The sequence below is a fragment of the Microbacterium sp. EF45047 genome, from assembly GCF_028472845.1.
In the GTDB taxonomy this organism is placed as follows: Bacteria; Actinomycetota; Actinomycetes; order Actinomycetales; family Microbacteriaceae; genus Microbacterium; species Microbacterium neungamense.
Map to the genome: position 1 here is coordinate 2,146,241 of NZ_CP069429.1, position 226,116 is coordinate 2,372,356.

Consider the following 226,116-nt stretch of genomic DNA (forward strand, 5'->3'; position numbering starts at 1 on the left):
CGGCGACCGCCGCGGCGAGCAGGAGCACCGCGCTCGGCCCGCGCAGCACGAGCTGCGAGACGGCGGCGGATGCCGGCGCGAGGCCGGAGCCGGCGACCAACGCGCTCAGCCACACCGCGGCCAGGTGCGCGAGTCCGGTCACGACGGCCACGAGCGCCACCGGCGGGTAGAGCGGATGCGGGACGCGCAGCACCGGCCAGAGCATGCCGGTGAACACGGCGACGGCCACGAACATACCGGCGATGCCTGGCCACTGGCCCAGCGCCGACACCGCGATGATGTCGATGTCGGCGAAGTAGCTCAGCATCCCGAGGCCGAGGATCGCCAGGGCGGCGAAGAGGACGGCGCCCACGGTCAGCGCCGTGACGACGGAGACCCCCGACGGCGCATCGCCGCGGGGGTCTCCGGTGGTCATTCTCGGCTCACCGGGCCAGAGTGGGCCCGGCCTCCAGCGTGCGCTCGTACTCGCGCTGCGCCTCGGCGTTCAGCTCCTTCTTGCGGGCGCCGCGGCGGGCGACCCAGGCGCCGAACCAGACGGTCAGCTCGCGCGCGAACACGAAGGCGGCGATCGCGAGCGGAGCCAGCAGCTGCTCGTTCACCAGCTCGGCCGATGCGGCCGGCCCGATCCGCCAGAACCCGGCCTGGAACAGCTGGCCGAGCAGGTGCCCGCCGTAGGCGGCCGCGGCGACGAACAGTCCGAAGATCACCCACAGCCCCCAGCGGCCGCGGTTGATGAACACCCCGAGCAGCCAGAAGGCGAGGAAGAACACGACGACCGGCACCCAGAACGACCAGGTGGTCAGCGGCGCGAGCGCGGCGTCGGCGATGTTCTCGCCGGTGACGTCGCCCTCCAGCGCACCGAGTCCGAGGATCGTGCCGAGGTAGAGCAGGGCGAAGCACAGCGTCGCGAGCAGGCCGATGCCGGCGGCGGTGCCCCGGTTGCCCAGCTCGCGCGGCGGCTCGGGGGCCTGCACGAAGATCGGCTGCGGCGCCGGGGCGACGAGCGGCTCGGCGGGCACGACGCGGGTCTCCGCGGATGTCGCCGCGCCCGCACCGTACGCGGTGTCGGCGACGGTGGGGTGCTCCGGGTCGGCGTGGTAGGTGTGCCGGGTGGTCTCGGGCTCGGCGGTCTCGGCGGCCGCGACGGCGTCGCGCTCCGCCTCCACATCGCGGCGCTCGGCCTCGACGTCGCGGCGCTCGGCGTCCACATCGTGGCGCTCGGCGTCGAGGTCGCGGCGGTCGGCTTCCAGGTCGCGACGGTCGGCGTCCTGCACGGCACGGTCGGCCGCGGCATCCGCGTCGCGCTGCTCGGCGGCGCTGAACGTGCCGGGGTGCTCGCGCTCCGCCGCCTCGAACGCGGCGAGGTCGGGGTCCACCGGGGCGACCTGGGCGTCGGGTCCGGGGACCTCGGCGCGGGCCGCCTCCGCTTCGGCCAGCCCCTCGTTGGCGCTGTCGACGACGTGGTCGACGTCGTCGTGTCGCTCGTTCTTCGGGACCTCGGGGTCGCTCATGATGGCTGCCTCTCGTGGAAGGGTGCAGTGCGAGGGTATCGCCGCGGCGGGCGCGGAACCAGGAGGCGTGCCGACGTGTCGCAGCACGCGGGCGCCACAGTCCGGCCGGGCATCCGCGGTGCGGACGGGCACCGGCGGAGTCGCGGGCCGATCAGCCGCCGAGCGTGGAGTCGAGCAGGGCGGTCAGCACGACGACGAGTCCGGGTCCGGCGGGCAGGGCGAGCCAGAGCAGGGCGGCGACGATCGCCGCGCACAGCACGCCGACGATCCAGCTGGCGACGAGGTTGCGCCCTCCGATCCGTGCCCCCATGCGCTCAGGGTACGCCCGGGCCGTCGCGTGCGGCGGCGCCGACACACGGGCGCGCCGGGTCCCGGCATCCGTCCGCGTCAGGCCCAGCCGAGCCGCGCGGCCACCGCCTGCGCCGCCCGGCTCGGGAACTCCGGCCAGCCGGGCTCGAGTTCGCGGAGCAGGCCGAACAGCATCCACGCCGCCTCCTCCTCCGGGCGGGCGAGGGCCACGGCGATCCGCGACCCCCACTCCGGGAGGTCGCGCTCGAACCGGCGCACCGGGTCGATCGTGTCGCGCAGCGCCGTGGAGCGCTCGGACAGCCGGCCGCGCACGACCCGCACCAGGTGCTGCACGGCGTGCTGACGGATGAACTGCCCGCCGTTCAGACGCTCCCCGCGGCGCACCCGGCCGACGCCGAGGAGGAGCTTGACGAGCACGAGACGGGCGTCGTTCTCCGGGTCGAAGCGGTCCGCCGCCGCGGCGCGCTCGCGCGCCCGCGCCACCAGGGCCGCGGTGGTGCCCTCGGCGTCGTCGACCACGACCGTGGCATCGCCCGCGACCGCGCCGGCGAGCTCCTCGGCATCCGAGAGCGCGAACTCGAAGACGTGCCCGTCGTCGTACACCGCGACGAACCCGATCTCGCCCTCGCGCGCGGTGAGCACGATGCGGTCCTGGTCCGGGAGCCAGGAGAGATCCGGGCGGATCTCGGGCCCTCTCCCGCTCTCGGCGAGCGCGAAGAAGTCGTGATCCGACCACTCGTCGCGCCGGAAGCGCGCCTCGTCGGATGCCGAGCCGAGCAGCACCAGCCCGCTCAGCCCGTCCCGGGCGCGGACGCCGTCCGCGAGGCCGCGGCTGAGCTCCTCGTACCGTTCCGGGGTCGTCATGGCCGCGCTCCCCCGGCATCCGTGAACGCGGCAGCATCCGTGCGCGTGCCCGCATCCGCGCCCGCGCCGGCATCCGTGCGCGTGCCGGCTTCCGCGCCCGCGTCGGCATCCGTCCCTGCGGCGGGGACGCGCACGCCGGGCAGGCGCCACGCGGCGAACGCGGGCCCCTCGGCGGCGAGCGCGACGGCGCCGTCGGATGCGACGGCCAGCGTCGCCTCGCCGAACAGCGCCTCCGCCTCCGCCGCCCCGGGCAGCGCGCCCGGGGCGAGCTCGGCGTCCACGCGCCCGCGGGTGGCGAGCACGAGCACCGACTCCTCGGCCGACTCGCGCACGAACACCATGGCGTCGTCGTCGACGTGCAGCCACCGCAGACCGCCGGTCCCGAGCGCCGGGTGCGCACGACGCAGCCCCACGAGCTCGCGGTACAGCGCGAGCCGCTCGGCCACATCGGGCTGCGACTCGGTGCCCCACGGGATCGGCGTGCGGCTGGTCTCGCCGTCCACCCCGGTCAGCCCGAACTCGTCCCCGGCGAACACCACCGGCAGCCCGGGCAGCGTCATCGACAGCCCGACCGCGACCGGGATCGTGCCGGGTGCCGCGTTGGTGGCGAAGCGGGCGGTGTCGTGGGTGTCCAGCGGCTGCATGTTCCCCAGCCGCACCCGCCACGGGATGCCGCCGGTGAAGCGCGTGATCGATGCGACCACGTCGCGGGCGGTGTACCGCGGGATGCCGCCGGTGCGCATGCCGAAGAACCACGGCTCCGTGAGCTCCTCGCCCTCGGCGTTCCGGTACGGCGCACCGGTGGGCTCGCTCAGCCACGCCCACACCGGCCGGGTGAAGGACGGGTAGGTCATCGCGCCGTGCCAGCCGTCGCCCTGCAGGTCGCTGGTCGCGTCGTTCGTGGACTCGCCGAGCAGGATGGCGTCGGGGTTGATCCGACGCACCGTCTCGCGCAGCAGCCGGCGCACCTCGTCGTTCAGGTCGACCGCGCCGAGCCGGCCGGTCATGTTCGCCACGTCCACCCGCCAGCCGTCGGCGTTGTACGGCGGCTTCAGCCATTTCGCGACGACCGAGTCCTCGCCGGTGATGAAGCGGCGGCGCAGCTCCTCGCTGGACCAGTCGAACTTCGGCAGGCTCGGCGTACCCAGCCAGCACTCGTACGCCGTGTTGCCCTCGTCGGTGAAGTAGTAGAAGGACTCCTCCGGGGCGCCGGGGTTGCCGTAGGCGGCGCGGAACCACTCGTGCCGGTCGCCGGAGTGGTTGCTGGTGAGATCGCCGATGACGCGGATGCCGCGCGCGTGCGCCTCCTCGATGAGCCGGACGTAGGCCTCGTCGCCGCCGAGCAGCGGGTCGACGCTGTCGAAGCTGGACGCGTCGTAGCGGTGGTTGGAGGCGGCGGGGAAGATCGGGGTGAGGTAGAGCAGGTTGACGCCGAGCTCCACGAGGTGGTCGAGGTGCTCGACGATCCCGGGCAGGTCGCCGCCGTAGAACTGGTGGGCGCGGCCCGGCATCACCGGGTCGACCGGGGTGTCCCAGGAGGCCGGGATGGCCCAGTCCGGCACCGGGTGCTCGTCGGCCTGGGCGGAGCGGGCGAAGCGGTCGGGGAACACCTGGTACATCACCGACTCGTGCATCCAGGCCGGCGGCGCCTCGTTCGCGACCAGGGCGAAGTCCTCGGCGTCCAGGGTCTCCAGCCGGTGCAGGCCGGTCTGGTTCAGCCACTCCACTGTGCCGTCCTCGTGCTGCAGCACGAAGCGGTAGCCGTGCCGCGGGTTGCGCACGGTGATCGGCGCCTCCCACCACTCCCAGCCGTCGGTCTCGCCGAGGCGACGGGCATCCGTCCACTCGGGCTCGTGGTCGGGGTTGGACCGGGTGCGCACCGCGCGCAGCGGGCCGTACCCGGCGGGGACGCGCAGGCGGACGGTGACGACGTCGCCGAGCGCCGGGGCGTCGTCGGACACGTACAGCGGGGAGCCGTCGTGGTGCGGGAGGAGAACGGTCATGTCAGGGCCTTCCTGTGGATGCGGCGGCAACCCGCCGTGGATGCGACGTGGTTGCACGGCCGGATGCCGTGACAGAGCCCTTCGGTTGTGTTCGTGAGGAGGATACCGGCCGACGGCCGATGCCCCCACTCGTCTGGTCGTCTACTTGACGCTGCCGGCGGTGAGCCCGCCGACGATGTAGCGCTGCAGCGCCAGGAACAGCGCCACCGGCAGGATCGCGGCGAGCACGGCGCCGGCGGCGAACACGCTCCAGTTCTTCGAGAACTCGTCGGAGACGAAGCGGTACAGGCCCACCGCCAGGGTCTGCTTGTCGGGGTCGACGAGGATGACGCTGGCGAGCACGAACTCGCTGCAGGTGCCGATGAAGCTGAGCAGCCCGACCACGGCGAGGATCGGCGCGACCAGTCGAAGGATGATGGTGAAGAAGATGCGGGCGTGCCCGGCGCCGTCGATCTTCGCGGCCTCGTCGATGGATGCCGGGACGGTGTTGAAGAACCCGTACATGAGGTAGGTGTTCGCCCCGAGCGCGCCGCCCAGGTACACCATGATGAGCCCGATCTGCGTGTTCAGCCCGATCGCCGGGAAGATGTCGCTGATGGTCACCATGAGCAGGAAGATCGCGACCATCGCCAGCATCTGCGGGAACATCTGCACGACGAGCAGAGCGGTCAGGCTGAACCGGCGGCCGGTGAAGCGCATCCGCGAGAAGCAGTACGCCGCGAGCGCGCCCAGCAGCACCGTGAAGAACGCGGTGACCAGGCCGATCACGAGCGTGTTCACGAACCACGCCCCGTACGGGTGGGTCTCGTTCTGGAACAGGGTGAGGTAGCTCTCCAGGCTCACCCTGCTGAACAGCGAGTTCGCGGTGAGCAGGGTGCCGCCCGGGTTGAGCGAGGCGCTGAACACGTACAGCAGCGGGAACAGGGCGAACACCGTCGCCAGCACCCCCACGATGTGGCGCCAGCCGGTCTCCCGGAAGTACTTGCGGAACGGGCGGCGGGGCTCGCGGCCCTCGCCGCGCACCCCGGCCTCGGCCGTGACGATCGCGCCCGTGGAGGGCGCCGCGGTCTGCGTGGTCATGTCAGTTCAGATCCTCCAGGGCCTTGGTGCGCCGGAACGCGAGGACCGAGATGGTCGCGACGAGGATGAAGATGATGATCGAGAAGGCGCTGGCCAGACCGTAGTCGGCGCTGGATCCGACGAAGGCGACCTTGTACACCATGGTGATGAGGATGTCCGTGGCGCCCACGTTCACGCCCGCGGTGACGTCGCGCGGACCGCCGCCGGTGAGCATGTAGATCAGGCTGAAGTTGTTGAAGTTGAAGGCGAACGAGGAGATCAGCAGCGGGGCGACCGCCACCAGCAGCAACGGCAGCTTGATCGAGCGGAACACCTGCCAGGCGCTCGCGCCGTCGACGCGCGCGGCCTCCTGCACGTCCTCGGGGATCGACTGCAGCGCGCCCGTGCAGATGAGGAACATGTACGGGAAGCCGAGCCACAGGTTGACCAGGATGATGCTGGCCTTGGCCAGCCACTCGTTGGTGAGCCACGGGATGTCGGCGCCGCCGAAGAGGACGACGTTGAGGAACCCGAACTCCTGGTTCATCATGCCCGCCCAGACCAGCGCCGAGAGGAAGCCGGGGAAGGCGTAGGGCAGGATCATCAGCACCCGGTAGTACTTCTTCGACTTCATCCGCGGGTCGTTGAACACGATCGCCAGGAACAGGCCGAGGGCGAAGCAGGTGAGCACGGACAGCAGCGCGAACGCGAAGGTCCAGACCAGGACGGACAGGAACGGGCCGCGGATCGACTCCTCGGCGAAGGCGCGGGTGAAGTTGTCGAAGCCGACGACGATCTGCCATCCGGGCTTGAGCTCGGTGCCGTCCTCGGCGGTGAACGCGCCGGTGCCGATGTCGGAGTACACCACGCCGGTGCGGGTATCGGTCATGGTGCCGGCGGCCTCGTCGTACACCAGCGTCGAGGTGTACACGTAGGCGATGGAGCCGTCCGGCGTACGCAGCGCGCCGTCGTTCGGGTCGTCGCTGAGCGGCACCGCCATCTCGGAGATGCGCTCCTGGTTGGCGACGATGTCGGCGAACTCGAGCGTGGTGTAGCCGTCGAGGGCGACGGCCTTGCCGCCGCGCATCTCGGCGTCGTCGACCTCCTCGAGGGGGCGGTCCTCACCGCCGATGAGGACCTCTCCGTCGGGATCGGTGACGAGGAAGGAGAGCTCGCCGAGCTGGTCGAGGATCGTCAGCTCGTACTCGGGCGAGTCGGGCACCCGCTCCTGAGCGGAGAGCATGAGCGCGTTGACGGCGCTCTCCTTGGTGCTGTTGTGACCGGTGCCGTAGTTCGTGAATGCGACGTACCCGGTGTACAGCGCGGCGAACACCTGGAACACGAACAGGAAGACGAGCCCCGGCATCAGGTACTTCGCGGGCAGCCGGCCTCGTCCGGAGTAGATCCAGACGGCGAGCAGCGCCGCCGCGACGACGAGCACCGCGGGCACCCACTGGTCCATGCGGATGAGCACCAGGGCGGCGTAGACCGCGAGCGCCAGGATGAGCCCGAGCACCACGATCTTCAGCAGGATGAGGCCCCAGCCGCCGCCGGCGGCCTCGGCGATGCGGGCGGCCCGGCGCTGTCGGGGTGTGGCGGGGGCGTCGGACCGGGCGTCCTGATCCTCGGTGATCGTCATCGGGTGTCCTCGTGGGCGTGCGCGGATTCGGGTGGTGGAGGGGCGGGGCGGCCGATGCCGCCCCGCCCCGTGCGCTCACTTGCTGATCGCGGCCTGCACGTCGGCGGCCATCTTCTCCCACAGGGCGACCGGGTCGCCGCCGGTGCCGTTGATGATCGCGGCCTCGGTCACGCCCCAGTACTGCCACACGGCGCCCATCTCGGGGATGCTGGGCATCGGGACGGCGTCCGCTCCGACGGCGCCGAATCCGGCGGTGAGGGGGTCGCTCTCGACGGCGGCCTCGAAGGCGGCGGTCAGCGCGGGGGCGCGTCCACCCACCTCGTAGAGGGCCGTCTGCACCTCTTCCGAGCCGATGTAGTTGAGGAGGAACTCGCTGGCGGCCAGCTTGTTCTTGCTCTCCGAGCTCAGGAAGAAGCCCTGCACACCGGCGAACGGCTGCGCCGGCTGACCGCCGGCGGACGGGATCGGGTCGACGACGACGTTCAGACCGGCCTCCGTCGCGGACGGAGCGTTCCACGGCCCGGTGAGGAAGAACGGCGCCTTGCCGGCGTTGAAGTTCTCCCTCGCGAGATCGCCGGTGATGTTCGTGTTCAGGATGCCGGCCTTGCCCTGTTCGCCGAGCCAGGTGGCGAACGCCTTGCCGCCGTCGTTGCCGATCTGCAGGTCCTCGGCGTTGTAGCTGCCGTCGGCCTTGGTGCCGAACACGGGAGCGCCGAAGGAGGTCTGGAAGGGGTACAGGTGGTACGGGTCGGCGGCCTCGGGGTCGAGACCGACCAGGAACGCGTACTCGGTGCCGGCGGCCTTGCCCTTGGCGATCATGTCGTCGTAGGAGGTGGGCGCCTCGGGCACGAGGTCGGCGTTGCGAAGCAGGCCGATGTTCTCGATCGCGTAGGGGACGCCGTACACCTGGCCGTCGTAGCTGAACGCGTCGACCGCGACCTTCTCGAACTCGCCGGCGCGGTCGCCGAGCTCGACCGGGGCGACGACGCCGTTGTCGACGAGCACGCCGAGCCAGTCGTGCGCGCCGACGGCCACGTCCGGACCCTTGCCGGTCGGGACCTGCTGGACGAACTGGTCGCGGATGTCGCCGAACTCCTTCTGGACGAGCTTGACCTCGACGCCGGTGTCGGCGGTGAAGTCCTTGGCGGCGTCCTTCAGGACGCCCGCGCGGTCTGCGTCGACCCAGACCGTGATCGCGCCCGCGTCGCCCTTGTCGTCCGCGTCGCCGCCGGTGGAGCCGGCACCGCAGCCGGTCAGCGCCAGGGCGGAGACGGACGCGATGGCGCCGAACACGAGGATGCTCCTCTTGGTCACCTTCATTGGTGTGTGCCTCTCTCGATGCGTGGGGGCCTGCCCGATATGCAAGCGCTTACAGTATGCCCTGCGACGCGGCATCCGCGCAACGCCCGCTTTCGGGCGTTATCGAGCTGAGATATGGCCTCTGGCGCACGTTCCTCGCGAACGCAGGTGCAAGCGCTTTCAAGACGGATGCCGGGCGGTTCGGGCTGCGCGACTGCGCCGCATCCGCTCCCCGACGGCGCCGCGCCCGCGCGTGCGGTCGCAGCGCTCGATACACTGCCTGTATGGCTGACAGCTCCTTCGACATCGTCTCCAAGGTCGACCGCCAGGAGGCGGACAACGCGCTCAACCAGGCCCGCAAGGAGGTCGAGCAGCGCTACGACTTCAAGGGCACCGGCGCATCCATCGCGTGGAGCGGCGAGCAGATCGTGATCACCGCCAACTCGGAGGAGCGGGCCAAGGCCGTGCTGGATGTCTTCCAGTCGAAGCTGATCAAGCGCGGCATCTCCCTGAAGAGCCTCGACTCCGGCGAGCCGGTCGCCAGCGGCAAGGAGTTCCGCATCGTCTCGAGCCTGAAGAACGGCATCTCGAGCGAGAACGCGAAGAAGATCGGCAAGATCATCCGCGACGAGGGTCCGAAGTCGGTGAAGTCGCAGATCCAGGGCGACGAGCTGCGCGTGCAGTCCAAGAGCCGCGACGACCTGCAGGAGGTCATCCGCCTCCTCAAGGCCGCCGACCTCGACATCGACCTGCAGTTCGTCAACTACCGCTGAACCCGCGCACCCCGGCCGGCGACCCACCGCTGCGCGCGGCACTTGACCGGGCGCCCCGCCGTCGGCGGGCTGATCCCGCGCCGCCGGAGCGGCCATAGCGCCGATATGCCGTTGTGATCTAGTGTGCTCACAAGGCCTCGTATCCCGAGGGCCTTGGGACGTTCCCTGGGGAGGGACGCTCGGATGGATGCCGCTGGGGAGGGTGTTCAGCATGGATGGGGATTGGTCGGGGTTGATCCCGCCGTCGAAACGGCTGCTGGCCGAAGAGGTGTTCCTGGAGATCGGCTCGGCGATCGTCGACGGCCGCATCCCGGCGGGCACCCGCCTGCGCGACGCCGACCTCGCGGCGCAGTACAACGTGTCGCGGACGCCGGTCCGGGAGGCGCTGCAGCGCCTGGAGCGGATCGGCCTGGTCGAGATGGCGCCGAGCCGGTTCACGCGCGTCACCGAGCCGACGCCCGAGGCCATCGACGACGCGCGCGAGTACGCCGGGTATCAGACCGGCATCGTCTGCGCGATGGCGGTGGGCCGGATGTCGGCCGCGGAGCGGGCGCACGCCCGGCGCATCATCGAGCGCATCCGCGCGGCAGGCGCCGACGCCGAAGCCTCGTCGAAGGCGCGATGGGAGCTGTTCGAGCATCTCGGGCGCTGTTCCGGCAACCGCATCCAGCGCGAGCTCACCGCGGAGTCGAGCATGGCCCTGCTGCGCCACCTGCGCCTGTGGCGTCCGACCGCCGAGCAACGGGCGATGGCCGAGGAGGGCCTCGACGCTCTCGAGGAGGCCATCCTCGACGGCGACGCCGCGGCGGCCGAGCAGGCGGCGCGCCTCATGTACGGCGTGCGCGGTGCGGAGGACGCGGCGAGCGAGGCATCCGACGCCGCGGACCCGGCGGAGCGCACCGGCTGAGCCGACGCGCGGGGCCGCCGGATCGGCTCAGGCCACCGGCATCCGCTCCGCCTCGGCCTGCGGCGCCTCCGTCGCCGGCGGGCGCACGTGGCGCGCGGCGTTCCATCCGGTGACCCAGCGCTCCAGCCGGAAGTACGCCTCGTTCCGCGCCTCCCGCCGGGAGAGGAACACGTCGTGCAGCGCACCGTCGATCCGCTCCACGGTGACGGACGACCCGAGTCTGAGCGCGGCGCGCGCGATGTCGTCGACGACGAGCACGCTGTCGGCGCGGGTGAGCTCCTCAGACCAGCGCGTCGGGATCGCCGTGCGCTCCGACAGCAGCACGCACACCGGCACACGGATGCCGAGGCCCGCGGAGACCCTCGCGTGCCCGGCGAGGATCGCATGCAGCCAGGCCGCGTGCACGGTCATCGTCAGCTCGGGGCGCCATTCGGGGTTGATGTCCATCGGGTCGTCCGGGTCGGCCACCTCGCGCTGCGCCCGCGTGTAGAAGCCGAGGTCGACCTGCGGCGCCGCGTCACGGGGCCAGAACCGTGCGCTCAGCTCGATCATCGGAGCGATCGCGGGGCGCGCGGCGCCGAGCTGGAACTCGAGCCACGGCGCGTTCAGGATCACCGCGGACGCGGCATCCGGATGCCGTGCCGCCCACAGACTGAGGATGAGCCCGCCCGTGGAATGACCGAAGAGCACGAGCCGGCGGGACGGGGCATCCGACATCGCGGCGAGCGCCGCGGCGATGTCCTCGTCGTAGGCGTCGAGGTTGGTGATGTAGCCGGGCGTCTGCCCGGGGCGCAGGCTGCGGCCGTACTTGCGCAGGTCGAGCGCGAAGAAGCGGGCGCCGCGCGAGGTCCAGAACCGGGCCAGCCGACGCTGGAAGAAGTAGTCCGACCAGCCGTGCACGTAGAGCACGTCGACATCGGCCAGGGGCCGCGTGTCCTGGCCGAAGCGCCACCACGGCACGGCATCCGGCAGCGCGCGGACGAGGGTCGCGACGACCGGCCCTTCCTCGTCGTCGCCGAGCGTCAGCGTCTGCTGCTCGAACCCGTCGCCGAGGACGTCCGCTACCCACTCCCCCATGACGCCACCCTACCCATCCCCTCCCGTCTGTTTGTGCCGTTCTGCTGCTTCAGCGGCGCTGAAGCAGCAGAACGGCACAAACAGACGCTGGGGGACGGCGAGGGGCGCCGGGGTCACTCGCCGCGGGAGATGCGGACCATCTCGTCGCGGGGGACGACCTTGATGCGGGCGCGGCCCTGCGGGGCGCCGAGGGAGATCTCGTGCTCGTCCAGGCGGTGCCAGCCCTCGAGGTCGGTCCACTGCACGCCGCGGGACGCCAGCAGCGCAGGGATCGCCTCCTCCGACGGGTCCTCCGGACGCCACCACGACCCCTGGTCGTTGATGACGTGCCGCACGGTCTCCATGGCATCCGACTTCGTGTGCCCGATGAGGCCGACCGGACCGCGCTTGATCCAGCCGGTCGCGTACACGCCGGGCACCGGCTGGTTCGACTTCGCCTCGAGCACCTGACCCTCGCGGTTCGGGATCACCCCGTGCTTCTTGTCGAAGGGCACGCCCGGCAGCGGCGAGCCGAAGTAGCCCACCGCGCGGTAGAGCGCCTGCATCGGCACCTCGCGGAACTCGCCGGTGCCGACCGCTCCTCCCTGCCCGTCCGGCCGGGTCCGCTCGTACACCAGGGCGGCGACGCGTCCGTTCTCGTCCGTCTTCACCTCGACCGGCTTGGCCCAGAAGTGGAAGTGCAGCCGCCGGGATGCCGTGCCGCCGGCGTTGTTGACCGAGTCGCGCTTGCGCCACGACTGCAGCACGCGGTCGATCACCATCACCTGCTTGTTGCTGGCCACGGCATCCTTCGACGCCTCGTCGTAGTCGAAGTCCTCGTCGTACACGACCATGTCCACGTCGCGCAGCTCGCCGAGCTCGCGCAGCTCCAGCGGGGTGAACTTCACCTGCGCCGGCCCGCGACGCCCGAAGACGTGCACGTCCTTCACCTTGCTCGCCTTGAGCCCCTGGTACACGTTGTCCGGCACCTCGGTGACCAGCAGGTCCTCGGCGTGCTTGGCCAGCATCCGGGAGACGTCGAGGGCCACGTTGCCGTTGCCGATCACGCCGACCGACTCGGCATCCAGCGACCACTCCCGCGGCACGTCCGGATGCCCGTCGAACCAGCTGACGTAGTCGGCGGCGCCGTACGAGCCGATCGCGTCGATGCCCGGGATGTCGAGGCTCGCGTCGCGGATCGCGCCGGTGGCGAAGATGACCGCATTGTAGTGGCGCTTCAGGTCGTCGAGGGTGATGTCCTCGCCGAAGCGGACGTTGCCGAAGATGCGGATGTCACCGCGGTCGAGCACGTCGCGCAGGGCGGTGATGATGCCCTTGATGCGCGGGTGGTCGGGGGCCACGCCGTAGCGGACCAGGCCGTAGGGGGCGGGGAGCTGCTCGAACAGGTCGATGGACACGTCGAACTTGCGCTCCGCCTTGAGCAGGATGTCGGCGGCGTAGATGCCGGCCGGTCCCGCCCCGACGATGGCCAGCCTGAGCTTGGTCATTGGGGGTTCCTTCCGTCAGCTGCTGCGATCGGCGAGGGTCTCGGCGAATCGCGTGAGGGCTTCGCGCACCGTGCCCTTCGGCAGCGGCTCGAGGGCCGCGATCGCCTCGGCGGTCCAGGTGCGGGCGAGCTCCAAGGTGCGGCGGGTCGCGTCGTGGTCGCGCAGCTCGGCGAGCGGCCCGTCCAGGATGCCGGGGTCTTCACCGCCGGCGATGCGCACGACGCCGTCGTCGATCCGCGCGGCCAGGTCCTGGTCGGCCTCCGCCTCTCCCGCCTTCAGCAGCAGGGAGGGCATGGTGGGCACGCCGGCGCGCAGGTCGGTGCCGGGCACCTTGCCGGTCTCGGCGGGGTCGGCGGACAGGTCGATGACGTCGTCGAGCAGCTGGAAGGCCACGCCGACCTTCTCGCCGTACACCCGCATCGGCTCCTCGTACTCCGCCGGGGCGTTCGAGAAGATCACGCCGCCCTGCGTCGCCGCCGCGATCAGCGAGCCGGTCTTGTCGGCGAGCACCTGGATGTAGAACGCGATCGGGTCGTCGCCCTCCTGCGGGCCGACGGTCTCGTGCATCTGCCCGAGCACGAGCCGTTCGAAGGTGTCGGCCTGCAGCCGGATCGCGCGATCGCCGTAGCGCGACATGATCTGGCTGGCGCGGGAGAAGAGGATGTCGCCGGTGAGGATCGCCACGCTGTTGCCCCACACCGCGTGGGCGGCGGGAACGCCGCGGCGCTTGTCTGCGCCGTCCATGACGTCGTCGTGGTACAGCGAGCCGAGGTGGGTCAGCTCCAGCGCCTTGGCGATGTCGATCACGGGCGGGATGTTGCCCTCGCCGAGCTGGGCGGCGAGCAGCGTCAGGACGGGACGGATGCGCTTGCCGCCGGCCTCGTAGAGGTATCGGCTCGCGGCATCCGCGACCGCGTCGGCGACGCGCAGCTCGTCGGCGAGACCCGACTCAACGAGGTCGAGGCCCTCCTCGATCTCACGGGCGACGCGCCGGGCCGCAGGACCCAGGAAGACGCGGTCGCTGAAGCCGAGTCGGCTCGCCAGTCGCGTGCCCGGGGCTGCGGGGCTCGAAGTCACGCCTCCAGCCTACCCGCGCGGCGGAACCCGCCGCTCACCCCGCCGCGGCGGCATCGTCACATGACGCCGCCGGTGGTCGCGGGGATGCGCCGGCGTCGTCCGGATGAGGTGTCGGCGTCGCCAGGCCCGTGTGCCGGCGTGGTCGCGAGGACGCGAGTCGGCGTCGTCAGGCGAGCGCGTCGACGAGGGGGCGGAACTTCACCCGGGTCTCGAGCAGCTCCGCCTCGGGGTCGCTCCCGGCGACGATCCCGGCGCCCGCGTAGGCGGTCACCGGGAGGGTCTCGGGTCCCGCGCCAGCGGATGCCGCGGCATCGCCGAACTGCGCGCACCGCAGCGCGATCGCCCACTCCCCGTTGCCGGCCGCGTCCACCCAGCCGACCGGCCCCGCGTAGCGGCCGCGATCGAAGGGCTCCAGCCGCCGGATCGCGGCGAGCGCGGCATCCGTCGGCGTACCCGCCACCGCGGCGGTCGGATGCAGCGCGCCGACGAGATCGAGCGCGGAGGCGCCGTCGGACAGCTCGCCCTCCACGTCGGTGGCGAGGTGGAAGAGGTTGGGCAGCTTGAGGGTGAACGGCTGGTCGCTCGCGGCGAGCGCCCGTGTGTGCGGACGGAGCGCCGCGAGCACGCTTTGCACGGCGTACTCGTGCTCGTCGAGGTCCTTCACGCTGGAGGCGAGGGCGGCGGATGCCTCGGTGTCGCCATCGGCGTCGGCGCCGCGGGCGGCGGTGCCGGCGAGCACGCGCGCGGTGACGGTGCGGTCCTGCACGGTGACGAGGGTCTCCGGGCTGGCGCCGATGAGGCCGTCGACGGCGAAGGTCCACGTGTCGGGGTATCCGGTGGCGAGGGCGCGCACCAGGCGGCGCAGGTCGGCATCCGATGGCACGGTGCCGGTGAGGTCGCGGGCCAGGACCACCTTGCTGTACTCGCCCGCGGCGATCTCGACGAGCGCGCGGCGGACGGCATCCTGGTACCCCTGCGGCGTCAGCGCCCCGGGACCGACGCGGCCGGCCCAGTGCGGGCCGTACGGACGCGGGGCGGCGGGCGCCCCGGCATCCGTCGCCTCGTCCGCGGGGCGGATGCGGGTGAGCCAGGTGCGCCCGCGGTGCCGGCCGATGATCGTGGACGGGACGAGCAGGATGCTGTCGGCCGCCGAGTCCTCGTCGAAGGTGAGCGCGCCGAAGGCGACCAGTCCCGTGCCGGGGAGGCGCACCTCGTCGTCGATCTCGGCCGAGCCGGCGAGATCGCGCCACGCCTCGGCGAGGGCGCGCGAACGCGGGCGGTCGGTGCCGGCCGGGACGCGGATGGCGGCGGCGGTCCCGTTCGATGCGGACACGATGCCGTCGCCGCGACGCAGCCAGGCCAGCGGATGCCGCGGGGAGGTGTGCGCCAGCAGGTCCTCGACGGGGTCGATCTCGCGGGTCCGCGCGATCAGGCGGGGGCTGGTCACACCTCCAGCCTATCGAGGCGGAGGTCGGCGAGCCGGTCCAGCCAGTGGTCGCCGGTGGCGTCGTCGAAGGGCGGATGCTGCGCCCGCACCTCCCGTTCGAGCTGGAGCGCCAGCGCCTCCAGACGCCGAACGACATCGGCGGGATAGCCGTAGCGGACGCGGTGCTCCTCCCACTCGTCGCGGTCGTCGACCCAGGTGCCGCGGTCGCCGACCACCCGGACGACGTCGAGGTCCATGTCGATGCCAGTGGCGAGCACGGGGAGGTCGCGGTCCGTCGCTCCGGCGTCGGGGGCTACGGCGTCTGGGGCTCCGGCGGCATCCGTACCCTCCCAGCGGACGTCCCAGCCGATGTCGATGTAGATCCGGGTGCCGCGGGGATGGTCGCGGGTCACCGTGAGAGCGAAGTCGGCGCCCCCGGCATCCGGAGTCCGCGGGATGAGCGTGACGTTCGGGCCCTGCGCCGTGAACGTCGCACCGGGACGCGCGCTGCGCCAGCCGATCGGCTGCCCGACCCAGTCGCCCCAGTCGTCGGCGCCGAGGTACACGCACTCGCCGCGCCAGTGCGGCGAGCCGTCCCACTTGCGCCACTGGAAGACCATCGGGGTTCCGGGGGCGGGGCGCGCGTGGTTCACGGGGCGAGTCTACGGGGGCGACCGGAGGCGGGCCCCGCGTGGGCGGGCTTCGAGCAGGGGCGGGTGCGCGTTGCCGCGGACATGTGCGCCTGCCGCGGACGGATTCCGGATTCCGGGCCGCGGGAACTGCACATCTCCGCGCGAAGCGCACGGCCCGGGGCGTGCCGACCGGCACGGGTGCGGCGACGCGGCCCCGCCTAGACTCGGAGCATGACCTCCCGCGAGCCCAATCGCGCCGATCTCGGCAAGGATCCGTCCCGCGTCAGCGGCATGTTCGACCAGGTGGCGCCCGGGTACGACCGCACGAACACGGCGATGACGCTCGGCAACGACGCGTTGTGGCGTGCGGCGACCACGCGGGCCGTGGCGCCGCGCCGGGGCGAGCGCATCCTGGATCTCGCGGCGGGCACGGCATCCTCCTCCGCCTCCCTCGCCCGCAGCGGCGCCGAGGTGGTCGCCGCCGACTTCTCCCCCGGGATGCTGGCCGAGGGCCGCCGGCGGCACGGGCACCTCCCCAACCTGACGTTCGTCGAGGCGGATGCCATGAACCTGCCCTTCGCGGACGGCGAGTTCGACGCGGTCACGATGTCGTACGGGCTGCGCAACGTCCAGGATCCGAAGAAGGCGCTGCGGGAGCTGTACCGGGTCACCAAACCCGGCGGGCGGATGGTCATCAACGAGTTCTCCACGCCGCCGGGTGCGCTGTTCCGGGCGTTCTTCCGGTTCTACAACGGCCAGGTGCTGCCGCGGATCGCGCGCGTGGCCGGGACGAACGGCGAGGCGTACGACTACCTGAACGAGTCGATCCGGGACTGGCCCGACCAGCGCACCCTCGCCGCCTGGATCCGGGAGGCCGGCTGGATCGACGTCGCCTACCGCAACCTGAGCTTCGGGATCGTCGCCCTGCACCGCGCCCGCAAGCCCCGCTGACCGCCCCTCAGCGCCCCGCCCCTGAGCGCCCCGCCCCTGAGCGTCTATTTGTGCCGTTCTGCTGCTTCCGAGGCCGGGAAGCAGCAGAACGGCACAAACAGACGGGTGGAGACGCGGGGCCCGGGCCCCCGCGGGGCGGGGTCAGCTGGCGGCGAGGCGCTTCTTCTCGGCCTCGACGTCGAAGTCGGCGGCGGGCCACTGCGGGTCGATGTCCTCCAGCGCGGCGATGAGCAGCTCCTGCACCGCCAGGCGCGCGTACCACTTGTGATCGGCCGGCACGACATACCACGGCGCGGTCTCGGATGCCGTGCGATCGAACACCGTCTGATACGCGGCCATGTAGTCGTCCCACCGCATCCGCTCGTCCACGTCGCCCGGGTTGTACTTCCAGTGCTTGTCCGGGCGCTCGAGCCGCTCCATCAGCCGCGCCTTCTGCTCGTCGCGCGAGATGTGCAGCATGACCTTCACGATGCGGGTGCCGGATGCCGCGATGCGCTGCTCGAACTCGGCGATCGCACCGTAGCGGCGCTCGATCTCGGCGGCGTCCGCGAGCCCGCGCACCCGGACGATCAGGACGTCCTCGTAATGGGAGCGGTCGAACACGCCGATCATCCCCGGCTCGGGGAGGCGCTTCTCGACGCGCCAGAGGAAGTCGTGCGCGCGCTCGTCCTCGGTCGGCGCCTTGAACGCGGCCAGAGCGACGCCCTGCGGGTCGACGCCGCCCATCACGTGACGCAGGATGCCGCCCTTGCCGGCGGTGTCCATGGCCTGCAGCACGAGCAGCACGGCGTCGCGCGCCTCCCCGCCCCGGCTGGCCGCGTAGAGCCGCTCCTGCAGTTCGCTGAGGACGTCGCCGCGCAGAGCGAGGTCCTTCTTGCCCGCCGCCTTGCCGCGGTCGTAGCCGGGCGTCGCCGCGGGATCGACATCGTCCAGCCGGAAGCCGTCACCGACCCGGAGCAGCTCCCCGGTCGGCCATCGCTGCGTCGTCATGTGCCCATCATCCACGACGCGGCGGCAGCGCGCCTCCGCCGATTCGGATCGATGCGGGGACGGATGCTGGGACGGATGCGGCGGGCGGATGCGGCGATGTCCGAGACCCCCGTCACACTGGGGACATGGACATCGTTCTCGTCGTCATCGCCATCGTCGCCGCCGCGCTCGCCGGCGCGCTGGGCTTCGTGCTCGGCCGTCAGCGCGGGCAGGCCTCCGGCACGGCCGAGCAGGCCGAGCTGGTCGCGGCGCGCCTGCAGATCGACGGCCTCCGCCGGGACGTGGAGGCGGCGCGCGCCGAGACCTCGGGGCGCGTGGAGGAGGAGCGCCGCCTGGGCGCGCAGCGCGTGGCGGAGGCGCGGGAGCTCGCCGAGGCGGCGCTGGCCGAGGTCCGGCGGGATGCGGCGCAGCGGATGCAGGACGAGCGCGCCGCCCACGAGCGCCGCCTCGCCGAGGTCCGCGCCGAGGCGGAGAAGGACGTGCTTGAGGAGCGCCGGCGCGCCGAGCAGCGGATCGAGGAGCTGCGCGCGGACACCAAGCGGCTCGCGGACGAGTTCGAGGCGCTCAGCAAGCGGGCGCTGGATGCCAATGCGAAGACGTTCCTGGCGCAGGCGGAGGAGCGGCTCAAGCGCAGCCAGAGCGAGGGCGCCGCAGAGCTGCGGCGTCGGCAGGAGGCGGTGGAGAAGCTCATCGAGCCGATCCAGAAGACGCTCGACACCGTCAAGAGCGAGATGACCTCGGCCGAGAAGGCCCGCGCGGAGGCGAACGCCGCCCTCACCGAGCAGCTGCAGTTCATGCGGCAGTCTTCCGAGGCGCTCGGTTCGGAGACCCGCAACCTCGTGAACGCCCTCCGGGCCCCGCAGGTGCGCGGCCGATGGGGCGAGCTGCAGCTGCGCCGCGTGGTCGAGGCGGCCGGGATGCTGAACCACGTCGATTTCGCCGAGCAGGAGCACCACCGCACCGACGAGGGTGCGCTGCGCCCCGACCTCGTGATCCACCTCGCCGGCGACAAGCGCGTCGTGGTGGATTCGAAGGTCGCCTTCAACGGATACCTGGAGGCGATGGAGGCGACCGACGAGACCGTGCGGATGCAGCGGCTGCAGGCGCACGCCCGTCACCTGAAGAAGCACATCGATGACCTCGGCACCAAGGAGTACTGGGACGCCGTGGCCGGCTCGCCCGAGTTCGTCGTGATGTTCGTGCCGGCCGAGCCGTTCCTCACCGCGGCGCTCGACCAGGACGCCACCCTCTACGAGTACGCGTTCGAGCGCAATGTCGTGATCGCGACCCCGTCGACGCTGGTGGCGCTGCTGCGCACCGTCGGCCACGCCTGGCGGCAGGAGCAGCTGGCGCAGGAGGCGCACCAGATCTTCACGGTCGGCAAGGAACTGCACAAGCGGCTGGGGACGCTCGGTCAGCACCTGGCGACGCTCGGTAAGCGGCTGAACTCCACCGTGGAGGCGTACAACAGGTTCGCCGGCTCCCTCGACCGCAACGTCGTCACCCAGGCGCGCCGGTTCAGCGCCCTGCAGGGTCTGGAGGATGTGCTCACCGAGACCGACCCGATCGAGACGCTCGCGATCGCGCCGCAGAAGGCCGACCTCTACCTCACCGAAGGCCGGGAGAAGCTCACGGCGGAGACGGAGGGCCTCGCGACGGAGACCGAGTCCCTCGAGGCGCCGGTCCGGTACGCGAGCGCGGACATCAAGGAGATCACCGAGCGGCTGCGGTGACGACGGACCGACGCCCGGCTACCGGGGCAGCGGCACTTCGATGATCTGCGTGCCACCGGTCGGGGTCGTCAGGGCCTGGTCCAGGGCGGATCGCGTGGTCACCCGGACGTACTCCCAGCCGTACGCGGCGGCCAGCTCCTCCAGGCGGACGGTCTGCGGCGTGTAGAAGACCCGGTCCAGGTCCTCCGCGGCGGCGGATCCGGCGACCTCGAGCCCGTCGAAGATCGTGCCGCCGCCGTCGTTGCCGACGATCAGCTGCAGCCGGGGACGCGGTTCGTCGGCGGGCAGCATCAGGGCGCCCACGTCGTGCAGGAACGCGAGGTCGCCGAGCAGCACGCGGGTGACGCCCGGCGCTCCGCCGGCCTGGCTGGCGACGGCGATGCCGGTCGCCGTCGCGATCGTCCCGTCGATGCCGGCGAGCCCGCGGTTGGCGTGCACCGGCACCTTCTTCCCGCCGAGCACCTGGTCCGCCACCCGCACCAGGCGGGAGGAGCCGAACACCAGCCGGTCATGCGGCCAGGTCGCACGCCACACCGCATCCGCCACGAGCTCCCGGTCGAGAGGACGGCGCACCACGTCGAGTTCGGCGCGCACCGCGTCCAGGCGGGCCGCGCGGTCCTCGGAGGACAGCCCCTCCTGATCCGGTGCGGGCGGGCTGAGGTCGACGGATGCCGCGGCGGATGCGGCCATCCACGCTCCGAGCCACTCCCGGTCGGTCTCCCCCGGCGCGACCGTGACCGCCTGGACAGCCGTCGTGCGGCCGTTCAGGTTCAGTGCCTCCCCGCCCGAGCGGACGGCGACGACGTCCACGTCGCGCCGTGCGAGCAGGGCGGCGACCTCCCGGCTGAGCGTCGGATGCCCGAGCACCACCGCGCGCTCGATCCGTCCGCCGAGCTGCTCGTCGCGCAGCAGCATCCGATAGCCGTGCACGAGCAGCCGGCCGAACCGCGCGCCGCTGACGATCTCGGCGATCAGCGGCCAGCCGCCGGCGAAGGCGATCGCCTCGGCATCCGGCCCGGCATCCGCCCCCGCGATCACCACGGTCCGCGGGCCGCGCTCCAGCGTCGTGGGCGCCGGCTCCGGGCGCCGCGGCGCCTCACCGGACGCGACCGAGACCTCCACCGGGCCGGACAGCGGCTCCCGGCACGGGAGGTTCAGGTGCACGGGCCCCGCCACGCCCGCGATGCCCTGCCCCTCGTTCCCGACCGCGGCGGCCACCGCACGCGCCCCGAGCCCGCGCCACGAGCCGTCCCCCGGTACCGGCGCGTCATGCCCCCAGCGGACGAACGAGGCGAACAGGCCCGGCTGCACGGTCGCCTGGTTGGCGCCGACGCCGCGCAGCTCCGGGGGGCGGTCCGCGGTGAGCAGCAGCAGCGGGACGCCGGCGTGGAACGCCTCCATGGCGGCGGGGAGGAGGTTGCCGGCGGCGGTCCCCGAAGTGCACATGACGGCCACCGGAACCCGCGTCTCCCGGGCGATGCCCAGGGCGGTGAACCCGGCGACCCGTTCGTCGACGCGCACGTGCACGCGCAGCGCACCGGCACGGCTCAGCGCCGTCGCGGCGAGGGCGAGCGCCTGCGACCGGGATCCGGGCGCGATCACCACGTCCCGCACGCCGTGCGCCACGAGCTCGGCGAGGAGGGCGACGGCCTCCGCGCTCGCGGGGGAATCCGTCACGAGCGAGGGTCCGGGCCGTCGGACTCGTCCTCGAGGCGGGCGAGCTCCTCCTCCAGGCGCCGGATGCGCTCGTCCTGCTCCGTGCGGTTGAGGCCGCGGAGGAACTCCGGGTCGTCATCCGGCGCGATCAGCGGAGAGCCTCCGCCGTCCGCGCGCCGGCGACCGAGCGCGAACCACAGGATGCCGCCAAGCACCGGGATCAGCACCACGATGGCCACCCAGACGCCCTTCGAGACGCCGCGGTGCCGCGCCGCCGGCTGCACAGCGCAGTCGACGATGCTGAAGATCCAGAACGCGGCGGCCAGGAACCCGCCGACGATCAGCACTCGGGCCATGCTTCCAGTCTAGATCCGCGTGCGGGCGCGGGATCCGCGGGACCGCGCCCGGGTGTCCTTGTGGGCTCCTCTGGTCTCGCGTCCGAATGCGTGATCAGAACGGGATGCCGCGGGGCGGTATCGGATCGCACCTTTACGCTGAACGCATGCCGGAGTTCAGCGACTACGTCGTCTACGTCGACGAGAGTGGCGACCATGGCCTGGAGCAGATCAACCCGGACTACCCGGTGTTCGTACTCGCGTTCTGCATCTTCCATGTGCCGACATACGTCGGCCAGATCGTGCCGGAAGTACAACGTCTGAAGTTCAGGTACTTCGGCCACGACATGGTGATCCTTCATGAGATGGATATCCGCAAGGCCAGACCTCCTTTCCATATCCTCAGGGACCCAGGGGTTCGCGCCGCCTTCATGTCCGACCTCAACGCCCTGCTCACCCAGTCGCCGTTCATCGTGACGGCGAGTGTGATTCTGAAGGAGCCCTACAAAGCCAGGCGAGGTGTCGCGAACAACCCGTATCACGTCGCTCTCGAGTTCGGGCTTGAGCGCGTCTTCATGGAACTGCAGAGCCGCGGACAACGCGGAAGGGTGACGCGGGTGATCTTCGAGAGCCGTGGACGGAAAGAGGATGACGAGCTTGAGCTCGAATTCCGAAGGTTGATGGCTCGAACGCAGATGCAGGGCATGGCGCAGAGCCTCGACTTCCTCTGCGTGAGCAAGCAATCGAACAGCTCCGGCTTGCAAGTGGCGGATATGGTCGCGCGCCCGGTCGGGCTCCATGTCCTTCGACCGGATCAGCCCAACCGTGCGTGGGACATCATCGAACCGAAGCTGCGTCGATCAGCGTCCGGAAGCATCAACGGGTACGGACTGAAGATCCACTCATAAAGCGAAAGGCCCCCGGGTTACCGGAGGCCAGGCGCCGATCGGGAATGCCCAATCCACTTGCTGTAACACTACGCGACGGCCGGCTGTTCCACCACATGCCCTCGTGTCAGGGTGCCTGCCCACCTTACGCCGTACGTCAGACACGGCCCGGATTGATGTGCCGCGGCGCCGCCCGGCCGCCGCCCTTCCACGCGACGTGAGGGCGGGAGTCTTCGACGCGACGGCGGGAGTCGAACCCGCTGCACCATCAGGTATGAGCTGTGGCCCGGGACCACCCGGATCGCCGCGATGCACCGACGCTACCTCGGACCTCCCCCATCGGCGCCCGCAGGTTGCCGGAGATGACGAACCGCGACGCCGGATGACAGCGCCGGGCATGCCGCCTCGAGTGCCGGCACCCAGCGGAGCCCTAACCGGCCGAACCTAGACTTGCAGGGTGAAGAACCTCCTCCTCTACACGGTGCTGCGACTGCTGGCCTTCCTCGTCCCGCTCGCCATCCTGTGGTTCTTCTTCCCGATCTTCCGCGAGTACTGGTGGCTCGCGGCGCTGTTCGCCGCGCTGATCGGGATGAGCATCTCGCTGCTGTTCCTGCGCGCCCCGCTCTCCAACGCCTCCCGCGACCTGCACGCCCGGCGCGCCGCCCGCCGTGAGCGGCTCACGGACGAGGACGTCGAGGACGGCGGCACCACGAGCGCCTGAGCGGCGGCATCCGCCTCGAGGCTCGCGGCCGCGCGACACCGCGACGCCGGCCCCGAACTGGGCGCACCGCGACGAACGCCTGCCCCGGCCGTCAGAACGTCTCGACCGCGAGCAGGATGTCGTCGTGCGTCTTCGCGAAGCGCAGCGACGCCGTGTCCTCAGCGGCGCGGATCTCCGCGGCGATGTCGGCCAGCCGCCCGGCGACGGCGAGGGCGCCGAACCGTTCGATGGGATGCGCGTCCAGCAGCTGGAACCCACGCGTGCCTCCGTCGGAGGCCGCGACGATCGCCGCCAGCTCGTCCACCCGGCTCCGCCCGGTGAGCGCGTGCCCGGCCGCACGCGGATCGGTGTGGCAGCACCAGAACCCGCCGTCGCGGTTGCGCGTCTCGTCGAGTGCGGCGAGCCGCGCCGCGGCGACCTCCTCCTCGGCCGGCTCCCCGCCTGCCGCTCCCTCTCGGAGCAGTTCGGATGCCCGCCGCTCGACCGCCGCGTCGATCCGGTCGTCCGTGACCTCGCGCACCGCGCCGTCGCGGCCGACGAGCACGATCGACGCGTCGCAGAGCACCAGGTGCTCCACCTCCTCGTCGTCGATCCGCCAGGCGGCCACGGTCGCACTCGGCGATCCGGCCCCGAGATCGCACGTGTGCGCGTGCGACGCCCTGACCCGCTCGATCGCCGCAGCGAGCGCCGCCGGCATCGCGACGGCGCGGTTCTCCAACCCCTCCCGGAACGCCTCGGCCAGACACCGCGCGTACCAGGCGACCGCGTGCCGGCATCCGCTCCGCATCGACGTCGGCAGGCCGGCCCCGTCCACCACGACCGCGATGCCGTCGCCCACGGCGAGCGCGTCCTCACTCTCCCGCCCGGCGACGGCGGGCAGGGAGTAGGACGAGAACATCAGCCGACCAGCGCCCAGTACACGAAACCGGCGTAGCCGAGCGCGGTCAGCGAGGTGAGGCCCAGCGCGATCACCAGCTCACGCGGCTGCCGATACGTCCACACGATGAGGATCGCCGGCAGCCCCGCCAGGAGCGCCAGCGGCGCCAGCCACGCGATCGGGTACAGCACGGCGATCCACGCGGCCAGCCCGAACGGGATGAGCACGAAGAGCGTGAACAGCACCTGCGTGGCCCGCCGGCCGATCAGCACCGTGAGCGTGCGCTTGCCCGCCGCGCGGTCCTGGTCGATGTCGCGCAGGTTGTTCGCCAGCAGGACCGCGCACGCGAACAGACCGGCCGACACCGCGCCGAGCCACGCCTCCAGCGGCAGCTGGAACGCCTGCACCCAGGTGGTGCCGAGCGTGGCGACGAGCCCGAAGAACACGAAGACGAACACCTCGCCCAGCGCGTTGTAGCCGTACGGCCGCTTCCCCCCGGTGTAGAACCACGCCGCCACGATGCAGGCGGCCCCCACGGCCAGCATCCACCACTGCTGTGTGCGGATCACGATCGCAAGACCCGCCACGGCGGCGAGCGCGAAGAACACGAGGGCGACGACGAGGACCCGCTTCGCCGGCACCCGGCCGGATGCGGTCAGCCGCGCCGGCCCGACACGGTGCGCATCGGTGCCGCGGATGCCGTCGCTGTAGTCGTTCGCGAAGTTGACGCCGATCTGCAGCAGCACCGACACCGCCAGGCACGCCAGCGCGATCACCCAGTGCAGTTCCCGGTCGGCGACCTGCGCGGCTCCGCTGCCGAGGACGACGGGTGCGACGGCGAGCGGAAGGGTGCGCAGCCGCGCCGCGCCGATCCAGTCCCTCGCGGTGACCGGGTCCACGGTCGCGGCCGGGCGCTTCGCGGGGTTGCCCACCGGCCGCCGGCGGGCGGCGCTCCGCGGAGCCTGTCGCTTCGACTTCTTCTGCTTCGAGGTTCCTGCCACGCAGGCATCCTAGCGAGGCCGCCCATGCGCGGCCGCCGGGTGCCGAGGCGCGGATCCGGCCCGCGCGTCACCCCGCGAGTCGGCCGCCCGGGTTCACTCGGCCGTGACGATCGGCCGGTGCTCGTAGAACGTCTGCAGCACGACCGTCGTGCGGGTGCTCACGTTCGCGGCCAGGCGGATGTCGCGGACCAGCTGCTCCAGCGCGCGGGGCGAGGAGACGCGGACGAACAGCATGTAGCTCGCGTCGCCGGCGATGGAGTGGCACGCCTCGATGGCGGTCAGGTGCTCCAGGAGTTCTGGGGCGTTGTCCGGCTGGGCCGGATCGAGCGGGGTGATCTCGATGAACGCCGACAGCGGCGCGCCCACCTGCTCGGGGTCCAGCACGGCCCGATACCCGGTGATGACGCCGCGGGTCTCCAGTCTCCGCAGCCGCGACTGCACCGCGGAGGTCGACAGCCCGACCGCTTCGGACAGCTGCCCGAGGGTGGCACGGCCGTCGCGGGAGATCGCGGCGAGGATGGCCCGGTCGACAGAATCGTCCATACGTGGAATAATACCTGTCAGAACCGGTATTCGCCGGAAATATTCCGCTCTACCTCACGATTGGAGGTTCCGATGTCCACTCTTTCCGCCCACAGCACCGCTGTTCAGGCCATCATCGGCGAACCCGAGGTCGTCGAGGATGCCCGCACCGCCGAGACCAGCGAGGCCTGGAAGCTGCTCAAGGAGGCGGCGATCGCCATCCGCCCGCTGCAGATCAAGGACGGTTCGATCCCGGAGACCGCCGACCACGACGCCGCGCGTCAGCACGTCGCCGCGATCATCGCCGGCATCCGCGCCCTCACCCCGGCGTTCCCGCACGACGCGGAGTACCTCGAGGCGGTCGTCAAGGACTTCCAGCGCTGGGCCGACGAGGGCTTCGGCGTGCCGGACTTCTACGACTCGCTCGTGGCTTTCCAGCCGCAGCAGCACCGCGTCGACGGCATCCGCCACCTCGTCGTGTTCCCGATGTACACCCAGAACGGCTCCAGCGACCGCCTCGTCGAGGCGCTGATCGTCGAGACCATCTGGCCGGAGTTCATCGGCGAGCTCGAGGCGGGCGACTACGGCAACAAGCTGTTCGTCTCCCTGCGCCTGGTGGACTTCACGCCCGGCTACGACACCAACTCGGCCGTGCTGTTCCCCGAGACCGTCGCGATGCGCGAGATCCCGGCCTTCACCTGGGGCGCGATCTTCCAGGACCGCGAGGCGGCCCGCTACCGCCGCGTCGTCCGCGCGGCATCCGAGATCACCAAGCTCGACCTCCCCGAGGACGCGGCGCGGATGCTCGACGACCAGTCGCTCACGGAGAAGACCTTCGTGATGTGGGACATCATCCACGACCGTACCCACATGCGCGGCGACCTGCCCTTCGACCCGTTCATGATCAAGCAGCGGATGCCGTTCTTCCTGTACTCGCTGGAGGAGCTGCGCTGCGACCTGACCGCGTTCCGCGAGTCGGTGAAGATCCAGCGGGCCCTGAAGGCGCGGGTGGCCGAGGGTGAGGAGCTGCCGGCCGCCGAGCAGGAGATGCTCCAGCACGCCGGACTCGTGCAGTACGCGGTGATCTTCGACCGGATCTTCCGGTTCGCGATCACCGGCTCGCGGGTGCGCAACTACGACGGGCTCGGCGGCCAGCTGCTGTTCGCGTGGCTGCACCAGCGCGGCGTGCTGCACTGGACCGACACCCAGCTCGCCTTCGACTGGGAGGGCGTGCCGGACGCGGTCGTCGCGCTCGGCGACGCCATCGACGAGCTCTACTGGCGCTCGATCGACCGTCCCAAGACCGCGCACTGGCTGGCGGCGTACGAGCTGATCCGCAGCGTGCTCACCCCGCACCCGGCATCCGTCTGGGCTCGCGGTCTGAGCGACGAGATCCTCGCCGGCCCGCCGAAGGGCTACACCGACGCCGTGCTGGACGACGAGTTCCCGCTGTCGATGTTCTTCGAGGCCCTCGACAAGAAGATGAAGCCGGTCATCGAGTCGACCGTCGGCATCCGCGGAACCGACGACTGACGACCGGAGCGTCCCGCCGAGCGCGTCCCGATCCGTCGGCCACTCCTCGCGAGGGGTCCAGCGGATCGGGACGCGATTCGCCGTTCGGGACCGAGCAGAGCCGGCCGTCTCCGGCCGGACAGGAGAGGATGCTGCCATGAACGCTGCACGCACGGTGGTGCTGGCCGGCGCGACGAGCGCCGCGGGCCTGGCCGTCACACGATCCCTCGTCGCCGCAGGCGCGCGGGTCGTCGCGACGGGTCGCTCGACCGAGCGGCTGGCGCCCCTGGCGGATGCCGGCGCGCAGGTCGAGGTGGCCGACGCGACGTCCCGCGCCGAGATGTCGGCGCTGGCCGAGCGCCTCGGCGCGGTGGACGGCGTCGTCCCGCTCGTCGGCGGCTGGCGCGGGGGCGGCGGCCTGGCCGGGCAGAGCGACGAGGACTTCGACGCGCTGCTGCCGGCGTTCCAGGCGGTGCGCGCGACCAGCCGCGCCTTCGATGCGGCGCTGCGCGCGTCGGAGGCCGGACGCTTCGCGATCGTCTCCTCGACGACGGTCGAGCGCCCCCTCGCCGGCGGCGCGAACTACACCGCGCTGAAGGCGGCGAGCGAGGCGTGGACCCGCGCCATCGCGCAGGGCTTCGCCAAGGCGGCGCGGGATGCCGCGGAGCCGCTGCGCGCCGCCGCCGTGGCGTTCCGCGTCAAGGCCCTCGATCCGGAGGTGCTGGCCGGCGCCGTCGCCGGCCTGTGGGACACGGATGCCGCCGAGCTGAACGACCGGGCGATCACCCTCTGATCACACCGGTCGCGTGCGGCGTCACGAGCGCCCCGGGTCGCTGCCGTCATCGTCCTCGGGGGAGTCCGCGTGGTGCGGCTCCACGAACCCGCCGCGCGCGGTCACCGGGTCGGGGATGCCATCGGCCGCGTGCTGCTCGGTGGCGGCGGGCGCCCCGGCATCCGTCCCCTCCTCGCCCTCCGGCGCGGGTTCGGGCGCACGGGCGTACAGGTCGCTGAGCTTGCGGTACGAGCGGGTGAAGAAGGCCAGCACCGCGGCGACGACGATCACGATCCCGGCGAAGAAGCAGATCAGCGCGATGCCGCGGGTGTCGCCGCCGCCGAGCAGCCAGCCCCACTGCCGCTGGCCCTCCTCGCCTCGCATGTACGGGATGATCAGGAACTCGGCGATCGGGGCGATCAGGAACGCGGTGATCGGGGCTGCCGCGGCCTCCATCGCGGCCGCGACGCCGAACACCCGGCCCTGGCGCTCGTACGGCACCACCCGCTGGATGATCGTCTGCTCGGCGGCTTCGGCCGGCGGGATGAGCGTCATGTAGGCCCACATCCCGATCACGAACAGCGGCCAGGACTCGCGGATCATGAAGATCGTGCCGACGACCCCCATCGCGATCACGACGAGCAGGAGCGTGCGCACCGGGCGCGAGCCGAGACCGAACTTGGCCACCAGCGCCCCGCCGATCAGGAACCCGGTGGAGGAGAACGCCAGCGCGAAGCCCCACATCTGCGCCGAGAACAGGGTGAGGCCGTACGGGTCCATCAGCGCCATGTAGACGCCGCCGATGAGGTTGTTGAACGTGGAGAAGATGATCAGCGCGAACAGCCCGGGGGCCATCCGGATGGCGCGCACGCTGCCGTGGAAGTCGAGCGCGCTGGGAGCGTTCGGGTCGGGCTGCGGCGCGTCCTCCGGGATGCGGATGAACAGCAGGTGCGCGAAGGTGAGGCCCATCGCGGCGACCGCGATCACCAGCGTCCAGCCCATGCCGAGGAAGCCGATCGACAGGCCGGAGAAGACGCTGGTCACCAGGAACGCGATGCCCTGCACGGTGCCGACGAGGCCGTTGGCGTTCGCGCGGCGCTCCTCAGGGATGAGCAGCGTCACCGTCGTGGACAGGGCGATGTTCCGTAGCTGCTCGATCACCCCGCCGAAGAGGATGACCCCGGAGAACAGCCAGAACCAGGGGCCGCTGAGATCGAGCAGCGCGGCCTCCGGATGCCACAGGTAGAGCCCGCCCGCGATCGCGAAGGCCCCCGCCGAGACCAGGCTGGAGATCAGCATGACGGTGTGCTTGCGGTTGCGGTCGACGATGGTGCCGAACACCATCGCGAAGAACGCGACGAACAGCATGTAGGCGCCGCCGATGATGCCGGTGGCGAGCACCGACTGCGTCTCGATGTACACCCAGAACGTCAGCGCGAACCAGAGGAAGCTCGTCGTCACGTTGGCGATGAGCGTGTTCACCAGCACGTTCGCGAACGCCCTGGTCGCGCGCGCATCTCCGGGGGCCGCGGGCGCGGTGCCGCCGGCGGAGTCTGAACCCGTCTCGGTCACGGGTCCGAGCGTAATCACCGCCTCCGACATCCGACAGGGGAGGCGGTGGATTTCCGGTGCGGAGCCGGTGGATTTCCGGTGCGGCGGCGGCGATTCCGCCCTCCTCGGAGGCAATAGGCTTGTGCGGTGAGCGTTCTGCATGACACGGCCGTCCGCGGCTTCGCATCCGACAACTACTCCGGCATCCACCCCGAGGTCCTCGCCGCCATCGCGGCGGCGAACGGCGGGCATCAGGTCGCGTACGGCGAGGACGCCTACACCGCGCGGCTGCAGGAGGTCTTCCAGCAGCACTTCGGCGAGGGGGTGCAGGCGTTCCCGGTCTTCAACGGCACCGGCGCGAACGTCGTCGGCCTGCAGTCGATGCTCCCCCGCTGGGGCGCCGTGATCGCGGCATCCACCGCGCACATCAACGTCGACGAGGGCGGCGCGCCGGAGCGCATGGGCGGCATGAAGCTGCTCACGGTGCCGACCGAGGACGGCAAGCTGACCCCCGAGCTCGTCGACCGCGAGGCGTGGGGCTGGGGCGACGAGCACCGCGCGCAGCCGCTGGTGGTCTCGATCACGCAGTCGACCGAGCTCGGCACGCTGTACACCGTCGACGAGATCCGCGCCCTCGCGGACCACGCGCACGAGCGGGGCATGCGCCTGCACATGGACGGCTCCCGGCTGTCCAACGCGGCGGCATCGCTGGACCTGCCGCTGCGCGCGTTCACCCGCGACGCCGGCGTGGACGTGCTCAGCTTCGGCGGCACGAAGAACGGCGCGATGCTCGGCGAGGCGATCGTGGTGCTGAACCCGGATGCCTCGGAGGGCCTGCTCTACGCGCGGAAGTACTCGATGCAGCTGGCGTCGAAGATGCGCTTCGTCTCGGCGCAGCTGATCGCGCTGCTCGAGGGCGACCTCTGGCTGCGCAACGCCCGGCACGCCAACGGCATGGCGCAGCGGCTGCGCTCGTCCATCGAGAAGGGCCTCGCCGACGGCAGCATCCGCGGCGTCGCGTTCACCCAGCCCACGCAGTCGAACGGCGTCTTCGCGACCCTGCCCGACGGCGTCGCCGACCGCCTGCGCGAGTCGTTCCGCTTCTACGACTGGGACGCCGCACGCAACGAGGTGCGCTGGATGTGCTCCTTCGACACGACCGAGGAGGACGTGGACGCCTTCGTCGCCGAGCTGGGGCGCCTCACCACCGCCTGACGAGGCCTGGGCTGACCTGCGCGCGGCGGGCGCGCCCGCGGTCGCCGCGCCCGGCGGCCCGCCCGCTTGTCAGCGCAGCAGGCCCAGGTGCGCGAGCGCCTGGCGGATGAGGGTGCCGCGGCCGCCCTCCATCTCGGCGGCGAGACCGTCGGATGCCGCCTCCTCGGGCGAGAACCAGGTCACCTCGAGGGCGTCCTGGCGGGGCTCGCAGGTGCCGGTCACCGGGACGACGTACGCCAGCGACACCGCATGCTGCCGGTCGTCGTGGAACGCGCTGACGCCCGGGATCGGGAAGTACTCGGCCACCGCGAACGGCGCCGGCTGCGGCGGCAGCAGCGGGAAGGCCATCGGGCCGAGGTCGTTCTCCACGTGGCGGAAGAGCGCGTCGCGGATGGTCTCGCCGTAGCGGACGCGGCCGGAGACGATGGTGCGGGTGATCTCGCCGAGCGGGGTGGAACGCAGCAGCACCCCGATCTCGGTCACCTGACCGTAGCCGTCGGTGCGCACCGGGATGCCCTCGACGTAGAGCATCGGCAGCCGGCGCCGCGCCTCCTCCAGCTCGATGTCGCTCAGCCACGCCGGGTTGGCCTGGCTCGGCGGCACCTCTTCGAACCCGAAGTCGCCGTCGGGATCCGGGTCGGGTGTGCGCACCGTCATGCCTCCTTTCTACCAGCGACGTCGGCGGCGGATGTCAGGATGGGTGTGTGCGCCTCTCGATCGACTCCACCGCGACCCTGTGGTCCACCGGCGAGCGCGGCGGGATGCCGCTGCTGGTCCTGCTGCACGGCTACGGCGCGGACGAGCACGATCTGTTCGGTCTCGTCCCGTACCTGCCCGACGGCATCGCCGTGGCGGCGGTCGCCGCCCCGCTCACTCCCCCGTGGCCGATGCCGGGCCGCTCCTGGTACCCGATCGACGACCTGAGGTCGCGGGATGCCGGCGCGATCACGGTCGCGGCGGAGTCGCTGCTGGAATGGCTGGACGCGGAGGCCGGCGACGCGGCATCCGTCGCCCTCCTCGGCTTCTCGCAGGGCGCCGCGGTGTCGCTGCAGGCGCTGCGGCTGGCCCCGGAGCGGTTCGGCGCGATCATCGCGCTGAGCGGATACGCCGCGCCGGGCGAGCTGCCGAACGACCCGCTGCTGCGCGAGCGACGGCCCCCGGTGTTCTGGGGCCGCGGCACGCACGACGACGTGATCCCGCCGCACCTCATCGACCACACCGCGCAGTGGCTGCCGGATCACTCCGAGCTCTCCGGCCGGGTGTACCAGGGCCTGACCCACAGCATCTCCGAGCAGGAGCTCGCCGACGTGCGCACCTTCGTCACGAGGTGGCGCGACGGCGTGGCATCCGCCGCCGGCTGAGGCTCGGCGTCAGCGCATGACCCCCGGCACGTCGACGTCCACCCACACCAGCCGGTGGTCGCTCGACGGGAACGGGTACGAGCCGGTGAGCCGGGACAGCGGATCGTCGGATGCCGGCCAGAACACGCCCGCGTCGAGGATCTTCAGCGGGCGGCTGGGCAGGACGTAGTCGACGCGGAGGTTCCCCGGCGGCTCGGCGAAGTCGGCGGTGTCCTCGGCCGGATCCCCGGTGTGCTCGAGGTTCACGCCGCCCTGCCGCTGCGCGGCCTCGGCACCGCCGGGACTCGTCGGCACCGACCCGGTGTTCACGCGGGGGTGGCCGAGGAGCTGGTCGATCGCCCCGTCGGTGGAGTCGCCGTCGTGCGGGTCGGCGTTCTGGTCGCCGGCGATCACGAACAGCGATCCGCCCTTCAGGCCGCCCGACCGGCCGGCGTCGTCGACGATGTAGGACGCCGCGTCGCCGCCGGTGATGTAATCGGCCCAGAACCGGATCTCGTCGTGATTGCGCCGGCCGTTGCGGTCCTCGGCGCCGTCGAACGTCGGCGGGGTCGGATGCGAGACGAGGAAGTGCAGGGTCTTGTTCTTCGCCACCCGGATCGGCACGTCCCAGTGCGACTTGCTCGACAGCGGGAAGCGGGCCAGCTCCTCCGGCGAGTACCAGTCCGCCGGCTCCGGTGTGGCCGGATCGTCCGGCAGCAGGGCATCCGGCATGTCGGCCCAGCGGAAGCGCTGGAAGGTGCGGATCGCCTCCTCGTCGATGGGCAGCTTCGAGTAGACGGCCATGCCGTACTGACCGGGGAAGAGCCCGAATCCCCACGTGTCGTCGCCGCCGCCGACGGTGCCGTCGTTGCTGAGGTCGAAGCCGCTGGGCACGCCGGTGTTCACCGGCGCCGCGTAGCGGTACGGGTACTCCACCGGCGCGGCGTCGCCGTGCGGCACGGCGAGGTAGTTGTCGTGGAACAGCCGCAGCGCCTCGCCCTCGGCGTCGTAGTCGAACTCGTTGATCAGCAGCACGTCCGGGTCCACCCGCTGGATGATCTCGGCGACCGCATCCGCCTGCGCGTTCCCGGGCGCGGACAGGTCGCGCACCAGCGCACCCTCGGCGCCGCGGTTCAGCGAGGCGTTGAACGTGGCGAATCGCACGTCCTTCACGCTAGCCGCGTTCGCACTCGACGTCGCCTCTCCCCGCGCACCCGCCGACACGGATGCCGGGGCTGCCGCGGCCGGCGCGGCCAGGGCTGTGGCGGCGAGCGCGAGGACGGCGGCGATGCCGGTCGTGCGGATGCGGCGGCGCAGTGAGGTCATGGCGTCACGATAACCCCGGCCGGTGACACCGGGGCGACCTGCGGGTGAACGATCCGGCGCGACGGCGGGATGCGGTCGGGAATGTTCTCGGCCGCGAACGGTTGCGACCAGGCGAACCCCGAAGGTAGAGTCTTCGGGTCCTGTCCGCCGTGTCTGGAAGTCCATTGATCTGAATCGTCGTCTCCGCGTCCTGTCCACGCGCTGATCCGACGATCCTTCCTGCCATCGGCATCCGGTCTTCCCACGCTTCTGCGTGACGTGACCGTCGGCGTCGGCGCACCCGCACACCCGGGAGCCGCTCATGTCAACACCCGCTCTCACCGCATCCGTCACCCTCGACCGGGTGACGTTCGCCTGGCCCGACGGCAGCACCGCACTGGACGCCGTCTCCGGCTCGTTCGGATCCGGCCGCACCGGACTGGTCGGCCGCAACGGGTCCGGCAAGTCCACGCTGCTGCGGCTCGTCGCCGGCGAGCTGGTCCCGAGCTCGGGACACGTCTCGCGCACCGGCGACGTCGCGTACCTGCCGCAGCGCCTCACCCTCGACACGGATGCCCGCGTCGCGGAGCTGCTCGGCGTCGCCGAACCGCTCGACGCCGTGCGGGCGATCGCCGCGGGCGACGTCGATCCCGCGCGCTTCGACGCGGTCGGCGACGACTGGGACGTCGAGGCGCGCGCCGAGGCCGCGCTGGCCGAGGCGGGCCTCGACCCCGCGTTCCTCGATCGCACGGTGGGCGCGCTGTCGGGAGGCGAGGCCGTGCTGGCCGCGATCGCCGGCATCCGCCTGCGCCGGGCGCCGATCACGCTGCTCGACGAGCCGACGAACAACCTCGACCGCGTCGCCCGCGCGCGCCTGTACGACCTGGTGCGCGCGTGGAAGGGCACGCTCATCGTGGTCAGCCATGACGTCGCGCTGCTCGACCTGATGGACGACACCGCCGAGCTGTACGGGCACGAGCTGAGCGTGTTCGGCGGCCCGTACACCGAGTGGCGCGCCTGGCTGGACGCCGAGCAGCAGGCCGCCCGGCAGGCCGAGCGCGAGGCCGCACAGGTGCTGAAGAAGGAGAAGCGCCAGCGGATCGAGGCCGAGACCAAGCTCGCGCATCGGGCGCGGTTCGCGAAGAAGGCCTACGAGAACAAGCGCGAGCCGAAGATCGTGATGAACGGCCGGAGGATGGCCGCGCAGGTCTCGGCCGGACGGCTGCGCACCGAGGTCGCGGAGAAGGAGGATGCCGCACGGCAGGCCCTCGACCAGGCCGGCCGCCGCGTGCGCGACGACGACACCATGAAGATCGAGCTGCCGGCTCCCGGGGTGTCGCGGTCGCGCCGGATCGCGACGGTCGGCGACGGCGAACGGTCCTGGACGATCCAGGGTCCGGAGCGGGTCGCGCTCATCGGCCGCAACGGGGTCGGCAAGACCACGCTGCTGCGCCGACTGGTGGCGGATGCCTCCGTCACGGAATCAGGACGGATGCAGGATTGCAGGACGGATGCCGCGGATCCGTCCTGCGAAACGGCGTTCGTCCTGAATTCCTCACTCCGGGCGGAGGCGCACACGGACCGGATCGGGTACCTGCCGCAGCGGGTGGACGGCCTGGACGAGGCGGCGTCGGTCGTCGCGAACATCGCCGCCGTCGCCCCGCACGTGCCGGAGAAGGAGCTGCGCAACCGGCTCGCCCGGTTCCTCCTCCGCGGCGCCGCGATGGACCGGCCGGTCGGGGCGCTCTCCGGCGGCGAGCGGTTCCGCGTCGCCCTGGCGCGGCTGCTGCTCGCCGATCCGGCCCCGCACCTCGTCGTGTTCGACGAGCCGACGAACAACCTCGACCTGGACACGGTCGACCGGTTCGTGGAGGCGCTGCGCGCCTATCGCGGAGCCGTGCTCGTCGTCAGCCACGACGACGCGTTCCTCGCGCGGCTGGATCTCGATCTGGTGCTCGAGCTGGACGCCGACGGGAGGATCGCGGAGGTCGACTGAGCCCCGGCCGCGACGACCGCACCGTGCCGTGCGTGCGGTGCGGTCGTCGGCGGCGGTCCGCACTCCGGATGCCGGGACCTCTCCGGATGCCGGAACGCGGTTGCCGCGGCGCGTCGCCGGGGAGAGGATGGGCTCATGAGCCAGCTCGTCCGTCCTCGTCAGGGCCGCATGATCGCCGGTGTGTGCCGGGCCGTCGCGAACCGGTTCGGATGGAGCACGACGCTCGTGCGCATCCTCACCGTGCTCGCCGTCGTGTTCGCCGGGCTCTCGATCTGGGTCTACCTCGTGCTCTGGATCCTCATCCCGAACGAGCCGTGACCCTCCCGGCCCCGATGTCGGTGGCACCGGGGAGGATGGTCCCATGAGCACCGCTTCGACAGGTTCCGCGCACCGCGTGCTCGAGCGCTTCACGCCCGCGACCCGGGACTGGTTCCGCGGGGCCTTCGACGCGCCCACCCCCGCGCAGGCCGGCGCCTGGGAGGCGATCTCCGCCGGGAAGCACGCCCTCGTCGTGGCGCCCACCGGATCGGGGAAGACGCTCTCGGCCTTCCTGTGGGCGATCGACAGCGTGTTCCGGGAGCGGATGGAGAGGACCGACCCTTCGACGGGCTCAGGGTCCGGGTCGACGGGCTCAGGGTCCGGCCCGACGGGATCGGACACCCGCACTCCCCCGGCATCCGAGTCGACGACCCGCACCCGCATCCTCTACATCTCGCCGCTGAAGGCGCTGGGCGTGGACGTGGAGCGCAACCTGCGCTCGCCCCTGGTCGGCATCGGGCAGTCCGCGCGGCGGCTGGGGCTTCCGGCGCCCGACGTGACGGTGGGCGTGCGCTCCGGCGACACCACCTCCAGCGACCGCCGCAAGCTCGTCACGAACCCACCCGACATCCTGATCACCACCCCCGAGTCGCTGTACCTCATGCTCACCGGCCGCGCGGGCGAGACGCTCGCCGGGGTCCACACCGTGATCGTGGACGAAGTGCACGCGGTCGCGGCGACCAAGCGCGGCGCCCACCTCGCGGTGAGCCTGGAGCGGCTCGACGCCCTGCGCCGGGCCCGGGGCGCGGAGGCCGCGGCGCAGCGGATCGGCCTGTCCGCCACGGTGCGACCCATCGATGAGGTCGCCCGCTTCCTGGGCGGTTCGGCGCCGGTGGAGATCGTGGCGCCGCGCGCCGTGAAGACCTTCGAACTGGGCGTGGTGGTCCCGATCGAGGACATGCGTAACCCGCCTCCGCCTCCGGGCGCGCCCACGGCGGCGAGTGAGACGGATGCCGAGTACACCGAGGTCACCGGATCGGTGTGGCCGCATGTGGAGGAGGCGATCGTCGACAAGGTCCTCGAGAACCGCTCGACGATCGTGTTCGCGAACTCCCGGCGGCTGGCGGAGCGCCTCACCGGGCGGCTGAACGAGATCTACGCATCCCGGATCGGGATGCCGGTGCCGGAGCCCGCAGGGCCGCCGGCCGCCATGATGGCGCAGGCCGGGTCGACCGCGGGCGTCGAGCCGGTGCTGGCCAAGGCGCACCACGGCTCGGTGTCGAAGGAGCAGCGAGCCCTCGTCGAGGAGGAGCTGAAATCGGGCGCGCTCCGCTGCGTGGTCGCCACCAGCAGCCTCGAGCTCGGCATCGACATGGGCGCCGTCGACCTCGTCATCCAGGTCGAGGCGCCGCCCTCCGCGGCATCCGGCCTGCAGCGGATCGGCCGCGCCGGGCACCAGGTCGGCGAGGTGAGCCGCGCCGCCCTGTTCCCCAAGCACCGCGGCGACGTGCTGCACACGGCGATCGTCACCGAGCGGATGCTGGCCGGGCAGATCGAGGCGATCTCGGTGCCGCGGAACCCGCTCGACATCCTCGCCCAGCAGACCGTCGCGGCGTGCGCGCTGGATCCGATCTCCGTCGAGGAGTGGTACGAGACGGTGCGGCGCAGCGCGCCCTTCCAGACGCTGCCGCGTTCGGCCTACGAGGCCACCCTGGACCTCCTCGCCGGGAAGTACCCGTCGGACGAGTTCGCCGAGCTGCGTCCGCGGGTGGTGTGGGATCGGGATGCCGGGACGCTGACCGGCCGGCCGGGCGCCCAGCGGATCGCGGTCACCAGCGGCGGGACCATCCCGGATCGCGGGCTGTTCGGCGTCTTCGTCGCCGGGGAGACCACCGGGGCGCGGGTCGGCGAGCTCGACGAGGAGATGGTGTACGAGTCGCGCGTGGGCGACGTGTTCACCCTCGGCACCACGAGCTGGCGGATCGCGGAGATCACCCACGACCGGGTGAACGTCATCCCCGCCTACGGGCAGCCCGGAAAGGTGCCGTTCTGGCACGGCGACGGCATCGGCCGCCCGTTCGAGCTCGGCGAGGCGCTCGGGCGCTTCTCGCGCGAGATCTCCACCGCCCCGCCGGAGGAGGCGCAGCAGCGCCTGATCGACGCCGGGCTGGACGAGCGCGCCCGCGACAACCTGCTCGGCTATCTGTCCGAGCAGCGGGAGGCGACCGGCACCCTGCCCACCGACCGGACGCTCACCGTGGAGCGCGGTCACGACGAGGTCGGCGACTGGCGCGTCATCCTTCATTCCCCGTACGGCATGAAGGTGCACGCGCCGTGGGCGCTGGCGATCAACGCGCGCATCCGCGAGCGCCTCGGCGTCGAGGGATCGGCGGTCGCCAGCGACGACGGCATCATCGTGCGGATCCCGGATGCCGAGGCCGACCCGCCCGGCGCAGAGCTGTTCGTCTTCGAGCCGGATGAGCTGGAGCAGATCGTGACCGCCGAGGTCGGCGGCTCCGCGCTGTTCGCCTCCCGGTTCCGGGAGTGCGCGGCCCGCGCCCTCCTCATGCCCCGCACGAACCCGAACCGGCGCACGCCGCTCTGGCAGCAGCGGCAGCGCTCGGCGCAGCTGCTCGAGGTCGCCCGGCGGCACCCCACCTTCCCGGTGATCCTGGAGACCCTGCGCGAGGTGCTGCAGGACGTCTACGACCTCCCGTCGCTGCGACGCCTCGCCGCCGACATCGCCGAGCGCCGGATCCGGCTCGTGGAGACCGAGCCCGCCCAGCCGTCGCCGTACGCCCGCGATCTGCTGTTCGGCTACGTCGGCGCGTTCATGTACGAGGGCGACTCCCCGCTCGCCGAACGTCGCGCGGCGGCGCTCGCGGTCGATCCGGCGCTGCTGGGCGAACTGCTCGGCACGGTCGAGATGCGGGAGCTGCTCGACCCGGACGTGATCGCGCAGTTCGAGCGCGAGGCGCAGCGGCTCGACCCGCAGCGGCGCGCCCGCGGACGGGAAGGGGTGGCCGATCTGCTCCGGCTGCTCGGCCCGCTGGACGCGGAGGAGGTCGCCCTCCGGCTCGCGCCCGTGGATACCGATCCGTCGGCTGCCCCCGAGCCCGCGACGGACCCTGAGTTCGCCACGGCCCCTGAGCTCGCCACGGCCCCTGAGCTCGCCACGGACCCTGAGCCCGCCACGGACCCTGAGCCCGTCGAAGGGTCCGTCGCCGACGCTTCGACACGCTCGGCGTCCGCACCTCCCGACGCTCCGACCCGCTCGGCGACCGCACCTCCCGACGCTTCGACACGCTCGGCGTCCGCACTGCCGGGCTCGGCATCCGCATCCGTCGCGCAGGCCTCGGCGCTCCTGGACGCGCTCGTCGACGCACGGCGCGCGATCCCGGTCACGATCGCCGGGCGCTCCCGCGTCGCGGCGATCGAGGACGCGGGGCGCCTCCGCGACGCGCTCGGGGTCGCTCTGCCGACGGGCATCCCGGTCGCCTTCCTCGATCCCGTCGCCGACCCGCTCGGCGATCTGGTGTCCCGATACGCGCGCACGCACGGCCCGTTCACCACCGCCGCGGTCGCCGACCGGTTCGGCATCGGCGCCGCGGTCGCGCGGCACACCCTGCAGCGGCTGGAATCCTCGGGACGGCTGACCAGCGGGTTCTTCCTGCCCGCGGACGCTGAGCCTGTCGAAGCGTCCGCATCCGCCGGTTCCGCCGGCGAGAAGGAGTGGTGCGACACCGAGGTGCTCCGCCGGCTCCGGATGCGGTCGCTCGCCGCGATCCGCGGCAGCGTGGAACCGGTGTCCGCGCAGGCCTATGCGCGGTTCCTGCCGGACTGGCAGCACCTCACCCGCCCCCTGGAGGGCCCGGACGGCGTGCTCGCGGTCGTGGAGCAGTTCGCCGGCGTGCCGATCCCGGCCAGCGCCTGGGAATCGCTGGTCCTGCCCTCCCGGGTGCGCGATTACACACCCGCCCTGCTCGACGAGCTCACCGCGGCGGGCGAGGTCGTCTGGGCCGGGCACGGCGCCCTCCCCGGCCGCGACGGCTGGATCTCGCTGCATCCGGTCGACCTCGCGCCGTTCACGCTGCCGATCCCCGAGGAGACCCCCGCCCCCGGCTCGCTGGAGGAGAAGCTCCTGGACGCGCTGCGTCTCAGCGGCGCCTCCTTCGTCGGCGCCCTGCGCGCGATGCTCGACAGCGGGGACCCGCAGCACCGGATGCCGGAATCGGAGATCCTGGATGCCCTGTGGTCGCTCACCTGGCAGGGGCACATCACGAACGACACCTTCGCGCCGGTGCGTGCCCTGATCGCCGGGGGCTCGCAGGCGCACAAGACCACGCGCCGGGCACCGCGCACGCGCACCTACCGGGGCGTCTCGCTGACCCGCCCCGGTGGCCGGCCGCCCTCGGTCGGCGGACGCTGGTCGGTGCTGCCGGAGCCGGACGCGTCCGGTGACTCCGCGGCGGGGGCTGCCCGTCGCGCCACGGTGATCGCCGGGCTGCTGCTCGACCGGTACGGGGTCGTCACGAGGGGCGCCGTGCAGGCCGAGGGCGTGCCGGGCGGGTTCGCCCAGGTGTACCGGATCCTCGCCGGATTCGAGGAGGCCGGGCACTGCCGGCGCGGCTACGTGATCGAGCGGCTCGGTGCGGCGCAGTTCGCCGCCTCCACCACGGTCGACCGGCTGCGCACCTTCGCCGGGCTCGCCGATCCGCCGCCGCGCGCGGCGCTCACCCTCGCCGCCACCGACCCGGCGAACCCGTACGGCGCGGCGCTGCCGTGGCCCCGACTCGACACCGTGTCCCACCGGCCGGGCCGCAAGGCGGGCGGCCTGGTGGTGCTCGTGGACGGCGCCCTCGTCCTGTACCTCGAGCGCGGCGGACGCACGGTGCTCGCCTTCGACGACGACCCGGAGGCGCTGCGCGCCGCGGCATCCGATCTCGCCGCCACCGCCCGCAGCCGCCGGCTCGACACCCTCACCGTCGAGAAGATCAACGGCGAGGGCGTGTACGGCACGGCGTTCGCCACCGCGCTGCAGGATGCCGGATTCGTCGCCACGCCCCGCGGCTACACGCTGCGCAAGGCGGTCTGACCGGGCGCCTACGCTGATGAGCATGCTCCGTGAGTTCGGCACCGGGTTCGGCACCCTCCTGCGCGGTTTCGGCATGTGGCGCACCCATCCCCGGCTGCTCGCGCTCGGGCTGGTCCCGGCCGCCATCGCGTTCGCCGTCCTGCTCGGCGCCCTGATCCCGCTGGGCCTGTCCCTGGGCGCCCTCACGGACTGGCTGACCCCGTTCGCCGACGACTGGGCGAGCCCGTGGCGGGAGCTGCTGCGCGCCGGCCTCGGCCTGGTGATCCTGATCCCCGCCATCGCTCTGGCCGCGGCCGTCTTCACCGCGCTCACGCTGACCATCGGCGACCCGTTCTACCAGCGCATCTGGCGGGGCGTGGAGCGCTCGCTGGGCGGGCCGGAGCCGACCGGCGAATCCGGGATCCTGTCCACCATCGGCGAGGGAGTCCGGCTCGTGGTCCTCGGCGCACTGGTGTCGCTGCTCACGCTGCTGATCGGCCTGATCCCGGTCGTCGGCGGTCCGGTCGCGGCCGTCGTCGGCGTGGTGCTCTCCGGCCGGCTGCTCGCCCGCGAGCTCACCGGACGGGCCTTCGAGGCGCGGGGCCTGAACTCCGCCGCGCGCTCCGCGCTGCTGGCCTCCGGCCGGGCGCGGGTGATCGGCTTCGGCGTCGCGGCGCAGCTCTGCTTCCTGGTGCCGCTGGGAGCGGTGGTGGCGATGCCGGCCGCCGTCGCCGGGTCGACCATCCTCGCCCGCGACCTCACCGAGCGTGCCAGACCCGCCGACGCGGCCGCCGCGCCGCCGGCTCCACCCACCCCTCCCGCGGGAGCGCGCTGACGTGCCCGAGGGGGACACCGTCTACCGCACCGCGCACCGTCTCGACGAGGCGCTCCGCGGGCACGAGGTGACGCGATTCGACATCCGCGTCCCGCGGGCGGCGACCGCCGACCTCACCGGCGAGATGGTGCGCTCCGTCGTGCCGCGGGGCAAGCACCTCCTGATGCGGATCGGCGACCGCACGCTCCATTCCCATCTGCGCATGGAAGGCGCCTGGCTGCTCTATCGTCCCGGCGAGAAATGGCGGCATCCGGCCTTCTCGGTGCGCGCGATCGTCGGCACCGCCGAACGCGAAGCGGTCGGGGTCGACCTGGCCATGGTCGAGGTCCTGCCGACCGCCGCGGAGCACACCGTGATCGGCCATCTCGGCCCGGACCCGCTGGCCGAGGACTGGGACCCGGTCGAGGCCGCACGGCGCATCCGGGACGACGGCCGCAGCATCCACGTCGCCCTCCTCGACCAGCGCAACGTCGCCGGCTTCGGCAACGAATACGCCGTCGAGCTGCTGTTCCTGCGCGGCGTGCTGCCGGAGACGCCGCCCGCGGAGGTCGACGTGGACGCCCTCCTCGACCTGGGCGCACGCACCATCCGGGCCAACCGGATCCGCGTCGACCGCACCTTCACCGGCAACGCCCGCCGGGGCTTCACGACCTGGGTATACGGCCGCGCCGGCCGGCCCTGCCGCCGTTGCGGGACGCTCATCCGGCGGGGTGCGATCGGGGCGGATGCCACGCGCGAGCGCGTCACGTTCTGGTGCCCGAACTGCCAACGCTGAGCTCCGCCGGACACGCCCTCGGCCGCCGCCGTCCGGTCATCCCCCTGGGGGAATGAAATCGCCCTGTCCGTGGTTGTTGCTATATCCGGAAGAACCCGGATACGGGAGGAATCGTGGGCAAGAACTACGTCGATATCGAGGACGACCAGGGCGCCACGCTGCGATACCGCAAGCACGCCAACGGCCGGGGCCTCGTCGCGCACGGCGCGAAGGTGCATCCGAAGGCACTCATCGAGGCCGGCGCCTATGTCGAACCCGGGGCGCGCGTCGGAGCCGGCGCGCGTGTGGCCCGTGGCGCGTGGATCGAGCCCGACGCCGTCATCGGCGAGAACGCGCAGATCGATGCGCACGCGCACATCGGCCCGGGTGCCGCCGTCGGCGACGGCGCGCACATCGGCGTCCGCACGGAGGTCGGCGCCGGAGCGCGCGTCGCACGCGGCGCCCGGATCGGCGACGACGAGACCGTCCCCGCCGGTCAGGCGGTGGCGACGGACAGGAAGGGCCTCTGGCTGGCCGCCTGAACGCCGGCCGACAGCAGAAGGGCCGCACGATCCGCTCGTGCGGCCGTCCCGGCTCCCGCGTCCCCACGCGGGAGCCTTTCTCATGTCCGGGCGCGGATCTGTGTGCTCATCGTTGAGCTCCTTTCTAAATGAAGTTAAACTCTACGTTAGAAGCCGGAAGCTCTAAAACAAGATCAGGTTCTGATAGAGGTCGCCATGGACGTCTCCTCGCGCGCCGCGCGCATCGGTTCGCTGGCGGACGCCACGCGCCGGGCGATCTACGACCACGTCGTCGCCCAGGAGGATCCGGTGGGCCGTGAGGCGGTCGCCGCGGCCTTGGACATCCCGGTCCACATGGCGCGCTTCCACCTGGACAAGCTCGTCGACGCGGGCCTGCTCGAGACCGAGTTCCGGCGTCTGAGCGGGCGTTCGGGGCCCGGTGCCGGCCGGCCGTCCAAGCTCTACCGCCGGGTCGCCGAGACCATCGCCGTCTCGCTGCCGGAGCGGCGCTATGACCTGGTCGGGCACCTGCTGGCCCGCGCGATCGAGCGAGCGGACGAGGGCCGGCCGGTGGTCGAAGCCGTCGGCGAGGTGGCGCGTGAGGAGGGACGGCGCGCAGGCGCGACCGCGTCCGCCGCGGTGGATCCGGCGGACGCGGCGGATGCGGCGGATGAGCTCGCCCGCGCCGCCTGCGCCCTCGAGGCGCAGGGATACGAGCCGCGGACCTCGGACGCGGAGATCCTGCTCGCGAACTGCCCGTTCGACTCCCTGGCCCGCGAGCACACCGCGCTGATCTGCGCGGCGAACCACTCCTACGTGGACGGCATGCTCGACGGCCTCGGCTGCGCCCGGCTGCGTGCCGACCTCGACCGCGGTGCGGGACGCTGCTGCGTGGCCGTGCGCAGCAGCGCCTCCGGCTCCGGGTAGCCTGTGGCGATGAGCAGTCAGCGGCGCGGAGGCGGACCCCGCGGCCGCCGCTCCGCGAAGGGGCCGGCGCGCCCCGGTCGCGCGGGCGGGCAGGGCGGCGCGGCGGGCAGGAAGGGCGGGGCGGCGCGCGGACGGGCGGATGCCGCGCAGAGCCGCCGGCGACCGGATGACTCGGCTGAGCCCGGACGGACGGATGCCCTGGCGCCGCAGCCCCCGTCCGCCGAGGCGACGAGCGGGCCGCGCGTCTTCCGCCTCGGCGTGGTCCCGGGTGCCACCCCGGGACGCTGGATCGACACCTGGAACCGCCGGATGCCGGGGATCCCGCTCGAGCTGGTGCCGATCGCCGTCGCCACGCAGCGCGAGGAGCTCGAGACCGTGGACGCCGCGCTCATCCGCCTGCCCGTCGCGCGCGCGGACGACCTGCACGTGATCCGGCTGTACGACGAGGTGCCGGTCGTGGTCGCCTCCGCCGAGTCGCATCTGATGGCCGCGGACGAGCTCACGGCGGAGGATCTCGCCGGAGAGGTGCTCATCACGCCGGGCGACGACGTGCTCGGCCCGCTCGACCTGCCGACGCAGCCCCCGGCCTTCCCGCCGCTGGAGACGACCGCGGATGCCGTGGCGACCGCCGCCTCCGGCGTCGGGATCGTGGTGCTGCCGATGTCACTGGCGCGTCTGCATCACCGCAGGGACGCCGGGCACCGGCCGCTCGTGGACGGGCCGGCCTCGACGGTGGCCCTGGCCTGGCGCCGCGACCGGACGACCCCCGAGGTCGAGGCGTTCGTCGGCATCGTGCGCGGCCGCACCGAGAACTCCTCCCGCTGACCCGCCTGGTCGTCCCCGTCCGTCTCCCGGCGCGCCCCGTCGCCGGGAGAATCCCGCACCCCAGCACCGCCTGCGGGGTGCGTTTTCCTCCCCGCGACGCCGACTGCCACCATCGCCGGGAGAATCCCGCACCCCAGCACCGCCTGCGGGGTGCGTTTTCCTCCCCGCGACGCCGACTGCCACCATCGCCGGGAGAATCCCGCATCCCGCAGCCCGCTGCGCGGTGCGTTTTCCTCCCCGCGGCATTCGCCCGCCGCGCGCCGCCGGGCGCCCCCCGGTCGGCGCACAGCGCGACCGAGACGAGACGCCCGTGGCCGGTGCGTCTCGTCCCGGCCGCGAGGCGTCACGCGCGGACCGGCACCTCCACACGCAGGCCGTCGTCTCCGGCATCCACCCGCACGGCGCCGCCGTCCGCGAGCGCCCCGGTGACGAACAGATCCGCGATCCGGTCCTCGACCTCGCGCTGGATCAGCCGGCGCAGCGGCCGGGCGCCGTACTCCGGTTCGTAGCCGTGCTCGGCGAGCCACGCCACCGCAGCATCCGTCACCTCGAATGCGACCTCGCGCCCGGCGAGCCGGTCGGCCGTCGCGCGCAGCAGGAGCCGCACGATCCGGGTGATCTCATCGCGGGTGAGCTTCTGGAACAGCACGATCTCGTCGATGCGGTTCAGGAACTCCGGACGCATCGCCTCGCGGAGCTTGCCCATCACCCGCGCGCGCAGGTCCTCCGGCGAGGAGAAGCCCGAGGCATCCCGCGACGCCACGAAGCCGAGCGCGCCCGAGCGCGAGGCGAGGAACTCCGAGCCGATGTTCGAGGTCATCACGATCACCGTGTTGCGGAAGTCCACCGTGCGGCCCTGGCCGTCGGTGAGACGCCCGTCGTCGAGCACCTGCAGCAGCAGGTTGAACACGTCCGGATGCGCCTTCTCGATCTCGTCGAACAGCACGATCGAGTACGGGTTGCGCCGCACGCGCTCGGTGAGCTGGCCGGCCTCGTCGTAGCCGACGTATCCCGGAGGGGCGCCGACCAGGCGCGACACCGTGTGCCGCTCGCCGAACTCGCTCATGTCGAAGCGGATGACCGCGTTCTCGTCGTCGAACAGGCGGGCGGCGAGGGCCTTCGCCAGCTCGGTCTTGCCGACGCCGGTGGGGCCGAGGAACAGGAACGACCCGACCGGCCGGCGGGCGTCGCCCATGCCGGTGCGGCTGCGGCGCACGGCCCGGGCGACCGCCGCCACGGCGTCGTCCTGGCCGATGACCCGCTCGTGCAGCTCGCGCTCGAGGTCGGCGAGACGCTCGCGCTCGCTCTCGGTGAGACGGCTGGCCGGGATGTCGGTGGCACGGGAGATCACGGCGGCGATCTCCGCCTCGTCCACGACGGCTTCGCCCTCGGTGATCGGGGCGCCGTTCGCGACGGCGCCGATGCGAGCCTGCACCGCGGCGATCTCGTCGCGCAGCCGCGACGCCTCCTCGTAGTGCTCCCCCGCGACGGCGGCGTTCTTGCGCGCCTCGAGGTCGGCCAGCTCGGCCATCAGCGTGGAGGCGTCCACCGGCGCGCCCAGGCGCAGCCGAAGGCGGGCGCCGGCCTGGTCGATGAGGTCGATCGCCTTGTCCGGCAGCACGCGATCCGGCAGGTACCGGGCGCTCATCGTCACGGCCGCGCGCAGCGCGGCATCCGTGTACGTCACCCGGTGGTGCTGCTCGTACGCATCCTTCAGCCCTTCCAGGATGCGCACGGCATCCTCGATCGAGGGCTCATCGACCTTGACCGGCTGGAACCGGCGCTCCAGCGCCGGATCCTTCTCGATGGTGCGGTACTCGCCGAGCGTGGTCGCGCCGACCATGTGCAGCTCGCCGCGGGCCAGGCGCGGCTTGAGGATGTTGCCGGCGTCCATGCCGCTGTCCCCGGACCCGCCGGCGCCGACGACCGTGTGCACCTCGTCGATGAACACGATCGTCTCGTCCTTGTGCGCGGCGATCTCGTCCATGGTCTTGGTGAGGCGCTCCTCGAAGTCGCCGCGGTAGCGGGTGCCGGCGAGCATGGCCGGCAGGTCGAGCGCGATCACGCGGCGGCCCTGCAGCTGAGCGGGAACCGCGCCGTCGACGATCGCCTGCGCCAGGCCGTCCACGATCGCGGTCTTGCCGACGCCGGCCTCGCCGATGAGCACCGGGTTGTTCTTGGTGCGGCGGCTGAGGATCTCGATGGTCTGCTCGATCTCGTCGGCGCGCCCGATCACGGGATCGAGCTCGCCGGCGCGGGCGCGGGCGGTGAGGTCGATGCCGTACTTGTCCAGCATCGGCGTGGCCGACTGCTCGGTGGAGCCGTCGTCGGCGACCGGCGCGCTGACCTGCTCGCGGATGCCCTGCGTGAGGGCTTCCGCGGTGACGCCGGCGCGGGCGAGGATCTGCCCGGCGGGCACGTCCTGCCCGAGCACGAGGGCGAAGAAGAGGTGCTCGGGCTCGATGTACGTCGACCCGGACGAGCGGGCCACCTGATAGGCGTGGAACAGCGCGCGGCTGGCGCTGGGCGTGATGGTCGCCGCCGTCACGCCGGCGGGCTCGGCCGGCATCGGCAGACGGGCGTCGACGGCCTCGACGATGGCACGCGGCGAGACGCCGATGTGCTCGATGGCGTGCGCGACGGCGTCGTCCTCGACGATCGTGCGGAGCACGTGCAGGGAGTCGAGCTCGGTCTGACCGCGCTCGAGCGCGAAGCGGCCGGCGCGCTGAAGGATCTGCTGGGTGCGCGCGGTGAGGAACCGGCTGAGGTCGATGGAGCGCACCTGGCGGGCCTGCTCGCCCGCGAGATACCGGGCGAGGAACTCATCGAACGAGCTCGCGCCGGAAGGGCTGAAGTCGTTGGGCACTGTGTCCTCCTGGAAAGTTGAGCGTGCTTCACTCAAGTTTAACGCGGGCTGCGCGTGTCTATTCCCGGTTCCCGATCCGGATCCGCGTTCCGGCCCGTCGATAGAATCGCCGGGTGGTCTCGCTCCTCTACGTCTGCGTGAGGCCGGAGCGCGGGGCGGCGGATGCCGAGCACCGCTCGTTCCGGCGGGCGCTGGGCGTGCCGGAGCTGGCCCGGATCGACCTCATCGACCGCCCGCTCGACGGCGAGGCGGACGGCTTCGACGGGGTGGTCGTCGGCGGCTCGCCGTTCAACGTCGTCGCCGAGGAGCGCGATGCGGTGCAGCGCCGCGTGGAGGCCGACCTCGAGACGATGGCGCAGCGGGCGCTCGACGGCGGCACGCCGGCGTTCTTCACCTGCTACGGCATCGGCGTGGTGACGCGGATGCTGGGCGGCACGGTCGGCACGGCGACCCCGGAGTCCACGCGCCCGACCACGATCCGGATCACGGCCGCGGGTGCGGAGGATCCCGTGTTCGGCCCGTCCGCGCCCGAGCTGCCGGTGCTCACGGCGCACAAGGAGGGCTCGGCCGAGCCGCCGCCGGGGAGCGTGCTGCTGGCCACGAACGACGACTGCCCGGTGCAGGCGTACCGGGTCGGGTCGCGGCTGTACGCGACGCAGTTCCACCCCGAGGTCACCCCGCAGGACTTCGTGGACCGGATGGCCTACTACCGCAGCACCGGTTACTTCGATCCGCGGGAGTACGACCTCACCGCGCAGCGCGTGCTCGCGGCATCCGTGCGCGGCACCGACCTGCTCCGCCGCTTCGCCGACCGCGTCGCCGCCCGCTGACCGTCGCCGACGCTGACCGCGTCGCCGATCGTTCGCGGTCCCTCAGGCCCCGTCCGCCCGACCGAGCAGCGCGATGCGCTCGTCGAGGTAGCCGGCGAGCGGCACGAACGCCCCGCCGGGCGCCCACCGCACCTGCGGGATGCCGTCGACGCTCCGCAGCGGGCCGGACTCTCCTCCGGCGTCGACGGCGCCGAGGTCGACCGCCGTCCAGCCGAGGTGCACGATCTCCCCCTCCGCGAAGCCGCCGCGCAGCGCCTGCATCCGCCGCTCCGCCCGCGCCCGCGACGACTCCGCCGCGTAACCGCGCCGCCCGGGATCGCCCGCCCGCAGGATCTCCCCCGTCGCGAGCACGGCGTCCGCGGTGAGCAGCAGCACACCGAGGTGCCACGCCTCCCCCGCGCGCACGATCCGCTCGCCGCGCCACCGCGACCGCCGCTCGCGACCGAGCGCCACGCGGGGCGCGCCGGCATCCGCCAGCCGCCGGCGCGCGTCGTCGAACAGCGCGGACGCCGTGACCGCCTCGCTCGCTTCCACGTCCTCAGGCTATCGACCGCACGCCTCGCGACGCGGGCGATTCGTGCTCGCCGCCGCATCCGGGGGAGAATGACCCAGACCCCGAGGAGCATCCATGTCACAGTCCGACACCGCACGCCTGCTCATCGCCTGCGACGACCGGCCCGGCATCGTCGCCGCCGTGGCGGGCGTGCTCGCCGAGCACGGCGCGAACATCATCTCCCTCGACCAGCACTCCACGGATGCCGAGGGCGGCCGCTTCTTCCAGCGGACGGTGCTGCATCTGGAGGGTCTGGCCGCGAAGCGCCCGGCGCTGGAGGCGTCGATCCAGAAGGTGGCCGAGCGGTTCGGCATGGAGTGGTCGCTGCACGACACCGCACGGCGCAAGCGCGTCGCGATCTTCGTGTCGAAGTACGACCACTGCCTGATGGAGCTGCTGTGGCGCACCGAGCGCGGCCAGCTGGACATCGACATCACGATGGTCGTCTCGAACCACCCCGACCTCGCCGATGCGGTGCGGTCCTTCGGCGTGCCGTTCGTGCACATCCCGTCGACGGACAAGGCCGAGATGGAGCGGCGGCAGCTGGAGCTGCTGCAGGGCAACGTCGACCTGGTCGTGCTCGCGCGGTACATGCAGATCCTCACCGACGACTTCATCGAGCGGATCGGCGCGCCGGTGATCAACATCCACCACTCCTTCCTCCCCGCCTTCATCGGCGCGAACCCGTACGCGCGGGCCAAGGAGCGCGGCGTGAAGCTCATCGGCGCGACCGCGCACTACGCCACCGCGGATCTCGACGAGGGCCCGATCATCGAGCAGGACGTCACCCGTGTGACGCACTCGGAGTCGGCCGCGGAGCTGCAGCGCCGCGGCGCGGACGTCGAGCGCCTGGTGCTGGCGCGCGCCGTGCAATGGCACGCCGAGGACCGCGTGATCGTGCACGGCCGCTCCACCGTCATCCTGTAGCGAGGCGGCGCGCCGACCTGGGCGCGGCCCCGGATGCCGGGGCGCGGGCCCGGATACCGGGGCGCGAGCCCGGATGCCGGGGCGGGGGACCGATGCCGGGGAGGGGGCCGTCCGGCGCCGCGTCAGGCTCCGGCGGGGAGGCCGGCGACGAGCTCGGCGAACGCCTCGGCGGCGGTGTCGCGGCGCGCCAGCGGCGCGGACTGACCCAGCCACAGCGACTGCAGGTCGCCGAGGCCGCGCTCGCCCGCCACCGCCCGGAACCGGCCGGTCAGCCAGTTCTGCGCCGGGAACAGCGCGATCGCCCCGGCGGCCTCGATCTCCGCGACCGCGCGGTTGCGGGCGCCGCGGGCGAGCCGCCCGCTCATCGCGCGGGTGAGCACCGTGCCGTCGTCCGGCGTCGCGCGGATCGCCGCCCGGTGCGCGTCGTTCGCGGCCGACTCGGCGGTGACCAGGAACGCCGTGCCCACCTGCACCGCCGCGGCACCCAGGGCGAACGCCGCCGCCACGCCCCGACGGTCGGCGATGCCGCCGGCGGCGATCACCGGCACCCGCACGGCATCCGCGACCTGCGGCAGCAGGGAGAACAGCCCGACGAGCGACTCCTCGGCCGGGCGGAGGAAGGAGACCCGGTGCCCGGCCGCCTCGGCCCCGGTCGCGACGACCGCATCGACGCCGCCCTCCTCGAGCGCGACGGCCTCCGCCACCGTGGTCGCGGTGCCGATGACGCGGATGCCGCGGGCGGTGCGCCTCCTCGACGACGCCGGCCGGCGGCACCCCGAACACGACGCTCAGCGCCGCCGGCGCCGCGCGCCACACCGCGTCGAGCTGCTCGTCGAGCGGCGGGAGGTAGCGCTCCGGCCGCGCCGGCGGTTCCAGCCCGACCTCCGCGAAGAACGGGGCGAGGGCCTGCGCGTGGCGGTCGTGCGCGGCATCCGGCTCCACTTCGTCGCCGGTGGGCAGCCAGATGTTGAACGCGAACGGCGCGTCCGTCCGCTGCCGGATGGCGTCCGCCGTGGCGAGGATGCGGTCGGCGTCGTAGCCGTACAGCCCGTACGACCCGAGCCCGCCGGACTCGCTCACCGCGGCCGTCAGCGCCACGGAGGACAGGCCGCCGAACGGCGCCAGGATGATCGGATGCCGGATGCCGAGCAGTGCGCGCAGATCAGTCACCCTCCGAGGCTACGCCCGGCGGGGCATCCGCCCCTGTCCCGTGTCGCCCGCGCGGACGGCGGGCGACACCGGGACCCTCACAGCGGAGGCATGTGCGGGATCGTCACCGGAGGACGCGACCGGTCGGAGGCGGCGGCCACCGCGGCGTCCAGCTCGGAGAACAGATCCGCGAAATCGTGGAAGCGCGAGCGCCGCGGGCACGGCCGGCGCAGCCACAGCACGTCCAGCGTGCCGGTGTCGTTGCGCTCGACGTAGGCGATGAGGCACTCGGCGTCGCCCTGGCGGCGCGACGGGTCGCAGATGCGCCAGCTGTCGCGGCCGAGGGGGGTGAGGTCCCAGTCGCCGTGGGGGGCGGGGGAGGTGGGGGGAGGAGGGGACACGATCGTACTCACAGCGGCTTCCCCCCGGTCACGGCGATGACGCTCCCGGAGACGTAGGAGGATTCCTCGGCGGCGAGGTACACGTACGCCCCGGCGAGCTCTGCGGGCTGCCCGGCGCGGCCGAGCGGGGTGTCCTGCCCGAAGCTCTGCAGCTTCTCGGCGTCCCACCCGGTGGCGGGGATGAGCGGGTCGTCAGCCCGCGCGCGGTCAGCGATAGGATAATCTCGTCGATCCCGTCCAACCGCCGCTGCCGCTTGCGCACGATCTTCGGCTGGAACGACCCGTCACGATCTCTCGGCACGTCGATCTCGACGGCACCGACCTCGGTGAACACGGTCTTGGACCGGGTCCCGTTGCGCGCGTTCTCGCCGTTCGATGACGCGTGCTTCTCATAGCCGAGATGCTCGGTCATCTCCGCCTCGAGCGCGGTCTCGAGCACGGTCTTCGTCAGACCGCCCAGCAGGCCTCCCGGCCCCACGAGGCTGACGCCCTGCTCCTTCGCCTGCGCAAGCAGCTGCTCGGCGATCTGTTGCTGATCGATGATCTCTCCCGTCACAGGATCGATCATCTCGATGGTCTGGCTCATAGCCCTTCCTTTCGGTCAGGCCAGTCCCAGATCCACCGTTTTGCTGACAGTCCCCATGCTCCGCGACGGCACCCTCTACCAACCGCGACCAGCCCAACCCGCCCTCGCCGCTTGACAGAGGACATAGGGGCACCCCCCGCAGGCCCGCACCCGGGCCTGCACGGCGGACGAGTTCAGCCGAAGGACGCGGCTTCTCCCGGGGCTTCGGTGCCCTCGGCGGGCTCGGGCACCAGGTGCAGGCCGGCGGGCGTGTTCGCGGTGAAGGCGAGCGCCTCGATCCAGGCGCGGTTGATCGAGGGCTGGCGGCTGCCGTAGTACTTGAACACCAGCGAGCTGCCGGAGTGCACCCACACGGTGGTGCGGCCGCCGCCGACGCTCGGATCCTCCCGCCAGCTGAACGGGAACGGCTCGCCGCGACGCAGCTTGGCGGTGATCACGAGCTGCAGGTGGGAGAGCGCGCGGTCCTCGAACTCCGTCTTCACCGTGCCGTCGTAGATGAACTTGCCCATGCGTCCCTCGTGCTCGTTCGTCGTTCGCGCAAACCGTCGTGCCCCTCCCCGGTTGGGGCTAGCTTATCCGCATGGGAAAGCTGCACTACGGGGCCGGCGATGATCCCATCGAGATCGAGGACCGCGCGCTCGCGCATCTGAAGGTGGTCATCGCGACCAAGCTGCGTCGCAACGAGAGCTTCACCCTCTCGTGGCGGCATCCCGATGGCGATCCGGCCGGCCGCTCCACAATCTGGCTGCATCCGTCCATCCCGCTGCGCTTCGAGTTCGGCGAGCCGGACCCGCCGACGCTGAGCACCGAGTGGATCCACGCGATGGCGAACTCGGCGAACACCAGCGGCGGCATCATGCTGCTGCCGGAGCACCTCGACGCCGAGGAGTGACCCCGCTCAGGCGGCCGTGCGGCGGCCTGAGCTGCAGGCTCTCACTCCGACTCCCACGCCGCCACGTGGTGCGGGGCGCCGACCGGCTTGGACTCAGCGGAGGAGCGCTGACGCAGGAAGATCGAGAACGCGACCATGGTGCCGACCGCGAGGAACTCGCTCTGCCAGTTCTGCAGCGTGCGGTCCCAGAAGTCGGGCGAGACGACGTACTCCGCCCACGTGATCGGGGCCTCGCCGTGCTGGGCGTGCTCCTCGTTGGCCACCACCACGCCGCTGAGCGACTGCAGCAGCCAGGACAGCACGAAGATCGCGCCCATCACCAGCACCAGCGAGTTCTCGTACAGCCACAGCCGGATGCCGGTGACCTTGGCCCACTTCGGCGCGTCCGGCGGCGCGTACTCTCCGACGAGCTGATCCTCGTCGGTGGCCGGCCCCTGGTCATCCGGCTTCTTCGACTCCGGCGACCCGCGCTGGATGAACCAGACCGTCGCGGCGATGAACAGCAGGAACTGCAGGAACTCCGACTGCCAGTTCTCCGCGACGTCCACGACGAAGTCGCTGGAGAACACGAACGGCAGGTACCCCTCCGGTGCCATGCCGTGCTGGGCGATCTCCTCGTTGGTGCGCAGCCACCCCGCCACGGACTGACCGGCGAGCGCGAGCAGGAACAGGACGAGGAAGAACAGGCTGAGCCCGTTGTCCTTGAGGAACCGGCGCATGTCAGTGCCCGCTTCCCACGACCGCGAACATGGCGGCGAAGCCTGCGATCACGAGGCCCATCCACGTCCAGAACATCGCCACCGGCCCCGCCATCTCGGGGCCGTCTTTCTCCTCGCCGGCCATGTCGTACTCCCTTCCCTCTTCTCCGGATGCTGGCCGCGTCGGCATATCGGCGAGAAGTGCCTTGACTCCTCCTGCCGGGGCTGTCAAGGCCCTGCCCGGCCTGTGCCCTCCGCCCTAGCGTCGAAGCGAACCCATCGACGGACCCACACGACCGGAGAAGACCATGACGCTGACGCGCGACATCATGACACCGGGAGCCCGGTGCATCGGCGAGAACGACTCCCTGACCATCGCCGCACAGATGATGAGCGATCTCGATGTCGGGGCGCTGCCGATCTGCGGCGAGGACGGCAGGCTCAAGGGGATGCTGACCGACCGCGACATCGTCGTGAAGGCGGTCGCCGCCGGCGAGGACCCCGACTCCATCCCGGCGGGACGGCTCGCCGCCGGCATGCCGATCACCGTCGGCGCCGACGACGACGTGGAGACGGCGCTGCAGAAGATGCAGGAGCACCAGGTGCGCCGGCTGCCCGTGATCGAGGACCACAGGCTCGTCGGCATCATCAGCCAGGCCGACGTGGCACGGCACCTGGACGCCGAATCGACCGGGGAGACGGTGGAGCGCATCTCGCAGCAGTGACACCCGTCGCCCGGTCGACGCGCGCCGCCGCATCCGTCAGCCGCACGAACCACGAACGCACCCGCCTCACGAACCCCGCCTCACGAGAGAAGGAGAGCACATGGACGAGCAGCCCGACACCGCCGAGCCGACCACGACCCACGCGGAGTGGGGTGCGGGCGACCCGCACCTCATCGTCTTGCGCAGCCTGGACGAGCGGCTCGTCTTCCCGCTCACCGAGAACCGGGTGACGATCGGCTCCGCCGCCGGCAGCAGCCTCGTGCTGGACGGGGCCGACCCCGTGCACGCCACCATCCTGCACGACGACCGCGACGAGTACGTGCTCACCCTGCACGGAGCCGGCGAGATGAACGCGAACGTGCCCGAGGGCGCGGACGGGGCGCGCACGGAGGTGCTCCGCACGGGCGCGCGCTTCACGATCGGCGACTGGACAGTGATGATGGTGGTGGGAGCCCCGCAGCGGTTGTCCTGACTCAGCGACTGACTGACTACGGGTCTTGAACGCGATCTGTCGTTCGATCGCTGCGGGGCTGCCATGCACTCACCGTGCGAGGGTTGTGACCTCATAGGAGCCTGTGCCAGCAGGCACCCATCACTGTCTTGTCCGCTCGCTCTCGGATGGTGCGTGCCGTCCGATCGGAGAGTTGAGAGGAAGGGACGGCGATGACCACCATCGCACGAGAAGAGCAGCAGGACCAGGTCATGATCGTGGCGGGTATCGACACGCATGGCGATTCCCACACCGCGGCGGTCATCGACACCACCGGCCGGCTGCTCGGGAGCGCGCAGTTCCCCGCGAATCGTTCCGGTTATGCCGCGTTGCTGAGTTGGGCGTGTGCGTTCGGTGTGCTCGTGATCGCGGGGATCGAGGGCACCGGCGCATACGGTGCCGGTCTTGCCCGTCACCTGCGCGCTGCGGGTGTCGAGCTGCGGGAAGTGGACCGACCGGACCGGAAGTCGCGGCGCTTTGCCGGTAAGTCCGACCCGCTGGACGCGGAAGCTGCCGCCCGGGCAGCGTTGGCAGGCACACGATCGGGGATCCCGAAGGACCGAGCAGGGAAGGTGGAAGCGCTCCGCAATCTGCGGATCGCCAGGCGCAGCGCCGTGACCCAGCGCGCCGACTGTCAACGCCGGATGAAGGCGATCATCGTCACCGCACCCGACGCGCTCCGCGAACGGTTGCGGGGGCTGTCAGACCGGGAGCTGATCGAGGTATGTGCCGCTGCACGTCCCGACACCACACGCGCCGACGAACCCGAGCAGGCATCGAAGATCGCGCTGCGCGCTCTCGCACGCCGCCACCAGTCGCTGACCGCCGAGATCGCCGAACTCGACGCACTCATCGACCCTCTCGTCGCGGACATCAACCCGCGGCTGCTCGCCCTCAACGGGGTCGGCGCCGATGTCGCCGGGCAACTGCTCGTCACCGCTGGCGAGAACCCCGGCCGGCTCCGTTCCGAAGCCGCATTCGCGATGCTCTGCGGCGTCGCGCCCATCCCCGCCTCATCAGGCAAAACCCACCGACACCGCCTCAACCGCGGCGGCGACCGCCACGCGAACGCCGCGCTCTACCGCATCGTGCTCTGCCGGCTCCGCTGGGATCCCAGAACCCGCGCTTACGCCGCCCGACGCACCACCGAGGGCCTCTCGAAGAAGGACATCATCCGCTGCCTCAAACGCCTCATCGCCCGCGAGATCTACACCGCCCTCACCACTTGACATCCATAGGAGCATCGCTGGTGTACTCCCGCGAGGAGTTCGCCGACCACGGCCGGCCGTACGGCGGACGCGAGGGCGGCGAACTCTCCGACCAGCCGCCGCAGCCGGAGCGGCCGGACTACCGGCACGATCCGCAGGGCGAGGACCAGCCCCGCGAGCAGGAGGTCCGCGAGGGCTGACCTGCGGCGCCGATCCCGGGAGGCGTCGAAGAGCACCGGGTCGGCCGGGAACACGCTGCCGACGAGCACCACCACCCCGCCCACGTCCACGGCGGCGATCGCGGCCGCGGACAGGCCGACCAGACCGGCGCCATAGACCCGCACCCGGGCGCCGTCCAGCGGGCGCAGGCGGCCGGCGCGGGCCACCGCCGCCCAGGCGGTCGCGGTGGCGCAGGACGCCGGGGCGAGGGTCGCCGCCGGGAGCGTCTCGGCCACCCGCACGATGTGCGTCCCCGCCCGCAGCTGCACGTGGCTGGCGAAGCCGCCGGTGAGCTCGCGATGCGGCGCGATCCGGTCGTGACCGTACTTGCCGAGGTCGCGGCACTTCTGCGTCAACCCGGCCGCGCACCGGTCGCACCGGCCGCAGGACACCGTCACCGACCACACCACCCGGTCGCCCAGACGCAGGGGCGTGCCGTCCGCGGCATCCGCGCCCGCCTCCCCGATCGCGCGACCACCCGTCCGACGCTCTCGTGACCGAGGACGACGGGAAGGGACGCGGGCCGGCGACCCAGCGCGGTGTGCACGTCGGAGCCGCAGATCGTGGACAGCTCGACCGCGACGAGCACGTCGTCGGGGGCGAGGGCGACCCCGGGGACGGCGATCGTCTCGTGCCGGTCGCCGAGGAACGCCATCGCCACGGCCGGCGGACGCAGCGCGATGTCCTGCCGCCGGCCGGCCGCCGGGTCCTGGTCGGGGCGCGCGGGTGCCGCTCTCATGCCCGGGCGAGGGCGAGCAATCCGCGCTCCGCGAGCACGTCGCGCAGCTCGGCGACGCTGCCCAGCACGGCATCCGCCCCGGCGGCGCTGAGCGCCGGCCGGTCGTGCGCCCCGGAGAGCACACCGGCGACGAACCCGGCGCCCGCGCGGCGCCCGGACTGCACGTCGCTGACCGTGTCCCCCGCGACGGCCACCGCCTGCACCGACGAGGCGCCCGTGCGGATCAGCGCGGTGAGCACCAGGTCCGGCGCGGGGCGTCCGCGGCCGGCATCCACGGGCGACAGCGCGACGTCCACCAGGTCGCCCCAGCCGAGCGCGGCCAGCAGCGCGTCCCGGGTCACCGGAGCGAACCCGGTGGTCAGCGCGACGGCGACGCCGGAGTCCTTCAGCGCCTCGATCGCGGCCCGCGCACCCGGGATCTCCTCCGCGCCCTGCTCGGCGACGATCTCGGCGTACGCGCCTTCGAACGCCGCCGTGGCGCGCTCAGCCGCGGCGCGGTCGCCGCCGGCGAGATGGGTGAAGACGTCGATCTTCGACTGACCCATGGTGTCGCGCACGTACTGCAGAGCCTCCTGCCACGGCATCCGTCCGGCCGACGCCGGTGCGCTCGGCGGCGCGCTGGAAGGCCCGCTCGACGACGCCGGGTGGTGTCGAGGAAGGCCGATCAGGCCGTCGACGTCTCGATCCCGTTCACCCGGTGGGCCCGCGATCTGGGCGTCACGCCGGGGGCGATCACGCAGGAGCTCAGCCTGCGGAGAGCGGGTGTCGAGAAGGCGGCCGCGCTCGGCGTCTCCCCCGAGGACACCATCGTCAGCGTCGTGCGGCTGCGCCTGCTGGACGGGCGTCCGACGATGCTGGAGCGCCTGAGCTACACCGAGGCCGTCGGCCGGACCCTGTTCGACGTGAACCTCGACGAGGTCTCGATCACCGAGTACCTGGCCTCGCGCGGGCATCCGATCGTCGGGCTGCAGCACGAGATCGACGCGGTGGCGGCGGACGAGCAGGATGCGGCGCTGCTGGAGGTGCCGCAGGGCACGCCGATCCTGCGGTTGAGCCGCATCTCGCGCGACGCCGACGGCGTCGTCTTCGAGGCGTCCGAGGACCGGTACCTCAGCGACGTCGTGCGCTTCACGGTGTCGGCCTCGGGGATCTCGAACGACGGCCGGTACATGCGCGCCGTCGGGGGATGAGGCGCGAGGTTCGTCGGACTTATCTTCGCACCTCTCTCTTGCTATCTTCGTAGTTGTGTTCTAATATGTGTTCATGGCGGGGACGGATCCTCTGGACTTCGAGCGGCGGGCGGCGCTGCTGGATGAGTGGGTGCGGACCCGGGCCGAGATCGCGGCGCTGGAGGCGCGGGCGGCGGGGCTGCTCGCGGAGCGGATGCGGGTGATGGAGACCGATGCGGCCCGGTCGCCGGTGCATCGGGACGGGATCTGGCGGTCGATGGTCGCGGAGTACTCCGCCGCCGGTCGGCTTTCCAAGGGCAGCGTGGAGTACGCGTTCACGGACGCGTGGGCGCTGGCGGAGGACTTCCCCGCCGTACGTGAAGCGCTCCAGGATGGGCGGGTCACGATCGGGCATGTGCGGGAGATCGTGCGCTGCGCCGGTGCGGTGCACGAGGCGATCGGGCACGGCGCGGTCGCCCCGGGCACCCTGGCCCTGTACGAGGCGGCGGTGCTGGTGGTGGCCGAACAGGACAGCCCCGCCCGCACCCGCGCGCACGCCCGGCAGGTCGCCGCGTCCCTGGCCGGGCAGACCGTGACCGAACGGCACAGCAAAGCCCGCGCCGAACGCACCGTCACCATCCGCTCCGTCGGCGACGGCCTCGCCCTGCTCACCGCCGTCCTGCCCGAACACCTCGCCGCCGGCATCATGGACCGCCTCACCCAGATGGGCCGCCACCTCCTCCGCACCCACAAACCCACCAGAACCACCAAGGCGGCGGGAACCGCACGAGCCGGGGCGGGTGCAGGGACCACCGCAGCGGCCGGAGCCGGTGCGGCGGCGGGGACCGGGCGGCCGGGACCGCTCGATCCCGACCTTGGCATCGCCCTCCTGGACGCGCACGAGGACGATCATGCCCTCACCGCCGAGGACTGGGCAGCCGTCGACGCTTTCCGCCGCCAACTCGACGGGGTTGATGGTGAGCACGACGAAGGATCGTTTCTTTCCGACAACGACGACGTCGATGACGACGGTGAAGACGAGGACGATGGCGGGATCGATGAGAAGGAATGGACGCGGATCTGGGAACAGATCCTCTCCGCCGACCCCGCACCGCTTCTCCCCGCCGAATCACCCACGGTCGAGGAGACGCGCACGCTGGATCAGATCCGCGCGGACCTGCTCGCCGACCTCCTCCTGACCACGGATCCGGCCCAGGCCCGGGGCACTGCTCTGGACGCCATCACCGCCCGCATCCAGGTCACCATCAACGCCACCACCCTCCACGGCGACGACGAGCGATCTGCCGAACTCGACGGCCACGGCCCCCTCCACCCCGACACCGCCCGCGCCCTCGCCGGCCGCACCACCGGATGGACCCGACTCTTCCTCTCGCCCACCGGCCTCATCACCCACACCGACACCTACACACCGACCGAGCCCATGCGGCGGTTCCTCCGCGCGCGCGACCAGCACTGCCGCTTCCCCGGCTGCCGCATGCCCGCCCACCGCTGCCAGATCGACCATAACCACGATCACGCCAAAGGCGGACCCACCGCGATCGGCAACCTCAGCCACCTCTGCCTGACCCACCACACCATCAAGCACCCCGATCTGCCTGACCACATCCGCTGGGCCGTCCGCCAGCTTCCTGATGGCACTCTGGAATGGACCAGCCCCCTCGGCCGCACCCACACCGACCGGCCCCGAGCACGGGTCCTCTTCACCCCCAACCCCGACACCAACCCCGGAACTGATCCCGAGCCCGACACCGACCCCGGAGCAGGCCCCGAGGCTCCGCACCAGCCACGCCTCTACCGGCAACCCGCCCCCGAACCCCAACCCGCACCCTTCTGAACCCGGGCACCCCCTGAACCCGGGCACCCCCCCACGCCCACGCCGGTGCGCATACCGGCATCCCGGCATCGCGGTTCGACGCGAAGATTTCGACGCGTGGACTCGGCTCATGGATGCCGGCCGATCGCCTGACGACCCGGTTCAGAACGAGATGCCGGGCGGCAGATTCGCGACGTCCCCCGGCTCGACCACGTAGATCACCGCGGTGTCGGCGGGCACCCGGATCTGGAGACGGGCGGTGAACACCGACCAGCGGCTCACCACGAGCCGCTTCACCGTGACGCCGTCGAGGCGCTGGCGCTGACGATCGACGCCGAACCACCAGCCTGAGTAGCGGATCTTCACCTCCGCGCCGGCCGGCCCCTGGAACCAGGCCGTCGTCGTGACGTTCCAGAAGGTCTCCAACGTCCGCCAGTCCCCCGCGCGGACGAACTTCTTTCTCACGGGCATGGTGCCCTCCTCTTCCCCGAGTGCTTCCGCGACTATGGGCCGGGGGTGACGCTCAGGCTCAGCGCGTAATGCGCAGGCTCGGCGTTGCCGCTCGTCGCCCGGAACTCCAGCGTCGTGTCCCTGGGTGTCATCGAGATCGCGTGCTTGTCGATGAAGTCGTCGCGGTCGTACCAGTGGTCGCCGTCGTTCTCGAACAGGCTCAGTTCCTTCGTCCCGACGAAGACGAACTCGTCGCCCAGCTCCTTCGTCTGACCCTGCGTCATGTTCGGCAGCGAGCGCTTCATCCCGTTGAACGTCACGTACAGCTCGTCGGTGAACGTCTCCGCCTGCACTTGGCACGTGATCGACTTCAGGCGCAGGACGGCCGACCCCGTCGGCGGGCCGACGCGCACGCCCAGCCCGTAATGCGCGCCCAGGGCGTTGCCGCTGGTGGACCGGAAGTACAGCGTCGTGTCGACGGATGCTTCGGTGATGGTGTGCGCGCCGATGAAGTCGTCACGGTCGTACCAGTGGTCGCCGTCGTTCTCGAACAGGCTCAGCTGCTGCGATCCTGCGAACAGGAACTCATCGCCCAGATCCTTCGTCTGCCCCTTGGTCATGTTCGGCAGCGATCTCTTCGTGCCGTTGAACGTCACGTACAGCTCGTCGGTGAACGTCTCCGCCTGCCCGAGACAGGTGATCGACGTCAGCGTCAGTATCGCCATGGTGCACCCCAGCCCTCTTCGCCCCCGGCCCCGTGCCGGCGGTCCTCCCGGTCTCAGTCCTCTTCGTCTCCGCAGACCTTGCCGACGCCCCATCCCACGAGTCCGCCGATCAGCATCCCGCCCGACCCACCGGTGAGCAGCGCCCCGACCAGCATCCCGAACAGGCCCATCGCCGGGGCGACGGTGCTGTTCCGCGCCGAGTACGTGACGCCGACCATCGCCGAGCCCAGTTCGCTCGCACCCTCATCGTCCAGCGACTCGCGGAACAGCGCGTCGATCTCCGACGCCCCCTCCTCTGCGGGCTGTTTCCCCGCCTCGACGCGGAAGACGATGAGCGCCAGCCGCTCCAGGCGCTTCACGTCGGCATCCGTGAGGAGACCGTTGCGGCGCATGCGGCGGAAACCGAGCGTGATCGCCCTGTGCCGGTCCCCGCCCGCCTCGTCGATGGCGCGCCGCGCCTCGTCCTCGATCACCGACGCGAGATCCCCCGGCGAGATGCCCAGCGTCTGGTAGGCGCGCAGCAACTCGATGGACCCGAACCCCTCGACACTGAGAGCGTTCATGAGACCCCTCCGGATCGGCTCTGAGAGGGCCCATTATCCTCTCGCCCGCACCGGGGCGCAATGGGATCCGACGCGACATGCTCTACCGGACGCCCTGTGGGACGAGTGGGTGCGTGAGAACGGCCCCACGCCCACGCCCGGCGCGGTGGACTTCACCCACTACGCGAAGAGCCGCGGCGTGGAGATCTTCTACGTCTCGCAGCGCGACCAGGGGCCGGACACGCAGCAGCTTGGCGTCGCGAACCTGCAGCACGCCGGACTCGCCTTCGCCGACGACGCGCACGCGGTCTTCCAGCGGGAGTCGTCGAACAAGGAGCCCGCGCAGCAGGCGATCGCGGAGAAGTACGAGGTGATCGCCTATCTCGGCGACAACCTCAACGACTTCCGCCGCCGCTACTACGTCACCTCCGTCGCTGAGCGGAAGGCGCGTGCCGCCGAGGACGCCGAGCATTTCGGACGGGACTTCATCCTCTTCCCGAACAACACCGACGGGCACTGGATCCGCGCGATCTTCGGCACCAGCGAGCCGGCGGACAGCCCGGAGTACCGGGCCCGGATGCTCCTCGCCGCGCGCAACCTCGTGGAGTGACGCGCGCAGCCTCGGGAGTGGGCCGCGCACCCGGCCCGACACCCGCCCCGCCGCCCGGGTGAGACCACACGGATACGATCGGAGGCATGCCGTCTTCTGAAGCCCTCGCGCATGCCTCCGATCTCGCCGACTTCGTCGCGGCGTCCCCGTCGAGCTACCACGCGGCCGAGGAGGTCGCGCGGCGCCTCGAGGCGGCCGGGTTCACCCGGCTCGAGGAGACGGATGCCTGGCCGGCGCAGGCCGGCGGCCGGTTCGTCGTCGTCCGCGACGGCGCCGCCATCGCCTGGGCGGTGCCGTCCGGCGCCACCGCCACGGCCCCGGTGCACGTCCTCGGGGCGCACACCGACTCCCCCGGCTTCAAGCTCAAGCCGCGGCCGACCACCGGCGTGAAGGGCTGGCTGCAGGCGGCCGTCGAGATCTACGGCGGCCCGCTGCTGAACTCCTGGCTCGACCGCGAGCTGCGCCTCGCCGGCCGCCTGGCCCTCGCCGACGGCCGCGTCGTGCTGGCCGCGACCGGACCGCTGCTGCGCCTCCCGCAGCTGGCGATCCACCTCGACCGCGAGGCGAACAAGCAGCTCACGCTGGACCCCCAGGCGAACACGCAGCCGGTCTGGGGACTCGGCGACCCGGCCGAGGCCGACCTGCTCGCCGAGCTCGCCGGTGCTGCGGGCGTGGACCCGGCGGAGGTCCGCGGCTTCGACGCGGTGGTGGCGGATGCCGCGCGCGGCGCGGTCTTCGGCAAGGACGACGTCTTCTTCGCCTCGGGCCGCCTGGACGACCTGGCGTCGGTGCACGCCGGCGTCGTCGCGCTCATCGAGGCTGCGGGTGGGCCCGGCTCGACGGACACGACGGATGCGGCGGGCGTGATCCCGGTGCTCGCGGCCTTCGACCACGAGGAGCTCGGCTCGGAGTCCCGCTCCGGCGCCGCCGGCCCGTTCCTCGAGGACGTCCTGGAGCGGGTGTACGCGGGGCTCGGCGCCGACGGCGCAGACCGCCGTCGCGCGTACGCGGCATCCTGGTGCCTGTCCAGCGACGTCGGGCACTCCGTGCATCCGAACTACCTGTACAAGCACGACCCGGTGGTGCAGCCGGTGCTCGGCTCCGGCCCGATCCTCAAGATCAACGCGAACCAGCGCTACGCGACGGATGCCGTGGGCGCCGCCGCCTGGGCGGGATGGTGCGAGGCGGCGGGCGTCTCGGCGCAGGAGTTCGTCTCGAACAACGCCGTCCCGTGCGGGTCGACCATCGGGCCGATCACGGCGACCCGCCTCGGCATCCGCACGGTCGACGTCGGCATCCCGATCCTGTCGATGCACTCGGCGCGCGAGCTCGCGGGGGTCAGTGACCTCCACGACCTCGCGCGCGTCGCGCGCGCCTTCTTCGCCAGCTGAACGACCCGAATCAGGCCATCGTGTCGAGGATCGCGACGAGGTCCTCGAACGTGGTCCGCGGGTTGAGGATCGCGAAGCGGGTGTTCGGCCGGCCGGCGTGCGAGCTCGGCACCACGAACGCGTGCTGCTGGTCGAGCAGCTGCGCCGACCAGCGGTCGTAGTCCGCCCGGGTCCAGCCGTTGCGCTCGAACACCACCACCGACAGCTGCGGGTTGCGCACGAGCGTCAGCTCGGGGCGGCGGTCGATCTCCTCGGCGATGCGATGGGTGAGCGCGATCGTCGCCGACACGGCGTCGCGGTACGCCTGCACGCCATAGGTCGCCAGCGAGAACCACAGCGGCAGGCCGCGCGGGCGGCGAGTGAGCTGGATCGAATAGTCCGAGGGGCTGAAGTCGTCGGTCTCGGTGAGGGTGTCCAGGTACTCGGCGTGCTGGGTGTGCGCGCGGCGTCCGAGCTCGGGGTCGCGGTAGAGCAGGGCGCAGCAGTCGAACGGCGCGAACAGCCACTTGTGCGGGTCGACGATGAGCGAGTCGGCGCGCTCGACGCCCGCGAAGATGTCGCGCGCCTCCGGGGCGAGCATGGCGGTGAGCCCGTACGCGCCGTCGATGTGCAGCCAGAAGTCGAACTCGTCCTTGAGCGCCGCGATCCCGGCGATGTCGTCGACGATGCCGAAGTTGGTCGACCCCGCCGTCGCGACGACGGCGCACACACTGTCGCCGTGCTCCTCCAGCGCGGCGCGCACGGCATCCGCCCGCAGCTTGCCGTCCTCGCCGGCCGGCACCGCGATGACGTCCGCGTCCATGACGCGCGCGGCCGACTTGTTGGAGGAGTGCGCCTCGATGCTGCACACGATCTTCCACCGCTCCGGCAGCGGCTCGCCCGCGGCCACGAGCTTCTCCTTCGCGGCCTCGCGCGCGGCGACGAGCGCGGACAGGTTGCCGATCGTGCCGCCCTGCACGAACACGCCGCCCGCGCTCTCCGGCAGCCCGAACTCGGATGCCAGCCAGGCGAGCACCTCGTTCTCGGCGTGCACGGCCCCGGCCGCCTCGAGCCAGCTGCCGCCGTAGAGGCCGGATGCCGAGACGACGAGGTCGAACGCGATCGCCGCCATCGTCGGGGCGGTCGGGATGAAGGACAGGTAGAGCGGGTGGCTCGTGGTGAGACACGCCGGCGCCAGGATGTGCTCGAACACCGACAGGGCGCGCTGGGCGCCGAGCCCCTGGTCGGTGATGGTGCGACCGACCATCCGGCGCAGCTCCGCCGGGGTCTGCGGCTTGTCCAGCGGCACATCGTCGGCGAGCATCCGGCGGCGCGAGTAGTCCAGGACCGCGTCGACGATCGCGGCGGATTCCGGAGAGACGGCGTGCATGCGCGCGGCATCCATGGGAGGATTCCTTTCGGCACTGAAAGCGGGTGGCGGGTGGGCCGGTGCGGGCCGGCGATCAACGGTACCCTGTTCGCCGAGCTCGCTCCGCCATCGTGTCGAGGCGCACGGGTTGGATGCCGCGATCGCGGCTCGGATGCCAGGATGAGGGCATGTCCGAGAAGATCGCCGCAGCCCCGGCCCTCATCGAGCGCACCGGCATCGAGATCGTGCCGGAGTCCGACCGCACCGCCAAGCCCCGAGACCTGTTCTGGCCGTGGTTCGCGGCGAACGTGTCGGTCTTCGGGATGAGCTACGGCTCGTTCGTGCTCGGCTTCGGCATCTCGTTCTGGCAGGCGACGCTGGTGTCGGTGATCGGGATCGTGATCTCGTTCCTGCTGTGCGGGCTGATCGCGATCGCCGGCAAGCGCGGCTCCGCGCCGACCATGGTGCTCTCCCGCGCGGCGTTCGGGGTGCACGGGCAGAAGGTGCCCGGCATCGTGTCGTGGCTCACCTCGATCGGGTGGGAGACGTTCCTGGCGATCTTGGCGGTGCTCGCGACGGCCACCATCATCGGCCGGCTCGGCGGCGACGGCGACAGCATCGCCCTGCGGATCGTGGCCACCGTCATCGTCGCCGCGCTCATCGTCACCGCGTCCGTGCTCGGCTACCACACGATCATGCGGCTGCAGTCGGTGCTCACCTGGGTGACCGGCATCGTGACGATCCTGTACGTCGTGCTCGCCGTGCCGAGCATCGACCTGGGCGCGGTGCTGGCGCGACCCGGCGGCGGCGTGGGACAGGTCGTCGGCGCCCTGGTCATGGTGATGACCGGGTTCGGGCTGGGATGGATCAACATCGCCGCGGACTGGTCGCGGTATCAGAAGCGCACCGCCTCGGACGGCTCCATCGTGTTCTGGAACACCTTCGGGGGCGCGATCGCCCCGGTGCTGCTCGTCGTCTTCGGCCTCCTGCTCGCCGGCTCGGACGACGAGCTCATGGCCGCCGTCGGCGCCGACCCGATCGGCGCCCTCGCCGCGCTGCTGCCGGTCTGGGTGCTCGTGCCCTTCCTGCTCACCGCCGTGCTCGCGCTGGTCTCCGGCGCCGTGCTCGGCATCTACTCCTCCGGCCTGACGCTGATCAGCCTCGGCATCCGCATCCCCCGCCCGGCCGCGGCGGGCATCGACGGCGTCATCCTCACCCTCGGCACGATCTGGGTGGTCTTCTTCGCCGCCGACTTCCTCGGCCCGTTCCAGTCCTTCCTGATCACGCTGGGCGTGCCGCTGGCGTCCTGGGCCGGCATCCTCATCGCCGACATCCTGCGCCGCCGCCGCGACTACGACGAGCAGGCGCTGTTCGACCCCGCCGGGCGCTACGGCGCCTGGGACGGGGTCTCGATCGGCACGATGATCGTGGCGAGCATCATCGGCTGGGGCTTCGTCGTGAACCTGTTCGCGGATGCCGCGCCGTGGAACAACTGGCAGGGCTACTTCCTCGGGCTGATCGGCGGCAAGGACGGCGACTGGGCGTACGCGAACCTGGGCGTGTTCATCGCGCTGGTGCTGTCGTTCGTCGTCACCTGGTTCGCCCGCGCCGGACGGATCCGCCGGCAGGAGGAGTCGTGACCACGGCGCGCGCGCGAGGGAGGGTCGTGCGGATCGTCCTCGGGGCGATCCTGGCGATCGGCGTGATCGCGGCGGTGATCGGGTCGATCACGCCCTGGCCCTCCGCGATGATCATCCGGTCGGTGTTCACCAAGGGCGGCCAGGAGACGGCCGCCGAGATGAACCGCCATCAGCCTGATGCCGAGCTCACCGAGAAGCTCGACATCGCCTACGGCGACGACGGCGCCGACACGACGATGGACGTCTTCGCACCGGCATCCGCCGACGCGCCGCTGCCCACGGTGGTGTGGGTGCACGGCGGGGCGTGGATCTCCGGCTCGAAGGAGGACGTCGCGCCCTACCTGCGCATCCTCGCCGCCGAGGGCTACACCGCCATCGGTCTCAACTACACCCGCGGCCCGGAGGCCGCGTACCCGACCGCGGTGCACCAGCTCAACAGCGCCCTGGCGTACATCGACGAGCACGCCGCCGAGCTGGGCGTCGACCCGTCCCGCATCGTGCTCGCCGGCGACTCCGCCGGCGGTCAGCTCGCCAGCCAGCTGGCGACCCTGATCACGAGCGAGGAGTACGCGACCCTGATGGGCATCGAGCCGGCGCTCCAGCCCGGGCAGCTCGCCGCGACCATCCTGAACTGCGGCGTGTACGACCTCTCGGCCCTGGCCGCCCTCGACGGCATCGAGGGGTGGGGCTTCAAGTCCGCGATGTGGGCGTACGCCGGCGAGCGGAACTGGGCGGACGGCTGGACCGGCGCGACGATGTCGACGATCGACTTCGTCACGGCCGACTTCCCGCCGACCTACATCAGCGGCGGCAACGGCGACGGGCTCACCTGGCTGCAGTCCATCCCGATGTCGCAGCGCCTGGACGAGCTCGGCGTCGAGGTCACCACACTGTTCTGGCCGGAGCCGCACGAACCGCGGCTGCCGCACGAGTACCAGTTCCACCTCGATCTGCCGGAGGCCCAGGAGGCCCTGCAGCGCACCCTCGACTTCCTGAAGACGCACACCGCCGGATGAACCCGGACATTTCACCTCTGTGACGAACGGCACAGAAGTGATATGTTCGTGGGCATGGGCCCCGATGACGCCGCGCACCCCAACCAGCGACCGCTCGAGGACTCGATCGTCACCGATCTGAAGGATCGGATGACCTACGGGTCCTACCTCGACCTCGACCGGCTGCTCAGCGCGCAGCATCCGGTGTCGCAGCCGCAGCATCACGACGAGATGCTGTTCATCATCCAGCACCAGACCACCGAGCTCTGGCTCAAGCTGGTGCTGCACGAGCTCGGCACGGCCCGCGACCGGCTCGCCGAGGACGACCTCCGGGCCGCGCTCAAGCACATCGCGCGGATCAAGCACATCCAGGAGGTGCTCACCCAGCAGTGGTCGGTGCTCGCCACGCTGACGCCGACGGAGTACGCGCAGTTCCGCGGCGACCTGGGCAACTCCTCCGGCTTCCAGTCCGTGCAGTACCGCGCCGTCGAGTTCGCCCTCGGGAACAAGAACGAGCGGATGCTGGGCGTCTTCCGGAACCACCCGGCCGACCTCGCGCTGCTCACCGCGGAGTGGGAGCGGCCCACGCTGTACGACGAGTTCCTCCGCTACGTCGCCCGGCGCGGCCTGCCGGTGCCGCACGACATCCTCGACCGCGACGTGCGCGAGCCGTACCGCGAGCACGCCGACCTGGTGCCGGTGCTGCGGGAGATCTACGAGAACCCGCACGAGTACTGGGACCTGTACGAGGCCTGCGAGGAGCTCGTCGACGTCGAGGACAACTTCCAGTTCTGGCGGTTCCGCCACCTGCGCACGGTCACCCGCACGATCGGCTGGAAGACCGGCACCGGCGGGTCGAGCGGCGTGGACTTCCTGCGCCGCGCGCTGGACCTGACGTTCTTTCCGGAGCTGTACAGCGTGCGCACGGAGATCGGGCGATGAGCGCGACGACCGCCGGCATTCGCGCGGTCGCGTACTTCGACGGACGGATGCTGCGCGAGGGCGTGCTCGCAGCGGGGATCGACGGCACTCCGCGGCTCGCCGCAGGGCCCGCCCCCGCCGACGCGGCCCGGCTGGACGGGCTGGTCACCGGCCGGTTCACCGACCACCACGTGCACCTGCAGCTGGTCGACCACACCCTGCTCCCGGACTCGCGGCTCGGCCGGGTGATCGACCTCGGGGCGAACGTGGACCGCATCCGCGAGATCGCCGCCGAGCACCCTGCCGTGCGCGTCGAGTACGCCGGCCCTTTCCTCACCGCGATGGGCGGCTATCCGTCCGATCGCGCGTGGGCGCCCGAGGGCGCCGTGCACGAGATCACGGATGCGGAGGGCGCGACGGCCACCGTCGCCGCCCTCGCGGCCGCCGGCGTCAGCTGCCTGAAGACCGTCGGCAACAGCGACGCGGGCCCGGTGCTGGACGACGCGCTGCTCCGGCTGCTGGCCGGCCTCGCCGCCGACCACGACCTGCCCCTCGTCGCGCACGCCGAGGGCGCCGGGCAGGCGCAGCGGGTGGCCCGGCTCGGGGCGAGCCGGCTCGCGCACGCCCCGTTCACCGAGCGGCTGACCGACGACGAGATCGCCGCGCAGGCGGCATCCGTCTCGTGGATCTCGACCATGGCGATCCACGAGGGCGAGGCGTACGCGCACGTCGTCGACAACGTCCGCCGGTTCCATGCCGCCGGCGGCATGCTCGTGTACGGCAGCGACATGGGCAACGGCCCCACCCCGGTCGACCTGCGCGACAGCGAGGTGGCCGCGCTGCGCGAAGCGGGCGTCGACGGCCTCGACCTGCTGCGGGCGCTGGCGCCGGAGGACCCGCTCGGTCCGGCATCCGTCCTGCTGCTGCTCCCCGACGGCGATCCCGCCCGCGCCCGCCGGCTCACACCCGCCGACCTGGGCGCCACCCACCCCTTCGACGACGCTGGAGACCCGAGATGACCGACACCGAAGCCACCGATCCGGCCGTGCTCGATGCCGCCGAGGCGGAGCTGCGCGCACAGGCGCGCACTCTCGACGCCGCCGACCCGCTCGCCCGCCACCTCGACGCGTTCGCCGAGGCGCCCGGCGTCCACGCGTACCTCGACGGCAACTCACTCGGCCGACCGCTCCGGTCACTGCCCGAGCGGGTCGCCGCCTTCGTCCGCGAGGACTGGGGCACCCGGCTGATCCGCTCCTGGGACGAGCAGTGGATGGAGTTGCCGATGCGCCTGGGCGACCGCATCGCCGAGGTCACCCTCGGCGCGGCATCCGGCCAGACGATCGTGGCCGACTCGACCAGCGTGCTGCTGTACAAGCTGATGCGGGCGGCCGTCGCCGCCCGGCCGGGACGCGACGAGATCGTGATCGAGGCGGGCAACTTCCCGACCGATCGCTTCATCGCCGCAGGCGTCGCCGAGGAGACCGGCGCCGCGCTGCGCTGGCTCGAGCCGGATCCGGTCACCGGCGTCGCGGTCGACGACGTCGCCGCCGTGGTCTCGGACCGCACCGCCCTCGTCGTGCTCAGCCATGTCGACTACCGCTCCGGCGCCCTGGCGGACATGCCGGCGATCACGCGCGCGGTGAAGGATGCCGGCGCGCTCATGCTCTGGGACCTGTGCCACTCGGTCGGCGCCGTGCCGATGCAGCTGGATGCCTGGGGCGTGGACCTTGCGGTCGGCTGCACGTACAAGTACCTCAACGGCGGCCCGGGCTCGCCCGCGTTCGCGTACCTCCGCGCCGAGCACCAGGGTGTGCTGCAGCAGCCCATCCACGGCTGGTGGGGTGCGGCCGACATCTTCGCGATGGGTCCGGAGTACGCGCCGGTCGCCGGCATCCGTCAGCTGCTCAGCGGCACACCCCCGGTCATGTCGATGCTCGGGATGCAGGGCATGCTCGACCTCATCGACGAGGCGGGCATCGACGCGGTCCGCGCCAAGTCCATCTCGCTCACCGACTTCGCCGTGCGCGCCTACGACGCGCTTCTCGCCCCGCGCGGCGTGCGGCTGCTGTCGCCGCGCGAGGCGTCGCGCCGTGGCGGGCACGTGACCATCGGCCACGACTCGTTCCAGGACGTGACCCGCAGGCTGTGGGCGGACGGCGTGATCCCCGACTTCCGGTTCCCGGACGGCATCCGGCTGGGCCTGTCGCCGCTGAGCACCTCGCACGAGGAGACCCTCCGCGGCATCCTCGCCGTCCGCGACGCCCTGCCGAACGATGCCGGCTGACACGGTCCTCGACGACATCGAGGCTCGGCCGGGCAGCACCACGTCCCTGCTGCGCACGGTCGTGGGGCTCTACCTGCGCCGGCTCGGCGGCGAGGTGTCGTCCGCCGCGCTGGTCCGGCTCGCCGACGACCTCGGCATCGCGGCCGGTCCCGCCCGCACCGCGATCGCGCGGCTGAAGCAGAAGGGACTGCTGCTGCCCGCGCCCGGCCCCGGGTACGCGCTGAACCCGGCGGCCGTGCGGATGCTGGAGCGCGGCGACCGGCGCATCTTCCAGGTGCGCACCATGGCTCCGGGCGACCCGTGGTGCCTGATCTCGGCGACCATCCCCGAGACCCGGCGCGATCTGCGCCACCAGCTGCGCCGGCGGCTGCAGTTCCTCGGCGCCGGCGCCGTGTCCGCCGGCCTCTGGATCGTCCCCGGCCATCTCGAGGCGGAGGTCGAGCTGCTGCTCGAGGACCTCGGCGCGCGGGCGTCCGCCACCCTGTTCCGCACCGCGGACCCGCGCCCGCCCCGTCCGCTCGCCGATGCCGTGGGCTCGTGGTGGGATCTGCACGCCCTCCGCGCCGAGCACCTGCGCTTCCTGGCATCCGTGCGCGCGCATGACGGCGAGCCGCCGTTCCCCGCCTATGTGCGCCTGATCGACAGCTGGCGGGTGCTGCCCTACATCGACCCGGGGCTCCCCGCGGAGCTTCTGCCGGACGACTGGCCCGGGCTGCGCAGCGCGGCCGCGTTCACCGCGGTCTCGGCCCGCCTGGCCGGCCCGGCGTGGGAGCACGTCCGCGCCGTCGCCGGCTGACGACCCTCCGCGCCGGGAGGGCAACGCGCTCCTGCCGGCACGGCGTCGAGCTCAGCCCAGCTCGCGGATGAACGCCGCAACGTGCTCGCGCAGGCGCAGGATGCGCCACGAGCACAGCGCGCGCCGGAGCACCCGCTGCTCGGCGCGCTGCAGCAGCACCCCGACAGGGCGGTCGTCGAGGTCGGCGATGACGTACGCCCGCCGCGGGATCTTCGGGTCGGACCAGCCGAGGTAGTCCAGCCGCTCGAAGTCGAGCTCGTCGAAGCCGGGCGGGAGGGTGAGCGAGGCGGCCTCCTTGCGGGAGGCGTTCAGGAAGGATGCGCGGATGGCGCGGTCGTCGAGGGGACGCATGCGAGTGCTTTCTGTCGGCGCCGCCACAGGGCGGCGAGAGGTCGGGAGGACGGCATCCCTCAGACGGATGCCGAGACGGCGAAGCACCGGCGACGGGATCCGTCACCGGCTCTCATTCAGCCTCTGACGCCGGCGCGCATCGCGCCCGCAGTCCTCCTCCGCGCCACGCGGGCGTCCTCCATGAACAGCACGCCTCGATTCTACGCGCGGCCGACTGTTTCACTCCGTTTCGCCCGGCGTTGGCAGCGGCCGCGGCACGGCGTAACGTTCCTGCAACGTCCGATCCCGTGAGGAGCCCGCCGTGAACACGCCGCTGACCCGCCGCCCGCCCTTCGAGGTGCGTGAGCGTTCGGCGTGCATGTGCGGCCACGGCGACACCTGCTCCTCGTTCGCCCCGGGACACGCCCTGCACCTGATCCAGGCGCGGATGGCGTCGGCCACTCCGCTCGGGTGGGCGGATGCCATCGTCGAGAGCGCGGATGCGGCATCCGGCGTTCTGGCGCTGCGCACGCTCGACGGCGAGGAGCACCTGGTGTGGAACGCCGGCGGCGCCGCCCTGGAGGCGGCGCCGGGCACTCCGGTGGCCCTGCACCGCGACTACGGCGTGCTGGCCGTCGGTCGGGTGCAGTACAACGTGGCGGTCTGACCCTTCGACGGGCTCAGGGACCGCCCTTCGACGGGCTCAGGGACCGCCCTTCGACGGGCTCAGGGACCGCCCTTCGACGGGCTCAGGGACCGCCCTTCGACGGGCTCCGCCTAGGCGGTCTTCGCCATCGAGTCGCGCATCGCCATGCAGGCCGCCATGCAGGCCTTGCACGCCTGAGCGCACATCTTGCAGACCTCGCTGTGCTCGGCGTGCGCCATGCACTCGTCCATGCACATGCGGCACATCGTGATGCAGGCGTCCAGCATCGCGGTCATCGCCTCGGGCGTCATGCCCTGCATCCGCATCATCGCCCGCATCATGGTGTTGCACATGTCGGCGCAGTTCATGCACGCCGCGCTGCAGTCCATCATCTGGGTCGAGCACACGGTACAGGCCTGCTCGCAGGCCGAACACGCGTCCATACAGGCCTGCATCGCCTGCATGTCCGTCATCTCCATGCCGGGCATCGAGGTCATGTCCTTCGACATGGCGTCCATCATCATCGAGTCCATCGCGCACCGCCTTCCTCGTCGGGTTCCGACAGCGGGCAGGATCACCCGCCTGGGGCAAGGGTACGCCCGCGCCGCACCGGCGTCGATGGTCAGTCTTCCGCCGGATCCGGGCCGAAGATCCGGTCGCTCAACCCGTCGCCATCAGCTCCTGATGGCTGACCAGATACTGCCGGCGCAGCCAGTCGCCGAACTTCCGCACGGCGAGGCAGTCCCGGCCCTGCGAGCAGGGGATGACCGGGTCGTGACCGGCGTAGGCGGCGAAGATCCGCAGCTTGCGGTCCAGCTGAGCGTCGGTGAGGTTCGCGGGCCGCTGCGCGACCGGGTAGCCCTGCGCGTAGCTGACCACCGCGGGGTCGATCGCGCCGCTTTCCGCCTGGGACGCGACGATGCGGCCGACGACGCGGTGGTCGGGGTGATCGCCCGTGGCGCCGGCGGCGAAGCCGGGCATGTGCGCCAGCACGCGGGTGGCCGCGAAGCCTGCCGACAGCTCGGCGACGGTGGCCTTGAGCTCGTCGAGGGTCACCTGCACGGCGGTGTCGAAGGTCGTCATCCAGTCGATCCCACCCAGCCACAGCTTGGCCAGGCTCTGCGAGCCGGTCACCGGGAACCCGTCACCGGTGAGGTTCCCGTCCGGGAGGCGGAGCATGATCAGCGTGATCCGCGGGTCGTCGGCGGGCTGGGTGAGCAGCACGGTGAGGCCGCTGCGCAGCGTGACGGTGCGATCGGTCCACGGGGTGGAGGCGCCACGCATCGCGTCGTATGCCAGGCGGATGCCCTCCTCACGGCCGACCGCGTAGTCGCGTCCCTTGCCGGCATCGCCGTTGGTGAAGAAGAACGAGCGCAGGCACTGACCGGCGTCGAGCGCCTCGGGCAGGGTGGGGCTGCCGAACAGCAGGTCGTCGTCGAAGTGCGCCCAGAAGGAGACGATGGTGCCGGCGGGGCAGGCGGGCGTCAGGTACTGCACCGGCGACCGGAACTCGGCCGCCGCGGCATCCGGCGTGTTCAGCACCGCGGGCACGTCGCCGCACTGGCCAGTGCTCGCGAAGAAGTCGACCGCGTCGGCGCGGGCCTGCGAGAGATCGAACGGCAGGCGGCCGGCGACCTCGGCGGGCAGCTGCTGCGGGCAGGACGCCTGCAGCTGCGCGATGCGCTCGGCGGTGAGCCCGTTGCGGGCGACCGGGACCACAGGCGCCGGAGTCGGCGTGGGCGTCGCGATGGGCGTGGGCGTGGTCTCCGGCGGCTTCACCGTCTCGGCCGGATCCGCGGCCGGCACCCCGCATCCTGCGACGACCGCCATCACCAACGCGAGCGCCGCCAGCGGCAGCCACCGTCGCGCCTTCGAGCCCCCCACGGCCATTCCCCCCAGCCGGCCGCCCACCCTGGCGCGCCACCCAGCGCTCACTGTACCAGCGCCGCTGTGAATCCAGCGTTACGACGCCCGCCCGCTTCGCTTGTACAAAACGTTTTATGTGCCCAGCATGGCGCCATGCAGCTTCGATTCTCCGTATCCACCGCCCCGGACGCCGCCGCACGCGGTCGGGAGCTCGGCGCCGAGTTCGCCCCGCAGTTCCGTGAGAGCGTGCGGCTCTACCTCGAGCATTTCGAGGAGCTCGGCATCGCCGACGCCACCGTGCAGGCGATCACCGAGCGCTCGCACGACGCGCTCCGCGCCTGGGCGCCGGGCCTCGCGGCGGAGACGGAGGCCATCGCCGAGGCGTCCGGGATCGAGCTGTGGCAGCTCGCCGCGGTGGGCGCGCGCACCGAAGTGCTCGCGGTCGCGCCGACCAGGAGCGCGGCGGAGTGCTCGACCGCCGTCCGCACCGGCCCCGGCATCGCCCCGGAGACCTTCCAGACCTGGGACTGGCACGAGTTCCTCGTTCCGGAGGGGCTGATGCGCTCCTTCACCTCCGACGCCGGGCTGCATGTGAAGCTGTTCACCGAGTTCGGCACCGCCGCGAAGATCGGCGTGAACGACGCCGGCGTCGGGCTGCACTTCAACATCCTGATGCACTCCTCCGACTCCGACGCCGGGGGCGTGCCGGTGCACGCCGTCGCGCGCCGCATCCTCGACGAGGCGCGCAGCCTCGACGACGCCATCCGGATCGCCGGCAGCGCCACGGTCAGCGCCTCCACCGTGCTCACCGTCTTCGAGTCCACCGCCGAAGGCTCGCAGGCCGCCAGCATCGAGCTGTCCCCCGCTGCGATGGCGATCGTCCGGCCTGCCGAGGACGGCTGGCTGTTCCACACCAACCACTTCCTCGACCCGGAGCTCGCCACCGGCGACACCATGCCGGACGCCTCCGAGACCCGCGAGCGCTACGAGCACCTCGATCGGGTGCGCGGCACGCTGGCCGATCTCGCGCCCACGGAACGCGCGGCGGCCGCGTGCGGCGGCGAGGGCGAAGGGGCGGTCATCTGCATCCGTCCCGACGACGCGCTGCCGCGCCCGGACCAGTGGCAGACGCTGCTCACCATCAGCGTGGACGCGGCCGGGTTCGGGCTGGACTTCTTCCCCGGCAGCCCGGCCGAGGCGGCCGAAGCGGGGATGTCACGCCTCTGAGCGCCGGCCTTCACGCTGGGCCCGCGTCGAGGCGCGCGGCTTGAGCTGGGCCCGCGTCAGCCGCGGGCCCTCGCACTCCCCCGTGTCGAGCAGCTGCACGAGCATGTCGAGCAGCGCGTCGGCGGTGTCGGCGAGGCGGAACGAGAAGGCGGTGATGGCCGGCTTCGCCGAGCGGGCCTGCTCGGAGTCGGATGCCGCGAGCACGAGCACGTCCCGCGGGATGACGAACCCGTGCCGCTGCAGCTCGGCCTGCAGACCGGCGGCATGGCGGCCGGTCATGCACAGCACGGCATCCGGCACTCCCCCGCCGATGATCCGGCGCGCGGCCTCGGCGCCGCCGTCGACGCCGCTCCGCTCCGGCTGCTCGTCCATGCGCGGCGCCACGTCGGTGCGGCGGCACCACTCTCGGTACTCGATGCGGTAGTCGTCGTTCCAGGCGTTGCGGTCGGTCCCGCTGAGCAGGACGATCTCGCGCGCCCCGGCGTGCTCGAGGTGGTGCAGTGCGCGGCGGGCGGCATCGCGGTCGTCCTCCGCCGCCCAGCGGTGGTGGCTGTCTCGGCCCGGCTCACGGCCGTAGGTGACGTACGGGATGCCGCGGCTCTCCAGCATCGCGGTGACCGGATCGCCCTCCTGGGGGCTCATCACGACGTAGCCGTCCAACGCGAAAGCGAGCGGCGGCACCGAGCGCCCGCTGATGTCCGGCACGAGCGTCAGGCTCAGCCCGCGGGCCAGCGCCTTCGCCGCGAAGATACCGGCGAACCGGTCGAAGACGTCCACGCCCTCCGGGGTGTAGTCGCCGAGGACGTCGAGTGATCGCATCGCCAGCCCCACGGCGTCGATGCGCGACTGCCGCATGCCCCGCGCGAAGGCATCCGCCTGGTAGCCCAGCTCCTCCGCGACCCGGCGCACCCGCTCCCGCGTCTTCTCGCTGACCGTGCCCTTGCCGTTCAGAGCGTGCGAGACCGCCGTGATCGACACCCCGGCGCGCGCCGCGACATCCCTGATGGTGACGCCGTTCCGCCTCATCGCGACCTCCTCGAGGGACAGTGTTGCACAAAACGTTTTACGTGGCTACCGCGACTTCCCAGCACCCGAACCGGAGTCTCGGCGACTCCGCCCCCAATCCCCTCCTCCGAGGACGACGTTCAAGGACGAATGCCATGGCGCAGACGCAGATCACCCCCGCAGCACGCACCGCACCGCCGGTGACGAGCCTGCGCACCTTCTTCATCTCCGGACTCGGCACCGCACTCGAGTTCTACGACTTCATCATCTACGGCTTCGCGGCCTCGCTGGTCTTCCCCCAGCTCTTCTTCCCCGACGTGGACCCGCTGATGGGCACGATCGTCGCCTTCGCCGCCTTCGGCGCCGGCTTCGTGGCGCGCCCGCTGGGCGGCATCGTCGTCGGGCACTTCGGCGACCGGATCGGCCGCAAGGCCATGCTCGTGTTGACCCTGCTGGTGATGGGCGTGAGCACGTTCCTGATGGCGTCCCTGTCGGACCGCATCGGCCGCAAGAAGGTGCTCATCGGCGGCGCCATCGTCTACGGGCTGTTCTTCTTCGCCTTCCTCGGGATCCTCGATCTCCACGACCTACCAGATCGGCGCCGCACTGGGCGGCGGCACCGCCGCGCCGGTCGCCACGGCGCTGTTCATGGCCAGCGGCCAGGACTCCCTGGGCGTCGCCCTGTACTCGAGCGCCGCCTGTCTCCTCCTCATCCTGTGCGCCTTCGGCCTGCGCGAGACCTTCCGCACCCCGACGGAGCAGCTCGGCGAGCACTGAGCCTCGCCCCCGAGACCACGGCGGCCGCATGCTTCCCGGGTATGCGGCCGCCGTGACCATGTCCGGCGGCGGTCAGCCGGCGCTCGCGTCAGGGGCCGACGCCTGGGCGTCCCGCCTGCCGGCGCGGCGCTGCAGATCCTCCGCGAGCATCAGGAGGATGCCGCTCGGGCCGCGCAGGTAGGTGAGCCGGTAGAGGTCCTGATAGGTGGCGACGCCGCGCAGCGGCCGGCATCCGTGCCTCGCGGCGATCTCGAGAGCGGCGTCGAGATCGTCGACGGAGAACGCGACGCGGTGCATGCCGATCTCGTTCGGAAGCACGGGCTCGCGCTCGATCGCGTCCGGATGGATGTACTCGAACAGCTCGAGCTGCCCGTTCCCGTCGGGCGTCTGCAGGACCGCGATCCGGACGTGGTTGCCGTCGAGCCCGACGGCGGTGTCGGCCCAGTCTCCGCTGATCGTGTCCCGGCCGAGGACGGTGAGTCCGAGGTCGGTGAAGAAGGCGATCGCCTCGTCGATGTCGCGCACGGCGATGCCGACGTTCTCGAGTCTGATGGTCATGCTGGATGGTAGCCCGTGGCTCCCGCGCGCGTAAGGGGCAGGCGCGACGCGGGACGGGAACCCGAGAAAGCGGAAAACCCCTGGCGAACCAGGGGTTTTCGTGGCGGTGACGGTGGGATTTGAACCCACGGTAGGGGGTTACCCTACACAACTTTTCGAGAGTTGCACCTTCGGCCGCTCGGACACGTCACCGAGGACAAGTTTACGGCACACGCCGTGCTGGCGCGAATCGCCGCCGTGCGGCCGGCGCGGCGATGTGCTGTTCGCGCGGAGGAATGCCCGGATCCGGTCCGCGCGACGCGCACTTCTCCGCGCGAAGCGCACACGCGGGTCGCCGGCAGACGGCACGCCCGAAGCACCCGCGCGGCGCCAGTCCGTCACCAGGCTGCGGCGACCTCGGCGTGGGTGCGGAGGATGTCCTCCGTGGTCCCGCGCGGGGCGCGGCCGATGCCGCATTCGGTCGCGACGCCGAAGGCCGGCACCACGCGGGATGCCGTGGCGATGCGCCTCCGCGCGCCCTCGGCGCCGTCCTCGCGGTGCACCAGCCCGAGGTAGAGCTCGTCCACCGGGGCGAGGTCACGCAGCGGGGCGACGTAGGCATCGTCGTCGCGCTCGATCGGCACCGGCAGGTGCAGCCAGCTCAGCCGGCGGGCGGATGCCGCGATGACGGCGTTCGCGTAGCGGACCAGGTTCCCGGCATCCGCGGGCTCGGTGAAGTGCCGCTCGCCCGCGTCGCCGTAGCAGAGGTGCACCCCGACCTCCACATCGACGGGCACCGCGTCGACGAGGCCGGCGAGGCGGGAGACCAGGCCGTCGAAGGGGTCGCCCGGCCACCAGGCCTCCATCACCCGGCCGTACCCGGCGGCGTGCTCGATGATGCCCATCTCGCTGGCGACGTCCCACTGGACGGCCAGGTCGCGGTGCGGGATGCCGGTGAGGATGTCCTCGAGCTCGCGCCGCATCGCGGCGGCGTACACCGGCTCGATGGCGATGCGGTCGTCGCCGGAGAAGAAGGAGGACACCACGGCCACCGGGGTCGGCAGCGACACCTGGAAGCGCACGCCCTCGGCGATCACGCCCTCCTCGCGGAGGCGCCGGAAGACGGCGTACGACGCCTCCGCGGCGGCGGCATAGCCGAGCGGAGGCAGCCGGATGCCGTCCGGGTCGACGCCGTCGGCGAGGCGCAGCGGCCGCGCGTCGAGCCCGGGATGCGGCGGAGCAGTCCGCCGAGCATCCCGGCGGCGGTGCGCATGGTCTTCTCGGCGTCGTCGTAGTTCACGCTGCCGACGAGGAGCGCTCCGCGGGGCTGGGTCATCCGACCAGCCTAACGAGGTCGCCGGGATCGCTGCGCTCGGGGGCCGCCGACGGCGTGCGGCCGTCGGCGATGCGGACGACGCGGTCGATCAGGCCCGCGGGCGGTTCGATATGCGAGATGAGCAGCACCGACTGCGGGCCGGCGGCGCGGAGGAGGTCGCGCAGCAGGGCGTCGGATGCGTCCGGGTCGACGCCCGCGGTGGGTTCGTCCAGCACGAGCACCGGGAAGCCGCGCAGTAGCGCCCGGGCGAGGGCGAGGCGCTGTGCCTGGCCGCCGGAGACGAGCGCGCCGCGATCCCCGACGCGGGCGTCCAGGCCGCCGCGACCGCGCACCCAGTCCGCCAGGCCGACGCGGTCGAGCACGGCGAGGAGGTCGTCGTCGGTGGCGGTGTCGCGGGCGAAGAGCAGGTTCTGACGGATGTCCTCGTCGAACAGGGTCGGGCTCTGCTCGCACAGGCCGATCGTGCGCCGCAGCGCCGGCCCGGAAAGCGCCGCGGCATCCTGCCCGCCGATGCGGAACTCGCCGCGCACCCGCAGGAAGCCCACCAGCGCGGCGGCGAGCGTGCTCTTGCCCGATCCGCTCGGGCCCGCCACCAGCACGCGCTCCCCCGCGTGCAGGTCGAGGTCGACGCCGCGCAGCGCATCGGCGCCGCCTGGCCAGGCGGCGCGGACGCCGCGGAGACGGAGGGCGGGAGGGGCGGCGGGCGCGGCGGCTGCGGGGGCGGGGGCTGAGTCGGATGCGGGGTCGGCGCCGGCATCCGGGCGCAGCTCTGCGGGGAGGCGCGCGGGGAGCACGTCGGCGAGGCGACGCGCGCTCGCACGCACGCTGCGCCACGCGGATGCCGCGGCGGGCACGGCCCCGAAGACCTCGAAGACGACCATCGGCACGAGCACGGCCACGGCGAGCCAGGGACCGTCGATGGCGCCGGTGGCCAGCCCCGGCGACGCCGCGGCGAGCGCCGTCACGGACGCGACGCCCGACACGGCGGACACGATGCCCGCGGAGGCGGCCTGCGCGACCGATCCGCGGCCGACCGCCCCGCGGAGCGCCGCATCCGCATCCCGCACCCGGAGACGGGCGGCGGGCTCCGCGCCGTAGGCGAGCAGCACGTCCAGCGCGCCCAGGTAGTCGCCCAGCGCCGCCGCGAGGTCGCCCCGCCGTGCGGAGATGCGGGTCTCGGCGCGCGATCCGAGCACCCAGCCCAGGCCGGCGGATGCCGCGGCCGCGACGATCAGGCAGACGACGAGGGTCAGCGCCGCGGGAGGGGCGACCAGGGCGAGGAACACGACCGCGCCCGCGGCCACGATCGCCGACACCGCCAGCGGCTGCACGACCCGGAGCGGGAGGTTCTGCAGGTTCTCGACGTCGTCGACGAGGGCGGCGAGCACCCGGCCGCGGTCGGTGCGGCCGAGCCCCGCCGGAGCCAGCGGGGTCAGCCGGCGCACCATCGCGGCGCGGGTCACCGCCAGCCGGCGGAGGGCGGCGTCGTGTCCGCTGAGCCGTTCCAGATACCGTGTGACGGCGCGGGTGACCGCGAAGAACCGCACCCCGACCACGGCGATCGACAGCGGCACCAGCGAGTCGACGATCGAAGCGCTCACGATCAGCCATCCGCTCACCGCGAGCAGGGCGACGGCGGATGCCGCGGAGAGGACGCCCCAGATCAGCCCGGGCAGGAAGCGCCGCAGCGGCGGCTGCGCGAGGCGCAGGAAGGACGACGCCTCAGCCGTCGAACGAGCGAAGCGCGTTTCGTCTCGGTCGGCGCCGCCGCCCTCGCTCAACGACCGGGAAGGGTCGGTCGCTGAGCCCGTCGAAGCGCCACCGGACGGGGAGGCGGCAGACGCCGCGGACAGCGGGACGATCTGGTCGGCGATGCTGCGGGCGGTGCGGCGGTGGGAGACGAGGAGGATCGTGGCCCCGGCATCCGCCCGCTCCCGCAGCGAACGCCAGAGCCGGGCCTCGGTCTCGGCGTCCAGGGCGCTCGAGGGCTCGTCGAGCAGGAGCACCCGGCCCGGTTCGGCGGCGTGCCGGTACAGGGCGCGCGCGACGGCCACCCGCTGCGCCTGCCCTCCGGACAGGCCGCCGCCCTGCACGCCGAGCTCCTGCGCGGGGTCGAGGTCGTCGGCGCAGGCCGCCCGGAGAGCGGCGCGCACGGCATCCGCCGACGGCGCGGGGTCGCCCAGCGCGACGTTCCCCGCGACGGTGCCCTGCAGCAGCCCCGGCCGCTGGTCGGCCCACGCCGTCCAGTCCGCGGGATCGAGACGGCGGACATCCACCCCGCCGAGCGTCGCCGCCCCGGTGAACGCCACGGCGCCGCGCAGCGCCGCGAGCAGACTCGACTTGCCCGATCCGCTCGCCCCCTCGATCAGCGTGATCGTGCCCGGCCGGGCCGTGAACGACACCGGCGGAAGCCCCCGCACCCGCAGCCCCTCGACCGCCAGGACCTCCTCCCCCGGGTTTCGAATCGCGCGATCGGTCGCTCCCGAGGCCGGAAAGCGACCGATCGCGCGATTCGAAACGGCACCGGCCTCGTCGAGAACCGCGAACACGTCCTCGGTCGCCGCAACACCCTCCGCCGCGGCGTGGAACTGCACGCCCACCTGGCGGATCGGCAGGAACGCCTCCGGGGCGAGCAGCAGCACGAACAGGCCGACCTCGAGCGACAGGTCGCCGGAGAGCAGCCGGAACCCCACCGCCACGGCGATCAGCGCAACGGCGAGCGACGACAGCAGCTCCATCGCGAACCCGGACAGGAACGAGTACCGCAGCACGGTCATCGTCTCCCGCCGGTACTCGTCGGCGGTCTGCGCGATCCGGTCGGCGGCGCGGCCCTCCCGCCCGAACAGGCGCAGCGTGGCCAGCCCCTGCACGGTGTCCGCGAACCGGGCGGCGAGGCGCTGCAGCGTCCGCCACTGCCGCTGCTGCACCGACCGGGTCGCCATGCCGATCAGCGCCAGGAACAGCGGGATCAGCGGCACCGTGATCGCCGCGGTGAGACCGCTCGGCCAGTCCTGCCACCACATCACCGCGATCAGCACCGGCGTTGCGATCACGGTGAGCACCAGCTGCGGGATGTACCGGGCGAAGTACGTGTCCAGGGCGTCCAGCCCGTGACCGGCCGTGACGGCGAGCGCGGCACGGTTGCGGCCGGCCAGCCAGTCCGGGCCGAGCCGGCCGATCGCCCGCATCAGCGCCTCGCGCAGCTCGCTGCCGGTGCGCGCGGCGGCACGCGTGCCGGCGGCATCCGAGGCGGCGATGAGCAGGCCGCGCGCGAGGGCGAGGACGACCAGCAGCAGCATCGGCGCCGTGACGTCGCGGCCCGCGATCGCGCCGGTCACGGCATCCGTGAGCAGCCAGGCGAACCCGATCGTCACCCCCGTCTGCACCACGCCGATGAGAGCGGATGCCGCGAAGAACCCGCGCGCGGCGCGCGCGTAGCGCAGGAGGCGCGGGTCGACGGGTTTCATGGGCGTTCTCTCACGCGTGCACCGGGGCTGCCTCGATCGAGGCGCGGGTGACCCGCTTGCGGAACACCCAGTAGGTCCAGGCCTGGTAGGCCAGCACCAGCGGCAGGGCGATCAGCGCCGTCCAGCTCATGATCTGCAGCGTGTACGGCGTGCTCGACGCGTTCGCGATCGTGAGGCTGCCCGCCGCGGACAGCGTCGACGGCAGCACATACGGGAACAGCGCCGCGAACAGCGCCGCGACCGCCGCCGCCACCGTGACCGTGCCCGCCGCGAACGCCGCGCCGTCGCGTCCGCGCCGCGAGAGCACCGTCGAGAGGACGAGAGCGGATGCCGCGACCGCGCCGCATCCGATCACCACCCCCAGCAGCGGAGCCTCCCGCCCCGCGGCGATGCCGGCCGTCCACGCCAGCGTCCCGGCCGCCGCGAGGATCGCCGGCACCGCCGCGGCACGGGCCAGCCTCCGGGCATCCGCCTGCACCCGGCCATCCGTCTTCAACGCGACGAAGTGCACCCCGTGCAGGAAGAACAGCAGCAGTGTGGTGACCCCGACCAGCAGCGCGTACGGGTTCAGCAGCGAGAACACGCCGCCGACGAACACGTGCGACCGGTCCAGCGCCACACCCTGCACGATGTTGCCGAAGGCCACCCCCCACAGCAGCGCCGGCACCGCCGAGCCGATCACGATCATCCGGTCGAAGCGGCGCTTCCACGCCGCGTCCTCCCGCTGGTGCCGGTACTCGAACGAGACGCCGCGCAGGATCAGCGCGAGCAGGATGACCAGCAGCGGCAGGTAGAAGCCGCTGAACAGCGACGCGTACCACTCCGGGAACGAGGCGAACAGCACCGCGCCGGCGACGATCACCCACGTCTCGTTGAGGTCCCACACCGGGCCGATCGTGTTGATCACCTGACGGCGGGAGACGTCGTCGCGGCCGAGGAACGGCAGCGACATGCCGACGCCGAAGTCGAACCCGTCGAGCACGAAGTAGCCGACGAAGAAGAAGGCGATGATCCAGAACCAGAGGTTCGCGAGGTCCATGACGGTTCCCTTCCCGGACGACTCAGTACACGGCCGACGGCAGCTGGGCCGTCGCCTCGGCGGGCTGCTCGGCGGTGTCCGGCCCCTTCTGGGCGGCGCGGACGATGAGGCGCACCTCGACCACGGCGAGCGCGGCGTAGATCGCGGTGAAGGCCACGAGCGAGATCAGCACCTCGAGTCCGGAGACCCCCGGCGAGACGCCGTCGCGCGTCGTCATCAGGCTGAACACGATCCACGGCTGCCGGCCCATCTCGGTGAACACCCAGCCGACGATGTTCGCGCCCAGCGCGAGCGGGAACGACCAGATCGCGGCCTTCCACATCCACGGCGCCGGGGCGCTCTTCGCCCCCTTCCGGGTCACCCACAGCCCGACGAGGGCGATGAAGGCGTGCAGCATGCCGAGGCCGATCATCCAGCGGAACGCCCAGTAGGTGATCCACAGCACCGGGGTGAAATCGCTCAGCCCGGTGTCTGCGAAGCGCTCGGCGTACTCGGCGTTGAGGTCGTTGATGCCGTGCACGCAGCCGTCGAGGCTGTGGTTCGACAGCACCGAGAGCAGGTAGGGGACGCGGATGCTGAACAGGTCGGTCTTCCCGTCCGGGGTGCCCAGCGTGAACAGGCTGAACGCGGCGTCCTTCCCGCATACCGTGTTGAACGTCGCCTCGGCGGCGGCCATCTTCATCGGCTGCGTGGCGTACATCGCCAGGCCCAGCTGATCGCCGGTGAGGGCGACGCCGGCTGCGCAGACGATCATGCTCCACAGCCCGAACCGCAGCGCCGGCCGCAGCGTCTCGGTGTGCTGCCCGCGGGCGAGGTGCCAGGCCGAGACGGAGATGATCACCCCGGCGGCGAACATGAACGCCCCGAAGATCGTGTGCGGGAACGCGGCGAGCGCGACCGGGTTGGTCAGCAGCGCCCAGAAGTCGGTCAGCTCGGCGCGGTTCGTCTCGGGGTTGTACGTGTAGCCGACCGGGTTCTGCATGAACGCGTTGGCCGCGATGATGAAGTAGGCGGAGAGGATGCTGCCGATCGAGACGCACCAGATGGTCGCCAGGTGCAGCTTCTGCGGCAGCCGGTCCCAGCCGAAGATCCACAGGCCGATGAAGGTGGCCTCGAAGAAGAAGGCCAGCAGACCCTCGAAGGCGAGCGGCGCGCCGAACACGTCGCCGACGAAGCGGGAGTAGTCCGACCAGTTCATGCCGAACTGGAACTCCTGCACGATGCCGGTGACCACGCCCATCGCGAAGTTGATCAGGAAGATCTTGCCGAAGAAGCGGGTCAGGTGCAGGTAGTGGATCCTGCCGGTGCGCACCCAGGCGGTCTGGAAGACGGCGGCGGCGCTGGCCATGCCGATCGTGAGCGGCACGAACAGGTAGTGGTAGATGGTGGTCAGCCCGAACTGCCAGCGGGACAGGACCAGCGGATCCAGCCATTCCATGTGCGTCTCCTCTCGGATGCGGGAGTGCGACGCTGCACGCCGTGCCTTCGCCTCCATCCTCCCAGCGGATGGGTGCGGAAGACCCCCGGTGATGATCGAAATCCCGGATCCCCTCCATAGCCTGCGCGCATGATGATGGCCGGCGGTGTCGGGGGCGGCGGTTAGGGTGAGGGCATGGCCACCCGTCGACCCGCACCGCCCGGCTTCGCCTGCTCCGAGTGCGGCTGGACGACGGCGAAGTGGGTCGGCCGGTGCGGCGAGTGCCAGCAGTGGGGCACCGTGCAGGAGCAGTCCGCGCCGACCGGCATCGTCCGGCAGATCGCGCCGCTGACCCCGAGCGTGGAGCGCGCGGCCCGGCCGATCACGCGGATCAGCACCTCCGAGGCGCCGCGGCGCACCAGCGGCGTGGGCGAGTTCGATCGCGTGCTCGGCGGCGGCATCGTGCCGGGCGCGGCGATCCTGCTCAGCGGTGAGCCGGGGGTCGGCAAGTCGACGCTGCTGCTGGAGGTGGCGGCGCAGGCGGCGCGGTCCGGGCGGCGCGTGCTGTACGCGAGCGCCGAGGAGTCGCCCGCGCAGGTCCGCCTGCGCGCCGAGCGGACCGGGGCGCTGCACGACGAGCTGTACCTCGCCAGCGAGACCGACCTCGCCACGATCCTCGGCCACATCGACGAGGTGCGACCGGAGCTGGTCATCGTCGACTCCGTGCAGACCGTGGCGTCGTCGCTGGTGGACGGCGCGGCCGGCCAGCCGAGCCAGGTGCGCGAGGTCGCCGCGACCCTGATCCGGGTGGCGAAGGAGCGCGACCTGCCGATCGTGATCGTCGGCCACGTCACGAAGGACGGGCAGGTCGCCGGCCCGCGCGTGCTGGAGCACCTCGTGGACGTGGTGTGCCATTTCGAGGGCGACCGGCAGACCTCGCTGCGGTTCATCCGCGCGCTGAAGAATCGCTTCGGCCCGACCGATGAGGTCGGGTGCTTCGAGATGACCGGCACCGGCATCGCCGAGGTGCCCGATCCCAGCGGCCTGTTCCTGTCGCAGGGAGCCGCCGAGCCGGGCACGTGCGTCGCGATCGCGCTGGAGGGCCGGCGAGCGCTGCCCGTGGAGGTGCAGGCGCTGACGATCGAGGCGTCGACGCCGAATCCGCGCCGGGTGGTGCACGGCCTGGACGCGTCGCGGGTGGCGATGGTGCTCGCAATCCTGGAGAAGCGGGCCGGCATCCAGACCTCGAAGCTCGACGTGTACGTGTCGACCGTGGGCGGGGTGCGGTTCACCGAGCCGGCGGCGGATCTCGCGATCGCTGTCGCGGTGGCCGGGTCGATCCGGCAGGTGTCCGTGCCGCGCACGATCGCCGCCGTGGGCGAGCTCTCCCTGGCCGGCGAGATCCGGCCGGTGACGCAGGCCGCGCAGCGGCGCAGCGAGGCCGCCCGCCTCGGGTACCGTCAGGTCGTCGACGACCGGTCGGGGACGCTGCGGTCGGCCCTGAACGACGTGCGGGCGCGGTCGAGGACGCGGCGGCTCGAGGAGGAGATCCCGGCGTTCTGAGGCGCGGTGGCGCTCAGGCGTCCAGCGCCTTCAGCAGCTCCTCCGGCGACGCCTGCATCGGATGCGGGCCGGCGATGTCCAGGAACACCGTCGTGATGGTGTCGCGGTGGGTGCTGAGGAACGAGCGCAGCCAGGCCGGCGAGTAGATCCCGACCCCGGGCGGCAGGTTCGCCGGCTTGTTCTTCGCGTCGCTGAAGAGCAGCAGCGCGACATCGCCGGTGTTCGGGTCGCGATAGGTCCACACCTCTCCGCCGTCGAGCGGGTTGTCGCGCGCTCCGGGCTTGATCAGGGGGACGACGGTGATGCCGTTGCGCAGGGCCAGCGCGACGGCGGCCATGTCCTGCTTCTCGAGGGCCTGCGCCAGGGCCTCGGAGCGGAAGTCCTCCGGGGCGGGTCGCTTCTTCCCGCCTGCCCTCTTCTTCGCCATGCCTCCAGCCTAAGCGCGCGGCGGCGGGGGAATCCCCCGGCGGCGGGGGAAGAGTTGGGGCCCTCTCGAGTCCTCCATCGGGGACTGGGGTACTCGAGAGGGCCCTCCGGTTCTCAGGCGGCGATTGTCGAAGCGCTGGGGACGCTGTACGACACCACTGGGGATGGCTTGGCCGCGCTATCGGAGAAACTCATTAATGGTATCCCAACATTCCGGTTGTGTCAGCCGCATCGGCGCAACCGGATCAGTACAGCAGGAACTGCCGAGACGTGATGCTCTCGAAGCCGCCGATCGACACGCTCACGTGATACGAGGCGCCGCCCCCTGGTGCGCGCGGACGGTTCGGCTCGTCGCAGGTGTCCACCGAGGAGCGGGTGCGGTCCCACACCACCGGCTCGCTGCTGGTGACCGACTGTCCGGCCGCCAGGGTGACGATCATGTCGCTCGGGTTCTGCTGGCAGTCCGTCGACCGCCACCACACGTCCGAGCCGCTGGAGATCTCGAAGGTCTGCGTGGCCGAGCCGACGTTGATCGCGCAATCGGTGTCGCTGATGTTGGTGAGGCGGATCGACAGCTGCGGCAGCGCGTCGGCGGGGTAGGTCTCGGCATCCGTCACCGCCTCGACGCTCACATGCTTGGCGGTGCACGCGACGAGCTCGGCGGAGGCCGACGGCTCGGGGGAGGCCGAGGGCGCGGGGGATGTCGGGGACGGCGACGGCGACGACGCGGTGGGCTCCGCCTCGGGCGCCGGCGACGAGGCCGAGGGCGCGGGCGCATTCCACGGCTGGGCGAGGGCGAGCCACACTCCCCCGCCGATCGCCAGGATCAGCACCAGCAGCAGCGAGAGGACCGCCAGTCGCCGGCGACGGTAGACGGCGGCGGAGTGACGGGGCATGCTTCCAGGTTAGAGGCGCTTGAGCATCCGGGTGTTGCCGAGCGTGTTCGGCTTGACGTGCGCGAGGTCGAGGAACTCCTCGACGCCGGGGTCGCCGCTGCGCAGCAGCTGCGAGTACACGTCGGCGTCGACGATCTGCTCGCCGATGGGCTCGAAACCGCGGCGGGTGAAGAAGTCCACCTCGAAGGTCAGGCAGAACAGGCGGGTGAGTCCGAGGGCGCGGGCGTTCTGCTCCAGCCGCTCCACGATCGCCTTGCCCACACCGTGGTGCAGCCATTCGTCGCGCACCAGGAGGGTGCGGACCTCGCCGAGGTCCTCCCAGATCACGTGCAGCGCCCCGCATCCGATCAGCTCGCCGTCGGCCTCGGCGACGACGAACTCCTGCACCGCGCCGTACAGCACGGCGAGATCCTTGCCCAGCAGGATGCGCTGCTCGACGAGCGGCTCCAGCATGCGGTGGATGGGCAGGATGTCGGTGCTGCGGGCCGGCCGGACGAGGAGGTCGCTCACACGATCAAGCCTAGGACGCGAAGAAGCGGATGCCGTGGCGCACGACATCCGCTTCTTCACGCGATCTGGACTCGACGCGACCTCAGCCGGCGGCGAGGTCGGGCGTGGCGGAGATGCCGCCGCCGGTGTTCACGCCGACCGAGACCTTCTGCCCGCGCGGGGTGTTCACGAAGACGAACTTGCCGTCCGCGACGTCGACCTTCACGTGGTCGCCGGCGTTGAGCTGGCCGTGCAGGATCCGCTCGGAGAGCTGGTCCTCCACCTCGCGCTGCATGGCGCGGCGCAGCGGCCGGGCGCCGAGGGCGGGGTCGAAGCCGATCTCGATGAGCTTGTCCTTCGCGGCATCCGTCAGCTCCACCGTCATGTCCCGGTCGAGCAGGCGCTCACCCAGCTGCTTGGTGAACAGGCCCACGATCTGGCGCAGCTCGTCCTTGTTCAGCTGCGGGAACACGATGATGTCGTCCACGCGGTTCAGGAACTCGGGCTTGAAGTGCCGCTTCAGCTCCTCGTCCACCTTGCCCTTCATCCGCTCGTAGGTCGTCTGCGTGTTGCCCTCGATCTGGAAGCCGACCGGGCCACCGGCGATCGCCGACGAGCCGAGGTTGGTCGTCATGATGATCACGGTGTTCTTGAAGTCGACCACGCGGCCCTGGCCATCGGTGAGACGGCCCTCCTCGAGGATCTGCAGCAGCGAGTTGAAGATGTCCGGGTGCGCCTTCTCGATCTCATCGAACAGCACGACGGAGAACGGCTTGCGACGCACCTTCTCGGTGAGCTGCCCGCCCTCCTCGAAGCCGACGAATCCGGGAGGGGCGCCGAACAGCCGCGAGACGGTGTGCTTCTCGCCGAACTCGCTCATGTCGAGGGAGATCAGCGCGGCCTCGTCGTCGAAGAGGAACTCGGCGAGCGCCTTGGCGAGCTCGGTCTTGCCGACGCCGGTGGGGCCGGCGAAGATGAACGAGCCCGACGGGCGCTTGGGGTCCTTCAGACCCGCGCGCTGACGGCGGATCGTGCGGGACAGCGCCGCGATGGCCTCGTCCTGGCCGATGACGCGCTGGTGCAGCGCCTTCTCCATGAAGACGAGACGGCTGGACTCCTCCTCGGTGAGCTTGAACACCGGGATGCCGGTGGCCTGCGCGAGCACCTCGGCGATCAGGCCCTCGTCGACGACCGCGGAGGTCGCCACGTCGCCGCTGCGCCACTGCTTCTCCAGGCGCAGACGCTCGCCGAGCAGCTCCTTCTCCTGGTCGCGGAGCGCCGCGGCCTTCTCGAAGTCCTGCTCCTCGCTGGCCGCCTCCTTCTCCTCGCGGACCTTCGCGATCTTCTCGTCGAACTCGCGCAGCTCCGGCGGGGAGGAGAGGATGCTCAGCCGCAGCCGGGCACCGGCCTCGTCGATCAGGTCGATGGCCTTGTCCGGGAGGAACCGGTCGCTGACGTAGCGGTCGGCGAGGTTCGCCGCCGCGACGATCGCGCCGTCGGTGATCTGCACCTTGTGGTGCGCCTCGTAGCGGTCGCGCAGCCCCTTCAGGATGTTGATCGCGTGCGGCAGGCTCGGCTCGTTCACCTGGATGGGCTGGAAGCGACGCTCCAGCGCGGCATCCTTCTCGAAGTACTTGCGGTACTCGTCGAGGGTGGTCGCGCCGATCGTCTGCAGCTCGCCGCGCGCCAGGAGCGGCTTGAGGATGCTGGCGGCGTCGATTGCGCCCTCGGCGGCACCGGCGCCGACGAGGGTGTGGATCTCGTCGATGAAGACGATGATGTCGCCGCGGGTGCGGATCTCCTTGGTGACCTTCTTCAGGCGCTCCTCGAAGTCGCCGCGGTAGCGGGAGCCGGCGATGAGCGAACCGAGGTCGAGCGAGTACAGCTGCTTGTCCTTCAGCGTCTCGGGCACGTCCCCCTTGACGATCGCCTGCGCGAGGCCCTCGACGACGGCGGTCTTGCCGACGCCGGGCTCGCCGATGAGGACCGGGTTGTTCTTGGAGCGGCGGGAGAGGATCTGCATGACCCGCTCGATCTCCTTCTCGCGCCCGATCACCGGGTCGAGCTTGTTCTCGCGCGCGGCCTGGGTGAGGTTGCGGCCGAACTGGTCGAGCACCTGCGAGCCGCCCTGGGCGGACTGCTGGTTCTCGTGCGTGGTCGCGCCGACGGCGGCGGGCTCGCGGCCCGGGGCCCCGGAGAGCAGCTGGATGACCTGCTGACGCACCTTGTTCAGGTCGGCGCCGAGCTTCACGAGCACCTGGGCGGCGACGCCCTCGCCCTCGCGGATCAGGCCGAGCAGGATGTGCTCGGTGCCGATGTAGTTGTGGCCCAGCTGCAGCGCCTCGCGCAGGCTCAGCTCGAGCACCTTCTTGGCGCGCGGCGTGAACGGGATGTGCCCGGTCGGCTGCTGCTGACCCTGGCCGATGATGTCCTGCACCTGCTCGCGCACGGCGTCGAGGGAGATGCCGAGGCTTTCGAGCGCCTTCGCGGCGACGCCCTCACCCTCGTGGATCAGGCCGAGCAGGATGTGCTCGGTCCCGATGTAGTTGTGGTTGAGCATCTTCGCCTCTTCCTGGGCGAGGACGACCACTCGACGGGCTCGGTCCGTGAATCTCTCGAACATTGCTGTGACTCCTTGGCATCGCGCCTGGTGCACGGCTCCCACCGTGACCTGTACATCGAGAGTAACGAGCGCGCGAGGGACGGATGCCCGTGTTCGCCCTGGGCATACCGAGGGCGGACCCGCTTGACGAGGGCCCCCGTCAGCGCACGACCGACAGGGTCGCCAGCGTCGGGTCGGCGGCGCCGCGCACGTAGCCGCCGGGAGTCGCCGCGACGCGCTGCAGGAAGCGCACCACGTCCTCGGTGATGACCTCGCCCGGCAGCACGTTCGGGATGCCCGGCGGGTAGGCGGCGAGCGCGGCGGCGGAGACCCGGCCCACGGCATCCGCGGCGTCCACCGTCTCGGCGGAGCGGAGGAAGGCGTCGCGCGGGAGCATCGCGAGCGGACCGGGCTCGGGCAGCACGGTCGCGGCCTCGATCGCGTCGACGTCGGCGGCGGCATCCGCGTCGACGGGGAGCGCGTGCAGGGCGTCCACCACGCGTGCCACGTCGGGGACGACGCCGGGCGCCACGACGGCGACCAGGCAGGTCTCGGTGGCGATCTCGAAGTACACGCCGTCCTGCTCCATGAGCAGCTCGCGCGCGGTCGGGCCGTGCACGCCGCCGCTGGCCACGTCGATGGAGACGCGCAGCGGGTCGGCGGCGACGATGTCGTCGAACCGGTCGAAGGTGTCGCTCACGATGCGGAAGCGCCGGCCGCGACGGATGCGGTCGCGCAGCTCGTCGGCGGCGGCGATGGCCGCGCCGATCCGGTCGCGGCCGGTCTGCAGGGCGTCGCGGGCGAGGTCGAGGGATGCCAGCAGCAGCGAGCTCTCGCTGGTGGACTGCTCGAGGCGGAACGCCCGCTCGACGAGCGGCTCCAGCTCGTCGGCGAAGGGGCCGTCGCCCAGGTGCAGCATGGCGGACTGGGTGAGGCTGCCGCCCAGCTTGTGGGTGCTGGAGACGACGAGGTCGGCGCCGAGGCGGAGCGGGTTCTCGGGCACGTCCTCGTGGAAGCCGAAGTGCGCGCCCCAGGCGGCGTCGACGATGAGCGGCGCGCCGGCCTCGTGCGCGACCTCGGCGAGCCCGGCGATGTCGGCGACGGCGCCGAAGTAGCTGGGCGAGATCACGTACACGCCCTTGGGCCGCTCGTGCTCCTCGAGCCGTCCGAGCGCCTCGCGCAGCGACGCCGGGGAGACGCCGTGGTTGATCCCGAACCAGCCGTCGATGGAGGGCTGCACGAAGCGCGGGGACAGCCCGCCGAGGATGATCCCGTCGGAGAAGGAGGAGTGGGCGCTGCGCTGGACGACGACCGGCGCGGTCTGCGCGCGGAAGCCGGCGAGGGCGAGCGCGGCGATGCGGTTGGCCTGCGAGGCGCCGTTGGTGAGGAACCAGGTGCGACGGGCGCCGAAGGCCTCGGCGGCCAGGCGCAGCGACTGCGCCAGCGGGTTGCCCTCGCCCTTGTCGAGCCCGGCCAGCAGCGGCGGCACGTCCTTGAGCAGCACGTCGCGCCCGAAGTACTCGGCGACCTGCGGCACGGCCTCCGGGTCGGCGGAGTGGCCGGGCACGTTCAGCCGCACCGTGTCGCGGGCGGCGTAGCGGGCCAGCGCATCGGCGTACGGGGTGGATGAGGTGCCCGATTCGGTCCGGTCGCCGGCGGGGGCGAGCAGGGAGGCGGAGGTCATGCTTCGAGCCTCGCCGACCTGAGATGAATACGGAATAGCGAGTACTCTTCAGTTATCCATACCTTGTATTGAACGGATGCCCGGTGCTCGATCTTCGTCAGCTGATCGCCCTTCGTGCCGTCGCCGAGCACGGCTCGGTGCTCGCCGCGGCGGATGCCCTCGACTGGAGCCAGCCCACCGTCGCCCACCACCTGCGCGGGCTGGAGCGCGTGACCGGAGCGCCGGTCGTCGCCAGCTCGCGCGCCGGCACCCGGCTCACCCCCGCCGGACGGCTGTGGCTGCCGCACGCCGTCGCGATCCTCGATCGCGCCGACCGGGCACGGGCCGAGGTGGCGACCGCGCTCGCCGACGGGCGGCGGCGCCTGCGGCTGGGCATCTTCCCCACCGCCGCGGCGCGGCTGCTGCCGGGTCTCGTGCACACGCTGACGGATGCCGGGTACCGGCCGGAGGTCGTTGAGGGCGAGATGCACGAGCTCACCGAGCTGCTGGAGCGGCTGGCGCTGGACGCGGCGGTGGTCTTCGCCCGCGCGGACGAGCCGCATGCGGTGCTTCCCGGGCTGCGGCGCCGCCCGCTGTTCACGGAGCGGTTCTCGCTGATCGTGCCCGCGGGGCATCCGCTGGCCGGCACGGGCGCACGGCGCCTGCGCGACTTCTGCGAGGATCGCTGGATCCTGGGCACGAGCGAGGCCGATCCGGGCGACCGGGCGCTGATCGCAGCGGCGCGGACCGAGGGATTCGCTCCGGAGGTCGGCCCGCGCAGCGACGACTACCGCGTGGTCGCGGCGTACGTCGCGGAGGGTCTGGGCATCGCGCTCGTCCCCGAGCTGGCGCTGCCGGGCCCGGCCGATCGGGGCGAGGACGTCGCGGTCGTCGAGCTGCGCCGGCCGTTGTCGCGGGAGATCGCCCTGCTCACGCTGCCGACGCTCGACGAGGCCCTGGTGGAGCTGATCGCCCGCACCGCCGTCGCCGGCGGGGACCCCGGCGGCACACGCGCCGGGCGCCGGCGCGTGTAACGTATGTTTCACTTCGAGGGGCGGGGCACGATGACGGAGCAGACGGACGACGCGGACGGGGCGACGGGACGGCCGCTCAGCGACCTGGTCCGCGCCTCGCTGGACACGCTCAGCGCCGGCGAGCGCAAGGTGGGGCGGGCCATCCTCGCGAACTATCCGCTGGCCGGGCTCGGCACGGTGGCGGAGCTCGCCGAACGCGCGAACGTGAGCGCGCCCACCGTCGTCCGGTTCGTGAGCCGTCTCGGCTTCAGCGGGTTCCCGGCGTTCCAGAAGCGGCTGGTGCGCGAGGTGCACGAGCGGCTCGGGTCCCCGCTCGAGCAGTACGGGCGCGACGATCTGCTCTCCGGCGACGGCGACCTCGCTCGCGCGGCGCGCGTGTTCGCGGCCAGCATCTCCGCCACGATCGGCGAGCTGCCCGCGAGCGAGTTCGAGCGGACGGTCGCTCTCCTCGCCGACAACCGTCACCGCATCCGGCTGATCGGAGGGCGGTTCAGCCACCTCCTGGCCGAGTACCTCGGGGCGCACCTGATGCTGCTGCGCCCGGACGTCCAGGTCATCGGCCGCGACGAGTTCGACCGTCTCGCGGCGATCCCCGACACCCGCCGGGGCGACGTCCTGGTGGCGTTCGACTACCGGCGCTACGACCCCGGGATCGTCCGGTTCGCTCAACGGGCGGCCCGGCGCGGGGCCGAACTGGTGCTGTTCACCGACCGCTGGCTCTCGCCCGCCGCGGATGCCGCGACGACGGTGCTCCCGGCCAACGTGGACTCGCCCTCGCCGTTCGACTCGCTGGTGCCGGCCATGGCCGTGCTCGAGACGGTGGTCGCTGGCGTCACCGACCGGCTCGGCGAGACGGGTCGCCGGCGCGTGGAGACGATGGAAGACCTGCGCGCCTCGGCGCGGGACTGAGCAGGATCTGCGCGTCTCGGCGCGGGACTGACGTCAGCTGCCCGAGCCGCCGGTCACACCTCCGAATCCCCCGCCGGGCGGGCCGCCGACTCGCTGCGGTGGTGCTCGATGCCGAGGACCCGTTCGGCCGCGGCGAGGTAGCCCGCCATGAGCGCCCGCGCCACGGTGGCGATCGCGTCGTCACCGGGAAGGAACCGGGGGTGGTGCAGACCCGGCTGCGGTCCCTTGCCCGCGGTGGCCACGCCGGCGAAGAGCATCAGCGACGGCACGGCGTCGCAGTAGTAGGAGAAGTCGTCCGCGCCCAGGGAGCGCATCGGCTCGGCGCCGTCGACTCCGAGCCGGGTCAGCCAGTCGTCGGCGCTCGCCGCCAGCGTGGCGTCGTTGATGAGCGCGGGCTCACCCTCGATGCGGCGCACCACGGCGCTGGTGCCGTACGCCTCGGCGGTCCGCTGCGCCATGTCCTGCACGGCGGCGAAGAGCACGGCGCGGTCGGCGGGGTCGGTGGTGCGCATGGTCGCGAAGATGCGCGCCTCCGCCGGGAGGACGTTGGCCGCCCCCTCCCCCGCGGTGAGCGTGCCGATGCTGATGATCGCCGGGCGCAGCGGGCTCACCGAGCGGCGCACCATCTCCGGGATGCCCAGGGCGATCTGCGCGATCGCCGAGACGGCGTCGTTCGCCTCGTGCGGGTAGGCGGCGTGGCCGCCGCGCCCGTGCACGCGGATCTCGATCTCGTCCGCGGCAGCGTTGATGAAGCCGCCGCCGGATGCCACGGCGCCCACGGGAACGCCCGGATGCACGTGCGCACCGATCACGTGCGCCACCGAGAACCGGTCGAGGACCCCGGCGTCGACGACGTCCAGCGCGCCAGAGGGGTAGCTCTCCTCGCGGGGCTGCAGCAGGGCGACGAGCCCGACCGGCAGGTCGAGGCCGTCGGCGGCGCGCAGCAGCGCGACCAGCGCCGCCTGGTGCACGTCGTGCCCGCAGGCGTGCATGGCGCCGTTGGTGGCGGCGAAGGGGGCGCCGGTGCGCTCGGTCACCGGCAGGGCGTCGAGTTCCGCGCGCAGCGCGATCGAGGCCCCCTCTGCGGGGCCGATCCGGGCCACGGCCCCGGCATCCGCCACGGCGTCGAACACCGCGACATCGCGCAGCTCGTGCAACAGGCGCTCGGTGGCGGGATGCTCGTGGCCCGACACACAGGGATCGGCGTGCAGCTCCTGCCGCAGGCGTGTGGCGGGGGCCAGTTCGCGCTCGAGCGCGGCGTCCCATCGCGCCGCCAGGTCGGTGAGGCGGGTGATCGTCGGGCTCACGCGGACGCTCCGGCGCCGTCGAGGCGGTACGCCCGCCGGGCGTTGCGCCAGGCGATCAGCTCGGTGATGCGGGAGCGTTCGGCCGGGGGCCAACCGTCCCGTTCGGCGAAGGTCTCCAGCGCCCCCTCGAGGCCGCGGCGGAACAGCAGGGCGCCGAGGTGGTACAGCTCGGCCACGCCGAAGGCATCCGTCGAGAAGAGGATCTTGTGGAACGGCGCGAGCTCCAGCGTCTCGGCGATGACCTCCTCCGAGCGCGAGCCGGTGTAGTTGATGGCCAGCCCGACGTCGAAGTACACGTGCGGGAACACCTGCGCCAGGTAGCCGGCCTCGCGGTGGAACGGGTAGCAGTGCAGCAGCATCACGCGCGCGCCGGTCTCGCGGGTGAGCCGCAGGAACTGGGTGAGCAGCAGCGGGCTGCAGCGGTGCAGATCCACATCCGCATCCCCGTACCCGATGTGGAACTGGATGGCGCTCGCGCGGTCGACCGCGGTCCACAGCAGGTGGCGGATGATCACGGGGTCGTCGAGCCGGACCGGGGCGCCCGCCGCGATCCGCTCGAGCCAGGTGGCGACGGCGGTGTCGACCTCGTCGGCGTCCGGGCGCTCCGGGGCGAAATCGAGGCCGATCCGGTACGCCGCGATCGACTTCACGCCGATCGCGTGCTGCAGGCGCTCGTCCAGCATCCGCTCGTAGGCGGTGCGGAAAGCCGCGGCGTCGCATCCGTCCAGCACGAGCTCCTCGGCGATCCGCTCCAGGCGGACCACTTCGAAGGCGCGCGCGGCGCCGGCATCCGCCATCCCCTCCGGGTCGAGGATCTCGTCGCCGCGGTGCCCGGTCTCGATGACGTAGTCGCTGATCCCGGTGGCGCGCAGCAGCCGGCGGCTCGCCTCGGCCCCGCCGAGCTCGCGGCGCCGCTGCAGGTACTCCTCCGGTGTGGCGAACGGCGGCAGCCCCAGCACCGGCGCGCAGTGGCGACGGATGGCGAAACCGACCTGGCTGTCGAAGTGCGTGGTCCCGTCGGGGGCGTCCCAGTCCGACTCGGTGATCATCGCCTCGAAGGCCGCACGGTCGAGATCGGCGGTGGTGACACCGTGGCAGTGATGGTCGAGCAGGGGGACGTCGGATGCCGTGACGAGGCGTTCAGTGGCGAGGCTCTCCGTGGCGCCGGGCTCTGCGGGCTCAGTAGACACGGGCGTACACCTCGCACTGCTCGGCGAGCGAGCGCGCCTGCACCGAGGCGAACTCGTCGCGCTTGATGGCCTCGTAGGTCGCCAGGAACGCCGGCGAGAACCAGCCCGACACCACCTCGTCCTCCTTCAGCACCGTGAGCGCCTCCTCGAGGCTGCGGGGGAGCTTCGGCAGGTGGGCGTGACGTCCGTCGAGGTCGAGCTCGCCGTCGACGATCTCCGGCGTCTCCAGCCCCTCACGCAGCCCCTGCATGCCGGCCCGCAGGATGAGTCCGAGCAGGATCCACGGGTTCGCGCCGATGTCGCCGCCGCGGAATTCGAAGTGCAGCTGACGGCGCGGGTCGCGGCCGTCGATCTCGTTGGTGGGGCAGATCCGCAGCAGCGCCTCGCGGTTCTGCAGGCCGAGGAACGCGCGCGCCGTGGACCAGTTGTGCGGGGCCAGGCGCAGGTAGCTCGTCGCGAGCGGTGCGAACAGCGCCGCCATGGCCGGACCGTGCTTCACGATGCCGGCGGCGAAGCTGCCGGCGAGCGGGGAGAGCCGGCCGGGGCGGTCGGCGTCGAAGACGAGCGTCTCGCCGTCGGCGTCGTCCAGGCCGAAGTGGACGTGCACGCCGTTGCCGGTCTCGCCGGGCGAGACGACGGGGGCGAAGGAGGCCTCCCGGCCGTGCGCATCGAAGATGTCGTAGACGATGTCGCGGACGAGGATCGCACGGTCGGCGGCGGTGACCGGGTCGGACGGTGCGACCGTGATCTCGTACTGGTGCCGTCCGTACTCGGGCAGCCACGTCTCCGGCTCGAGTCCGGCGCGGTTGAGCACGGTCATCAGCCGCGAGCCGATCGGTTCGGCGCGGCGGAAGGCCTGCAGCGAGAACGGGTGGTGGTCGCCCTTCGCGCTGACGTCGACGAACTCGTGCTCGAAGGAGCAGCGGGTGGTGATCCCGAACTCGGTGCGCAGCTGGTCGACGGCGTCGCGCAGGAAGGTTCGCGGGCAGCTCTCCCACGGTGTGCCGTCCGTGTTGACGAGGTCGGCGAAGACGATGTTCAGCGGCGGGCGGCCGGGGATCCCGTCGACGCGGGCGAGCGAGGAGAGGTCGGGCCGCAGGCGGAGGTCGCCGGTGGAGCCGTAGGGGATGTCGTCGACGATGTGGCCGAGCGAGCCGATGCCGAGGTTCGCCGGCACCCACCCGAGGGACGTGCGCTCGTCGAAATCCGCCAGCCGCATGGAGCGGCCCTTCGTACGGGCGGCGATGTCGGTGGTGGCGATGAAGATCAGTTCGTCGACGTCGGGGGTGGGCGGCGTCTGCATGGCATCCGTTCCGGTCGGCGCCTGGGCGGGGCGGCTGAGGGGCTGGTCGATGAGGCTCATCAGTCGAGGTCCTCCGTGCTGAGGCGGGATCCGATGCGGTCCGCGAGGGCGGGTTTGGCGAGCACGATCACGAGGCCGATGAGGCACCACGCGCCGGCGATCCACGGGAAGTAGGTGTACGGCGGCTGCTGTCCGGCGATCTGGATCACGTACACGTAGACGAGGAAGGCCAGGCCCAGCACCGGGATGATCGCCTCCCACTTCGGGATGGTGGATCCGCGGGAGAAGGTGTGCCGGATGACGCCGACCGAGGTCATGCCGTAGGCGACGACCATGCAGAGCGTGGCGATCGTCGCGAACCAGTAGTACACATCGACCGAGGTGGCGCCGAGCAGGCCGAAGCCGACGGCGAGGACGACGGTGAGGATCACGACGAACACGGTGCTGTTCACCGGGACGCCGGTCTTCGCGCTGGTGGCGGCGAAGGCGCGCGGGCCGAAGCCGTCGCGGGCGAGGGCGAAGAGCAGGCGGGATGCCGCGGCGGTGGAGCTGAGCAGCGAGGCGAAGGCGACGAGGAACGCGAAGACGGCGATGAGCACGGCGAACCACTGGCCGATGTAGGTGGAGGCGAGGGTGGTCAGGGTGGAGGATGCGCCGGCGAAGGCCGCGATGCCCTCCGCGTCGGTGCCGAAGCCGATAGTCTGCGCGAACATCACGAGGATGTAGATGAGGCCGGCGAGGACGACCGCGAGCAGCAGCGCGATCGGCACGACGCGCTTCGGGTTGCGGGTCTCCTCGCCGAGCGACGTGCCGGACTCGAAGCCCGCCCAGGACAGGAAGCCGAAGACGGCGGCGGTCATCACCGCGCTGATCGGCGCGTCGCCGGGCAGCAGCACGGAGAGGTCGACGCCGGTGGACACCGGGGCGTCGCCGGTCGCGACGCGGACGATGATCACGACGGAGAGGATGACCATGGCGGCGATCCCGAGGAAGCCGATGCCCAGCAGCGTGCGCGCGGTGACCGTGGATTCGCGCACGTTGAGGAGGAGAGTGAAGACGGCGACGACGACCGGCACGAGCACCCAGCTCCAGGCAGGAAGGGTGACCCCCAGCTCGACCATCATGGCCTCGAAGAACACGGCGCAGGCGCCGGCGATGCAGGCCGCGAAGAACAGGTAGGTGCCGAGGAGGGCGAATCCGCCGAAGAAGCCGGCGCGCGGGCCGAGCGTGGATCCGGCGAGCGCGTATACGGAGCCGGCGTGGGTGATGTAGCGGGTGAGCCGGATGAACGCGTAGGCCACGAGCATCGTGCCGAGGAACGAGACGATGAACGTGAAGGGCACGGATGCCCCGACGAGGCCGGCCACGCCGATGCCGTTCAGCGACATCGCCATCACCGGCCCCATGAAGCCGACGGAGATCGCGACGACCTCCCAGAGCCGGAGTGTCTTGCGCGGTGCCGCGCCGGTGTCGTGCGCGAGGTCGCGCGGGGTGTGCGTCGTTGACGTCATCGTCGGGGGACCTTTCGTGTGGCGTCGGCATCGACACCGGGGCAAGTGTGTATCAGATCGTGCGGAGGGGGCTGATCTGCGAATGGGTGTAACAGATGTTACATGAGGGGCGTGGGGCTGCCAAGGGTGGGGTCTGAGTTCTTCCGAGACGCGCGAAGCGGCCCCCGCGCATCGTCCGCGCACGGGGGCCGCTTGGGCTGCTCCGTGTTGATTCAGAGCCTGGTCACTGCGCCGTGGGCTGCTCCTCGCCGCTCTCGGCGTCGGTCGTCGGCTTCCGTCGACCGGAGAACAACGATGCCGCCTTGCCTCGGGCGCCGTCGGCGAACCCCGCGATCGCGCTTCCCGCGTTCTTCACGGCGGTCACGGCTCGCGCCTCGTCAGGGATGCCGTCGCCTGCGAGGTCCACGTGCCGGAAGGCCTCCGCGGTCTTGCTTGCCGTGCCCACGACCGCGCTGCCGGCGCGCTTCGCGGCGGTCAGCGCTCGTGCCTCATCCGGGATGCCATCGCCGTCGAGGTCGATCGGCCGGAAGACGTCCGCGATTTCGCTGACCTTGCCCCAGACGTTCTCACCGAAGTCCTTCGCGCTGCTGGCGGCGGCCTCGAGCGCCTGAGCGGCGCGGGAGGGCTCGGCCGGCCCGGCCTGCGGCTTCTCGTAATCGAGGAGCCATTCGGGGAACTCCGTGGGCGTCTCCGGGAACGCGACGTGCGCCGCCTTGACGACATCGCGCCCGAAGGTGAAGCTGCCGACTCCGCCGATCACGGCGCCGACGCCGAACGGGATCGCCTTGCCGATGGTTCCCGCGCCGAGCTTGCCGCCCACCTTGAGCGCCTCACGGCCGAGCACGATGGTGAGCGGCGCGAGGGCGGATTCCGGAAGCTGCTGGGTCAGCACTTCTCCCCGACCGCCCGGGACGACCTTGCCCACGGCTCCGGCCGCCTTGGTTCGCGCCTGCGCCGCGCCGCCGGCACCGAACGCCGAGAGCACGAGGTTGCTGACCTGGCTCTGCGACTTCTGCCCGAGCAGCATCCCGAATACGAGAGGCTTGGCACGCTCCGGGTCCTCCACGGAGATGCCGTGCAGCTCGGCCACCGCGAGCACGTAGAGTGCGCTGGTCTCGTAGAAGAAGAGCAGGTCGGCCACGCCGAGACCCAGTGCGATCGGGACGCCGAAGCCGGGAATCGCCGCCGAGGCGCCGACGCCGCTGCTGGCGATGGTGACGGTGGCGACGTACCGGCTGTCGAGCTCCTTGAGGATGTCGCCAGGCGACGCATCCGGCTTGTCGCGTCGCACGGAACGCAGAATTCATCCCGTTCCTGGACTACGACGTCGAGATCCGCCGCATCATCTGCAGCACCAACGCGATCGAGTCCCTCAACGCCCGCTACCGCCGCGCCGTGCGCGCCCGAGGGCACTTCCCGAACGACGCCGCCGCGTTGAAGTGTCTCTACCTCGTGACTCGGTCGCTTGACCCCACTGGCAGGGGTCGGGCACGCTGGGCGACGAGGTGGAAGCCCGCACTCAACGCCTTCGCGATCACCTTCGAAGGCCGAATCAACTGAAATGCGCCAGGCCAGATCCACCGTTAATCTGACACACCCCCTCGGCGCTGCTCACGCCGGGGGCGACACCGTCATCGACGTCGGCCTGCCTCACCCACGTCCGCACGGACTCGACCCCGTAGCCGAGTTGCGTCGCGACGCGCTGCACGGTCCCTTGCGTGACGCCGAGCTCAGCGCGCAGCGCTCTCACCATCCGCACTGCGGCCGCCTTCTCCTCGCTCGAGTAGCGACGCGTTGTCGGCTTCCCATTCGCCAGTTCTTTGGGCATAACTCCATCCTCGTTTCCAAGGTCAGGAGTCTCCATCAGACCCAGGATGCTTCTATGTGTTGTCAAGTCCGCTCTGCTCGCTGAGGCGGCGGTAGAGCTGGCGGGCTATGTATCGCTTGAGTGAGCGGCGGATTTCCTTGGTGGTGCGTCCTTCGGCTCGTCGGCGTTCGACGTAGGCGCGGGTCGGCGGGTGGTGCGACATTCGGGTCAGCGCGATCGACGATAAGGCTCTGTTCAGACGCCTGTCGCCTCCTCGGTTGAGGCGATGACGGGTGGTGTTTCCGCTCGAGGCGGGCACGGGACTGACGCCGGCGAGCACGGCGAACGCTGCTTCGGAGCGGACCCGGCCGGGGTGTGACCAGGCGGCGATGATCACGGCCGCGTTGATCGCGCCGATCCCGGGCTCGTCGAGCAGGATTGCGGCGTCGCTGGCGGCGACCAGCGCGGTGATCGCGTCACGGTTAGCAGCGAGGTCCTCATCGCAGACGGCAACCCGTCGGGCCAGCCGGATCGCTTCCCGGCGGGCTGTCGCGGTCGCGAGGTCCTCCTGTCGCGTGCGCCAGGACTCGATCGCCGCGAGCTGCTTCTTGGTGAGCGAGGCGCGGGCGTCGATGCCGAGGTCGACCGTTCGAAGCAGCGCGGTCAAGGCGTTGATCGACCTGGTGCGTTCGAGGTTGATGAGGTCGCGGGCGCCGATCAGCACCCGCAGCGCCGCGCGGACTCCCGCGTCCTGACGCGGATCACGGAGGTTGTCGGCATCGACGCCGAGCACGGAGCGGGCGATCAGTTCCGCGTCGATCTCGTCGCTCTTGCCTCGTCCGCGACGTTCACGTGCCGCTGTCGGGAACGACTCCACGACCCGGTAGCCGGCGTCCTGGCATGCTCTCGCGAGCCGGGCGCCATACGAGCCGACGCCCTCGATCGTTACGAGCACATCGGCCAGCCCGCTGGTGCGCCGAGCGATCCACGCGACCGCGCGTGATAATCCCGCCGGCGTCGTCGGGAAGGTCCGAGTGTCCACTCTGGCGCCAGTGCGCGCGTCGAGCACGGCGAGAGTGTGTGTTCTGGAATGGGTGTCCGCGCCGATGACATACGCGAACGTGTTTGCGACGATGGTCATGGTGACCGTGATCCTCTCCACTGGGTTGACGTCACTGCTGGCGTCGACCCGGGAATGGTCACTTCGAGGCAGGCCTGTAATGGGCCACGACCGCCGTGAACGGTCGGGCAAGCTTCTGATCAAGCCATCGGAGTGGGCAGGGTCGGCGCCGGCACCCACCCGGCCGGACAGATCCTGGGAAAGGCACCCCGCCGAAGCGGGAGGCCAGGCGATTCAAGAGTCACGACCAGACGGAGCACCAGCACCCACCCTGCCAGCCGACCCCAGGCCAGCCACTTCAGAGACTTACAAGCGGTTCAACCGTCAGATAGTGGCGAGCCAGCTGCTCGAGGTAGTTCCCGGCCATGCGCTTGCTGTCCGCCAGCCCACGGAACTCCGCGAGGAGGGGCATCGAGATCGTGACTCTCCGGCCCCTCGTCCGACTCGGCCGCGACGGCGAGATACTCGGACTCCGTTTCAGCACCGGGGTACTGAACCCCTGCAGTCAAAGTCGCCGAATCGTCCCCCACGACGCCCCCATTCTCAGAACGAGCATCAGTGTACTTGTACCCGGCGATATCCACCCTGGTGCGAACGGCCGGGTACCCGGAACGCTTGAAGGGTGCCCCGCGTCCCCTCACCCGCTGCCGCTCATGTGGGGGCCAAGATCCGCGGGGCTCGGGAGTCCGCGACGATGACGCAGGACCAGCTCGCGGTGGCCGCCGAGATCGACTCCTCGAACATCCGCGCCTACGAATCCGGGCGCGCGCTGCCGAGCATCCACACTCTGCTGCGCATCGCGGATGCCCTCGGCACGCCGCTCACGTACTTCCTCGAAGATCTGCGGCTCGGGATGTTCCCCGCGAACGAGACCGACCGGCGCCGCCGGCGCGCGCTCTGACCCCCGCGCTCACCCGCCACCCGTCATCGTTCGTCACACCGCGGCCGGGAATTCCCGCGCGCTCCTAACGTTGAGTCCCATGGCGCGCACCGTGCGCGCTCGTCGACACCGTGTGGGCGCGCTGGTTCGGCGAGGAGCGTGCTCGGCGGCATCCGTTCCTGGATCCCGCCGCCGCACGCGAGCTCATGCGCCGCGGCATGCGCGTGCTCGGCGTCGATACGCTCAGCCCCGATCCGACGGATGCCGACGCCGCCGGGTTCCCGGTGCACGAGGTCGTGCTCGGCGGCGACGAGCTGATCGTGGAGAACCTGCGGGGCCTGGACGGTCTGCCCTCGCGCGTGCGGGTCGGGTTCTTCCCGCTGGCCCTCGCCGCGGACGGCGCGGCGGTGCGGGCGGTGGCGTTCCTGAGCTGACCGGCCGGCGGTCGGCGATGCCGTGCCGCGCTGCCGGATTACGCCTCCGGTTCGCCGGCGATCAGCGCGCGCAGCCAGTCGCGGGCCTCGACGAAGACCTCGTCGGCGTAGCGCTCGGGGTACTGCACGATGCGCCGGTCCGCGCGCGGGTACGAGCCGAGGAACACGACGCGCGGGCTGAACCGGCGGATGCCGAGCAGGGCGTCCGCCATCCGCTCGTCGAGGATGTGCCCGTCTGCGTCGAGCACGAAGCGGTAGCGGCCGAGCTCGTCGCCGATCGGGCGGGACTCGATCAGCGAGAGGTTGATGCCGCGCGTGGAGAACTGCTCGAGCAGTTCGAGCAGAGCGCCGGGGTGGTCCTCGGGCAGCTCGACGATGAGGGACGTCTTGTCCGCGCCGGTGGGGGCCGGCGGCACGGTGGTGCGCGTGACCAGGACGAACCGGGTCACCGCGTTCTCGTTGTCGCCGATGTCCTCCGCGAGCACGGCGAGGTCGTGGTGCTGGACGATGCCGGGGGCGGCGATCGCGGCCTGCGCCGGAAGCGTGCCGTCGAGGATGCCGAGGGCGGAGGCGACGTTGCTCGCCGCGGGGACGTGCGAGTGCGTGGGCAGGTGGCGCCCGAGCCAGCCGTGGCACTGCGCGTAGGCCACCGGATGCGCGGCGATGACGTTCACGTCGTCCAGGGTCGTGCCCGGCGAGGCGACCAGCACGAAGTTGACTCTGACCAGGTACTCTCCGAGGATCCGCAGCCCCGGCTTGGTCGCGAGCGCGTCCAGGGTGGTGGAGACGCCCCCCTCGATGGAGTTCTCGATCGCGATCATCGCGGCGTCGCTGCGCCCCTCGAGCACCTCGGCGAGCGCCTCGCCGACGTTGTGCACCGGGTTCCAGATGTGGCCGCGCGCCTCGGGGACCTGCTCGAGCGCCGCCTCCGTGAAGGTTCCGGCGGGACCCAGATAGCTGTAGGTGCGGCGTTCGGTCACGGCGCCAGCCTAGACGACGCCCCGCACCCGCGCCTTCGCGCGGCCATGTGCAGTTCCCGCGGCCGGATTCCGGCATCCGGTCCGCGCGAAGCGCACAAGGCCGCGGCAACAGCACTGCGGACACGGATTCGGCGGCGGATGGCGCCGGACCCGGGGGCGGATGCCTCTGGGGGCGGGCATCCGAAACATCGGAACCCCGAGGGTGCGCATCCGCCGCAGGCGGGGCAGACTATCGGCATGACGAGCCGAGCCGGCCTCCCCGCGGAGGAAAAAGACCTCATCGACGTCGACGAGCTGATCGCCGCCTACTACGACCGCCATCCGGATCCGGCGGATCCCGGGCAGCGCGTCGTGTTCGGCACCAGCGGGCACCGCGGCTCATCCCTGTCGACGAGCTTCAACGAGGACCACATCCTCGCCACCACGCAGGCGATCGTCGACTACCGGCGCGAGCAGGGCATCGAGGGGCCGCTGTTCCTCGGCCGCGACACGCACGCGCTGTCCCTGCCCGCCGAGCGCAGCGCCATCGAGGTGCTCATCGCGAACGGCGTCGACGTCCGTGTCGACGCGCGCGACTCGTGGGTGCCGACTCCGGCTCTCAGCCACGCCATCCTCACCTACAACCGCGGCCGCGAGGCATCCGACCCCGGCCGCGCCGACGGCATCGTGGTGACCCCGAGCCACAACCCGCCCCGCGACGGCGGCTTCAAGTACAACCCGCCGCACGGCGGCCCCGCCGACACCGACGCCACCGGCTGGATCGCGGCGCGCGCGAACGAACTGATCGCCGCCGGTCTCGAGGGCGTGCAGCGCACCCGCTACGCCGACATCGACGCGGAGACCATCGGCGAGTACGACTTCCGCGACGCGTACGTGCGCGACCTGCCCTCGATCATCGACGTCGAGGCGATCAAGCGCGCGGGCGTCCGCATCGGCGCCGACCCGATGGGCGGCGCGTCGGTGGAGTACTGGGCGCTGATCGCCGAGATGCACGGGCTCGACCTCACGGTGGTGAACCCGGAGGTCGACCCGACCTGGCGGTTCATGACGCTGGACTGGGACGAGAAGATCCGGATGGATCCGTCCTCGCCGAGCGCGATGGCGTCGCTGGTCGCCAAGAAGGGCGACTACGACGTGCTCACCGGCAACGACGCGGACGCCGACCGGCACGGGATCGTGACCCCGGATGCCGGGCTGATGAACCCGAACCACTACCTCGCCGTCGCGATCGACTACCTGTTCTCGCACCGGCCGGAGTGGCCGCGGGATGCCGCGATCGGCAAGACTCTGGTGTCGTCCATGATCATCGACCGGGTCGCCGAGTCGCTGGGACGGCGGCTGCTGGAGGTGCCGGTCGGGTTCAAGTGGTTCGTGCCGGGGCTGCTGGACGGCTCCGTGGCCTTCGGCGGCGAGGAGTCGGCCGGCGCCTCGTTCCTGCGGCGGGACGGCAGCGTGTGGTCGACCGACAAGGACGGCATCCTGCTGTGCCTGCTGGCCGCGGAGATCATCGCGGTCACCGGCAAGACGCCGTCCGAGCGGTACCGCGAGCTGGAGCAGGCGTTCGGCGCATCCGCGTACCAGCGTGTGGACGCGCCGGCGACGCCGGAGCAGAAGGCGACGCTCGGCAAGCTGTCGCCGGATGCCGTGACCGCGACCTCCCTCGCCGGTGAGGAGATCACGGCCAAGCTGTCGCACGCCCCGGGCAACGGCGCGGCGATCGGCGGCCTGAAGGTGCAGACCGAGCACGCCTGGTTCGCCGCCCGCCCGTCCGGCACGGAGGACGTCTACAAGCTGTACGCCGAGAGCCTGCGCGGCCCGGAGCACCTCGCCCAGGTGCAGGAGGAGGCTCGCGCCGTCGTCGCCGCAGCCCTGGGCGGCTGAGACCCCGTTCCTCTCCGGGGAGGGAGGGGCGACGGCGGGGCGACGGCGGCGGGGACGGCGGGGCGACGGCGGGGGGACAGCGGGGCGCCACCGGACGGTACCGTATGGGCATGGGGCGTAGCGAGGGATCCCGGCTCGGGCGCGACGACTGGGCGCGTGCGGCGTTCGAGATGTTCAGCGCGTCGGGCCTGAGCGCGGTCGCGGTCGAGCGCGTCGCCGAGGCTCTCGGGGCGACCAAGGGCAGCTTCTATTGGCACTTCCGCAACCGCGGCGAGCTGGTGAACGCCGTCCTGGAGCTCTGGCTGGCCGAGACCGAGGAGATCATCGACGACATCGTCGGGATCTCCGATCCTCGTGAGCGGCTGCGCCTGCTCTTCGAGCGCGTGTTCGCCCTGGTGCCGCGTGATCGGGCGGAGCTGGATCTCCTGCGCCGGACGGATGATCCGGCCGTGGCCGCCGCGATCGAACGGGTCAGCGCCCGGCGCGTCGCCTTCATGACCGAGAGCCTGACCGCGGCCGGCCTCGCCCCCGGCGTCGCGCACGACCGCGCGGTTCAGGCGTACGCGATGTGGCTCGGCCTGCTGCAGCTGCAGGCGTCGCTGCCGGCGCTGATGCCCGCGACCGCGGCGGAGCGGGACCGGTTCGTCCAGTCGGCGCTGGGCGTTCTCGACGGGCTCCTCCCCGCGCGCGAGTGAAAGCCGCGGAGGCGGAGAGACCATTGCCGGTGTCCATACGCCGGTGTATGGTCAAACCATACGCAACCGTATGGAGGAACAGATGGTGCGGAACATCCACGAGCGCGTGGTCGCCGGCACCCCGGACGAGGTCTGGGACGTGCTCATCGACTTCGGGGCCCTCTATCCCGCCAGCAGCGGGACGTTCGCGCTGCCGGACGGTGTCTTCCCCGGCGCCCCGGTGCGGCACGACCGCGTCGCGTATCGCGTCGGGGAGGTGGAGCCGGGCCGCCGGCTCTGGTTCGACGTCGGACGCGCGATGCCCCGCGGGCACGGCGTCGAGCTCTTCGCGGTGGAAAGAGGGACCCTCGTCCGGCATTCCATCGACAGCCCGCTGCGCGGACTGTTCGCGCTGCTCTGGCCGATCACGCTGCGCCGGCAGCACGACCGCGCGATCGAGGGACTCCTGGACAACCTCGAGCGCGCCATGGCCCGCAAGGCCGCGCGGACGCCGTAAGCCCGAAGGGCGCCGTAAGCCCACGGATGCCGCGAGCCCGCGGATGCCGTGAGCCCGCGCGTGCCTTCAGCCCGCCGATGCCGTAAGCCCACGGAGGCCGTGAGGCCGCGCATCGGGGCCGATCAGCGCTCCGAGGCCCCGGGTGAGCTGGCGCGGACGAGGACCTCCAGCGTCGCGTCGGGCTGCGACCAGTCGGGGTCGACGGCGGCACGGAACGCCTGGTAGCCGAGATCGCTCAGGGGCACGCGCACGGTGGTGAGCTGCGGGGTCACGTCCCGACTGACCGGCACGTCGCCGAAGCCGCAGATCGCGATGTCGTCGCCGACGCGGCGGCCGGCCTCACGGATCGCGGTCATCGCACCGATCGCCACGACGTCGCTGAGCGCGAACACCAGCGTGCCCGGCTCGATCCCGTCGGCCAGTGCGGCGGACATCGTCACGGCGCCCGATTCGCGCTCGAAGGTGCCGCGGTAGGTGCGCTCGACCGTGCCGCCTCCGGATGCGAAACCGGCGCGGAACCCGGCGAGGCGGTCGTCCGAGGTGCGCACGCCCTCGGCGGCGCCCAGGGCGACCGCCTCGCCGGTATCCGAGCCGGGCCATCTCGCGGCCCAGCCGCTCCGCCCCGCCGCGGTTGTCGATGATGCACCGATCGCCGCCGGGCCCGAAGGTGACCGAACGGCCGCCCAGGGCGCGGAGCGCCTCGAGCTCGGTCACGGTTCCGCTCTCGTTCTCGTCGGTGCGCGAGGCCGCGAGGATCACCCCGCGGGGGCGCTGACCGCGCAGCGCCCGGAGGATGCGGGCCTCCCGCTCGGGGTCGCGCTCAGTGATAGCGATCGTGACGATCAGGCCCTGCTCGTCGGCGCCACGTGCGACCCCGGAGGCGATGAGACCGAAATACGGGTCGGCGATGTCGGCGACGAGCAGCGCGATCACCGCGGAGGTGCCGCGCGCGGTGGCCAGGGAGACGCCGGCCGCACGCGCGACCTCATGCAGCGTGGGGGGCCCTTCCGGATCCGGCCCCCCGCCTCTCGGGGACTCATAGCGCGAGCCTAGCGGGGCGGGTGCGGGGAGACGGCGGCGCCGAAGGACGCGGCGGCCGCCGATTCTCGGAGCACCAGCTCGGTGGGGATGACGGATGCCGCGGGCGCGGGCGCCGCCTCGATGTCGGCGACCAGCGCGGCGACGGCGGTGCGGGCGAGCGCGGTGAAGTCCTGGCGCACCGTGGTGAGCGGCGGCCGGTAGTTGGCGGCGTCCGGCACGTCGTCGAAGCCGACCACGCTGACGTCCTCGGGCACGCGGCGGCCGCTCTCGGTGAGGCCGCGGATCAGGCCGAGCGCCATCTGGTCGTTGGCGCAGAAGACCGCGCCGGCGGTGGCGAGGGCGGATGCGGCGGCGTACCCGCTGTCGGCCGACCAGTCACCGCGCACGACGGGCGGCGCCGCGATGCCGGCGCGCTCGAGGGTCTCGCGCCAGCCGCGCTCGCGCTCGGCGGCGGCGTAGGACCCTTCGGGGCCGGCGAGGTGGTCGACCGACGGATGCCCGAGGGCGAGCAGCCGTCCGGTCGCGGCGGCGGCGCCGCCGGCGTGGTCGCTCTGCACCGACCGGAAGGGCGAGCCGTGCGGCGCGTCGATGACGACGAGGCGGAGGTCGCCGGGGACGCGGTCGCGGTCGAGGAGAGCGGATGCCTCGTTCAGGACGATCAGGCCGTCGACGCCCTGGTCTCGGAGCGTGTCGAAGGCCCCGTCGATCGCGGCCGCCGTCGGGCCCGCGGTGACCACGGTGAGGGCGTAGCCGCGCTCGGCGGCGGTCTCGGCGACCCCCTGCAGCGTCCGCGAGTTGCCGACCGTCGCGAGCGTCGTGACCACCAGCCCGATGGTGTGCGAGCGGCCGGTGCGCAGCGCGCGGGCGGCGCGGTGCGGGCGGTAGCCCAGCTCGGCCATGGCCTCCTCGACCCGGGCCCGGGTGGCGGGATCCACCCGCGGGCTGCCGTTCACGACCCGCGACACCGTCTGCCCGGACACCCCGGCGCGCGCCGCCACCTGCGCCATCGACACCCGGCGCCCCTCACTCACCATCACGCTCCTCCCCTCCGCCGCACGATCCGTCGCCGTCTCCCGCTGTGTTGACGTTAGCACGGCGGAGGGGCTACCGTGTTGACGTGAACATGGACCAGTCCGCCGAGCAGCGCGCCGAGCAGCGCGCCGAGACCCTGACCGCCGGCGTGGTGAAGCGGGCGACGCGGCTCGCCGACGGCCGCGAGCTCTTCTACTACGACGATCCCGACACCGCTCTCGGGCCGGAACGGCGGATCGACCGGCGCACCCTCGACGCCCGCCCGCAGACGGCGACGATGCGGCAGGACGTGCTCACCGGCGACTGGATCACCTACGCCACCCAGCGCCAGAACCGGGTCATGCTGCCCGGCGCGGACGCCGACCCGCTCGCCCCGCAGACCGACGTCAACCCGTCCGAGATCCCGTCGCACTACGACGTCGCGGTGTTCGAGAACCGCTCCCCCGCGTTCGGCCCCGCCCTCGCCGAGGCGACCGGCGGCGCGCCGGCGGCATCCGATCCGCCGCGCGGGCTCGACGACCTCGCGCACCTCGGCCTCGGGCGCACCCGCACCAGCGTCGGGCGGTGCGAGGTGGTCTGCTTCAGCCCCGAGCACGAGGGCTCGTTCGGCACCCAGACCGTCACCCGCGCGCGCACCGTCATCGAGGCCTGGGCCGACCGCACCGCCGCGCTCTCCGCGCTCCCCGGCATCGCGCAGGTCTTCCCGTTCGAGAACCGCGGCGAGGCCATCGGCGTCACCCTGCCGCATCCGCACGGCCAGATCTACGCCTACCCCTACATCACCCCCCGCACCACCCGGCTGCTGGACAGCATCGACCGCTCCGCACCCGACCTGTTCGCGCGCGTCCTCGCCTTCGAGCAGGCATCCGACCGGGTGGTGCTGCAGGGCGAGCACTGGACCGCTTACGTGCCGTTCGCCGCGCGCTGGCCCCTCGAGGTGCACCTGCTGCCGCACCGGCACGCGCCCGACTTCGCCGCCCTCAGCGGGGAGGAGCGCGACGAGCTCGCCCCGCTCTACCTGCGCCTGCTGCGCGGCGTGGACGCCCTGTACCCCACGCCGACCCCGTATATCGCGGCGTGGCACCAGGCGCCCGTGCACACCGGCCGCGACACGGTGCGGATGCGGCTGGAGCTGACCAGCCCGCGCCGGGCGGCGGACAAGATGAAGTTCCTCGCCGGCTCGGAGGCGGCGATGGGCGCGTGGACCGCGGAGATCCTGCCCGAGGACACCGCCGAGCGGCTGCGCGCCGCGATCGCATCCGTCACGGAGGAGACCCGATGAACGCCGAGAACCTGTTCCGCCGGATCACCGGCCGCGCCCCGGCCGGCGTCTGGTCGGCACCGGGGCGGGTGAACCTCATCGGCGAGCACACCGACTACAACGAGGGTTTCGTGCTGCCCTTCGCCATCCCGCACCGGACGTCGGCGGCCGTGCGGATGCGGGAGGACGGCCGGATCCGGGTCGCCTCGACCTTCGCCGCGGAGCCCGTGGAGGTCGGGCTCGACGAACTGGACGCGCTGTTCCCGGTGACCCTTCGCCGAGCTCAGGGCCCGGGAGAGGCTCAAGGCCCGGGAGAGGCTCAAGGCCCGGGAGAGGCTCAGGGTCCGGCGGTTCCGGCGTGGGCGGCGTACCCGCTCGGGGTCGCGTGGGCGCTGCGGCATGCAGTGGACGCCCGCGCAGGGTCCGCACTGCCGGGCGTCGACATCGCGATCTCCTCGGACGTGCCGGTGGGCGCCGGGCTCTCCTCGTCGGCCGCGATCGAGGGCGCCGTCGCCGTCGCGCTGAACGAGCTGTGGGCGCTCAGGCTGGATCCCGTCGCGCTCGCCCGCGCCGGGCGACGCGCCGAGAACGAGGCCGTGGGCGCCCCCACCGGCATCATGGACCAGATGGCCTCGATGCTCGGCCGCGCCGACGCCGCCACCTTCCTCGACTGCCGCACCCTGGAGACCAGGTCCATCCCGACCGGCTTCGACGCCGAGGGGCTCGAGGTGCTCGTGATCGACACCCGCGTCACGCACTCGCATTCCAGCGGCGGGTACCGCGAGCGCCGCGAAGCCTGCGAGCGGGGCGCCGCACTGCTCGGCATCCGCTCGCTGCGCGACGCGACCGTCGACGACCTGCCGCGCGCCGCGGAGCTCATGGACGACGTGACGTTCCGCCGGGTGCGCCACGTCGTCACCGAGAACCAGCGGGTGCTCGACACCGTCGCAGCCCTCCGCACACACGGCCCCCGTGCGATCGGCGACCTGCTCACCGCGTCCCACGCATCCATGCGCGACGACTTCGAGATCTCCGTGCCCGAGCTCGACACGGCCGTCGAGTCGGCGCTCGCGGCCGGTGCGCTCGGGGCCCGGATGACCGGCGGGGGCTTCGGCGGCGCGGCGATCGCGCTCGTCGAGCGCGACGCCGTGGAGCGGGTGACGGATGCCGTGGCGGCCGCCTTCGCGGCATCCGGCTTCACCGCACCGCACCAGTTCACCGTCGCCCCGTCCGAGGGGCCGCGCCGGGACATCTGAGACCGCCTGACAGAATGGACGGTGCGCACGAGCGCGACGGAAGGAGTCCCATGTCCTGGCTTGTCACCGGCGGCGCCGGCTACATCGGAGCGCACGTGGTGCGCGCGCTGGCATCGGCGGGCATCGCCCCGGTCGTCCTCGACGACCTCTCCAGCGGCCGGGCGTCCTTCGTCCCCGCCGACGTTCCGCTCGTCGAGGGCAGCATCCTCGACCGCGAGCTGATGGAGCGCGCCCTGCGCGAGCACGACGTGGAGGGCGTGATCCACGTCGCCGGCTTCAAGTACGCCGGGGTCTCGGTGCAGCGGCCCCTGCACACCTACGCGCAGAACGTCGAGGGCACCCGCATCGTGCTCGAGGCGATGGAGGCCGCCGGCGTCGACCGGATCGTGTTCTCGTCCAGCGCCGCCGTCTACGGCACCCCGGACGTCGACCAGGTCACCGAGGACACCCCGAAGCGGCCCGCCAGCCCGTACGGCGAGTCGAAGCTGATCGGCGAATGGCTGCTGCGCGACCAGGGCATCGCGACGGCCGAGAGCGACAAGCCGCTGCGGCACACCTCGCTGCGGTACTTCAACGTGGTCGGCTCCGCCGACCCGACCGTGTACGACGTCAGCCCGCACAACCTGTTCCCGATCGTGTTCGAGGCCCTGCTGGCCGGGGACACCCCGCGGATCAACGGCGACGACTACGACACCCCGGACGGCACCAACGTCCGCGACTACGTGCACGTCGGCGACATCGCCGCCGCGCACGTCGCCGCCGCCCAGCGGCTCACCGCCGGCGAGCCGATCGAACCCGCCTACAACCTCGGCTCCGGAGACGGCCTCAGCGTGAAGCAGATCATGGATGCCATGGCCCGGGTGACCGGCATCGACTTCACCCCCGTGATCGGGCCGCGCCGGCCCGGCGACCCGGACCGGATCGTGGCGTCCGGCGAGCTGGCGGCGCGGGACCTCGACTGGAAGATGCGGTACTCGGTGGACGAGATGGTGCAGACGGGCTGGGAGGCGCGGCGCAGCGCCGGTTGACGGATCTGTGGGGGCGGGACAGCTGGTGCGCGATGTGCGGGTGCGGCAGGCCGTGCGCGGGGACGCGCCGGGGATCGCTGTGGTGCACGTGCGGGCGTGGCAGGAGGCGTACCGGGGGCTGATGCCGCAGGACGTGCTGGACGGGCTGTCGGTCGAGCAGCGCGAGAACGGCTGGGACGCGATCCTGCGCGACCCGAGGCCGAACTCGCTCACCCTCGTCGCCGAGCGCGACGGCTCGATCGTCGGCTGGGCCAGCATCGGCGCCGCCCGGTTCTACGAGCGGAACGGCTGGATCGCCGACGGCGCGACCAAGGTCGAGGAGCGGCCAGGACTCGTGCTGCACGAACGCCGCCACGTGAAGCGCTTCCGCTGACACCGCCAACCCCCTACTGCCGCGAAATCGGAAGCTTTCGGCACAGATTTCTACGAAATCAGTTGTAAATCGCCGTACACACTGTCAAGATCGTCGCATGACCGAGAAACCGAAGCACGCGGTCCTGGACGACGTCTCCAAGCGGATCATCGAACTGCTCCAGGAGGACGGGCGACGTCCGTACGCCGACATCGGCCGTGCCGTCGGGCTCAGCGAGGCGGCGGTGCGGCAGCGGGTGCAACGGCTCACCGAGGCGGGCATCATGCAGATCGTCGCGGTGACCGACCCGCGGCAGCTCGGGTTCTCCCGCATGGCGATGATCGGCATCCGCGTCGACGGCGATCCGCGGGAGGCGGCCGAGGCGCTCTCGCAGATCACGGAGATCGCGTACGTCGTCGTCACGCTCGGCTCCTTCGACATCCTGGCGGAGGCGGTGTGCGAGACCGACGAGGACCTGCTGTCGCTGGTCGCCACCCGAGTGCGCGCGATCCCCGGCGTCTCGCACACCGAATGCTTCCTCTACGCCGGCCTGCACAAGGACTTCTACAACTGGGGCACACGCTGACGCCGTCGCCCCCGCATCCGCCCCTCACATCGGAGTGATCATGGGAACCACCGTCTTCGAACGACGGCGCCCGGACGACGCCGTCGTCGACCACGCGCTCAGCGGCGCCCGCCGCAGCGTGTTCTGGCTCGAGGACGTCGAACGTCCGCAGCATCCGCCGGTGCGCGGCACCGTGCGCACCGACCTCGTCGTCGTCGGCGGCGGGTACGCGGGCCTGTGGACCGCCGTGCGGGCGAAGGAGCGCGACCCTGACCGGCGCGTGCTGCTGCTCGAAGCCGCCCGCATCGGATGGGCGGCGTCCGGCCGCAACGGGGGCTTCTGCGCGGCCAGCCTCACCCACGGGCGCGAGAACGGCCGGCGCCGCTGGCCGGGCGAGATCGACCGGCTCGACGAGCTCGGGATGCGCAACCTGGGCGAGATCGAGGAGACCGTCGCCCGGTACGACATGGACGTCGACTGGGAGCGCACCGGCGAGATGCACGTCGCCACCGAGCCGCACCAGGTGGAGTGGATGCGGGAGGAGGGCCATTTCCTCGACCAGGAGGCGGTCCGCGCCGAGGTGCACTCCCCCACCTACCTCGCCGGATCCTGGGACCCGGCGGCGTGCGCCATGGTGCATCCGGGCAAGCTCGCGGTCGAGCTGGCGCGCGTGGCCGCCGAGCTCGGCGTGGAGATCCACGAGGGCAGCCGGGTCACGGGCATCAGCGGCCGGGGGACCCAGACGCTCGCCATCGACGGTGGCGGCCGGGTCGTGGCGGACCACGTCGCGCTCGCCACGAACGTGTTCCCGTCGCTGCTCCGGCGCAACCGGCTGATGACCGTGCCCGTCTACGACCATGTGCTGATGACCGAGCCGCTCACGGCAGCACAGCTGAGCGCCATCGGCTGGCGGAACCGGCAGGGGATCGCCGACAGCGCGAACCAGTTCCACTATTACCGGCTCACCGCCGACGGCCGCATCCTGTTCGGCGGGTACGACGCGATCTACCACTTCGGCGGGCGGGTCCGGGCGGCGTACGAGGACCGGCCGGAGAGCTTCCGCCGGCTGGCTGCGCACTTCTTCACGACCTTCCCGCAGCTGGAGGGTCTGCAGTTCAGCCACCGCTGGGCCGGCGCGATCGACACCTGCAGCCGGTTCTGCGCCTTCTTCGGTCTGGCCCGCGGCGGCCGCGTCGCCTACGCGGCCGGCTTCACCGGGCTCGGCGTCAGCGCCACCCGCTTCGCGGCGGACGTGATGCTCGACCGGCTGTCGGGCCTTGAGACCGAGCGCACCGAGTTCGAGATGGTGCACACGCGGCCGATCCCGTTCCCTCCCGAACCGGCCGCGGCGATCGGCATCAATCTCGTCCGCGCCTCGATGGATCGCGCGGACCACAATGAGGGCCGCCGCAACCTCTTCCTGAAGACCCTGGACGCGGTCGGGATGGGCTTCGACTCCTGAGCGCCGCGGAGTGCCATAACCGGGCCGCCGGCGCAAGCGTCATCCGGGCCGTCGCCGGCCGCGGGATACTGGGCGTGGGAGGGGAGATGAGCGAGGGGCCGGTCGTCGAGACGCGTGAGGGGCCGGTGCGCGGCATCCGCCGGGATCACGACGTCGCGTTCCTGGGCATCCCGTACGCCGCGCCGCCCACCGGCGAGCGCCGCTTCCTCGCGCCGCAGCCGGTGCGGCCGTGGACCGAGGTGCGGGACGCCACCCGGTACGGGCCCACCCCGCAGCGCCGCGAGGAGCCGAACGCCCTCATCCCCGAGCCGAGCATCCCCGGCGCGGAGACGCTCAACCTGAACGTGTTCACCCCGGCGGCCGACGACGGCGGCCGGCCGGTGCTGGTGTGGATCCACGGCGGCGGCTTCTCGGCGGGGTCGGCTGCGAGCCCGTGGTACGACGGCGGCACGTTCACCCGGGACGGGGTGGTCGTGGTCACTCTGTCCTACCGGCTCGGCTTCGACGGCTTCGGCGTCATCGACGGGGCCCCCGACAACCGGGGCGTGCGTGACTGGATCGCGGCCCTGGAGTGGGTGCAGCGCAACATCGCCGCCTTCGGCGGCAGTCCCGACCGCGTCACGATCGGCGGGCACTCCGCCGGCGGCGGGGCGGTGCTCGCGCTGCTCGGGATGCCGGCCGCGCAGCACCTGTTCGGCGCCGTGATGTCCTTCTCCGGGGCGATCGCCGACATCCCCCGCGACCTGGCGCGGCAGCGCAGCATCCGCCTCGCCGAGATGGTCGGCGTGGAGCCGACGCTGGACGGCTTCCGCGGGGCGACCGAGCGCGAGCTCACCCGACGGCAGTACCAGGCGTCGCTGCTCGGCAAGCGGGGGCTCGCCGCCACCCTGGCGGCACTGCGCGACGGGCTGCCGTGGGGTCCGGTCATCGACGGGGAGCTCATCCCCCAGCCGACGGTCGACTCCTTCCGCGACGGCGTCGGCGCCGACAAGCCGCTGCTGCTGGGCGCGACCGACGACGAGTTCACCACGGCGATCGAGACCGCCCCGCGGGTGCTGCGCCGGCTGCCCCGGCACCTGCTGCTGCGGATCGTGGAGCGGGACGCCGGGAGGCGACGCAGCTGGCGGCGGTCGAATCGGGCGCTGCGGCGCAACGCCGTGGGCACCCTGGGCCGCTACGTCGCCGACGAGGTGTTCCGCTCGCTGGTGGTCGCGGTCGCGGAGGCGCGGCGGGACGCCCCGACCTGGGTGTACCGGTTCGCCTGGGTGTCGCCGACGCTGGGCTGGTCGTGCCACTGCCTGGACGTGCCGTTCTGGTGGGACGTGCTGCACGGGCCCCGGGTCGCGCCGATCGCCGGCCGCCGCCCGCCGCAGCGCCTCGCGGACGAGATGCACGGCGCCGCCGCGGCCTTCGTCAGGCAGCACGACCCGGGCTGGCCGGCGTGGGCGAGCACCCCCGGCACGGCCCGGGTGTTCGGCGCCGACGAGGGCCCGGAGGTGTCGTCGACCGCCTACGACGGGGCGGTGCCGCTGGTCTGAGGGCCCGGCCCCTCGCCGGCGACTCAGCGCACCGGCTCGAGCCGCGGGATCTCGTGGCGGTGCGGGGTGCCGAAGCGGTGCGCGGTGACCGAGACGGCCTGCTCGCGCACGAAGGGGAGCATCTCGATCCGCCCGGCGGACACCACCGGGTTGGCGTAGATGGCCAGGCTCGGCGCCCCCTTCACGGCCTGCGCGGTCTCGGTCGCGGGGGCGCCGATGAGACGCACCCGGCCGTCGGCGGCGGCGAGGCGACCGGCGTGCGCCGCCCACGCGGCGGCGTCCTCCGTGACCACCGCGACGCCGTGGCGGCCGAGCCAGGCGAGCGTGGGCGCGGGCAGCGGCTCGCGGACGCTGACCGTGACGTGCGCACGGGTCCGCAGGCCCGCGGCGACGACGCGGACGAGCTCGGCGACGCGGCCGCCCTCGAACCGCACCGTGACCGGCACCGCCTGGTAGCGCAGCGCGTTCTGCTCGGTGGCCAGCCCGGTCGCGTCGCGCACGACGCCGAACTCGTCCTCCCAGGCGGCGATGTCGGTCGCCAGAGCACCGCGCAGCCACGCCGCATCCGCCTCGTCGACGCCGGCCGAGAGCGCGCTCTCGGCAAGCGCGTCCAAGGCGCGGTCGGCGGTGACCGGCGCGTCCTCCCAGTCGGCGAGGCCGACGAGGTAGTTCGGGCCGCCGGCCTTGGCCCCGGCGCCGACCGCGGCCTTCTTCCAGCCGCCGAACGGCTGGCGCTGCACGATCGCCCCGGTGGTGCCGCGGTTGACGTACACGTTCCCCGCCTCGACGCGGGCGAGCCAGCGCTGGATCTCCTCCTCGTCCAGCGCGTGCAGACCGGAGGTGAGGCCGTAGTCGATCTCGTTGACGATGTCGATCGCCTCGTCCAGCGTCTCTGCGGTCATGATCCCGAGCACAGGGCCGAAGTACTCGACCTTGTGGAACTCGCTGCCGCGCTTCACACCGTCGCGGATGCCCGGCAGCCACAGCTGACCGGCGTCGTCGAGCTTCTGCGGCTCGAGCAGCCAGGACTCCCCCGCGTGCAGGGTGGTCAGGGCGCCGAGCAGCTTGCCCTCGGCCGGCCCGATCAGCGGCCCGATCCGGCTGGTGCCGTCACTCGGCTCGCCGACCGGGTACGAGGTGACGGCGTCGAGGAGCTGACGGCGGAACCGCTCCGAGGTCGCGACCGAGCCGACGAGGATCACCAGCGACGCGGCGGAGCACTTCTGGCCGGCGTGGCCGAAGGCCGAGTAGGCGACGTCCTTCGCGGCGAGATCGAGGTCGGCCGACGGGGTGACGATGATGGCGTTCTTGCCGCTGGTCTCTGCCAGCAGCGGCAGGTCGGCCCGGAAGCCGCGGAACAGCTCGGCGGTCTCGTAGCCGCCGGTGAGGATCACGCGCTCCACGGCCGGGTCGCTGACCAGTTGCCGGCCGAGCTCGCGACCTTCGAGCTGCACGTACTGCAGCACCTCGCGCGGCACGCCGGCCTCCCACAGCGCCTCGACCATGACGGCGCCGGAGCGGCGCGCCTGGCGGGCGGGCTTGATGATCACCGGGGAGCCGGTGGCCAGCGCCGACAGCACCGATCCGGCCGGGATCGCGACCGGGAAGTTCCACGGCGGGGTGACCACGGTGAGCCCGACGGGGCGCATCGCCGCCCCGTCGACGTGCGCCAGCCTCTTCGCGCTCTCGGCGTAGTAGTGCGCGAAGTCGATCGCCTCGGACACCTCGGGGTCGCCCTGCTCGATGACCTTGCCGGCCTCGGATCCCATCACCTCGAGCAGGTCGGCGCGGCGCGCCTCGAGCACGTCGCCGGCCCGGTGCAGGATCTCGGCGCGCCCCTCGGCGCCCAGCGCGCGCCAGGCCTCGCCCGCCGCGACGGCCCTGGCGATCGCGGCGTCCACCTGCGCGGCCTCGCGGAGCGTGTTCGCGGCGACGGTGTCGTCGCCGAGGGTGGAGTCCTTCATGCGGGCGCGGATGCCATCGGCCCACTCCCGGTTCGGGGCGAGGCTGGGGTCGGTGTCGGGCGTGTTCGCGAAGCCCTCGCGCGGGGCCGGTGCCGCGGGAAGCTGCCGGTTCTGCACCCGGTTCGGGGCCGGCACCTCGGCCGGGATGGTGCGGACGGATGCCAGGAACCGCTCCTTCTCGCGCTCGAACAGGGCCGGATCGCTGCCGAGATCGAACACTGCCGACATGAAGTTCTCCTGCGAGGCGCCCTCCTCGAGACGACGGATCAGGTAGGCGATCGCGACGTCGAACTCGTCCGGGTGCACGACCGGCGTGTAGAGCAGCAGCGATCCGACGGTGCGCTTGACGACGGTCGCCTGCGCGGACGCCATGCCGAGCAGCATCTCGAACTCGACAGCCCGGTCGGCGGCGCCGGCGATCCCGCGCTTCTTCGCCAGCAGCCAGGCGAGGGCGATGTCGAAGAGGTTGTGCCCGGCGACGCCGATGCGCACGTTCTTCACGTGCTCGGGGCGCAGCGCGTAGTCGAGCACCGCCTTGTAGGAGGAGTCGGACTCCTGCTTGGTCGACCAGGTGGCCAGCGGCCAGCCGTGCGATTCGGCGTCGACGGTCTCCATCGGCAGGTTGGCGCCCTTCACGACGCGCACCTTGATCGGCGCGCCGCCGGCGGCGACGCGGGCGGCGGCCCACTCCTGCAGCCGGATCATGGCGCCGAGCGCGTCGGGCAGATAGGCCTGCAGCACGATGCCCGCCTCGAGGCTCTGGAACTCGGGGCGGTCGAGGATGCTGGTGAAGACCGCGATGGTGAGGTCGAGGTCCTTGTACTCCTCCATGTCGAGGTTGATGAACTTCCGGCCGCGGAGCGCGATGCGGTACAGCGGCAGGAGAGCCTCGGCGGCGTGCGCGACGGCGTCGTCGAACGCCCACGGGCTGTGCGGGGCGACGGTCGAGGACACCTTGATCGAGACGTAGTCGACGTCGTTGCGCTGGAGCAGGCGCCGGGTGCCCTCCAGGCGGCGCGCCGCCTCCTCCTGGCCGAGGATCGCCTCGCCGAGGAGGTTGATGTTCAGGCGCACGTCCTGCTTCTCGCGGATGCTGCGGATCGCGGCGCCGAGCTTCGCGTCGCGCGCGTCGACGATGAGGTGGCGCACCATCTGTCGCAGCACCCGGCGGCTGATCGGCACCACGATGCCGGGGAGGACAGGTGCGAGGGCGCCGCCGAGGGCGATCGCGCCGCGCAGCGGCGCGGGCAGGAACTTCGGTGTGAGCGGCACGAGCTCGCGCAGCTTGCGGGCGGCGACCCTGGTGTCCTCGGGACGCACGACGCCGTCCACGAAGCCGACGGTGAAGTCGAGGCCGTTCGGGTCGCGGAGCACGCCGGCGAGGCGCTGGGCGGCGGCGTCCACGGGGACGTCGCGGCTCTCCACGAGCCAGCGGCGCACGAGCGCGACGGCGTCGTCGGCGAGGTCGGCGAGGTCCGCGGAGGGGGTGTACGCGGATGCGGCGGCGATGGTCATGCATCCAGGATGCCGCCGCCGACCTTCCAGGAAAAGCGACGATTCCCAATGGATAATGTTCGAAAACCCCACCCAATCCCGACCCCCCACCCTGTCCTCCCATCCCGGCATCCGTCCTCCCGGCACCCTCCCCTTCACTTCACTTCGGGTTTGGGGCGGATTTCTGCGTTTGGGGCGGTGCTGCACCGCCCCAAACGCGAGAATCCGCCCCAAACCCGGGGAAAAGGAGGAGGGAGAGGGAGGAGGAGGGAGGAGGAGGGACGGGGGAGATGAGAGAGACCGATGTTCGAACTCCGACGACTGCGGATGCTGCACGAGCTGGCACTCCGCGGCACCATCGCCGAGGTGGCCGCGAACCTGTCCTACAGCCCGTCCACGGTGTCGCAGCAGCTGGCGATCCTGGAGCGCGAGGCCGGCGTTCCCCTGCTCGAGCCGGACGGCCGGCGGGTGCGCCTGACCGCGCACGGCCGGCAGCTGGCCGCGCACGCGGCGCGGGCACTCGAGCTCGACGAGGCGGCACGGGCGGCGCTGTCCGTGCACGGCGGCCTGGAGCCGGTGCGGATGGCGGCGATGCCGACGGCCGCGCAGACGATCGTGCCCGCCGCGCTGACGCTCCTCGCCGAACGGATGCCCGCACTGCGCGTCGAGGTGGCCGAGCTCGCGCCGGAGGACGGCCTGTTCGAGCTCGCCGCCCGCCGCTTCGACCTCGTCATCGCGGAGCAGTATCCGGGGCACACCCGGGAGCGGCGCGAGGGCGTGGAGCACGAGCTGCTCGGCGAGGACCCGATCCGGCTGGTGCTGCCGCCGGCCGAGGAGCCGCAGCCCCTGGCCGCGCTCCGCGACCGCGCCTGGGTGATGGAGCCGCCCGGCACCGCGGCACGGCAGTGGGCCGTGCAGCAGTGCCGGGCTGCGGGTTTCGAGCCGGACGTGCGGTTCGAGGCCACCGACCTCACCGCGCACGTCCGGCTCGTCGCGGCCGGTCACGCGGTCGGGATGCTGCCCGACCTGATCTGGGGCGACCGCCGCCCGGAGGTGACGCTCGCCCCGCTCCCGGGCGAACCGGTCCGCGAGGTGTTCACGGCGGTGCGCACCGTGGCCCGCGAGGCCGGCGGCATCCGCGCGGTGCGTTCGGCGCTGGCCGAGGCGCTGGCATCCCACCGCGACCCCGCGGGCTGACCCACCGGGGCGCGCGCTTACTCGACGACCGCGATCTCGTTCGGCGTCTCGGGCAGGCCCGCGCGGGCGATCTCCTCGCCGCCGGCGGCGTCGAGGGCGACGATCTCACGGTTCGCGGCGTCGGTCACGTACACCACATCGCCGGCGACGGCGATGGCCGGATGCGGCTGCTGCCACTCGGCCGGTCCCTCCCAGGCCTCGATCGCGTCGTGCGAGGCCGTCACCGCGCCGGTTGCCGGGTCGATGACGTGCAGCCGGCCGTCAGAGCCGATCATCAGCGCATCGCCGGACGGACCGCGCACGACGCCGCGCCAGGTGTACTCGACGCCGTCCGGCAGAGCCACCTTCTGCAGGGTCTTCGCCTCGGTGTCGACGAGGACGATGTCCGAGAGCAGGTAGCCCTCGGCATCAGGGTCGTCGTTGTAGTCCATCACCACGAGCGGGCTGTCCTCGGAGGCGTACGCGTTGCCGATCCGGCCGTACGCGTCCGGGGAGGTCAGCTTCGTGATCTCGCCGTCGTCGTACACGAGCACTCCGTTCTCGCATCCGAAGACGAGCGCCTCGTCCTTCGCCGCGCCCTCGCCGTGCACACCGGGGCAGTCGGCGTTCGCCGCGATGTCGGCACCCTCGGCATCCGTCGCGCGGATGCCGGTGCGGGCCGTGGCGTCGCCGACGGTGGTCACGAGCGTGCCGTCCTCGAGGACGACGGACACACCGTGGTGCGCCTCCACGCCCGGGACGACCTCCGCCGCGGGCAGTGTGCCGTCCATCTCGGCGAGCTCGGCGGTGTCGAAGATCGTCGTGTCGCTGGTGGCGTCGTCGTAGAGCACTGTGCGGCCGGCGTGGCGCACCACGTGCGCGGCCGCCTCGGCCGGGACCACGAGGTCGGTGAGCTCGGCGGCATCCATGTCGAGGAACTGGAAGCCCTTCGACGTGGTGACGACGACGTGCCGGTCGTCGCCGGCGGGATTCAGCCGCACGAACTCCTCCGAGGGCAGGTCCGCGATCACTTCGAGCGTCTCGCCGTCCACGACGAGCACACCGCCCTCGTAGGCGATGGCGACGCGTGGGCCGTCACCCGCCGCGGCGGCGTCGGTGTCGGTGTCTGCGGCATCGGTGTCTGCGGCGCCGGACGGCGCGGCGCATCCCGACAGCAGGACGGCTGCGATGCCGGCGGCCGGGTCTCCGCCGACGGCGAGCACGGCGCCGTCCGCGCAGCCGACGACGACGCCGACGGCCGTGGCGATCGCGCCGGCGGCATCCGCGCATTCGATCCGCTCCCCGGCGACCCCGTCGGCGTCCACGATGCGCAGTGCGTGCGCGAGGCCGGAGGCGTCGGGTTCGGTGACGGCCGCACCCTCGGCGAGCGGGACGACGAGCCCGGTGTGCGGCGCGACGTCCATGCGGAAGAGCTCGGCGATCTCGCCGTCGGCGAGCGCGATCGTGTCCAGCAGCACGGCCTCGCCGTGGAACAGGATGCCGGTGCCGGTCTCGCCGGGGACGACCACCGGCGTGCCGGGGCCGCGGATCTCGCCGATCACGCGGGAGGGTGCGCGGTAGTAGTGGGCGTGGTCGCCGTGGTTCCAGGTGCAGCGCCGGTTCGGACAGTTCGCGGATGCCGTCGCTCGCGCGGGCGGTCTCGCCCCCCTCGGGGCTGCCGCCGCCGGTGCTGCTGTCGCCGGAACCCGGGGAAGCCGCGGCGCACCCGGTGAGCACGAGGACGAGGGCGAGCGCGAGCGCGGGGCGACGGGGCATGCGGTCCTTTCGACGTGCGGGCACGATGAGGGCCTCTAGCAGCTGTTGCGAATGATTATCCTTTTCATCGCGGGGATGCGAAGGGGAACGACAACGGCGGGGCCCTCGCTCGCGGGCCGGCCGGGCGCGGCGGCTCGCGGCGGGTCAGGCGCTGCGGATCGCCGTGCGCGGCGGTTCAGGCGGTGCGGATGACCGCGTGCGGCATCCGCTTCCGCATCACGCGGATGGCCTCGGGGCTGTGGTCGACGAGCACCGCGTCGCGGCCGAGGGCGGATGCCACGGCGCCGGTCGTGCCGGAGCCGGCGAACAGGTCGAGCACGCGGTCGCCCGGACGGCTGGATGCCTGCACGATGCGGCGCAGGATGCCCTCGGGCTTCTGCGTCGGATAGCCGGTCTTCTCCCGGCCGGTGGTCGGCACGATCGTGTGCCACCAGACATCCGTGGGCAGCTTGCCTCGCGCCGCCTTCTCGGGCGTGACGAGGCCGGGGGCCATGTACGGCTCGCGGTCGATGTCGTCGGCGTTGAACACGTGCCCGCCGGGGGTCTTCACGTAGACCAGGATCGTGTCGTGCTTGGTCGGCCAGCGCCGGCGCGACTTGGCGCCGTAGTCGTAGGCCCAGATGATCTCGTTCAGGAAGGCGTCGCGACCGAACACAGCGTCGAGCATGACCTTGGCGTAATGGGCCTCGCGATAGTCGAGGTGCAGGTAGAGGGTGCCGTCGGCGGCGAGGAGCCGCCAGGCCTCCTCGAGGCGCGGCATCAGGAAGGCGCCGTAGTCGTCGAACCGGTCGTCGTACTGGCGCAGCATCTCGCGCACGCGCTCGTACGCATGCCCGTGGAAGCCGTGACGCACCTCGCGCTCGCTCCCGCCGTCAGCCGGCGCATCCTGGGCCGGGCGGCGGGAGGTGATCACCTGGCGCTGCTGGGCGCGGCCGGTGTTGAACGGCGGGTCGAGGTAGACCAGGGTGAACGATGCCGAGGGCAGCGTGCGGGCGACCTCGAGGCTGTCGCCCTGAATGACCTCGACGGCCCCCGGCGCGGCCCCTGAGCCCGTCTCGGACCCTGAGCCCGTCTCGGACCCTGAGCCCGTCTCGGACCCTGAGCCCGTCGAAGGGTCCGCGCCCTCATCGGCGGCGATCACGGCACGCGATGCAGCCATGCCTCGGTCGCGAACTTCGATGCGACGAGCGCCTCGGCGTCGGCGTACTCGTCGGGTGTGATCGTGCCGTCCTCGGCGCCGGTGAGGGAGCGGAAGGTGTCCTTGAAGCGCTCGATGATCTCTGCGCGCGGCAGACCGGTCTGGCTGCGCAGCGGGTCGACGCGCTTGGCGGCAGAGACGGTGCCCTTGTCGCTGAGCTTCTCCCGGCCGATGCGCAGCACCTCGGTCATCATCTGACCGTCGATGTCGTACGACAGGGTGGCGTGGTGCAGCACGCCGCCGTTGGCCAGGCGCTTCTGCGCGGCGCCGCCGATCTTGCCGGTCGGGCTGGCGATGTCGTTCAGGGGCTGGTAGGTCGCCTCGATCCCGACGGAGCGCAGCGCCTGCAGCACCCAGTCGTCGAGGAACGCGTACGAGTCGGCGAAGGTCATGCCCTGCACGAGGGATGCCGGCACGTACAGCGAGTACGTGATGATCTGCCCGGCCGCCATGAGCATCGCCCCGCCGCCGGAGATCCGGCGCACCACGTCGAAGCCGTGCCGCGCGGCGCCCTCGGGGTCGACCTCGTTGCGGTAGGACTGGAACGAGCCGATCACGACCGCGGACTCGTTCCACTCCCAGATCCGCAGCGTGGGGCGGCGCCTGCCCTCGCCGACGCGTGCGGTGAGCACCTCGTCGAGGGCGAGGTTCATCCGCGGCGAGACGGCGTGCTCGTGCACGATCTCCCAGTCGAAGTCGCGCCAGCCCGGGGCGGTGACGAGGGCGCGGCGCACCGCGGTGCCGACCGCCTCCGGGGAGAAGCCGAGCAGCTGTGCGCCGTCGGGGAGCGCCCGGCGGACGGCGGCCGCGATCGTGGCGACATCGGCCTCGGCCGGCATCCCCGTCACCGCGGTGTTGATGTCGTCGAGGGCCGTGTCCGGCTCGAGGAAGAAGTCCCCGGCGAGGCGGAAGTCCCGGATCAGGCCGTTCTCGACCTCGAGGTCGACGACGACGAGCTTTCCGCCTGGGACCTTGTACTCTCCGTGCACGCAGTCCAGCTTAGGCGCGAGGCGGGAAGCGGCGGTCGAGCCAGACGAGGACGTTCGCGCGGACCTCCTCCTGGTTCGTCTCGTTGAACAGCTCGTGCCGGGCATCCGGATAGACGAGCGTCGTGACATCCGTGAGCCCTGAGCGCGTGCGATACGCGTGCGCGAGCCGGTGCACGCTGCGGGGCCCGCCGACCGGGTCGTCGCGGCCCACGAGCAGCAGCACCGGGATGTCCCTGCCGAGGTCGCGGCGCGGCACGCCGTAGAGCCGCGCCGCCTCGACCGGGCCGAAGAGCTTCAACAGGGGCACGTCGGTCGTGAGCGGGTCGTCGGCGAAGGCCCGCCACACCTCGGGATCGCGGGAGAGCCATTCGAAGCCGGTGGCATCGGGCGCCTTCCACCGCGCGTTCAGCGGCAGCGGGTTCAGGTCAGTCGGGGTGAGCAGCGCGGAGCCGGAGAGGATGACCGCGTCGTAGGCCTCCGGATGCCGGTTGAGGAGCTTCTGCGCGAGGAACGACCCCCAGGAGTGCCCGAGCAGCACGAGCGGGAGGTCGGGGTGCTCGGCGCGGATGATCTCCGTCAGCCGCCACACCGCATCGACTGCGGCGCGCAGTCCGCCCTTGCCGAGCCGGCCGAGCCGTTCCGGCCCGCCGTGCTGACGGATGCCGGTGCGGCCGTGTCCGCGGTGGTCGTCGGCGTACACGTGGAATCCGGCGCCGGTGAGCGCCTCGATGAGCTTCGGGTACCGTCCGGCGTGCTCGCCCACACCGTGCAGCAGCTGCACGACGCCGCGGGCGGGCTCCTGCGCCTCGTGCACGTCGTAGACGATCGCGATGCCGTACGCGTCGGTGAACTCCGCTGTGCGCGTCATGCCGACGAGTCTACGAGGGCGCCTGCGCGCTCCCGTGCGCCGTGACGCCGGACGTCAGGGCAGGTACGGGTACGCGGGGTACACGTATCCGGCCGCCCAGAACGGGGTGTACCCGTAGTAGCCGAAGACGCCCTCGTTGTATTCGCGGTCGTTGATCAGCTCCGGGTCGTAGCCGGGTGCCCCGGCGAGCCGTTCCCGGCTCTGGTCGATGCGCACCTCGTCGTCGCGGATGCCGGTGACGGCGTCGACGGGGATGTACGACCGGTGCTCGCCGAGCCCGAGGAATCCGCCGGAGGCGACCACGAGGAACCGCACCTTGTTCTCTTCGGTGTCGACGAGCAGATCCTCCACCTTCCCGATCTCCTCGCCGTCGAGGTCCCTCACCGTCCGACCGCGGATGTCGTCCTCCTCGGCGACCGTGCGGTCGCTGTCCGCGAGGCTCACCAGTTCGTGCTGCGGGGTGTCCATGCTCGCTCCTTCCATGGGTGCGGGGCGGACGCCGGGCGCGACCGTCCGCCCGCACGTTCAGCGTGCCCCCGCGCCGCCGCCTTCGCCATGGGCTGGCGCGACGGTCGCCCGAGGCGCATACTTGCCCCGCCCGGCGGGGTCCGCGTGCTGCCGAGCGGGGGCGCGCACCGGCCGGAGAGGCGCCCGCTTCCGATCCTCGAGAAATTTACTTAGACTGTCTAAGTAATGCCATCCTCGCCCGAAGCCCTCCACGACACCGCCGCCGAGCTGCGCTTCGCGGTGTTCCGCCTCGCCCGGCGCCTGCGCTGCGCCCGCGCCGTCGACGCGATGAGCGACGCACAGCTCGCCGTCCTCGCCGCGCTGCGGATGCACGGCCGCCACACGCTCTCCGCTCTCGCCGAGCGCGAACGGGTCACCGCACCCACGATGACCTCGATGATCAACGGCCTCGCCGAACAGGGGTACGTGGTCCGCATCCCGGACGAGGACGACCGCCGGCGCGTGCACGTCGAGATCACGGAGCGCGGCATCGAGCTCGTCGCCGAGACCATCCGCCGCCGCGACGAGCTGCTCGCCGGCATGATCACCGACCTCGGCCTGGACGAGAACGAGATCGCCGTGCTGCGCGAGGCCAGCGCTCTGATCCGGAGGCTGGCCGAGCGATGAGCGCCATATTCCGATCCTTCCGGTCGTTCAACTACCGCACCTGGTTCCTCGGCGCGGTGGTGTCGAACATCGGCGGATGGATGCAGGCCACCGCCCAGGACTGGGTCGTGCTGACCGAGCTGACCGACAACGACGCCACCGCGATGGGCGTCACGATGGCCCTGCAGTTCGGGCCCCCGCTCGTCCTGGTGAGCATGACCGGCTGGGTGGCCGACCGCTTCGACCGCCGCCGCGTGCTGCTGTGCACGCAGACCGTGCTGATGCTGCTGGCGCTCGCCGTCGCGGTGCTGCTGCTCACCGGCGTGATGACCCTGCCGCTGATGTTCTGCTTCGCCGCGGCGTTCGGCGTCGCGAACGCCTTCGACGCTCCGGCCCGCCAGGCCTTCGTGTCCGACATGGTGAGCATCGAGGACACCTCGAACGCGGTCGCCCTGAACTCCGCCTCGTTCAACATGGCCCGTCTGATCGGACCCGCCGCGGGCGGCCTCCTCATCGTCGCGATCGGCTCGGGTTGGGTGTTCGTCGCGAACGCGGTGACCTTCCTCGCGATGATCGTCGCGCTGCTGCTGATCCGGCGGAACGAGCTCATCCCGCGCGCGAAGCACCGCCGCGCCGGCGGGCTCGCGGAGGGCTTCCGCTACGTGCGCGGACGCAGCGACCTCGTCGTCGTGTTCGTGATGGTGTTCCTGATCGGCGCGTTCGGCATGAACTTCCCCATCTACGCGTCGACCATGGCCCTCGAGTTCGGCCGCGAGGCCGACGGCTACGGCCTGCTCAGCTCGGTGCTCGCCATCGGCTCGCTCACCGGCGCGCTGCTGGCCGCGCGCCGCGACCGCGCCCGCGTGCGGGTGCTCGTCCTCGCCGCCGGCGGCTTCGGCGTGGCATCCCTCGTCTCCGCCGCCATGCCCACTTACGGCACGTACGCGGCGGTGCTCGTGCTCGTCGGCTTCTCCACCGTGACCATGCTCACCACCGCGAACGGGTACGTGCAGACGACGACGGATGCCGCGCTGCGCGGCCGCGTGCTGGCGCTGTACATGGCGGTCATCATGGGGTCCACGCCGATCGGCGCGCCGATCGCGGGATGGGTGGTGGACACGTTCTCCGCGCGAGCCGCGATCACGGTCGGCGGGGTCGCCGGCATCCTCGCGTTCGGGATCGGCATCGGCTGGATGCTGTGGTCGGGACGGCTGCATCGCCGCGACGACGCCCGCTTCCGGCTCACGCTGGACGAGACGCGGCCGCTGTCGGTGATCCGGGCGATGGATCCGGCATCCTTCGACGACCGCACGGCGGCGACCACCCCGATCCGGGTGGAGCGCGAGGACTGACCGGCGCGGTTGTCAAGCACCTCGTACGCTCCGACGCCCCGGGGTAGCGTCCGCGGCATGGACGAGAACCACCACGAGAACACGCCGGGATCGGATGCCGGGCACGGGTCGGACTCCGGACACGGCTCGGAGGCCGGGCAGCGCTCGGATGCCGGGCAGCACCCGCACACGCCGGGTCAGGACCCGCAGGGGTCCGGCGAGCCGAGGCAGGCCGACGGCGCCGAGCGGCCGGCATCCGACGACTCCGCAGCCAGGGGCGGGCCGAGCAGCGAGGGCGCACGCAACGCCGAGGGCGGCGGCGCGCCGCTGGGCGGGGACGCGAACACCGAGGAGCAGCTCGACGCCGACACCGCCGTCGAGGAGGACGCCCTGAAGGCCCTCGACCCCGACGACTCCCCCGCCTGACCCGCCGCTTCGGCGCCGCGATACCGGCACTTTTCGCGACCTGGACGCGGCCGGCAGGCATCCGGGGGCCGGCGGGGCCGGGCTGTCAACCCCCTGCCGCATCCGTCTCGCCGCGCCTACCGTTGCGGCATGGACGAGAACCAGGCGATCCCCGACCCGAACGACCCCGCCCACCGGCAGGAGTTCACCGAACCGGACGAGCACGAGACATCGGCCGCCCGAGCCGACGAGGAGCCCGTCGAGAACGACCCGCAGGGCGCGACGCAGGGCGGCGCGATCCAGGGTGACAGCTCGCACGGCCACTCGCCGCACGGCGCCATCCAGGGCGACGCGAGTCCCGAGCGCGAGGACTGATCCGCGCGAGACGTGCCGTTCTGCACGAGACAGGCCGCTGTTCGTGCCGTCTCGTGCAGAACGCCGAGTCTCGCGGGGCGGTCAGCCCCCCAGCACCACCCGCAGCTGCTCCACACCCCAGTCCAGCTCGGTGGCGCGGATGACCAGCGGCGGGGCGATGCGGATGGTCTGACCGTGCGTGTCCTTCACGAGCACGCCGCGCTCCAGGAGCTTCTCCGCGACCTCCCGCCCGGATCCGCGCGCCGGGTCGATGTCGACGCCCGCCCACAGCCCGGCGATCCGCACCGCCGTGACGCCCTCGCCGACGAGGGTCTCCAGCCGGCCGGCGAGGTGCTCGCCGAGGGCGCGGGCGCGCTCCTGGAACTCGCCGCTCTCCAGCATCTCCACCACGCGCAGCCCGACGGCCGCGGCCAGCGGGTTGCCGCCGAAGGTCGAGCCGTGCTCGCCCGGGCGGATCACGCCGAGGACGTCGCGGTTGCCGACCACGGCCGACACCGGCAGGATGCCGCCGCCGAGCGCCTTGCCGAGCAGGTACAGGTCGGGCACGACGCCCTCCCGGTCGCACGCGAAGGTCTCCCCGACCCGGCCCAGCCCGGACTGGATCTCGTCCGCGATGAACAGCACGTTCCGCTCGTCGCAGATCTCCCGGATGCGGCGCAGGTACCCGTCCGGCGGGATGATCACGCCGCCCTCGCCCTGGATCGGCTCGATCAGCACGGCGGCGGTCTCGTCCGTGATCGCGGCGGCGATGGCATCCGCGTCGCCATACGGCACCAGGTCGAAGCCCGGCGTGTACGGGCCGAAGTCGACGCGCGCCTGCTCGTCGTCGCTGAAGCTGACGATCGTGGTGGTGCGGCCGTGGAAGTTGCCCTCGGCGACGACTATGCGCGCCCGGCCCTCGGTGATGCCCTTCACGCGGTACCCCCAGGCGCGGGCGACCTTGATGCCGGTCTCCACGGCCTCCGCGCCGGTGTTCATCGGCAGCACCATCTCCTTGCCGCACAGCCCGGCCAGGGCCGCTGCGAACGGCTCCAGGCGGTCGCTGCGGAAGGCGCGGCTGACGAGCGCCACGCGACCCAGCTGCTCGGTGAGCGCGGCGACGATCGCCGGATGCCGGTGGCCGAAGTTCACCGCGGAGTACGCGGCGAGCAGGTCGAGGTAGCGGCGCCCCTCCACGTCGGTCACCCAGGCGCCTTCGGCGCGGGCGATCGTCACCGGGAGCGGGTGGTAGTTCTCCGCGACGTGCGGCTCGGCGGCCGAGCCCGTCGACGCGTGCGTGGCCTCCTCGGTCACGGCGCTCACTTTCGCACCCTCCGTCGACTCGCTCCGCTGGGCGCCGCGCAGTTCGAGCGTGCAGCACTTGATGCCGCCGCCGCCGAGCAGCAGCTCGGACAGGTCGACGGTGATCGGGTTGTAGCCGCGCTCGCGCAGCTGCCGCTCGAATCCCTTGGCGCGCGGCGAGATGATCACGTTGTAGCCGTCGCTGGCGGAGTTCAGGCCGAACACGGCGCCGTCCTCGTCGGAGACGAGGATCGCGTCCGGGAACCGCTCCTCGAGGATCGCGCGGCTGGCCTCGTCGAACGCGCCGGGGAGGTAGGCGATGTTCGCCCGCTCCGGCCCGCCGTTCTCCACGCCCTCGACCGGGTCGAGCACGGCGAGCGCGGTGTCCAGGTGGTAGAAGCGCGGGTCGACGAGGTTCAGCGAGACCACCTCACGGCCGAAGACCTCCCCCACCTCGCGGTGGCTGTCGCCGGTGGAGCGGAAGCCGGTGCCGGCCAGGATGACGTCGCCGGCGAGCAGGAAGTCGCCTTCGCCCTCGTTGACCTCCTCCGGCTCGATCGTCTCGAAGCCGTGGCTGCGGAACCACTCGGCGAAGGCCGGGGCCTCGCCCGCGCGCTCGACGAAGCGGAACTTCGGCACGTAGGCGCGACCGTCGATGACGAACCCGCCGTTGGCGGTGTAGACCATGTCGGGGTAGTCGGCCAGCGGTTCGATGAGCTCGACCTCGTGGCCCAGCTCGAGGTACAGGTCGTACAGCTTCTGCCACTGCGCCACGGCCTTGGCGGTGTCGGTGGGCCTGGCCGGCTCCATCCACGGGTTGATCGTGTAGCTCACCGTGAAGTGCTCCGGGCGGCACATCAGATAGCGGCGGTGGTGCGCGATCCGCGCGGGCGCGGTCGTCACGGCGGTCTCAGGCGTCGACATGGATGCTCCTCGGAAACGGATGCGGCGGACGCTGTCCACAGGCCCGGCGGTCCTTCGACCCGCTGCGCGGCGGCGGGGAAGATGCGACTCGGGCACGCCGCGTTCATTCTCTCACCGAAGTCTGTGCATCGCCAGCATCCCGAGGAGCGGACGGGGTCCTGGCGCGCGGGCGTCGGCGCGCCAGGACCCGGTCGATCACTCGTCGGCGGGGTCCGACGCCTGCTGGGGGAGCGTGTCCCAGAACGACGTGTCGGCGGTCTCCACCTCGCCGCTCGCCACGGCGCGGATGGTGCTCTCCAGGGTGACGCGTCGAGATGCCGTACTCGGCCGCGATGCCGTTGCGGGTTCGCGGTGCCGCCGACGTACTTGCCCAGGTGCCCCCAGCCGGTCGGGTCCACGCTGGCGTAGACCACGGCGCCCAGCCGCTTCGAACCTTCCAGCACGGCCGGGTCCACATCGGGGGTGGTCGGGTACAGGATCGACCCGGAGACCAGCGTCCCGTCGACCCGCGACTGCGTGCCCTGGTGGTGCAGGTCGATCATGTAGTCGAGCGGGAAGTCGACGTCGCCCATCGCGCCGTCGGGGTTGAGCATCGGCAGCACCAGGATGTTGATGTCGTCCAGCACGTCGGCCATGCGACCGGTGCCCAGGTGCTTGATCACCTCGAGCTCGAGAGCGTCCTGCCGCGCGTCCTGCGCCTTCAGCTCCTGCACCATCGAGTCGTAGGTGTGCAGGTTCGCGGTGTTGACCGTCTCGTGGCGTTGTAGCCAGGGCAACTCGAAACGGATCCAGGGAAGATACGGCGGTGCATGTCAGATGACGCCGCTGCTCCAGTCGTCCGGGTTGCCGAACCGGTGCGCGGTGATGGTCACCGACTGTTCGTGCACGAAGGGCAGCAGCTCCAGGCGTCCGGCCGAGGTGACCTCGTCGTCGTACACGGCGAGGCCGGGGTCGCCGTTCACGGCCCGGGCGAGGTCGCGGTGCAGGGCGGCGACCGCCTCCCGGCCGCCGATGAGCCGCACGCGCGCGATCGCGGCGAGCGCGGCCGGCGCGACATCCGCCTCGGCGTCGGTCTCGGGCGGGGTGGCGGATGCGGGCTCAGCCGGGGTCTCGTGCCGGCGCGCCATCCGGTCGATCCACTCCGCGTCGGACTCCACGGCCACGAGCACGTCGAGGCCGCCGAGCTCGCGGCGGACGGCGGCGGGGAGTCCCTTCGGCACCGACAGCAGGAAGCGGGCGCCCGAGCGGATGCCGGCGATCACCACCCGCAGCACCTCCTGCAGCGGAGCGTCCGCGGTGGCCCTCAGCGCCACCGGCACCGGCCGGTAGCGGAACAGGTTCCGCTCGACGCCCAGGCGGGACACGTCGCGCACCTGGCCGAATTCGCGGTCCCACACCACGGCATCCGACAGCGCGGACTGCCGCAGCCACTCGAAGGCGTCGAAGTCGAGCGAGGGCTGGGCGGACTCGATGAGCGCGGAGATGCGGCTGTCCAGACCGCGCAGGTGCAGGGTGCTGGAGGACTTGCCGCGCGGACGCGAACGCCACGAGCCCAACCGGATCAGGTAGTTCGCTCCGCCGACCTTGGCCCCCGGCCCCACCGAGGACCGCTTCCACCCGCCGAACGGCTGCCGCTGCACGATGGCCCCGGTGATGCCGCGGTTGACGTACAGGTTGCCCGCCTGCGCCCGATCCAGCCACAACGCCAGGTCGTCGGGGTCCTGGGTGCACAGCCCGGCGGTGAGCCCGAACGGCACGGCGTTCTGCAGGTCGATCGCCCGGGCCAGGGTGGGCGCGTGCATGATGCCGAGCACCGGCCCGAAGAACTCCTCGAGGTGCATGCGCGAGCCGGGCTGCACGCCGACGCGGATGCCGGGGGTCCACAGCCGCCCGCTCTCGTCGCCGGGCACCGGCCGCGGCTTCACCAGCCACTGCTCGTCGCCCTCCAGTTCGGTGAGCGCCCAGGCGAGCTTGCCCTGCGGCCGTTCGATGACCGGCCCGACCTCGGCGCGCGGGTCGGACGGCCAGGCCACGTGCAGCGACCGGGTGGCGTCGACGAGCTGACGGCGGAAGCGCTTGGACCGGCCGACCGGCCCGACCAGGATCGCCAGCGACGCCGCCGAGCACTTCTGCCCGGCATGCCCGAAGGCGCTGCGCACCAGATCGGCCACGGCGAGGTCGAGGTCGGCTGTGGGCGCGATGATCATGGCGTTCTTGCCGCTGGTCTCCGCCAGCAGCGGCAGGTCCGGACGCCAGGAGCGGAACAGCGCCGCGGTGTCCCACGATCCGGTCAGGATCACCCGCTCCACGTCCGGGTGCGCGATCAGCTGCCGGCCGAGGTCGCCCTCGTCGATGTCGACCAGGGCGAGCACGTCCCGCGGGATGCCGGCCTGCCACAGGGTCTCCGCGATCACCGCCGCGCAGCGCCGCGCCTGCGGCGCCGGCTTGAGCACCACGCCCGAGCCGGCGGCGAGCGCGGCGAGCACACCCCCGGCCGGGATCGCCAGCGGGAAGTTCCACGGCGGGGCCACCACGGTCACCCGGGCCGGCACGAACACCGCGCCGGTCACGCCGTCCAGTTCGCGGGCCGTCGCCGCGTAGTACTTCGCGAAGTCGACCGCCTCGCTGACCTCGATGTCGGCTTCGGCGAACACCTTCCCGGTCTCGACCGCGGCGACCTCGATCAGCTCCCCGCGGCGGGCTTCGAGCGCGGCGGCCGCGCGCTGCAGGATCTCGGCCCGCTCCGCCGCCGGGCGGGAGCCCCACCCGACGCTCGCGTCGCGCACCCGCTGCACGGCGCGGTCGAGCATGTCCGGGTCCTCGATGCGGGCCTCGCGCAGGGCGGATGCACCGAGCGCGGCGCCTCCTGCATCGGCATCCGCGATGCGGGCGAGGATGCCCCGCGCCCACTCGCGGTTCGCGGCGAGCGAGGGATCGCTGTCCGGCGTGTTCGCGAAGCCGGGCGCGCCCTCGGCGCGGGCGGCCGCGGCGGCCTCCTGCCGGGAGTAGACCGCGGTCTCCAGGAAGGGGTCCCCGCCGGCATCCGATCCGCGCGAGATGCCGAGCACCGCGCGGGTGAGATCGACGTCGGATGCCGGTGCCGGCGCGACCGGGCGCACCGCCTCATGCACCGGCGCGGTGCGGTCCTGGGTGCGCCGAGGGCCGATCCGCAGGGTGTCGTCAGCGGAACGGGCGACGGAGTCAAGGAAGCGCAGCCGCTCCCGTTCGAACAGCGACGGGTCGTCGGCGAGGTGGAAGGCGGCCGAGAGGAAGTTCGACGGGGAGGCGTTCTCCTCCAGGCGGCGGACCAGGTAGCTGATCGCGACGTCGAACTCGTCCGGACGCACCACCGGCACGTACAGCAGCACCCCGCCGACCTCGCGCGACACGGCAGCGACCTGCGCCTGCGCCATGCCGAGCAGCATCTCGAACTCCACCGCCTCGCGCACGCCGCGCTCCCCCGCGAGCAGCCAGGCGTAGGCGATGTCGAACAGGTTGTGCCCGGCCACGCCGACGCGCACGGCGGCGGTGTTGCGGGGCTGGAGCGCCTCGTCCAAGCAGCGCAGGTAGTTCGCGTCGGTGTCGAGCTTGCTCTGGTACGGCGCCTGCGGCCAGCCGTGCATCACGGCGTCCACCTTCTCCATGGGGAGGTTCGCGCCCTTCACCAGGCGCACCTTGATCGGCGCGCCGCCGTGCTCGACCCGGTCGCGTGCCCACGCCGTGAGCTCGCGCAGCGCGGGCAGCGCGTCGGGCAGGTAGGCCTGGATGGCGATGCCCGCGGACAGGTGCTTCAGCCGCGGGTCCTCGAGGATGCGGGTGAAGACCGCGATGGTGAGGTCGAGGTCCTTGTACTCCTCCATGTCGAGGTTGAGGAAGGTGGGTCCCTGGCTCGCGGCGGTGAGGTACAGCGGCAGCAGCCGCTCCACGGTGGCGTCCACGACCTCGTCGAAGGCCCACAGTGAGATGCGGCTCATGATCGCCGACACCTTCACCGACACGTGATCGACGTCCTCGCGGCGGATCAGCTCGTGGATGCCGTCCAGGCGGCGGCGCGCCTCGGCCTCCCCCAGCACCGCCTCGCCGAGGAGGTTCAGGTTGAGGCGGACGCCGGTGCCGCCGGCCGCGCTCTCGCGGACCCGCTGCAGGGCGGGCCCGAGCTTGTCCGGCCGGGCGTCCACGATGAGGTGGCCGACCATCTCGCGCAGCACGCGCCGGGCGATCGGCACGGTGGGCGCCGGGATGACCGGTGCGACGGCGCCGCCGAGCCGCACCACCCCGCGGAGGTACCAGGGCAGGAAGCCGGGGGCGAGCGGGGCGACGCGCTGCAGGTTCGCGGCGGCGGCGGTCAGGCTCTCCGGCCGCATCACGCCGTCGACGAAGCCGATCATGAACTGCAGGCCGTGCGGGTCGCGGAGCACCTCGGTCAGCCGTGCGGCGGCGGGATCGGCCGGTGTCACGGCCGTCTCCTGCACCCAGCGGCGGGCCAGTTCGACCGCGGCGTCGGCGAGACGCTGCCCCGGTCCGGACGACGACTCCTCTGCCATGTCCCCAGCCTATGCGGGGCATCCGCCGCGGACGCCGAACCGGGGCTCGCGTCGGCGGGGGCGGACTCTATGCTGGTGCCGAGGGAGGTCTGCTCGTGGGGGAGCTCGGCGAGGCGGATGCCGCGAAGCGCGCAGGGTCGGAGGCCCGGGCGACCGCGTGGGTCCGGAAGATGGCCGATCGCGTGCCGACGGGCTGGATCCTCACCGCGGCCGGCGCGATCCGGCCTGCTGTGGGACACCGCCGAGCCCGAGGAGTGCGTGCCGACGCTCGACGGCGAGACGGCCGAGCCGTATCAGCTGGTGCTGCCGTACGTGGTGCCCGAGGACGCCGAGGGGCCGTTCTGGGTCGATGTGGAGCCGCTGTTCGCCGAGTCGCGGTTCGTGCGCTTCACCGTGGATCCGTGACGGCGGTGCGCGGCGACGCGGTCGGCAGGACGCCGGCGGCGGCGGTGATGGCTGCAGCATCCGCCTCCTCCACGGTGACCGGGGCATCCGCATCCGTCCTCGCGTCCTGCGCACGGCGCAGCATGCCGAACGTGGTGTCGTACGCGCCCGCGAGCAGCGCCAGCCGGATCGGCTCGACGATCAGCGGCGGGATCAGGAAGATCACCGGCCAGTACACCGCCCAGAACGCGTGCAGGTCGTGCGGCCCGATCCAGCGGCTCACCCCGTAGCGCAGCCAGGACTCCGCCACGACGACCGCCGTGTAGAGCAGGGCGTACGACGCGATGATCACCGGCCCCGCCCGCCACATCAGCAGGATCGCCCTCCAGATCGGCAGCACGCGGGAGCCGAGCTCGGTGCCCAGGTCGCGCAGCCGGCGCATCACCGGGTTGGGCACCCGGGCGACCCGCTCGCGCATCTGCTCCACGAGCCGGTGCTGGATGGTGAGCTTCTCGGCGACGATGGCCTGGCCGTAGACGACACCGGCGACGGTCAGCCAGGACAGCGGCGCGAGCAGCACGGGACCGGCCTGCGAGATGAGCCAGCCGAGGGCGTCGCCGGCCCAGACGAAGGGCGCGAACCAGCCGGCCACGGCGGCCCGCGCGTCGCCGAGCCACACCATCGCCACCCGCGTGTCGACCCAGGCGGATGCCGCGTCGCTGAGGTCCTTGAGCAGCAGCAGCGAGAAGAACACCCAGACGACCTCGCAGTACACCGCGGCAAGCGAGAGCGCCTTCGGCAGCCGGCTCGACCAGCGTCCCCACGCCCACCGCGCGGCGAAGGCGGCGGCGATGATGAGCACGGTCCAGACGTTGAAGGACAGCTCGAGCACGTTGTCGCCCGGGTCGAAGGTGCGGTCCGTCCCGAGCGTCGCCCCGATCTCCTCCCTGTTCTTCGCCAGCGCCCGCAGCGCGTACGCCTGCACGTCGTCGCGCAGCAGGCCCTGCGCGGCGTACACGGCGAAGAAGGGCAGGATGCTGGCGAGCAGCGCGGTGAGGAAGGAGCGTCGCCGTTCGGCGGCGGACTCGGGCAGCGGGGCGACGCTCTGCAGCGAGAGCAGCCCGTCGCGCAGCACGAGCAGCATGCCGACCAGGCTGATCAGGCGGGCCCGCTCACGCCCAGACGCTCGGTGCGGGCGCCTTCGTGGACGGCAGCGCGGACGCCTCCGCCCAGGCGTGCACCCAGTCCTCGACGCCGGGCACGCCTTCGGGGTGGCCGACCGCGGCGAACAGCTCCTCGTGCGACACCGTGCCGCCGCTGCGGCGCAGCATCCGTGCCCGCACGATCACGCGGGCGTACACCTCGCCGTCCACCACCGCCCGGTGCTCCATGAACAGCGCCTTGTCGTCGTGACCGGTGAACCGGGTCTCGATGTCGAAGCGCTGCCACAGCTCGAGCGACTTGCGGAAGGTGACGGTCTCGCTGGAGACCACGGCGTACCAGCCGCGCCGGCGCATGGCGTCGAAGAGGCCGCTGCGGATGAGCAGGTCCCAGCGGCCGAGGTCGAACAGCGACAGGTACCGGCCGTTGTTCATGTGGCGGAGGATGTCGAGGTCGGTGGGCAGCGTCGTCAGGCGGATGCGGCCCACGTCGGTCACCTCGACGGTGTCGCCGCGGCGGGCACGACGGCGGGCCTGCCAGATCACGAGGAGGGTGCGCCAGATCACGTTCACGAGGCCCGATGGTAGCCATCCGGGAGCGGACGCCGGAATCCGTTGTCGATTCCGCACAGAGGCGGGGGTGTCCGACCCGTCGATTTCACCTCCGCGGCGACCGCGCGTAGAGTCGCGGCATGAGCGCCGAAGCCCAGCCCGACATCATCGTCCGTCCTGTCCGCGATGTGGACGCGGAGGCTCTGGGTCGTGTGCACGCGCAGTGCTGGCACGAGACCTACGACCACCTGATCAGCAAGGCCGCGCTGGCGAAGGTCGAGCCCCGCCGGCTCGCGGAGCTGTGGACGCACTGGGCCGCTCAGGGCCCGCAGTTCAAGATGAGCGCCGCCCTCGTCGACGGCGAGATCGTCGGCTTCGTCGGGTCCGGCCCCGCACGCGATCGGGATGCCCCCGCGCTGCGCGAGCTGTACTTCATCTACCTGCTCGACAAGTGGCACGGCACCGGCATCGGCCAGCGTCTGTTCGACGCGGCGGTCGAGAAGGACGAGCCGCTGTACCTGTGGGTGGCCGAGGACAACCCGCGCGCCCACCGGTTCTACGCCCGCAACGGCTTCCACCTCGACGGCGCGAAGCACACCGAGCCGTTCCTCGGCGAGACGCTGACGGAAGTCCGGTTCGTCCGCTGAGCCGGTGACGACGGCCGGCACCGGCCTCCGTCGCCGGTTCCGGCATCCGCTCGCCGGCATCCGCGCGCCTGAGCGGGCTCACAGTGCGCGGATGATGTCCTCCACGCGCTCCTTGGCGTCGCCGAAGAGCATGTGCGCGTTCTCGCGGAAGAACAGCGGGTTCTGCACGCCGGCGTAGCCCGCGGCCATGGACCGCTTGAACACGATCACGTTCTCCGCCTCCCACACCCGCAGCACCGGCATGCCGGCGATCGGGCTGCCCGGATCCTCCGCGGCGGCGGGGTTCACGGTGTCGTTCGCGCCGATGACGAGGACGACGGAGGTCGAGGCGAAGTCGTCGTTGATCTCCTCCATGCCGAGCACGATGTCGTACGGCACCTTGGCCTCGGCGAGCAGGACGTTCATGTGACCGGGGAGGCGTCCGGCGACGGGGTGGATGCCGAAGCGCACGGTCACCCCGCGGTCCCGCAGCCGGGCGACGAGGTCGGCGACGGGGTACTGCGCCTGCGCGACGGCCATTCCGTAGCCGGGGGTGATGATCACGCTCTGCGCGTTGGCCAGCATCCCCGCCGCGGTCTCCGCGGTGATCTCGCGATACTCCCCCATCTCCAGCTCCGGGGAGGAGGAGGCGGCGATGCCGAACCCGCCGGCGATCACCGACAGGAACGACCGGTTCATCGCCCTGCACATGATGTACGACAGGTACGCACCGGACGATCCCACCAGCGCGCCGGTGACGATGAGCAGGTCGTTGTTCAGCAGGAAGCCGGCGGCGGCCGCGGCCCAGCCGGAGTAGCTGTTCAGCATCGACACCACCACCGGCATGTCCCCGCCGCCGATCGAGGCGACCAGGTGCCAGCCCAGCGCGAACGACAGCACGGTCACCGCGATGAGCAGCCACAGCTGCTGGTCGATCACGAACCACACCGTGAGCACGAGGAAGGCGACCAGGGCGAGCACGTTCAGCACGTTCTTGCCGGGCAGCGTCAGCGGGCGTGAGGAGATCCGGGCGGACAGCTTCAGGTACGCCACGATCGAGCCGGTGAAGGTCACCCCGCCGATGAAGACGCCGATGAAGACCTCGGCGTCGTGGATGCCGGCCAGCGCGGCCGGGATCTCCGGGTGGGCGAGGTGCCCGTTCCAGCCCACGAGCACGGCGGCAAGGCCGACGAAGCTGTGCAGCAGGGCGATCAGCTCGGGCATCCCGGTCATCTTCACCACCCGCGCCCGCCACAGCCCGATCGCGGCGCCGACGAGCACCGCGGCACCGAGCAGGGTGAGGCCGAGCGCGGCGCCGGCTCCGCCCCAGGCCCCGGCGATCGTGAGCGCGAGGGTCGCCAGCAGCGCGATCGCCATGCCGGCGATGCCGTAGACGACGCCGTTGCGGGCGGACTCGTGACGGCTGAGACCGGCCAGACTCAGGATGAACAGCAGCGCGGCGACGAGGTAGGCGGCGCCGGCGAGCGCGTCGACGGTCACTTCTGCGCACCCTTCGTGAACATGGCCAGCATCCGGCGGGTCACCGCGAAGCCGCCGAAGATGTTGATGCTCGCCACCAGCACGGCGATCGCGGCGAGCACCTGGACCACGGGGTTCGGGTCGGTGACCTGCAGCATCGCACCGACCACGATCACACCGCTGATCGCGTTGGTGACCGACATCAGCGGCGTGTGCAGGGCGTGGTGCACCTTGCCGATGACGTAGAAGCCGATCACCACGCTCAGCACGAGCACCGTGAGGTGCTGCGGCAGCGGAGGCGGCGCGAACGCGTTCACCAGGAACAGCGCGGCGATGCCGAGCGCGATCAGTCCCGCCCGGCGGCCGGCGGGCATCCCCTTCGGCTCGGGGACCGCGGCCGCGGGCGCGGCGGCGGGCACGGATGCCGGCGGCGTCGCCGCGACCTGCACCGGAGGCGGCGGCCAGGTGATCTCCCCGTCGCGGACGACGGTGACCGAGCGCTGCACGACGTCGTCGAAGTCGATGGCGAGCCGGCCGTCCTTGCCGGGGGTGAGCAGGGCGACGAGGTTGGCGACGTTCGTGCCGTACAGCTGCGACGCCTGCGAGGCCAGGCGCGAGGCGAGGTCGGTGTAGCCGAGGATGATCACGCCGTTCGCGGTGACCACCCGCCGGCCGGGGACGGAGCCCTCGACGTTGCCGCCCTGCCCGGCCGCCATGTCCACGATGACGCTGCCCGGCTTCATCCGCGCCACGTCGGCGGCGGTGATCAGCCGCGGCGCCGGCCGCCCCGGGATGAGCGCCGTGGTGATGATGATGTCCACCTCTGCGGCCTGGGCGGAGTAGAGCTCGGCGGCGCGCCGGTCGTAGTCCGCGCTGGTCGCCCGGGCATAGCCGTCGGTGGACTTCTCCACCTCGACGTCGACCGCCAGGTACTCGCCGCCGATCGAGGCGACCTGGTCGGCGACCTCGGGGCGCGGGTCGGTGGCGCGGACGATCGCACCCAGGCTGGATGCCGCGCCGATGGCCGCGAGCCCGGCGACGCCGGCGCCGGCGACGAGGACCTTCGCCGGCGGCACCTGTCCGGCGGCGGTGACCTGCCCGGTGAACAGCCGGCCGAACTCGTGGGCGGCCTCGATCACCGCCCGGTAGCCGGCGAGGTTGGCCATGGAGCTGAGCACATCCATCGACTGGGCGCGGGAGATCCTCGGCACCGCGTCGAGCGCGATCGCGGTGAGTCCGCGCTGGGCCAGCTGCTCGAGCAGATCCGGACGCAGCGCCGGGGAGAGCAGGGCGATGATCGTGGCGCCGTCGGCGAGCCGGGCGATCTCCGCCTCGGTGGGGGCGTCGATCTTCAGCACGATCGCGCTCGCCCACGCGGTGGCGGCGTCGACGATCCGGGCGCCCGCCTCGCGATACGCCTCGTCGGGATAGGAGGAGCGGTCACCGGCGCCGGTCTCCACGACGACCTCGTAGCCGAGCGCCTGGAGCTTCGTCACCGTCGCCGGGGTCGCGGCCACCCGCGCCTCGTCCAGGCGCTCCTGCACGATTCCGATCTGCGTCACTGCATGTCCCTCCGACGGCGGGCCGGCGGCCGCGTTGGTGCGGCCCTGCTGGGGTCAGGTTATCGACCCGGATGCCGGGAACCATCGTTCTGCCGCGCCGATGACGAGGAAAGAACCCGCGTTCTTGCGGAACAGGGAACCGATACGGCGGCGGTCAGCGCCCGGACACCTGCCCGAAGACCTTGGCGATCGGTGCCAGGACCAGCGGCCGTGCTGCGATCCACCCGACCGCGATGACGGCGAGGGAGGCGAGGAAGACCCAGAACCCGGTCCAGGTGACGGCATCCTGCGAGGCGTACATGTGGTTGAGGTTGCGGAGGAATCCGGTGAGCATGACGAGCGCGACGTGCACGATGATGAACGCGACGAAGTACAGCATCACCGGGAAGTGCACGGCCCGCGCCCACTCGACCGGGTACGCCTTCGACAGCCGCTCCGCCTGCTTCGGCCACAGACCCGACATCCGGAATCCGGTGACCGCGGCGAGCGGGGCCGCGACGAACACGGTGATGAAGTAGGCGAGCTGCTGCAGGCTGTTGTAGTTGTTCCAGCCGTTCTCGTGCGGCCAGTCCAGCGAGACGTACTGCAGGGCGGCGGACAGGGCGTTGGGGAACACCTCCCAGCTGGTCGGCACGATCCGCCCCCAGTGCCCGGTCACGAAGATCAGCACCACGAAGAGTACGCCGTTGATCAGCCAGAGCAGGTCGAGGGCCTGATGGAACCACAGCGTGAGGCTGATCTTGCCCTTCGGGTTGCCCCGCGGCGTCCAGAACACGGTGGGGCGCTTCTCGGAGCGGACCCGGAGGCCCGAGCGGATGATCAGCACGATCAGGAACATGTTGAAGAAGTGCTGCCAGCCGATCCAGGGCGCGAATCCCGGCTCGACCGGGACGGCCGGCTCGTACTCGCCGGGGAAGGCGGCCAGGAAGTCCTGCATGAACGGCAGGCTGAGCAACGCGCGCACGAACGCGACGGCGGCGCCCGCCAGGATGCCCAGGCCCGCGGCCGCGAACAGCCCGGCCAGCGCCTGCGGCCACGTCGGACGCGAGAGACGACCCGCCGGTGCGGCGGGGGCCGCGGGGGCCGCGGGGGCCGCGGGGGTGCGCCGCGAGGCGGCGCCGGGCCAGACGGTGCGGGTGAACGGCAGAGGCGTGGAGACGTCGATCGCCGGGGCGACGGGCGGCGTCGTGGCTCGGGCGGAGGCGGCCGCGACCGGGGCGGCGGTTTCCGCGTCGGCAGCTACGGCCGCGGCGACGAGTCCGGCGGGCGGCCACGGCTCGCCGCCCTTCGTCCTGGGCAGTCCTCGGCGGAGTCGGATGCCAGCCTCGGGCGCGCGCTCACCGGACGCCGAGGGCGCGGGCGCCGGGTGCGCGGAACCGCCGGCCTGCGTTCCCTGCTCCGGGATCGGAGCATCCCGGGTCTCGGCGCGGCCGTCCGCGCCCGGGGCCGCCCCCGCGTGCGCCGACGGCTGCGGGGGCGCTGCCGGAATGTCTGCTGCCACCGAGGCGAGCGCGGCCGGCGGCCACGGCTCGCCGCCGCGCACGCGCGGAAGCCCGCGCCGCAGCGGGATGCCGCCCGTCGCCGACACCGTCTCCGGACGCCCGAGGCCCGGCTCCGCTTCGATCTCCCGATCACCCGCGCCCGGCGTCCCGGGGGTCTCGGGCATCCGTTCCGGCGACGGGGCGACCGGCGGGTTCGCAGCAGCGGGCACGAGTCCGGCGGGCGGCCAGGGCTCGCCGCCCTTCACCCGCGGGAGTCCCCGGCGGATCGCGTCTCGCTGCGCTCGCTCGATCACCGGCGTGACCTACTTCCCTCGCGCCTGCAGCGCCTCGATCAGCTTCGGCACGACGGTGAACACGTCGCCGACGATGCCGAAGTCGGCGATCTCGAAGATCGGCGCCTCGGGGTCCTTGTTGATCGCGACGATGGTCTTGGCCGTCTGCATGCCGGCCCGATGCTGGATCGCGCCGGAGATGCCGAGCGCGACGTACAGCTGCGGCGACACCGACACCCCGGTCTGCCCGACCTGATGCGCGTACGGGATGTATCCGGCATCCACTGCGGCCCGCGACGCGCCGACGGCGGCGCCGAGGGCATCCGCGAGCTGCTCGACGAGGGCGAACTGCTCCTTCGACCCGAGCCCGCGCCCGCCGGCGACGACCTTGGCCGCGCCGCGCAGCTCGGGGCGGGAGGAGGCCTGCTCGACCGCCTCGATCGCTCCGGCGGTCGCCGCGACCGCGCCGGACGGCTCGACCGCGAGCTCCTCCACCACCGGAGACGCCACCGCCTCGGCGCGGGCATCCACCACCCCCTGCCGGACCGTGATCACCGGCGCACCGGACGTCGGCGCCGAGTCCACCAGGAACGCGCCCCCGTACACCGAATGGTGGGCGACGACGCCCTCCTCGTCGCGCGAGACGCCGACCGCATCGACCGCGACGGCGAGCCTCTCGCGCACCGCGAAGCGCCCGGCCACGTCGCGCCCGGCGATCGAGTTCGAGATCAGCACCGCATCCGGCTGCACCCGGCGGTACGCGGCCTGCAGCGCGTCCACGATCGGCACCGTGAGCGCGGCGGGGTCGCCGGGTGCCGTGAGCACCACCTGCGCGCCGGCCGCGGCCGCGGCATCCGTCGCCTCCGGGGTCCCGCCGACGATGAGGGCGACCGGGCCGCCGATCGTCGAGGCCGCGCCGACCAGTCCCGCGGTGCTGCTGGCCGCTCCCCCGGCCGGGTCGACGTCCACGAGCACGAGGATCGGGTTCTCCGGGTACGCCATGTCACACCAGCCTGTTCTGCGCGAGGAACTCGACGAGGCGCTCGGCGGCGTCGCCCTCGTCGACGATCTTGATCCCGGCCGCACGCGGCGGCTTCTCCGACACCGCCGTCATGATGCTCCGCGGCGCCAGCGACGGGTCGGCGGAGACCCCCAGGTCGGCGAGCGAGAGCACCTCAAGGGGCTTCTTCTTCGCCGCCATGATGCCCTTGAAGTTCGGGAACCGGGCATCCGGCAGCGCCTCGGTGATCGAGATGACCGCGGGCAGCGGTGCGGTGACCTGCTGGTTCCCGCCGTCGGAGGCGCGCGTGCCGGTGACCCGGTCGACGCCGATGTCGACGGCGCTGAGCGCCGTCGCCTGCGCGTATCCGAGGTGCTCGGCGAGCATGGCCGGGATCATCCCGCCCGAGCCGTCGGTGGAGAGGTTGCCGGTGATGACGAGGTCGGGTTCGCCGCGGCGGATGGCGGCCGCGAGCACCTCCGCGGTGAGGCCCAGGTCGGCACCGCGGAGCTCCTCGTCGACGACGTGGACGGCGGACGTCGCGCCGATCGCCAGCGCGCGCCGGACGGATGCCGTCGCCGACTCGGGCGCCATGGACAGGGCCACCACCTCGGTGCCCGGGTTCCTGTCGGCGTGGGAGAGGGCGACCTCGAGCGCGCGCTCCGTGATCTCGTCCAGCACGACCTCGCCGGCCGTGCGATCGGCCAGTCCGGTCTCGAGGTCGAGCCTGCGGTCACCGTAGGTGTCGGGGACTTCCTTCACCAGGACGTAGATCTTCATCGACTGCTCCTCACGCCGCCTCCGAGTCTATCCGGGTGGGACTCGGTTTCACGCCGAACGATCCGCCGGTTCCGGGGCCGCGAACGGTACCGTAGAGCCGTGGCCCGACCCCGCCCGCTGCCCATCGATCCGCTCGCCGAGGCGAAGCGCCAATGGGTCGCGCACGGGTGGACGAATGCCGCGGACGGCATGGCCGTGGTGATCTCGGTGATGCGCGCCCAGCAGCTGCTGCAGGCGCGGGTGGATGCCACGCTGCGACCGTTCGGGCTCACCTTCGCCCGGTACGAGGTGCTGCGGCTGCTCGCGTTCAGCCGCGCCGGCCGGCTTCCCCTGTCGAGCGTGGTGGCGCGGCTGCAGGTGCATCCCACGAGCGTGACGAGCACCGCCGAACGGCTGGTGCGCGACGGGCTGGTCACGCGCGAGCCGCATCCGCACGACGGGCGCGCCGCGATGCTGACGCTGACGGATGCCGGCCGCGACCTCGTCGAGCGGGCGACGACCGCCCTGAACGCGGAGGTGTTCGCCGATCCCGGCCTGGACCCGGGCGACGCGGCCGACCTCGTCGGCATCGTCGCCCGGCTGCGCCGCAACGCCGGCGACTTCACCGACCCCCGTCCCCTCCCGGACCCGCTCTGATGCCGGTCCTCGTCGCAGGCTGACGGCGTGGGAGAGCTGCGCATTCACACCGTCCTCGAGCCCCCGGAACCCGTCCGCCAGATCCCGTCTGCTCGGGGCGGCTGTCAGTCGCCGTCGTAGACGTAGTGGTCGAAGCGCGCGGGCACGTGCATCCGCTGCCAGGCGAGCTCCTCGTCGCGGCGGGAGCGGTCGTGCGGGAACGCCTTGGCCGTGTACCGCGGAACCTGCCGCGCGTGGCCGGCCATGTGCGCGACCGCGGCGGCCTGCCCGCACACCCGGGCCGCGGCGATCGCGGCCGGGTCGGTCGCCTCCCGCGCGGCGGCGTGGCAGGCGAACGCCTTCTCGCGCACGGCGTCGATGTCCAGCTCGCCGCGCATGAACGCCTGCGCCGCCTCCAGGGCCTCACGCGGGCGGGCATCCGACGGCCGCTCGGCGAGGAACAGCGGGAGCAGCCGCTCGGCGCACGCCACCGTCCATTCGACGAGCTCGCGGCGATCCTCCACGGGAAGCGTCAGGTCGGCGTCGTCGGGCAGCACCTCGGTCACCCCGTTCATCGGTGCGTGAAATGAGGGGGGCGCTTCTCGCGGAAGGCGGCCATCCCCTCCTTCTGGTCGGCGGTGTCGAACAGCGCGGCGAACGCCTGCTTCTCGTGCGCGAGCCCGTCGGACAGGAACGTCTCCATCGCGGCATCCAGCGCCGCCTTCGCGGCGTACACCGACGGCAGCGACTTCGATGCGATCGTCTCGGCCAGCTTCGCGGCCTCGTCCAGCAGATCGGATGCCGGGACGACGCGCGAGACCAGGCCGATCCGCTCCGCCTCCTCCGCGCCGATGAGCCGGCCGGACAGGATGAGCTCGGCGGCCTTGTAGTACCCGACGGCGCGGATGAGCCGCTGCGTGCCGCCCATCCCGGGGATCACGCCGAGGTTGATCTCGGGCTGACCGAAGGTCGCGGTGTCGGCGGCGAGGATGATGTCGCACATCATCGCCAGCTCGCATCCGCCGCCGAGCGCATACCCGGACACGGCGGCGATCACGGGGGTGCGGACCGCGGCGAAGTCGCTCCACGCGCCGAAGTGATCCGTCGCGAGCATCTCGGCGGCGGTCTTCGACTCCATCTCCTTGATGTCGGCGCCGGCGGCGAACGCCTTCTCGGACCCGGTCACCACGATCGCGCCGATCGCGTCGTCCTCGTCGAAGGCGACGGCCGCGGCGGCGACCTCCTCCGCCACGGTGCGGTTCAGAGCGTTGAGGGCCTGCGGCCGGTCGAGGGTGATCCACCCCACCCGTTCTCGTCGTTCGGTCCGGATCGTCTCGTACTCGGTCATGTCGCTCCCTCCACCGCAACGCCGCGGCAGTACCAGTATTCCCCACGGTTTGGGGCGGATCTTCACGTTCGGGGCGGCACCGCGCCGCCCCGAACGTGAGAATCCGCCCCAAACGAGAGTGGCGGGGGGGAAGTCAGACCTCGCTGTCGCGGATCTCGGTGATGATGCCCGAGAAGTCGCGCGCAGCGCCCTCGCCGGAGGCGTAGGCGGAGTAGATCTCCTGGGCGAGGCGGCCCATCCGAGCATCCGTCGAGGTCTGCTCGATCGCCTGCAGCGCGAGCCCCAGGTCCTTCGCCATCAGGGCGCCGGCGAAGCCGGGCTGGTAGTCGCGGTTCGCGGGACTGGTGGGCACGGGACCCGGCACCGGGCAGTTCGTCGTCAGCGCCCAGCACTGACCGGATGCCTGCGACACCACGTCGAACAGCACCTGATGCTCGAGCCCGAGCCGCTCCCCGAGCACGAACGCCTCGGCCACCGCGATCTGGGTGACGCCGAGGATCATGTTGTTGCACACCTTGGCCGCCTGCCCGAGGCCCGGCCCGCCGCAGTGCACGATCCGCTTCCCCATCGCCTCCAGCAGCGGCAGCGCCTCGGCGAAGTCCTCGTCGGACCCGCCGACCATGAACGCCAGCGTCGCGTTCTCCGCACCGACGACGCCGCCGGAGACGGGCGCGTCGATGTTGCGGTGCCCGGCCGCCACCGCCATCTCGTGCGCCGTGCGCGCCTCGTCCACCGCGATCGTGGACGACTCGATGAACAGAGTCCCGGGCCTGGCCGCGGCGAGCAGCCCGTCCCGGTACGCCTCGATGACGTGCTTGCCGGCCGGGAACATCGTGATCACGACGTCGGCATCGGCGACCGCATCCGCCCCGCTCTCCGCGACCGGGATGCCGGCCGCCCGCGCCGCCTCGTCCGCGGCCGGCACGACGTCGTAGCCGAGCACCTCGTGCCCCGCCTTCACCAGGTTCTTCGCCATCGGCAGGCCCATGTGGCCGAGGCCGAGGAAGCCGATGCGGGTCATGATCCGCTCCGCATCGACGCGGAGCCCGCGGGACGCAGCATCTCCCGCCCGACGATGAGTCGCATGATCTCGTTCGTCCCTTCCAGGATCTGATGCACGCGCAGGTCGCGCACGACCTTCTCGATCCCGTAGTCCTGAAGGTACCCGTAGCCGCCGTGCAGCTGAAGGGCCCGGTTGGCGACGTCGAACCCGGCATCCGTGGCGAAGCGCTTCGCCATCGCGCACCGCATCGTGGCGTCCGGCGCCTTCTCGTCGACCGCCTGCGCGCCGTCGCGCGCCATGAGCCGCGCGGCCTGCAGGTCGGTGCGCATGTCGGCCACCGCGAACAGGATGGACTGCTTCTCGGCCAGCGGCTCCCCGAACGCGACCCGCTCGTGCACATACTGCACCGCGCGGTCGAGGGCCCACTGCGCACCGCCCAGTGAGCAGGCGGCGATGTTGAGGCGTCCGCCGTTCAGCGCCGACATCGCGATCGCGAACCCGCGCCCCTCCTCGCCGAGCACGGCCGATGCCGGCACCCGTACGCCGTCCAGGATGACCTGGCGCGTCGGCTGCGCGTGCCAGCCCATCTTCTTCTCCGGCACGCCGAAACTGAGGCCCTCGGCGTCGCCGGGGACGAGGAACGCGGTGATGCCCTTGGCGCCCGAGCCGGGCTCGCCGGTGCGGGCCATCACCACGTAGACGGCGGCCTCACCCGCGCCCGAGATGAACTGCTTCACGCCGGTGAGCACGTACTCGTCGCCGTCCCGCACCGCGCCGGTGACGAGGGCGGCGGCATCCGACCCCACCCCGGGCTCGGTCAGGCAGTACCCGCCGAACTCGGCCATGGCGGTGAGATCCGGCAGCCAGCGGGCGCGCTGGGCGTCGTCGCCGTAGGTGTCGATCATCCACACCACCATGTTGTGGATCGAGATGTACGCGGCCACGGCGGGGTCGGCCTTCGCGAGCTCCTCGAAGATCGCGACGGTGTCCACGCGGGAGAGCCCGGAGCCGCCGGACTCCTCCCGGACGTAGACGCCGCCCAGGCCGAGCTCGCCCGCCCGCCGGAGCGCCTCGCGCGGGAAGGTGTGGTGCTCGTCCCAGTCCAGGGCATGCGGGGCGAGCTCGGTCTCGGCGAAGTCGCGGACCGCGGCGAGGATCGCCTCGCGCTCCTCGGTGCTGACGGTGGGGGTCATGGTGTCTGACATCGCGTCTCGCTTCCCTCGCTCAGTGACCGAAAGTCGGGATGACGAAGCTGGCGCCCTCACGGACTCCGGAAGGCCACCGGCTCGTCACCGTCTTCGTCTTCGTGTAGAACCGGAAGGCGTCGGCGCCGTGTTGGTTGAGGTCGCCGAAGCCGCTGTTCTTCCAGCCGCCGAACGTGTAGTACGCGATCGGCACCGGGATCGGCACGTTCACGCCGACCATGCCGACGTTCACGCGCGCGGCGAAGTCGCGTGCCGCGTCGCCGTCGCGGGTGAAGATCGCGACGCCGTTGCCGTACTCGTGCTCGGATGCCATGGCGAGGGCCTCCTCGTAGTCGCCGGCGCGGGCGATCACGAGCACCGGGCCGAAGATCTCCTCGCGGTAGATCGCCATCTCGGTGGTGACGTGGTCGAACAGGGTGGGGCCGAGGTAGAACCCGTCCTCGTGCCCGTCCACCGTGAAGCCGCGGCCGTCGGCGAGCAGCGTGGCGCCCTCGTCGATGCCCTGCTGGATGTAGCGCTCGACGCGCTCGACCGCGGCGCGGGTGACCAGCGGGCCGTAGTCGACACCATCGGCGAGGGACGGACCCACCTTCAGCTCGCGGACCCGCTCGACGAGGTTGGCGGCGAGCGCGTCGGCGGTCGCCTCGCCCACGGGCACGGCCACCGAGATCGCCATGCAGCGCTCGCCCGCGGAGCCGTATCCGGCGCCGACGAGCGCGTCGACGGCCTGGTCGAGGTCGGCGTCGGGCATCACGATCATGTGGTTCTTGGCCCCGCCGAAGCACTGCGCGCGCTTGCCGTGCGCGGCCGCGGTCGCGTAGATGTACTCGGCGATCGGGGTGGAGCCGACGAAGCCGACGGCCTGGATGCGGGGATCGGTGAGCAGGGTGTCCACAGCCTCCTTGTCGCCGTGCACGACGTTGAGGACGCCGGCGGGCAGCCCCGCCTCGACGAACAGCTGCGCCAGCCGCACCGGGACCGAGGGGTCGCGCTCGCTGGGTTTGAGCACGACCGCGTTGCCCGCGGCGAGCGCGGGACCGGCCTTCCAGAGCGGGATCATCGCCGGGAAGTTGAACGGCGTGATCGCGGCGACCACGCCGAGCGGCTGCCGCATCGAGTACACGTCGATCCCGGCACCGGCGCCGGTGGTGTACTCGCCCTTCAGCAGGTGCGGTGCGCCGATCGCGAACTCCACCACCTCCAAGCCTCGCTGGATGTCGCCCTTGGCATCGGCGAGCGTCTTGCCGTGCTCGCTGGAGAGCAGCCGGGCCAGCTCCTCCATGTCGCGGTGCACCAGCTCTACGAAGCGCATCAGCACGCGGGCGCGCTTCTGCGGGTTGGTGTCGGCCCAGGCCGGCTGGGCGGCCTCGGCGACGCCGATGGCCGCGGCGACGTCGCCGCTGGACGCCAGCGGCACTCGGGCCTGCACCGCACCGGTGCTCGGGTCGAAGACGTCGGCGAAGCGGCCGCTGTCCGGTTCGATCAGTGATCCGCCCACGAAATGCGGGATGGTACTAGTCATTCTGCTGACACTCCTCCGTGCCGTCATTGGCACAGTGACAGAATACTCGGGCATCCGTGCAATTGCTAGGGCTTCCTACTATCGGACCAGGCGCGGTCGGCGGGGCGGATGCCGGCGCCGCCGCGGCGCTCCCAGACCAGCACGATCTGGGCGTTCCCGGTCACCGCCGAACCCCGGGCGCTGTGGAGAATCCGCGGAACGCGCCCGGCTGTGCAGGATGAACGCCCGGCTACCCCTGCGCGTCCACGAGCACCGCGACGGAGCGGGCCGGCACGGTGACCGTGCCGCTCGCCGCGTCCCACGTGGTCGCCGTGACCACGGCATCCGCTCCCTCCGCCTGCGCGGGAGTGAGCGCGAAGTCGCGTCCGGCGAGCGCGCCGACGGTCTGGGCGACCGGTTCGGGCGAGGCGTTGAACACCACCAGCGCGCCGTCCAGCTCGGGGTCGACGTCCTCGCCGAGCAGGTCGTCGATGAGCATCACGATGACGCCGGGCGTGGCATCCGTCCCGCCGTTCGGGAACGACACCTTCTGCGCGATCAGCTCCGCGGAGCCGAGCCGGAGCAGGTCGACCTCGCCGCGCACGCGCAGCAGATCGAGAGCGGATGCCTCGGCCGCGGCGATGTCGGCCGGTGCCGGCTTCAGCGCCGGGTCCGCCAGCAGCGGCGCCATGACCGGCCACTTCTCGCGGTTGTCCGCCGCCGGCGGCAGCCCGGAGCCGAACGTGGACTCCTGACCGGTCCAGTCGATGCGGTTGAACCAGTCGCCGGAGTTGTAGCTGTTGCGGTCGAGGGACTTCGAGCGCAGCAGCTCGGTGCCGGCGTGCCAGAACGAGGGCGACTGCGACAGGGTGACGGTCGCGAGAGACAGCGTGTTCATCCGCACCCGGTCGGCCATCGGGGTGTCCCGCGGGAGCTTCAGCACCGACAGGTCGTACAGGGTCTCGTTGTCGTGCGCGTCGACGTAGTTGATCACCTCGTCCGGGTGCTCGGCGTACCCGGCCGGGGAGCCGCGGTAGTCGATGTCCTCGCCCGCGGTGGTCCGCCCGTCGCTGGTCGTGAACGCGTAGTCGCGGAGGTTGCCGGCGAGGCCGAGCTTGACCAGGTCGGTCTCGTGGCCGAGGTCGGCGAGCGCCTGCTCGACGGTGCCGTTGATCGGGTCGCCGTTCGGGTCGGTGCCGAGCCCGGTGCCGAAGCCCTGCCGGAAGGTCGACGACGAGTCGACGGGGCTGCCGCCGTGCACGGCGTCGCGCAGCCGGTCGTTGAAGGTGCCGATGCCGGTGCCGGCGAGCTGGCCCTGCACGGCCTGCTCGAACAGCGCGTTGTTCGCCACCTCGCCGAAGTTCCAGCCCTCGCCGTAGAGGTAGACGGCCTTTCCGTCGACGCCGTCCCTCTTCACGGTGAGCGCGTCCAGCGCCTCGCGGATCGCCCGCATGTTGCCGGTGGAGTGGTGCCCCATCAGGTCGAAGCGGAACCCGTCCACCCGGTAGTCGCGGGCCCAGGTCACGATCGCGTCGACCATGAGCTTCTGCGCGGCCAGGTGCTCGGTGGCGACGTTCTGGCAGCACGTCGAGGTCTCCACCGCGCCGGCGGCGTTGAGCCGGTGGTAGTAGCCCGGCACGACCCGGTCGAGCACGGAGCGCTCGCCCTGCCCGGACTCGGCGGTGTGGTTGAACACGACGTCGAGCACCACCTGCAGGCCCATGCCGTGCAGCGCGCCGACCATGGAGCGGAACTCCGCCACGCGGGCGCCGCCGTCCGGGTTCACGGCGTAGGAGCCCTCGGGGGCGAGGTAGTGGAACGGGTCGTAGCCCCAGTTGAAGCCGTCCTGGTCGGCGACGGCCTGGATGCACTCCTGCTGGGCGGTGTCGGCCGGCCCGAACGAGGCGAGGTCGCAGGCCGGTTGCGCCTGGGCCGCGCGGTCCTCCTCGATGCTGGCGATGTCGAAGGACGGCAGCAGGTGCACGGTGTTGATGCCGGCATCCGCAAGCTCGCGCAGCTGCGCCGTGCCGGCGCTGTCACGCGCGAAGGCGCGATAGGTGCCGCGCTCCTCCGCGGGAACCGTCTCGTCGCCGATCGAGAAGTCGCGGATGTGCAGCTCGTAGATGGCGCGGTCGACGTTGCGCTCCACCGCCGGCGCCTCTGCCCTCCGCCACTGCTTCGGCTGCCACTTCTTGTCGTCGAGGTCGATCGCGACGGCGCGCTCGGAATCGACCGTCAGGGCGACCGCGTACGGGTCGGTGACGAGGTTCGTCTCGATCCGGCCGGTGGCCGGGGCGTAGACGACCACCTCCCACAGGTATTCGTCGCCCTTCAGGCCCTTGCCGCCGGTGACCTCCCAGACTCCGGATGCCGCATCGCGGGCGGCCTCGTGACGGACCGGGTCGCCGTCGGCGCCGGCCTCCCAGGTCAGCAGCGTGACGCTCTGGGCGGTGGGCGCCCACAGCCGGAAGGCGGGCCGCTTGCCGTCGAAGCTCACGCCGAGCTCGACGTCCTCGAGCGCGGCCGCAAACAGATCGTCGAGGACGCCGGGGATCTGCACGCCGGTGAACGCCGTCAGCGCGCCGGACGTGTCGCGCTGCGCGACGGCGAGCCGGGTGCGCAGGAGCGCGGCGGCGTCGGCATCCGTCACCCGCAGCGCGAGGTAGCCCTCGAGCGCGGGGAAGCGCGCGAGCTGCTCCTCGGTGAGCCCGCCCTCCACCACCTCGAGCGGGATCGGGTCGGCGCCGGTGACCTCGCCGTCGACGACCTCGAGGGCGGCGTCCGCGGAGGAGTACAGCTGGTAGGCGGCGCGGTCGATGGATCCGAGGTTCGCCGGCCAGGCGATGGTGGTCTCGTCGATCCAGTGCGCGCGCTGCTCGCCGGTGCCGGGCAGCGGCGGGTCGGCGCTGGTGATCTCGAGGATGTGGGTGGCGAGGGTGTACCGGAAGCTCGTGACCTTGCCCTCGGTGGCGCTGAACGAGATGTTCGCGCCGTCGCGGACGCCGTCGGCGCCGTAGTTCTCCGCCCAGCTCAGCCCGTGTGCCGCCTTCACCTCGTATGCGCCGGTGGGCAGGTCGTCGGTGGAGAACTCGAACACGCCGTCGCGGTCGGCGTCTGCCATCAGCGTGGCCAGGCAGTCCGGCGCCCAGTCGCCGGCGCAGCCGAGCTCGCTCTGCAGCGAGCCGGGGAGCGTGACGATCGGGCCTTCGGCGGTGGACTGCACGATGTTGGTGCGCGGGTCGAAGTAGAAGGTGATCGGGCCGCCGGCGTGGCTGATGACGATGTTGGGCCCGTCGGGCACGCCGTTCGCACCGTAGTTGATGCTCCAGCTGCCGTTGACGGCGACCTTGTACTCGTAGTCGCCGGCGGGCAGGTCGAAGGTGCCCGCCCACACGCCGTCGGCGCGCAGGGTGAGCTTCGCCTTCTCGCAGGCGGGGTCCCAGTCGCCGGCGCAGCCGAGCTCGGAGTTCAGGCTGCCGGGCACGGTCACCATGTCGATCGGCGACTCCGGCTCCTCGCCGGGCGTGAGGGTGACGGCGTTGCCGACCGAGGCGTACGTGGATGCGGCGGCGCGGTTGCCGGCGGCATCCGTCGTCACGGCGCGGTACTCGAGGAGGGTGCCGCTGTCGAGACCGCGCACGTCGTGGAAGACGCGCGGCTCGGTGTCCTCGGCGGTGCCGAGCGGATGCCACTCCTCCGAGCCGACGACGCGCCAGGCGAAGCTGGTCTGCGCCCACTGGTCGGCGATGTCCGCCTGCACCGGGGTCTGTCCGGTGACGCCGGCCCCGGCGGTGGGCACGGCTACCGTGACCGGGGCCGCCTGGGCGGGCGCGGTGACCGGGGCATCCGCCTTCCACACCACGGCGGACAGCGCCGGCACCGTGATCGAGGTCGCCGCCCCGGCGTCGGTGGCGATGGGGGCGGCGTCCCCGTAGAGCACGGCGTAGGACGCCTCCGCGGTGAGCGTGGTGAGGTCGACCGTCTGTGCGCTGGTGGCGTTGTTCACCGCGACGAGGTACTCGACCTTCTCCCCGGCGTCGACGCGCGAGAACGCGTACACGCCCGGACCGGATGCCGCGTACCGCTCGATCTGCGCGCCGGCGTCCAGCGCCGGGTGCGCCTCGCGCAGGGCGGACAGGGTCGCGATGTGCTGATAGAGCGGGGCGTTCGTGTGGTACCGGTCGACGGAGCCGGCCTGCTCGCCGGTCACCAGCGCCTGGTTCGCGTACTCGGCGACCTCGGTGGCGAACAGCGTCTGACGGGCGTCCTTGTCGCCGCCGGGGCCGGCGAAGCCCTGCTCGTCGCCGTAGTAGACGACCGGCTGGCCGCGGCTGAGGAACATCAGCTCGTGCGCCAGCTCGTCGCGCGCCAGCGGGGCATCCGTCGAACGCAGGAAGGAGCCCACGCGCCCCATGTCGTGGTTGCCGAGGAAGGTGGGCAGGGCCGTGGCCGACGAATCCGGCGTGGTGTACCGGTCGTCCCCCGCGAAGAGGGACTGCAGCCCCTTGGCGGAGTTGCCGGAGGCGTAGCTGACCGCGGAGGACTGGAAGGTGAAGTCGAGCACCGAGTTCATGTCGGTGTCGCGGACGTACGGGGCGAGCTTGACTGGGTCGGCGTCGTAGACCTCGCCGAACATGAAGAAGTCGTCGTTGCCCTGAGCGTGCGCGTAGTCGAGCACCTCGCGGGTCCACGTCTCCCAGAACTCGAAGTTCACGTGCTTGACGGTGTCGATGCGGAAGCCGTCGATGCCGAGGTCGATCCAGTCCTGGTAGACGTCGACGAAGCCGTTCACGACGGTGGGATGCTCGGTCATCAGGTCGTCGAGACCGTCGAAGTCGCCGTAGGTGACCGACTCGCCGGTCCAGGTCGAGTTGCCGCGGTTGTGGTACAGGGTCGGGTCGTTCAGCCAGGACGGCACCTTGAGCTCGCGGTCGGCCTCGGCGATCTCCGGCGTGTACGGGAAGCTCGTGGCCGGGTCGAGGGCCGGGAAGGCGCCGCTGCCGGCGTGGTCGGCGGGATCGAATGGCGTGCCGCTCGCGTCGGTGTACGGGCGGGTCGCCTGGTCGATGTAGGAGTACTGCCCCTCGGCGTAGTCGATGACATCGGCGGTGTGGTTGGTGATGATGTCGAAGTACACCTTGATGCCGCGCGCGTGCGCGTCGTCGATCAGCGCGGCGAGCTCCTCGTTGGTGCCCAGATGCGGGTCGATGCGGGTGAAGTCGGTGACCCAGTAGCCGTGGTAGCCGGCGGATGCCGCGTCGCCGGTGCCCTGCACGGGGCGGTTGGCGAAGCTCGGGGTGAGCCAGATGGCGGTGGTGCCGAGACCCTCGATGTAGTCCAGGTTCTGGCGGAGGCCGGCGAGGTCGCCGCCCTGGTAGAAGCCCTTGTTCGTCGGGTCGAAGCCGGTGACCAGCCGGTCGCCCTCGAGCCCGCCGGTGTCGTTCGCGGCGTCCCCGTTCGCGAACCGGTCGGTCATCACGAAGTAGAACTGCTCGCCGGCGCCGGGCTGGCGCACCGGTGCGGCAGCGAGGGCGTCGTCGTCGGAGGTGTAGCCGCCGCGAAGGTCGGACACCTCGACGCCGACCCGCTTGATCGTGTCGTCGAAGGTGAAGCGGAGGGTGGCGGGCCCGGCGATCGTGAGCGGGATGTTCTCACCCCCGCCGTCGAGGCCGTAGGACTCGTCCCAGCTGTCGTTGAGCGCGACCTTGTACTGGTAGCTGCCGGCGGGCACCTCGAACGCGGCGGAGTACACGCCGGGGGCTCCGGTGGGGGCGAGGTCGGTGGCGGCGCAGTCGGGCGCCCAGTCGGCGGGGCAGCCGAGCTCGGACTGCAGGTCGCCGACGAGGGCGACCGTGCGGTCGGCGGCGGCGGCCGGCGCGGGCGCGGCGGCGCCGAGGAGGGATGCGGCGAGCGCGCCGATGGCGAGCAGGGCGGCACGGCGTGAGGCTGTCGTCTTCGACACGGGTTCTCCCTGGGGGCTGGGGAGGGCACGGCGGCGTGCCCGGATCGCTGTGGGCGACGGTAGCAGGGGCGACGGACGTCGTGCAAGCGTTTGCAGAAAGTTTGGCGGCGATGCGGACGAGGCCGAGGATTCTCGGGCATCAGCTGGGCAAACGCTTCCAGTCCGCGGTGAGGGCGACGGACCTTCACCCCGGGTTCACCGCGCGGCCACCTCCGGCCCGTAGAACAGTGACTGCGCGAACGAGGCCTCAGACCGGATCGGGTGCCGGATGTCGCGCCGCGGTGAGCCGTCCTGTGCTCCCGCCGCGGTCTCCGACCGCGTGACCCCCGCCGAATCGGGTCGGCGGGGGTCCTCTCTTTCCGGCCGGTCTTTCCGGCCGGCTAGAGGCGCTCGATGATCATCGCGTTGGCCATGCCGCCGCCCTCGCACATGGTCTGCAGGCCGAGGCGGCCGCCCGTGGCCTCGAGGTGGTCGATCAGGGTGCCGAGCAGGCGGGTGCCGGAGGAGCCGAGTGCGTGGCCGAGGGCGATCGCGCCTCCCCGCGGGTTGAGCCGGGCCGGATCGGCGCCGAGCTCGGCCGCCCAGGCCAACGGCACCGAGGCGAAGGCCTCGTTGACCTCGTAGGCGTCGAGGTCGTCGATCGTCAGGCCCGCCCGCTCCAGCACGCGCCGGGTGGCCGGGATCGGTCCGGTGAGCATGAACATCGGGTCGTCGCCGAACACGTCGAAGGCGCGGAAACGGGCGCGCGGCGTGAGGCCCAGCCGGTCCGCGCGCGCCGCGCTCATCATCAGGGCCGCCGAGGCCCCGTCGGTGAGGGGCGAGGAGTTGCCCGGCGTGATGCGCCACTCCAGTTCGGGGAAGCGCTCGGCGAGGGCATCCGTGCGGAAGGAGGCGGGCAGCGCCGCCAGCTTCTCCACGGTCGTCCCATCGCGGACGGTCTCGTCCCCGCGGGCATCCGGCGCCTCGGGGACGGGGATGACCGTGCGGTCGAAGAAGCCCTCGCGCCAGGCATCCGCCGCACGACGGTGGGACTCAGCGGCGTACGCGTCCAGCTGCTCCCGGCCGAGGTTCCAGCGATGCGCGATGAGTTCGGCGCTGACCCCCTGGTTCACCAGCCCCTCCGGGTAGCGCGAGCGCAATCGCGGCGACATCGGCGTGCCGCCCGCGGCCGACGAGCCCAGCGGCACGCGGCTCATCGACTCCACCCCGCCGACGATCACGACGTCGTAGGCCCCGGCGGCGATGCCCTGCGCGGCGAAGTGCACGGCCTGCTGACTCGACCCGCACTGACGGTCGATCGTCGTGGCCGGCACGGTCACGTCCATCCCGGCGGCGAGCACGGCCTGACGGGCGATGTTCATCGCCTGGTCGCCCACCTGGCTGACGCAGCCGAGCAGCACGTCGTCGATCTGCTCCGACTCGAGTCCGTTGCGGCCGAGGATGCTCTGCAGCACGCCCGCCGCCAGATCGACCGGATGCACCGCCGACAGCGCCCCGCCAGGCTTGCCGCGCCCGACGGGCGTGCGGACGACGTCGACGACCACGGCTTCGCTGCTCATGCCCCCATTCTCACCCGCGCAAGCGACGCCGGGGCCGCCGTACGGTGGAGTCATGAGCATCCGATTCCCGCATGGCCCCGTGGTTCCCGAGATCGGCATCGGCACCTGGTTCGTCGGCGACGACCCCGCCCGGCGCGACGAGGAGATCGCCGCCATCCGGGCCGGGCTGGACGCCGGGCTCACGGTGATCGACACGGCGGAGATGTACGGCGGCGGCCGCTCCGAGCGGCTCGTCGGCGAGGCGATCGCCGGGCGGCGCGACGAGGTCTTCCTCGTCAGCAAGGTGCTACCCTCCCACGCGGATGCCGCCGGTGTGCGGCGCGCCGCCCAGGCCAGCCTGGAGCGCCTTGGCACCGACCGTCTCGACCTGTACCTGCTGCACTGGCGCGGCGCGGTGCCGTTCGACGAGACCGTCGCCGCCTTCGAGCGGCTCCGCGCGGACGGCGACATCCTCGCGTGGGGCGTGAGCAACCTCGACCCCGACGACCTCGCCGAGCTGCCCGCCGGGGCGGCCACCGATCAGGTGCTCTACAACCCGATCCGCCGCGGCCCCGAGATCGACCTCCTGCCCCTGCTGCACGCGCAGGGCATCCCGGCGATGGCGTACTCGCCGCTGGAGCAGGCGCGGCTGCTCGACGACCCCGGTCTCGCCGAGCTCGCGGCATCCGTCGACCTCAGCCCGGCGCAGCTCGTGCTGGCCTGGGTCGTCCGCTCCGGGGAGGTCCTGGCGATCCCGAAGGCGGGCTCGGTCGCGCACGCCAGGGAGAACGCCGCCGCGCTCGGGGTCGCGCTGCCCGACGACGTGCTGGACGAGATCGACCGGCGCTTCCCCGCGCCGCGGCATCCGGTGCCGCTGGAGATGCTGTAGCGAAGAGACGCGGGCGCGCCTCGCCGACTCGTATCCGGGCCTACACTCGTATCCGGCCACCCGCCGCCGCATCCGCTCACACCCGAGCCCGCACCCGAGGACCCCACCCATGTCCGAGCCCATCACCGTGTCCATCCGCCGTGAGGTCGATCCGGCCCGCATCGCCGAGGCGACCGTCTGGGTGCAGACCGGCGTGAACCTCGCCAACCGGTACCCGGGCTTCCTCGGCTCCGGCTGGGTGCGGGCGGGCGAGGACTCGCACGTATGGCACATGCTGTACCGCTTCGCGAACGAGGAGACCCTGGCGGCGTGGGAGACCTCGCCCGAGCGCGAGTGGTGGCTGTCGATGGGCGAGGGCTTCGTGCGCAGCGAGCGGACGCAGCGGCGCACCGGCATCGAAGGCTGGTTCGACGAGCCCTCCACCGGCAGCATCCCGATGCCGAACGCCGACCGCACCGGCACGACCGGCGTCACCGTCGTGCACACGCCGCCGCGCTGGAAGCAGGCGGTGTCGATCTGGCTCGGCTTCTTCCCGCTGAGCGTCGCCTTCGCCTACGCCGCCTCCCCCGTCCCGGGCTGGGACGTCCTGCCGCTCTGGCTGCGCACGCTCGCGTCCACGGTCGTGCTCACGCCGATCATGACGTACTGGGTGCTGCCCCGGGTGACACGCATGCTGCGGAGCTGGCTGACCCGGTGAGCCGCCGCGCCGCGCACGGTCTCGGCGCAGGAAAGACGAGAGGATGGTGGCATGGCACTCGTGATGGGGGTCGACAGCTCGACCCAGTCGTGCAAGGTCGTCGTCGTGGACGTCGGGACCGGCGCCGTCGTCCGCACCGGCCGGGCGCCGCACCCGCCCGGCACCGAGGTGGACCCGGAAGCGTGGTGGCATGCCCTGCAGCAGGCGGTGACGGATGCCGGGGGGATGGATGACATCGCGGCGTGGGCGATCGGCGGCCAGCAGCACGGCCTGGTCGCCCTCGACGCCGCAGGCCGGGTGATCCGCGACGCCCTGCTGTGGAACGACACCCGGTCGGCGGAGACCGCGGACGACCTCGTCGGCGAGTTCGGCGCCGGGGAGCTCGCCCGCCGCACGGGACTCGTGCCGGTGGCATCCTTCACCATCACGAAGCTGCGCTGGCTGCGCGACCACGAGCCGGAGAACGCCGCGCGCGTCGCAGCCGTGGCGCTGCCGCACGACTGGCTCACCTGGCGACTGCGCGGCTTCGGCCCTGAGAACCCGGTGCTGGAGGAGCTGGTCACCGACCGCTCGGACGCCTCCGGGACCGGGTACTGGAATCCGGCGACCGGCGCGTACGATCGCGAGCTGCTCGTCGCCGCGCTCGGTCACGACACGGTGCTGCCGCGCGTGCTCGGGCCGGACGAGGCGGTGACGGATGCGGAAGGCCGGCGGGTCGGCCCCGGCGCCGGCGACAACGCCGCCGCCGCGCTCGGACTGGGCGCGGGCCCGGGGGACGTGGTGGTCTCGATCGGCACCAGCGGCACGGTGTTCTCGGTGAGCGAGGCGCCCACCGCCGACGTGTCCGGCACGGTCTCCGGCTTCGCCTCGGCCGACGGGCACTTCCTGCCGCTCGTGTGCACCCTCAACGCCGCCCGCGTGCTCGACGTGACCGCCGCGCTGCTCGGCGTCGACCACGACGCGTTCAGCGCACTCGCCCTCTCGGCATCCGCCGGCGCGGGCGGACTCGTGCTCGTGCCCTACTTCGAGGGCGAGCGCACGCCGAACCTGCCGGATGCCACGGCATCCCTGTCCGGCATGACGCTGGCCTCGACGACCAGGGAGAACCTCGCGCGCGCCGCGGTCGAGGGCATGCTCGGCGGCCTGCGCGCGGGTCTCGACGCCCTGCGCGCGCTCGGCGTGCCGCTGCGCCGCGCCCTGCTCATCGGCGGCGGCGCGCAGTCCGAGGCCGTGCGCGCGATCGCGCCGCAGGTGTTCGGGATGCCGGTGGAGGTTCCCGAGCCTGGCGAGTACGTCGCCCTCGGCGCGGCCCGCCAGGCGGCGGCGCTGCTCTGACCCTTCGTCTCCGGTCTGAGCACCGCAGCAACGGGGGCTGATCGCCGGGCGTCAGACCGCGACGTGCCGCTCGTCCGGTCCGTTGTAGGCCGAGAGCGGGCGGATCAGGGCGTTGGAGGCGCCCTGCTCCATGATGTGCGCGGTCCAGCCGGTCACCCGCGACGCGACGAACAGCGGCGTGAAGGTGAGGGTGTCGAAGCCGATCAGGTTGTAGGCGGGTCCCGACGGGTAGTCGAGGTTCGGGTGGATGCCCTTGCGTGCCACGAACTCGCGCTCCAGGGTGTCGTACAGCTCGGCGACGTCGGGGCGCCCGTAGTGCTCGATGAGCGTGTCCAGCGCCGCCTTCATGGTCGGCACGCGCGAGTCGCCGTGCTTGTACACCCGGTGCCCGAAGCCCATGATCTTGCGCTTGTGGGCGAGCGCCTCGTCCAGCCACGGCTTCACGTTGGCGGCGTCGCCGATCTCGTCGAAGATGTGCAGCACGGCCTCGTTCGCCCCGCCGTGCAGCGGGCCCTTGAGCGCGCCGATCGCCCCGACCACCGCGGAGTACAGGTCGCTGAGGGTCGACGTGATCACGCGGGCCGTGAACGTCGAGGCGTTGAAGGAGTGCTCGGCGTACAGGATCATCGATCGGTTGAACGCGTCGACCACCACCGGGTCGGGCATCTCGCCGAAGGTCATCCAGAGGAAGTTCGCGGAGTAGTCGAGGTCGTCGCGGGGCGGCACGATCTCCTGGCCGCGACGCCGCCGCTGCCCGTACGCGACGATCGCCGGCAGGGCGGCGAAGAGACGGATGCTGCGCGCGAGGTTCTCCTCGGGACTGCCGCCGGCGTTCAGCACCGAGCCGCCCGCACTGGTGTCGGCCGCGCCGATCACGCTCACCGCGGTGCGGACCTCGTCCATCGGATGCGCCTCGAGCGGGATCAGGTCGATCGCCGCCTTCACGTCGTCGGCGAGGGCGCGATGACGGCGCTCCTCGGCGCGCAGCTGCGCCAGCTGCCCGGCATCCGGCAGCTCCCCGTGCCAGAGCAGGTACGCGACCGCCTCGAACGGCTGGGTGCCGGCGAGCTCCTGCACCGGATATCCGCGGTACAGCAGGCTGTTGGTCTCGGGGTTGACCTTGGAGATGGCCGTCGTGTCGACGACGACTCCGGCGAGGCCCTTCTTGATGTCCTCGGGCATTGTGTGCTCCTTCGTTTCGTCTCGTCGCTTCGCGTACCGCTCAACGACCGGAGGGCTTCTCGATCGTGAAGTTGAAGACGCCGGAGTCGAAGTGGCTGTACGACTCGTAGTCGATGAGGTCGTAGAGATCGGCGCGGTGCTGCATCTCGCCGAGGCGGCCGGTGAGGTGCCCCTCGTCGATCAGCGTATCGAGCGCGCGGCCCGCCGCGCCCATCGCCATCCGCAGCAGCGACACCGGCCAGATCACGATCCGCACGCCGGCGTCCCGCAGGCGGTCCACTGGGAACAGCTCGCTCTTGCCGAACTCGGTCATGTTGGCCAGGATCGGCACGTCCACGGCATCCGCCATCGCCTCGAACTCGGCGAGGGAGCGCATCGCCTCGGGGAAGACCGCGTCGGCGCCGGCGTCCACGAGCGCCTTGGCGCGATCGACCGCAGCCTCCATCCCCTCCACGCCGCGCACATCGGTGCGGGCCATGATCAGGAAGTTCTCGTCGCGGCGGGCGTCGGCGGCCGCGCGGATGCGCTTGATCGCGGTGTCCTGGTCGACGACGCTCTTGCCGTCGAGGTGACCGCAGCGCTTCGGGTTCACCTGGTCCTCGATGTGCGCGCCGGCGAGGCCGGCGTCCTCGAGCTCCTGGATGGTCCGTGCCACGTTCATCGGCTCGCCGAAGCCGGTGTCGGCGTCCACGATCGCCGGCAGCTCCGTCATCCGCGCGATCTGCCCGGCCCGTGCGGCGACCTCGGTCAGCGTGGTGAGCCCGATGTCGGGCAGGCCGAGATCGGCGGACAGCACGGCGCCGGAGATGTAGACGCCCTCGAACCCCTTCCGCTCGATGAGCCGCGCCGAGAGCGGGTTGAACGCGCCGGGGAAACGCAGCAGCTCCCCCGAGGCGAGCCGCTCGCGGAACAGCCGCCGCTTCTCGGCCGCGGGGGTGGTCGAGTACAGCATCAGAGTCCTCCTCGCAGCCGGCCGGCGGCGATCCGTCGAGCGTGTCTCAGAATCTGCGGGTTACGCAGCGCGGCTCCCGCAGGTTGTGCGACACACCGCCGTGGCGCGTCACAGAAGACGTCGGATGCAGGCGGGCGAACCCGCACGTTCCGTGACACACGACCGGTTCCACAGCCTGCGGAGAGCATCAGAACAGCCCCTTCGGCGCCGGCGCGCCCTCGAGCACGCCCGCCTTGGCGACGATGGAGAGCTCGGCGACCTCGGATGCCGACAGCTCGGGCAGCCGCTGCACGAGCTCGAGGAACCGGTCGATCTCGGCCGCGTCGAGCACCGGGGCAGCGAGGATGCGGAACTTGCGGATGTAGTCCTCGCGGCCGAACGGGCGGGCGCCGAGCGGATGCGCGTCGGCGACGGCGATCTCGTCCACCACGGTCTCCCCGTTCGCCAGGCGGATCTCGACGCGTCCGCCGAAGGCCTTCTCGGCCGGGTCGGTGGAGTGGTAGCGGCGCGTCCACTCGGCGTCCTCGGCCGTGGTGATCCTGTGCCACAGCTCGACGGTGTCCGGCCGGGCGGCCCGCTCCGGCGTGTACGAGTCGACGTGGTGCCAGGTGCTGTCCTGCAGGGCGACGGCGAAGATGTACGGGATGGAGTGGTCGAGGGTCTCGCGGGAGGCCTTCGGGTCGTACTTCTGCGGGTCGTTCGCGCCCGAGCCGATCACGTTGTGGGTGTGGTGGCTGGTGTGGATGACGATCGACTCGATGTTCGCCGGGTCGCGCAGCTCCGGCCGCTCGGTGCCGAGGCGGCGGGCGAGGTCGATGAGCGCCTGCGCCTGATACTCGGCGGAGTGCTCCTTGGTGTATGTGTCGAGGATCGCCCGCTTCGGCTCGCCCGGGGCGGGCAGCGGCACCTCGTAGGCGGCGTCGGGCCCGTCCAGCATCCAGGCGATGACGCCGTCCTCGCCCTCGTAGATCGGCGACGGGCTGGTCTCGCCGCGCATGGCCCGGTCGACGGCCTCGATCGCCATCTTGCCGGCGAAGGCGGGGGCGTGCGCCTTCCAGGTGGAGATCTCGCCCTTGCGGCTCTGCCGCGTGGCGGTGGTGGTGTGCAGCGCCTGGCCGACCGCCTGGTAGATCGTCTCGACGTCCAGGCCGAGCAGGGTGCCGATGCCGGCGGCCGCGGACGGGCCGAGATGGGCGACGTGGTCGATCTTGTGCTTGTGCAGGCAGATCGCGCGGACGAGGTCGACCTGGATCTCGTACCCGGTCGCGATGCCGCGCACGAGGGCGGCGCCGTCCTTGCCGAGGTGCTGGGCGACGGCGAGGATCGGGGGGATGTTGTCGCCGGGGTGCGAGTAGTCCGCCGCGAGGAAGGTGTCGTGGTAGTCGAGCTCGCGCACGGCGACGCCGTTGGCCCAGGCCGCCCACTCCGGGCTGGTGCGGCGGTCGAGCGCCGCCCCGAAGACGGTCGCGCCGGCGCCCCCCGTCGACACCGGGTGCGAGAACGCCTGCGCCCGCGCGGCGGAGACCGGGCGGCGGGTGAGGGATGCCGCGGCGACGGCGGCGTTGTCGATGATCCGGTTCACGATCATGTCGACCACCTCGGGCTCGACCTCGACCGGGTCGGCGGCGACCTCGGCGATCTTCCAGGCGAGCTGGCCGGGGCGTTCGAGGTTCTCGTCGCTGCGGTGCACGCGGACGTGATGGGTGACGGTCATGCTGCTCCTTCGGTGAGGGATTCGAGGATGCTGTCGAGGGCGTTGTGCAGGTGGACGTGCGTGGCGTGCGCGGCGAGCTCGGCGTCGCGCGCGGCGAGCGCTCCGGCGATCAGGCGGTGCTCGGATGCCGAGGCGGCGAGTCGCTCCGGCTTGTCGCGCGCCATCCGCCGCACCCGCCCGAGGTGGGTGCGGACGGTGCGCAGCGCGGCGGCGATGTAGTCGTTGGCGACCGCGGCATCCAGCGCGGCGTCGAAGCGGGCGATGAGGGCGTAGTAGGCGTCGCGTCCGGCATCCGCACGGAGATCGACACGGGAGAACTCGTCGGCGAGCCCGGCGAAGACGGCGGCGTCGCCGCGCTGCGCGGCGAGCCGCACCGACGTCTCCTCCAGCGCCCGGCGGATCTCGAACAAGGCACGGATGTCGTCCGTGTCGATGCCGGCGACCACGGTCACCCGCGGCGACTGCTGCACGACGAGGCCGTCGGCGGCGAGGCGGCGCAGCGCCTCGCGCAGCGGCGTGCGGCTGATCCCGAGCCGTTCGGCCTGCTCCACTTCGGCGAGCACGGCGCCGGCGGGCAGAGCGCCGGACTGGATCTCCTCGAGGAGGGTCGCGTAGGCGCGTTCACTGGCCGTGAGACGGTCAGCCGCGGTGATCATGCGCTCAGTGTATGCATAATCCCCGGCTCACGCCAGCCCGGGGCGATCTTCGTCCGTTATATGTATACATTCCGCTCGGGGCCCGCCGGGACGGTCGCCTCGGCCGCCGGGATCGCCAGCGGCTCCGGCGCCGTCACCGGGGGTTCGGCATCCGCCACCGCGGGCTCACCGAGCTTCACCATGATCACGCCGGCGAGCACGAGCGCGCCGCCGAGGGCCTGTGCGGGGCCGGGCACCTGCCCGAGCAGCAGCGCGCCGAACACCATCGCCGCGACGACCTCGGAGAGCGCGAGGAACGAGGCCACCCGCGAGCCCAGCATGCGTGTCGAGACGATGCCGAAGCTGTAGGCGAGCGCGGTCGAGAGCACGCCGACGGCGATGGCGGGCACGAACCACGGCACGGTGACGAAGCGGAAGTCGACGTCGGCGGTGGTCCACGCGAACGGGAGCAGGCCGACGGCGGAGGCGACCGTCAACCCGGTCGCGCCGATCATCAGCGCCAGCCCGGCGAGGGCGATCGGCGGCAGTCCGGTGTCCGCGCGTCCGGACAGCACGAAGTAGGTCGCGGCGCCCACCATCGCGCCGAGCGCGAACAGGATGCCGCCGAGGTGCACCTGGGCGCCGGTGAGCACGTCGAGCATGAGCACGAGCCCGACGAACGCCACGACCGCGCCGAGGATGCTGCGGCGGGTGGGCTTCTCGCCGCGGCGCAGCCACAGCCACAGGATCACCGCGATCGGGGCGGTGTATTCGATGAGCAGCGCGATGCCGACATCCATCACGGCCACCGCCTGGAAGTAGCACAGCTGCGCGGCGGTGACGGCGAGCAGGCCGTACAGCACGATCATGCCGGCGTTGCGGCGCACGCTGGCCCAGCGGCCGCGCAGCGCGAGGAGCGTGGGTACGAGCAGCACGAGCGCGGCCACCCACATCCGCACGGTGACGGCCGCGCCCGGCGACCAGCCGGCGTCGATCAGCCCCCGCGCGAAGATGCCGGAGGTGCCGAAGGAGAGCGCCGCGGCGAGCGCGAACAGCACGCCCGCGTTCGCGCCGCGCCGCAGCCCGGGACGACGGATGTCATTGGTGACCCTGCTCATGACATGTGACGCTACTCCCGCGCCATGTAAGATGTCAATGTGATCTTCACCGATGACACCGAGGATGCCCTGAGGGCGGCGGTCTGGCTGGTCAACTCCGCCGAGGACCCTGACACGCTGGTCACCCTCGAGGACGAGGAGCGGTTCCTCACGGCGTACCCGTACACCGGCCGCATCTACCGCGACGCCGCCGAGCTCGAGGAGCTGCGCGCCCTGCGCCCGCGCCTGCGCGCCATGCTGCTCGCCCCGCGCGACGAGATGGTGGCGCAGGTCAATGCCGCCCTCGCCGAGTCCACGCTGATGCCCCAGCTGCGCCGGCATGACGGCCTCGACTGGCATCTGCACGCCGTCGCCGACGACCGCCCGCTCGCGGAGCGCGTGCTGATCGAGACCACGATGGCGCTGATCGACGTCATCCGCGCCGACGAGGGCGGCCGCATCTCGGTGTGCGCGGACGACGGATGCCACGCGCTCGCGCTCGACCTGTCACGCAACCGCTCGAAGCGCTACTGCTCGACCACCTGCGCCAACCGCAACGCCGTGGCGGCCTACCGGGCACGCCGCAGCGCCCGGCACTGACCGGGCGCTGCACGCAAGAGCCGACGGGGCTCAGCCCTCCGGGTTCACCACGCCCTCGAACAGGCCGATGTGGTTGCCGTCGGGGTCGACGATGACCGCCCACGCGCTGGTCTCGGTGATGGGCTGCTTGCCCATCGCGACCGAGCCGCCGGCGGCCTCGGCCGCCGCGATCGTGTCGTCGATCGAGTCCACCTCGACGTACGAGCGCGGCTGGGTGAAGTCGGCGTCGCGCGGGGCGAGCCCGCCGCCGGAGATGCCGTTCGGCGCCTGCCACATCGGGTAGCCCTCGAACCCGGGCATCTCCGCGATCTGCCAGCCGAACAGGCCCGAGTAGAACGCCGTGGCCCTCGCCATGTCGCTCACCGGGATGTCGATGTGGGTGATGTCGCCGTGTGCCATGTCCCTGCTCCTCCCGGCCGCCGGGGTCGGCAGCCGGGGGTCAGTCTGCTCCTCCGCGGAGGGGAGGACAAGAGGCGGGCCGGGTGTCAGCGGCGGTAGCCGCGGTGGTCGGGGTTCGGGACCAGAGCCCAGCCGTCGCCGTCCGCGACCACGAGGTTCTTCATGCCGCCGGCGTCCGAGATCACGGCGTAGTCCTGCCCGGCGTCGGCGGCGTAGCAGAACAGGGTGACGAACGGCTCGTCCCCCACGTTCACGCTGCGGTGGATCCAGTGGCCGGGCACGTTCACGGCCTTGCCCGGGGTGAGCTCGATCGCCGTCGACTGCCCGTCCAGGGTCTCCAGCAGCATCACGCCGTGCCCGCTCAGGCAGTGGTACAGCTCGGCGCGGTCGGCGATGGCGTGCAGGTGCCCGCGGGTGACCGCGAACTCGTCGCCGATGCGGCCCGGCAGCAGCGTGCTGGTGCCGACGATGAGCGCTCCCGGCCCCTCCTGATAGCGGTGGTCGTCCACCCAGTAGACGAGCTCGTCCGCGCCGCGCTCGGCCACCGCGGCCTGCCAGGCGGCTTCGTCGCGGTACACCCCGGCCATGTCGCCGAGGAACTTCTCGTAGCGGCGGGTCCGCCCGGCGATACCGCCCTCGGGCGCGATCTCCAGGACGACGGGGGTGTCCACAGCGGTGCTCACGAAAGGCCTCCTCATAACTTGTAATTACAGGTATACTCCGAAACACCCGAAACCGCGACATCGATTGGCGAGAACTGTGATCATCGCGCACGACCTCGGCACGACCGGCAACAAGGCGTCCCTGCATCACGACGACGGGCGCCTCGTCGCCTCGGTCACGGTGCCCTACCCCGCGCGCTTCGCCGACGGAGGGATCGCCGAGCAGAACCCGCAGGACTGGTGGGATGCCGTCGTCGCCGCCACCCGCGACCTCGTCGCCCGCACCGGCACCGAACCGGCATCCGTCGCGGGCCTGGTCGTCAGCGGACAGATGATGGGCGCGGTGCTGCTGGACGCGCAGGGCGAGCCGGCCCGCCCCGCGATCATCTGGGCCGACACGCGCTCCGGCGCCCAGCAGCGCGAGCTCGAGCAGGCCCTCGGCGCCGAGCACGCGTACCGGGTGCTCGGGCACCGCCTGAACCCCACCTACTCGGTCGAGAAGATCATGTGGGTGCGCGACAACGAGCCGGACGTGTGGGCGCGCGTGCGCCGGGTGTGCGTCGCGAAGGACTTCATCGTCCTCCGCCTCACCGGCCGCCTCGCCACCGACCGCTCCGACGCCTCCGGCACGAACGCCTACGACCAGCAGGCCGGCACCTGGTCCGACGAGGTGCTGCAGGCGGCGCGGCTCGACCCGGCGCTGTTCCCCGAGATCCTCGAGTCCACCACGATCGCCGGCACGCTGACGGATGCCGCCGCCGCGGCGCTGGGCCTGCCGGCATCCGTCCCGGTCGTGATGGGCGGCGGCGACGGGCCGCTCGCCGCCGTCGGCTCCGGCATCGTCGCCCCCGAGGACGGCGCGTACGTGTGCCTCGGCACGAGCTCGTGGATCTCGTTCGCGGCGGATGCCCCGCTGCACGACCCGGGGATGCGGACGTTCACCTTCGACAACGTCGTGCCCGGGTCCTTCGTGCCGACCGCGACCATGCAGGCCGGCGGTGCGTCGGTGCAGTGGATCGCCGAGGCGCTCTCCCCCGACCCCACGCACCCCGAGACGGGACGGCTCACCGCCGAGGCCGCGGGCACCGCGGACGCGCCGCTGGACACCGAGGACCTCTACTTCCTCCCCTACCTGCTCGGCGAGCGCGCCCCGCTGTGGGATCCGGACGCGCGCGGCGCCTTCGTCGGCATCGGCCGGCACCACACCCGCGCCCACCTGGTCCGGGCGGTGCTCGAGGGTGTGGCGTTCAACCTGCTCACCTGCATCCACGCGTTCCGCGAGTCGGGCGCCGTGATCGACCGCATCGACGCGGTCGGCGGCGGGGCGCAGAGCGACGCCTGGCTGGCGATCCTCGCCGACGTGTGGGGCGTGCCGGTGCGCCGGCGCACCATCGTCGAGGAGGCGAACAGCCTGGGCGCCGCGGTGACCGCCGCCGCCGGCCTCGGCCTCGCCGACTTCTCCGCGGCGCGGGCCCTCAGCGAGGTCACCGCCGAGTTCACCCCGGATGCCGCGCGGCACGCGGTCTACGTCGAGCGGCACGCCCGGTTCACCGAAGCCTACACCGCCCTCGCGCCGTGGTTCGCGGGAAGGCCGCGCTGATGGCCGTGATCCTCGTCACCAGCCGCTCCTTCTCGGACGGCGACCTCGACCTGGTCGCCCGCGCGACCGCCGCGGGGCACCGCATCATGCGCGGGCCCGCCCATCACGACCTGAGCGAGCTGCGGGCCCTGCTGCACGGCACGGATGCCTGGATCGCCGGCACCGGGCCGATCACCGAGGAGCACCTCGCCGCAGCCCCGAAGCTGAAGATCATCGCCCGGTACGGCGTGGGCACCGAGGCGGTGGACCTCGCAGCGGCCGCGGCCCGAGGCATCCCGGTCACGAACACGCCCGGGGCGAACGCGGATGCCGTCGCCGACCACGCCGTGGGGCTCATGCTGGCCGCGCTGCGGTTCATCCCGGACGGCGACCGGCGGGTGCGCGGCGGCGACTGGTCGGTGCGCCGCGGCCGCGAGCTCGGCGCGGCGACCGTGGGGATCGTCGGCTTCGGCCGGATCGGCCAGGGCGTCGCCCGGCGGCTGAGCGGCTTCGGCCCCCGCATCCTCGCCGCCGACCCGTTCCTCCCCGAGGACGCGGTCCGGGCCGCGGGCGCCGATCCGGTCGAGCTGGACGCCCTGTTCCGCACCGCCGACGTGATCACCCTGCACGCCCCCGGCGGCCAGCGGCTGGTGGACGCGGAACGGCTCAGCAGCATCCGCCCCGGCACGGCGCTGGTGAACACCGCCCGCCCCGACCTCGTCGACGAGCAGGCCCTGGCGGATGCGCTGCGCTCCGGCATCCTCTCCGCGTATGCCGCCGACACGCTCGACGGCGACACCGCCGCCTCCGGCAGCCCCCTGCTCACCGCCGACCTCGCCGACCGGGTGATCGTCACCCCGCACCTGGGCGCGCAGACCACGCAGGCCGTGGACAACATGGGTCGGATGTCGCTCGACGAGGTCCTCGCCGTGCTGCGCGGCGAGGAGCCGACCCATCTCGTGACCCGCTAGGAGACCCCATGACCCCCTCCCCCGAGACCGCCGCCGCCCCCGCCGCCGACTACATGGGCTTCGTCGGCGTGACCACGGCCTCGTCGTCGATCATGAAGGTCTTCCCGCTCTGGGCCGACATCCTGGGGCTGCCAACGCGCACCCTGATCGGGCACGACCTGCCGATGGACGCCGAACCGGCGCAGTACCGCGCGATGGTGGAGCAGATCCGCGACGACCCGCACCACCGCGGCGCCCTGGTGACCACGCACAAGATGAACGTGTACGCCGCGGCATCCGACCTGTTCGACGAGCTCGACCCGTTCGCGGTGTCCTGCGCGGAGATCTCCAGCATCTCCAAGCGCGGCGACCGGCTGATCGGCCGCGCGAAGGACCCGATCACCGTGGACCTCGCGCTGAACGACTTCCTGCCGGCGGACCACTTCGCCCGCACCGGCGCCGAGGTCGTCATCCTCGGCGCCGGCGGTTCCGGCACCGCCCTGAGCTGGGCCCTCGCCGAGCGCGCCGACGCGCCCGCCCTGGTCACGGTCACCGCCCGTTCGCAGGACAAGCTCGACCACCTGCGCCAGGTGCACCGCCAGCACGGCACCCGCGAAGACCTGATCCGCTACGTGGTCACCGAGACGCCCGAGCAGGCGGACGCCCTGGTCGCGGCCGCCCCGGCCGGGACCGTGATCGCCAACGCCACCGGCCTCGGCAAGGACCGGCCCGGCTCGCCGCTCAGCGACGCCGTCGTCTTCCCCGAGGGCGCCTGGGCGTGGGAGTTCAACTACCGCGGATCGCTGGAGTTCCTGCACCAGGCGCGGGCCCAGCAGGAGACGCGCGGCCTGCACGTGGAGGACGGCTGGCGGTACTTCATCCACGGCTGGTCGCAGGTCGTCGCCGACGTGTTCGAGCTCGACCTGACGCCGGCCGTCGTCGAGGAGCTCGCCGCCGCCGCGGAGTCGGTGCGCTGATGTCCGCCGGCCCGGTGCGCACGGTCCTCGGCGACGTCGACCCGGCGACGCTGGGCCGGGTGGACTACCACGAGCACCTGTTCCAGGTCTCGCCGCTGCTGCCCGGCGACGAGCTCGACGACGAGGCCGCCTCCGGCGAGGAGGCGGCGCTGCTGAAGGCGAGCGGCTTCGAGGCCATGGTGGACGCCACGCCCTTCGGGCTCGGGCGCGATCCGGCCGCCGTGGCGCGGATCAGCGCCGCCACCGGGCTGAGGGTCGTCGCCACGACCGGCCGCCACCGCGAGGCGCACTACCCCGCCGGGCATCCGGCCCACGGGATGGACGAGGACGCGCTCGCGGCGCTGTTCACGCGCGAGGTGGCGGAGGGGATGCCGGCGCGCGACGACGACCCGTCCGGCCCGCGCGCCCAGGGCCCCTCCGGGGCGCCGGTGCGCGCCGGGATGCTCAAGGGCGGCGCCGACTACTGGCGGATCAGCCCCTTCGAGCGCACCACGCTGATCGCCCTAGCCGCGGCCCACCGCGCGACCGGCGCGCCGATCATGGTGCACCTGGAGTTCTGCACGGCCGCGCACGAGGTGCTCGACCTGCTGGCGGCCGAGGGCGTGGCATCCGACCGCGTCGTGCTCGCGCATGCCGACCGCGACCCGGATCCCGGGCTGCACGCGTCCCTGGCCGAGCGCGGCGCCTACCTCGGCTACGACGGCTTCGCCCGGCCGCGCACCCGATCGGATGCCGAGCTGCTGGCGCTCACCGAGGCCGCCGTCGCCCAGGGCGCCGGCGACCGGATCGTGCTGGGCGGCGACGTCGCCCGCCGCACCCGCTACATCGCCTACGGCGGCATGCCGGGCCTGGCCTACCTCGGCGAGCGCTACCTGCCGCGGCTGCGGGCGCTCCTCGGCGACGAGGCCGTGGAGCGGATGCTCGTCGCCAACCCCGCACGCCTGCTCGCCCTCGGCGACTGAGGCCCTCAGGCACGGAACTGAGGCCCTCAGGCACGGAGCTGAGGTCCTCAGGCACGGAGCTGAGGTCCTCAGGCACGGAAAGGGCCCCTCGCCCGGAGGCGAGAGGCCCTGCCCGCTGGATCAGCGGGTCACTCGTAGAGCACCGCGGCGATCTCGGGGTCCTCGATGTTGTTCTTGTCGTACCAGTACGAACCGGTGTCGTAGAACTCCTCGACCTCGTCGCCGTTGGCGGCGTCGTAGGCGGCTTGAACCACCTGCTTGCCGATGTTGATCGGGTCCTGCGTGATCGCGCCCGCCATGGTGCCGTCCTTGATCGCGTTGATCTGGGCGGCGCCCGAGTCGAAGCCGACGATGGTCAGCTCGCCCTTCTCCAGGCCCAGCTCGTTCACGGCGTTCACGACGCCGATGGCCGAGCCCTCGTTGGTGCCGTAGATGCCCTTGAGGTTCGGGTGGGCGGCGATCATCGCCTTCGCGATGTCGGCGGACTTCAGGTGGTCGCCGTCGCCGTACTGGATGTCGACGATCTTGATGTCCGGGAAGTCGGCCTCGATCTTCTCCTTGAAGCCGTCGCGGCGCTCCACGCCGGTCGAGTTGATCTGCGAGTGGCCGACGATGGCGATCTCGCCCTCGCCGCCGATCAGCTCCGCCATGTGCTCGGCCGCCAGCGCACCGGCCTTCTTGCTGTCGGTGGCCACCAGGCTCAGCCCGACGTCGCCGTTGCAGGGGGCGTCGAAGTACACCACGGGGATGTCCTGCGACTTCGCCCGCTCCAGCGGCGCCACGCACGCCTCGGGGTCGAGAGCGGCGTATGCGATGGCATCCGGGCTCTTGTCGATGGCCGCGGTGAGCATGTCGAGCTGCTGGCTGATCTCGGTCTCGGCCGCGGGGCCCTCGAACGTGATCCGCACGCCGAGCTCCTCGGCCTTCTCCTCGGCGCCCTTCTTCACGGCCTGCCAGAACTGGTGCTGGAAGCCCTTGGACACCATGGCGATGTACATCTCGCCGTCGCCGCCGCCACCGCCGGTGCCGCCGTCGCCGCCTTCTTCGATCACGCCACCGCCGCCGCAGCCTGCCAGTGCAAGCGCGGAGGCGGCGACCAGCGCCGCGAACGCGGTCTTCCTGCCGAATTTCATGAGAACTCCATTGATGTGTGTGTCCGGCTCCGCAGCCGGGTGGTGGACATTCCGGTGTGTGCCCATGCGGATCGCTCCGCGGGTTCGGCCGGGGCCGATCGGATGGCGGCGGGCACGGGTGTTCACCGCCACCCGAGCTCTCAGGTGCGCTGCCGGTTGCGCAGCGAGTCGAAGAACACGGCGAGCAGCACCACGATGCCGACGACGATGTTCTGCCACTCGGTCTGGATCGACATGATCCGCAGGCCGTTCACCAGCACGCTCATGATCAGCGCGCCGATCACGGTGCCGAGGATCGAGCCGCGACCGCCCAGCAGCGAGGTGCCGCCGATGATGACCGCGGCGATCGCCTGCAGCTCGTACCCCATGCCGATCTGCGGCTGGGCCGAGTCCAGGCGGGAGGCGATCACGACGCCCGCGATCCCGGTGAAGGCGCCCGCAAACATGTAGATCAGGATCGTCCAGCGACGGGTGTTCACGCCCGACAAGCGGGTGGCCTCCTCGTTCGACCCGATCGCGAAGGTGTACCGGCCGAGCAGCGTCTTGGTCAGCACGATGTACGCGATCACCGCGAGCACGGCCGTGATCAGCACCGCGTTCGGGATGCCGGGGATGATCACGCCCAGCGCGATCCGCTTGAAGTCGGGGGCCGAGGTGGAGAAGTAGATCGGCGCGACGCCGGAGATGACCAGAGCGAGGCCGCCCGCGATCATCATCATCGCCAGGGTGGCGATGAACGGAGGCAGGCGCAGGTAGGTGATGTTCAGCCCGTTGACCAGACCCATCAGCACACCGGTCGCGATGCCGCCGATCACGCCGACGGCGATCGGCAGCCCCATGTTCGTGATGAACACGCCGGTCATCACGGCGCACAGGGCCATGCCCGTGCCGATGGACAGGTCGATGCCGCCGGTGATGATGACGAAGGTGGTGCCGAGGGCGAGGATGCCGATCACCGCGGTCGACAGCAGCACCGAGGCGATGTTGCTGAAGGTGAAGAAGCTGGGGCTGGCGATCGAGAAGAAGATCACCAGCACGACCAGGGTGCCGAACGCGAGCGACTGCTGGAGCTGGCGCTTGAGGAACCCGGCGACGTCGCGCTTGTCGGTGTTCTCGGTGACGGCCTGCTGGACGACGGTGGTCGTCGAGCCCGGCTCTTGTGAGGTGCTCATTCTTCTTCCTCCCCGTGGGCTGCGAGGTGCATGATCTTCTCCTGGCTGGCTTCCTCGTTGCGGAGGGTGCCGGTGATCCGTCCGTTCGCGAACACGGCGATGCGATTCGCGACGCGGAGGATCTCTGGCAGCTCCGACGAGATGACGATGATGGATTTGCCGGATGCCGCGAGCTGCTGCATCAGGCGGTAGATCTCCTCCTTGGCGCCGACGTCGATGCCGCGGGTCGGCTCGTCGAAGATGAGGATGTCGCAGTCGCGCATCAGCCACCGGGCGATGACGACCTTCTGCTGGTTGCCGCCGGACAGCAGCTTGACGGTCTGGTTGACCGAGGGCGTCTTCACGCGGAGCCGCTGGACGTACTCCTTGGTCTGGTTCTTCGCCTTGCGGTCGCCCATCCAGCCGATGCCGTTGGCGTAGGTGCCGAGCGAGGCGAGCACCGTGTTGAAGGTGACGTCCTGCTCGAGCATGAGCCCGAGGGACTTGCGGTCCTCGGACAGGTAGCCGACGCCGTGCCTCACGGCATCCGCCGGCTGCGCGATGCGCACCTCGCGCCCGCCGATGAGGATGCGCCCGCCGTCCTTGGGGTCGGCGCCGATGATGGCCCGGGCGGTCTCGGTGCGACCCGCTCCCATCAGCCCGGCGAACCCGAGGATCTCGCCCTGGTGCAGCTGGAAGGAGACGTCCTTGAGCAGCGATTTCGTGGACAGGCCCTGCACGTCCAGCACCACCGGGTCGTTCTGGTGCTCGCGGGCGGTGGGCCGGGTGCCCTCGTCGATCACGCGGCCGACCATCATCTCGATGATCTTCGGGATGCTGATCTCGGACTTCTCCAGCGAGCCGATGTAGGTGCCGTCGCGGAGCACGGTGACCCGGTCGGCGAGCCGGCGCAGCTCGTCCATGCGGTGCGAGATGTAGACGATGCCGGTGCCGCGGGCGCGGAGCTGATCGATGAGCCGGAACAGCGTCTCCACCTCGCTGTCGGTGAGCGCCGAGGTGGGCTCGTCCATGATCAGCACCTTGGCGTTGAACGACAGCGCCTTGGCGATCTCGACCATCTGCTGCTCGGCGACGGTGAGCTCGCCGACCTGCTGGCGCGGATCGAGGTCGATGCCGAGCCGGTCCAGCAGCTCGGCGGTCTGCCGGTTGAGCCTGCGCTCCGACAGGAACGGGCCGTTCTTCGGCTCGCGGCCGACGTAGATGTTCTGCGCGACCGTGAGGTCGGGCATCATGTTCAGCTCCTGGTGGATGATCGTGATGCCCAACTGCTGCGCCTGCAGCGGGCTGGTCAGCTCCACCGGCTGCCCCTCGAACCAGATCGTGCCCTCGTCGCGCGTGTAGATCCCGGAGAGGATCTTCATCAGCGTCGACTTGCCGGCCCCGTTCTCACCGACCAGCACGAGCACCTCGCCGGCGCGCACCTCGAGATGCACGTCCTTGAGGGCCTGCACGCCGGGGAATCCCTTGCTGATGCCTTCCACCCGGAGGATGGGATCGCTCATCGTCGCACCTGCTCCCTTGAAGGTCGTCGTCCCGCGGCTTCCGCGAGCGTGGAATCCATTTCAAACGTCGGATCAATATTGCGCGCGCATCGCTCGCGGCGCAAGTTGTATCTAAATGTATCTAAGGTGTGCCCGCGACGAAAGGCCTGTAATAACATCTTGGTCACGGATGCTCCTCTCTCGGCCTTCCCGGCCGGGTCCGGGCCGCGCCCTCTCCGGGACGAGTCAGTGCAGCCGGATCGTGTCCACCGCGACGACCTTGTCGCGGATGAACCGGTTCGCGTGGGCGCCGAGCTCCTCGTTGTCGGTCCACAGGTTGCGCCAGATGCCGAGCATCCGGCTGAGGTCCGGGGCGACCACCGCCGAGGAGAACGACTCGAACACGATCGGGCCGTCGTAGCCGATCCGGCCGAGCGCCTTGAAGAAGGTGTCGAAGTCGACCGAGCCCGTGCCGAGGTACCCGCGGTGGCTCTCGCCGATGTGCACGTAGCGCAGCCGCGGCGCCGCGTCGAGGACGGGCGCGAACATGTCGGACTCCTCGATGTTCATGTGGTACGTGTCCAGGTGCACGCCGAGGTTGGGCCGGTCGATCGCGTCGAGATAGGCCATCGCCTGCCGCGCCGTGTTCAGCACGTTCGTCTCGTAGCGGTTCACCACCTCGACCGACACCTCGACGCCCCGGCCCGCGGCGTGCTCGGCCACGCGCCCGATCACGCGCCGGCTGCTCTCCAGGCCCGCCGGCGTCACCGGCTCCATGTACTTCTTCATCGCGGAGTAGATGACGCCGCAGAAGTGGGTGCCGCCCATGTCCGCGAGGACGTCGACCGCCCGGCGCAGCAGCGCCTCGCCGGCGTCGACGACCTCCGGGTCGGCGCTGGTGATGTCGGTCGCCTCGGACAGTCCGAGGGAGGCGCTCACCGCCAGCCCGCTCTCCTCGAGCGCGCGCACGGCGGCGCCGGTGTCGAAGGAGAACGGATCCATCAGCGGGAACTCGATGAGGTCGAAGCCCGCCTCGGCGGTCTTCGCGACGGCGAGGCGGATGCCCTCGGCGTCGAACTGTCCGGTCCAGACCAGGCCGTGGCATCCGATCTTCATGTGAGCTCCTTCGCTGTGCGGCGGCGGTGTCGCGGGGGTCCGCATCTCGTGCGTCGGCACGTCGTGCGGGGAGATTGGCACGTTGCAATACCTCGTGCCGACGAGACTACGGCGTCGACTTGCAACGTGTCAACAGGCGCTATGGTGTACCGGAGGGAGGTGCGAGGATGCCGGCGAGCGTGAAGGACGTGGCGGCCCTCGCCGGGGTGTCGGCCTCGACGGTGTCGAACTACCTCAACCACCCGGAGCTGCTCAGCGCGACGACCCTCGAGCGCGTCCGGGCCGCGATCGAGGAGCTCGGCTACGTGCCGAACGAGTCCGCCCGCCAGCTGCGCGCCGGCTCGGGCAAGGCGATCGCGCTGATCCTGCTGGACGCCTGGCTGCCGTTCTTCAACGAGCTCTCGCGCGGCGTCGAGGAGGGCACCCGCGACGGGGGCTGGTCGCTGTTCTTCAGCAACAGCAACCGCGACCCGGCGCAGGAGCTGCGCAACATCGAGATGTTCGAGGCGCACCGCGCGCGCGGCATCGTCATCTCCCCGCTCGGCGACGTCGTCCCCCGGCTTGAGCGCCTCGCCGCCCGCGGCATCCGTTCCGTGGTGATCGGTCCCGCACAGCCCTCCGCCGCGGTCGGCTTCGTCCCGTTCGACGACGTCGGCGGCGGACGCCTGGCCGGGGAGCACCTGACGGCCCTCGGCCGCCGCCGGATGGCCTTCCTGGGCGACCCGGAGGGGGTGCGCGAGTCGGCCGATCGCCTCGCCGGATTCACGGATGCTGTGGGCGGGCGCGCCGCCGTCCAGGTCATGCGCACCCCGGGCCTCACCATCGCGGCCGGGATGGCCGCCGGCGAGGAGATGCTCCGCCTGCCGCCCGAGGAGCGGCCGGATGCGGTGTTCGCGACGAACGACATGCTCGCGATCGGGGCGCTGACCGTGCTGCTGCGCGCGGGCGTCCGGGTTCCGGAGGACGTCGCGATCGTGGGCTTCGACGACGTCGATCAGGCGCACCAGGCGATCGTCCCGCTGACCACGGTGCGACAGCCCGCGTACGAGATGGGCCGCGCCGCGGCATCCGCCCTGCTCCGCCAGCTCGAGGACCCCGGCTCGCGCGCGCCGGCCGTGACCCCGTTCCCCGCCGAGCTCGTGATCCGCGCGTCCACCGCGAGGTCCGCCCGCTGATCGAGCGCCGCCAGCCCCCAGGCGTCTCACCCCGCCGGATGCCCGACGACGCCCTTGCGCAGCAGCGCATTCCCGTACTTCCTGGTCTCTCCGGTGCGCACCATCAGATAGGCGCCCTTCGCGACGTCGTAGTAGGCGAAGCGCTCCACGAACCGGGTGGTGCCCACCTCGGTGCCCGCGGCATCCATCAGCTCGCGCTGCACCTCGAGCACCTCGCCGTCGGCGGACTCCATCAGGTCCATGGCGGGCGCGTCGTCCAGGGGCAGCACGGTGCGGATCGCGGCGACCACCTCGGGGGTGGTGGTCCCCGGCAGATCGATCACGCGCGTCCCGAGCGCCCACGCGGGGAAGTGGGCGTCCGCGACGACGACCGCGTCGGAGTGCCCCATCCGGTCCAGGTGCAGCAGCAGCTCTCCGGTCAGCAGCGGGTGGATGCCTTCCAGCATTCGCAGCCTCTCTCTCAGCGTTGGAATCGAACGTGTCAGGCGGGGATGAGCCCCTCCTCGGCGAGCTCGGTCCAGAGCTCCTCAGGGACGGGATGTGCGGCGTAGGCGGCGTTCTCGCGCAGCTGGCCGGGGCGGCTGCCGCCGACGACGACCGACCGCACCGCACCGTGGCGGAGCGGGAACCGGATCGCGGCGGCCGGCAGCGGCACGTCGTGGTTGCGGCACACCGCGGCGATGCGCACCAGCCGCTGCCACAGCTCCTCGGGCAGCGCGCCGTACTCATACCGGCCGTCGCGTCGCGGCTCGCTCTGCGCGAGCAGGCCGGAGTTGAACACGGATGCCGCCACCACACCCGTCCCCCGCCGCACACATGCCGGCAGCACCTCGGCGGCCGCGGGCTGCTCGAGCAGGGTGTACCGGCCGGCGACCATGATCAGATCGAGATCGGCCTCCCGGACCGAGCGCGCCAGGGCATCCGTCACCATCGACCCGACCCCGATCGCCGCGACCAGACCCTCGGCGCGCACCGCCTCGAGCGCGGGGACGGCGGAGGCGATCCCGAGGTCGAGGTCGTGCCGCTCCGGGTCGTGCAGGTAGAGCAGGTCGATGCGCTCGATGCCGAGGCGCTCCTGCGACTCCGCGATGCTCGCCCGGATGCCCGCCTCGGAGAAGTCCCACACCCGGCGCAGGTCGTCGGGCACGTGGAAGTCGTTCGCGACGTCCAGGCCGCCGGGGGCGTGCTCCGGGTTCGGCCGCAGCAGCCGGCCGACCTTCGTGGAGAGCACGTACTCGTCGCGCGGCCTGGTCTGCAGGAACGCCCCCAGCCGCCGCTCGGACAGGCCCAGTCCGTAGTGCGGCGCGGTGTCGAAGTAGCGGATGCCGGCATCCCACGCCGCCTCGAGCACCGCCCACGCCTCGTCGTCGCTCAGCGGGCGGAACAGGTTGCCGACGTTCGCGGCGCCGTAACCGAGCGGCGGCAGCACCACTCCGGAGACGTCACGCGGCGACATGCCGTCCCGTCCAGGTATAGGTGCGGATGCTGTCCGCCTTCATCTCCATCCCGGTGCCGGGCGCCGTCGGCGGCATGTAGCTGCCGCGGCGGATGTCGGTGGGCACGACGAAGTGCTCGTGCAGGTGGTCGACGTACTCGATCAGCCGGCCCTCGCGGGATCCGCTGACGGCGACGAAGTCGAACATGGACAGGTGCTGCACCGCCTCGCACAGGCCGACACCGCCGGCGTGCGGGCACACCGGCACCCCGAACTTCGCCGCGAGCAGCAGGTTGGCGATGTTCTCGTTCACCCCGGCCACGCGCACGGCGTCGATCTGCATCACCGCGACGGCATCCGCCTGCAGCAGCTGTTTGAAGATCATCCGGTTCTGCGCGTGCTCGCCGGTCGCGACCCGGATCGGGGCGACGCCGCGGGCGATCTCGGCGTGGCCGAGCACGTCGTCCGGGCTGGTCGGCTCCTCGATCCATGCCGGGCGGAACTCCGCGAGGGCGTTCACCCAGGCGATCGCCTCGGACACCTCCCAGCGCTGATTGGCGTCGATCGCGATCGGGAAGTCCGGCCCGCACACCTCCCGCGCCTTCCGGAACCGGCGGATGTCGTCGTCCAGGTCGGCGCCGACCTTGAGCTTGATCTGCGTGAAGCCGTCGGCCATCGCCTCGCGGGCCAGCCGCTCCAGCTTCTCGTCCGAGTAGCCGAGCCAGCCGGGGCTGGTGGTGTACGCCGGGTAGCCGGTCGCGAGCAGCTCGGCCTCGCGCTCGGCGCGGCCCGGTTCGGCGGCGCGGAGGATGGCGAGGGCGTCGTCGCGGGTGAGGGCGTTGCTCAGGTAGCGGAAGTCGACGAGGTCGACGATCTCCTCAGGCGTCATCCGGGACAGGAGCTGCCACAGCGGGAGGCCCGCGCGCTTGGCCTTGATGTCCCAGAGCGCGTTGATCACGGCGCCGATCGCCATGTGCATGACGCCCTTCTCGGGACCCAGCCAGCGCAGCTGCGAGTCGCCGATCAGGGCGCGGAAGGTGCCGCCCATGTCGTCCAGGAGCGGCTCCAGCTCGCGGCCGACGAGGTGGCCGGCGAGCGCGTCGATCGCGGCGACCTGCACGTCGTTGCCGCGGCCGATCGTGAACACAAAGGCGTGGCCGGAGACGTCGTCGCCGGCATCCGTCCGCACGATCACGTAGGCGGCGGAGTAGTCGGGGTCCGGGTTCATCGCGTCCGAGCCGTCCAGGCTCAGCGAGGTGGGGAAGCGGATGTCGCTGGTCTCCAGCGCGACGATGCGGCTCACAGGGCTCCTTCACGTGTCGCCGGGTACGGATGCCTCGGCGCAGACACTTGGAGTGTAAACATCCGATGTCTATACTGTCAACGGACCGCCGATGGGGAACCGTCGTCGGCTCACCCGCCCCGAGGACCCGAAGGAGATCCATGAAGTTCGCGCGACTGGGAGAGGCCGGACACGAGATCCCGGTCGTCATCGTCGGAGAGCGCACCTACGATCTGCGCGCCGTGACATCGGATGTGGACGGCGCGTTCCTCGCCGACGACCCGGTCGGCCGCACGCGGGCGGCCCTCGACGCCGGGGCGCTGCCGGAACTGGATGGCGCGGCGTCGCTGCGGATCGGCGCGCCGATCGCGCGGCCGAGCGCGGTGTTCTGCATCGGGCAGAACTACGCCGCGCACGCGCGCGAGTCCGGTTCCGAGCCGCCGGCCATGCCGATCGTGTTCCTGAAGACGCCGAACACGGTCGTCGGCCCGAACGACGCCGTGACCATCCCCCGCGGCAGCGAGAAGACGGACTGGGAGGTCGAACTGGGCGTCGTGATCGGCCGCCGGGCGGCGTACCTCGACGCGCCGGAGGAGGCGGATGCCTGCATCGTCGGCTACGTGACCGCGAACGACGTGTCGGAGCGGACCTTCCAGCTGGAGGTGTCCGGCGGGCAGTGGTCGAAGGGCAAGATCGCCTACGGGTTCAACCCGACCGGTCCCTGGCTGGTGACCCCCGACGAGGTGGACACGACCGGGCTGAGGCTGCGGAGCTGGGTGAACGGCGAGCCCCGGCAGGACTCGGACACCTCGGACATGATCTTCGACGTGCGCACGATCGTGCACCACCTGTCGCAGTTCGCGACCCTCGAGCCCGGGGATCTCATCCTCACCGGCACGCCGCAGGGGGTGGCGCTCGGAGGCCGGTTCCCCTACCTGAAGCCGGGGGACGTCGTGGAGGTGGAGGTGGAGGGGCTCGGCCGGCAGCGGCAGGAGTTCGTCGCCTGGGAGGAGCAGCCATGAGCGGTCAGGTCGAGGGCCTGGTGGCGATCGTCACCGGCGGGGCATCCGGCATCGGCGCCGCGATCGCGCGCCGCATGCACGAGGAGGGCGCGCAGGTCGCCGTGCTCGACCGCGACATCACGGGGGCCGACCCGCGCTTCCCCGCGTTCACGGCCGACGTGTCGGACCGCGACTCGGTGGACGCGGCCGTCGCGGCGGTCGGCGAGCGCTTCGGACGCATCGACATCGTGATCAACAACGCCGGCGTCGGGGCGCAGGGCGACATCACCGCGAACGACGATGACGAGTGGGCGCGGGTGCTGTCGATCAACGTCACCGGCATCGCCCGGGTGACCGGGGCCGCGCTGCCCTGGCTGCGGAAGTCGCCCGCCGCGGCGGTGTGCAACACGGCATCGATCGCCTCCACCACCGGCCTGCCGCAGCGCGCGCTGTACTCGGCGTCGAAGGGTGCGGTCTCGGCGCTGACCCGCGCGATGGCGGCGGATCACCTGCGCGAGGGCATCCGCGTCAACGCCGTCAACCCCGGCACCGCCGACACCCCGTGGGTGGGGCGCCTGCTCGACGCCGCCGCCGACCCCGAGGCCGAGCGCGCCGCGCTCCAGGCGCGGCAGCCCCACGGCCGCCTGGTCTCCCCCGACGAGGTCGCCGGCGCGGTGCTCTACCTCGTCAGCCCCGCATCCGGGTCGACCACCGGCACCTTCATCGAGGTCGACGGCGGGATGGCGCAGCTGCGGCTGCGCGCGGAGTAGCCGGGCGACGCGCTCAGGTCGCGAAAAGTGCCGCTTCCGGCCTCGCGAAGCGGCACTTTCTGCGACCGGAGCGGGGAGACGGATGCCGTAGCGACACTTTCTGCGACCCGAGCGCGCCGCCTGCCCCGCGTTCGCCCCGCGTTCGCCCCGCGTTACTTTCTTCGTGACCCGTTCGGCGGCCATGCTGGGCGGTGACGGCCTGCCGGGCCCGGCATGATTGCTGCCCCCTGTCCTCGATGATCCGGGGGGTGTTGTCACCGGGCCTGGTTGGCGGTGTGTGATCGCTGATAGGGGCTGGACCCGAGCATGCTCGAGGCCGTTCGTAACGTGGATGCCGAGACGCGCCGCCGCGGACGCCGTCACGAGTGAAGCGGAGGACGAAGTGGTCACCAGCATCGACAGATACGACGAGGTCGACGTGTTCGTTGGGCTCGACGTCGGCAAGGGCGAGCATCACGCGGTCGCGCTCGACCGGGAAGCCAAGCGACTATTCGACCGAGCACTCCCGAACGACGAGCGCCAATTGCGGGCGGTGATCGACCAGCTCGCCTCGCATGGCGTGGTGCTGCTGGTCGTAGATCAACCCGCGACGATCGGTGCACTCCCGGTCGCGGTCGCGCAAGCCGCAGGTGCTCTCGTCGGTTACCTGCCGGGGTTGGCGATGCGGCGCATCGCGGATCTGCATCCCGGTGAGGCGAAGACCGACGCGAGAGACGCGGCGATCATCGCCGAAACGGCCCGCACCATGCCGCACACGCTCCGGTCGATCCAGGTCGCCGACGAGAAGGTCGCGGAGCTGAGCATGCTCTGCGGGTTCGACGACGACCTCGCCGGTCAGATCGTCCAGGTCTCCAACCGGATCAGGGGTCTGCTCACCCAAATCCACCCGGCGCTGGAACGCGTGCTCGGGCCGCGGCTGGATCACCCCGCGATCCTGGACCTGCTGCAGCGCTACCCGTCGCCGGCGGCGATGAAGACTGCGGGTGAGAAGCGGCTAGGGAACCGGCTGCTGAAGAACGCGCCCCGCAAAGGTCGTGTCTGGGCGGCAGAGATCATGACCGCGCTCGGCGAGCAGACCGTCGTGGTGACCGGCACCGACGCCGCCGCGCTGGTGCTCCCCAGGCTCGCAGAGCAGCTCCAGGCGTTGCGACGGCAGCGTGATGAGATCGCCATCGAGGTCGAGAAGATCGTCGACGCTCACCCTCTTCAACCGGTCCTGACGAGCATGCCCGGAGTCGGCGTCAGGACCGCAGCCCGGCTCCTCACCGAAGTCACCACCAAGACCTTCGCCACTGCCGGGCACCTCGCCGCCTACGCCGGCCTCGCACCCGTGACCCGACGATCCGGCACCTCGATCCGCGGCGAGCATCCCTCCCGGCGCGGGAACAAGATCCTGAAACGGACCATGTTCCTCTCCGCGTTCGCCGCACTCCGAGACCCCGAATCACGCGCCTACTACGACCGCAAGATCGCCCAAGGCAAACGCCACAACCAGGCCCTCATCGCCCTAGCTCGACGCCGCTCCGACGTCCTCTACGCCATGCTCCGCGACGGCACCCTCTACCAACCGCGACCAGCCCAACCCGCCCTCGCCGCTTGACAGAGGACATAGGGGCACCCCCCTGTGGATAACGTCCCCGCGCGCCGCCGGGACGTGCCACGGTGCTGCGATGAGGTCTCCGCAACCGCTCCCCGAGGGGCTCGGCCGCCGGTTCTCCGTGCAGCAGGCACGGGATGCCGGTGTCGGCGCCGGCCGCCTCCGTCGCACCGATCTCGACCGGCCGTTCCACGGCGTGCGCACCCGGCGGCAGCCTACTGGTAGCACCGATTGTTGCTGAGTCGCGTATTCACGAGCAATCGGTAGCTGTGCCGCTTGTTGGTGGAGCGCTGATTGATCAGCCGGTGCTGTATAGTTCAGTGCATGCTGACTATTGCTTCGCGTCTCGACGTCATGAACCGGCTTGGCCGGGCCATGGCCGACCCGACGCGCTCTCGGATCCTGATGACGTTGCTCGGGGGACCGAGCTACCCGGCGGTGCTCTCACGTGAGCTCGACCTAACTCGCTCGAACGTGTCGAACCACCTCACTTGTCTGCGAGACTGCGGGATCGTGGTCGCTGAGCCTGAGGGCCGCCAGACTCGCTACGAGATCGCTGACCCGCATCTTGCTGCTGCGCTCGTCGCGCTCGTGGATGTGACGCTGGCTGTAGATGAGCACGCACCTTGCGTGGACTCAGCGTGCACGGTGCCGGGCTGCTGCGGTACAGGGGCGGACGCGTGAGTGCGGCGTGTGGCTGCGAGCACGAGCCTGCCGTTGCGGGGGATGAGCCCGAAGAGGTGGAGCGGCCCTGGTGGAAGGACCGCGGGATCATGGTGCCGGTCTTCTCCGGTGTCGCGTTCCTGACAGGTCTGGTCTTCGAGTGGTCCGTTCTCGAGATCCCGGCGCTCATGCTGTTCTGGGCCGGCCTGTTGCTGGGCGCGTCGACGTTCACGCCCGGCGCGATTCGCAAGCTGTTCAAGGGCAAACTCGGCATCGGGCTGCTGATGACGATCAGCGCGATCGGCGCGGTCATCCTCGGCTACGTCGAAGAGGCCGCGGCGCTGGCGTTCCTGTACTCAATCGCAGAGGCCCTCGAGGACAAGGCGATGGACCGCGCCCGTGGCGGACTGCGGGCGCTGCTGAAGCTCGTGCCGGAGACGGCGACAGTGCTGCGCGACGGGGTGTCCGTGCAGGTTCAGGCGAAAGAGCTGACGGTCGGCCAGGTCATGGTGGTCCGTCCGGGTGAGCGGATCGCGACCGACGGGATCGTCCGGGCGGGGCGTTCCAGCCTGGACACCTCGGCGATCACCGGAGAGTCGATCCCGGTTGAGGTCGAGCCCGGCGCTGCGGTGTCGGCCGGCGCGATCAACAGCGCCGGCGCGCTGGAGGTCGAGACGACCGCGGCGGGCACCGACAACTCGCTCACCACGATCGTCGAGCTGGTGGAGCAGGCGCAGACCGAGAAGGGCGAGCGGGCGCGTCTCGCCGACCGGATCGCGCGGCCGCTGGTCCCGGGTGTGCTGATCCTCGCCGCCCTCGTCGCGATCATCGGGTCGCTGCTGGGCGACCCGGAGGTATGGATCACCCGCGCGCTCGTCGTGCTGGTCGCCGCCTCTCCGTGCGCGCTGGCGATCTCTGTGCCGCTGACGGTCGTCGCCGCGATCGGCGCGGCGAGCAAGTTCGGCGTGATCATCAAATCCGGCGCGGTGTTCGAGCGCTTCGGAACGGTCCGGCACGTCGCGGTCGACAAGACCGGCACCCTCACCCGCAACGAGCCCGCGGTCACCGCCGTCCTCACCGCGGACGGCGTGACCGAGACGCAGGCACTGGCCTGGGCGGCGGCGCTGGAGCAGCACAGCACGCACCCCCTCGCCTCCGCGATCACCGCCGCCGCCCCGGGCGTTCCCGCGGCCGCGGACGTGACCGAGCAGGCCGGACACGGCATCGAAGGCACCGTCGACGGCGTGACGATCACCGTCGGCAGCCCCCGCTGGCTCGACGCCGGCGAGCTCGGCGACCGGGTCGCGCTTCTTGAGGAACAGGGCATGACCGTCGTGATCGTCCACCGCGGTGGAGTGGCGGTCGCCGCGATCGGTGTCCGCGACGAGCTGCGCCCCGAAGTCCCCGAAGTCGTCCGCACGCTCGCGGATCAGGGTATCGGCGTGACGATGCTCACCGGGGACAACGCCCGCACTGCGCGTGCGCTGGCTGCGCAGGCGGGGATCGGTGACGTGCGCGCGGAGCTGCGTCCCGAGGACAAGGCGGCCGCGATCGGCGAGTTGTCGAAGGCGGGATCGGTCGCGATGATCGGCGACGGCATCAACGACGCCCCGGCCCTGGCGTCCGCGGACATCGGCATCGCGATGGGGGCGACCGGCTCCGATGCAGCGATCGAGTCCGCGGACGTGGCCTTCACCGGCCATGACCTGCGTCTCATCCCGCGGGCGTTCGACCACGCCCGGCGGGGCCGGCGGATCATCAACCAGAACATCATCCTGTCGCTGCTGATCATCACCGCACTGCTCCCGCTGGCGCTGTTCGGTGTGCTGGGACTTGCGGCTGTCGTCCTGGTCCACGAGGTCGCGGAGGTCATCGTGATCCTCAACGGCCTGCGCGCCGCACGCCCCCGCACACCACGGTTGGCGAGCTGATGCTCGCGACCATCGGCTCAGCGATCGGCCTGTTCGCTGCGACCAACATCGACGACATCGTCGTGCTCACGGTGCTGTTCCTTGCCTCCAGCCGGGGGAAGCCACGGCCGTGGCAGATCATTGCTGGCCAGTATCTCGGGTTCATCACCCTCGTCGTGATCAGCGTGATCGCCGCGCTCGGTCTCACGATCGTCCCGGACGAATGGGTGGGCTTCCTCGGTCTCATCCCGCTCGGCATCGGCATCTGGACCCTAGTGCGCGGCCTGCGCCGCAACGGCGACGATGATGACGACGACGACAAGATCAGCGCAGTAGGCCTGTGGGGCGTCGCGGGGATCACGATCGCCAACGGGGCGGACAACATCTCCCTCTACACGCCGATCTTCCGCACCAGCACTCCCGGCGACGTCGTGATCATGATCGTCGTGTTCCTGATCCTCGTCGCCGTCTGGTGTGCCGCCGGACGCCTGATCGGCACGCACAAGGCGGTCACCGAGACGCTCGAGCGCGTCGAGCACTGGCTCGTCCCGGTCGTGTTCATCGGCCTGGGCCTGTTCATCCTGATCGAGTCCGGCGTCATCGTCCGTCTCTTCGAGGTCCTCGCATGACTCCGGACACGAACGCAGACGTTGAGTCGGCATCGGAACAGCGGCCGCAGAGGGGGCGCTGGCGGCTCACTGCCTGGGCACTCCTGATCGCCGTGGTCGTCGTCTTCATCGATCAGGGGACGAAGGCATGGGCCGAGGCCACTCTGTCGGAGCACGAGCGCATCCCGCTGATCGGCGACCTGCTCGGCCTGCAACTCGCCTACAACCCCGGCGCGGCATTCTCCTTCGGCGAGGGCTCCACCTGGGTGTTCGCTCTCATCGCCGTCGCGGCCACGTTCACCGCGATCGTGTTCGCCTTCCGAGTCCGACGCCCCGGATGGGCGATCGTGATCGGTGCGCTCGGCGGGGCCGCAGCCTCGCACGCCGGCGACCGGCTTTTCCGCCAACCAGGATTCGCGCAGGGGCACGTCGTGGACTTCCTCGCCTACGGCAACTGGTTCATCGGGAACGTCGCCGACATCGTCATCGTCATCGCCGCGATCGCCGGAGCGCTCCTGATGCTCCGCAGCGCCGAGAACTGAGAGGACCAACCATGGAGATCACCCTGCAGTACTTCGACGGCTGCCCCAACTGGGAGGCGCTCGACCAGCGGCTCGCTCAGGTCGTCGATGGCCGATCAGATGTCCGGATCACGCATCAGCGAGTCGAGACCGCTGAGGACGCGGTGCGACTTGGGTTCCACGGGTCCCCGACCGTGCTCGTCGACGGTGTGGACCCCTTCGCTGACGAGCACGCCACTGTCGGGCTCGCCTGCAGGGTGTTCCGCACCCCAGCGGGGCTCGCCGGGTCGCCAACCGTCGACCAGCTGCGTGTAGCGATATCGGGCCAAGGCTCCGAGGTGTGATGCTCGGTCAGGCATGGGTGGAACGGAGTGCCGGATAGTCGGACCACTCACCGCCGGCGAGACGCGATGCCTCGCGGATGCGGCCACGAGGTTGACCATCGCATTCCCGAGGATTTCAGGGAGTTCGATCGGCTCGGCCCCGACGGTGAGCGTTACGGGCCGCGAGTTCGTATCGACCTGTGCCCGTGTGATCGTGACGATGCGGGTCAGCTGGATCCCGTAGAGCAGCACGAGGAGGCCCGCGGCTCGGGTCTTCGGGTCCATGTCGGCAGCGGAGAGGAACCTGCGGGCCATTTGCCATCGGTGGTCGGAGGCGTAGTCTCGGCCTTCGAGACGATGGGATCGGAACTCGACCCGAACGGTGCTCAGCCGGTGCTTTCGCAGCCAGCGAGTGAATGGTGCCAGCGCGTCGCGTTGGCTCGGCGAATCGGTCAGATACGCGTCAAGTCGGCGCTGCGGGAAGGTCGCCAACGTCTCCTGCTGCGACCGGATCTCTCGAAGGAACGCGGCGCAGTACTTCAGCGCAGCCCGTTGCCTCAGGAAGCCGGAAGCAGGGCTGGACGCGCTGCGCAGGGTCCGAGCGGAACGGAGGAGCTCCCAGGTGCAGTAGCGGCGCAGTATCAGCCGGTCTTCAGGATCCTCGATGTCATCGAGCCAGCCGTTGAGCCAGTGGTCGAAACGCGTGCTCTCGACGTCAAGCTCCGGCAGCACGCCGAAACGGACCAGCAGTGAGAGGAGGAGCGCGACCGACTGTCCCGAGCGGGCTCGGGTGATGATCGCCTCGGCGGTGAGTGGCAGGGTCCCGTCCGAGAGCTCGCGGAGCACCATCGCGCACTTGCTCTTGTGTAGCCAGCGTTCAAGCGACGCCGCTTTGCCATGGTGCGTGAGCAGATAGTCAGCAAGGGGGTGGAGGTCCGCGCGGATCTCTCCCGCATCGTCGGCGAGAAGCTGTTGGATCGCGACTGGCCGGCGGCACTCGACGCAGAGGTGATGTTTGCGAATCTCCTCAATCGAGCCGCATCCGGGACAGGCCATCGTGATCGGAGCGCCCGCGCAATCAGCGCAGACCTTCTGACCGTTCATGAAGCCCGTCAACGAGTTGCGGGCGGCGGACGATGATGGTCGCATGCCGCCCCGATCCCGGCCGGTCCGCGCTGGCCACGATCGACGAGCTCCGCGCGGCGCTGGCAGCGGGCCGGCGCCCCGGCATCCGTCGCCTGCGCGAGGCGATCGAGCTGGTGCGGGAGGACTCCTGGTCGCTGGACGGTGATCGAGGTCACCAGCGTGCTGCTCGCACGCCCCGACGTGCTCATCGAGCGCATCCGGGCCGCGTTGGCCGCGTGAGCGCGCGAGGCGGCTCGCTCAGGTCGCGAAAAGTGCCGCTTCCGGCGCCGGAAAGCGGCAGTTTCTGCGACCTGAGCGAGGAGACGGATGCCAGAGCGGCACGTTCTGCGACCTGAACAGAGCGCCCCGCCGGGCGGTCACCGGATGCCGTAGAACCGCGCCGCGTTCCCCCAGAACAGCGCGTCGAGGTCGAGCTCGCGCGCCCGCGCCCAGGTCGCGACCGCCTCGAACCAGGCGGCGCGCGACGTCCGGTCGTAGCCGGCGGGGCCGACCGCGGACACCGGCCAGTCGCTGCCCCACATCAACCGCTCCGGGCCGAACGCCTCGAGCGCGGCATCCAGGAACGGCGCGAGCTGGGCGGCGTCCCAGTCCCCTCCGGCCTCGGCGGGCAGCCCGGACAGCTTGCCGCAGACCTGCGGATGCCGCGCGAGCTCGCCGAGATCCCGCCGCCACGATGCAGCGGGTTCGAGCGGGGCGCGGGCCGTGCCGACCGCCGGCTTGCCGAGGTGATCCAGCACGATCGGCAGCTCGGGCACCGCGGTCGCGAGCGCCGCGACGTCCCCGATGCCCGGCGCGCGCACGCAGGCGTCGAAGGTCCACCCGCGCGCCGCGACCTCGCGCGCCCCGTCCAGGAACACGGGCGTGGTCGCGAGGCCGGGCGGCTCATCCTGCAGCAGATGACGGATGCCGGCGACGAGGCCGACCCCGTCGAGCGCCGCCAGGTGCTCCGAGGTCTCGCGGCCGCGGTCGAGCCGCGCACCGGCCACGATCGCCCGCACGCCCACCTCGTCGGCGATCTCCGCGACCCAGCGGGCCTCGTCCAGGTGCTGCCCCTCGACGCACTCCGCCTGTACGAACACCGCCGCCTCGGCACCGGCGTCACCGAGCCGCGCGGCGGCGAGCTCGTCCGCCGCGAACCGGCCGTCCAGGGCGCCGTCGAGCCAGTCGTAGTCGAGCCGGCCGGGGTCCCAGAGGTGCAGGTGCGAATCCAGAACGCGCATGCGCCCATCCTGCCCCAGGTTCGCGCAGCAGCGCACCAGACATCCGATGACTGGCTACGATGACGCCTATGGCTGTCACCGACGAGGCGATCCAGAAGATCAAGGCGATGATCGTGTCCGGCGAGCTCGGCCCCGGCGACCGGCTCCCGCCCGAGAAGGAGCTCGCCGAGCGGCTCGGCCTCTCGCGCAGCTCCATGCGCGAGGCCGTGAAGGCGCTCGAGGTCATCCGGGTGCTCGACGTGCGCCGCGGCGACGGCACCTACGTCACCAGCCTCGAGCCGCACCTGCTGCTCGAGGCGATCAGCTTCGTCATCGACATGCACGATGACGACTCGCTGCTGGAGCTGTTCGCGGTGCGGCGGATACTGGAGTCCCAGGCGACCGGCCTCGCGGCGAGCAACGCCACCGCCGAGGCCGCCGCGGCGCTGCAGGCGGAGATCGCCTCCGTCGACCCGGCCACCGTGAGCATCGACGACCTGGTGGCGCACGACATCCGCTTCCACCGCGACATCGTGCGGATGACCGGGAACAGCTACCTCGCGAGCCTCATCGAGAGCCTGAGCAGCCAGACCGTGCGCGCGCGCGTGTGGCGCGGGCTCACCGAGTCCGGAGCCGTCGAGCGCACCCTGTCCGAGCACCGCGCGATCGCCGAGGCCATCGCCCAGCATGACGCCGCCCTGGCCACCTCCCTCGCCACCGCGCACATCGCCGGCGTGGAGCGCTGGCTGCGCCAGGCGGCGTCGGCGTAGCATCCGCCCGCGAGGCGTCCGCCCGGCCTCAGCCCCCGAGTCGCCGCATGGCGGCCTCGAACTCCGCCGCCGAGCTGTCGCTCACCTCGTGGAAGAGGAGCTGCTCGATCACGTCGGGCCCGGCCGTGAAGTACGGCACCCCGGCCTCGCGCAGGCCGACGATGTCGTCGGGGGTGCGCAGGCTCGCCGCGAGCACGTCCGTGTCGCTGTCCGCGCACACCGCCTGCATCCGTGCGATCAGCGCGTCGCCGTCCATCCCGGCGTCGCGCAGCCGGCCGAGGTAGGGGGCGATGTAGCGCACGCCCATGCTCGCGCACGCGAGCGCCTGGCCGACCGAGTACACCGCGGTGACGAGCACGGTGGCCCCGTCGCGCACGAGGGCGGATGCCGCGGCGAACCCGTCCGCCGTGGCCGGCACCTTGACCGCCACCCGGTCGCCGAGCTCGAGGATGCCCTGCGCGTTGCGCAGGAACGCCCGCGCGTCGCCGCCCCAGGTCTGGAAGAACACCTCCCGGGCGCCCCGGCGCACCCATTCCGCGTACAGGTCGGGGATGTCCGCCGCGGTGCGGCCGCTGCGCTCGAGGATCGTCGGGTTCGTGGTCACGCCGTGCACGACGCGCGCGTCCAGCAGCGTGCCGACCCGGGCGGTGTCGGCGCTGTCCACGTACAGGCGCGGGGCGGTCATCGCGACTCCTCTCGCCACCTGTCGTTACAGGTTGGTTGCGGCTAATGTAATGACAGCATCCCACTGAAGTCAAAGGCGATCGAGGAGCCCCATGTCCACCACCGCATCCGCACGCCCCGGCGTGGTCATCGTCGGCAGCGTCACCGCGGATGTGACCACCTTCTCGCAGCGCCTGCCCGCCCGGGGCGAGACGATCCTCGGCGACCAGTTCACCCTGGTGCTCGGCGGAAAGGGCGCCAACCAGGCCGTCGCCGCCGGTCTCGCCGGTGCACGCACGAGCTTGGTCGGATGCGTGGGCGACGACCTGTTCCACGACCTCGTCGTCGACGGGCTGAGCGCCGCGGGCGTCGACCTCGCACATCTGCGCACCGTCCCCGGTCCCACCGGCATCGCGCACATCCGCGTGGACGCGTCGGCGCAGAACGACATCGTGATGGTGCCCCTCGCCAACGCGGCGCTCAGCGCCGAGCAGGTCGACGAGGCGCTCGCGGCCCTCGCCCCGACGACGTCCGTGCTGCTGACGCAGCTGGAGACCCCGGCATCCCTCACCCGTCACATCACCACCCGCGCCCGCGAACACGGCATGACCGTGGTGCTCGACCCGGCCCCCGCCGCACCCCTGGACGCCGACGTCTGGCGCACCATCGACATCGTCACGCCGAACGAGACCGAGGCCTCACTGCTGAGCGGCATCGAGGTCGCCGACCCCGCGTCGGCCGAGCGCGCGGGCCGCTGGTTCCTGGAGCAGGGCGTCGGCGCCGCGGTGATCACGCTCGCGGAGCGCGGCTCCGCCGTGGTCACACCGGAGGGCACCACGTTCATCGACCCGATTCCGGTCGACGCCGTGGACACCACGGCCGCCGGCGACGCGTACGCCGGATACCTCGGCGCCGCCCTCGCGGAGGGGCTCGACCTCGCGGCGGCGACACGGCTGGCCACCGCGGCTGGCGCGATCGCGGTGACCCGCCAGGGCGCCTCGCCGAGCCTGCCGCGGCGGGACGAGGTGGACGCGCTGCTGGCCGCGCAGCGCGCCGCGGTCTGACCGCTCCCGGGCATCGGCACCGCGAGACGAACGACGGCGACACACAGGAGGGGGACGAATGCGCAAGACACCGACGACCATCAACCCGGCGCTCTCCCGGGTGATCAGCGAGACCGGGCACACCGACCTCGTCGTGGTGACGGATGCGGGCCTGCCGATCCCGCCCGGCGCGGAGCGCATCGACCTCGCCTACCGGCCGGGCGCGCCGGCCTTCCTGGACGTGCTCGACACCGTGCTGGCCGAGCTCGTCGTCGAGGGTGCGACCGTGTCGGAGGAGGTCGCCGAGCGCAGCCCCGAGGTGCTGGACGCCCTGCGCGAGCGGTTCGCCGGCATGGGCTTCGAGATCGAGATGGTGCCGCACGTCGAGTTCAAGCAGCGCACGCACGCGGCCCGCGCCTTCGTGCGCTCCGGCGAGTTCACGCCGTACGCCAACGTCATCCTGCACGCGGGTGTGGCGTACTGATGGCGACCGACGCGATCGACCGCCGTTCGGCGGCGCCGATGTACGACCAGCTGCGCCGGCTCATCGTGGACCGGATCCACAGCGGCGAGCTGCAGCCCGGAGACGCCCTGCCCGGCGAGCACCGGCTGTGCGAGCAGTACGGCATCTCGCGCACGGTGGTGCGTCAGGCCCTCGCGCAGCTCGAGCACGAGGGGCTGGTGGAGCGGGTGAAGGGCAAGGGCACCTTCGTCGCCCGGCCCCGTACCAGCGAGTCGCTCGTGCACACCCTCGAGGGCCTCTACGACGAGGTCGAGCGCCGCGGCGGGCACGTGCACAGCGAGGTCCTCCGGCACGAGCGCACGGTGGCGGATGCCGAGGTGGCGGCCGCGCTGGAGGTGCCGATCGGCGCTCCGGTCGTGGTGCTGGAGCGGCTGCGGTACGTGGACGGGGAGCCGTGGTCGCTGTCCACGACCTGGATGCCCGAGGAGGTGGGCGTGCTCACCCTCGGCGCGGACCTGCGCGAATCCTCGCTGTACCGGCTGCTCGGCGAGCACGGCATCCACGCCACGCACGGCGTCCGCTCGGCCGAGGCGACGGTCGCGACACACGAGCAGGCGCAGCACCTCGGGGTGAGCGCCGGATCCGCGCTGCTGCGGCTGCGCAGCGTGAGCCGCGACGACCGCGACCGGGTGATCGAGTTCTTCCTCGCCCACCACCGCGGCGACCGGTCGCGGTTCGAGTTCCAGTTGAACCGCGAGCAGTCGCAGACCGCGCTCACCCGGATCTGAGCGGGCCCGCCCGCGTCCGGCCGCATGCCCCCTCCCGCGGCCCGGCTACGCTCGAAGCCATGAGCGAATGGGTCAACGGCGCGATCCGGATGCTGGAGGCCGACGCCAACCGCAGCGCCGACACGCATCTGCCCGCTCGCTGATCCTGTACGGGCTGGTGAACGGCCTGATCGACGAGGGCACCACGCTGGTGGAATCCTCCAGCGGGTCGACGGCGGTCTCCGAGGCGTACTTCGCACGGATGCTGGGGCTGGAGTTCATCACCGTGGTCCCCCGCTCGACCAGCCGGGAGAAGGTCGAGCTCATCGAGTTCTACGGCGGGCGCTGTCATTTCGTCGAGCACGCCTCCGAGATGTCGGCGGAGGCCGAGCGGCTCGCCGCCGGATGCCGCGGGCACTACCTCGACCAGTTCACGTACGCCGAGCGCGCCACCGATTGGCGGGGCAACAACAACATCGCCGAGAGCGTGTTCAGCCAGCTGGCGCGCGAGCGGCATCCGATCCCGTCCTGGATCGTCGTGGGCGCGGGCACCGGCGGCACGAGCGCGACATTCGGACGCTACGTGCGCTACCGGCGGTACGACACCCGGATCGCCGTGGTCGACCCGGAGGGCTCGGCGTTCTACGGCGGCTGGCGCGACCGGAACCCGGCGCACACGACCGGCACCCCGAGCCGGATCGAGGGCATCGGGCGGCCGCGCGTGGAGCCGTCGTTCGTGCCCGGCGTGATCGACGAGATGATCCCGGTGCCGGATGCCGCGTCGATCGCCGCCATCCGGCTGCTGCGCGAGCGCACCCTGCACTGGGCGGGCGGATCCACCGGGACGAACCTGCGCGGCGCGTTCGAGATCATCGGACGGATGCGGGAGGCCGGCCAGCAGGGCAGCGTCGTGACCCTGATCTGCGACAGCGGCGTCCGCTACGCGCACATCTACTACTCCGACGAGTGGGTCGCCGCGCAGGGCTGGGACCTCGCCCCGCACCGCGAGCGGATGGAGCGCTTCCTCGCCGGCGGCGCCTAGTGACCGAGCGCACCCCGGTCGTTGAGCGAGCCGAAGGCGAGACGAAACGCCCTCGCGTACGCTGAACGCATGACCACGCTCATCCTCACCGTCGCGGGAGCGGATCGCCCCGGACTCGTCTCCGCCGTCGCCGATGTCGTCGAAGCGCACGGCGGCAACTGGGAGAACAGCCAGCTGTCCGAGCTCGCCGGGGTGTTCGCCGGTGTCATCGAGGTCTCGGTGGCCGAGGACCGGGCAGCGGAGCTGCAGACCGCGCTGCGCGAGCTGCAGGGGCTGCTCACGATCGACGTCCGCACCGGGTCGGAGGAGCACCCCGAGGCATCCGATCGCATCACCCTCTCGGTGCTCGGCCAGGACCGGCCCGGCATCGTGCGCGAGGTGTCGAGCGTGCTCAGCGATCACGCGCTCAGCATCGAGAGCATGACGACGGAGACGAGGGATGCCGCGATGGCCGGCGGTCGGCTGTTCGAGTCGACCGTCACCGCGACCGCGCCGGCATCCGCCGACCTCGACGCGCTGCGCGCGGACCTGGAGCGCATCGCGCACGAGATCCAGGTCGACATCACCCTGGACTGATCGCCCCCCGCTGTCCTCTCCTGGGTTTGGGGCGGATCTCGACGTTCGGGGCGGCATACGACCGCCCCGAACGTGAAAATCCGCCCCAAACCGGGGCGTATCAGACCAGGCGCTCGCGCGGGGACACCGAGTAGGTGTCCTCAGGATCTGCGTTCACGACCCCCTCGAGGGCGTGGTCGATGGCCGACATCACGCCGGCGTCCAACGTCACTCCCGACGCCTTCACCGTGTCGGCCAGCTGCTCGGGGCGCGACGCTCCGACCAGGGCGGACGCGACGTTCGGGTTCTGCAGCACCCACGCGATCGCGAGCTGCGGCATGCTCAGCCCGGCCTCGGCGGCGATCGGCTTCAGCCGCTGCACGGCCTCGAGGATGTCGTCGCGCAGCAGGCGCTTGATGAACTGGCCTCCCGAGTGCGTGTCGGTGGCCCGCGACCCCTCCGGCAGCGGCTGCCCGGGCAGGTACTTGCCGCTGAGCACGCCCTGCGCCATCGGCGACCAGACGATCTGCGAGATGCCGAGCGCCTCGGATGCCGGGATCACCTTCCCCTCGATGACGCGGTGCAGCATCGAATACTGCGGCTGATTGGAGATCAGCTGCACGCCGAGCTCCCTCGCCAGCGCATGCCCCTCGCGCAGCTGCTCGGCGGTCCACTCCGAGACCCCGATGTACAGCGCCTTGCCCTGCCGCACCACGTCCGCGAACGCCTGCATGGTCTCCTCGAGCGGCGTCTCGTAGTCGTACCGGTGCGCCTGGTACAGGTCGACGTAGTCGGTGCCGAGCCGGCGCAGTGAGCCGTTGATCGACTCCATGATGTGCTTGCGGCTCAGCCCGGTGTCGTTCGGTCCCTTCGGCCCGACCGGGAAGTACACCTTGGTGAAGATCTCCAGGCTCTCCCGGCGCTGTCCCTCGAGCGCCTTCCCGAGCACCACCTCGGCGCGCGTGTTCGCGTATGTGTCGGCGGTGTCGAAGGTGGTGATGCCGGCGTCCAGGGCGGCGTGCACCGTCCGGATGGCGGTGTCGTCCTCGACCTGCGAGCCGTGCGTCACCCAGTTGCCGTAGGTGATCTCCGAGATCTTGAATCCGCTGTTTCCGAGATGCCGATACGCGGCCATGGCTCCACGCTACGGGGTTTCGCCGTTCGTCACGATGGCGGCGCGGTCGCGGAAGCCCTCTGCGGTGACCCGGTCGAGCTCGACCTGTTTGCGGATCGCGAGGGTGCGCTCGTACAGACTGGGCTCGCCGTAGCTGGTGAGCACCTTCACGAGCACGGGCAGCAGCTCGATCAGGAAGAACAGCGCGGCGATCAGCCAGTGCGCCCAGAAGATGGTCGGCTCCTTCTCGCCGAGGCGGTTGAGCCCGGTGATCTGGCTGAGCAGGCCGACGGCGCCGGCGTTGCCCTGCGCCACGGCATCCGCCCGCTCGTTGTACGCGGCGAGCGCGCGCTCGTAGGTCTCCCGGGCCGCGGGCAGCTGGTCGCGCGCCTGCTGACGGTTCGCCGACTCCGAGCTGCTGGTCTCGGTACGCGCGGCCTCCTCCGCCGCGGCCAGCTCCTCGTTGGCCGTGCGCAGCTGCGCCGCGAGCGCGTCGTAGGTCTGCTGCGCCTGGGCGAGCTGCGCCTCGGCGGCATCCGCGCTCGATCCCTCGCCGTTCACGCCGGTGCAGCCGGGCACCGTGCCGGCACCCTCACCGGTGAGCTCGCACTGGTACAGCGCGCGGGCCTGGTCGATGACCGCCTGCTGCTCGGCCATCTTCGCGGTGAGGTCGTCGACGGTGGCCTGCGCGGCGGACGTGGTCGCCGAGCCCGACTCGGTGCCGGCGACGATGCCCGTCGCGGCCTGGTTCTCGAGGGCGGCGACGCGTTCGGATGCCGCATCGAGGGCCTTCTTCTCGGGGCCGTTCTCGAGGGCGTCCTGATCGGCCTGCGCCTGCACGATATTGGTGGACGCCACCTCGCGGGCGATGTCGTTGTGGAACACTTGCAGTACGAGCGGCTCCGCGACGAGGAAGCCGATCAGCGCGGCCATCGCGACGCGCGGCAGGGCCAGTCCGAGCAGCTTCCAGATGTTCCGGGTGGAGGTCATCGTGGAGGTGAGGAACCGGTCCAGGTTGAAGATGATCGCGGCCCAGATCAGCGCGAGCGGCACGGCGAACCACGCCGCGATCTGCACGCCGGTGGTGAGCGCGAACAGCATCGAGATCGCGGAGATCAGCGCGGTGCCGAGCAGCACGAAGAACATCTGCACGAAGCGCGGCGTCTCGCCGGGGACGCGGTCGAGGATCGGGCCTTCCGCGCCGCCGAGGATGGCGAGCGTGCGCAGGCGCTCGGCCGCCGTCCGGGGCCGCCGGCGCTCGCGCCCGGGACGGGGTGCGCGCCGGGGCGGCTGCGGGCGGGCGGATGCGTCGACGGGCTCAGCGTCCGCGGTGTCGGCATCCGCGGTGTCGGCATCCGAAGAGCGGGGGAACGCTTCGACGGGCTCAGCGTCCGATGACCCGCCGGAGGGCTCGAAGCGGCGCAGGAACTCCAGATCCTCGTCGGTGACCGAGCCTTCGGGACCGTCGACGTCGAACGAGATCCGGCCCTGGGAATCCATCCGACCGGGTCGATGCGCGGAATAGGACATCCTTCGAGGGTAGGAAACCGCGCCTGAGCGACTCCCGGACGAACCCTGCGTGCACTCCCAGCTTCCGAGCTTCCCAGCGCTCGCGGCGAGTGCAAGGCTGGAGGCATGAAGACCCTGCTGCTCGCGCGCCACGCGAAGTCCGACTGGGGGATGCCGGGCTTCGCCGATCACGATCGCCCGCTCAACGCCCGCGGCCGCCGCGACGCGCCGGCGATGGCGCAGCGGCTCGTCGCCGAGGGCGTGGCGCTCGACCGGATCGTCTCCAGCAGCGCGGTGCGGGCGCGGAGCACGGCCGACGAGTACGCGGCCGCGTTCGGCATCCCGATCCTCGAGGAGCCGCTGCTGTACGGGGCATCCGCCCGCTCGATCCTGGCGATCGCGGCGACGCAGCCCGAGGACAGCGTCGTCGCCATGCTCGTCGGGCACAACCCCGGGATGAGCGACGCCGTCGGCGAGCTCACCGGCGAGGACACGCAGCTGCCCACCTGCGCGGTCGCGGAGTGCGCGGTCGACGTCGGCTCCTGGTCCGAGCTCATCGAGGGCTCCGGCCGCCTGCTGCGGGTGCGGACCCCGGCCGACGACGTGCCGACCGCGCCCGACGGCGTGGGCTGAGCGTTCAGCCCAGGGCGGCGGCCGCCGCCTCGTCCTCCGTGGTCGCCACGAGCTGGCCGCACGCCCCATCGATCTCCTTGCCGCGGGTGTCGCGGAGGGTGGTGGGGATGCCGGCGTCGTTGAGACGGCGTACGAACTCGTCCTGCACGTCCTTCTCGGATGCCGTCCAGATCGACCCCGGCGTCGGGTTCAGCGGGATCGGATTGACGTGCACCCAGCCGCGCCCGCGGGCGTTCAGCTTCTCGGCGAGCAGATCCGCGCGCCAGGCGTGGTCGTTCATGTCCTTGATGAGGGCGTACTCGATCGAGACCCGGCGGCCGGTCTTCTCGAAGTACTCGCGCGCGGCGTCCAGTGCCTCGTCGACCTTCCACCGCGAGTTCACCGGGATCAGCTCGTCGCGCAGCTCGTCGTCCGGGGCGTGCAGTGACAGGGCGAACGTGACCGGCACGTCCTCGTCGGCGAGCTTGCGGATCGCCGGGACGAGGCCGACCGTGGAGACCGTGATGCCGCGGGCGCTCATGCCGAGCCCCTCGGGCTGCGGCGCGATCATCACGCGCACGGCGTCCATCACCCGCTTGTAGTTCGCGAGCGGCTCCCCCATGCCCATGAACACGATGTTGGTGACCCGCTCGCCGTCGTGACCCACACGGCGCGGGTCGCCCAGCCCGCCGGCGCGGATCAGCGCGTTGGCGCGCACGATCTGCTCGACGATCTCGGCGGTGGACATGTTGCGGGTGAGACCGGCCTGGCCGGTCGCGCAGAACGGGCAGTTCATGCCGCATCCGGCCTGGCTGGAGACGCACAGCGTGATGCGCCCCGGGTACCGCATCAGCACGGACTCGACGAGGGCGCCGTCGTGCAGGCGCCAGAGGAACTTGATGGTGTCGCCGCGGTCGGTCTCCAGCCGGCGCACCTCGGTGAGCAGCGGCGGCAGCATCCCGGCGACGAGGTCGTCGCGCTGCGCGGCGGGGAGGTCGGTCATCGCCGCGGCATCCGAGGTGTAGTGCGTGAAGTAGTGGGTGGCGAGCTGCTTGGCGCGGAAGCCGGGCAGTCCGAGCTGCTTCACCTTCTCCACGCGCTCGGCCGGGGTGAGGTCGGCGAGGTGCACCGGGGGTTTGCCGCGCTTCGGGCTGGCGAACTGCAGCAGCGGGCGGCCTTCGGCATCCTTCTTCTGCGTCCAGCCCTCGGTCGCAGGGCGCACCTGCGGGGTGCCGGTGGTGCGGATGCTCCCCGCCGACGCCGCCGGGGACGCGGGCGCTGTCGCGGGGCGCGTCGTGCGCGTGCGGGGGGTCTCGGTCATCCCTCCAGGGTACGCGGTGGCGGATGGGAAGCTCCTGGGCCGAAGGCCACACCATGCTTGTAATGACAGGCCGGGACCGGGAGAATGGGCACCGACCCGTCGATGAAGGAGCCCGATGTCCGATCGCCTCGCTCCCGCCCGTCAGGCCGGTGTCCTCGCCGTGCTGCGCGCACCGTCCCCCGAGCTCGCCCTGGACGCCGCCGAGGCGATCATCCGCGGCGGGGTGACCGGGATCGAGGTCACGTACTCGACCCCGGATGCCCCCGCGGTGATCCGCGAGCTCATCGCCCGTCACGGCGACGCCGCGTACGTCGGCGCCGGCACCGTGACCACGCCGGCGCAGGCCGAGGACGCCGCGGAAGCCGGTGCCGCGTTCCTCGTCAGCCCCGGCACCCTTCCGGAGCTGACCCGCGCGATGCTCGACACCGGGCGCGTGGTGATGACAGGTGCGCTCACGCCGACCGAGGTGATGTCGGCGCTCGCGCTCGACGTGGACGTGGTGAAGGTGTTCCCCGCCTCGCTCGGCGGACCGTCCTATCTCGCGGCGCTGCGCGGGCCGTTCCCGGATGCCCCGCTGATGCCCACCGGGGGCGTGAACCCCGACAACCTCGCGCAGTGGTTCGCCGCCGGCGCGCTCGCCGTCGGCGCCGGCGGGGACCTCGCGAACTCGGCCTCCATCGCCGCCGGCGACTGGGCCGACCTCGAGCGCCGTGCGGCCCGGTTCGCCACGGCGCTGGACGCCGTGCGGGCCTGACGCGACCAGAGGCATGCGCAGACTTCTGGCCGCGATCGCCCTCGCCCTCGCCCTCACCGGCTGCGCCCCTGCATCCGCCCCCGACCCGACGGAGACCGCCATGTCCGACGCCACCCGCGACCTGCTCGCCGCCGCCGCATCCGGAGACGCTGCTGCCGTCCGCGCCGTGCTCATCGAGGCGGGCGCGGATGTCGACGCGAAGGACGACATCCAGGACTCGGCGTACCTGTACGCCGGGGCGCGCGGACACGACGAGATCCTGCGGATGACGCTGGAGCACGGGGCCGATCTGCGCAGCACGAACCGCTACGGCGGCACCGCGCTCATCCCGGCATCCGAGCGCGGGCTGCTGAGCACCGTGGAGATCCTGCTCGAGGCGGGCGTCGACCCGAACCACGTCAACAACCTCGGCTGGACCGCGCTGCACGAGGCGATCGTGCTGGGCGACGGGTCGGAGAAGTACGTGCGCGTGGTGCGGGCCCTCATCGACGGCGGCGCGGACGTCACCATCCCGGACGGCGACGGGGTGCTGCCGCGCGACCTGGCGGCACAGCGCAGCTACGACGCCATCGTGGCGGAGATCGACCGGTGACCGGACGGGTGACCGGACGTTGATCGAACTCGCGCCGTGGGCGTGGCTGCTGCGGGCCTGCTCGCGGGATTCGCGTTCCTCGCCGTCGGCGACGACCAGCTGGTGCGGCGCATGATCGGCGCGATCCTGCTGGCGATGGTCGCCGTCACACTGTGGCGCAGGCGGCGCACGACCCCCGCCTCGGGCCCGCTTGCCGTCGGCGGCTACGGGGCGTCGCCGGCTTCACCACCATGGTCGCCAACGCCGGCGGCCCGGTGATGTCGATGTACTTCCTCGCCACGCGCACGCCGATGCAGGTGTTCCTCGGGACCGCGGCCTGGTTCTTCGCGATCGTGAACCTCGCGAAGGTGCCGTTCCTCGCCGGGCTCGGGCTGTTCACCCCTCAGGTGCTGCTGACCGACCTGCTGCTCGCGCCGCTGGTCGTCGCGGGCGGGCTGACCGGTCTCCGCCTCGCGAAGCGGATGCCGCAGCGGCTGTTCGACCGGATCGTGATCGTGCTCACCGTGCTGGGCGCCGTGACGCTGCTCTTCTGAGGCGGGGCTGCGCGGGCGGCCGCCGGCCGGTGCCTCAGTCCAGGAACACGTCCGGGAACAGCGCCTCATCCGGCGTCCCGGGCACCGCGGCGTACTTCGAGAAGTCGGTGACGCCCTCGGCTTCGAGCACGTCCTCGACGATGAGTTCCCGCCCGGTGAACTCGCGCGCCGGCTTGGTGAGCACGGCGTACGCGGCATCCGCGTAGATCTCCGGCGTGCGGCTCGCGGCCATCACGCGGTCGCCGCCGAGGATGTTCTGCACCGCGGCGGTGGCGATCGTGGTGCGCGGCCACAGCGTGTTCGCGGCGATCCCGGCATCCGCGAACTCCGCCGCGATGCCGAGCGTGACCATCGTCATGCCGAATTTGGCCAGGCTGTAGCCGGTGTGCGCGCCGAGCCATCGCGGGGTCGGGTTCAGCGGCGGCGAGAGGGAGAGGATGTGCGGGTTCGCCGCCTCCTTGAGCACGGGGATCGCGGCGCGGGAGAGCATGAACGTGCCGCGCACGTTGACGTCCTGCATCAGGTCGTACCTCTTGGCGGGCAGGTCGAGGGATCCGGACAGGTCGATCACGCTGGCGTTGTTGATCACGATGTCGATGCCGCCGAACTCGCCCTGCGTCTTGAGGACGGCCTCGGTGATGTCGTCGTCGTTGCGCACGTCGCCGACGATCGGCAGCGCCTGTCCGCCGGCCTCGCGGATGCGCTCCGCGGCGGTGTGCACGGTGCCCTCCAGCTTCGGATGCGGGGTGTCGGTCTTCGCCAGCATCGCGATGTTCGCGCCGTCCGCGGCGGCGCGCAGCGCGATCGCCAGCCCGATGCCGCGGCTGCCGCCGGACATCAGGATCGTCTTGCCTGCCAGTGACATCGTCTGTTCTCCTCTTGGGATGCTCGTGACTCGTTTCGAATCGCCTGATTGGCCGTGCTCGGGGCCGGATGACAGTCATTCACGCGATTCGAAATGCGTGGTCATTTGGGGGCCATGCGGATGGCGCCGTCGAGGCGGATGGTCTCGCCGTTGAGGTAGCCGTTCGCGACGATGTGCTCGACGAGCGCGGCGTACTCGTCCGGCCGGCCGAGCCTCGCCGGATACGGCACCTGCTGGCCGAGCGACTCCTGCGCGGCCTCGGGGAGGCCGGCGAGCATGGGTGTCTCCATGATGCCGGGGGCGATGGTGCACACCCGGATCGCGTGGCGCGCCAGCTCGCGGGCGATCGGCAGGGTCATCGCGTGCACGCCGCCCTTCGATGCCGCATACGCCGGCTGCCCGATCTGCCCGTCGAAGGCGGCGACGCTGGCGGTGTTCACGATGACGCCGCGGTCGCCGCTCGCGGTGGGCTCGTTCCGCGCGATGACGGCGGATGCCTGAGCGACGACGTTGAAGGTGCCGATCAGGTTGATCCGGATGATCCGTTCGAAGCCGGCCAGGTCGGCCGGGTTGCCGTCCCGGTCGAGCACCTTCGCCGGCGGGGCGATGCCGGCGCAGTTCACGACGACGCGCAGGGGTGCGGCGGCCTGCGCCGCCTCGACCGCGGCGCGGATCTGGTCGACGTCGGTGACATCGGACGGGGCGAAGTGCCCGCCCAGCTCGGCCGCGACCTCCTCGCCCGCGGAGCCGGGCAGGTCGACGATCGTGACGTGAGCGCCGGATGCCGCGAGGCGGCGCGCCGTGGCGAGGCCCAGACCGCTGGCCCCGCCGGTGACCAGCGCGCCCTGTCCCTGGATCTGCATCGTGTTCTCCTTCGAACGTGACCGACGAACGAATGCGACTGAGTCTCAGCATATGTGGTTCTGAGTCCGAGCCTTGGCCGGATGCCCCAGGAGGTGTTCACTGAGGGCATGGACCTGCGTCGAAAGCGAGCCTACGACACGGCCGACCCGTCGGACGGGTTCCGCGTGCTGGTGGATCGGCTGTGGCCGCGCGGCATCTCCAAGGAGCGCGCCGCCATCGATCTGTGGGCGAAGGACACCGCGCCGAGCCCGGAGCTGCGCCGCGACTGGCGCGCCGCTGCGGATGCCGAATGGGAGACCTACGCAGACCGGTATCGGCAGCAACTGGCGCACGAGAGCGCCGGCGCGCTGGACGACCTCGCCACGGAGCTGCGCGGGCATCCGGTCGTCACCCTCGTCTACGCCGCGCACGACCCCGAGCGCACCCATGCGGCCGTCCTGGAGGAGGCGCTGCGTCCACTGTTGAACACCGACGTGGAGGGGTGAGCGCGCGCCTCGGACGGGTTCGCGACGGTACCGGGCGTCAGAACGGGGCGTCGGGGACGGTGATGGCCCAGTCCACGGCGGTGGTCAATCGGGCTCGCGGGGGCCGGGTTTCGTGTCCGGTGGGGGTGGTGACTTGGACGGTGCGGTCGGGTCGGGATCGGTAGGTCGCTTTGGTTCGGTGCCGGTGGGTGTGATCTCGGGGACAGAGGGGGCGCAGATCGGTGATGTTGGTGCGTCCGCCGGTGGCCCAGGGGTGTTCGTGGTCGATGTCGGCTTCGGCGGCGAGGCGTTCGCAGCCGTCGCGGGCGCAGGTGCCGTGCTGGAGGATGAGGAAGTCGCGTTGGGCTTTGGTGGGCCGGTAGGTGCGGCGGTCCATATCGAGCACGACCCCGGCGACGGGGTCGGTGATCACGCGGTGGAAGGCCTTCGCGTCCAGGAAGAGCTGCTTCGCGGTGAGTGGGTCGATCGTGTCGCCGCCGACGATCCGGGCGCTCTCGGCCGGCACCGGCTGCCCGGCCAGCAGCTGCGCGGGGATGGTGACGTAGATGCAGGTCTTCACCGCTGTGGGCGTACCCTCGCCCTTCAGCCAGGCCGCGAACAGGTCCGCGCGGATCTGATCGCGGGTGCGGCCGTCCCGCTCGGACTTCTGGGTGTGTTTGGCGGTGGCGGTGAGTCGACGGTAGGCGGCGCGGGCGTCGACGGTGGACAGGTATGCACCGATCCAGCTCATCCCGTTCTCGTCATCCGTGATGAACACGTGCCGCTTGGTCATCGCCTGCGCGTGTCGGCGGGAGGTGTCCGGGCCGACCAGCCGTTCCACCAGGGTCTTCACCTGTCGGCGGAAGGCCGCCGGAGCGCAGGTCGTCGCCCACTCCGCCGCGGCCCTGTCCACGGCCTCGAAAGCCGCCGCCTCTGCCTCCAGTTCGCCCGCCGACGCCCCGTCCCCGGCGCGCATCCGGGCGGTCAGGGACACGACCTGCGTGACCTGCGCCATCGACGCGAACCCCTCGCGCGCCATATGCCAGAGCAAAGGCAGGCGGAGCATGGCGGTCTCGGCCACCCAGAGCACATGCCGGATCTGATCCTCGGACTGCCGCAACCGCAGACCGATATCCAGGATCACCGACCGCTCCGCATACCGCGCCGCGTCCGGGTCACCGTGCGGCACGTAAACCTCCGGATGCGCACGCGCCATCCGCACGGCCTCGACAATCCGCTCCGCGCGCCGCGACGCCTTACGGTTCGCCTCGTTGTCCGTGCAGGTCAGGTCATCCAGCAAGAACGCGACCACCTCCGCCGCTGTCCGCGGCACCGACGGCTCCTCGGGTTCGTCTTCGAACCACTCCTCCTCGTCCATATACCCATGATAGAACATGTGTTCTAGTTGCACAAGAGCCAGATTCGAATCTTTGGACGAAGTCCTGCAGCAGGTTCAGCTCCAGATGAAGCGGAACGTCCCCGCGGCCACCGCCGACGCGAGGGACAGCGCCATGATCAGCACCCCTCCGGCGAGCGCGACGGCATCCGTCCGCGACAGCCGCGAGGGACGCGCCCACGTGCGCCGGACGTCGGCGCCGAAGCCGCGCGCCTCCATCGCCATCGCCAGCTTGGTGCCGCGTCGCACCGCGAACACCAGCAGCACGAACGCCATCGAGAAGAACCGCCGCAGCGCTCCGCGATCCCCGACGCCGCGGGCGCGACGGGCCAGACCCATGCTGCGCCAGTCGTCGACGAACAGGCCCAGCATCCGGGTGCCGGCGAGGACGCCGAGCACGAAGCGGCTGGGCAGCCGGGCGACCTGCGCGAGGGCATCCGCGAGCTCGGTCGGGTCGGTGCGTCCGAACAGCAGGATCGTCGGCAGGCCGAGCGCGACGACGCGGATGCCGACGGCGATCGCAAGCTGGATCGACCCCTCGCTGACGGTCGCGTACCCGAAGCTCCAGAACACCCGCCCCTCAGGCTCGGCGTACAGCAGCATGCTGACACCGGCCACCGGCGCGACCAGCGCGATCGGCGCGAGGCGCCGCAGCACGGTGCCGTAGCCGAGGCCGGTCAGCGGCACGAGCATCAGCTGCAGCAGGATCGCGACCAACCCGCTGACGACGTCGATCGACGCGAACAGCGGCACCGAGAGCAGCAGCGCGAGCACCACCTTGGTCACCGGGTTGACGCCCGCGAGCCATCCCGGCGAGACCGGATCGGCGGTGACCGGACGCGCGTAGGCGGGGGCGTGCGTCATGCCGCCTCCTCTCCCGCTCCAGGCCGGGCGCCTCGCCGGGCCCCAGGCCGGGCGCCGCGCCGGCCGTCGGGGCCTGCGTCGCCTCGGGTCTGCGCGAGGTCGAGGCGGATGCGGTGCCCGCCGAGGTGACGGATCACATCCTGGTCGTGCGTGACCGCGACGATCGACCGCCCGCGCGCGATCTCCTCCTGCAGCAGCGCGACCAGCTCCAGCCAGCCACGGCGGTCCTGGCCGAAGGTCGGCTCATCAAGCACCATCACCTCGGGTGCGGCGGCGAGCACGGTCGCCACCGACAGCCGCCGCTTCTGTCCGCCGGACAGGGTGAACGGATTCGCCTCGGCGAGGCGGTCGAGGTGCAGCCGCTCCAGCAGCGCCTCGACCACGGCATCCGTGCGTGCGTCGTCCCAGCCGAGGGCGCGAGGGCCCACGGCGAGTTCCTCGCGCACGGTCTGGGTGAGGAACTGGTGCTCGGGGTCCTGGAACACCGTGCCGATCCTGGTCAGCAGCTCGCGCGACTGCCAGCGCCACGGGCGCAGCCCGGCGCGTCCGCGCAGGCGCTCCGCGGCGGTCACCATGCCGGCCAGCTCCGGCAGGAGCCCGGCCAGGGTGAGCGCCAGGGTCGACTTGCCGGCGCCGTTCGGCCCCGTGATCACCGTCGCCGCGCCGTCCGCGACGCGCGGGTGAAGGTCCGCGTGCACCGCGGTGCGCCCGTTGCGGGAGATCGCCAGGCCCGCCGCGGAAAGGACGGCGGGAGCCGGGTCGACCGGCGGCAGTGTCGGCAGGACGAGCGGATGCCGGGGCACCCACACGCCGGCATCCGCGAGCGTGTCGCCGTGGCCGGCGAACACCTCCGCCGGCGGGCCGTCGGCGAGGAGCCCGCCGTCCGCGGCGAGCACGATGACCCGGGTCATCAGGTCGGCCCACACCTCGGTGCGGTGCTCGACGACCACGAGCGTCGCGCCGGTCTCGGCGACGACCCGCTCGACGCTCGCACGGATCTCGCGTACGCCGTCGGGGTCGAGGTTGGCGGTCGGCTCGTCCAGCAGCAGCAGACCGGGGCGCATGGCCAGCGCGCCGGCGAGCGCCAGGCGCTGCTTCTGCCCGCCCGACAGCGCCTTGGTCGGATGCCGCAGCGGCATTTCGAGCCCGACCGCGTCGAGCGCCTCGTGCACGCGGGAGGGGATGTCGGATGCCGGAACGCCGAGGTTCTCGCATCCGAACGCCACATCGTCCCCGACGCGGGACAGCACGATGCCCGCATCCGGATCCTGCAGGACGAGGCCGACCCGGCCCCGGCACCGCTCGGGCGCCACGCCGTCGATGTGCAGCAGTCCGGTGCGCTCCCCCTCGTCGGCGTCGCCGAGCAGGCCGGCCATCCCGGCGAGGAGCGTGGACTTGCCCGCTCCGGACGCGCCGAGGAGCAGCACCCGCTCGCCGGGTTCGATCGTGACCGTGACGTCGCGGACCGCGGGCAGCCGGCGCCCGGCGTACCGCCACCCCCAGCCGTCGGCGACGACCCGTGCGGGGCCCGGCATGGTCAGACCTCGCGGCGCAGTTCGCGTCCGGCGGCGAAGCGGCCGAGAGCGCCGGTGCCGGCGAGAGCGCGGACGAGCAGCCAGCCGACGACGCCGGCGAGGACGGCGCCGGAGACGACGAGGGTGCCCAGGTAGATGGCGTTGAACTCCGCGGTCTTCAGGATGTTCGGGGAGCTGCCGTAGAACAGCTCGAACACCCAGGCCGCCACGGCGGCGCCCACGCCCGCGAGCATCGCGACCGGCAGGCCGAAGCGGCGGTAGAGGAACGCGGCGAAGACCAGCTCCGCGCCGAGCCCCTGGACGAGGCCGGAGAGCACGGTGGAGACGCCCCACACGTTGCCGATCAGCATGGAGACGATCGCCGCGACGAGCTCGACCAGCAGTGCGGCGCCGGGCTTGCGGATCACCAGCCCGCCGACGACCCCGCCGAGCAGCCAGATGCCCACGGCGATGCCGCCGAGGCCGGGGGTCAGGCCGTCGGCGGCCGTGAACCAGGCGTAGCCGATCGTGTTCCACACCCAGAACACCAGGCCGATCGCGACGCCGAGCACGCTGGCCACGACGATGTCGACGACGCGCCAGGTGTACGTGCGCGGCGTGGTCGCGGACGCGGATGCGGACGGGGATGCGTTCATCAGATCTCCTCCCTGCGCTGGCATGATCCAGATCAGGTTCGACGGTCGAAGCGCGGTTCGCTTCCTCTCAGCCCGGCTCGCCGGACTCCCGTGGTTGTGACCCCGATCATAACCGGATTCGGTAGCGTATGCAGGTGACCGCCGACGACCGCCCTCCGCGACCTGCGCTGCGCCGCGATCTGCGCGCGCGTGCGGCGGAGACGCCGACGTCGGCCCCCGAGCCCTCTCCCGCTGCGGCATCCGCTCGCTCCGAGCCGACCCCGGTGGCGTGGGCGGATGCCGAGCGCCCGCCGACCGCACTGACCTGGCTCGACCCGAGTGCGGTGGCCGAGACGTCTCCGACGCCGGTGTTCGACGCGGGGGCATCTGCGGGCGCAGGCGCGGACCTGCTCAGTGGTGCCCGGCTGCGGCCGGACTGGCTGCGGCCCCGCGTGCTGGTCCCGCTCGGCGTGATGCTGGGGGTGTGTGCAGCCTACGCCGGCACGACCCTGCTCTGGCCGTTGCACGAGGTGGCGCCGGTCGTGTCGCCGGTGGCGCTCGAACTGCCGCCGGCACCGCCGGCCGTCGTGACCTGGCCCGAAGCCGGCAGCGCCGCGGTGGCGGTCGAGGGGCTGGACACCGTCGCCTCCACGGCGGAGCCAGCCGAGATCGCGAGCATCACGAAGGTCGCCTCCGTGATGATGGTGCTCGATCGCCTGCCGCTCGCCCCGGGTGAGCAGGGTCCGGAGTTCTCCTTCGACTACGGCGACTCCGTCGAGTACTGGGACTACCGCCGGTCCGATCAGTCGGCCCTGGACGTGCCGGTGGACGGCACGCTCACCGAGTACCAGATGCTGCAGGGCATCCTGCTGGGCTCCGCGAACAACTACATCGACCGGCTGTCGGACGAGCTGTGGGGGTCGGACCGCGACTTCGCCCGCGCGGCCGAGACCTGGCTGCGAGCGCACGGCATCGACGGCGTCTCGCTGGTCACCCCGTCCGGATTCGACGAGCGCAACGTGGCGACGCCGGAGGGCCTGATCGAACTCGCCGAGGTGGCGATGCGCCACCCGGTGTTCGCCGAGATCGTCGGCACCAGGACCGCCGAGATCCCCGGCGCCGGCACCGTGACGAACGGCAACGGCATGCTCGAGGACCCGGCCGTCGTCGGCATCAAGACTGGCACGCTCACCTGGTGGAACCTGCTCACCGCGAAAGACGTCGAGGTCGACGGCACCACGGTGCGGCTGTACGCCGCCGTGCTCGGGCAGCCCGACGACGAGTCCCGGCTCGCGGTCACCCGGCAGCTGCTCGCCGAGGTCGAGAAGAGCCTCGCCGAGCAGGAGGCGACGGTGCCTGCCGGCACCGTGGTCGGGCGGGTCTCGACCGCGTGGGGCGAGGCCGTCGAGATCGTGACGGATGCCGACGCCGAGGTCGTGCTCTGGAACGGTGCGACGCCGACCGCCGCCACGGCCTTCGAGCTCGGTGACCGGACAGCCGACGGCGCCGAGGTCGGCCGTCTCACCGTGGAAGGGCCGCTGAACGAGGCGTCGACGAGCGTGTCGCTGGATGCGGAGCTCGAGGGCCCCAGCATCTGGTGGCGGCTGACGCACCCCCTCGAGCTGTTCGGTCTCGACCAGGGCTGACCCGGCGAGGTCAGGCGCGCTCGGAGTCGAGCTCGGCCTCCTCCGCGTCGCCGGTGACGACGACCGGGTCGGAACCGGTCAACGCCTCCTCGGCGTCCAGATCGGTCGCGGCCTGCTCGAACTGCGACTGGTACAGGCGCCAGTAGGCGCCCTGCCGGGCGATCAGCTCGTCGTGGGTGCCCTTCTCGACGATGTCGCCGTGCTCCATCACCAGGATGAGGTCGGCGTCGCGGATCGTGGACAGGCGGTGCGCGATGACGAACGAGGTGCGGCCCTGTCGCAGCGCCGCCATGGCGTGCTGCAGCAGCAGCTCGGTGCGCGTGTCGACGGCGCTGGTCGCCTCGTCCAGGATGAGGATCGACGGGCGGGCGAGGAACGCGCGGGCGATGGTGATGAGCTGACGCTCACCCGCCGACACGTTCGACGCGTCCTCGTCCAGCACGGTGTCGTACCCGTCCGGCAGCGAGTGCACGAACCGGTCGACGTAGGTCGCCTTGGCCGCGGCCATCAGCTCCTCGTCGGTCGCGCTCTCCTTGCCGTAGCGGATGTTGTCGCGGATCGTCCCGGCGAACAGCCACGGGTCCTGCAGCACCATGCCGGTGCGCGAGCGCAGATCGTCGCGGCTCATCTCGGAGATGTCCTGTCCGTCCAGCAGGATGCGGCCGGAGTCCAGTTCGTAGAACCGCATGATGAGGTTCACCAGCGTGGTCTTGCCCGCGCCCGTCGGCCCGACGATCGCGACGGTCTGCCCCGGCTCCACCCGGAACGACAGGTCCCGGATCAGCGGGCGGTCGGGCGAGTACGAGAACGCCACGTTCTGGAACTCGATGACGCCCTCGCCGTCGGCCACGGTGGGCGCGTCCTCGGCATCCGGCTCCTGCTCCTCCTGGTCGAGCAGCTCGAACACGCGCTCCGCCGAGGCGGTGCCCGACTGCACGACCGCGGCCATGCCGCCCAGCTCGCTGAGCGGCTGGGTGAACTGCTGCGAGTACTGGATGAACGCCTGCACATCGCCGAGCCGCAGGTTGCCGCCGGCGACCATGAGGCCGCCGAGCACCGCGATGCCGACGTAGGTCAGGCTGCCGACGAACATCATCGCCGGCATGATGATGCCGGACAGGAACTGCGCCTTGAAGCTGGCCTGGAACAGCTCCTCGTTCTCCACCTGGAACCTCTCCAGCGCGTCCTTCTCGCGACCGAACACCTTCACCAGGGCGTGACCGGAGAACGCCTCCTCCACGCGGGCGTTGAGGCGTCCGACCTTGCGCCACTGGGTGCCGAAGGCCTTCTGCGACCGCGGGCCGATGATGCCGAAGATCACGCCCATCAGCGGCAGTGCCACCAGGGCGACCAGCGCCAGCTGCCAGGAGATCGAGAACATCATCACCAGCACGCCGATCACGGTGAGCGCCGAGGTCAGCGCTCCCGACAGCGACTGCTGCATCGTCTGCGTGATGTTGTCGATGTCGTTCGTGACCCGCGAGATCAGCTCGCCCCGCTGCACCTTGTCGAAGTAGGACAGCGGCAGGCGGTTGATCTTCGCCTCGACCTGCTCACGCAGGCGCCACATGGTGCGCACCATGATGACGTTGATCACGTAGCCCTGGATCCAGCTCAGCAGCGCCGAGACGACGTAGATCGCCAGCACGGCGACGATGATCCACCGCAGCCGCTCGAAGTCGACACCGGTGCCGACCGAGAAGTTCTGCATCGCCGCGACCATGTTGGCGAAGTCGTCCTGACCCGCCTGGCGCAGCGCGGCGACCACGTCCTCCTGGCTCATCCCCTGCGGGAAGCCGGGGAAGTCGCCGAAGCCGGTGCCGAGGACGTGCGAGACGAACCCCTCGTAGACGATGTTCGTCGCCTCGCCGAGCACCTTGGGCGCGGCGACCGCGAGCACGACGCCGATGGCGCCGAGGATCGACACCAGCACGAACCAGACGGCCGAGGGCTTGAGCAGCCCGATCATCCGGGCGAAGCTCTTGCCGAAGTTGTCGGCCTTGCCCGGTGCGACGCTGTCCCAGCCGCCGCCGTCCAGGCGCGCCTTCTCGGCGAGCTCCGCCTCGTACTGCTCCTGCGGAGTCAGTTCGGTGTTCATGCGTCCACCCCCAGCTGCGATTCGACGATCTCGCGGTAGGTCGTGCTCGACGCGAGCAGTTCGTCGTGGGTTCCGGAGCCGACCATGGTGCCGTCCTCCAGGACGACGATGCGATCGGCATCCGTGATCGTCGACACGCGCTGCGCCACGACGATCTTGGTGACCTCGGGCAGCTCACGCCAGAGGGCCTGGCGCAGCCGGGCATCCGTCGTGAGGTCGAGAGCCGAGAAGGAGTCGTCGAAGACGAGGATCTGCGGCCGGTGCACGATCGCACGCGCGATCGCGAGCCGCTGACGCTGCCCGCCGGAGACGTTCGTGCCGCCCTGCGCGATCCGCGAGTTCAGGCCGTCCGGCATCGCCTCGACGAAGTCGCGGGCCTGCGCGATCTCGAGCGCCTTCCACAGCTCCTCGTCGGTGGCCTCCTCGCGGCCGTAGCGGAGGTTGGATGCCACGGTGCCGGTGAACAGGAAGGGGCGCTGCGGCACGAGGCCGATGCTCCGCCACAGGGCGTCGACGTCGGCCCGGCGCACGTCCACGCCGCCGACCGCCACCGAACCGCCGGTGACGTCGAACAGGCGCGGGATGAGCGACACCAGCGTGGTCTTGCCCGAGCCGGTCGAGCCGATGATCGCCACGGTCTCGCCCGGTTCGGCGCGGAAGGTGATGCCCGACAGCACCGGCGCCTCGGCACCCGGGTAGGTGAACTCGACGTCGGTGAAGGCGACGCTCCCCGGCGCGGGGAACTCCTCCACGCCGTCGACCGGGCGCACCATGCTCGACTCGGAGTCGAGGACCTCGCCCACGCGCTCCGCGGACACCGCCGCGCGCGGGATCATCATGGCCATGAAGCTGGACATGATGACGCCCATCATGATCTGGCCGATGTACTGAATGAAGGCGAACAGGGTGCCGACCTCGACGCTGCCGGCGTCGACCTCGATGCCGCCGAACCAGATCACCGCGACGACCGTGACGTTCAGGATCAGCATGAACAGCGGGAACAGCAGCACGAACAACGAGCCGACGTTGCGCCCGACGATCATGATGTCGGTGTTCGCCCCGCGGAACCGCTCCTCCTCGATGCGCTCGCGCACGAAGGCGCGGACGACCCGCACGCCGGTGAGCTGCTCGCGCATGATGCGGTTGACCGCGTCGAGCTTGCCCTGGTAGCTGCGGAAGAGCGGCACCATGCGGCCGATGATGATGCCGGCGACGATGAGCAGCGCGGGCACCGAGACGGCGATCAGCCAGCTCAGGCCGACGTTCGTCTGCACCGCCATGATGATGCCGCCGATCGCGAGGAGCGGGGCCGTGACGAACATCGTCGCGCCCATCATCGCGAGCATCTGCACCTGCTGCACGTCGTTCGTGTTGCGGGTGATCAGCGAGCCGGCGCCGAACTGCGACACCTCTCGCTCGGAGAATCCGCTGACGCGCTGGAACACGTCCGCGCGGATGTCACGGCCGGCGGCCATCGCCGCCCGGGCCGCGAAGAAGGTCGCGATCACCGAGGCGATGATCTGGCCGAGCGAGATGGCGAGCATCAGCAGGCCGTGCGACCAGATGTAGCCGGTGTCGGCGCGCGCCACGCCGTTGTCGATGATGTCGGCGTTCAGCCGGGGCAGGTACAGCGAGGCCATCGCGCTGGCGAACTGGAACACCAGGACGCCGAGCAGCAGCCATCGGTATTTCGAGAGATATCGGACGAGGAGTTTTCCCAGCACAGGCGGACTTCCTTTTGGGATGGAATCAGGGCCGACGGTGGGCCATCAGACAGCGTGCCACGAACCTCCGACATCCGTATCCCCCTGAAGGATGACCTTCGCTGACAACGAAACCTTCCCCGGTCAGCGCCCATTTTCTGGACTGGATCGAACAACTCGCCGCGTCCCCGCATAGACTCGCAGGAGGTCACGGCGAGGGGAACGGATGCACGAGGACGAAGCGGCCGCGGCGGCCGTGATGCTGGTCTGCGACTACTCGCTGAAGTACCTCGGCGGGGCGCAGACCGCCTTCATCCGGCAGGCCCAGGCGCTGGCCGGCGAGGGGCATCCGGTGGTGGTCGTGGCGCCGGATGCCGACGCGATCGTCTCCGACGAGGCCGCGCAGGAGCCGGCGACCCCCGCCCCGCATCCGGAGTCGAGGATCGTCACGGTGTCGCCGCCGCGTCGCGGGACGATCCCCGTGCTCGACCTGCCGCTGCTGGGCCGCGCGCGCGACGTCGAGCCGCTGCTGGCGGCAACCGCCCGGCGGCACCGCGTCACCGTGATCGTCGTGCATTCGGAGTTCGCCCTCGCCGCCGCCGCGATCGCGGTGGGTCGGAGGCTGGGCATCCCGGTGCTGCACACGGTGCACACCTTCTTCTGGCGCGCCCCCGGATTCCTCGCCCCCTTCGCTCCGCTCGTCACCCGCGTGCACCGGGCGCTCACCGGGATCGGCGAGGGCGGACGCTTCACCGGCAGTCATCCGCTGAACAACGCCCTGCGCACGATGACGCTGCGGGTGGCGGAGCGCGCGGATGTCGTGCTGTCGCCGTCTCGCCACCAGGCCGAGGCGCTGCGCGCGGCCGGGGCGGGCCGGGTCGAGGCGTTCTCGAACGTCTCGCAGCCGCTGCGCTCCGTCGGCCCCGCGCCGGGCGAGGGCCCGCTGCGCCTGCTGTGGGTGGCCCGGTTCGCACCGGAGAAGCGCATCGACGTGGCGCTGGACGCGATGCGACTCCTGCACGACGAGCTCGGCCCCGGGCGCGTGCACCTCGACGTCGCCGGGGGCACGCGCCGCCCGGCGCCCGGGGTCACCTTCCACGGGCCGGTTCCGCCCGAGCGCGTGAGCGAGCTGATGACCGCTGCGGATGCCGCCCTGATCACCTCGCTCGGCTTCGACAATCAGCCGATGGTGGCGCTGGAGGCCTTCTCGCACGGCCGGCCCGTGATCGTCAGCGACCCCGTGCTCGCGACGGAGTTCGGCGACGCCGCGATCGGCACGCCGGGAACGGATGCCCGGGCTCTCGCCGACGAGATCCTGCTGCTCGAGGCCGACCGCTCACTGCTCGACGCGCCGCGCGCCGCCGCCCTCGCGTACGCGCGGGAGCGGCAGCCGGATGCCCACGTCGCGAGGCTTCTGGAGATCGCCGCGTCGGTCGCGGAGCGTCCCGGGAACTGAGCGCGGGGCATCCGCACCCCCACCGGCGGGAAGATCCCGCATCCCCGGCGCCCTCCTGCGGTGCGAGAACCTCCCGGCGGCGTGGCAGTCACCCGGCTCATGGGCCGCCGGGAGAATCCGGCATCCGCCACACCTCTCCGAGCTGCGCGAATCTCCCCGCGGCGATGCGAACCGGCCGACGCGAACGGGCCGCCGGGCTCAGCGCACGGCGGAGAACAGCGCCGGCTCGGGGACGTACTCGCGGGCCGGGGCCCCGGCGTCCGGGGCGAGCTCGGCGATGGACGCGGGCTGCCACTTCGGCTGCCGGTCCTTGTCGACCAGCTGCGCGCGGATGCCCTCGACGAGGTCCGGATGATGGTGGACGAACCAGATCACGCGCCGGTACTCGCCCTCCAGCGCCTCGCGCACCCCGCTCATCGCCCGCGCCTCGCGCACGGCGTCGAGGGTGACCGCGAGACCGGTGGGGGCGAGCTCGCGCAGTGTCGCCGCCGCGGCGGCGGCATCCGGCTCCTCCCGCGCGTCGAGGCGGTCGAGGATCTCTGCGACGCTGTCGGCGGCGAACGCGTCGTCCACCCAGCTGCGGGCGGCGATCAGCGATGAGGGCTCCGGCGTCTCGTCGAACAGCAGCACCAGCTCGTTCGGCGTGCCCGGGTCCGCACGGTGCGCGAGCGCGTCGCGCAGCGCGTCGAGGCGGTCCGAGGGGACGTAGTGGTCCGCGAAGCCGGCGTAGATGGCATCCGCGGCGTTCATCGACGTGCCGGTGAGCCCCAGGTACTCGCCGAGGCGGCCAGGGGCGCGGCCGAGCAGCCAGGTGCCGCCGACGTCGGGCGTGAATCCGATGCGCGTCTCCGGCATCGCCAGCCGCGAGCGCTCGGTGACGATGCGCACCGCGGCGTGGCCGGCAAGCCCGATGCCGCCGCCCATGGTGATCCCGTCGGCGAAGGCGACGACCGGCTTCGGGTACTCGGCGATCATCGCGTTCATCGCGTACTCGGCGCGGAAGAACGCCTCCGTGAGCTCTGTCCGCCCGCCGACGATCTGGTCGTAGAGGGCGCGCACGTCGCCCCCGGCGCACAGGCCCCGCTCGCCCTCGCCGTCGATCAGCACGCACTGGATGTCGCTGTCGTCGCGCCAGTCCTGGAGCGCGGTCGTGATCCGTTCGATCATCTCCGGGTCGAGGGCGTTGATCGCGCGTGGGCGGTTCAGCGTGATCCGGCCGAGCGAGTGCTCGGTGCGGACGAGGACGGTGGGTTCGGCGGAGTCGGTCACGTCCGCCAGGGTACTCCGGGGGCGTGCGACCGGCCGGAAATGGGCGAAACCGTGGGATTTCCGCAAAGATAGGAGGAACTGCCCAGATCAGAGAGGTCGCACATGCCCGAAGGACAGGTGCTCGAGTTCACCCGGGTCACGAAGCGCTTCGGCGCCGTGACGGCGGTGTCCGACTTCTCGGCCCGCGTCGAGCCCGGCGCGGTCACGGGCTTTCTCGGACCCAACGGGGCCGGCAAGACGACCTCGCTGCGGATGCTGCTCGGCCAGATCCGCCCCACCTCCGGCACCGTCACGATCGGCGGCGTTCCGTACGCCGAGCTGCGGCATCCGCTCCGCACCATCGGCGCGGTCCTCGAGGACACGATGTATCGTCCCCGCCGCACCGCCGCGCGCCAGCTGACGATCGCGGCGAAGGCCAACGGCATCCCGGCCTCGCGCGTCGACGAGGTGCTGCGCATGGTCGGCCTGCAGGACGACGCCGACACCCGCATCGGCGGGTTCTCCCTCGGCATGCGTCAGCGGCTCACCGTGGCGACGGCGCTGCTGGGCGATCCGGGCGCGCTGGTGCTCGACGAGCCCGCGAACGGGCTCGACCCCGAGGGGATCCGCTGGATGCGCCTCCTCATGCGCCGGCTCGCCGACGAGGGACGCACGGTGCTGGTCTCCTCGCACGTGCTCAGCGAGATCGAGCAGGTCGCCGACGACGTCGTGGTGCTCTCGAAGGGGCGTGCGGTGTACGCCGGCAGCATCGACGACCTCGTCGACCCGACCACCGGTTCGGTGATCGTCGACGCCGAGGATCGCCAGGGTCTCACCGCCGCGCTGCGGGCGGCCGGCTTGCAGTACGACGTGCTGCGCTCGGGTCTCACGGTGCGGGGTTCGGATGCCGCCGCCGTGGGCGCCGTCGCCGCTGCCGCGGGCATCGCCTTGACGACCCTGCAGCAGCGCGGGCCGAGCCTCGAGGAGGTCTTCCTCGACCTCGTCTACGGTCGCCGCACGGAGAGCCCGGCCCTGAACGAGGTCGCGAACCCGGTGGCGCACGCGCCGTACGAGGGTGCGGATGCCGCGGGCGCCGCAGCCGCGGCGACGTTCGACGCCGGCGCTGCTCCCGACGTCGACGAGACCGAGGCACGCGACGCGGATGCCGGCGCGGCAGTGGACGAGGCGTCGACCGCTGCGGTCTCCGGTGAGACCGCGCCCGGCGAGCACGAGGCACCGGCGGTCGCCGGAGAGCATGCGGAGGGTGACGCGGGCGAGCCCGCGGATGCCGAGGTCTCGTCCACCGGGGACTCGGAGGGCGAAGAAGGCGCCGCCGCCCCGGATGAGCAGACCGAAGCCGCTCCCGCGGACGCGACCGAGGCGGCGGCGACCGAGGACCAGCACACCGACGCCGAGCATCCCGACACCGAGCAGGCCGAGGCCGAGCAGGCCGAGGCCGAGCACGCCGACACCGAGCATCCCGACGCCGAGCACACCGACACCGAGCATCCCGACACCGAGCAGGCCGAGGCCGCATCCGACCACGGCGAAGCCTCCCCCGAGGCGACCGATGCGGAGGAGGCGGAAGGTTCCGCGGTCCACGAGTTCCAGGGCACGACGGACGCCGAAGGGGCCGAGGACGCGAACGACGACGGCTCCGACTTCCTGGCGGCTCTCAGCACCGTGCGCATCGAGCACGAGGACGATGCCCAGGGCGAGCGTGACGGCGACGAGCGCGGCGAGTCCGAACACGATGACCGGACCGGCGCGATCGAGCTCCCGCCGACGGGCCTGTGGGGCGACAGCCCGACCGAACCCGAGCCGAAGGAGAAGGACACCCCCGGCGTCCTGCCCCTGGCGACCATGTCGGTCTCGTTGCCGCCGCAGAGCGATCGGCAGAGCTTCACTGAGCTCATCACCGGCATCCCCTCGACGCTCGACGGCGACCGGTCCGCGGACGACACCCGCGACGGCGAGGAGCCGCCCGCCGAGACCTCGGGCATCGAGGTGCTCTCCTCCCTGCTCGGCGCGCACGACGAGGACGAGGACGAGGTCGTGGACGACCAGGATGACCCGCGCCTCACCGCGATGCGCACCTCGCTCTCCGACGCCGCCCGCCGCTTCTTCGAGGGCCCCGCCCCCGACTACCCCTATGGCGAGGCCCCGCGACCGGACGCTGCGGAAGCTCACGATGAGGCTCCGGCCGACGAGGCTCCGGCCGACGAGGCTCCGGCCGATGAGGCTCCGGCCGACGACGCGACGCGCGTGATCGACACCGTGGAGCCGACGGATGCCGGGGACGACACCCGCACCGACGAGGCCGGCGACCACCACTACGACGGCGACCACGCCGGCGACCACCACGACGGTGAGCACCACGGCTGATCGACGGATCCGCCGACCCCGGCGCCCCTCAGGCGGGCCGCGGACGGATCACCGGGCGCCGGCGCCCCGATGCCGTGGGCACCGGCCCGGTGGCGGCGATGTCCGCCACATCCGCCGGCTCGTCGCTGACCTCGAGCCGCAGCGCCTGCGTGAGGGCGAGGCCGTGTCGCGTGGTGAGGATGAGTCGCTGGTACTGCTCGTCGCCGACGAGGTCGATCACCACGCTCGGCTTGCGCCGGCGGATGAGCACGAAGTCGGTCGTCCCCGCGGCCTTCCAGGTGCCCGCCGCCAGAACCCCGGGGATGTGCGTGCCGGGGCCCGGCACACCGCGCAGCCACGTCCAGGCGTCGTCGGTGAGCTGCACCTTGGTGATGTGCTCGCGCGCGACGGTCAGGTTCCCGCGATGGAAAGTGGTCGCTCGCTCGATCGGCGACAGCACGATCTGGAGCTGCGTCTGATCCAGCAACAGCGTCACCATGGCATCCAGTCTGCCAGCGCTGTCCTGCGAGATGTCTGCGACTTGCTCACAGACCCGCAACGATCCCCTCCCCGGCTTGCCGGGGGGCAGGCGGCGGATGCCGGGGGGTCAGGCGGCCGATGCGGCGGCGGATGCGGCGGCGGGGAGGGCCGCCTCGATCGCCGCGAGCTCCTCCTCGCCGTGGGCGGCGGTAAGGAACCACGCCTCGAAGACGCTCGGCGGCAGGGCCACCCCCTGCTCGCGCATGGCGTGGAAGAACGGCGCGTAACGGAACGACTCCTGCCGCTGCGCCTGCGCGTAGTCGCGCGGCGCCTCGGGAAGGAACGCCACCCCGAACAGGTTGCCCGCGCGCGGCACGGCGTGCACGACCCCGGCATCCGTCAGCGCGGCATCGAGGGAGGCCGCCAGGCGGTCGGCCGCGGCGTCGATCGCCGCGTACACCTCGGGGGTCGCCAGGCGCAGCGTGGCGAGCCCTGCGGCGACCGAGAGCGGGTTGCCGGACAGCGTGCCCGCCTGGTACACCGGGCCGACCGGCGCGAGCAGGTCCATGATCTCGGCGCGGCCGCCGAGCGCCGCCAGCGGCATCCCGCCGCCGACCACCTTGCCGAAGGTGATGATGTCGGGCTGGTACTCCTCGCCGGCCTGCTGCTGCAGACCCCAGAAGCCGGCCGGATGCACTCGGAACCCGGTGAGCACCTCGTCCAGGATCATCAGCGCGCCGTGTGCGTGCGCGGTCTCCGCGATGAGGCGGTTGAAGCCGGTCTGGGGCGCCACGACGCCCATGTTCGCGGATGCCGCCTCGACGATCACCGCGGCGATGCGCTGTCCGTGCTCGGCGAACACCGCGGCGAGCGCCTCGGGGTCGTTGTAGTCGATGACGAGCGTCTGCGCGGCGATCGGCGCCGGCACGCCCGCCGAACCGGGCAGGGCCAGGGTCGCCACCCCGGAGCCGGCCGCGGCGAGCAGGCCGTCGGAGTGGCCGTGGTAGTGGCCGGAGAACTTCACCAGCAGGTCGCGTCCGGTGGCGCCTCGTGCCAGGCGGATCGCCGTCATCGTCGCCTCGGTGCCGGTGGACACCAGGCGCACCCGCTCGACCGGGCGCACATCGCCGTGGCGCACGCGGTCGGTGATCAGCTGCGCGAGCTCCACCTCGCCCTCGGTGGGGGCGCCGAAGGACAGTCCGCGCGCGGCCGCCTCCTGCACCGCCTGCACGACCTCCGGATGCGCGTGGCCGAGCAGCGCCGGACCCCAGGACGCGACGAGGTCGATGTACTCGGTGCCCGCGGCATCCGTCACCCGCGCCCCGCGAGCGGATGCCAGGAACCGCGGCGTGCCGCCGACCGAGCCGTACGCGCGCACCGGCGAGTTCACCCCGCCGGGGATGACGGTGCGGGCGGTGTCGAAGAGGTCGTCGTTGCGGTCGGTCATCGGGAGGTGTCCTTCGTCAGCGGAGCCAGCGGGCGGCCTCGGCGGCCCAGTACGTGAGCACGGCGTCGGCGCCGGCGCGGCGGATCGACAGCAGCGACTCGAGCACGGCGGCACGGCGGTCGATCCAGCCGTTGGCCGCAGCCGCCTCGATCATCGCGTACTCCCCCGACACCTGGTACGCCCACACCGGGACCTCCACGCTGTCGCGCACCTCGCGCAGCACATCCAGGAACGCCATCGCCGGCTTGACCATCACGATGTCGGCGCCCTCGTCCTGATCGAACAGCGCCTCGCGGACGCCCTCGCGCCGGTTGCCGGGGTCGAGCTGGTAGGTGCGGCGGTCGCCGGACAGCTGCGAGTCGACGGCCTCGCGGAACGGGCCGTAGAACGCGCTGGCGTACTTCGCCGCGTACGCGAGCAGCAGCGTGTCGGTGAAGCCCTCGTCGTCCAGGGCCTGCCGCACCACCGCGACCTGGCCGTCCATCATGCCGGACAGTCCGAGCAGCTGCGATCCTGCCTGCGCCTGCGCGAGCGCCATCGACGCGTACCGCTCCAGCGTGGCGTCGTTGTCGACCGCCCCGTCGCCGTCCAGCACCCCGCAGTGCCCGTGGTCGGTGAACTCGTCCAGGCACAGGTCGGTCTGCACCACCAGCGCGTCGCCGACCTCGGATGCCACGGCGGCCGTCGCGACGTTCAGGATGCCGTCCGGGTCGTCGGCCGCGCTGCCGATCGCATCCCGCACCGCGGGGACGCCGAACAGCATGACGCCGCCGACGCCGGCATCCGCGGCATCCGTCACCGCGCGACGCAGGGAGTCGAGGGAGTGCTGCACCACGCCCGGCATGGAGCCGATCGGCTGGGGCTCGGTCACGCCCTCGCGCACGAACAGCGGGAGCACGAGCTGGCGCGGCTCGAGCGAGGTCTCGCGGACGAGGTCGCGGACGGCGCGCGACTGGCGCAGCCGGCGCAGGCGGGTGTCGGGGAAGCGGCTCACCGGGCGAACTCGTCGGCGGCGTGCGGAAGGGTGAAGTGCGAGACCGCGTCGATCAGCGCGTCCACGGTCTGCTTGTCGGCGACCACCGAGATCGGCAGCCCGGCGCGGCGGGCGTCTTTCGCGGTGCGCGGGCCGATGGCCGCGAGAAGGGTGGTGTCCGGGATGTCGGGGAACTGCTCGCGCACCTGCTGCGCGACCGACCCGCTGGTGATCAGGATCGCGTTGATGCGTCCGCTCTCCACGTCGCGGCGGATCCGCTCGGTGACCGGGACCCCGACCGTGCGGTAGGCGACGACGCTGTCGACGTCGTGTCCGGCGAGGTTCAGCATCACCGACAGCACGGGCTTGGCGATCTCGCTGCGCAGCGACAGGATGCGCCGGGGCTCGGGCTCCAGCGCGATCAGCTGCTCGGCCATGCCCTCCGCCGAGTTGTCCTGGTCGGGCACCAGCGAGACCTCGTAGCCGACCGCCTGCAGCGCCGCCGCGGTGGTCTCGCCGACGGCGGCGACCTTGGTGCGGGACGGGATCTTCACCCGATGCGCGAACAGCACGTCCACCGTGGTCGCGCTGGTGATGGTGAGCCAGTCGTAGTGGCCGGACTGCAGGCGCTCCAGCGCCGCCTCGAGCACGCCCTGGTCGGCGGCGGGGGCGAAATTGATCAGGGGCGCCACGACGGGCACGGCGCCCTGCGCGCGCAGGCTGGCCGCGACCCCGTCGCCCCACGGGCCGCCGCGCGGCACGAGGACGCGCCAGCCGTGCAGCGGCTTCGCCGGTTTCGTTTCGGAAGCAGTCATCAGCATCACTCTCGCGGAAGGAGGTCGGCCGCCCCCTGTTCGAGCAGCCGATGAGCCACAGACATGCCGATGTCACGGATCGCGCGCATCGGGTCTGCATCATCGGCAGCATCCGCGCCGTTGCCGCTGCCGTTCCGTCGAATATACCCCCGGTTCAGGCGCTCCGTGACGTCGAGGCCGATCCTGCGGGCGCCGCCGGGCTCGTACACGACGGTGCGGATGCGGATGGTGTCGCCCGTGACGGCCGCGTGCGCGGCCATCGGCGCCTGGCATCCGGATTCGAGCCCGGCGAGGATCGCCCGCTCGACCGTCACCGCGATGCGGGTGTCCTCGTCGTCGAGGCGCGCGAGCGCCTGGCGCAGCTCTGCCGGCGCGTCCGCCGTCGTCTCCACGGCCAGGGCCCCCTGCCCCGGCGCGGTGGGCCACTCGGCGAGCCCGAGGTCCTCGCGATGCAGCTTCAGCTCGGCGCCGAGGCGGGAC

General features: G+C 71.9%; 207 protein-coding genes, 1 tRNA gene, 8 pseudogenes and 1 riboswitch (2 of these 217 only partly in view). Of the genes and pseudogenes, 92 read left to right on the forward strand and 124 right to left on the reverse strand.

The features are described 5' to 3' along the window. From JRG78_RS10530 to JRG78_RS10565, 8 genes are all read right to left on the reverse strand, one after another. Positions 1–415 carry the 5' portion of a hypothetical protein gene (locus JRG78_RS10530; RefSeq protein WP_259606616.1) on the reverse strand. 80 nt of this gene lie to the left of the window's left edge, so 415 of the gene's 495 nt are visible here — the first part of the coding sequence; its start codon is at positions 413–415; its stop codon lies off the left edge, out of view. Positions 416–422: 7 nt separating this feature from the next. Further along, positions 423–1,511, reverse strand: coding sequence for an ABC transporter (locus tag JRG78_RS10535; RefSeq protein WP_259606617.1), 1,089 nt, complete (start codon positions 1,509–1,511; stop codon positions 423–425). Between the two features lie 151 nt (positions 1,512–1,662). Further along, positions 1,663–1,821, reverse strand: coding sequence for a hypothetical protein (locus JRG78_RS10540; protein ID WP_259606618.1), 159 nt, complete (start codon positions 1,819–1,821; stop codon positions 1,663–1,665). A 77-nt stretch (positions 1,822–1,898) separates the two neighbouring features. Then, positions 1,899–2,684, reverse strand: a complete 786-nt coding sequence (locus JRG78_RS10545) for a hypothetical protein (RefSeq protein WP_259606619.1) — start codon at positions 2,682–2,684, stop codon at positions 1,899–1,901. Next, positions 2,681–4,687: a glycoside hydrolase family 13 protein gene (locus tag JRG78_RS10550; RefSeq protein WP_259606620.1), complete on the reverse strand. Its 2,007-nt coding sequence runs from the start codon at positions 4,685–4,687 to the stop codon at positions 2,681–2,683. Before JRG78_RS10550 ends, JRG78_RS10545 begins: the two co-directional genes overlap by 4 nt. Positions 4,688–4,828: 141 nt before the next feature. After that, complete coding sequence (locus JRG78_RS10555) at positions 4,829–5,767, reverse strand: sugar ABC transporter permease (RefSeq protein ID WP_259606621.1); 939 nt, start codon at positions 5,765–5,767, stop codon at positions 4,829–4,831. 1 nt (position 5,768) lies between these two features. Further along, positions 5,769–7,385: an ABC transporter permease subunit gene (locus JRG78_RS10560; RefSeq protein WP_272653367.1), complete on the reverse strand. Its 1,617-nt coding sequence runs from the start codon at positions 7,383–7,385 to the stop codon at positions 5,769–5,771. A 75-nt stretch (positions 7,386–7,460) separates the two neighbouring features. Further along, positions 7,461–8,705: a sugar ABC transporter substrate-binding protein gene (locus JRG78_RS10565; protein WP_259606623.1), complete on the reverse strand. Its 1,245-nt coding sequence runs from the start codon at positions 8,703–8,705 to the stop codon at positions 7,461–7,463. A gap of 263 nt (positions 8,706–8,968) precedes the next feature. Here JRG78_RS10565 and JRG78_RS10570 point away from each other — a divergent pair, with 263 nt between their 5' ends. Both JRG78_RS10570 and JRG78_RS10575 read left to right on the forward strand, forming a co-directional pair. Further along, positions 8,969–9,457 (forward strand): YajQ family cyclic di-GMP-binding protein, encoded by a 489-nt coding sequence (locus tag JRG78_RS10570; RefSeq protein ID WP_259606624.1) that lies wholly within the window; start codon positions 8,969–8,971, stop codon positions 9,455–9,457. A 232-nt stretch (positions 9,458–9,689) separates the two neighbouring features. Next, positions 9,690–10,364, forward strand: a complete 675-nt coding sequence (locus tag JRG78_RS10575) for a GntR family transcriptional regulator (RefSeq protein WP_272653368.1) — start codon at positions 9,690–9,692, stop codon at positions 10,362–10,364. 27 nt (positions 10,365–10,391) lie between these two features. Here the strand turns inward: JRG78_RS10575 and JRG78_RS10580 are convergent, their stop codons facing one another. The 5 genes from JRG78_RS10580 to JRG78_RS10600 form a co-directional block, all read right to left on the reverse strand. Next, positions 10,392–11,441 (reverse strand): alpha/beta hydrolase, encoded by a 1,050-nt coding sequence (locus JRG78_RS10580; protein ID WP_259606626.1) that lies wholly within the window; start codon positions 11,439–11,441, stop codon positions 10,392–10,394. Positions 11,442–11,554: 113 nt separating this feature from the next. Further along, a complete protein-coding gene (locus JRG78_RS10585) occupies positions 11,555–12,928 on the reverse strand; it encodes an FAD-dependent oxidoreductase (RefSeq protein ID WP_259606627.1) in 1,374 nt (457 codons plus the stop codon). Between the two features lie 15 nt (positions 12,929–12,943). Then, positions 12,944–14,005, reverse strand: a complete 1,062-nt coding sequence (locus JRG78_RS10590) for a polyprenyl synthetase family protein (RefSeq protein WP_259606628.1) — start codon at positions 14,003–14,005, stop codon at positions 12,944–12,946. Positions 14,006–14,171: 166 nt separating this feature from the next. After that, positions 14,172–15,452, reverse strand: a complete 1,281-nt coding sequence (locus JRG78_RS10595) for an isochorismate synthase (protein WP_259606629.1) — start codon at positions 15,450–15,452, stop codon at positions 14,172–14,174. Further along, the gene (locus tag JRG78_RS10600; protein WP_259606630.1) at positions 15,449–16,084 is read right to left on the reverse strand and encodes a hypothetical protein; all 636 of its coding nucleotides are present in this window, start codon (positions 16,082–16,084) and stop codon (positions 15,449–15,451) included. The genes JRG78_RS10595 and JRG78_RS10600 overlap by 4 nt, the downstream gene beginning before the upstream one ends. A gap of 210 nt (positions 16,085–16,294) precedes the next feature. Between JRG78_RS10600 and ubiE the strand changes: the two genes are divergently transcribed. Continuing rightward, complete coding sequence (ubiE, locus tag JRG78_RS10605; RefSeq protein ID WP_259606631.1) at positions 16,295–17,014, forward strand: bifunctional demethylmenaquinone methyltransferase/2-methoxy-6-polyprenyl-1,4-benzoquinol methylase UbiE; 720 nt, start codon at positions 16,295–16,297, stop codon at positions 17,012–17,014. A gap of 141 nt (positions 17,015–17,155) precedes the next feature. On the opposite strand, the gene JRG78_RS10610 is transcribed toward ubiE, so the two are convergent. Further along, positions 17,156–18,004 carry a polyphosphate kinase 2 family protein gene (locus JRG78_RS10610; protein WP_259606632.1) on the reverse strand — a complete coding sequence of 283 codons (849 nt, stop codon included), beginning with the start codon at positions 18,002–18,004 and terminating at the stop codon, positions 17,156–17,158. A 125-nt stretch (positions 18,005–18,129) separates the two neighbouring features. Here JRG78_RS10610 and rmuC point away from each other — a divergent pair, with 125 nt between their 5' ends. Continuing rightward, the gene (rmuC, locus tag JRG78_RS10615; RefSeq protein ID WP_259606633.1) at positions 18,130–19,737 is read left to right on the forward strand and encodes a DNA recombination protein RmuC; all 1,608 of its coding nucleotides are present in this window, start codon (positions 18,130–18,132) and stop codon (positions 19,735–19,737) included. An 18-nt stretch (positions 19,738–19,755) separates the two neighbouring features. Here rmuC and menD read toward each other — a convergent pair whose 3' ends face one another. Both menD and JRG78_RS10625 read right to left on the reverse strand, forming a co-directional pair. Beyond that, positions 19,756–21,414, reverse strand: coding sequence for a 2-succinyl-5-enolpyruvyl-6-hydroxy-3-cyclohexene-1-carboxylic-acid synthase (menD, locus tag JRG78_RS10620; RefSeq protein ID WP_259606634.1), 1,659 nt, complete (start codon positions 21,412–21,414; stop codon positions 19,756–19,758). Next, complete coding sequence (locus tag JRG78_RS10625) at positions 21,411–21,749, reverse strand: PLD nuclease N-terminal domain-containing protein (RefSeq protein WP_259606635.1); 339 nt, start codon at positions 21,747–21,749, stop codon at positions 21,411–21,413. Before JRG78_RS10625 ends, menD begins: the two co-directional genes overlap by 4 nt. Before the next feature lie 146 nt (positions 21,750–21,895). Here JRG78_RS10625 and JRG78_RS10630 point away from each other — a divergent pair, with 146 nt between their 5' ends. Further along, positions 21,896–22,636: a DUF3800 domain-containing protein gene (locus JRG78_RS10630; RefSeq protein ID WP_259606636.1), complete on the forward strand. Its 741-nt coding sequence runs from the start codon at positions 21,896–21,898 to the stop codon at positions 22,634–22,636. 436 nt (positions 22,637–23,072) lie between these two features. Further along, the gene (locus tag JRG78_RS10635; RefSeq protein WP_259606637.1) at positions 23,073–23,336 is read left to right on the forward strand and encodes a DUF4229 domain-containing protein; all 264 of its coding nucleotides are present in this window, start codon (positions 23,073–23,075) and stop codon (positions 23,334–23,336) included. A 91-nt stretch (positions 23,337–23,427) separates the two neighbouring features. Here JRG78_RS10635 and JRG78_RS10640 read toward each other — a convergent pair whose 3' ends face one another. The 3 genes from JRG78_RS10640 to JRG78_RS10650 all read right to left on the reverse strand — a co-directional run bounded on the left by JRG78_RS10640 (position 23,428) and on the right by JRG78_RS10650 (position 25,757). Then, entirely contained in the window at positions 23,428–24,234 is an 807-nt protein-coding gene (locus JRG78_RS10640; protein WP_259606638.1) for a protein phosphatase 2C domain-containing protein, read from the reverse strand. Then, positions 24,234–25,214, reverse strand: a complete 981-nt coding sequence (locus JRG78_RS10645; RefSeq protein WP_259606639.1) for a 1,4-dihydroxy-2-naphthoate polyprenyltransferase — start codon at positions 25,212–25,214, stop codon at positions 24,234–24,236. The genes JRG78_RS10640 and JRG78_RS10645 overlap by 1 nt, the downstream gene beginning before the upstream one ends. A gap of 93 nt (positions 25,215–25,307) precedes the next feature. Next, on the reverse strand, positions 25,308–25,757 hold the full coding sequence (locus tag JRG78_RS10650) for an Lrp/AsnC family transcriptional regulator (RefSeq protein WP_259606640.1): 450 nt from the start codon (positions 25,755–25,757) through the stop codon (positions 25,308–25,310). Positions 25,758–25,829: 72 nt separating this feature from the next. Here JRG78_RS10650 and JRG78_RS10655 point away from each other — a divergent pair, with 72 nt between their 5' ends. Then, positions 25,830–27,269 carry a DUF6421 family protein gene (locus JRG78_RS10655; RefSeq protein WP_259606641.1) on the forward strand — a complete coding sequence of 480 codons (1,440 nt, stop codon included), beginning with the start codon at positions 25,830–25,832 and terminating at the stop codon, positions 27,267–27,269. Between the two features lie 136 nt (positions 27,270–27,405). Continuing rightward, a complete protein-coding gene (locus tag JRG78_RS10660) occupies positions 27,406–28,041 on the forward strand; it encodes an SDR family oxidoreductase (protein WP_259606642.1) in 636 nt (211 codons plus the stop codon). Between the two features lie 21 nt (positions 28,042–28,062). Here JRG78_RS10660 and JRG78_RS10665 read toward each other — a convergent pair whose 3' ends face one another. Continuing rightward, positions 28,063–29,592: an MFS transporter gene (locus tag JRG78_RS10665; RefSeq protein WP_432806410.1), complete on the reverse strand. Its 1,530-nt coding sequence runs from the start codon at positions 29,590–29,592 to the stop codon at positions 28,063–28,065. A gap of 126 nt (positions 29,593–29,718) precedes the next feature. Here JRG78_RS10665 and JRG78_RS10670 point away from each other — a divergent pair, with 126 nt between their 5' ends. Beyond that, the gene (locus JRG78_RS10670) at positions 29,719–30,786 is read left to right on the forward strand and encodes a threonine aldolase family protein (RefSeq protein ID WP_259606643.1); all 1,068 of its coding nucleotides are present in this window, start codon (positions 29,719–29,721) and stop codon (positions 30,784–30,786) included. A gap of 69 nt (positions 30,787–30,855) precedes the next feature. Here JRG78_RS10670 and JRG78_RS10675 read toward each other — a convergent pair whose 3' ends face one another. Continuing rightward, positions 30,856–31,443, reverse strand: a complete 588-nt coding sequence (locus JRG78_RS10675; RefSeq protein ID WP_272653369.1) for an NUDIX hydrolase family protein — start codon at positions 31,441–31,443, stop codon at positions 30,856–30,858. Positions 31,444–31,547: 104 nt separating this feature from the next. Here JRG78_RS10675 and JRG78_RS10680 point away from each other — a divergent pair, with 104 nt between their 5' ends. Further along, entirely contained in the window at positions 31,548–32,147 is a 600-nt protein-coding gene (locus JRG78_RS10680; protein ID WP_259608202.1) for an alpha/beta hydrolase, read from the forward strand. 9 nt (positions 32,148–32,156) lie between these two features. On the opposite strand, the gene JRG78_RS10685 is transcribed toward JRG78_RS10680, so the two are convergent. Continuing rightward, positions 32,157–33,452 (reverse strand): endonuclease/exonuclease/phosphatase family protein, encoded by a 1,296-nt coding sequence (locus tag JRG78_RS10685; RefSeq protein ID WP_259606645.1) that lies wholly within the window; start codon positions 33,450–33,452, stop codon positions 32,157–32,159. A 301-nt stretch (positions 33,453–33,753) separates the two neighbouring features. Between JRG78_RS10685 and JRG78_RS10690 the strand changes: the two genes are divergently transcribed. The 8 genes from JRG78_RS10690 (at position 33,754) to JRG78_RS10725 (ending at position 44,621) form a co-directional block, all read left to right on the forward strand. After that, on the forward strand, positions 33,754–35,427 hold the full coding sequence (locus tag JRG78_RS10690) for an ABC-F family ATP-binding cassette domain-containing protein (protein WP_259606646.1): 1,674 nt from the start codon (positions 33,754–33,756) through the stop codon (positions 35,425–35,427). A gap of 135 nt (positions 35,428–35,562) precedes the next feature. Then, complete coding sequence (locus JRG78_RS10695) at positions 35,563–35,745, forward strand: PspC domain-containing protein (RefSeq protein WP_259606647.1); 183 nt, start codon at positions 35,563–35,565, stop codon at positions 35,743–35,745. A gap of 43 nt (positions 35,746–35,788) precedes the next feature. Then, positions 35,789–40,780 (forward strand): Lhr family ATP-dependent helicase, encoded by a 4,992-nt coding sequence (locus JRG78_RS10700; protein WP_259606648.1) that lies wholly within the window; start codon positions 35,789–35,791, stop codon positions 40,778–40,780. A 16-nt stretch (positions 40,781–40,796) separates the two neighbouring features. After that, positions 40,797–41,594: an EI24 domain-containing protein gene (locus tag JRG78_RS10705; protein WP_259606649.1), complete on the forward strand. Its 798-nt coding sequence runs from the start codon at positions 40,797–40,799 to the stop codon at positions 41,592–41,594. 1 nt (position 41,595) lies between these two features. Beyond that, positions 41,596–42,369 (forward strand): DNA-formamidopyrimidine glycosylase family protein, encoded by a 774-nt coding sequence (locus tag JRG78_RS10710; RefSeq protein WP_259606650.1) that lies wholly within the window; start codon positions 41,596–41,598, stop codon positions 42,367–42,369. A gap of 113 nt (positions 42,370–42,482) precedes the next feature. Next, entirely contained in the window at positions 42,483–42,890 is a 408-nt protein-coding gene (locus JRG78_RS10715) for a transferase (RefSeq protein WP_259606651.1), read from the forward strand. Positions 42,891–43,085: 195 nt separating this feature from the next. Then, positions 43,086–43,796, forward strand: a complete 711-nt coding sequence (locus JRG78_RS10720) for a helix-turn-helix transcriptional regulator (RefSeq protein ID WP_259606652.1) — start codon at positions 43,086–43,088, stop codon at positions 43,794–43,796. Between the two features lie 9 nt (positions 43,797–43,805). Continuing rightward, a complete protein-coding gene (locus tag JRG78_RS10725) occupies positions 43,806–44,621 on the forward strand; it encodes a LysR substrate-binding domain-containing protein (protein WP_259606653.1) in 816 nt (271 codons plus the stop codon). Between the two features lie 343 nt (positions 44,622–44,964). Here JRG78_RS10725 and JRG78_RS10730 read toward each other — a convergent pair whose 3' ends face one another. Next, on the reverse strand, positions 44,965–47,487 hold the full coding sequence (locus JRG78_RS10730) for an ATP-dependent Clp protease ATP-binding subunit (RefSeq protein WP_259606654.1): 2,523 nt from the start codon (positions 47,485–47,487) through the stop codon (positions 44,965–44,967). 113 nt (positions 47,488–47,600) lie between these two features. Between JRG78_RS10730 and JRG78_RS10735 the strand changes: the two genes are divergently transcribed. Next, positions 47,601–48,317 (forward strand): glutamine amidotransferase-related protein, encoded by a 717-nt coding sequence (locus JRG78_RS10735; RefSeq protein ID WP_259606655.1) that lies wholly within the window; start codon positions 47,601–47,603, stop codon positions 48,315–48,317. Between the two features lie 42 nt (positions 48,318–48,359). Here JRG78_RS10735 and JRG78_RS10740 read toward each other — a convergent pair whose 3' ends face one another. Beyond that, positions 48,360–48,851 carry a glutaminase gene (locus JRG78_RS10740; RefSeq protein ID WP_259606656.1) on the reverse strand — a complete coding sequence of 164 codons (492 nt, stop codon included), beginning with the start codon at positions 48,849–48,851 and terminating at the stop codon, positions 48,360–48,362. A gap of 94 nt (positions 48,852–48,945) precedes the next feature. On the opposite strand from JRG78_RS10740, the gene purU reads away from it, so the two are divergent. Continuing rightward, on the forward strand, positions 48,946–49,797 hold the full coding sequence (gene purU / locus JRG78_RS10745) for a formyltetrahydrofolate deformylase (RefSeq protein ID WP_259606657.1): 852 nt from the start codon (positions 48,946–48,948) through the stop codon (positions 49,795–49,797). Positions 49,798–49,919: 122 nt separating this feature from the next. On the opposite strand, the pseudogene JRG78_RS12770 reads toward purU, so the two are convergent. The 5 genes and pseudogenes from JRG78_RS12770 to JRG78_RS10770 all read right to left on the reverse strand — a co-directional run bounded on the left by JRG78_RS12770 (position 49,920) and on the right by JRG78_RS10770 (position 52,442). After that, a pseudogene (locus JRG78_RS12770) lies at positions 49,920–50,967 on the reverse strand (NAD(P)H-dependent flavin oxidoreductase). 77 nt (positions 50,968–51,044) lie between these two features. Next, positions 51,045–51,347: a hypothetical protein gene (locus JRG78_RS10755; RefSeq protein WP_272653370.1), complete on the reverse strand. Its 303-nt coding sequence runs from the start codon at positions 51,345–51,347 to the stop codon at positions 51,045–51,047. A gap of 8 nt (positions 51,348–51,355) precedes the next feature. After that, positions 51,356–51,535 (reverse strand): annotated as a pseudogene (locus JRG78_RS10760) (SDR family oxidoreductase); the annotation flags it as partial. Further along, a pseudogene (locus JRG78_RS10765) lies at positions 51,535–51,915 on the reverse strand (transposase); the annotation flags it as partial. The pseudogenes JRG78_RS10760 and JRG78_RS10765, both read right to left, overlap by 1 nt. Positions 51,916–52,106: 191 nt before the next feature. Continuing rightward, positions 52,107–52,442, reverse strand: a complete 336-nt coding sequence (locus tag JRG78_RS10770) for a DUF7882 family protein (protein WP_259606659.1) — start codon at positions 52,440–52,442, stop codon at positions 52,107–52,109. A 71-nt stretch (positions 52,443–52,513) separates the two neighbouring features. Between JRG78_RS10770 and JRG78_RS10775 the strand changes: the two genes are divergently transcribed. After that, a complete protein-coding gene (locus JRG78_RS10775; RefSeq protein ID WP_259606660.1) occupies positions 52,514–52,825 on the forward strand; it encodes a DUF7882 family protein in 312 nt (103 codons plus the stop codon). Between the two features lie 41 nt (positions 52,826–52,866). Here the strand turns inward: JRG78_RS10775 and JRG78_RS10780 are convergent, their stop codons facing one another. Together JRG78_RS10780 and JRG78_RS10785 are read right to left on the reverse strand one after the other, a co-directional pair. Continuing rightward, positions 52,867–53,544, reverse strand: coding sequence for a DUF6766 family protein (locus tag JRG78_RS10780; protein ID WP_259606661.1), 678 nt, complete (start codon positions 53,542–53,544; stop codon positions 52,867–52,869). A 1-nt stretch (position 53,545) separates the two neighbouring features. Beyond that, a complete protein-coding gene (locus tag JRG78_RS10785; protein WP_259606662.1) occupies positions 53,546–53,668 on the reverse strand; it encodes a hypothetical protein in 123 nt (40 codons plus the stop codon). Between the two features lie 163 nt (positions 53,669–53,831). Here JRG78_RS10785 and JRG78_RS10790 point away from each other — a divergent pair, with 163 nt between their 5' ends. From JRG78_RS10790 to JRG78_RS10800, 3 genes are all read left to right on the forward strand, one after another. Further along, on the forward strand, positions 53,832–54,248 hold the full coding sequence (locus JRG78_RS10790; RefSeq protein ID WP_259606663.1) for a CBS domain-containing protein: 417 nt from the start codon (positions 53,832–53,834) through the stop codon (positions 54,246–54,248). A 100-nt stretch (positions 54,249–54,348) separates the two neighbouring features. Beyond that, positions 54,349–54,720, forward strand: coding sequence for an FHA domain-containing protein (locus tag JRG78_RS10795; RefSeq protein ID WP_272653371.1), 372 nt, complete (start codon positions 54,349–54,351; stop codon positions 54,718–54,720). 191 nt (positions 54,721–54,911) lie between these two features. Beyond that, positions 54,912–55,967, forward strand: a complete 1,056-nt coding sequence (locus JRG78_RS10800; RefSeq protein ID WP_432806392.1) for an IS110 family transposase — start codon at positions 54,912–54,914, stop codon at positions 55,965–55,967. Here the strand turns inward: JRG78_RS10800 and JRG78_RS10805 are convergent. From JRG78_RS10805 to JRG78_RS10815, 3 genes are read right to left on the reverse strand one after another with little or no spacing between them, the layout of a single operon-like run. Next, positions 55,946–56,575 (reverse strand): alcohol dehydrogenase catalytic domain-containing protein, encoded by a 630-nt coding sequence (locus JRG78_RS10805; protein ID WP_272653372.1) that lies wholly within the window; start codon positions 56,573–56,575, stop codon positions 55,946–55,948. The two genes, JRG78_RS10800 and JRG78_RS10805, sit on opposite strands and share 22 nt — an antisense overlap. After that, complete coding sequence (locus tag JRG78_RS10810) at positions 56,560–56,904, reverse strand: alcohol dehydrogenase catalytic domain-containing protein (protein WP_259606665.1); 345 nt, start codon at positions 56,902–56,904, stop codon at positions 56,560–56,562. Before JRG78_RS10810 ends, JRG78_RS10805 begins: the two co-directional genes overlap by 16 nt. Continuing rightward, the gene (locus JRG78_RS10815; RefSeq protein WP_259606666.1) at positions 56,901–57,488 is read right to left on the reverse strand and encodes an HAD-IA family hydrolase; all 588 of its coding nucleotides are present in this window, start codon (positions 57,486–57,488) and stop codon (positions 56,901–56,903) included. Before JRG78_RS10815 ends, JRG78_RS10810 begins: the two co-directional genes overlap by 4 nt. 60 nt (positions 57,489–57,548) lie before the next feature. Here JRG78_RS10815 and JRG78_RS10820 point away from each other — a divergent pair, with 60 nt between their 5' ends. Together JRG78_RS10820 and JRG78_RS10825 are read left to right on the forward strand one after the other, a co-directional pair. Next, a complete protein-coding gene (locus tag JRG78_RS10820) occupies positions 57,549–58,094 on the forward strand; it encodes a GntR family transcriptional regulator (RefSeq protein ID WP_259606667.1) in 546 nt (181 codons plus the stop codon). 73 nt (positions 58,095–58,167) lie between these two features. Beyond that, positions 58,168–59,928, forward strand: a complete 1,761-nt coding sequence (locus tag JRG78_RS10825) for an HNH endonuclease signature motif containing protein (RefSeq protein ID WP_259606668.1) — start codon at positions 58,168–58,170, stop codon at positions 59,926–59,928. Positions 59,929–60,069: 141 nt separating this feature from the next. Here JRG78_RS10825 and JRG78_RS10830 read toward each other — a convergent pair whose 3' ends face one another. The 3 genes from JRG78_RS10830 to JRG78_RS10840 are packed head-to-tail and all read right to left on the reverse strand — an operon-like array spanning position 60,070 to position 61,645. Next, positions 60,070–60,378: a hypothetical protein gene (locus JRG78_RS10830; protein ID WP_259606669.1), complete on the reverse strand. Its 309-nt coding sequence runs from the start codon at positions 60,376–60,378 to the stop codon at positions 60,070–60,072. A 32-nt stretch (positions 60,379–60,410) separates the two neighbouring features. Next, the gene (locus JRG78_RS10835; RefSeq protein WP_259606670.1) at positions 60,411–61,082 is read right to left on the reverse strand and encodes a hypothetical protein; all 672 of its coding nucleotides are present in this window, start codon (positions 61,080–61,082) and stop codon (positions 60,411–60,413) included. Between the two features lie 53 nt (positions 61,083–61,135). Further along, positions 61,136–61,645 carry a hypothetical protein gene (locus JRG78_RS10840; protein WP_259606671.1) on the reverse strand — a complete coding sequence of 170 codons (510 nt, stop codon included), beginning with the start codon at positions 61,643–61,645 and terminating at the stop codon, positions 61,136–61,138. On the opposite strand from JRG78_RS10840, the gene JRG78_RS10845 reads away from it, so the two are divergent. After that, on the forward strand, positions 61,644–62,234 hold the full coding sequence (locus JRG78_RS10845; RefSeq protein ID WP_259606672.1) for an HAD family acid phosphatase: 591 nt from the start codon (positions 61,644–61,646) through the stop codon (positions 62,232–62,234). The two genes, JRG78_RS10840 and JRG78_RS10845, sit on opposite strands and share 2 nt — an antisense overlap. Positions 62,235–62,320: 86 nt before the next feature. Next, the gene (locus JRG78_RS10850; protein ID WP_259606673.1) at positions 62,321–63,625 is read left to right on the forward strand and encodes a M18 family aminopeptidase; all 1,305 of its coding nucleotides are present in this window, start codon (positions 62,321–62,323) and stop codon (positions 63,623–63,625) included. Between the two features lie 10 nt (positions 63,626–63,635). Here JRG78_RS10850 and JRG78_RS10855 read toward each other — a convergent pair whose 3' ends face one another. Continuing rightward, positions 63,636–65,009: a pyridoxal phosphate-dependent decarboxylase family protein gene (locus JRG78_RS10855; protein WP_259606674.1), complete on the reverse strand. Its 1,374-nt coding sequence runs from the start codon at positions 65,007–65,009 to the stop codon at positions 63,636–63,638. 152 nt (positions 65,010–65,161) lie between these two features. On the opposite strand from JRG78_RS10855, the gene JRG78_RS10860 reads away from it, so the two are divergent. The 6 genes from JRG78_RS10860 to JRG78_RS10885 are packed head-to-tail and all read left to right on the forward strand — an operon-like array spanning position 65,162 to position 71,609. Beyond that, positions 65,162–66,613, forward strand: a complete 1,452-nt coding sequence (locus JRG78_RS10860) for a purine-cytosine permease family protein (RefSeq protein WP_259606675.1) — start codon at positions 65,162–65,164, stop codon at positions 66,611–66,613. Continuing rightward, positions 66,610–67,629: an alpha/beta hydrolase gene (locus JRG78_RS10865; RefSeq protein WP_259606676.1), complete on the forward strand. Its 1,020-nt coding sequence runs from the start codon at positions 66,610–66,612 to the stop codon at positions 67,627–67,629. The genes JRG78_RS10860 and JRG78_RS10865 overlap by 4 nt, the downstream gene beginning before the upstream one ends. Positions 67,630–67,683: 54 nt before the next feature. Next, complete coding sequence (locus tag JRG78_RS10870; protein WP_259606677.1) at positions 67,684–68,550, forward strand: tryptophan 2,3-dioxygenase; 867 nt, start codon at positions 67,684–67,686, stop codon at positions 68,548–68,550. Continuing rightward, the gene (locus JRG78_RS10875; RefSeq protein ID WP_259606678.1) at positions 68,547–69,548 is read left to right on the forward strand and encodes a hydrolase; all 1,002 of its coding nucleotides are present in this window, start codon (positions 68,547–68,549) and stop codon (positions 69,546–69,548) included. Before JRG78_RS10870 ends, JRG78_RS10875 begins: the two co-directional genes overlap by 4 nt. Continuing rightward, complete coding sequence (locus tag JRG78_RS10880; protein WP_259606679.1) at positions 69,545–70,813, forward strand: kynureninase; 1,269 nt, start codon at positions 69,545–69,547, stop codon at positions 70,811–70,813. The genes JRG78_RS10875 and JRG78_RS10880 overlap by 4 nt, the downstream gene beginning before the upstream one ends. After that, positions 70,803–71,609 (forward strand): PaaX family transcriptional regulator, encoded by an 807-nt coding sequence (locus JRG78_RS10885; protein WP_259606680.1) that lies wholly within the window; start codon positions 70,803–70,805, stop codon positions 71,607–71,609. Before JRG78_RS10880 ends, JRG78_RS10885 begins: the two co-directional genes overlap by 11 nt. 51 nt (positions 71,610–71,660) lie before the next feature. On the opposite strand, the gene JRG78_RS10890 is transcribed toward JRG78_RS10885, so the two are convergent. Then, positions 71,661–71,960 carry an FBP domain-containing protein gene (locus JRG78_RS10890; protein ID WP_259606681.1) on the reverse strand — a complete coding sequence of 100 codons (300 nt, stop codon included), beginning with the start codon at positions 71,958–71,960 and terminating at the stop codon, positions 71,661–71,663. A 301-nt stretch (positions 71,961–72,261) separates the two neighbouring features. Here JRG78_RS10890 and JRG78_RS10895 point away from each other — a divergent pair, with 301 nt between their 5' ends. Then, positions 72,262–72,606, forward strand: a complete 345-nt coding sequence (locus JRG78_RS10895) for a hypothetical protein (protein WP_259606682.1) — start codon at positions 72,262–72,264, stop codon at positions 72,604–72,606. 110 nt (positions 72,607–72,716) lie between these two features. Here the strand turns inward: JRG78_RS10895 and JRG78_RS10900 are convergent, their stop codons facing one another. Together JRG78_RS10900 and JRG78_RS10905 are read right to left on the reverse strand one after the other, a co-directional pair. Then, entirely contained in the window at positions 72,717–73,118 is a 402-nt protein-coding gene (locus JRG78_RS10900) for a hypothetical protein (RefSeq protein WP_259606683.1), read from the reverse strand. A 127-nt stretch (positions 73,119–73,245) separates the two neighbouring features. Next, complete coding sequence (locus JRG78_RS10905; RefSeq protein ID WP_272653373.1) at positions 73,246–74,475, reverse strand: PIG-L family deacetylase; 1,230 nt, start codon at positions 74,473–74,475, stop codon at positions 73,246–73,248. A gap of 129 nt (positions 74,476–74,604) precedes the next feature. On the opposite strand from JRG78_RS10905, the gene JRG78_RS10910 reads away from it, so the two are divergent. Next, the gene (locus JRG78_RS10910) at positions 74,605–75,678 is read left to right on the forward strand and encodes a C45 family autoproteolytic acyltransferase/hydolase (RefSeq protein ID WP_259606685.1); all 1,074 of its coding nucleotides are present in this window, start codon (positions 74,605–74,607) and stop codon (positions 75,676–75,678) included. Here JRG78_RS10910 and JRG78_RS10915 read toward each other — a convergent pair. Next, positions 75,667–76,704, reverse strand: a complete 1,038-nt coding sequence (locus JRG78_RS10915; RefSeq protein ID WP_259606686.1) for a LacI family DNA-binding transcriptional regulator — start codon at positions 76,702–76,704, stop codon at positions 75,667–75,669. The genes JRG78_RS10910 and JRG78_RS10915 overlap by 12 nt on opposite strands. Before the next feature lie 134 nt (positions 76,705–76,838). On the opposite strand from JRG78_RS10915, the gene JRG78_RS10920 reads away from it, so the two are divergent. Next, a complete protein-coding gene (locus JRG78_RS10920; protein ID WP_259606687.1) occupies positions 76,839–77,516 on the forward strand; it encodes a hypothetical protein in 678 nt (225 codons plus the stop codon). Between the two features lie 16 nt (positions 77,517–77,532). Here the strand turns inward: JRG78_RS10920 and JRG78_RS10925 are convergent, their stop codons facing one another. The 8 genes and pseudogenes from JRG78_RS10925 to JRG78_RS10960 all read right to left on the reverse strand — a co-directional run bounded on the left by JRG78_RS10925 (position 77,533) and on the right by JRG78_RS10960 (position 85,277). After that, on the reverse strand, positions 77,533–78,018 hold the full coding sequence (locus tag JRG78_RS10925) for a VOC family protein (RefSeq protein WP_259606688.1): 486 nt from the start codon (positions 78,016–78,018) through the stop codon (positions 77,533–77,535). A 101-nt stretch (positions 78,019–78,119) separates the two neighbouring features. Beyond that, a tRNA-Ser gene (locus JRG78_RS10930) sits at positions 78,120–78,210 on the reverse strand. A gap of 185 nt (positions 78,211–78,395) precedes the next feature. Continuing rightward, positions 78,396–79,094 carry a hypothetical protein gene (locus JRG78_RS10935; RefSeq protein ID WP_259606689.1) on the reverse strand — a complete coding sequence of 233 codons (699 nt, stop codon included), beginning with the start codon at positions 79,092–79,094 and terminating at the stop codon, positions 78,396–78,398. Further along, positions 79,091–79,333, reverse strand: coding sequence for a hypothetical protein (locus JRG78_RS10940; protein WP_259606690.1), 243 nt, complete (start codon positions 79,331–79,333; stop codon positions 79,091–79,093). The genes JRG78_RS10935 and JRG78_RS10940 overlap by 4 nt, the downstream gene beginning before the upstream one ends. Then, positions 79,330–81,042, reverse strand: coding sequence for a thiol reductant ABC exporter subunit CydC (gene cydC / locus JRG78_RS10945; RefSeq protein ID WP_259608203.1), 1,713 nt, complete (start codon positions 81,040–81,042; stop codon positions 79,330–79,332). Before cydC ends, JRG78_RS10940 begins: the two co-directional genes overlap by 4 nt. Before the next feature lie 156 nt (positions 81,043–81,198). Continuing rightward, positions 81,199–82,800, reverse strand: a pseudogene (gene cydD, locus JRG78_RS10950) (thiol reductant ABC exporter subunit CydD); the annotation flags it as partial. Between the two features lie 10 nt (positions 82,801–82,810). Beyond that, the gene (gene cydB, locus JRG78_RS10955; RefSeq protein WP_259606691.1) at positions 82,811–83,839 is read right to left on the reverse strand and encodes a cytochrome d ubiquinol oxidase subunit II; all 1,029 of its coding nucleotides are present in this window, start codon (positions 83,837–83,839) and stop codon (positions 82,811–82,813) included. A 22-nt stretch (positions 83,840–83,861) separates the two neighbouring features. Further along, on the reverse strand, positions 83,862–85,277 hold the full coding sequence (locus JRG78_RS10960; RefSeq protein ID WP_259606692.1) for a cytochrome ubiquinol oxidase subunit I: 1,416 nt from the start codon (positions 85,275–85,277) through the stop codon (positions 83,862–83,864). 174 nt (positions 85,278–85,451) lie between these two features. On the opposite strand from JRG78_RS10960, the gene radA reads away from it, so the two are divergent. Continuing rightward, complete coding sequence (radA, locus tag JRG78_RS10965; protein WP_259606693.1) at positions 85,452–86,819, forward strand: DNA repair protein RadA; 1,368 nt, start codon at positions 85,452–85,454, stop codon at positions 86,817–86,819. A gap of 13 nt (positions 86,820–86,832) precedes the next feature. Here radA and JRG78_RS10970 read toward each other — a convergent pair whose 3' ends face one another. The 5 genes from JRG78_RS10970 to JRG78_RS10990 form a co-directional block, all read right to left on the reverse strand. Beyond that, positions 86,833–87,246, reverse strand: a complete 414-nt coding sequence (locus tag JRG78_RS10970; RefSeq protein ID WP_259606694.1) for a dehydrogenase — start codon at positions 87,244–87,246, stop codon at positions 86,833–86,835. 244 nt (positions 87,247–87,490) lie between these two features. Next, positions 87,491–88,141 (reverse strand): hypothetical protein, encoded by a 651-nt coding sequence (locus JRG78_RS10975; protein ID WP_259606695.1) that lies wholly within the window; start codon positions 88,139–88,141, stop codon positions 87,491–87,493. Positions 88,142–88,150: 9 nt separating this feature from the next. Beyond that, positions 88,151–88,651, reverse strand: a complete 501-nt coding sequence (locus JRG78_RS10980; RefSeq protein ID WP_259606696.1) for an amino-acid N-acetyltransferase — start codon at positions 88,649–88,651, stop codon at positions 88,151–88,153. A gap of 82 nt (positions 88,652–88,733) precedes the next feature. Beyond that, positions 88,734–91,253: an ATP-dependent Clp protease ATP-binding subunit gene (locus JRG78_RS10985; RefSeq protein ID WP_259606697.1), complete on the reverse strand. Its 2,520-nt coding sequence runs from the start codon at positions 91,251–91,253 to the stop codon at positions 88,734–88,736. Between the two features lie 139 nt (positions 91,254–91,392). Continuing rightward, positions 91,393–92,916 carry an aminotransferase class I/II-fold pyridoxal phosphate-dependent enzyme gene (locus tag JRG78_RS10990; protein WP_259606698.1) on the reverse strand — a complete coding sequence of 508 codons (1,524 nt, stop codon included), beginning with the start codon at positions 92,914–92,916 and terminating at the stop codon, positions 91,393–91,395. A gap of 83 nt (positions 92,917–92,999) precedes the next feature. Between JRG78_RS10990 and JRG78_RS10995 the strand changes: the two genes are divergently transcribed. Continuing rightward, positions 93,000–93,929, forward strand: a complete 930-nt coding sequence (locus JRG78_RS10995; protein ID WP_259606699.1) for a LysR family transcriptional regulator — start codon at positions 93,000–93,002, stop codon at positions 93,927–93,929. Positions 93,930–93,959: 30 nt separating this feature from the next. Further along, positions 93,960–94,838: a MurR/RpiR family transcriptional regulator gene (locus tag JRG78_RS11000; RefSeq protein ID WP_259606700.1), complete on the forward strand. Its 879-nt coding sequence runs from the start codon at positions 93,960–93,962 to the stop codon at positions 94,836–94,838. 53 nt (positions 94,839–94,891) lie between these two features. Here the strand turns inward: JRG78_RS11000 and JRG78_RS11005 are convergent, their stop codons facing one another. The 5 genes from JRG78_RS11005 to JRG78_RS11025 all read right to left on the reverse strand — a co-directional run bounded on the left by JRG78_RS11005 (position 94,892) and on the right by JRG78_RS11025 (position 101,440). Continuing rightward, entirely contained in the window at positions 94,892–96,145 is a 1,254-nt protein-coding gene (locus JRG78_RS11005) for a M20 metallopeptidase family protein (protein ID WP_259606701.1), read from the reverse strand. Then, positions 96,142–97,335 (reverse strand): amidohydrolase family protein, encoded by a 1,194-nt coding sequence (locus JRG78_RS11010; protein WP_259606702.1) that lies wholly within the window; start codon positions 97,333–97,335, stop codon positions 96,142–96,144. The genes JRG78_RS11005 and JRG78_RS11010 overlap by 4 nt, the downstream gene beginning before the upstream one ends. Then, positions 97,325–98,698 carry a glutamine synthetase family protein gene (locus JRG78_RS11015; RefSeq protein ID WP_259606703.1) on the reverse strand — a complete coding sequence of 458 codons (1,374 nt, stop codon included), beginning with the start codon at positions 98,696–98,698 and terminating at the stop codon, positions 97,325–97,327. Before JRG78_RS11015 ends, JRG78_RS11010 begins: the two co-directional genes overlap by 11 nt. Then, a complete protein-coding gene (locus JRG78_RS11020) occupies positions 98,698–100,149 on the reverse strand; it encodes an APC family permease (protein WP_259606704.1) in 1,452 nt (483 codons plus the stop codon). The genes JRG78_RS11015 and JRG78_RS11020 overlap by 1 nt, the downstream gene beginning before the upstream one ends. Before the next feature lie 223 nt (positions 100,150–100,372). Continuing rightward, a complete protein-coding gene (locus JRG78_RS11025) occupies positions 100,373–101,440 on the reverse strand; it encodes a hypothetical protein (protein WP_259606705.1) in 1,068 nt (355 codons plus the stop codon). 8 nt (positions 101,441–101,448) lie between these two features. On the opposite strand from JRG78_RS11025, the pseudogene JRG78_RS11030 reads away from it, so the two are divergent. Further along, positions 101,449–101,709 (forward strand): annotated as a pseudogene (locus tag JRG78_RS11030) (transposase); the annotation flags it as partial. A gap of 40 nt (positions 101,710–101,749) precedes the next feature. Here the strand turns inward: JRG78_RS11030 and JRG78_RS11035 are convergent. Together JRG78_RS11035 and JRG78_RS11040 are read right to left on the reverse strand one after the other, a co-directional pair. Then, positions 101,750–101,977, reverse strand: a pseudogene (locus JRG78_RS11035) (IS3 family transposase); the annotation flags it as partial. A 52-nt stretch (positions 101,978–102,029) separates the two neighbouring features. After that, a complete protein-coding gene (locus tag JRG78_RS11040) occupies positions 102,030–103,097 on the reverse strand; it encodes an IS110 family transposase (RefSeq protein WP_259606526.1) in 1,068 nt (355 codons plus the stop codon). Positions 103,098–103,731: 634 nt separating this feature from the next. On the opposite strand from JRG78_RS11040, the gene JRG78_RS11045 reads away from it, so the two are divergent. Both JRG78_RS11045 and JRG78_RS11050 read left to right on the forward strand, forming a co-directional pair. Beyond that, the gene (locus JRG78_RS11045; RefSeq protein ID WP_259608204.1) at positions 103,732–103,977 is read left to right on the forward strand and encodes a helix-turn-helix domain-containing protein; all 246 of its coding nucleotides are present in this window, start codon (positions 103,732–103,734) and stop codon (positions 103,975–103,977) included. Positions 103,978–104,087: 110 nt separating this feature from the next. Continuing rightward, on the forward strand, positions 104,088–104,390 hold the full coding sequence (locus JRG78_RS11050; RefSeq protein ID WP_259606706.1) for a hypothetical protein: 303 nt from the start codon (positions 104,088–104,090) through the stop codon (positions 104,388–104,390). Between the two features lie 38 nt (positions 104,391–104,428). Here the strand turns inward: JRG78_RS11050 and pheA are convergent, their stop codons facing one another. Further along, positions 104,429–105,370 (reverse strand): prephenate dehydratase, encoded by a 942-nt coding sequence (gene pheA / locus JRG78_RS11055; RefSeq protein WP_259606707.1) that lies wholly within the window; start codon positions 105,368–105,370, stop codon positions 104,429–104,431. 237 nt (positions 105,371–105,607) lie between these two features. Between pheA and pgm the strand changes: the two genes are divergently transcribed. The 3 genes from pgm to JRG78_RS11070 all read left to right on the forward strand — a co-directional run bounded on the left by pgm (position 105,608) and on the right by JRG78_RS11070 (position 108,442). After that, positions 105,608–107,251: a phosphoglucomutase (alpha-D-glucose-1,6-bisphosphate-dependent) gene (gene pgm / locus JRG78_RS11060; RefSeq protein WP_259606708.1), complete on the forward strand. Its 1,644-nt coding sequence runs from the start codon at positions 105,608–105,610 to the stop codon at positions 107,249–107,251. Positions 107,252–107,361: 110 nt separating this feature from the next. Then, positions 107,362–107,946, forward strand: coding sequence for a TetR/AcrR family transcriptional regulator (locus JRG78_RS11065; protein WP_259606709.1), 585 nt, complete (start codon positions 107,362–107,364; stop codon positions 107,944–107,946). Between the two features lie 82 nt (positions 107,947–108,028). Continuing rightward, complete coding sequence (locus JRG78_RS11070) at positions 108,029–108,442, forward strand: SRPBCC family protein (protein ID WP_259606710.1); 414 nt, start codon at positions 108,029–108,031, stop codon at positions 108,440–108,442. A 122-nt stretch (positions 108,443–108,564) separates the two neighbouring features. On the opposite strand, the gene JRG78_RS11075 is transcribed toward JRG78_RS11070, so the two are convergent. From JRG78_RS11075 to JRG78_RS11080, 3 genes and pseudogenes are all read right to left on the reverse strand, one after another. Further along, positions 108,565–108,990 (reverse strand): substrate-binding domain-containing protein, encoded by a 426-nt coding sequence (locus tag JRG78_RS11075; protein ID WP_259606711.1) that lies wholly within the window; start codon positions 108,988–108,990, stop codon positions 108,565–108,567. An 88-nt stretch (positions 108,991–109,078) separates the two neighbouring features. Next, positions 109,079–109,375: pseudogene (locus JRG78_RS12620) on the reverse strand (LacI family transcriptional regulator); the annotation flags it as partial. A gap of 116 nt (positions 109,376–109,491) precedes the next feature. Next, positions 109,492–110,517 carry a LacI family DNA-binding transcriptional regulator gene (locus JRG78_RS11080; RefSeq protein ID WP_272653374.1) on the reverse strand — a complete coding sequence of 342 codons (1,026 nt, stop codon included), beginning with the start codon at positions 110,515–110,517 and terminating at the stop codon, positions 109,492–109,494. A gap of 89 nt (positions 110,518–110,606) precedes the next feature. On the opposite strand from JRG78_RS11080, the gene galT reads away from it, so the two are divergent. From galT to JRG78_RS11115, 7 genes are all read left to right on the forward strand, one after another. After that, entirely contained in the window at positions 110,607–111,797 is a 1,191-nt protein-coding gene (gene galT / locus JRG78_RS11085) for a galactose-1-phosphate uridylyltransferase (protein ID WP_259608205.1), read from the forward strand. Next, positions 111,794–113,032 carry a galactokinase gene (gene galK / locus JRG78_RS11090; RefSeq protein ID WP_272653375.1) on the forward strand — a complete coding sequence of 413 codons (1,239 nt, stop codon included), beginning with the start codon at positions 111,794–111,796 and terminating at the stop codon, positions 113,030–113,032. Before galT ends, galK begins: the two co-directional genes overlap by 4 nt. 50 nt (positions 113,033–113,082) lie before the next feature. Beyond that, positions 113,083–114,060 (forward strand): UDP-glucose 4-epimerase GalE, encoded by a 978-nt coding sequence (gene galE, locus JRG78_RS11095; protein ID WP_259606714.1) that lies wholly within the window; start codon positions 113,083–113,085, stop codon positions 114,058–114,060. 7 nt (positions 114,061–114,067) lie between these two features. After that, a complete protein-coding gene (locus JRG78_RS11100) occupies positions 114,068–114,433 on the forward strand; it encodes a hypothetical protein (protein WP_259606715.1) in 366 nt (121 codons plus the stop codon). A gap of 97 nt (positions 114,434–114,530) precedes the next feature. After that, a complete protein-coding gene (locus tag JRG78_RS11105) occupies positions 114,531–114,998 on the forward strand; it encodes an Lrp/AsnC family transcriptional regulator (RefSeq protein ID WP_259606716.1) in 468 nt (155 codons plus the stop codon). A gap of 40 nt (positions 114,999–115,038) precedes the next feature. Next, positions 115,039–116,439 (forward strand): NAD(P)/FAD-dependent oxidoreductase, encoded by a 1,401-nt coding sequence (locus JRG78_RS11110; protein ID WP_272653376.1) that lies wholly within the window; start codon positions 115,039–115,041, stop codon positions 116,437–116,439. A gap of 86 nt (positions 116,440–116,525) precedes the next feature. Then, positions 116,526–117,977 (forward strand): carboxylesterase/lipase family protein, encoded by a 1,452-nt coding sequence (locus JRG78_RS11115; RefSeq protein ID WP_272653377.1) that lies wholly within the window; start codon positions 116,526–116,528, stop codon positions 117,975–117,977. A 23-nt stretch (positions 117,978–118,000) separates the two neighbouring features. Here the strand turns inward: JRG78_RS11115 and JRG78_RS11120 are convergent, their stop codons facing one another. After that, entirely contained in the window at positions 118,001–121,456 is a 3,456-nt protein-coding gene (locus JRG78_RS11120; protein WP_272653378.1) for a bifunctional proline dehydrogenase/L-glutamate gamma-semialdehyde dehydrogenase, read from the reverse strand. Between the two features lie 282 nt (positions 121,457–121,738). Between JRG78_RS11120 and JRG78_RS11125 the strand changes: the two genes are divergently transcribed. Then, the gene (locus JRG78_RS11125) at positions 121,739–122,632 is read left to right on the forward strand and encodes a LysR family transcriptional regulator (protein WP_272653379.1); all 894 of its coding nucleotides are present in this window, start codon (positions 121,739–121,741) and stop codon (positions 122,630–122,632) included. A 17-nt stretch (positions 122,633–122,649) separates the two neighbouring features. On the opposite strand, the gene aztD is transcribed toward JRG78_RS11125, so the two are convergent. From aztD to JRG78_RS11150, 5 genes are all read right to left on the reverse strand, one after another. Next, positions 122,650–124,173 (reverse strand): zinc metallochaperone AztD, encoded by a 1,524-nt coding sequence (gene aztD / locus JRG78_RS11130; protein ID WP_272653380.1) that lies wholly within the window; start codon positions 124,171–124,173, stop codon positions 122,650–122,652. 389 nt (positions 124,174–124,562) lie between these two features. Further along, positions 124,563–125,546, reverse strand: a complete 984-nt coding sequence (locus tag JRG78_RS11135) for a DNA-methyltransferase (protein WP_272653381.1) — start codon at positions 125,544–125,546, stop codon at positions 124,563–124,565. Then, positions 125,525–126,574 (reverse strand): lipoyl protein ligase domain-containing protein, encoded by a 1,050-nt coding sequence (locus JRG78_RS11140; protein ID WP_272653382.1) that lies wholly within the window; start codon positions 126,572–126,574, stop codon positions 125,525–125,527. Before JRG78_RS11140 ends, JRG78_RS11135 begins: the two co-directional genes overlap by 22 nt. Before the next feature lie 10 nt (positions 126,575–126,584). Beyond that, entirely contained in the window at positions 126,585–127,442 is an 858-nt protein-coding gene (locus JRG78_RS11145; protein ID WP_272653383.1) for an alpha/beta fold hydrolase, read from the reverse strand. A 54-nt stretch (positions 127,443–127,496) separates the two neighbouring features. After that, entirely contained in the window at positions 127,497–127,910 is a 414-nt protein-coding gene (locus JRG78_RS11150; protein ID WP_272653384.1) for a PRC-barrel domain-containing protein, read from the reverse strand. A 225-nt stretch (positions 127,911–128,135) separates the two neighbouring features. On the opposite strand from JRG78_RS11150, the gene JRG78_RS11155 reads away from it, so the two are divergent. The 4 genes from JRG78_RS11155 (at position 128,136) to JRG78_RS11170 (ending at position 130,666) form a co-directional block, all read left to right on the forward strand. Beyond that, complete coding sequence (locus JRG78_RS11155; protein ID WP_259606727.1) at positions 128,136–128,576, forward strand: MarR family winged helix-turn-helix transcriptional regulator; 441 nt, start codon at positions 128,136–128,138, stop codon at positions 128,574–128,576. Continuing rightward, entirely contained in the window at positions 128,573–129,907 is a 1,335-nt protein-coding gene (locus JRG78_RS11160) for an MFS transporter (RefSeq protein WP_272653385.1), read from the forward strand. Before JRG78_RS11155 ends, JRG78_RS11160 begins: the two co-directional genes overlap by 4 nt. A gap of 57 nt (positions 129,908–129,964) precedes the next feature. Then, positions 129,965–130,312, forward strand: coding sequence for a hypothetical protein (locus JRG78_RS11165; RefSeq protein ID WP_259606728.1), 348 nt, complete (start codon positions 129,965–129,967; stop codon positions 130,310–130,312). Between the two features lie 129 nt (positions 130,313–130,441). Continuing rightward, positions 130,442–130,666, forward strand: a complete 225-nt coding sequence (locus JRG78_RS11170) for a hypothetical protein (protein WP_259606729.1) — start codon at positions 130,442–130,444, stop codon at positions 130,664–130,666. A gap of 81 nt (positions 130,667–130,747) precedes the next feature. Here JRG78_RS11170 and rocD read toward each other — a convergent pair whose 3' ends face one another. The 3 genes and pseudogenes from rocD to JRG78_RS11190 all read right to left on the reverse strand — a co-directional run bounded on the left by rocD (position 130,748) and on the right by JRG78_RS11190 (position 137,415). Then, positions 130,748–132,871 (reverse strand): ornithine--oxo-acid transaminase, encoded by a 2,124-nt coding sequence (gene rocD / locus JRG78_RS12775; RefSeq protein WP_432806411.1) that lies wholly within the window; start codon positions 132,869–132,871, stop codon positions 130,748–130,750. A 195-nt stretch (positions 132,872–133,066) separates the two neighbouring features. Next, a pseudogene (locus JRG78_RS11185) lies at positions 133,067–133,620 on the reverse strand (carboxypeptidase); the annotation flags it as partial. A gap of 63 nt (positions 133,621–133,683) precedes the next feature. Beyond that, positions 133,684–137,415 carry a bifunctional proline dehydrogenase/L-glutamate gamma-semialdehyde dehydrogenase gene (locus JRG78_RS11190; RefSeq protein ID WP_259606730.1) on the reverse strand — a complete coding sequence of 1,244 codons (3,732 nt, stop codon included), beginning with the start codon at positions 137,413–137,415 and terminating at the stop codon, positions 133,684–133,686. 258 nt (positions 137,416–137,673) lie between these two features. Here JRG78_RS11190 and JRG78_RS11195 point away from each other — a divergent pair, with 258 nt between their 5' ends. Next, positions 137,674–137,820, forward strand: a complete 147-nt coding sequence (locus JRG78_RS11195; RefSeq protein ID WP_259606731.1) for a hypothetical protein — start codon at positions 137,674–137,676, stop codon at positions 137,818–137,820. Here the strand turns inward: JRG78_RS11195 and JRG78_RS11200 are convergent. Both JRG78_RS11200 and JRG78_RS11205 read right to left on the reverse strand, forming a co-directional pair. Then, on the reverse strand, positions 137,804–138,943 hold the full coding sequence (locus tag JRG78_RS11200; protein WP_259606732.1) for a hypothetical protein: 1,140 nt from the start codon (positions 138,941–138,943) through the stop codon (positions 137,804–137,806). The two genes, JRG78_RS11195 and JRG78_RS11200, sit on opposite strands and share 17 nt — an antisense overlap. Positions 138,944–138,971: 28 nt before the next feature. Continuing rightward, a complete protein-coding gene (locus JRG78_RS11205) occupies positions 138,972–139,532 on the reverse strand; it encodes an acyl-CoA thioesterase (protein ID WP_259606733.1) in 561 nt (186 codons plus the stop codon). A gap of 119 nt (positions 139,533–139,651) precedes the next feature. Here JRG78_RS11205 and JRG78_RS11210 point away from each other — a divergent pair, with 119 nt between their 5' ends. Further along, positions 139,652–140,158: a GNAT family N-acetyltransferase gene (locus JRG78_RS11210; protein WP_259606734.1), complete on the forward strand. Its 507-nt coding sequence runs from the start codon at positions 139,652–139,654 to the stop codon at positions 140,156–140,158. Positions 140,159–140,236: 78 nt separating this feature from the next. Here the strand turns inward: JRG78_RS11210 and pntB are convergent, their stop codons facing one another. The 5 genes from pntB to JRG78_RS11235 form a co-directional block, all read right to left on the reverse strand. Beyond that, entirely contained in the window at positions 140,237–141,637 is a 1,401-nt protein-coding gene (gene pntB / locus JRG78_RS11215) for a Re/Si-specific NAD(P)(+) transhydrogenase subunit beta (RefSeq protein ID WP_259606735.1), read from the reverse strand. Beyond that, positions 141,634–143,178 carry a Re/Si-specific NAD(P)(+) transhydrogenase subunit alpha gene (locus tag JRG78_RS11220; protein ID WP_259606736.1) on the reverse strand — a complete coding sequence of 515 codons (1,545 nt, stop codon included), beginning with the start codon at positions 143,176–143,178 and terminating at the stop codon, positions 141,634–141,636. The genes pntB and JRG78_RS11220 overlap by 4 nt, the downstream gene beginning before the upstream one ends. A 154-nt stretch (positions 143,179–143,332) precedes the next feature. Beyond that, positions 143,333–144,973, reverse strand: coding sequence for a cytochrome b/b6 domain-containing protein (locus JRG78_RS11225; RefSeq protein WP_272653386.1), 1,641 nt, complete (start codon positions 144,971–144,973; stop codon positions 143,333–143,335). A 9-nt stretch (positions 144,974–144,982) separates the two neighbouring features. Then, the gene (locus JRG78_RS11230) at positions 144,983–145,954 is read right to left on the reverse strand and encodes an electron transfer flavoprotein subunit alpha/FixB family protein (protein ID WP_259606738.1); all 972 of its coding nucleotides are present in this window, start codon (positions 145,952–145,954) and stop codon (positions 144,983–144,985) included. 1 nt (position 145,955) lies between these two features. Beyond that, positions 145,956–146,732, reverse strand: a complete 777-nt coding sequence (locus JRG78_RS11235; RefSeq protein ID WP_259606739.1) for an electron transfer flavoprotein subunit beta/FixA family protein — start codon at positions 146,730–146,732, stop codon at positions 145,956–145,958. 99 nt (positions 146,733–146,831) lie between these two features. Between JRG78_RS11235 and JRG78_RS11240 the strand changes: the two genes are divergently transcribed. Next, positions 146,832–147,368 (forward strand): MarR family winged helix-turn-helix transcriptional regulator, encoded by a 537-nt coding sequence (locus tag JRG78_RS11240; RefSeq protein ID WP_259606740.1) that lies wholly within the window; start codon positions 146,832–146,834, stop codon positions 147,366–147,368. 104 nt (positions 147,369–147,472) lie between these two features. On the opposite strand, the gene JRG78_RS11245 is transcribed toward JRG78_RS11240, so the two are convergent. The 7 genes from JRG78_RS11245 to JRG78_RS11275 all read right to left on the reverse strand — a co-directional run bounded on the left by JRG78_RS11245 (position 147,473) and on the right by JRG78_RS11275 (position 159,925). Beyond that, positions 147,473–147,922: a putative immunity protein gene (locus tag JRG78_RS11245; RefSeq protein WP_259606741.1), complete on the reverse strand. Its 450-nt coding sequence runs from the start codon at positions 147,920–147,922 to the stop codon at positions 147,473–147,475. Beyond that, positions 147,919–148,695, reverse strand: a complete 777-nt coding sequence (locus tag JRG78_RS11250; protein WP_259606742.1) for an enoyl-CoA hydratase-related protein — start codon at positions 148,693–148,695, stop codon at positions 147,919–147,921. The genes JRG78_RS11245 and JRG78_RS11250 overlap by 4 nt, the downstream gene beginning before the upstream one ends. 133 nt (positions 148,696–148,828) lie before the next feature. Further along, entirely contained in the window at positions 148,829–149,716 is an 888-nt protein-coding gene (gene mmsB, locus JRG78_RS11255; RefSeq protein ID WP_259606743.1) for a 3-hydroxyisobutyrate dehydrogenase, read from the reverse strand. Continuing rightward, on the reverse strand, positions 149,713–150,903 hold the full coding sequence (locus JRG78_RS11260) for an acyl-CoA dehydrogenase family protein (protein ID WP_272653387.1): 1,191 nt from the start codon (positions 150,901–150,903) through the stop codon (positions 149,713–149,715). The genes mmsB and JRG78_RS11260 overlap by 4 nt, the downstream gene beginning before the upstream one ends. A gap of 19 nt (positions 150,904–150,922) precedes the next feature. Beyond that, a complete protein-coding gene (locus JRG78_RS11265; RefSeq protein WP_272653388.1) occupies positions 150,923–152,425 on the reverse strand; it encodes a CoA-acylating methylmalonate-semialdehyde dehydrogenase in 1,503 nt (500 codons plus the stop codon). 229 nt (positions 152,426–152,654) lie between these two features. Next, positions 152,655–158,366 carry a pullulanase-type alpha-1,6-glucosidase gene (pulA, locus tag JRG78_RS11270; protein ID WP_272653389.1) on the reverse strand — a complete coding sequence of 1,904 codons (5,712 nt, stop codon included), beginning with the start codon at positions 158,364–158,366 and terminating at the stop codon, positions 152,655–152,657. Positions 158,367–158,746: 380 nt separating this feature from the next. Continuing rightward, the gene (locus JRG78_RS11275) at positions 158,747–159,925 is read right to left on the reverse strand and encodes a thiolase family protein (RefSeq protein ID WP_272653390.1); all 1,179 of its coding nucleotides are present in this window, start codon (positions 159,923–159,925) and stop codon (positions 158,747–158,749) included. 52 nt (positions 159,926–159,977) lie between these two features. Here JRG78_RS11275 and JRG78_RS11280 point away from each other — a divergent pair, with 52 nt between their 5' ends. The 3 genes from JRG78_RS11280 to xylB (JRG78_RS11290) all read left to right on the forward strand — a co-directional run bounded on the left by JRG78_RS11280 (position 159,978) and on the right by xylB (JRG78_RS11290) (position 162,825). After that, positions 159,978–160,793 carry an aldo/keto reductase gene (locus tag JRG78_RS11280; RefSeq protein ID WP_259606747.1) on the forward strand — a complete coding sequence of 272 codons (816 nt, stop codon included), beginning with the start codon at positions 159,978–159,980 and terminating at the stop codon, positions 160,791–160,793. 109 nt (positions 160,794–160,902) lie between these two features. Continuing rightward, positions 160,903–161,490, forward strand: coding sequence for an antibiotic biosynthesis monooxygenase (locus JRG78_RS11285; RefSeq protein WP_272653391.1), 588 nt, complete (start codon positions 160,903–160,905; stop codon positions 161,488–161,490). A gap of 51 nt (positions 161,491–161,541) precedes the next feature. Beyond that, the gene (gene xylB, locus JRG78_RS11290) at positions 161,542–162,825 is read left to right on the forward strand and encodes a xylulokinase (protein ID WP_272653392.1); all 1,284 of its coding nucleotides are present in this window, start codon (positions 161,542–161,544) and stop codon (positions 162,823–162,825) included. A gap of 51 nt (positions 162,826–162,876) precedes the next feature. On the opposite strand, the gene JRG78_RS11295 is transcribed toward xylB (JRG78_RS11290), so the two are convergent. The 5 genes from JRG78_RS11295 to JRG78_RS11315 all read right to left on the reverse strand — a co-directional run bounded on the left by JRG78_RS11295 (position 162,877) and on the right by JRG78_RS11315 (position 168,426). Next, entirely contained in the window at positions 162,877–164,007 is a 1,131-nt protein-coding gene (locus JRG78_RS11295; RefSeq protein ID WP_272653393.1) for a bifunctional 2-methylcitrate synthase/citrate synthase, read from the reverse strand. 40 nt (positions 164,008–164,047) lie between these two features. After that, positions 164,048–164,959, reverse strand: coding sequence for a methylisocitrate lyase (gene prpB / locus JRG78_RS11300; RefSeq protein ID WP_272653394.1), 912 nt, complete (start codon positions 164,957–164,959; stop codon positions 164,048–164,050). A 187-nt stretch (positions 164,960–165,146) separates the two neighbouring features. After that, positions 165,147–166,673: an MmgE/PrpD family protein gene (locus tag JRG78_RS11305; protein WP_272653395.1), complete on the reverse strand. Its 1,527-nt coding sequence runs from the start codon at positions 166,671–166,673 to the stop codon at positions 165,147–165,149. Further along, a complete protein-coding gene (locus JRG78_RS11310; protein ID WP_259606753.1) occupies positions 166,670–167,329 on the reverse strand; it encodes a GntR family transcriptional regulator in 660 nt (219 codons plus the stop codon). Before JRG78_RS11310 ends, JRG78_RS11305 begins: the two co-directional genes overlap by 4 nt. A gap of 56 nt (positions 167,330–167,385) precedes the next feature. Then, positions 167,386–168,426 (reverse strand): EamA family transporter, encoded by a 1,041-nt coding sequence (locus tag JRG78_RS11315; RefSeq protein WP_272653396.1) that lies wholly within the window; start codon positions 168,424–168,426, stop codon positions 167,386–167,388. A gap of 39 nt (positions 168,427–168,465) precedes the next feature. Between JRG78_RS11315 and JRG78_RS11320 the strand changes: the two genes are divergently transcribed. Next, positions 168,466–169,005 (forward strand): CGNR zinc finger domain-containing protein, encoded by a 540-nt coding sequence (locus JRG78_RS11320; RefSeq protein ID WP_272653397.1) that lies wholly within the window; start codon positions 168,466–168,468, stop codon positions 169,003–169,005. Between the two features lie 30 nt (positions 169,006–169,035). Here the strand turns inward: JRG78_RS11320 and JRG78_RS11325 are convergent, their stop codons facing one another. Together JRG78_RS11325 and JRG78_RS11330 are read right to left on the reverse strand one after the other, a co-directional pair. Next, the gene (locus JRG78_RS11325) at positions 169,036–169,404 is read right to left on the reverse strand and encodes a VOC family protein (protein ID WP_259606756.1); all 369 of its coding nucleotides are present in this window, start codon (positions 169,402–169,404) and stop codon (positions 169,036–169,038) included. Between the two features lie 86 nt (positions 169,405–169,490). Continuing rightward, positions 169,491–170,087, reverse strand: coding sequence for a glucose-6-phosphate isomerase family protein (locus JRG78_RS11330; RefSeq protein WP_259606757.1), 597 nt, complete (start codon positions 170,085–170,087; stop codon positions 169,491–169,493). Between the two features lie 76 nt (positions 170,088–170,163). On the opposite strand from JRG78_RS11330, the gene xylB (JRG78_RS11335) reads away from it, so the two are divergent. Genes xylB (JRG78_RS11335) through JRG78_RS11350 form a run of 4 tightly spaced genes read left to right on the forward strand, consistent with a single transcriptional unit; the run spans position 170,164 to position 174,534 of the window. Continuing rightward, the gene (gene xylB / locus JRG78_RS11335) at positions 170,164–171,666 is read left to right on the forward strand and encodes a xylulokinase (protein ID WP_259606758.1); all 1,503 of its coding nucleotides are present in this window, start codon (positions 170,164–170,166) and stop codon (positions 171,664–171,666) included. Then, positions 171,642–172,616: a phosphoglycerate dehydrogenase gene (locus JRG78_RS11340; protein ID WP_272653398.1), complete on the forward strand. Its 975-nt coding sequence runs from the start codon at positions 171,642–171,644 to the stop codon at positions 172,614–172,616. The genes xylB (JRG78_RS11335) and JRG78_RS11340 overlap by 25 nt, the downstream gene beginning before the upstream one ends. A gap of 8 nt (positions 172,617–172,624) precedes the next feature. Next, entirely contained in the window at positions 172,625–173,572 is a 948-nt protein-coding gene (locus JRG78_RS11345; RefSeq protein WP_259606760.1) for a shikimate dehydrogenase family protein, read from the forward strand. Continuing rightward, positions 173,572–174,534, forward strand: a complete 963-nt coding sequence (locus JRG78_RS11350) for a phosphotriesterase family protein (protein WP_272653399.1) — start codon at positions 173,572–173,574, stop codon at positions 174,532–174,534. Before JRG78_RS11345 ends, JRG78_RS11350 begins: the two co-directional genes overlap by 1 nt. Before the next feature lie 128 nt (positions 174,535–174,662). On the opposite strand, the gene JRG78_RS11355 is transcribed toward JRG78_RS11350, so the two are convergent. The 4 genes from JRG78_RS11355 to JRG78_RS11370 all read right to left on the reverse strand — a co-directional run bounded on the left by JRG78_RS11355 (position 174,663) and on the right by JRG78_RS11370 (position 179,436). Then, positions 174,663–175,667: an ABC transporter substrate-binding protein gene (locus JRG78_RS11355; RefSeq protein ID WP_272653400.1), complete on the reverse strand. Its 1,005-nt coding sequence runs from the start codon at positions 175,665–175,667 to the stop codon at positions 174,663–174,665. 140 nt (positions 175,668–175,807) lie between these two features. After that, entirely contained in the window at positions 175,808–176,839 is a 1,032-nt protein-coding gene (locus JRG78_RS11360; protein ID WP_259606763.1) for an ABC transporter permease, read from the reverse strand. Further along, positions 176,836–178,341 (reverse strand): sugar ABC transporter ATP-binding protein, encoded by a 1,506-nt coding sequence (locus JRG78_RS11365; protein ID WP_259606764.1) that lies wholly within the window; start codon positions 178,339–178,341, stop codon positions 176,836–176,838. The genes JRG78_RS11360 and JRG78_RS11365 overlap by 4 nt, the downstream gene beginning before the upstream one ends. 225 nt (positions 178,342–178,566) lie before the next feature. Next, complete coding sequence (locus JRG78_RS11370; protein ID WP_259606765.1) at positions 178,567–179,436, reverse strand: sugar phosphate isomerase/epimerase family protein; 870 nt, start codon at positions 179,434–179,436, stop codon at positions 178,567–178,569. A 167-nt stretch (positions 179,437–179,603) separates the two neighbouring features. Here JRG78_RS11370 and JRG78_RS11375 point away from each other — a divergent pair, with 167 nt between their 5' ends. After that, positions 179,604–180,611, forward strand: a complete 1,008-nt coding sequence (locus JRG78_RS11375) for a LacI family DNA-binding transcriptional regulator (RefSeq protein ID WP_259606766.1) — start codon at positions 179,604–179,606, stop codon at positions 180,609–180,611. A 26-nt stretch (positions 180,612–180,637) separates the two neighbouring features. Here the strand turns inward: JRG78_RS11375 and JRG78_RS11380 are convergent, their stop codons facing one another. From JRG78_RS11380 to JRG78_RS11390, 3 genes are read right to left on the reverse strand one after another with little or no spacing between them, the layout of a single operon-like run. Then, a complete protein-coding gene (locus JRG78_RS11380; RefSeq protein WP_259606767.1) occupies positions 180,638–181,057 on the reverse strand; it encodes an RbsD/FucU family protein in 420 nt (139 codons plus the stop codon). 35 nt (positions 181,058–181,092) lie between these two features. Next, a complete protein-coding gene (locus tag JRG78_RS11385) occupies positions 181,093–182,067 on the reverse strand; it encodes an aldo/keto reductase (RefSeq protein WP_259606768.1) in 975 nt (324 codons plus the stop codon). Next, the gene (locus JRG78_RS11390; protein ID WP_259606769.1) at positions 182,054–183,349 is read right to left on the reverse strand and encodes an L-fuconate dehydratase; all 1,296 of its coding nucleotides are present in this window, start codon (positions 183,347–183,349) and stop codon (positions 182,054–182,056) included. Before JRG78_RS11390 ends, JRG78_RS11385 begins: the two co-directional genes overlap by 14 nt. A gap of 140 nt (positions 183,350–183,489) precedes the next feature. Here JRG78_RS11390 and JRG78_RS11395 point away from each other — a divergent pair, with 140 nt between their 5' ends. From JRG78_RS11395 to JRG78_RS11425, 7 genes are all read left to right on the forward strand, one after another. Next, entirely contained in the window at positions 183,490–184,350 is an 861-nt protein-coding gene (locus tag JRG78_RS11395; RefSeq protein ID WP_272653401.1) for a fumarylacetoacetate hydrolase family protein, read from the forward strand. After that, on the forward strand, positions 184,347–185,099 hold the full coding sequence (locus JRG78_RS11400; RefSeq protein ID WP_272653402.1) for an SDR family NAD(P)-dependent oxidoreductase: 753 nt from the start codon (positions 184,347–184,349) through the stop codon (positions 185,097–185,099). Before JRG78_RS11395 ends, JRG78_RS11400 begins: the two co-directional genes overlap by 4 nt. Positions 185,100–185,430: 331 nt before the next feature. Then, positions 185,431–186,699 (forward strand): IS110 family transposase, encoded by a 1,269-nt coding sequence (locus JRG78_RS11405; protein WP_239541894.1) that lies wholly within the window; start codon positions 185,431–185,433, stop codon positions 186,697–186,699. A gap of 321 nt (positions 186,700–187,020) precedes the next feature. Beyond that, positions 187,021–187,380: a Cd(II)/Pb(II)-sensing metalloregulatory transcriptional regulator CmtR gene (gene cmtR / locus JRG78_RS11410; RefSeq protein ID WP_147039205.1), complete on the forward strand. Its 360-nt coding sequence runs from the start codon at positions 187,021–187,023 to the stop codon at positions 187,378–187,380. Then, complete coding sequence (locus tag JRG78_RS11415) at positions 187,377–189,290, forward strand: heavy metal translocating P-type ATPase (RefSeq protein WP_272653403.1); 1,914 nt, start codon at positions 187,377–187,379, stop codon at positions 189,288–189,290. The genes cmtR and JRG78_RS11415 overlap by 4 nt, the downstream gene beginning before the upstream one ends. Continuing rightward, positions 189,290–189,898, forward strand: a complete 609-nt coding sequence (locus tag JRG78_RS11420) for a cadmium resistance transporter (RefSeq protein WP_046748003.1) — start codon at positions 189,290–189,292, stop codon at positions 189,896–189,898. Before JRG78_RS11415 ends, JRG78_RS11420 begins: the two co-directional genes overlap by 1 nt. Positions 189,899–189,990: 92 nt before the next feature. Beyond that, complete coding sequence (locus JRG78_RS11425; RefSeq protein WP_259606774.1) at positions 189,991–190,419, forward strand: signal peptidase II; 429 nt, start codon at positions 189,991–189,993, stop codon at positions 190,417–190,419. Positions 190,420–190,514: 95 nt separating this feature from the next. Here the strand turns inward: JRG78_RS11425 and JRG78_RS12625 are convergent, their stop codons facing one another. The 3 genes from JRG78_RS12625 to JRG78_RS11440 all read right to left on the reverse strand — a co-directional run bounded on the left by JRG78_RS12625 (position 190,515) and on the right by JRG78_RS11440 (position 193,087). After that, positions 190,515–191,825, reverse strand: coding sequence for a hypothetical protein (locus JRG78_RS12625; RefSeq protein WP_336297688.1), 1,311 nt, complete (start codon positions 191,823–191,825; stop codon positions 190,515–190,517). An 8-nt stretch (positions 191,826–191,833) separates the two neighbouring features. Next, positions 191,834–192,055, reverse strand: a complete 222-nt coding sequence (locus tag JRG78_RS11435; protein WP_272653404.1) for a hypothetical protein — start codon at positions 192,053–192,055, stop codon at positions 191,834–191,836. Between the two features lie 168 nt (positions 192,056–192,223). Beyond that, positions 192,224–193,087 (reverse strand): amidohydrolase family protein, encoded by an 864-nt coding sequence (locus JRG78_RS11440; RefSeq protein ID WP_259606776.1) that lies wholly within the window; start codon positions 193,085–193,087, stop codon positions 192,224–192,226. A 68-nt stretch (positions 193,088–193,155) separates the two neighbouring features. On the opposite strand from JRG78_RS11440, the gene JRG78_RS11445 reads away from it, so the two are divergent. Continuing rightward, entirely contained in the window at positions 193,156–193,836 is a 681-nt protein-coding gene (locus tag JRG78_RS11445) for a FadR/GntR family transcriptional regulator (RefSeq protein ID WP_259606778.1), read from the forward strand. Between the two features lie 28 nt (positions 193,837–193,864). On the opposite strand, the gene JRG78_RS11450 is transcribed toward JRG78_RS11445, so the two are convergent. After that, a complete protein-coding gene (locus tag JRG78_RS11450; RefSeq protein WP_259606779.1) occupies positions 193,865–194,521 on the reverse strand; it encodes a transaldolase family protein in 657 nt (218 codons plus the stop codon). 91 nt (positions 194,522–194,612) lie between these two features. Here JRG78_RS11450 and JRG78_RS11455 point away from each other — a divergent pair, with 91 nt between their 5' ends. The 5 genes from JRG78_RS11455 to JRG78_RS11475 all read left to right on the forward strand — a co-directional run bounded on the left by JRG78_RS11455 (position 194,613) and on the right by JRG78_RS11475 (position 198,390). After that, a complete protein-coding gene (locus tag JRG78_RS11455; protein ID WP_272653405.1) occupies positions 194,613–195,563 on the forward strand; it encodes a ribokinase in 951 nt (316 codons plus the stop codon). Between the two features lie 58 nt (positions 195,564–195,621). After that, a complete protein-coding gene (rbsD, locus tag JRG78_RS11460; RefSeq protein ID WP_272653406.1) occupies positions 195,622–196,026 on the forward strand; it encodes a D-ribose pyranase in 405 nt (134 codons plus the stop codon). Beyond that, a complete protein-coding gene (locus JRG78_RS11465) occupies positions 196,026–196,793 on the forward strand; it encodes a GntR family transcriptional regulator (RefSeq protein WP_272653407.1) in 768 nt (255 codons plus the stop codon). Before rbsD ends, JRG78_RS11465 begins: the two co-directional genes overlap by 1 nt. Before the next feature lie 157 nt (positions 196,794–196,950). After that, the gene (locus JRG78_RS11470) at positions 196,951–197,814 is read left to right on the forward strand and encodes a PLP-dependent cysteine synthase family protein (protein WP_442927222.1); all 864 of its coding nucleotides are present in this window, start codon (positions 196,951–196,953) and stop codon (positions 197,812–197,814) included. Positions 197,815–197,883: 69 nt separating this feature from the next. Then, positions 197,884–198,390, forward strand: coding sequence for a glycine cleavage system protein R (locus tag JRG78_RS11475; RefSeq protein ID WP_259606783.1), 507 nt, complete (start codon positions 197,884–197,886; stop codon positions 198,388–198,390). Positions 198,391–198,490: 100 nt separating this feature from the next. Here JRG78_RS11475 and JRG78_RS11480 read toward each other — a convergent pair whose 3' ends face one another. Both JRG78_RS11480 and JRG78_RS11485 read right to left on the reverse strand, forming a co-directional pair. After that, positions 198,491–199,504: an aldo/keto reductase family protein gene (locus JRG78_RS11480; RefSeq protein ID WP_259606784.1), complete on the reverse strand. Its 1,014-nt coding sequence runs from the start codon at positions 199,502–199,504 to the stop codon at positions 198,491–198,493. 9 nt (positions 199,505–199,513) lie between these two features. Then, on the reverse strand, positions 199,514–200,983 hold the full coding sequence (locus JRG78_RS11485) for a DUF4407 domain-containing protein (RefSeq protein ID WP_259606785.1): 1,470 nt from the start codon (positions 200,981–200,983) through the stop codon (positions 199,514–199,516). Between the two features lie 135 nt (positions 200,984–201,118). Between JRG78_RS11485 and JRG78_RS11490 the strand changes: the two genes are divergently transcribed. Then, the gene (locus tag JRG78_RS11490; RefSeq protein ID WP_259606786.1) at positions 201,119–201,625 is read left to right on the forward strand and encodes a SixA phosphatase family protein; all 507 of its coding nucleotides are present in this window, start codon (positions 201,119–201,121) and stop codon (positions 201,623–201,625) included. A gap of 4 nt (positions 201,626–201,629) precedes the next feature. Here the strand turns inward: JRG78_RS11490 and rlmN are convergent, their stop codons facing one another. Continuing rightward, positions 201,630–202,925 (reverse strand): 23S rRNA (adenine(2503)-C(2))-methyltransferase RlmN, encoded by a 1,296-nt coding sequence (gene rlmN / locus JRG78_RS11495; RefSeq protein ID WP_259606787.1) that lies wholly within the window; start codon positions 202,923–202,925, stop codon positions 201,630–201,632. Between the two features lie 115 nt (positions 202,926–203,040). Between rlmN and JRG78_RS11500 the strand changes: the two genes are divergently transcribed. From JRG78_RS11500 to JRG78_RS12635, 4 genes are read left to right on the forward strand one after another with little or no spacing between them, the layout of a single operon-like run. Then, complete coding sequence (locus tag JRG78_RS11500) at positions 203,041–203,679, forward strand: bifunctional 4-hydroxy-2-oxoglutarate aldolase/2-dehydro-3-deoxy-phosphogluconate aldolase (RefSeq protein WP_259606788.1); 639 nt, start codon at positions 203,041–203,043, stop codon at positions 203,677–203,679. A 13-nt stretch (positions 203,680–203,692) separates the two neighbouring features. After that, positions 203,693–204,271 carry an ankyrin repeat domain-containing protein gene (locus JRG78_RS11505; protein WP_272653408.1) on the forward strand — a complete coding sequence of 193 codons (579 nt, stop codon included), beginning with the start codon at positions 203,693–203,695 and terminating at the stop codon, positions 204,269–204,271. A 42-nt stretch (positions 204,272–204,313) separates the two neighbouring features. Further along, positions 204,314–204,529: a hypothetical protein gene (locus tag JRG78_RS12630; RefSeq protein WP_336297689.1), complete on the forward strand. Its 216-nt coding sequence runs from the start codon at positions 204,314–204,316 to the stop codon at positions 204,527–204,529. Continuing rightward, on the forward strand, positions 204,502–204,804 hold the full coding sequence (locus JRG78_RS12635) for a TSUP family transporter (RefSeq protein WP_336297690.1): 303 nt from the start codon (positions 204,502–204,504) through the stop codon (positions 204,802–204,804). Before JRG78_RS12630 ends, JRG78_RS12635 begins: the two co-directional genes overlap by 28 nt. Positions 204,805–204,838: 34 nt before the next feature. On the opposite strand, the gene JRG78_RS11515 is transcribed toward JRG78_RS12635, so the two are convergent. Continuing rightward, positions 204,839–205,669: an SDR family oxidoreductase gene (locus JRG78_RS11515; RefSeq protein WP_259606790.1), complete on the reverse strand. Its 831-nt coding sequence runs from the start codon at positions 205,667–205,669 to the stop codon at positions 204,839–204,841. Positions 205,670–205,770: 101 nt separating this feature from the next. Continuing rightward, a complete protein-coding gene (locus JRG78_RS11520) occupies positions 205,771–206,532 on the reverse strand; it encodes an SDR family NAD(P)-dependent oxidoreductase (protein ID WP_259606791.1) in 762 nt (253 codons plus the stop codon). Positions 206,533–206,640: 108 nt separating this feature from the next. Here JRG78_RS11520 and JRG78_RS11525 point away from each other — a divergent pair, with 108 nt between their 5' ends. Continuing rightward, a complete protein-coding gene (locus JRG78_RS11525) occupies positions 206,641–207,018 on the forward strand; it encodes a DUF488 domain-containing protein (RefSeq protein WP_259606792.1) in 378 nt (125 codons plus the stop codon). Positions 207,019–207,055: 37 nt separating this feature from the next. Here JRG78_RS11525 and JRG78_RS11530 read toward each other — a convergent pair whose 3' ends face one another. From JRG78_RS11530 to JRG78_RS11545, 4 genes are all read right to left on the reverse strand, one after another. Then, on the reverse strand, positions 207,056–208,375 hold the full coding sequence (locus JRG78_RS11530) for an HNH endonuclease signature motif containing protein (protein WP_259606793.1): 1,320 nt from the start codon (positions 208,373–208,375) through the stop codon (positions 207,056–207,058). Positions 208,376–208,450: 75 nt separating this feature from the next. Next, the gene (locus JRG78_RS11535; protein ID WP_259606794.1) at positions 208,451–209,257 is read right to left on the reverse strand and encodes an energy-coupling factor transporter transmembrane component T family protein; all 807 of its coding nucleotides are present in this window, start codon (positions 209,255–209,257) and stop codon (positions 208,451–208,453) included. Continuing rightward, entirely contained in the window at positions 209,254–210,792 is a 1,539-nt protein-coding gene (locus tag JRG78_RS11540; RefSeq protein WP_259606795.1) for an ABC transporter ATP-binding protein, read from the reverse strand. The genes JRG78_RS11535 and JRG78_RS11540 overlap by 4 nt, the downstream gene beginning before the upstream one ends. Before the next feature lie 2 nt (positions 210,793–210,794). After that, positions 210,795–211,427: an ECF transporter S component gene (locus tag JRG78_RS11545; RefSeq protein ID WP_259606796.1), complete on the reverse strand. Its 633-nt coding sequence runs from the start codon at positions 211,425–211,427 to the stop codon at positions 210,795–210,797. Next, a riboswitch (TPP riboswitch) is annotated at positions 211,420–211,529 on the reverse strand. It overlaps the preceding gene by 8 nt. A gap of 32 nt (positions 211,530–211,561) precedes the next feature. On the opposite strand from JRG78_RS11545, the gene JRG78_RS11550 reads away from it, so the two are divergent. After that, positions 211,562–213,052: a D-alanyl-D-alanine carboxypeptidase gene (locus tag JRG78_RS11550; RefSeq protein WP_259606797.1), complete on the forward strand. Its 1,491-nt coding sequence runs from the start codon at positions 211,562–211,564 to the stop codon at positions 213,050–213,052. Positions 213,053–213,062: 10 nt separating this feature from the next. On the opposite strand, the gene JRG78_RS11555 is transcribed toward JRG78_RS11550, so the two are convergent. Beyond that, on the reverse strand, positions 213,063–215,150 hold the full coding sequence (locus JRG78_RS11555; RefSeq protein ID WP_259606798.1) for an ABC transporter ATP-binding protein: 2,088 nt from the start codon (positions 215,148–215,150) through the stop codon (positions 213,063–213,065). After that, positions 215,147–216,874: an ABC transporter ATP-binding protein gene (locus tag JRG78_RS11560; protein WP_272653409.1), complete on the reverse strand. Its 1,728-nt coding sequence runs from the start codon at positions 216,872–216,874 to the stop codon at positions 215,147–215,149. Before JRG78_RS11560 ends, JRG78_RS11555 begins: the two co-directional genes overlap by 4 nt. Positions 216,875–217,079: 205 nt before the next feature. Between JRG78_RS11560 and JRG78_RS11565 the strand changes: the two genes are divergently transcribed. Next, a complete protein-coding gene (locus JRG78_RS11565) occupies positions 217,080–218,309 on the forward strand; it encodes a glycosyltransferase family 4 protein (RefSeq protein ID WP_259606800.1) in 1,230 nt (409 codons plus the stop codon). Between the two features lie 198 nt (positions 218,310–218,507). Here JRG78_RS11565 and JRG78_RS11570 read toward each other — a convergent pair whose 3' ends face one another. Next, the gene (locus tag JRG78_RS11570; RefSeq protein ID WP_259606801.1) at positions 218,508–219,578 is read right to left on the reverse strand and encodes an enoyl-CoA hydratase/isomerase family protein; all 1,071 of its coding nucleotides are present in this window, start codon (positions 219,576–219,578) and stop codon (positions 218,508–218,510) included. Positions 219,579–219,680: 102 nt separating this feature from the next. On the opposite strand from JRG78_RS11570, the gene JRG78_RS11575 reads away from it, so the two are divergent. Further along, a complete protein-coding gene (locus JRG78_RS11575) occupies positions 219,681–221,942 on the forward strand; it encodes an ATP-binding cassette domain-containing protein (protein WP_272653410.1) in 2,262 nt (753 codons plus the stop codon). 28 nt (positions 221,943–221,970) lie between these two features. On the opposite strand, the gene JRG78_RS11580 is transcribed toward JRG78_RS11575, so the two are convergent. From JRG78_RS11580 to hemC, 5 genes are all read right to left on the reverse strand, one after another. Further along, positions 221,971–222,420, reverse strand: a complete 450-nt coding sequence (locus JRG78_RS11580) for a hypothetical protein (RefSeq protein WP_259606803.1) — start codon at positions 222,418–222,420, stop codon at positions 221,971–221,973. A 108-nt stretch (positions 222,421–222,528) separates the two neighbouring features. Next, positions 222,529–223,848, reverse strand: a complete 1,320-nt coding sequence (hemL, locus tag JRG78_RS11585) for a glutamate-1-semialdehyde 2,1-aminomutase (protein WP_272653411.1) — start codon at positions 223,846–223,848, stop codon at positions 222,529–222,531. 16 nt (positions 223,849–223,864) lie between these two features. Beyond that, positions 223,865–224,842, reverse strand: a complete 978-nt coding sequence (gene hemB, locus JRG78_RS11590) for a porphobilinogen synthase (protein ID WP_272653412.1) — start codon at positions 224,840–224,842, stop codon at positions 223,865–223,867. Further along, complete coding sequence (locus JRG78_RS11595) at positions 224,839–225,636, reverse strand: uroporphyrinogen-III synthase (RefSeq protein ID WP_259606806.1); 798 nt, start codon at positions 225,634–225,636, stop codon at positions 224,839–224,841. The genes hemB and JRG78_RS11595 overlap by 4 nt, the downstream gene beginning before the upstream one ends. Before the next feature lie 5 nt (positions 225,637–225,641). Beyond that, positions 225,642–226,116 carry the 3' end of a hydroxymethylbilane synthase gene (hemC, locus tag JRG78_RS11600; protein ID WP_259606807.1) on the reverse strand. The gene runs 512 nt beyond the window's last position, so the window shows 475 of its 987 coding nt (coding positions 513–987); its start codon lies beyond the right edge, outside the window; the stop codon is at positions 225,642–225,644.

Bases quoted from the DNA above. Each gene is read 5' to 3' on its own strand.
- JRG78_RS10535 (WP_259606617.1), bottom strand. From the start codon at position 1,511: ATGAGCGACCCCGAGGTCCCGAAGAACGAGCGACACGACGACGTCGAC.
- JRG78_RS10540 (WP_259606618.1), bottom strand. From the start codon at position 1,821: ATGGGGGCACGGATCGGAGGGCGCAACCTCGTCGCCAGCTGGATCGTC.
- JRG78_RS10545 (WP_259606619.1), bottom strand. From the start codon at position 2,684: ATGACGACCCCGGAACGGTACGAGGAGCTCAGCCGCGGCCTCGCGGAC.
- JRG78_RS10550 (WP_259606620.1), bottom strand. From the start codon at position 4,687: ATGACCGTTCTCCTCCCGCACCACGACGGCTCCCCGCTGTACGTGTCC.
- JRG78_RS10555 (WP_259606621.1), bottom strand. From the start codon at position 5,767: ATGACCACGCAGACCGCGGCGCCCTCCACGGGCGCGATCGTCACGGCC.
- JRG78_RS10560 (WP_272653367.1), bottom strand. From the start codon at position 7,385: ATGACGATCACCGAGGATCAGGACGCCCGGTCCGACGCCCCCGCCACA.
- JRG78_RS10565 (WP_259606623.1), bottom strand. From the start codon at position 8,705: ATGAAGGTGACCAAGAGGAGCATCCTCGTGTTCGGCGCCATCGCGTCC.
- JRG78_RS10570 (WP_259606624.1), top strand. From the start codon at position 8,969: ATGGCTGACAGCTCCTTCGACATCGTCTCCAAGGTCGACCGCCAGGAG.
- JRG78_RS10580 (WP_259606626.1), bottom strand. From the start codon at position 11,441: ATGGGGGAGTGGGTAGCGGACGTCCTCGGCGACGGGTTCGAGCAGCAG.
- JRG78_RS10585 (WP_259606627.1), bottom strand. From the start codon at position 12,928: ATGACCAAGCTCAGGCTGGCCATCGTCGGGGCGGGACCGGCCGGCATC.
- ubiE (WP_259606631.1), top strand. From the start codon at position 16,295: ATGACCTCCCGCGAGCCCAATCGCGCCGATCTCGGCAAGGATCCGTCC.
- JRG78_RS10610 (WP_259606632.1), bottom strand. From the start codon at position 18,004: ATGACGACGCAGCGATGGCCGACCGGGGAGCTGCTCCGGGTCGGTGAC.
- rmuC (WP_259606633.1), top strand. From the start codon at position 18,130: ATGGACATCGTTCTCGTCGTCATCGCCATCGTCGCCGCCGCGCTCGCC.
- JRG78_RS10625 (WP_259606635.1), bottom strand. From the start codon at position 21,749: ATGGCCCGAGTGCTGATCGTCGGCGGGTTCCTGGCCGCCGCGTTCTGG.
- JRG78_RS10630 (WP_259606636.1), top strand. From the start codon at position 21,896: ATGCCGGAGTTCAGCGACTACGTCGTCTACGTCGACGAGAGTGGCGAC.
- JRG78_RS10640 (WP_259606638.1), bottom strand. From the start codon at position 24,234: ATGTTCTCGTCCTACTCCCTGCCCGCCGTCGCCGGGCGGGAGAGTGAG.
- JRG78_RS10650 (WP_259606640.1), bottom strand. From the start codon at position 25,757: ATGGACGATTCTGTCGACCGGGCCATCCTCGCCGCGATCTCCCGCGAC.
- JRG78_RS10655 (WP_259606641.1), top strand. From the start codon at position 25,830: ATGTCCACTCTTTCCGCCCACAGCACCGCTGTTCAGGCCATCATCGGC.
- JRG78_RS10660 (WP_259606642.1), top strand. From the start codon at position 27,406: ATGAACGCTGCACGCACGGTGGTGCTGGCCGGCGCGACGAGCGCCGCG.
- JRG78_RS10675 (WP_272653369.1), bottom strand. From the start codon at position 31,443: ATGACGGTGCGCACACCCGACCCGGATCCCGACGGCGACTTCGGGTTC.
- JRG78_RS10680 (WP_259608202.1), top strand. From the start codon at position 31,548: ATGCCGCTGCTGGTCCTGCTGCACGGCTACGGCGCGGACGAGCACGAT.
- JRG78_RS10685 (WP_259606645.1), bottom strand. From the start codon at position 33,452: ATGACCTCACTGCGCCGCCGCATCCGCACGACCGGCATCGCCGCCGTC.
- JRG78_RS10690 (WP_259606646.1), top strand. From the start codon at position 33,754: ATGTCAACACCCGCTCTCACCGCATCCGTCACCCTCGACCGGGTGACG.
- JRG78_RS10695 (WP_259606647.1), top strand. From the start codon at position 35,563: ATGAGCCAGCTCGTCCGTCCTCGTCAGGGCCGCATGATCGCCGGTGTG.
- JRG78_RS10700 (WP_259606648.1), top strand. From the start codon at position 35,789: ATGAGCACCGCTTCGACAGGTTCCGCGCACCGCGTGCTCGAGCGCTTC.
- JRG78_RS10705 (WP_259606649.1), top strand. From the start codon at position 40,797: ATGAGCATGCTCCGTGAGTTCGGCACCGGGTTCGGCACCCTCCTGCGC.
- JRG78_RS10720 (WP_259606652.1), top strand. From the start codon at position 43,086: ATGGACGTCTCCTCGCGCGCCGCGCGCATCGGTTCGCTGGCGGACGCC.
- JRG78_RS10725 (WP_259606653.1), top strand. From the start codon at position 43,806: ATGAGCAGTCAGCGGCGCGGAGGCGGACCCCGCGGCCGCCGCTCCGCG.
- purU (WP_259606657.1), top strand. From the start codon at position 48,946: ATGTCACAGTCCGACACCGCACGCCTGCTCATCGCCTGCGACGACCGG.
- JRG78_RS10770 (WP_259606659.1), bottom strand. From the start codon at position 52,442: ATGGGCAAGTTCATCTACGACGGCACGGTGAAGACGGAGTTCGAGGAC.
- JRG78_RS10775 (WP_259606660.1), top strand. From the start codon at position 52,514: ATGGGAAAGCTGCACTACGGGGCCGGCGATGATCCCATCGAGATCGAG.
- JRG78_RS10780 (WP_259606661.1), bottom strand. From the start codon at position 53,544: ATGCGCCGGTTCCTCAAGGACAACGGGCTCAGCCTGTTCTTCCTCGTC.
- JRG78_RS10785 (WP_259606662.1), bottom strand. From the start codon at position 53,668: ATGGCCGGCGAGGAGAAAGACGGCCCCGAGATGGCGGGGCCGGTGGCG.
- JRG78_RS10790 (WP_259606663.1), top strand. From the start codon at position 53,832: ATGACGCTGACGCGCGACATCATGACACCGGGAGCCCGGTGCATCGGC.
- JRG78_RS10795 (WP_272653371.1), top strand. From the start codon at position 54,349: ATGGACGAGCAGCCCGACACCGCCGAGCCGACCACGACCCACGCGGAG.
- JRG78_RS10800 (WP_432806392.1), top strand. From the start codon at position 54,912: ATGACCACCATCGCACGAGAAGAGCAGCAGGACCAGGTCATGATCGTG.
- JRG78_RS10810 (WP_259606665.1), bottom strand. From the start codon at position 56,904: ATGAGAGCGGCACCCGCGCGCCCCGACCAGGACCCGGCGGCCGGCCGG.
- JRG78_RS10815 (WP_259606666.1), bottom strand. From the start codon at position 57,488: ATGCCGTGGCAGGAGGCTCTGCAGTACGTGCGCGACACCATGGGTCAG.
- JRG78_RS10825 (WP_259606668.1), top strand. From the start codon at position 58,168: ATGGCGGGGACGGATCCTCTGGACTTCGAGCGGCGGGCGGCGCTGCTG.
- JRG78_RS10830 (WP_259606669.1), bottom strand. From the start codon at position 60,378: ATGCCCGTGAGAAAGAAGTTCGTCCGCGCGGGGGACTGGCGGACGTTG.
- JRG78_RS10835 (WP_259606670.1), bottom strand. From the start codon at position 61,082: ATGGCGATACTGACGCTGACGTCGATCACCTGTCTCGGGCAGGCGGAG.
- JRG78_RS10845 (WP_259606672.1), top strand. From the start codon at position 61,644: ATGAGACCCCTCCGGATCGGCTCTGAGAGGGCCCATTATCCTCTCGCC.
- JRG78_RS10840 (WP_259606671.1), bottom strand. From the start codon at position 61,645: ATGAACGCTCTCAGTGTCGAGGGGTTCGGGTCCATCGAGTTGCTGCGC.
- JRG78_RS10850 (WP_259606673.1), top strand. From the start codon at position 62,321: ATGCCGTCTTCTGAAGCCCTCGCGCATGCCTCCGATCTCGCCGACTTC.
- JRG78_RS10855 (WP_259606674.1), bottom strand. From the start codon at position 65,009: ATGGATGCCGCGCGCATGCACGCCGTCTCTCCGGAATCCGCCGCGATC.
- JRG78_RS10860 (WP_259606675.1), top strand. From the start codon at position 65,162: ATGTCCGAGAAGATCGCCGCAGCCCCGGCCCTCATCGAGCGCACCGGC.
- JRG78_RS10870 (WP_259606677.1), top strand. From the start codon at position 67,684: ATGGGCCCCGATGACGCCGCGCACCCCAACCAGCGACCGCTCGAGGAC.
- JRG78_RS10875 (WP_259606678.1), top strand. From the start codon at position 68,547: ATGAGCGCGACGACCGCCGGCATTCGCGCGGTCGCGTACTTCGACGGA.
- JRG78_RS10880 (WP_259606679.1), top strand. From the start codon at position 69,545: ATGACCGACACCGAAGCCACCGATCCGGCCGTGCTCGATGCCGCCGAG.
- JRG78_RS10885 (WP_259606680.1), top strand. From the start codon at position 70,803: ATGCCGGCTGACACGGTCCTCGACGACATCGAGGCTCGGCCGGGCAGC.
- JRG78_RS10890 (WP_259606681.1), bottom strand. From the start codon at position 71,960: ATGCGTCCCCTCGACGACCGCGCCATCCGCGCATCCTTCCTGAACGCC.
- JRG78_RS10900 (WP_259606683.1), bottom strand. From the start codon at position 73,118: ATGGACTCGATGATGATGGACGCCATGTCGAAGGACATGACCTCGATG.
- JRG78_RS10905 (WP_272653373.1), bottom strand. From the start codon at position 74,475: ATGGCCGTGGGGGGCTCGAAGGCGCGACGGTGGCTGCCGCTGGCGGCG.
- JRG78_RS10910 (WP_259606685.1), top strand. From the start codon at position 74,605: ATGCAGCTTCGATTCTCCGTATCCACCGCCCCGGACGCCGCCGCACGC.
- JRG78_RS10915 (WP_259606686.1), bottom strand. From the start codon at position 76,704: ATGAGGCGGAACGGCGTCACCATCAGGGATGTCGCGGCGCGCGCCGGG.
- JRG78_RS10920 (WP_259606687.1), top strand. From the start codon at position 76,839: ATGGCGCAGACGCAGATCACCCCCGCAGCACGCACCGCACCGCCGGTG.
- JRG78_RS10925 (WP_259606688.1), bottom strand. From the start codon at position 78,018: ATGACCATCAGACTCGAGAACGTCGGCATCGCCGTGCGCGACATCGAC.
- JRG78_RS10940 (WP_259606690.1), bottom strand. From the start codon at position 79,333: ATGACCCAGCCCCGCGGAGCGCTCCTCGTCGGCAGCGTGAACTACGAC.
- cydB (WP_259606691.1), bottom strand. From the start codon at position 83,839: ATGGACCTCGCGAACCTCTGGTTCTGGATCATCGCCTTCTTCTTCGTC.
- JRG78_RS10960 (WP_259606692.1), bottom strand. From the start codon at position 85,277: ATGGAATGGCTGGATCCGCTGGTCCTGTCCCGCTGGCAGTTCGGGCTG.
- radA (WP_259606693.1), top strand. From the start codon at position 85,452: ATGGCCACCCGTCGACCCGCACCGCCCGGCTTCGCCTGCTCCGAGTGC.
- JRG78_RS10970 (WP_259606694.1), bottom strand. From the start codon at position 87,246: ATGGCGAAGAAGAGGGCAGGCGGGAAGAAGCGACCCGCCCCGGAGGAC.
- JRG78_RS10975 (WP_259606695.1), bottom strand. From the start codon at position 88,141: ATGCCCCGTCACTCCGCCGCCGTCTACCGTCGCCGGCGACTGGCGGTC.
- JRG78_RS10985 (WP_259606697.1), bottom strand. From the start codon at position 91,253: ATGTTCGAGAGATTCACGGACCGAGCCCGTCGAGTGGTCGTCCTCGCC.
- JRG78_RS10990 (WP_259606698.1), bottom strand. From the start codon at position 92,916: ATGACCTCCGCCTCCCTGCTCGCCCCCGCCGGCGACCGGACCGAATCG.
- JRG78_RS11000 (WP_259606700.1), top strand. From the start codon at position 93,960: ATGACGGAGCAGACGGACGACGCGGACGGGGCGACGGGACGGCCGCTC.
- JRG78_RS11015 (WP_259606703.1), bottom strand. From the start codon at position 98,698: ATGAGCCTCATCGACCAGCCCCTCAGCCGCCCCGCCCAGGCGCCGACC.
- JRG78_RS11020 (WP_259606704.1), bottom strand. From the start codon at position 100,149: ATGACGTCAACGACGCACACCCCGCGCGACCTCGCGCACGACACCGGC.
- JRG78_RS11040 (WP_259606526.1), bottom strand. From the start codon at position 103,097: ATGACCATCGTCGCAAACACGTTCGCGTATGTCATCGGCGCGGACACC.
- pgm (WP_259606708.1), top strand. From the start codon at position 105,608: ATGACGAGCCGAGCCGGCCTCCCCGCGGAGGAAAAAGACCTCATCGAC.
- JRG78_RS11065 (WP_259606709.1), top strand. From the start codon at position 107,362: ATGGGGCGTAGCGAGGGATCCCGGCTCGGGCGCGACGACTGGGCGCGT.
- JRG78_RS11070 (WP_259606710.1), top strand. From the start codon at position 108,029: ATGGTGCGGAACATCCACGAGCGCGTGGTCGCCGGCACCCCGGACGAG.
- JRG78_RS11080 (WP_272653374.1), bottom strand. From the start codon at position 110,517: ATGGTGAGTGAGGGGCGCCGGGTGTCGATGGCGCAGGTGGCGGCGCGC.
- galT (WP_259608205.1), top strand. From the start codon at position 110,607: ATGGACCAGTCCGCCGAGCAGCGCGCCGAGCAGCGCGCCGAGACCCTG.
- galK (WP_272653375.1), top strand. From the start codon at position 111,794: ATGAACGCCGAGAACCTGTTCCGCCGGATCACCGGCCGCGCCCCGGCC.
- galE (WP_259606714.1), top strand. From the start codon at position 113,083: ATGTCCTGGCTTGTCACCGGCGGCGCCGGCTACATCGGAGCGCACGTG.
- JRG78_RS11105 (WP_259606716.1), top strand. From the start codon at position 114,531: ATGACCGAGAAACCGAAGCACGCGGTCCTGGACGACGTCTCCAAGCGG.
- JRG78_RS11110 (WP_272653376.1), top strand. From the start codon at position 115,039: ATGGGAACCACCGTCTTCGAACGACGGCGCCCGGACGACGCCGTCGTC.
- JRG78_RS11115 (WP_272653377.1), top strand. From the start codon at position 116,526: ATGAGCGAGGGGCCGGTCGTCGAGACGCGTGAGGGGCCGGTGCGCGGC.
- JRG78_RS11120 (WP_272653378.1), bottom strand. From the start codon at position 121,456: ATGACCATCGCCGCCGCATCCGCGTACACCCCCTCCGCGGACCTCGCC.
- JRG78_RS11125 (WP_272653379.1), top strand. From the start codon at position 121,739: ATGTTCGAACTCCGACGACTGCGGATGCTGCACGAGCTGGCACTCCGC.
- JRG78_RS11135 (WP_272653381.1), bottom strand. From the start codon at position 125,546: ATGGCTGCATCGCGTGCCGTGATCGCCGCCGATGAGGGCGCGGACCCT.
- JRG78_RS11145 (WP_272653383.1), bottom strand. From the start codon at position 127,442: ATGACGCGCACAGCGGAGTTCACCGACGCGTACGGCATCGCGATCGTC.
- JRG78_RS11150 (WP_272653384.1), bottom strand. From the start codon at position 127,910: ATGGACACCCCGCAGCACGAACTGGTGAGCCTCGCGGACAGCGACCGC.
- JRG78_RS11155 (WP_259606727.1), top strand. From the start codon at position 128,136: ATGCCATCCTCGCCCGAAGCCCTCCACGACACCGCCGCCGAGCTGCGC.
- JRG78_RS11160 (WP_272653385.1), top strand. From the start codon at position 128,573: ATGAGCGCCATATTCCGATCCTTCCGGTCGTTCAACTACCGCACCTGG.
- JRG78_RS11165 (WP_259606728.1), top strand. From the start codon at position 129,965: ATGGACGAGAACCACCACGAGAACACGCCGGGATCGGATGCCGGGCAC.
- JRG78_RS11170 (WP_259606729.1), top strand. From the start codon at position 130,442: ATGGACGAGAACCAGGCGATCCCCGACCCGAACGACCCCGCCCACCGG.
- rocD (WP_432806411.1), bottom strand. From the start codon at position 132,871: ATGTCGACGCCTGAGACCGCCGTGACGACCGCGCCCGCGCGGATCGCG.
- JRG78_RS11190 (WP_259606730.1), bottom strand. From the start codon at position 137,415: ATGGCAGAGGAGTCGTCGTCCGGACCGGGGCAGCGTCTCGCCGACGCC.
- JRG78_RS11200 (WP_259606732.1), bottom strand. From the start codon at position 138,943: ATGCTGCTCGTGCTGCGCGACGGGCTGCTCTCGCTGCAGAGCGTCGCC.
- JRG78_RS11210 (WP_259606734.1), top strand. From the start codon at position 139,652: ATGAGCGCCGAAGCCCAGCCCGACATCATCGTCCGTCCTGTCCGCGAT.
- JRG78_RS11230 (WP_259606738.1), bottom strand. From the start codon at position 145,954: ATGGCGTACCCGGAGAACCCGATCCTCGTGCTCGTGGACGTCGACCCG.
- JRG78_RS11235 (WP_259606739.1), bottom strand. From the start codon at position 146,732: ATGAAGATCTACGTCCTGGTGAAGGAAGTCCCCGACACCTACGGTGAC.
- JRG78_RS11245 (WP_259606741.1), bottom strand. From the start codon at position 147,922: ATGAACGGGGTGACCGAGGTGCTGCCCGACGACGCCGACCTGACGCTT.
- JRG78_RS11250 (WP_259606742.1), bottom strand. From the start codon at position 148,695: ATGACCGAGTACGAGACGATCCGGACCGAACGACGAGAACGGGTGGGG.
- mmsB (WP_259606743.1), bottom strand. From the start codon at position 149,716: ATGACCCGCATCGGCTTCCTCGGCCTCGGCCACATGGGCCTGCCGATG.
- JRG78_RS11260 (WP_272653387.1), bottom strand. From the start codon at position 150,903: ATGTCAGACACCATGACCCCCACCGTCAGCACCGAGGAGCGCGAGGCG.
- JRG78_RS11265 (WP_272653388.1), bottom strand. From the start codon at position 152,425: ATGACTAGTACCATCCCGCATTTCGTGGGCGGATCACTGATCGAACCG.
- JRG78_RS11275 (WP_272653390.1), bottom strand. From the start codon at position 159,925: ATGAGCAGCGAAGCCGTGGTCGTCGACGTCGTCCGCACGCCCGTCGGG.
- JRG78_RS11280 (WP_259606747.1), top strand. From the start codon at position 159,978: ATGAGCATCCGATTCCCGCATGGCCCCGTGGTTCCCGAGATCGGCATC.
- JRG78_RS11285 (WP_272653391.1), top strand. From the start codon at position 160,903: ATGTCCGAGCCCATCACCGTGTCCATCCGCCGTGAGGTCGATCCGGCC.
- xylB (WP_272653392.1), top strand. From the start codon at position 161,542: ATGGCACTCGTGATGGGGGTCGACAGCTCGACCCAGTCGTGCAAGGTC.
- JRG78_RS11295 (WP_272653393.1), bottom strand. From the start codon at position 164,007: ATGCCCGAGGACATCAAGAAGGGCCTCGCCGGAGTCGTCGTCGACACG.
- prpB (WP_272653394.1), bottom strand. From the start codon at position 164,959: ATGCTGTACTCGACCACCCCCGCGGCCGAGAAGCGGCGGCTGTTCCGC.
- JRG78_RS11305 (WP_272653395.1), bottom strand. From the start codon at position 166,673: ATGACCGTCACCCATCACGTCCGCGTGCACCGCAGCGACGAGAACCTC.
- JRG78_RS11310 (WP_259606753.1), bottom strand. From the start codon at position 167,329: ATGATCACCGCGGCTGACCGTCTCACGGCCAGTGAACGCGCCTACGCG.
- JRG78_RS11315 (WP_272653396.1), bottom strand. From the start codon at position 168,426: ATGAGCAGGGTCACCAATGACATCCGTCGTCCCGGGCTGCGGCGCGGC.
- JRG78_RS11325 (WP_259606756.1), bottom strand. From the start codon at position 169,404: ATGGCACACGGCGACATCACCCACATCGACATCCCGGTGAGCGACATG.
- JRG78_RS11345 (WP_259606760.1), top strand. From the start codon at position 172,625: ATGACCCCCTCCCCCGAGACCGCCGCCGCCCCCGCCGCCGACTACATG.
- JRG78_RS11350 (WP_272653399.1), top strand. From the start codon at position 173,572: ATGTCCGCCGGCCCGGTGCGCACGGTCCTCGGCGACGTCGACCCGGCG.
- JRG78_RS11355 (WP_272653400.1), bottom strand. From the start codon at position 175,667: ATGAAATTCGGCAGGAAGACCGCGTTCGCGGCGCTGGTCGCCGCCTCC.
- JRG78_RS11360 (WP_259606763.1), bottom strand. From the start codon at position 176,839: ATGAGCACCTCACAAGAGCCGGGCTCGACGACCACCGTCGTCCAGCAG.
- JRG78_RS11365 (WP_259606764.1), bottom strand. From the start codon at position 178,341: ATGAGCGATCCCATCCTCCGGGTGGAAGGCATCAGCAAGGGATTCCCC.
- JRG78_RS11370 (WP_259606765.1), bottom strand. From the start codon at position 179,436: ATGAAGATCGGATGCCACGGCCTGGTCTGGACCGGACAGTTCGACGCC.
- JRG78_RS11375 (WP_259606766.1), top strand. From the start codon at position 179,604: ATGCCGGCGAGCGTGAAGGACGTGGCGGCCCTCGCCGGGGTGTCGGCC.
- JRG78_RS11380 (WP_259606767.1), bottom strand. From the start codon at position 181,057: ATGCTGGAAGGCATCCACCCGCTGCTGACCGGAGAGCTGCTGCTGCAC.
- JRG78_RS11385 (WP_259606768.1), bottom strand. From the start codon at position 182,067: ATGTCGCCGCGTGACGTCTCCGGAGTGGTGCTGCCGCCGCTCGGTTAC.
- JRG78_RS11395 (WP_272653401.1), top strand. From the start codon at position 183,490: ATGAAGTTCGCGCGACTGGGAGAGGCCGGACACGAGATCCCGGTCGTC.
- JRG78_RS11400 (WP_272653402.1), top strand. From the start codon at position 184,347: ATGAGCGGTCAGGTCGAGGGCCTGGTGGCGATCGTCACCGGCGGGGCA.
- JRG78_RS11405 (WP_239541894.1), top strand. From the start codon at position 185,431: ATGCCGAGACGCGCCGCCGCGGACGCCGTCACGAGTGAAGCGGAGGAC.
- cmtR (WP_147039205.1), top strand. From the start codon at position 187,021: ATGCTGACTATTGCTTCGCGTCTCGACGTCATGAACCGGCTTGGCCGG.
- JRG78_RS11420 (WP_046748003.1), top strand. From the start codon at position 189,290: ATGCTCGCGACCATCGGCTCAGCGATCGGCCTGTTCGCTGCGACCAAC.
- JRG78_RS12625 (WP_336297688.1), bottom strand. From the start codon at position 191,825: ATGAACGGTCAGAAGGTCTGCGCTGATTGCGCGGGCGCTCCGATCACG.
- JRG78_RS11435 (WP_272653404.1), bottom strand. From the start codon at position 192,055: ATGAGCACGTCGGGGCGTGCGAGCAGCACGCTGGTGACCTCGATCACC.
- JRG78_RS11440 (WP_259606776.1), bottom strand. From the start codon at position 193,087: ATGCGCGTTCTGGATTCGCACCTGCACCTCTGGGACCCCGGCCGGCTC.
- JRG78_RS11445 (WP_259606778.1), top strand. From the start codon at position 193,156: ATGGCTGTCACCGACGAGGCGATCCAGAAGATCAAGGCGATGATCGTG.
- JRG78_RS11450 (WP_259606779.1), bottom strand. From the start codon at position 194,521: ATGACCGCCCCGCGCCTGTACGTGGACAGCGCCGACACCGCCCGGGTC.
- JRG78_RS11455 (WP_272653405.1), top strand. From the start codon at position 194,613: ATGTCCACCACCGCATCCGCACGCCCCGGCGTGGTCATCGTCGGCAGC.
- rbsD (WP_272653406.1), top strand. From the start codon at position 195,622: ATGCGCAAGACACCGACGACCATCAACCCGGCGCTCTCCCGGGTGATC.
- JRG78_RS11465 (WP_272653407.1), top strand. From the start codon at position 196,026: ATGGCGACCGACGCGATCGACCGCCGTTCGGCGGCGCCGATGTACGAC.
- JRG78_RS11475 (WP_259606783.1), top strand. From the start codon at position 197,884: ATGACCACGCTCATCCTCACCGTCGCGGGAGCGGATCGCCCCGGACTC.
- JRG78_RS11480 (WP_259606784.1), bottom strand. From the start codon at position 199,504: ATGGCCGCGTATCGGCATCTCGGAAACAGCGGATTCAAGATCTCGGAG.
- JRG78_RS11485 (WP_259606785.1), bottom strand. From the start codon at position 200,983: ATGGATTCCCAGGGCCGGATCTCGTTCGACGTCGACGGTCCCGAAGGC.
- JRG78_RS11490 (WP_259606786.1), top strand. From the start codon at position 201,119: ATGAAGACCCTGCTGCTCGCGCGCCACGCGAAGTCCGACTGGGGGATG.
- rlmN (WP_259606787.1), bottom strand. From the start codon at position 202,925: ATGACCGAGACCCCCCGCACGCGCACGACGCGCCCCGCGACAGCGCCC.
- JRG78_RS11500 (WP_259606788.1), top strand. From the start codon at position 203,041: ATGTCCGATCGCCTCGCTCCCGCCCGTCAGGCCGGTGTCCTCGCCGTG.
- JRG78_RS11505 (WP_272653408.1), top strand. From the start codon at position 203,693: ATGCGCAGACTTCTGGCCGCGATCGCCCTCGCCCTCGCCCTCACCGGC.
- JRG78_RS12635 (WP_336297690.1), top strand. From the start codon at position 204,502: ATGGTCGCCAACGCCGGCGGCCCGGTGATGTCGATGTACTTCCTCGCC.
- JRG78_RS11515 (WP_259606790.1), bottom strand. From the start codon at position 205,669: ATGTCACTGGCAGGCAAGACGATCCTGATGTCCGGCGGCAGCCGCGGC.
- JRG78_RS11520 (WP_259606791.1), bottom strand. From the start codon at position 206,532: ATGCAGATCCAGGGACAGGGCGCGCTGGTCACCGGCGGGGCCAGCGGT.
- JRG78_RS11525 (WP_259606792.1), top strand. From the start codon at position 206,641: ATGGACCTGCGTCGAAAGCGAGCCTACGACACGGCCGACCCGTCGGAC.
- JRG78_RS11530 (WP_259606793.1), bottom strand. From the start codon at position 208,375: ATGGACGAGGAGGAGTGGTTCGAAGACGAACCCGAGGAGCCGTCGGTG.
- JRG78_RS11535 (WP_259606794.1), bottom strand. From the start codon at position 209,257: ATGACGCACGCCCCCGCCTACGCGCGTCCGGTCACCGCCGATCCGGTC.
- JRG78_RS11540 (WP_259606795.1), bottom strand. From the start codon at position 210,792: ATGCCGGGCCCCGCACGGGTCGTCGCCGACGGCTGGGGGTGGCGGTAC.
- JRG78_RS11545 (WP_259606796.1), bottom strand. From the start codon at position 211,427: ATGAACGCATCCCCGTCCGCATCCGCGTCCGCGACCACGCCGCGCACG.
- JRG78_RS11555 (WP_259606798.1), bottom strand. From the start codon at position 215,150: ATGAACACCGAACTGACTCCGCAGGAGCAGTACGAGGCGGAGCTCGCC.
- JRG78_RS11565 (WP_259606800.1), top strand. From the start codon at position 217,080: ATGCACGAGGACGAAGCGGCCGCGGCGGCCGTGATGCTGGTCTGCGAC.
- JRG78_RS11575 (WP_272653410.1), top strand. From the start codon at position 219,681: ATGCCCGAAGGACAGGTGCTCGAGTTCACCCGGGTCACGAAGCGCTTC.
- JRG78_RS11580 (WP_259606803.1), bottom strand. From the start codon at position 222,420: ATGGTGACGCTGTTGCTGGATCAGACGCAGCTCCAGATCGTGCTGTCG.
- hemL (WP_272653411.1), bottom strand. From the start codon at position 223,848: ATGACCGACCGCAACGACGACCTCTTCGACACCGCCCGCACCGTCATC.
- JRG78_RS11595 (WP_259606806.1), bottom strand. From the start codon at position 225,636: ATGACTGCTTCCGAAACGAAACCGGCGAAGCCGCTGCACGGCTGGCGC.